Genomic DNA, 198,743 nt, shown 5'->3' with positions numbered 1-198,743 from the left:
TTCTGCTCCGCCCGGGCGCGGGTAATCGTGGCGATGCGTTTCAGCCTGATGCCGGGCATCTCCGTCAGGCGCTGCGGCTGATTCTCGATGACGTCGAACACCACCTCTCTGTCACACCTCTTGGAAGAGATCGAGGACCTGCGCGGCCGCAGCGGCCATATCCGCTGACTGACCAGCCTAGTCGACACCGACAGTCCATACAGCAGGGTGGTGTTGCGGATGCTCGTTTCCGTTGCTGAATATGAGATGGATCTCAAGCCCTGGAGGTTGGGGGCCACCGGCGCGGAGGTTCCCTGAGGAACCATCCCTAGGAACGCGGTCAGGCTCGCTCAGGTTTGAGGGTTTGCAATCCGACAGACCACCCCCGCAGAGAACGGCCCTCTGATCCGGAGCACTCCCGGAAGCACAGGCCTCTGCACCTTGGCAGGATAAAGGAGGGAAGCATGCGAGCCTTGGTTTGGCACGGCAAGGAAGACGTCCGGTGCGATACCGTCACCGACCCCGAAATCGAGCAGCCGCGCGATGCCATCGTCAAGGTGACGAGTTGCGCCATCTGCGGCTCGGACCTGCACCTGTTCCATAACTTCATCCCGGCGATGCTGCCCGGCGACATCATGGGACATGAGATGATGGGGGAGGTCGTCGAGGTCGGTCCGGAGGCCAGGCACAAGCTCAAGGTCGGCGACCGGGTGGTGGTTCCATTCACGATCATCTGCGGCCAGTGCGACCAGTGCAAACGCGGCAATTTCTCGGTGTGCGAGGCCACCAACCGCAAGAAGTACCTTGCCGACAAGGTCTTCGGCCACCCGACCGCGGGCCTGTTCGGCTACACGCATCTGACCGGCGGCTATCCGGGCGGGCAGGCCGAATATCTCCGCGTTCCCTTCGCCGACGCGACGCACATCAAGGTGCCGGAGGGAGTCCCGGACGAGAAGGTTCTCTTCCTCGGTGACATCTTCCCGACCGGCTGGCAGGCCGCCGTGCAGTGCGACATCCAACCGACCGACACCGTTGCGATCTGGGGCTGCGGTCCCGTCGGTCAGATGGCGATCCGCAGCGCCGTCCTCCTCGGCGCCAAGCAGGTGGTCGCCATCGATCATCTGCCGGAACGCCTGGAAATGGCGGAAGCCGGCGGTGCCATCACCATCAACTTCGACGAGGAGAGCGTGGTCGAGCGTTTGAACGAGCTCACCGGCGGCCTGGGCCCGGAGAAGTGCATCGACGCCATCGGGATGGAAGCCCATGTCTCGCCCTCCATGCCGGATACGGTCTACGACCGCGCCAAGCAGATGCTGGGAGCCGAAAGCGACCGGCCGCACGTCCTTCGCGAGATGATCTACGTCTGCCGCCCGGCCGGGGTGATTTCGATCCCGGGTGTCTATGGCGGGTTGGTCGACAAAATCCCGATGGGCCAGCTGATGAACAAGGGCCTGACCATCCGGACGGGCCAGACGCACGTCAACCGCTGGACCGACGACCTGCTGCGCCGCATCGAGGAGGGGCAGATCGATCCGTCGTTCGTCATCACCCACAGCGTGAGCCTCGAGGAGGGACCCGAGATGTACAAGGTGTTCCGCGATAAGCAGGACAGCTGCGTCAAGGTCGTCCTGAAACCCTAAAGACCGGGAAGAGAAGACATGACTTACAGCATCTCGAACATCGCCCGGTCGAAGGGCGACCCGAAGGTCCTCCACTCCGGCCCAAGTTCGCTGGGAGCCGCCGACCGCTTGGCCAGGGCACTCGGCTGGTACAGCATCGGGCTCGGCTTGGCGGAGCTGTTCGCGGCGAAGCACATCACCCGGGCGCTCGGCATGGAGGGCAAGGAAGCTCTGGTGCGGGCCTATGGCGTCCGTGAACTCGGGCACGGCATCGTCTCGCTCTCGCCCGACAAGCATCTCGGATTGTGGAGCCGGGTGGCCGGGGACGGGCTCGACATCGCCACCCTGATGACGGCCATGCGGCATGACAATCCCAAGCGCGACAATGTCGGGATCGCTCTTGCTGCGGTGCTGGGGGTGACGCTGCTCGACATCATCGGCGCGCAGGGGGTAACGGCCCGCCACAGCCGGCCCCGTGGCCGGCCACGCTCCTACCGGGACCGGACGGGCTTCCCGCAGGGTGTCCAGGCGGCGCGCGGCGCAGCCAAGGATTTCAAGGTGCCTCCGGACATGCGGGCCGCACCGGTCCTCGCAGCGGTGTCCGATCGCGCCTCTCAGGAGAAGGCGCAGGAGAAGGCACGACCGCACTGAGCAATCGACGATGCGGCGGCCTCCGAGCGGCGTTCACGCCGTGAGACGGCCGCCGCATCCCACAGGATCATGGCCACGCGATGGAAATGAACATGCAACGGCTCGCAACGGTGACCCTGCTTTTCGGAACGGTCCTGGCCGGTACATCCGCCTGCACGTCCATGGCGCAGCAGAGTGCCGCACCCTCTCGGGGGACGGCGCATCTGCAGCAGGTCGCCAGCTTCGAGCACCAAGTGACCGGAGTGACTGTTTCGAAGGATGGGCGGATCTTCGTCAACTTCCCGCGCTGGACGGAGGATGCGCCGGTCTCGGTCGGCGAGGTGACGCGCGACGGCCACATCAGGCCCTACCCGGACGACGCCTGGAACTCCTGGCGCAATGCCAGGAAGAACCAGATGTCGGCCGGGGATCACTTCGTGTGCGTCCAGAGCGTCGTGGCCGATGCGCACGGCAATCTCTGGGTCGTCGATCCGGCCGCGCCGGCCACCGCAGCCGTCGTGCAGGGCGGACCCAAGCTCGTCAGGATCGACCTGAAGACGAACAGGGTTGCACAGGTGATCCGCTTCGACGAGACGGTCGCCCCTCAGGGCAGCTACCTGAACGATGTGCGGATTTCGCTGGATGGGAGGCACGCCTACCTGACCGATGCCGGGGCCAAGGGTGCTCTCGTCGTCGTGGACCTGCAGAGCGGCAAGGCTCGGCGCGTCCTTCACGGCCACCCGAGCACCCAACCGGAAAAGGATGTGGTGGTGAAGGCCGATGGGCAGGAGTTGCGCCGGCCCGACGGGCGCGGGGTCGAGTTTGCCGCCGACAGCATCGCGCTTTCTCCCGATGGACGCACGCTCTATTGGAAGCCGCTGACCGGCCGGACTCTCTATCGCATCAGAACGGATGCCCTGGAAAACCCGCGCCTGTCCGAGAAGGATCTCGAAGCCTGCGTGGAGCGTGCCGCCGAAACCGAGCCGACAGACGGTCTTTGGATCGACGGGCAGGGGCGGCTGTATCTGAGCGCGATCGAGCAGGATGCGGTGAAGGTCCGTGACGGGGATCGCATCACCACCCTCGTACAGGACAAACGGCTGCGTTGGCCCGACACATTCTCGGAGGGACCCGACGGGACCATCTACGTCACCACCTCCCGCATTCAGGACATGAACTGGTTCAAACCCGAGACCGGCCCGCGACTTGAGACGCAGCTGTGGCGCATCGAGCCAGGGCCGAACGGGGAGGGGCCAAACGGGAAGCCGGCCGGCCCGGCCGGGCAGCTCCAATGACCTCGGCGGACCGGTCAGGATGACGGGAGGCTGCCATGATGGGGCGACTGGAGCAGGGCCTTGGGATACTGCTGATCCTGATCATCCTGCTCGATATCTTTCTGACCGTGCTCTACGCCCGGCTCGGCACCAGCATCATCGCAGGCCGGGTCGGGCGGTTGGTCTGGGCCTTCTTCGTCAAAGCCTCGAAGCTGTATGGGGCCAGGCGGGGAAACGTTCTGTCCTTCTGCGGTCCGGTCATCCTCGTGCCGCTGGTCGGGGTCTGGGCTCTCGGGCTGACGCTCGGGGCGGCGTTGATCATGCACCCGGAACTCGGCACCTCCATCCGCGCCACCAACGGCGAGACCCCCAGCGACTTCGTCACCGCGATGTATGCTGGCGGGACCAGCATGGCCATTGTCGGAGCAAGCGACTTCACCCCGCACACCAGCCCCACGCGGCTGCTTTTTCTGTTCAACTCGCTGATCGGCATGTCGGTGATGTCGTTGACGCTGACCTATCTGATGCAGGTCTATACCGCGCTCCAGCAGCGCAACGTGCTGGCCATGAACATCCATTTCCTCTCTGGACGCACAGGCGATGCCGCAGAATTGCTGGCATGCCTCGGACCTGAGGGGCAGTTCAACGGCGGTTACACGAACCTGTCGGAACTCGGCGTCGGGATGACCCGAGCCAAGGAGGCATACCACTTCTACCCGGTGCTGTTCTATTTCCGCTTCAGTGATCCATACCACTCGGTGTCCCGCTCCACGCTGGTCGCGTTGGACACGGTGAGCCTGATCGAGAGCGGCCTGGACGATCAGAAATACCGCTGGCTGAAGCAGGCAGGAGCCGTCACGCAACTCCGGAAAGCATCGATGATGCTCGTCACCTCCCCGGAGAACAGCTTCCTTCCCCATGGCGCGCCGGACCGGGAGGCCCAACCGGACCAGCAGACCCGGGATCTCTGGCGAGCACGCTACCACGCTGCCCTGCAGCGGCTTCGGCAGGCAGGGATCCAGGTCGCGGACGACAGGCAGGTGCCGAGGCCTACATCTCCTGTCGAATGCAATGGGACCATCGCATTGCGAACTTGGCTCCCTCGATGGCTTACAGCATCGAGGAGATCGACGCGGCAATCAGCGCTCTCGGATCGAAGGGCGGCTCGAACGGTTCCCTGTCCCGTCTGCACTTCGCCGAATAGCAGGTTGGGAAAGCGCCGCTGTGCTATCGCGCCCCGTGCAGTGCCCGCTCCAGAACATCATGCAACTGCTTTGGGGTCAACGGCTTATGCACGAGTTCGAAACCGTAGCGGGCAGCTTCCTCCTGGTGTTCAGGGCCGGTCTCGCCGGTGAGAATGATTCCCGGGGCGGACACTCCGGCAACGTCTCGAAGACGCTGGATGACCTGAGGGCCGACCTCGCCGTTGCGCAGCCGGTAGTCGGCGATGACGATATCCGGCGGCCGGCCGGCATTCCGCACGCGCTCCACCGCCTCGTCGCCGGACGCGGCGGTGATCACGTCGTAGGTCCAGTTCTGCAGTATGGCCTGCAGTCCCGTCAGCACCAGGACATCGTCGTCGACGACCAAGGCGAGCAAACCCGGAGTGTGAGTCGGCCCCAGGGCAGGGGGCGATGCCGAGAGTTCCGTTTTGCCTTCGCCGAGGGGTACGTCGATGGAGAAGTTCGAGCCCCGGCCCAGTTCCGATGTCACGTTGACCGGCAGGGCGAGGATCAGCGACAGGCGCCGCACGATCGCCAGCCCGAGGCCGAGTCCTTGGCTGCGGTCGCGCTCGAGATTGCCGACTTGATGGAACTCGTCGAAGATGCGCTCCAAGTGTTCGGGCGGGATGCCGATCCCAGTGTCGCTCACCTCTATGCGAACCGAGCCGCCGCTGACGGCGCACCCGATGCGGACGCTTCCATGATCTGTGTAGCGCACCGCATTTTCGGTTATGTTGCGAATCATGCGACCGAGCAGCATCGGGTCGGTGTGGACGACCAGGCGGCACGACTGCTCGATCTCGAACGCCACCCCCTTGGCGTGGGCCACCGGCGCGTAGGCCGCCGCGATGTCGTCGAGAATTGGACCGAGCGGGGCATCGCCGACCTGCGGATCGATCACCCCGGAGTCCAGGCGGGATACGTCGAGCAGGCTGTCGAGCAGGGCCTTGAGCGTTTCCAGCCCGCGGTCAAGCAGCGTCAGGGCGTGCCGTCCCCGATCGTCGGTGACGTGCGGCGCCAGTGCCGCCGAGAACAGGAAGAGCGATTGCATGGGTTGGCGCAGGTCGTGGCTGGCTGCGGCCAGGAACCTGGATTTGGAGAGAAGGGCTTGGTCGGCCTCCGCCTTCGCCCGGCGCAGCGCTTGGTCCGCCTGGAAGCGTTCGGTGACATCCTCCATCACCGACACGGCGGCGATGATGGCTCCCCTCGCGTCACGGACCGGCAGAGCGGAATTGAGAATGGTTTTACGGCGACCGTTGAGGGCTTCAATGGCGATCACCTCGTTGAGAACCGTCTCGCCATGCGTGATTGCCCGGGCCGCTGCCCAGTCGTGCGCCCCGATGCGCTCGCCCGTATCGTCTCGCCAACCTCGGTATTGTCCGAAATCGTCGATGCCGACGGCGAGCAGGCCACCCCAGATCTGTTGCGCGGCCGGGTTGGCGCGCCGGATCATCCCATCGGCCTCCAGGATGATCACACCCACCGGCAACGTTTCCAACACGCGGTCAAGCAGCGCCTCGTGGCGCCGCAGTTCCTCGGCCAGTCGCCGGCGTTCGGTGACGTCCTGAAAATACACCGCCAAACCCGCGGAGGACGGGAACGCGCGCACTGCGTACCAACCGCCCAGCGGCGGATAGAACACCTCGAACTCGACCGGAACCTGCTCGGTCATGGCACGCTGGTAGTTGTCCCACAACGGTGTATCGCGGGCGTCCGGAAACTCCTCCCACAGAATGCGTCCGGTTAAATCCCGTCCTTGCGCCAGGAGGTGGCGCGCGCGTCTGTTGATGAAGGTGATGCGCCAGTCATGATCCACCTCATAGACGCTGTCGGTCGTGCTTTCGAGGATCGCGGCAGATCGCTGCTCCGCTGAGGAGACGGCTTGCATGGCGCGTGCATGGCTCGTCGCCTCGTGCCGCCTGTTCGAAAGACGGGCCAGCGTCCACCCGAGCGCCACGGCAGGGAACACCCCCACCATAACGCCAGTCAAGGCGGCCCAGAAGGTCATGGTGTACTCGAATGCAGCAACGAGGGAATTCATATTAGTGGCATTGGTGTGTTTCAACGTGCAAGGTCGTTCTCTCCAATCGTCGAGATCTCGGGCAGATCAACCGCGGTGGCAGAGCCACGGTGCCGCCTGCCATGGGCAGCTATTCCCTGGTTACTGTCCGCTACGTCGGACCGGCCCGTGCGACGTGAACACCCGTCCGCCCGCAGCCAATGCGTCCGGCAGAGGCAAGCGGCGCACGCAACAGCCGCAGCCGGTTGGATGCGCAGCCGAGGCCCGGTACTGGGAGGTCCCGCTCGGGTCGGTTGCGGCATGGGCACCGCGGCCGCCCGGGTTGCCGCCGGCAATGGCCGGTGCGTTGAGTATCGTTCGCGGTGCCGCGGCCCCGCATTCCGGGCAGGCGCATGGGTCCCGGAACTGTGCCATCGGCCGCATCGCCGTGAAGGGTCCGCAAACTTCGCACGCGTAGTCGTAGATCGGCATGACGTCTCCCCACGCTAGAAGCTATCCGGCGAGATGGCGGATAGGCCGGGCGAGCGGCTGCCCGCCCGGCCCGGCTGGTCACGCGGCGGGCTTGAGGACCACCTTGGTCCAGCCATCGTCGCGCGCGTCGAAATGCTGGTAGGCGTTCGGCGCCTCATTTAGCGGCAGCTCATGCGAGATGATGAAGGACGGCTTCGCCCGGCCGGTCGAGATGAGGTCGCGCAGCTGCCGATTATACGCCTTCACATTGCATTGGCCGGTGCCGATCGTCTGCCCCTTGAACCAGAGGAGGCCGTAGTCGAAAACGATCTCGCCCTGCTTGTAGAGCGGGTCCTGGGGGGCCGGGTCCTCCGGCGTGTAGACGCCGACGACGCCGATGCCGCCGGTGAATTTCACCGACTTGACCAGGTCGTTCATGGTCATGTTGGGGTGCTCGTGGCCCTCCGGGTCGTGCGCCTGGTAGCCGACGCACTCGCAGCCGCGGTCGGCGCCGATGCCGTTCGTCAACGCAAGGACCTGATCCACCGGGGAGCCCTTGGAATCGTCGATGGGCAGGGCCCCGATTGATTCTGCGAGGCGCAAACGGTCGGGGTGACGGTCGACGACCATAACCATGCAGGCGCCCTTGATCATCGCCGCGTGGGCAGCCATGAGGCCGACCGGCCCGGCCCCGTAGATGACGACCGACTCGCCTGGACGCAATCCTGCGAGCTCGGTGACGTGCCAGCCGGTCGGGAAGATGTCGGCCAGCATGACATAGTCGTTCTGCCGCTCCTCCGCGTCCGGCGGCAGCTTCAGGCAATTGTAGTCGCCGTAGGGAACGCGCAGAAGGTCGGCCTGTCCGCCCCGATACGGTCCCATGTCGGCGAAGCCGTACGCGGCGCCGGCCATGTTCGGCATGACGCTTCGATCCGCCGTGGTCAGGCAGAACGCGCTCAAGCCGCGCTCGCAGTTCTTGCAGAATCCGCAGCCGATGTTGAAAGGAATGGCGACCCAGTCCCCGACCTTCACCCGATCGACGGCGTCGCCCACTTCGGCCACCTGTCCCAGGTTCTCGTGCCCGAACACGCCGCCCTGCGGGAAGTCTGTCCGGCCCTCATACATGTGCAGGTCGGAGCCGCAGATGTTGGTGCTCGTGATCCGCACCAACACGTCGGTCGGTCTCTCGATCCGCGCATCGGGCACGTCCTGTACCGCGACATCGCGCGGTCCGTTATAGACAACTGCTCTCATCTTGCCCTCCCGACCTGAAGCCACATGGTCGACAGGGAGAGTGTCGTGCAGTCCGCCGTCGATCTACCCGGACGTTCCCTGAGGGAGATTCCGTAGTGCGGCTCCATTCCCGCTCGCCGCCGTCATGTTCTCCGGCCTAAGCGGCGCATGACGAACCTGGCGGAGCATGATGGGGCGTCGTGGTGGCGGGACTGCCCGACCGACCGCTTCACTGCCGCGGCAACTGCGATTTCGATGACGCCATCCAGGTCGGTTCCTTGCTTGACCAAGTCACCGGCCCGCCTCGGTTCACGGGCCTCCGTCACTCTGCATTCAAGATGTTGAGCGCATCTGGCGTTCCAGAACGCATCATGTGGCGGGCCATTCCAAGACGCAGAAAATCGTCCGGACGGTCGACGGCGAACGACAGAAAGTTGATGACCGTCAAGGCGGCAAAGTGATGCAGAGGCATAATCGGCCTCGAATGTGCCCTCCCGACCGTCGGGGAACCTTCGACTGTGTCGGGGCCGCCTGGGCGGCACCCGGCGTCACCAAGCCGGCGTCACCAAGCCGGCATCACCAAGATTCAGAACCGGATCGTCATCAGTCCGTGAGAGGAGGCTGCGATGGGCACGACTTTCGGCGCAGACACCGCCTTTCCCAATTCCGGGCCCGCGAAGTCCGGGGCAATGAGCGCCATGCTGGCCCGGAACTGGTGGGCGATGGCATTGCGCGGCGTATGCGCCGTCCTGTTCGGCTTGATCGCGCTGGTGCTTCCGGGCGCCACGATCGCTTCCCTCATTCTGCTTTTTGCCGCCTACATGCTGGTCGACGGCGTGTTCGCCATCGTCGCCGGCGTGCGCGCGGCCACCCACCGCGAGCGATGGTGGCCCTTTATCCTCGAAGGCGTGATCGACCTCGCGGCGGGGCTGGTCGCCGTCGTCGCGCCGATCGCAACCGTCCTCGCCTTCGTCTGGCTCGGCGGCGCCTGGGCGGTCGTTTCGGGTGTGATGATGATCGCCGCCGCCGTCCGCCTGCGAACGTCGCATGGCAAGTGGTGGCTGGCGTTCGGCGGTCTGGCTTCCATCGTCTGGGGCATCCTGCTCTTCGTGGCCCCGATCGAGGGCGCGGTGGTCATGACGTGGTGGCTCGGTGCCTACGCGCTCGTCTTCGGCGGTGCGCTGATCGTGTTGGCGTTCCGGCTCAGAGGGCACCGGAACGAGCCGCGGGGGGCGGTGCCGTAGGAGGCCTGAGAGGCCAAGCGCCTGAGAGAGGACCGACCCCTACTTCCCATTCCAGATCCCGTCGAGGCGGCGCACCCATGATCCCTGACCCGAGACGCACCGATGCCATGCCAGACGAGCCTCCCGCGGACCGTGTCGACGAGGCGTCCGTCGAGTCCTTCCCCGCGAGCGACCCGCCGGCCTGGACTTCCGTTCGCGGCGAACGGGGGGGTATTCCCGAAGCCGAAGGCACCGGCACAAACAGGGACGGCAACGATAGCGGCGGCGATGATGCCGTCCCGCGGCCCGAAAACGAGGCGTCCCAACTCAAGGACCGGTTTCTGCGCGCACTGGCGGAGCAGGAAAACATGCGGCGCCGGGCCGAGCGGGAGCGTGAGGACGCGGTGCGATTCGCCGCCTCGGGGTTCGCGCGGGACTTGCTGCCGTCGGCCGATAACCTCCGACGCGCCATCGAGAGCATGCCGATGGAGTTCGCCGCGGCCGAATTGTGGGTCCAGAACCTCATGGCCGGCCTCGTGGCGACCGAGAAGGCGCTGCTCGACGCCTTTGCGAAGCACGGCATCCTCCGGATCGATCCGGCCCCCGGCGAGCCGTTCGATCCCCATCGCCATCAAGCGATGTTCGAAGCGGAGAACAGCGGGCTGCCGGCCGGCACCGTGGCGCAGGTCCTGCAGCCCGGCTACGCCCAGCATGAGCGTCTGTTGCGCCCCGCGCTGGTCGGTGTCGCCGGGAGCGGCACCGCGTCATCCAATTAACATACCGGCTTGGGCGGTATGGATTTCTGACAACCGAGACAGAACACGCCGGAGGGCGACATGGCAAAAGTCATCGGAATCGATCTCGGCACCACGAACTCGTGCGTCGCCGTCATGGAGAGCGGCCAAGCCAAGGTCATCGAGAACGCCGAGGGGATGCGGACCACGCCGTCCATCGTGGCGTTCGCCAGGGAAGGCGAAATCCTCGTCGGCACGCCGGCGAAGCGGCAAGCGGTCACCAACCCCGAGAACACGATCTTCGCGATCAAGCGCCTGATCGGCCGCCGCTACGACGACCCGATCACGGAGAAGGACAAGGCCCTCGTCCCCTATAAGATCGTGCGGGGCGACAACGGCGACGCCTGGGTCGAGGCGCAGGGCAAGAGGTACAGCCCGAGCCAGATCAGCGCCTTCATCCTGACGAAGATGAAGGAGACCGCGGAAGCCTACCTCGGCGAGAAGGTGACGCAGGCGGTGATCACCGTGCCCGCCTACTTCAACGACAGTCAACGCCAGGCGACCAAGGACGCCGGCCGGATCGCCGGGCTCGAGGTGCTGCGCATCATCAACGAACCGACCGCCGCCGCGCTGACCTACGGCCTTGAGAAGAAGGGCCAGGGCAAGGTTGCAGTGTACGATCTGGGCGGCGGTACCTTCGACATTTCCATTCTCGACATCGGCGAGGGCGTCTTCGAGGTCAGGGCAACCAACGGCGATACGTTCCTCGGCGGCGAGGATTTCGACAAACGCATCATCGACTATCTGGCCGACGAGTTCAAAAAGGAGCAGGGCATCGACCTGCGCAACGATCGGCTGGCGCTCCAGCGCTTCAAGGAGGCCGCGGAGAAGGCGAAGATCGAACTCAGTTCGACGTTGCAGACCGACGTCAACCTGCCCTTCATCACCGCCGATCAGCATGGGCCCAAGCACCTCAACGTCAAGCTCACCCGCGCCAAGCTGGAAGCTCTGGTCGACGATCTCGTGCAGCGCACCATCGAACCCTGCAAGGCGGCGCTCAAGGACGCCGGCCTCAAGGCCGCGGACATCGCCGAGGTGATCCTGGTCGGCGGCATGACCCGCATGCCCAAGGTGCAGGAGGTCGTCAAGGACTTCTTCGGCAAGGAGCCGCACAAGGGCGTCAACCCGGACGAAGTCGTCGCCATCGGCGCCGCCATCCAGGCGGGCGTGCTCCAGGGCGAGGTGAAGGACGTCCTGCTGCTCGACGTGACGCCGCTGTCGCTCGGCCTGGAAACGCTGGGCGGCGTGATGACGAAGCTCATCGACCGCAACACGACCATCCCGACGAAGAAGAGCCAGGTCTTTTCGACCGCCGAGGACAACCAGACCGCGGTGACCATCCGCGTCTTCCAGGGCGAGCGCGAGATGGCGGCCGACAACAAGATGCTCGGCCAGTTCGACCTGGTCGGCATCCCGCCGGCACCGCGCGGCATGCCGCAGATCGAGGTGACCTTCGACATCGACGCCAACGGCATCGTCTCGGTGACCGCCAAGGACAAGGCGACCGGCAAGGAGCAGCAGATCCGCATCGAGGCCTCGGGCGGTCTGTCGGAAGCCGACATCCAGAAGATGGTTAAGGATGCCGAGGCGCACGCCGAGGAGGACCGGAAACGGCGCGAGCTGGTCGATGTCCGCAACCAGGCGGACGCCGCGATCTACACGGCCGAGAAGCAGTTGCAGGAGCATGGCAGCCGGGTGGGCGAGACGGAGCGCAAGCCGGTGGAAGACGCCCTGAACGCCCTGCGCGAGGCGGTCGGTGGCGATGACATCGACCGCATCCGGCAGCGGATCGACACGCTCTCGCAGGCGCTCACGCGTTTCGGCGAGACGATCCACCGTGCCGCCGCCGACACCGGCACGCGCAGCGCGGCGGAACAGGCCGCCGCCGCCAATGCCGGCTCGTCCGGTCCGTCCGGTGGTGGGGCCGGCGGCGGGAGCGAAGGCGTCGTCGACGCCGAGTTCGAGGAAGTGGATGACCAGAATCGGCAGCGCGGCTGAGTGCCACGGGAAAGGAGCACCGCAGCCATGGACCTCGAAAAATACACGGATCGGGCGAAGGGTTTCCTCCAGTCGGCACAAACGCTGGCGGTGAGCCGCGGCCATCAACGCCTGACGCCGGAGCACCTGCTCAAGGTGTTGCTGGAGGATCCGGAAGGGCTTTGCGCGAACCTCATCCGCGCGACCGGAGGAGACCCGAAGGCGGCGCTTTCAGCCGTCGACGCCGCGCTCGACACGCTGCCGCGCGTCGAAGGGTCCGGCGCCGGGCAGGTCTACATGGCGCCGGAACTGGCGCGCGTCTTCGAGGCTGCCGAGCAGCTGGCGCAGAAGGCGGGCGACAGCTTCGTCACCGTGGAACGGCTGCTGCTGGCGCTGGCCGCCGCCGCGGGCACGCCGGCCGCGAAAGCGCTGGCCTCGGCGGGGGTCAACGCCCAGGGCCTCAACAAGGCCATCGAGGACATCCGCAAGGGCCGCAGCGCCGACACGGCCTCGGCCGAGGACGGCTACGACGCGCTGAAGAAATACACGCGCGACCTCACGGCCGTGGCGCGCGACGGCAAGCTCGACCCCGTCATCGGCCGCGACGAGGAAATCCGCCGGACGATCCAGGTTCTCGCGCGCCGCACCAAGAACAACCCGGTGCTGATCGGCGAGCCGGGCGTCGGCAAGACCGCCATCGTCGAAGGCCTGGCGCAGCGCATCGTCAAGGGCGATGTGCCCGAAAGCCTGAAGGACAAGAAGCTGCTGTCGCTCGACCTCGGTTCCCTGCTGGCCGGGGCCAAGTACCGCGGTGAATTCGAGGAGCGGCTGAAGGCGGTCCTGTCGGAAGTCACCTCGGGCCGGGAAGGGGTCATCCTCTTCATCGACGAACTGCACACGCTGGTCGGCGCCGGAAAGACGGACGGGGCGATGGACGCCTCCAACATGCTGAAGCCGGCGCTCGCCCGCGGCGAACTGCACTGCGTCGGCGCCACCACGCTGGAGGAGTACCGCAAGCACATCGAGAAGGACGCCGCCCTGGCCCGGCGCTTCCAGCCCGTCTTCGTCGGGGAACCCTCGGTGGAGGACAGCATCTCCATCCTGCGCGGCATCAAGGAGAAGTACGAGGTTCACCACGGCGTGCGCATCACCGACAGCGCCATCGTCGCCGCGGCGACGCTGTCGCATCGCTACATCACCGACCGCTTCCTCCCCGACAAGGCCATCGACCTGATGGACGAAGCGGCCTCGCGGCTTCGCATGGCGGTCGATTCCAAGCCCGAGGCGCTCGACGAGCTCGATCGCCGCATCGTGCAGATGAAGATCGAGCGCGAAGCGCTCAAGAAGGAGAGCGATCCGGCCTCGCGGGAGCGCCTGCAGAGGCTGGAGAAGGAGCTCGGCGAGCTCGAGCAGAATTCCGCTGAACTCACGGCGAAGTGGCGGGCGGAGAAGGAGAAGCTCGCCGGCGCGCGGACGCTGAAGGAGCGGCTCGACCAAGCCCGCATCGAACTGGAGCAGGCGCAGCGGCGCGGCGACTGGGCCCGCGCGGGCGAACTCGCCTACGGCATCGTTCCCGATCTCGAAAGCAAGCTGAAGGACGCCGAGGCGCAGGGCGACCAGCAGATGCTCGAGGAGGCGGTCACCGCCGAGCATATCGCCGCCGTCGTGTCCCGCTGGACCGGGATCCCGGTCGACAAGATGCTGGAGGGCGAGCGCGAGAAGCTGCTGCACATGGAGGACGCGCTGAGGCGGCGTGTCATCGGGCAGGACGAAGCCATCGTCGCGGTCTCGAACGCGGTGCGCCGCGCCCGCGCCGGGCTTCAGGATCCGAACCGGCCGATGGGATCCTTCCTGTTCCTGGGCCCCACCGGTGTGGGCAAGACCGAGCTGACCAAGGCCCTGGCCGAATTCCTGTTCGACGACGAGCATGCGATGGTGCGCATCGACATGTCGGAGTTCATGGAGAAGCATTCCGTGGCCCGCCTGATCGGCGCCCCTCCGGGCTATGTCGGCTATGAAGAGGGCGGCAGCCTGACCGAGGCGGTGCGGCGCCGGCCCTATCAGGTCGTGCTGTTCGACGAGGTGGAGAAGGCGCACCCGGATGTCTTCAACGTGCTGCTCCAGGTGCTCGACGACGGGCGCCTGACCGACGGGCAGGGGCGCACGGCCGACTTCCGCAACACGCTGATCGTGATGACCTCCAACCTCGGCAGCGAGTATCTGGCGACCTTGGGGGAGGACCAGGACGTCGACACCGTGCGCGCCGAGGTGATGGAGGCGGTGCGGGCGGCGTTCCGGCCCGAGTTCCTGAACCGGCTCGACGAGGTCCTGATCTTCCGCCGTCTCTCGCGCGAGGATATGGGCGGCATCGTCGACATCCAGCTCCGGCGGCTGCAACGGCTGCTCGAGGACCGCAAGGTCGTGCTGGAGGTGGACGATACGGCGAAGCGCTGGCTGGCCGACGCCGGCTACGATCCGGTGTACGGCGCCCGGCCCTTGAAGCGGGTGATCCAGCGCGAACTGCAGAACCCGTTCGCCGAGATGATCCTGCGCGGCGCAGTCCGCGACGGCGATACGGTCCGGGTCACCGCCACGGAGCTGGGCCTGCTGATCGAGCCGCCGCAGCATGGCGATGGGGCGACGGAGCAGCCGTCTCGAAACGCTGCGGAGTGACAGGATGTAAACCATGCAGCAGGCCGCCTGACGGCCGCCGGCAGTATCGCCCAATGTCCACACAAACTTGGGAGAGCAACAATGAAACCGTTCCGGAGCATTTTGGCGGCAGCGGGGCTCGCCGCCGCCGTCCTGGCCGTCCAGACCCCCTGGCCGGCGCTATCGCAGGGCGTCGCGTTGGTAGTCGTCGATGTGAGGGCCGTCGCGGCGGGCTACCGCGCGAGCAAGCTGACCGGTACGTCGGTCGTGAACGAGAGGAACGAGAAGATCGGCTCCGTCGATGACATCATCATCGGACGGGACAAGGTGCTCTTCGCGGTGATCGAGGTCGGCGGCTTCCTCGGCATCGGCGCCCACTTGGTGGCCGTCCCGTTCAGCGACCTGCAGTTGGACGAAACCGGCAAGAAGATCTCGCTGCCGGGAGCATCGAAGGATGAACTCAAGAAGCTGCCGGAATTCAAGTATGTCAGTTGACGCGCCCGACCGGCGGTGAAAGCCATGTCGGCGATCTCGATCCATGACCCTCGCGATCAATGCTCACGGGGCGGCATTGAGTTGTGGGAGCACGTCCCGGCCGATCTCGTCGATGACCTCGGCCGCGTCACGTGTGCCGTATTTGACGTTGAGAATGACATGGTTTACGCCCGCCCGGCGCAATGCGTCGAGGAATTGGAGCAGGACGTTCCGGCCGCCGCGAAAACCCAGGTGGATCGGCTGGGCAGGGTGGTCAGGATCCGTCGTCAGGTCGATGTAGAGCGATTGCACGAACGGCATGAAGACGCCCGGCCTCACGGTCGTTACGGTGGCGTGCCACTGCGTGGCGCGCTCCGCCTGTTGCGCGAGGGATCGCGGGTAGGTGATCCAGCCGTCGGCATGCCCGGCGATCCATTCCAGACTCTGTCGGCTGGTGCCGGTGATCAGGATCGGCAGCGCGCCGGCCGGCTTCGGCACGAGGTCGGCGGTCCCCTGCATCACGCCATAGGAGGACTGGATGCGGGGGAAGTTCTGGGTGAGCACGGTGCGCAGAACGGCGAGGTTCTCGCGGAAGAGGGCGCCGCGTCTGTCGATGTCGAGGCCGAACGCCGGGAATTCGACCGGTCGGTCGCCGGACGCGACCCCGAGCACGAGGCGGCCGCCGGAAAGCCGGTCCACCGAAGCGGCCGCCTTCGCCGTGTGCAACGGGTGGCGCAGGGGCAAGACGACGGAACCGGTGGCGAGCGCAATGTCGCGCGTCTGCGCCGCGATCCATGCCAGATAGACCCAGGGGTCGTAGATTTGTCCAACGTCGCCGAACGACGGGTCGCGCAACGGCACGTCCCGCACCCAGAGCGCGGCGAAGCCCAATTCCTCGGCCCGCTTGGCCAAGTGTTCCTGGTTGCGCATGCTCGGCTCGTCGCGCTGGAAGGATTCAATCGGAAAGAACACGCCGAGCGTCAACCGGCCCGGCGCGAACATCCTCCGGAAGCCCTTCGACTCGCTCGGCCGGGCCGTCGAGTTTGCCTCCAGCATGGCAGCTCCTTACCAAGGTGGCGTTACTTCAGACCAGTCGTCGGTCCGGGGAACCGCATGGAGGTCATGCGATCCTCAAACCTCCTGGGAAAAGGTCGGCGAACTGCTCCGGCGTCAGGTCGACGAGGGCGACGGCGGCGTGTTCCGGCGCATAGCGCATGTTCGCCGGGCCGACGGTGACGAGGTGAACCACGGGACTTGTCGGCCACCCGCTCGCGACGATGATTTCGACCGGCTGTTTGTTGGCGTCCACCACGACGTCGTAGACGGTTCCCACCGGCCGGCTCCCATCCTCTGACAGGACGCTCAGTCCAACCAGCGTGTGGGCTGGAGACGGGGGCGCTGACGCCACATCCAGCCGGTCTCCACGTTGGGGACCGGCATCGGTACTCAGCGGCACGGTTGCACACAGCAACGGCAAGATTGAGGTCCGCATGGTCTTCTCCTCCACCGCCTTGGCCACATCGGCGGGACCGGTCACCTGCGCCAAACTGATGGGCTTGGTGTTTCTTTCGGGACAGACGGCCTAAAGCTGGCTGTCGATGGCTGCGGCAAGATTGGGGAAGTCGAACGCGCCATCGTGGCGCCGATCGTTTATGAAGAAGGCCGGGGTCCCGTTCACCCCGTGTCGCACGCCGCCGAGGAAATCGTCGCGGACCTTGGGCGTGTATGTGCCCTTGGCCAGTGCGTCGCGGAGCTCGGTTTCGGACAGACCCAACGACCGCACCGCGGCGAACAGAAACTCGATGCCCAAGCGCTCGTGGTTATCGAAGAGGAGATCGTGCATCTCCCAGAAGCGCCCATGCACCCCTGCGAATTCCGCACTCTCCGCCGCGCTTTGGGCATTGGGGTGGATTTCCGTCAGCGGGAAGTGCCGGAACACGAACCGGAGCTGCCGGCCGTACCGTTTCTGCACGAGCTTGACGTGAGGGTGCGCGGCCGCACAGTACGGACACTCGTAATCGCCGTATTCGACCAGGGTGATCGGGGCGTGAGCGTCTCCCTGGATGTGGTCACTCGACGTGACCGGCACTTTCGATACCGCCATGGCTGCTCTCCCGGAGCGACGGTCCGTTCGGCATGAACGACGTGTCGCCCCCAATGTGAATTCGGTCTAGCCGGTCAACCGCTCCAGCGCATCGAGGATGCCGTCGGCACCGGGGTTGACGACAAGCGGCGAGCGATGGCTCCAGAAGATGACGCCGTCCTTGTCGACCACGAACAGCGCGCGTTCGCTGACCCCGTCGCCTTCCCGGTAGGCTCCGTAGGACTTCGAAACGGCGCCCTTGGGTTCGAAATCGGCAAGCAGCGGGAAGTGCAGGTTGCGGGCTTTTGCGAACGCCTGATGGCACCAGGCGCCGTCGACGGAAACGCCCAGCACCTCGGCTCCATGCTTCAGGAACTCGGGACGGACTTGGTTGTACAGCACCATCTGATCGCCACAGACCGGGCTCCAATCGGCAGGGTAGAAGGCAAGGATCACCGGCTTGCCACGCAGTTCAGAAAGCGACAAGCATTGGTCGGGCGTGACATGGAGTGTGAAATCGGGAGCCGAAGTCCCTGGGGATAAAACATGAGACATGGGTCACCTCGCTGAAGTGGACGGCAATGATCTCCGTAGCGTTATCCGTATGGCGTCGATTATAATGCGGTGGCTGACGGCTGCGTTGACGAGCGTCAACATTCCTTTGTTTTTTCAAGCTGGAACGATCCCTGCTTCGACGCACTGACGCCGTTCCCAATCGTCTCCGTCCTCGATCGAGCTTTGCCTGCAGCGCCGGCGACCAGAGAGGCGTCGCGCTGGACGAGAGGATGCATCAATCGGTGCGGGGTGACGTTGACAGATATCAAATTGACGATTGTCATTTTGTTCTGAGCGGGCGGGCATTATGTTCTTGGATATTTGCATGGGTACTGGATCTTGTGCATTGGAGTTCCGTCTTTGCCCGACGCATAGGTTTTTCTTTGAGCGTCATTTGAGCCGAATGCTTGCCAATCCGTTCCCGTTGCTGGAGGCATCGTCGTGGAAGACCCCTATGAGGTGCTCGGGGTGAAGCGGGACGCGAGCGACGACGACATTCGTCGCGCCTACCGCAAGCTCGCCAAGAAATTCCATCCTGACCTGAACCCCGGTGACAGGCAGGCGGAGGACCGCTTCAAGGCGGTGGCATCGGCCCACGAGTTCCTCTCCGATCCGGACAAGCGCGGCCGCTACGACCGCGGCGAAATCGATGCCACGGGCACGGAGCGGCGGCCTGACCACTCCTATTACCGGGACTTCGCCGAGGGGAGGAACGGCGGCAGATACCACGGCGGTGATGAGGAGGAAGCCGATGATTTCGACGATCTGTTCGAGAACCTCTTCGGTGGCCGGTTTCGCGCCCGGCCCACCGGTGGCGGTGCCGGGCCGGAGATCCGGCTGCGCGGTGCCGACCGCCGCTATTCGCTGACGGTGGACTTCCTCGACGCGATCAATGGGACGACGCAACGGCTGCAGTTGCCGGACGGAAAGACGCTCGACGTTGCGGTTCCGCCCGGTATCGAGGATCGCAAGGTGCTGCGGCTCAAGGGGCAGGGTGATCCTGGTCTGGGTGGCGGCCCGCCGGGCGATGCGCTGATCGAGGTCCGGATCACCCCCCATCCATTCTTCAAGCGTGTCGGCAACGACCTTCACGTCGAAGTGCCCGTGACGCTTTCGGAAGCGGTCCTGGGCGGCTCCATCACCGTACCCACACGCACCGGGCCGGTGACGATGACGGTGCCCGACGGCTCGGACACCGGTCGGGTGCTGCGCTTGCGCGGCAAGGGTGTGCCGGCGGGGCGCGGTGGCCGGCCGGCCGGCGATCAGTACGTCATGTTGAAGATCGAGGTCGGGCCCGGTGCCGACGATGCCGAGCTCAAGGCATTCCTGCGGAATTGGGCGCCCGGGCATGCGTTCAATCCGCGGCGCAAACTGGGGATGACACCGTGATGATCACGCTGAACGAGTTGCGACGGTCCTTCACAGACCTCGACGCGGCGGAACTTGATCGATGGATCGACAACCGCTGGATCCGGCCGGAAGGGAGGCCCGGGGCCTATGTCTTTCATGAGATCGATGTCGCACGCGTGAATCTGGTCGCGGAGTTGCGCGATCTGGCGGTCGACGATGAGGCCTTGCCGCTGGTGCTCTCGCTGCTCGATCAACTCTACGGCGTGCGGCGACAGATGAAGCTGCTGTACAAGGCGATCGATGCCCAACCGGAGGAAGTCCGCCGAACGCTCCTGGTCGCCATACGCGCGGGCGCAGCGCCGATGGATGGCGCCGGTGCCGACCCGGAAGGCGATGGTGCTTGAAGATTGCGTTCGATCAGCCCGGGCGTCGGTAACGCAATCGCCCGGCGCCCTGCCGCCGCGGATCTAGTCCGCCGTTATTCCGGCCTGTTGTCGCGTCCACGCGATAAGTTGGGGCAGAGGCATGACACCGGCAGTCCGGGCGATTTCCCGGCCGCGCCGGACCAGCGCGAGCGTTGGTATGCTTCGGACCGCAAATCGCGCAGCGAGATCAGGAGCGGCCTCGGTATCGATTTTCGCCAGACGGACATGCGGTTCGAGCCGCTGCGCCGCCTGCTCGACAATCGGCGCCATCATGCGGCACGGACCGCACCAGGCGGCCCAGAAGTCGATCAGGAGCGGGATGTCGCTTCCTTCGGCGTGCTTTGCGAACCGGCCCGGGTCGTCCAGGGACAGGGGATGCCCCTCGAACAGCGGCCGATGGCAGATGCCGCATTTGCCGCCGGCGCCCAGCCGGGCACGCGGAACCCGGTTGGTCGTGTCGCAGTGGGGACAGACGATGTGCAGCGCTTCGGACATTTCACCCTCCTCATGGAGTGCCCCGTCTACTCGTCGTTATCCTCGAGGGCGTCATAATGGATGATCTTGACGCGGCGGGTGCCCACGAGCCTGATGGCGCCGCATTGCTTGAGGCTGGTCAGGGCGCGGCTCACCGTCTCGACCGACAGGGTGAGATAATCGGCGATGTCGTAGCGCGACATGGGCAGGAGGATGTCTTCTCCGCTTCTGCCGGCCTGGGGCCTGCTGGACAGGCGCTCCGCCATTTCGAGGAGGAAGGCACTGACCTTTCCCAGCGAGCCGATACGCCCGAGGATGAGAATCCTCGTCTGCAGGCGGGCGATTTCCGCAGCCGTCACGGTACGGATGTCCCGTCCGAGATGAGGATCGGCGTCGGCAAGGGCCTCGGCGCGCTCGCGTGGATAGGCGGCCACGATCGTGCCCTCCACGATTGCCTCGACGGCGAAGAAATGCGCATTCCGGGATGCAAAGCCGAAGAAATCCCCGGGCAGCAGGAAATCCACGATTTGCCGCCGTCCGTTGACCTGAACGGTGAATCGCCGTGCCGCGCCGGAGACGATGCGGTACCAGTACTCGGCCGGATGATCTTGGGTATAAACCTCCTGCCCGTGGCCGTACCGCATGGTCAACGCCAGTGAGCTCAGAACATCGCCAGGATTATTGCGATGCATCGCGGGTCGGTCATGGCGAAGCTGGCTGGAAACTTGCATGATGGCAGTTCCTCGTGCCTATCGGGACAGATCGAGCTGTCGAGACGCTACAGTCGGTATGTTGTTGCACCACCGGCTGCAGGACGATGTGCAATATCACGATGGGGTCGCGGCGCCGCAATCCGGCACATCCCTACGGTATGCCCCTATTCCTCCTGCGTTTCGCCCTGTGTCCGGAGCAGAGGACGCAGTCCTGCCGCTGCGGCCATGAGCACGGCCTCGGGCAAGGTCCGTGCGCCGAGCCGCTCCATCACATGGGCCCGGTGGATCTCCACTGTGCGTGGGCTGATCCCGAGATTCCTGGCCATGGTCTTGTTCGTACCGCCGGCGAGCAGCCCTTCCAGCACCGCCCGCTCACGGGGGGACATGTCCGCGATGCGCGCCCGCGCGATCTCCGCAACGCTGTTGCGTTCCGCCGTGTCCCGGATGTCTGCCAAGGCGGACGCCACTGCGGCCAGCAATGCCTCACGCTCGCATGGCATCTCCAGGAAATCCACCGCGCCCGCCTTCATGGCCTGCACCGCCAACCTGATGTCTCCATCGCAACTGCCCATTACGATGACGGGGAGGTGGAGCCGTCGGGCCCGGATTTCCCTCGGGATCGCCAAGCCGCCCGTCTCCGGCGCCCTGATGTCGAGCAGCACGCAGCCGGGAATCAGCGCCGGAGCCATCTCGATGAAGGCGCGCGCGGACGTGAAGGCCTTCACGTCGTACCCTACGCTTCGCAGCAGGAGGGGCAACTCCCGATGAGCTCCTTCCTCGGCATCGACCACATAGATCAGCGGGCCGCTGTGGCTCGTGATGTCCTGGGCGATGCCGGCAACGCGCCGTATCCGGCCGCTCTCGCCGCGGATGGCGAAGAAAGTGTCGCGAATCCAGCGCACCGAGCCGTTGCCCCGAATGATGCGGTACTCCTGGTCGACGGTCTCTCCTTGCAGGACACGGTCCATCGCGTCGCTTGCAAGCCCCCGATCCTCCGGATGCACGGTCCCGAGCCAGTGAGGACGCCAGTCCCGCAGCATTGCGTCCGGCGGCTCTCCCCAGACATGCTCGTAGGCGGGACTGAGATATTCCATGCGCATGGTCCTGACATCGACGATCCAGAGCACGCTGGCGGAGTGCGCGGCGAATTGCCGGAAGCGCTCTTCGCTCTCGCGCAACTCATCTTCCGCCCGCTTGTGCGCGGTGATGTCGAGCGCGGCCCCGATGAAGCCGACGGGGCGCCCCGCATTGAAGACCGTTTGGCCATGCGTGGAGATCCACCGCTCAACCCCGTCCTCTATTCCGATGACGCGATAGGCGATGGCATAGATGCCGTCGCCCTGGGGATCGAGGCAGTGGGCGATGGCAGCCTCGACGCTCGGCCGGTCGTCCGGATGGATCGCCCCGAGAAAGATCTCCACGTCCACGTGGGCCTCGGGAGGCAGGCCCCACATGGCCTTGAGGCGCGCATCCCAATCCAGGACTCCGGTCGTCGGGTCCCAGGAATAAAGCGTCATGCCGACGAGATCGACGGCGGCCCTCAACCGCGCTTCGCTTCGGCGTACGCGCTCAGCCGCGTCGTGGCGCTGCCGTGACAGGGCAAGAGCGGAATTCACCCGGGCCAGCAGTTCGCGGGCGGCGAACGGTTTGATGACGTAGTCGTCGGCTCCTGCGGCGAGCCCTTCCACCTGGGCCGCCTCGCCGGCGCGTGCGGACAGAAGAATGATCGGAACATCCGCAAGCGTCGGCTCCCGCCGCAGAGCGGTCACCAGATCAACCCCGCTCAGGCGGGGCATCATCACGTCCGACAGCACGAGGTCGGGCCTGCGCCGCCGCACCGCCTCCAGTGCCTCCCGGCCATCCGTGACCGCCGTGACGTCCCAATGCGCCGACAGCAGGCGGATCAGGTAGTCCCGCATGTCGGCGTTGTCGTCAGCCAGCAGAATCCTTGCGCGTTCCCTGGAGCGCGCTGCACCCGCCACCTCACCAGAGGGGTGCGGCATCCCGTCTGTGGGGTCATCGCAGGGCAGCCATCGCAGCGCCTCCTCGACGTAAGCGGCCGCTCGCGTGGAGGTGAGCGACTGGGAATGCGAAACCCCGACCCGCTCCACCGGCAGGGAGCCTGTTCCATACGGTAGGGTGACCGTGAAGGTCGTGCCCCGGCCAACCTTGCTCTCGGCCGTGATCGTGCCGCAATGCATATGGACCAGTTCCTGCACGAGCGCCAAGCCGATTCCGCTGCCCTCGAACGAGCGGCCTTTCTGTCCCTCGATGCGGTGGAAGCGCTTGAAGACCTGCGGCAGGTCCGCGGTCGGGATGCCGATTCCGGTGTCGCTGACCCGCAACGTGGCGCCGTCGGCCGTCGCGGTCATGGACACGGTGATACCGCCTTCGAAGGTATATTTGATGGCGTTGGAGAGCAGGTTGAGGACGATCTTCTCCCACATGTCCCGGTCCACACTGACTGGCTGCGGAAGCGGCGGGCAGGCAATGTCGAACCGCAAGCCGGCGCGTTCGCAGAGCGAGCAGAAGTTCGACGCCAGCTCCGCGGTGAAGCGCGAAAGGTCCGTCGGTTCGTAGGCCGCCTGCGCCCGGCCTGCTTCGATGCGGGAGAAGTCGAGCAGCATGTTCACGAGCTTGAGCAGGCGCAGGCTGTTGCGATGGGCCATCGTTGCCAGAACCCGGCCGTCCGCTGGCAACTCGCCCTCGGGCTTGGCCAACAACTCCTCCAGCGGGCTTATCATCAGGGTGAGTGGCGTGCGGAACTCGTGGCTGATATTGGAAAAGAATATCGTTTTGGCCCGGTCGATGTCCGCCAGCGCCTCCGCGCGCCGGCGTTCGCTTTCAAAAGCCCGTGCATCCGCGATACCTCCCGCGATATGCCCCGCCACCAAGTCGAGAAAGCTGCGGTAATCGGCGTCCAGAACGCGCCGCGGGCTGATTCCGACAATGAAGAACCCCGCCAAGGCCGATTGGTTCTGCATCTCCAAGGGAAGGATGAGGGCGGTTTGGACGAGGTCGGGCCATAGGGGTGTGGCGAACATGCCGCCGCAGCCCAGGAGGTTGCGCACCTCCAAGGACATCTGCGTCCGGGCGACCGCGGCCAATGGCCAGAACTGGTGCGCGGCATGTCCGGAGAGCGGAAAAACCGCAGGGAACTTCGATGGATCATCGGGCAGACGCGCCCCCGCGATCCGGCAAGCGGTTGCGCCATCCTCGTCCAGGAGATAGATGGCTGCGAAGGGGATGTCCAAGGGATTGGCGTCCAGAACTTCTACGGCCTTCCGACAGGCTTCGTCGACCGCATGTTGCTCGGACACCCGCAGGCCGAGGTCGCGCAGGGTCGAGAGCCGCCGCTCGCCGAGCACCCTCTCGGTGGTCTCCGTGCAGACGCAGAAGACGCCTTCGACCGTGCGGGCATCCTCCCCCAGGAGCGGGCCGTAGCTGAAGGTGATGTAGACCTCTTCGAGCGGCAGCCGCCGGGCGAAGAAGAACTGAAGGTCTTCGACCCAGGTTGCCCGCCCGGCCCGGATCTCGTCGTGCATCGGGCCGATGGCCGGCCAGATCTCGCTCCACGCCTCGCGCCCGGGGGCACCGAGCATGGCCGGATGCTTCGTCTCGCCGAGGAACGGGATGTAGGCGTCGTTGTAGACGATGCGGAGCTCAGGGCCGAGCCAGAGCAGGATCGGGAAGCGGGAGTTCAGGCAAAGGCTGACGGCGGTCTTGATGCTTTGGGTCCATTTCTCGGGCGGTCCAAGCGGATGTTGCGTCCAGTCCTTTGCACGCATCAGCGCGCCAAGCTCTCCCCCGCCGCGGAGAAACCCTAAGGGATTCTGTAATGATGACGTTGAATTCATGACGGTTTCCCTCGTGTACGGCGGATGACCACGAGGTGTGGGGATGGTCAACTAATCAATTCTTCACCGATTGAATAGTTTCTACCAAAGATGCAAAAGATATAAAGACGTTAGTGGAGCCCTAAAAGTATAGTGGCGGAATGTATGGTCTTGAGTCAGGTATGCCGGACATGCGGAATGTGGTGGCGGTATTGCGTGCCTATTTACTGATCAAGAGGGGAAACCTCCGGGTCTGCATATTACTGCTCATCGATACACTGGCCGCCGGCCGGATGGAGGTCGCGCCGTGTACCGCCCACATCCGCCGATCCGCATCATCGTGTCCTGCCTTCACCAGCACCGGTCTATGCAAGCAATCGAGCAGGGGGGCGGCAAAGCGTCTTGTCGCAAGGCGGCTGCCCGTTACCGGGGGCTGCGTGGTTCGGTCGCTCTCGTGCAGGCGCCCGTCGTGCAGCATCGCTGATGGCTTCTGCATGGGATCCCCCTTAGGCACACCCCGGATGGCCGGCCGGCGACGCGGAACGATCCTTCTTCGTGAATGCGGGAGAGCAGGTGCGCGGCGACCCGCCCGGCGGCGTCAATTCCGGCGCCCCTCGAAACTCCTGCTGCGCCGTGGAGGGTGATGATCGCCCGCGTAGGATGATCCGCACACCGCCGATAGGTCCTCCACCGGCGGAAAGCTCGGCCGCTCACCTCCGGCCCACCGCTCCACGGCAGGCCCGAGACTCTCACACGACAGGCATGTTCGGGAGCATCCGATGGGCATTTGCGTGAAACGGGAATGGTTGCATGAGACACCGGGTGGCTCCGCCGAGGTGAAGCCATCCTCCGAACTCCCGCAACGACCGGCTGTCCACAGCGAGGTTCCGGGTCAGCCGAAGGAACGGGACGCTTCGGTCGGGGACAAACAACGGGAACCAGCATTCGGGACCGGCATTGGAGACCGATAGCATGGCTTTCACCTTGCGCAGCCCGGCCTTCGCAAATGGCCAGACAATTCCGCCACGGCACACGGCGGACGGCGACAACGTCTCGCCGCCGCTGGAATGGTCGGATGCCCCTGCCGGCACCCGCAGCTATGCCCTGATCGTCGAAGATCCCGACGCGCCGGGCGAGGCGGGCGAGATCTTCCAGCACTGGGCGGTCTACAACATCGCCGCCGAGCGCGACCGTCTGCCCGAAGGCACCACCCAGGGTGCCAAGACCGAAAGCCTGGGGCACGGGATCAACGATTATGGCCACGCGCATTACGATGGCCCCAATCCTCCCCGCGGGCACGCCGCGCACCATTACCGTTTTCGCCTGATGGCGTTGGATGTGGGGGCGCTCGGCCTCGGGCCCAAGGCGACGGTCGGTGAGGTGCGCAGGGAGGCCGGCAAGCACCTGCTGGGCGAAGCCGAACTGGTCGGCACCTACGCGTGTCCTGAGGGGAGACAACCATGACCGAAGACGAAGACCATCTCTGTCGCAAAGCCGTCAGCGGCAGCAAGAGCCGGCCGAACGACCGGGACGGCGGCGATCACATCCGGCAGGCGCAGGAATGGAACGGCGGATCGAAGGGCCGCAAGGGGTCGATCACGCCCAAGGACAGGCGGAACCCGAACACCAGCGTCAAGAGCTGATCGTCTGCCGTTCGCCCGGCCCTTCCGATGGATGTGATGTTCCGGAGGCTCTTAACCAAGCCTTCAGAGATGGCAGCGATGTTTGGCGGCTTCCTGCGACGGCCGACAACCTGACACTGTGACCGCGTTCAAGAGACCATCCCCGACATTGCTGCTTATCCTCATCCTCGTGGCAAGCCTCGGGGTCATAGGCACCGGAACCGCCCGCTTCCTCCGCATCGACCGGGAGGAGACGATCAAACATTACGAGCGGATCACCAGCGACACCACACGCCTGCTGGAGGAGCACGCGCGGCGCACCATCCACAGCGCCGACCTGATCCTTCTGCAGGCATTGAGGATGATCCGCGAACGCGGCGGTGTCGATGCGATCGGGTCGGATCTCGATTGGGCTGACTTCGGCGAACTGGCGCAGCATCTGCCCGAACAGGGTGTCCTGTGGATCTACGACGCCGACGGCCGGGCACGGCTTGGAACGTCGGTGTTTCCGACGCCGCCCCTGACAGTGGCGGAGCGCGACTATTTCCAGGCCGTCAGGACACGGGGGGAGCCGTTCCACATCGGCCCGACCATCCGCGGCAAGACGACCGGCAAAGTGTTCTTCACCGTGAACCGCCCCATCCTTGACGAACAAGGACGCTTTCTCGGCATGGTCCAGGCGGCGATCGACACCGCCTATTTCACGAAGCTGTACGACCTGCTCGACGGCAGCCTGGATCCCTTGACCGGAATCTACCGGCTGGAGGGCGGCATCGTCGTGCGCCGTCCGGGGATGGAGACGCATCTCGGCGCGGATGTGTCCAGGGGACCGGTGTTCCAGAGCCTGCTCGCCCACGCGCCGGCGGGGAATTACGAATCGGTGTCACCGCTCGACGGGACGGTGCGGATCGCGGCCTATCGCCGGATCGCCGATTTGCCGCTGGTGGCGATCGCCGGCGTCAGCAAGACGGCCGCCCTCGCCGAATGGCGGGCCCGCACCGCCCGGGCGATCTGGCTCAACCTGGGGGCGCTCGGCGTGCTGATCGTGCTGGGCGTGCTGACCTGGTCGTCCCTGAGACGGCAGGAGCGGAGCCGCGCCTTGGCCGAAGCCGCCCTTCTCACCGCACAGGCCAGCGAGCGGCGCGCCTGCCTGGCCGGCCGGCAGGCGGAGCAGGCCCAACAACGGCTGTACGAGGCAATCGAATGCCTGCCGGACGGCTTCGCCCTGTTCGATGCCGAGGACCGGCTCGTCCTGTGCAACAGCCGATACCGTACCTTCTACGCGCTCTCCGGCCACGCCGTCGACGTCGGCATCCGCTTCGAGGACATCCTGCGGCGGGGCGCGGAGCGTGGCCTGTACGCGGATGCCATCGGGCGGATCGACGCCTGGGTAGCGGAGCACGTGGCGCAGCACCGCGCGGCCGACCGGGTGCATGAGCAGCGGCTGTGGGATGGCCGCTGGCTGCGCATCGACGAGCGGGTGACGGCGGACGGGGGACGTGTCGGCGTGCGCGTCGACATCAGCGAGGCCAAGCGCCGCGAGGCGGAACTTGCCGATCTGGTGCGGCGCAATGCCCTGCTGGCCGCCGCGCTGGAGGCAACGCCGAACGGCATCGCCATCACCGACGCGACGACCGACGCTCCGCTTGTCCTCTATGTGAACCGGGCGTTCGAGGACATGACCGGCTACATGGCGGCGGAAATCGTTGGCCGGACCATTCGTATCCTCTACGGCAGCGAAACGGACGCGGAGGTCGCAGCCTCCCTGCATGACGCCAAGCTCCGCGGCGGGATCGTGACGGCGGAGATGATCAATTACCGCAAGGACGGCACTCCGTTCTGGAACATGGTTCGCCTCGCGCCCGTGCTCGACCCCGGCGGGTCGACGCTGGCGCATGTCGCCGTGCTCTGGGACACCACCGAGGCGCACCGCCACGAGGCCGAGGAGCTTCAGCGCCAGAAGATGGAGGCGCTCGGCCAGCTTGCTGGCGGTATCGCCCACGAGATCAACAACCTCCTGCAACCGGTCATCACCCTGTCTAACCTGAACCTCGGTGCTCCTGACATGCCGGCGCCGGTGCGGGAGGATTTCGCCGACATCCTCAGCGCCGGGCGGCAGTGCCGGGACGTGGTCGGCGCCGTGCTGGCCTTCGCGCGCAAGGAGGGGGCGGCCACGCAGCCCCTCGTGCTCGGCGATGCGGTGTGCCGGGCTCTGAACTTCGCCCGCGGCGTACTGCCTCCGGCGGTGGTCATCGACAGCCGGATCGGCGACCACGAGGCGATTACGATGATCAGCGCCACCGAGTTGACCCAGGTGCTGATGAATCTGTTGACCAACGCCGCCGACGCCATGGACAGGTCTGGAACGGTCACCGTCACGCTCGACCGGCTGCCCGCCGCCGCCGGCCTTCGATTGACGATCGGCGACGAAGGCTGCGGCATGGACGAGCGGGTGCGCCAGCGGCTGTTCGAGCCGTTCTTCACGACCAAGCCCCAGGGGAAGGGGACCGGGCTCGGTCTCGCGGTCGTGCACGGCATCGTGCGCGGGTGGCGGGGAACCATTTCAGTGACCAGCGCGCTGGGTCGGGGAACCTCGTTCGAGATCACGCTTCCCGTGGCCGAATCCCCCACAATCGAACACCCGGCGACTGAATCCCCCTCAGCATGACGGAGGCGCACGCAATGGCCCGCATTCTTCTGGTCGATGACATGCCCCTGATCCGCAAGACGGTCGGCCGGCTGCTCCGGGAGCATGGCCACGAAGTCGTCGTTGCGGCGGATGGCGAGGAGGCGCTGGCCGCATTGGGCGACGCCCGGCCGGACCGGGCCGGGTTCGACGCTGCTCTGTTGGACATCTGGATGCCGCGCGTCGGCGGTCTGGAGTTGATGCGGACGCTCAAGGAGCGGTGTCCGGACCTTCCCGTCATCATCATGTCCGGCGGTGGGCCGCGAGCCCCGCTGGAATATTCCCTGGCGGTGGCCGAGACCGAAGGGGCAGCCGCCGTGCTGGTCAAGCCGTTTGAGGACCAGCAGCTCCTAGACGTCCTCGCCGTCGCCCTCGGTTCCTGAGCCGTCCGCTCCGGCCGACAGCAAGCGGCCGAGCAGATCGCGCAATCCCGTCGCCAGCCCCTCCTGCGCCTCCGACGGCATGGCGGCGATGGCGGTTTCGACCACGAGCAGGGGATCCTGGGTGAGCAGTGTCCGGCCTGCCTCGGTCAGCGACACGATCCGCGCCCGCTTGTCGTCCGGCGAGACCACCACGGCGAGCAGCCCCCGCCGCACCAGCGTTCCGATGGTGCGGGACGCCGTACCGGGGTTGGTCCCCTGGTACCTGGCCAGCCCCACGACGTTGCGTGCGCGCTCGCCGGCCTTGCCGAAATAGCGCAGCGCCGACCATTGGGCCGCCTGCATGTCCGTTGTCCAGCACAGATCATGGACGGCGCGCGCCGTCTGCTCGACGAGGCTGGCGATTCCATGGAGGCGCGTGGCGCGGTGCGGTGCGGCGGCCGTCCCGGATGGGGCGGGCTCCGAAACCGGGGCCGGGCGGTCCGGCGGCGTGGCGGGGAGGAATTTGTTTGTCACTGACAAAGATCTTCCCTTCGCATAGGCGCATCGGTATAATTGTCTCTAACAAGCATATGGCTGGCCCGCGACCTCGGCAGGGCTGCCCGTATCACCCCAGGACCGGAGATTGCCAACCGCATCATGGTTCCCGAACCGTTCGCCCATACTGGCCATGGTGGATTGTGCATTGCCACATACGATGCCATGGACGCAATGGATCCTATTGCCGCGTGGTTTTGTGCGCTGGCCGGAGAACTCGGGTGTTTCCAAAAAATGACCCCGGCAAGAATTCGACAGTTAAAGATCGCAATTAAATAGAAATTTGGCGGGACTGTAAAATTATATCAGTTAAAAAAAAGAACCCTCCAGATTTTTTGAGCAAAGAAATAGTTCATTAAGAATATATCGCAATAATCAAAATATAAATTCCGAATAATCTGAAAGATGAAGATGAGATGACCGCCGTTTCTCTGAATTTATCTATCCGCGGAAAGCTGTGGGGGCTTGTCGTGGCTGCGAGTGTCGCGTGTCTGGCGATCGCGGGGGCCGGCCTGTACCTGAATCACGAGCGCATGCACCAGGACCGGGTGGCCACACTGAAGTCGCTGGTCGACATCGGGTACAGCATCGCCGAACGATACGAGGCCGATGCCGCGGCCGGAAGGATCACGCGGGAAGAAGCGCAGGCGCGCTTCAAGGAGGCGTTGCTGTCGCTCAGGTACCAGGGCAACGGCTATCTCTTCGCCTACACCTATGACAACTACGGCTTTGCGCATCCCAACGCCAAGGTGATGGGCAAGGACGCATCGGGTCTGAAGGACGCCAAGGGCGTGCCGATCCTGCCCGCCATGGTGAGGATCGCCAGGCAGGGGGAGGGTACGTATCTCTATCCCTGGTTCGTCAACAACAGCGGGACCGACGAGACCGAAGAGAAGCTGTCCTATGTCCGGGGCTTCGAGCCCTGGAAGATCTTCATCAGCACCGGAATCACCATCGACGATCTGCAGGCCGCCACGATGGGGCAGCTCTGGAAGCTGCTTGGGATCGCGGCCCTCCTGGGGCTGCCGGCCATCGCGCTGATCGCGCTGGTCGGCCGGAACGTCAGCGCCGACATCGCACGGCTGAGCCGGAGCATGCACGCTCTGGCCGGGGGCGATCTGGCGGTCGCCCTGCCGGAAGCCGACCGGCAGGACGAGATCGGCGCCATGGCCAAAGCGGTCCAGGTGTTCAAGGAGAACGCCGCGGGCAAGGCCCGTCTGGAAGCGGAGCAGGCCGAATACGCGCACCGTGCTGATCTGGAAAAGCGTCAGGCAATGCTGACTCTGGCTGCCGACTTCGAGGGGCGCGTGAAGGGCATCGTCGACACGGTGGCGGCGGCGGCGACCGAGATGCAGGGCTCCGCGCGCTCCCTCTCGCATGTGGCGGAAGACAGCGTCCACCAGATCACGGCGGTGGCGGCGGCGTCCGAGCAGGCCTCCACCAACGTCCAGACCATCGCCGTCGCGGCGGAGGAACTGTCGGCGTCCATCACGGAGATCGGGCGTCAGGTCGACACCTCCACCCGCATCGCCGGACAGGCGGTAACGGAAGCGCAGCGGACCGGCGATGCGATCCGCGGTCTGGTGGAGGCCGCCCACGAGATCGGTCAGGTGGTCGAGCTGATCAACAGCATCGCCGGCCAGACCAATCTGCTGGCGCTGAACGCCACCATCGAGGCGGCGCGGGCGGGGGAAGCCGGAAAAGGCTTCGCCGTCGTCGCCAGCGAGGTAAAGGCTCTGGCGACGCAGACGGCGCGCGCCACCGAAGGCATCCAGAGCAAGGTCGTTGAAATCCAGGCGGCGACCACCGGCGCGCAGGACGCGATAGGGGCGATCGGCAAGACCATCGGCCAGATGAGCGAGATCGCCACCGTCATCGCCTCCTCCATCGAGGAGCAGAACGCGGCGACGCAGAACATCGCCGGCAACATCACGCAGGCGGCGCGGGGAACGGAGGTCGTCTCTACCAACATCGTCGGCGTGAACCGGGTGGCCACCGACACCGGCAGTGCGGCGATCCAGGTGCTGGGCGCATCGCAGGGGCTGGCGCTCGAAGCGGAACGCCTGCGGGAAGAGGTGGCGGGCTTCATCGCCACCATCCGGGTCGCCTGACGACCGCTTGAAGACAGCGGGGGGCGGCAGCGGGCCGGCGGATGCCGACGGGCTCGGGCCGTCCCCCCTTGAGCACACCATACGAACCAATGGGAAGATGACGATGAGACGTATTGTGATGCTCGGGCTCGGCATGGCGCTGTACGCCCTGGCCTGCTCGACCGGTTCGGCGGCCGACGGGATTACCGGGGCCGAGCATTGGGTAGAGAATGCCGGCGTTCGGATTTATGTCTGGGAGAAATACGCCGACAAGCCGGCCGGCAAGAAGGTCGTGGTCCTGGCCCATGGTTCTGCCACGGCCGGCCGGGAAAGCTTCGACCTGCAGGTTCCGGGCAAGCCTTCCTACAGCCTGATGGACCGGCTGGCCCGGGAGGGTTTCGACGTCTTCGCGCTCGACACCCGCGGGTTCGGACGCTCGACGCACCCGGACACGCACATGACCACGGCGCAGGCGAAGGACGATCTGAAAGCGACGATCGATTACGTCCTGAAGCTGCGGGGCGTGTCGAAGGTCGACCTGCTCGCCTGGTCCTGGGGAACGCAATATGGCGGGATGTATGTGATGGACCATCCCGGCACGGTCGAGAAATACATCAGCTACGCCCAGATGCACGCGAACAGCCCGGACGTCGCCCGGCGCCGCGCCCGGATCGACTCCTTCCGGGCAACTCCCTACATCACCATTCCAGAGGCCGGCTGGAAGCCGCGCTTCACCTCGATGGCGCCGGCGGAAGTCAACGAATCCGACGTCGTCGATGCCTTCGCCAAAGCCGCGGCGAAGGTGGAGGTGAAGACCGCGACCGGGCCGCAACTGGACCTCGCCACGATTCTGCCGATGGTCAACGCCCGGCTGGTGTCCGTGCCGACGATGCTCATTCATGGCCAGTACGACGATGTGGCGGACACCGACGGTCTGCTGCCCTTCTTCGCGCAGCTGCCAAACCCGCGGAAGGCCTACGTCGTCGTTCCGGACGCCGGTCACATGATGCACCTGCAAAAGGGACACCGCCTGTTCCAGCAGGAGGTGGTCGGCTTCCTCAAGGACGCTGCGCCCTGATCGGCTCCCGGTCACCGGTCGGACCGTGACCTAGAGCGGATTCCGATCATTCTGGTTCGTAGCCGGCGGCTGTGAAGAAGGCTCGGCTATCGCTTGGCGTCACGTTGTCGATGGCATTGCGGATGGCCTCCCACAGTTCGGGGAGCGTCCTTGCGGCGGCTTTCCTGAGGTGGGTCTTGATCTTGGAGAAGGCCATTTCGATGGGGTTGAAGTCCGGGCTATAGGGTGGCAGGAGCTTCAGAACGGCGCCTGTCTGCTCGATGGCCGTCCGCACGGCCGGAAGCTTGTGGGCGGGCAAGTTGTCCATCACGACGATGTCTCCGTAGCTCAGCGTCGGCCCCAGAACCCTTTCGACATAAGCAAGGAAGGCCGCGCCGCCCATGGCGCCGTCGAGCGTCATCGGAGCGGTGATGCCCGATAGCCGGAGCGCGCCGACGAAGGTCGTCGTCTTCCAGTGCCCATGGGGAACCGCAGCGCGGCAGCGTTCTCCTCGTGACGCGCGACCGTACATCCGCGCCATTTTGGTGGAGGTTCCGCATTCATCGATGAATACCAGCCGCTCCGGGTCCAGGTCCGGCTGGGCGTCGAACCAAGCCTGACGGTCGGCGGCTATGTCCGCTCGATCCTGTTCGGCAGCGTGCGCCGTCTTTTTTTCCGCGTCACACTGTGACGCTGGAAGAACCGGCACACGACGCTGGGCAGTGGCCGAAACCCCACCGCATTGTCCAGACGCTCGGCCACTTCCGCCAAGGTCAGGTCAGGCTTTTCTTCGATCCAGCCCAGGATGAGGTCCCGGTGCTCGTCGATCCGATGCGAGCGGACATTGCTACCGCGCTTGTCCGGCGTCAGGTCACCGCGTGTTCGCGCACGGGCAACCCAGCGGATTGCCGAGGAAACCCCAACCTCGAAGCGTGCTGCCGCCGCCCGGCAGGACGCTCCAGCCGCTACCGCCTCCACCACGCGCCGACGAAGATCAACCGACAGTGCTTTCGCCATCCGGACCGGCCTCCTTCAACCAGTCCGAAGTTTGAAACATAAATGCCAGCTCGCGGGAATCCCTCGATTCAGATGCCGATCAATCGGCTCTAGTCTATCCCCGAGCATGCAACCTTGTTCGCCAGGACGCACCCGGCGCGCGGAAATCGGGCTGTTGCCGGGTGCGCTCTGCCAAGATGCGCGGGCGGCGAGTGTGCGACCGGAAGACCGGTTGCACACTCGCCGCCTTTTTCCCATCGTACTGTTTTCCTGTGCCGTCCTCCTGTCGGGCGCCAGCATTGCGGCGACCGACGACGGAGCCGCACCCGGTAGCTTTGCGATCCGACCGGTCGAAGCAAAGTTGATCCTCCGCAATGACCACACCCGCATCTTTGCACGATATCAGCGCACGGAGATCGAACGTTACCTGAAACAGGCGGACGCCCTGCCCAACCCCGGATCGTAAGGAAAGGCCAAGCAGTTTCTGGCTTTCGCCCGCACCCTGCTGGATCTTCGCGCCACGCCGGATGTCCGTGTCATCGAGTGGCAGGAGGGCTTGAGCACCGAAGGACCAATCAGAAACCGCCATGTGTTTGCACAAAGGCGACCTGATCGAGGCAATCTTACCCCATCATCGTCGCAGCCGGTTGGTTCGGTAAAGGCCGAATCCCGCCCCCGCAACCACCGACACTTGGCGCCCCGGTTCGAATGAGCCGGGGCGTTCGTGCGTTTGGGTTTCGCGCATCTAGGGTCTGTTGACATTCGAGGAGCGAAAGGGGATTCCCCCGGCTTCTGAAATCTGATTCAAGGCTGCCAAAGAGGAGGTGGCCTTGGATCGGACGGTTCTGCGGGATGATCAGTGGGAGCGGATAGCGCCGCTTCGTCCCGGCAAAGTCGGCGATCCCGGCCGCTCGGCGGCGAACAATCGCCTGTTTCTGGAAGCGGTCCTGTGGATTGTCCGCGTTGGATCTCCATGGCGGGACTTGCCCGAAACGTTCGGTCACTGGAGCTCGGTGTTCCAGCGCTTTCGCCGATGGGCCAAGGCTGGTGTCTTCGACGAGGTCTTCGCCGCCTTATCGAGCGACGCGGACTTCGAGTACGCAATCATCGATGGAACGATTGTCCGGGTGCATCAGCACGGCACCGGCGCAAGGGGGGACTCAGGCTCAGGCCATCGGTCGCTCTCGCGGCGGGCTGACGACCAAGATCCTGGCCGTGGTCGATGCGCTGGGCAACCTTGGGCGCTTCATCCTGCTACCGGGCCAGCGGCATGACAGCGTCGGCGTCGCGCCGGTCTTGAAGGGCATCGAGTTCTCCGCCTTGCTGGCTGACAAAGCCTTCGACAGCAACGCTATCCGAGCTTTGGTCGCCGAGCGTGGCGCGGTCGCCGTCATTCCTTCCAAGGCCGACCGCTCCACTCCGATACCCCACGACGCCGAGATGTACAAATGGCGCCATCTGGTCGAAAACTTCTTCTGTAAGATCAAAGCCTTCCGGCGCATCGCCACCCGCTACGACAAAACCGACACCAGTTTCGCGGCGACCATCCACCTCGTAGCGACCGTCTTGGCAACCCGATGAATGTCAACAGACCCTAGTGTCGCAATCCGACCTGTCCGTGCCGAACCTTTGCCAGGCGTTTCCCGGAACTGCCGCCCCCCGGGATGGACGCTGCCACCATGGCGATTTGCGCACCAAAGCGGTTCGGATGCGAAAGGGCCTAAATTTCAGCGGGGTGTGTTCGTCGTCTTTCAAGAATCCGGAAGGAGGCGGCGGTCGGCTGATGTCGGTCGGCATCCGGCTGGAGCCCCGCCACGCCATCGACCGGCACGACCGGCACAGGCAGGAGCAGGACCGGCCCATGCGTCCGGCAGCCGTGGCGGCGTTTTTGGGATTCTCAAAACAGGGGACGACAATTCCATGACTCAGTTCAGCCTCTCCGAAAAGCCCCTGGATCTTGCCGGGATCGGGTTCGGGCCTTCCAACATCGGGCTGGCGATCGCCCTCGAAGAACAGGCGGAGCGTTCCGGGCGGGCGCTGGACACGGCCTATTTCGACCGGCAGGACTCCTACAGCTGGCATGGCGGCACGCTGGTCCAGCAGAGCGACCTGCAGATCTCCTTCCTCAAGGATCTGGTGACCCTGCGCAATCCGCAGAGCCCCTACAGCTTCGTGAACTATCTGCACCGCAAGGAACGGCTGATCGATTTCATCAACATCGGCACTTTCTATCCCTGCCGGATGGAGTTCAACGACTATCTCTGCTGGGTGGCGTCCCACTTCTCCGATGCCTGCCGCTACGGCACGGAGGTGGTGCGCGTCGAACCGGTCGTCGACAGGTCCGGCGTCATCAGCATGCTGGATGTCGTCACCCGCGGCCCCGATGGTATCGAACGCGTGCGCCGGACCCGCTCGCTGGTGGTCGGCACCGGCGGAACGCCACGCATCCCGGCGCTGTTCGCCGGGCTGAAGGACGATCCCCGTGTGTTCCACCATGCCGACTATGTGCAGCGGATCGCCACCCAGCCCTGCGTCGCCGGAACGCCGATGCGGATCGCCCTGGTCGGTGGCGGGCAGAGTGCCGCTGAGGCCTTCATCGACCTCAACGACAGCTTCCCGTCGGTGCGGGCCGACATGATCCTGCGCTCGGCGGTCCTGCGTCCGGCCGACGACACGCCTTTCGTCAACGAGATCTTCGCGCCGGCCTACACCGATGTGATGTTCAACCTGCCGGAGGACGAACGGGCGCAGTTGATCCGCGACTACCACAACACCAACTATTCGGTGGTCGATGCCGAGCTGATCGACCGCATCTATGGCATCCTCTATCGCCAGAAGGTGTCCGGCGTGCAGCGCCACGGCTTCCTGTGCCGGCGGCAGATCGAAGCGGTCGCGTCCGACGAGGCCGGCATCGCGCTCACCCTGCGCGACCTGTCCAACGGTGTCCTGGAGGAAATCCGCTATGACGCGGTGGTCCTGGCGACTGGGTACGAGCGCAACTCCCACCGTCGGCTGCTGGAGCCGCTGGGCGACCTGACGGGCGACCTGCGGGTCGACCGCGACTATCGCGTCAGTACCGACCCCAAGCTGACGGCACCGGTCTTCATCCAGGGCTTCTGCGAGGAGACCCATGGGCTGAGCGACACGTTGCTGTCGGTCCTGCCGGTCCGGGCGGCGGAGATCGCCGCCGCCCTCTATCGCGATCTGGCGCCGGCCGACGGCCGGTCCCGGCGTCAGTCGGGGCCGACCGGGCTGGTTGCCGGCGCGTTGAACCGCTGATGGGCGCGACGATGCGGGGCGGACGCGCCGGGCTGTGGCTGTTGTGCATCCTGTCCGCCGTCTGCGCGGCCGGGTCGGCAGCCGCCGCGGCGGACGATGCCGCGGCGAAGTCCTCCGATCCGGCTGTCCATGCCTCCGCACGGGGCTCGGTGCTTGAGGTGGCGACGCTGGTGACCTACCGGCGGGATGCGATCGAGGCCGGGCTCGGATCGCACGCCGGCTTCATCGGCCGGCCGCGCTGCGACGTCACCCTGTCGCGGGTGACCTATGCCACCATCGGGGTGCATGGCGAACCGGCGACCGCCTCGGCCATGCTGCTGTTGCCCGGCGGTCCGGATTGCGGCGAGCCGCATGAATTGCTGGGCTGGGCACAGGGCACCCAGACGCGGCGGGATGCCAGTCAGGCCGACGATACGCTGGCGGCGGGCGACAGCCCGCTGCTGACCTTCTACGCCGCCCGCGGCGTCGCGGTCGCCGCCACCGACTATCTTGGGCTCGGCCGCTCGGACTATCCGTTCCATCCCTATCTGCATGCGGAGAGCGAGGCATCCGCCATCGTCGATGCACTGCGCGCCGCGCGTAGCGTGGCGGGGGAGGCGCGGATCCCGTTGTCCGGGAAGGTGCTGCTGGCCGGCTATTCCCAGGGCGGGCATGCGTCGATGGCGGCCCAGCGCACCATCGAGCGCGACCATGCCGGCGAGTTCCACCTTGCCGGAACGGCACCGATGTCCGGTCCCTATGCGCTGGAGCAAACCTTCATCGACGGCTGGTCGGCGACTGGGCCGGCGGGGCCGAACGGTCTGGCGACGGCGCTGTTCGCCTATGCCGTGGTGGCGATGCAGCGCGTCTACGGCAACATCTATGCCTCGCCCGCCGACGTGTTCCGGTCGCCCTTCGACGCCACGGTCGAGGGAGTCATGCCGGGCCGCCTCGACATCTTCGATGTGCTCCGGCAGGGAGTGCTGCCGCCGGGACCGGAGATCGCGCGGCTTCGCCAGGACGGCTTCACACGGTCCTTCGACGATCCGCAGGCTCCGTTCCGCCGCGCCCTCGCCGGCAACGACCTGCTGGACTGGACACCGCGCGCGCCGATGGTCCTGTGCGGAGCCGGGCGGGATGCCGTGGTGCCCTTCGCCAACACCCTCACCGCCAAGCGGCTCTTCACCGGCCGCGGGGCGGCTGTCGAGGTTCTGGACATGGATGACCGCATCCCGGCCGAGCTGGATGGAGTGTCGGTCCACACCAGCGCCGCCGTTTATCTGTGCTTCGGGGCGACCCGCGACCGGCTGCTTGCCCTCGCCCGATGACGGGACGGCGGCAGCGGGCGCCAAGAACTGGAATCCGCCACCATGACATCATCCCATACCCTGCCTTTACCCGACGGCCGCCGGCTGACCGCCGAGACCGGATCCGGCGGTCTGCGCCTGTCCATCAACGGCCGTCCGCTGCTGTCGGCCACCTGCGAGCCGATCGAGGGCGGCTTCGTCCTTGCGCCCGACCCCGTCGGCGAAGGTCCCGCTCCGCTTCCAGCGGATGCCGCCTGGGCGGCGGCCTGCTGGCTGTTCACCGGCGACCCGGCCTGCCGCCGTCTTGTCTGGCGTGGCATCGAGCCCGACCCGGCATCGTTGCGATCCGGCCTGCTGCTCGCCGATGGCGGCGGCGGCACCGTCAGCCGGCGCGACGCCTTCTGGCAACTGCCCGGCCCCTGGCTGCGCGGTCCAGGCACGACCGGCTATCCGGCCATCGCGCGGGGGGATGGAGTGCATCTCCACCGGCCGCCGAAGCCGGCAGGGGAGTTGTACCGCCGGTTCGATCCGGCGCTCGGCCTCTGGATTTCGCTGCGCAGCCTCGACATCGACGCCGATCTGGAGCGCTTCAACCGTTGGCAGAACAACCCCCGGGTCCTTGCGTTCTGGCAGGAGGGCGGCGACTTCCTGCGACACCGCGCTTATCTGGAGGGGCTGGCGGAGGACCCGCATGTCCAGACGCTGATCGGCTGCTTCGACGATGAACCCTTCGCCTATTTCGAGGCCTATTGGGCGAAGGAGGACCGCATAGCCCCCTTCTGTGCGCCGGGCGACCATGACCGTGGCATCCACATGCTGGTGGGGGAGGAGCATCACCGCGGGCCGCACAAGGTCCGTTCGTGGCTTTCGGCGCTGGTGCACTGGATGTTCCTGGACGATGCCCGCACCGGCCGCGTGGTGTCGGAGCCGCGGGCCGACAACGCCCGCATGATCGGGCACATGCAGTCCCTGGGGTTCCTGCGCGAACGGGAGTTCGACTTCCCGCACAAGCGCGCGGCGCTGATGGTGCTCGACCGCCGTGACTTCTTCGACCGCTGCCCCGGCCTGTCGGAGCCGTCGACGACGCCCGCCGCGCACGAAAATTCGTACGTATGAAAGATTCTCCTTAATATTCGCCTACCCCCTTCGTCTTAGAGCCGGGAGACGGATTTCGCGAGACAGCGGAACCCGTCGGATAGAGCTTCAGTTGGGGGAACTGTGATGGAGAGTGAGGTTGGCGCGGCCGGATCGGCCTGTCGTCTGGCGACGGGCAGGCACGGGCGTTTGAAATCCTTCCTGCTGGCGACGACGATGGCCGGTCTGGCGCTGCTGGCGAACCAGCCGGCCGGTCTGGCGCAGCAGGCGACGAACGGCGGCCAGCCCGGCCAGGGCAGCGGGCAGGCCACCAGCGGAGAGGCCGCCACCGGCGCCGGCATTGTTCTCGACCCGATTTCCGTTCAGGGAGTTGTCGGTGGCACGGAGGGTTATGTCGCCACCCGCAGCGCCGTCGGCACCAAGGTCGAGACGCCGCTGGTCGAAATCCCCCAGACGATCTCCGTCGTGACCCGCAAGGAGCTGGACCAGCGCGCGGTGCAGGATTTCGCGGGTGCGGTCGCATACTCGCCCGGCATCGCCGTGGTCGATTATCCGGGCGGCCCCGGCGCCCCTGATTTCTCGATGCGCGGCTTCCGCGATTTCAACCTGTTCGGCATCTACCGCGACGGCCTGCGTGCCGGCTTCAACAACTACGACACCAATTTCGAGCCCTACGGGCTGGAGCGCGTGGACGTCGTGAAGGGCCCGTCGTCGGTCCTGTTCGGCCAGACCTCGCCCGGCGGCGTGGTGAATCTCACCACCAAGCGGCCGACCGACAAGCCGCTGCACGAGATCGAACTGCAAACCGGCAGCTATGACCGCCGTCAGGCCGCCTTCGATTTCGGCGGGCCGGTGGATGGCGACGGCAAGGTCCTGTACCGCCTGACCGGTCTCGGCCGCCTGTCCGACACCCAGGTCGACCATGCGCCCGACGACCGCTTCTACATTGCGCCGGCCGTGACCTTCAAGCCGACCGACAAGACCAAGATGACCCTGCTCGCCAGCTATCAGAAGCTGAAGATGAGCGGGGCGGAACAGAGCATTCCCCGCGATGCGATGGGCCAGATCGGCACCGATCTCTTCTTCGGCATTCCCGGCTATTCCGACTGGAAGGTGCAGAACACCACCGTCGGTTACGAGCTGGAGCATGAGATCAGCCCGAACTGGACCTTCCACCAGAATGCACGCTACATGCATTCGAAGGTCAACTTCGTCAGCGCCTTCAGCACCGCCTGGCCGGTGGAGCTGGTGAACGGGCGCGATTATCCGGTCGGGGTGCAGGACCGTCCGAAGACGACCGAGACCTACCTGCTCGACAGCAACGTCCAGGGCAAGGTGCAGACCGGCGCGGTGTCGCACACCATCCTGGCCGGCGTCGACTACGGCTATTACATCGGGCGGGAGACGCGGCGCAACTCGCTGAACGAGCTGGTGATCGACGTTCTCAACCCGAGCTATCCGGGGACCGATTTCCTTTATGGAAACCCCTGGGTGGACGGCAAGAGCAACCTGACCCAGATCGGCGCCTACCTCCAGGACCAGCTGCGCTACGACAACTGGATCCTGACCCTCAGCGGCCGTCAGGATTGGGTGGTCGACAAGGAGACGGACAACCTGTCCAGCAGCTCACAGACCGCGCGCGACCATCATTTCACCGGCCGTGTCGGCCTGGGCTATGTCTTCGACAATGGCATCGCGCCCTATGCCAGCTATGCGACCTCCTTCCAGCCGACCACCGGCACCTACGCGCCGCAGCGCGGCGGCGGCACCTTCAAGCCGACGACCGGCACCCAGTACGAGGTCGGCGTGAAGTACCAGCCGAACGGCTGGAACAGCTTCATCTCGGCCTCGCTCTACCACATCACCCAGCAGAACGTGGTTACCAACGACCCGGTCTACAGCGGCTTCGCGGTGCAGGACGGCGAGATCCGCAGCCGCGGCATCGAGCTGGAAGGCAAGATGGAGCTGACGGAGGAGCTCAGCCTGATCGCCTCCTACGCCTTCGTCGATGCCGAGATCACCAAGGACAATCCGGCCGTCGGTTCCAGCGCCAGCTCGGTCGGTCTGCGTCCGAAGGGGATTCCGCGCCACATGGCCTCGGCCTGGGGCGACTACACCTTCAAGTCCGGTCCGCTCACCGGCCTCGGCTTCGGGGTGGGCGCGCGCTATGTCGGCTCGTCCAAGAATGCCGGCAACACCGAGACCATCCCGGATTACACGCTGGCCGACGCCGCCGTCCGCTACGACCTGGGTGCCCTGCGGTCCGAATTGCAGGGGGCCAGCGTGGCGCTCAACGTCAGCAACCTGACCGACAAGAAGTATTACTCGGCGGGCTTCTACGACAACACGGTGCTGTACGGCAACCGCCGCCAGGTCCTGGCGACGCTGAAGTACAGCTGGTAAGGCGGGACCGTTGCCTCCGATGCCCGAGATGACCGGCGCCGTCGACCGGCGCCGGTTCCTCCATGCCGCCGCCGCGCTGCCGCTCGGTCTTCTGGCCGGCGGTGCACGGTCGGCGGAGTTGAGAGCGGACGGCGGGGTCTGCGCGCTCGATTGGACGAGTGCGCAGGCCCTGTTGTCGTTGGGCATCGTCCCGCATGGCGTGCCGGAGATCGACCGCTACCGCCGCTCCGTGATCGAGCCGGCGGTGCCGGACAGCGTTCCGGACATCGGCGCCCGGGCGGAGCCGAACCTGGAACTGCTCGACCGGCTGGCGCCGGCACGCTTCGTCACCGATGGCATGCTGTCGGCGGTGCGCGGCCGGCTGGAGCGGATCGCGCCGCTGACCCTCTACCAGTCCTTCGACACGGGATCGGGGGAGGGTGGGGAGCGGAACGGTCAGCTCGCCTTCGCCATTGCCTCCCTGCGCCGGTTGGCCGGCGAACTGGGTGTATCGGAGGCGGCGGAGCTTGCGGTCGCGCGGTTCGAGCGGGCGCTGGACGAGGCGCGGGCGCGCCTGTCCGGCGTGCCCTTGCGTCCTCTCTATGTTCTCAGCGTCCTCGACGGACGCCGCGTTCTCATCCACGGGCGCAACAGCCTGTATCAGGATCTCCTCGACCGGCTGGGAATCGAGAACGCCTGGACCGGTCCCAGCGGCCCCTACGGTCACGCCACCGTGACCATGGACCGGCTGACCGGCCGTCCCGATGCCGAACTGGTCAACGTCGGCAGCGAAGGCCAGCGGGCGCTGGAGGCGCTGGCCGACCTGCCGCTGTTCGCCGGGCTGCCCTTCCTGCGCGAAGGCCGGGTCACCATCCTGCCGCCCATCCTGTTCTATGGCGGCGTCCCGACGGCCGAGCGGTTCGTCCGCCTGCTCGGCGAAAGGCTTGCCTAACGCCATGGCTGACACCGCGATCCCGACCCCTCCCTGCCGGTTCGGTCCCGCCTGGCCGGTGACCGGCCTGTTCCTGCTGGCCGGGCTGGCATCCTTTCTGGTGCTCGGCCGGCAACTGCCGCCGGATCTGTGGTGGAGGGCGCTGGTCGATCCCGATCCGGTGCGCCTCGACCAGCTTGCCGCCCACTATGTCCTGTTCCCGCGCTTCGCGGTCGCCCTGATGGTCGGGGCGGCGCTAGGGCTTGCCGGCACCATCCTGCAGCAGGTTCTGCGCAACCCGCTGGCCGAACCCGCCACTCTCGGCATTTCCGCCGGCGCGCACCTGTCACTCGCCGTCGCTACCCTGTGGCTGCCGGAGGCGCTGGCGCTGGGCCGGGAATGGGTCGCGCTGACCGGTGCCGGACTGTCGGCGGCGGCGCTGCTGGCGCTGTCCTGGCGCAAGGGGCTGTCGCCGGTCACCGTCGTGCTGGCCGGCCTCGTCCTCAGCCTCTATGCCGGATCGGTCAGCGGCGTGATGGTGCTGTTCAACCACGACCTGCTGATCGGCCTCTTCCTGTGGGGCGCCGGCTTCCTCGACCAGCAGGATTGGGGCATGGCCGCCTTCCTGGCGCCCCGGCTGGCGGTGCTGGCCGTCGCCGCGGCGCTGGTCCTGCGCCCGTTGGTCCTGCTCGGCCTGGGTGAGGGCGGGGCGCGCAGCCTGGGGCTGTCGGTTGTGGGCGCCCGTCTGGCCGGATTGCTGATCGCGGTGATGCTGGCCGCCCTCACGGTCGCCGCCGTCGGCGTGGTCAGCTTCGTCGGGCTGGCCGCCCCGACCATCGTCGGCATGGCCGGCGCCCGCCGGCTGGGGCAGCGGATGCTGTGGGCGCCGCTCTGCGGTGCCGCCCTGCTGTGGGCGACCGACGCCCTGGTGCTGATGGCGCCGGTCACTTACCGCGAATTGCCGACCGGCGCCGTCACCGCGGTCCTGGGCGTGCCGATGCTGCTGTGGCTTCTGCCGCGGCTGCGGACCTCCGCGCCGCCGGTCATGTCCGCCGCCGCCCAGCCGCCGCGCGCCTCCCGGCCCGCCCTGGTGCTTGCCAGCGCTGCCCTGCTGCTGCCCCTGGCCCTGTGGATGGCGGTCGCCTTGGGTCCCGGTCCGGATGGCTGGGGCTGGAGTTCCGGTGGCGATCTCGCCGCGCTGGCACCTTGGCGGCTGCCGCGGGCGCTGGCGGCGCTATCCGGCGGGGCCATGCTTGCGGTCGCGGGCGCCATGCTGCAGCGGATGACCGGCAATCCGCTGGCGGCACCGGAAATCCTCGGCGTCTCTTCCGGCGCGATCCTCGGCGTGATCGTGCTGATGTTCTCGGCGGATGCGCCGGAGCGTGGCGCGCAGATCGCGGCCGGCGGGGCGGGGGCGGTCGCGGTGCTGGCGGCGATGCTGGCGCTCGGCCGCAAGGACGGCTTCTCGCCCGACCGGTTGCTGCTGGCCGGAATCGCCACCAGTTCCATCTCCGGCGTCGTCGTCGCCGTCCTGATGGCAGGGCAGGATCCGCGCCTGCAAACGCTCGTCACCTGGTTGTCCGGTTCGACCTACATGGTGGGGTGGACCGACGGGCTGGTGGCGGTTCTGCTGGCGCTGCTTGCCATCGGCGCCATTCCCTTCGTCGCCCGCTGGCTCGATCTGCTGCCGCTCGGCGGCGGGGTGGCCGCCGCGCTGGGGGTCAGCCCGTCGCTCAGCCGGATCGCGCTGTTCAGCCTGTCGGCCCTGCTGACCGCGGCGGCCACGCTGATTGTCGGCCCGCTGAGCTTCGTCGGTCTGATGGGACCGCATCTGGCCCGCATGCTCGGCCTGCAGCGGGCGGCGGTCCATCTCGCCGGTTCCGCCATGCTCGGCGGCCTGATCATGCTGATGGCCGACTGGCTCGGCCGCAGCGTGATCTTTCCCTATCAGGTGCCGGCCGGGCTGCTCGCCTCGGTGATCGGCGGACCCTTCCTTCTCTGGCTGCTGGGACGGCGCTGATGCCCCGCTTCTCCTGCGATACCGCGATCCCTCACGACCGCCCCTCTGCTGCCGCGGACCGGCTGGTCGTCGCCGCCGAGCCCTATGGCCTGTCCTTCGTCCGCGAGGGCGAAACCCTGGTGGCGAGCGGCGCGTTCGGGCGGCTGGCTCTGACCGTCGGGGCCGACGCCCTGCATCTGCGGGCGGAGGCGGACGACCGTGGCCTTCTGGAGCGGCTGCGCGCGTCCGTCGGCGAACAGCTGGTCGGTCTGCTGGGGGAGGATGTCGCCATCGTCTGGACCGGCGATGTGGAGACCGGACCGCTCTTCGCCGACTTCCGCGAGATCCGTGTCGCCGCCGTCCGGGACCTGACGCCGCGCCTGCGCCGCGTCACCTTCCGTGGCAGTGACCTTGGCCGCTTCGCCACGGCGGACAACCTGCACGTCCGGCTCTACCTGCCGCCGGCCGGATTGGAGACGCCGTCCTGGCCGCGCCCCGGCCCCGACGGACGGCCGCTCTGGCCCGAGCCGGACCGGCGTCCGGCGGTCCGCTACTACACCCTGCGGCGCATCGATGCCGCTGCCGGCGAACTGGACATCGATTTCGTTCTTCATGCGGACGATACGCAGTCCGATGGCGGGCACCCCGGCGGTGCTCCCAATGGCGCTCCCAATGGCGCTCCGGGTGCCGACTTCGCCCGGCGGGCCCGGCCCGGCGACCTCTGCGGCATGTCCGGTCCCTGCGGGCTCGGTATTCGTCCGGCGTCCTGGTACCTGCTGGCCGGCGACGAGACGGCGCTTCCCGCCATCGCCCGCATCCTGGAGGAGCTGCCGGCCGACGCCCGCGGCATCGCCCTGATCGAGGTGGAGGATGCGGCGGACGAACTGCCGCTACAGGCGCCCGCCGGTGTTTCCGTCCATTGGCTGCACCGCCGGAATGCCGGGATTGCGGGGCCGCTGGTCGAGGCGGTGCGCGCCCTGACATTGCCGTCCGACCCGGCCGCGCCGTTCGCCTGGGTGGCCTGCGAGTTCGACGATCTCGCACTCCTGCGCGACCATCTGCGTGGACGCGGCATCGACCGCGACCGCCTGCTGACCGTCGCCTACTGGCGGCGCACCCCGCCGGCCGCCTCATCAGACCGCAGGACTTCCGCATGACGTCTTCGACAGCGTCCCCGACAGCGCCCCCATCTGCGCCCCCGACAGTGCCGATGTTCCGTCTCGAAGGGGTGAGCTTCGCCTTGCCCGGCCGCCTGCTGCTCGACCTGCCGTCCTGCGACCTGCTTCCCCGCCGGGTGACCGCACTGATCGGCCACAACGGCTCCGGCAAATCGACCCTGCTGAAGATCCTCGCCCGCCAGCAACGACCCAGCGGGGGGCGGGTGCTGTTCGACGGCCAGCCGCTGGATCGCTGGAAACAGCGAGCGCTCGCTCGCCGGATCGGTTACCTGCCGCAGCACATGCCGCCGGCCTCCGGGCTGCTGGTGCGGGAGCTGGTGGCGCTCGGCCGCTATCCCTGGCATGGCGCCCTTGGCGCCTTCCGGGCGGAGGATGCCCGCAAGGTGGAGGAGGCGCTGGTGCTGACCGACACCGCGCGGTTCGCGGACCGTCTGGTGGACAGCCTGTCGGGCGGCGAGCGGCAGCGGGTTTGGCTGGCCATGCTGATCGCGCAGGATGCCGGGTGCCTGCTGCTGGACGAGCCGATCTCGGCGCTCGACGTCGCCCATCAGGTCGAGGTGCTGGCGCTGGTCCGCCGGCTGTCGCGGGAGCGCGGCATCGGGGTGATCGCGGTGCTGCACGACGTGAACATGGCCGCACGGTTCTGCGACGACATCGTCGCTCTGCACGGCGGGCGGCTGATCGACCGCGGCACGCCGGCCGAGATCATGACCTCTGCCCGGCTGGGCGCCATCTATGGGCTGCCGATGGCGGTGATCCCCCATCCGGAGTCCGGGGAGCCCGTCGGGCTGGTCCGTTGACCGCCGCAGCACCCCTTGCATCGGCTGTTGCGAGGGGGTGTTGCGAAAGAATCGCAGAATCCTCCTAACGATTCGCCGCGCTGCTTCGTCCATTAGGGCAGGAGGGCGCCGGGCACGGACCGCATGAGCGGCCGCACCGGAATGCCGCCCCACTCCCGACAGTGAACGAGGACAGCGATGGCGTTCGACCGCGAGGACATCACCTTCAAGGTGCTGGTCAACCACGAGGAGCAATATTCCATCTGGCCGGACTACAAGGCGGTTCCGGCCGGCTGGCGCGAGGCGGGCAAGAGCGGTCCCAAGGCCGATTGCCTCGCCTACGTCGAGCAGGTGTGGACCGACATGCGGCCGCTCAGCCTGCGCCGCCAGATGGACGAAGCCGCCGCGCGATGACATCCGCGACCGCCCCCGTCCCCGGTCGCGTTGCACCACCGGCGATGCGGCTGTTCTGCCTTCCCTATTCCGGGGCCAGCGCGATGATCTATGCGCGCTGGAAACGCCTCGTGCCGTCCTGGCTGGAAGTGGTGCCGGTCGAATTGCCGGGCCGCGGCCGGCGGATGGACGAACCCCCCAGGACCGACCTGACGGCGCTGGCCGCCGAACTGGCGGACGAGCTTGCTCCACAGGCGCAGGGCCCCTTCGCCCTGTTCGGACACAGCCTGGGCGGTCTCCTCGCCTTCGAACTGGCGCATGCCCTGCGCGGGCGGGGGCGGGGGGAACCGCGGGTGCTGTTCGCGTCGGCCGCCGCCGCTCCCAGCCGGCGCGAGGACGGGCGTTGGGCCGAGCCGCTGGACGATGACGGGCTGGTCGCTGAGATGCGCCGCCTCAGCGGCACGGCCGAGGAGGTGCTCGGCAACCGCGACCTGCTGGAGATGGCCCTTCCGGTCCTGCGCGCCGACTTCCTGCTGTGCGGCCGCTACGCCTACCGTCCCCGGCCGCCGCTGTACTGCCCGATCCGGGTGTTCGGCGGCACGCAGGACGACATCGCCGCCGACCGGTTGCAGGCGTGGTCAGTGGAGACGCGCGGGGGCTTCACCCTGGAGATGTTCGACGGCGACCATTTCTTCCTGCGCGCCCACGAGCGTCCGCTCCTCGACCGGCTGGCGGGATGCCTCGGCCGGCCTGCGGACGGCCCCGGCGGCATCGCCGCGACCGCCTGAATTGATGAGGGTCCCATGGCCGAGCCTAGTTTCACGATCGAAGACTTTCCCCATGCGCGTGGCGGCCTGCCGCTGCTGGTGCGGGCGCGCGATCCGCAGGTGGATCTGCTCGACGCCTTCGCCGCCGTGGAGCCGCTGGTGCGCGACTGGCTGCCGCGCTGTGCCGGCATCCTCTTCCGCGGCTTCGCGCTGGGTCCGGCCGCAGAGTCCGCAGCGAATTCCGCAGCGAACCCGGTCGAGCGCTTCCGCGCCTTCGCCGCCGCCTTCGGCCATCCGCTGCTGAGCTACGAGTTCGGCTCGACCCCGCGGACCAACGTGACGTCGGGCGTCTACACCTCCACCGAATATCCGGCCGACCAGCACATTCCCCTGCACAACGAGCAGGCCTACACCCGCGACTGGCCGATGCGCATCTGGTTCTGTTGCGTCCAGGCGGCGCCGGTCGGCGGCGAGACGCCGATCGCCGACAGCCGGGCGATCTACCGCCGGATTCCCGCCGACATCCGCGAGCGGTTCGAACGGCGCGGCCTGATGTATGTCCGCAACTACGGCAACGGGCTGGACGTGCCGTGGCAGAAGGTCTTCAACACGGAGGACCGCGCGGCGGTGGAGGCCTATTGCCGCGACCACCGCATCCTCTGCGACTGGAAGGAGGATGGCGAACTGCGCACACGCCAGATCTGTCAGGCGACCGCCCGCCATCCGGTGACCAGGGAACCGGTGTGGTTCAACCAGGCCCATCTCTTCCACGTCTCCAACCTTCCGGAGGAGGCGCGGTCGGCGCTGCTCGACATCCTCGACGAGGAGGATTTGCCGCGCAATGTCTACCACGCCGACGGCGGTCCCATCGATCCGGCCGACCTTGCCGCCATCCGCGCGGTCCTGGCCGACGAGACGGTGCTGTTCCCGTGGGAGACCGGGGACGTGATGATGCTCGACAACATGCTGGCCGCCCATGCCCGCACGCCCTTCAGCGGGCCGCGCAAGGTCGTGGTCGCCATGGCCGAACCCCATTCCGCCGATTAACGGCATCGCCGGCGGGACCGGGACCGGCGTTCCGGGACCGTTGCTCCGCGACCGACGTTCCGCCCGGCCCGCAATCGCAGCCATCGACCGTTCCGCCCCATGGCTTGGCCGGGGGCGTGCCCTTCTGCCTGCACAGGTGATCCCATGGACAACCGTTCCGATGCCGCCCCCCTTTCGACGGTCTCTGCCGTGCGCAAGCTCGCCGAGATGCCGGTCGAGACGCTGGTCGGCACACTGGTCGGGCGGGCCGCAGAGACGCCCGGCGGCATCGCCCTGCGCTTCATCGCCGAGGGGACGGACGATCCGCTCAGCTATGCGGACCTCGACCGGCGGGCCCGGGCCATCGCCGTCCGCCTGCGCGCGCGGGCCGGGCTGGGCGACCGCGCCGTTCTGCTGCTGCCGAGCGGCCCGGACTATGTCGCGGCCTTCTTCGGCTGCCTCTATGCCGGGGTGATCGCCGTGCCGGCCTATCCGCCTGAATCGGTGAGGCCGCAGCATCTGGCCCGGCTCCAGGGCATCCTTGCCGATGCGCAGCCGCGCTTCATCCTGACGGATTCGATCCTGTACGACACGCTGCTGGAGGCTTGCCGGGCCATGGCGGGCGGTGACCGGATGCCTGAACTGCTGGCCGTGGACAGGGTGGACGGCGGGCTTGCCGGCGACTGGTCGATGCCGCCGCTGTCCGGCGACGATATCGCCTTCCTGCAATACACCTCCGGCTCGACCTCCGCGCCCAAGGGGGTGCGGGTCAGCCACGGCAACCTGATCGCCAACGAGCGGCTGATCCGCGGCGGTTTCGGCATCGGGCCCGACGACTGCATCGTCAGCTGGCTGCCGCTGTTCCATGACATGGGCCTGATCGGCGGCCTGCTGCAACCGATCCACGCCGGCATTCCCTGCGTGCTGATGTCGCCGCGCTATTTTCTGGAACGGCCCCGGCGCTGGCTGGAGGCGATCGGCCGCTATGGCGGGACCATCAGCGGCGGGCCGGATTTCGCCTTCCGCCTGTGCTGCGAGCGCATCGCCGACACGGCGCTGGAAGGGCTGGACCTGGGGTCCTGGCGCCTTGCCTTCTCCGGGTCCGAACCGATCCGTCCCGACACGCTGGCCCGTTTCGCCGAGCGCTTCGCTCCGGTGGGTTTCGACCGCCGGTCCTACTTCGCCTGCTACGGGCTGGCCGAGGCGACGCTGTTCGTCACCGGCGGCCGGCGCGGGCAGGGCATCACCCTGGCGCCGTTCGATGGGCCGGCATTGGCCGCCAACCGGGCCTTGCCCCCGGGTGACGCCGCGTCGGCGACCGTGCTGGCCGGCTGCGGCCACGTGCAGCCCGATCATCCCGTGCGGCTGGTCGATCCGGCCGGCGGCTCGGAGGTCGGCGAGGGGACGGTCGGCGAGATCTGGGCCGGCGGACCCAGCATCGCCGACGGCTATTGGCGCAACGCGGAGGCGACGGCCCGCAGCTTCGTCGAGCGCGACGGCGCGGTTTGGCTGCGCACCGGCGACCTTGGTTTCCTGAAGGATGGCGAGCTGTTCGTCACCGGCCGTCTCAAGGACATGCTGATCGTGCGCGGCCAGAACATCTATCCGCAGGATCTGGAGCGCAGCGTCGAGGAGGAGGTGGAGGTCGTCCGCAAGGGGCGTGTCGCCGCCTTCGCCGTCGAACAGGATGGCCGGGAGGGGATCGGCATCGCCGCCGAGATCGGCCGGACGGTGCTGAAGCTGGTGACGCCGGAGGCGCTGTGCGGCGCCATCGCCGCCGCGGTGGCCGATTCCTGCCAGGAGGCGCCGGTGCTGGTCGCCCTGCTGGAGCCGGGCGCCCTGCCCAAGACCTCCAGCGGCAAGCTGCAGCGCTCCGCCTGCCGGTCCCTGCTCGACGCCGGCGAACTGCCGGCCTTCCACGTCCAGCGCCGGGGAGACGCCGTTGCGGCGACGGACACCCCGGTCAATCTGCGGGCCGCCCGCAGCCTGACCGGACGTGAGAGCGAGGTCGCCACGGTCTGGTCGGAGGTTCTGGGAACCGCCGTCACCGATGCCGGTGCCCATTTCTTCGCGCTGGGCGGCAATTCGGTGTCGGTGGTGCAGGTGGTCGCCCGGCTGCGCGAACGGTGCGGACTGGTGGCCGACGTCGCCGACCTGTTCCGTCATCCCACCCTGTCGGACTTCGCCGCCCGGCTGTCCGCGGCAGGTCCCGCGACGATCCGGGCGATGGCTCCCCAGAGGGGCGGAGAGGAGCGCATCGCCGAACCGTCGGCGGCCCAGGCCCGCATGTGGTTCAACTGGAAGCTCGACCCGCGGGACTGCGGCTACACCATTTCGGGGCGGGTCCAGCTGCGCGGGCCGCTGCGCCGCGATGCCGTCCAGGCGGCGGTGGACCTGCTGGTCGAGCGCCACGAGAGCCTGCGCACCGTCTTCCGCGAGGAGGCCGGTCGCCCGGTGCAGGTGGTCCGCGCCGCCGGGGCGTTGCCTGTCGCCGTCCGTTTCGCCGATCTCTCCGGCGATGCCGGCCGCGACGGCGCGCTGCGCCGCCTGCTGGAGGAGGAGGTCCGCGCCCCCTTCGATCTGGTGGAAGGCCCGCTGATGCGGGTGCAATCGATTGCCTGTGCCGACGACGATCATCATCTGCAGGTCAGCCTGCATCATGCCATCGCCGACGGCTGGTCGATGTCTGTCCTGCTCGACGAGTTCGGCGAGGCCTATGCCGCCTGCTGTGGCGGCAGGGTACCCGAGTTGCCGGCGCTGACCGTCCAGTATGCCGACGTCGCCCGCTGGCAGCGCGACCTGCTGGAATCGGGGGAGGGCGCCCGCCAGCTTGCCTATTGGACCGCCCGGTTGGGCGACCGCCATCCGGTGCTGGACCTGCCCGCCGACCGTCCGCGGTCCGCCGGTGGCAGCCAGCGCGGGGCGGCCGTCCAGTGCGCCATCGACGACGGGCTCGCCACGGCCTTGCGTGGGCTGGCGCGGCGGATGGGGGTGACGCTGCCGACCCTGCTGCTCGCCAGCTATACGGCTCTGCTGCACCGCTATTCCGGCCAGGACGACATCCGTGTCGGCTGCACGCTGGCCAACCGGCGCAGCGTGGACAGCGAAAGGCTGATCGGCTTCTTCGTCAACATGGCGGTGCTGTGCGCCGACCTGTCGGACGATCCGGCCTTCGACGCGCTGCTTCGCCGGGTCGGCGAGGCGGCGCTCGATGCCCAGGCCAACCAGGATCTGCCCTTCGACCGGCTGGTCGAGGAACTGCAGCCCCAGCGTGATCTTGCCCATCATCCGCTGTTCCAGGCCGCCTACGACCATCAGTGGCAGCGGCTGGACGGCCTTGACCGGTTGCCGGGCCTGCGGGTGGAGGCCGTCGAGCATCTCCAGCTTGCGACGCAGTTCGACCTGATCCTGCACACCACCGAGCGGGCCGGTCCGGGCGGAGCGGGTCCTCTCGGCGCCTTCTTCACCTACAGTCTCGACCTGTTCGAGCCGGAGAGCGTCGAGCGGATGGCGCGGCACTGGCTGACCCTGCTTCGCGGCATCGTCGCCGACCCGGCGCTGCCGGTCACCCGTCTGCCGCTGATGAACGAGGCGGAGACGGCGGCGCTGGTCGCCGGCTGGAACGATCCCGCCCGCAACCTCGCTCATCTGCCGGCACCGCTTCCGGCCGACGCCCCCGGCCTTCATGCCCGTATCGCGGCCCTGGCGCACCGGCACCCCGATGCCCCGGCCGTGACCTGCGATGGCCGGACCCTGAGCTATGGCGAGCTCGACCGCCGCAGCGACCGGCTGGCGTGGCAGCTGCGCTCGCTCGGCGTCGGGCCGGACCGGCTGGTCGGGCTGGCGGCCGACCGCTCCTTCGACCTGATCGTCGGCATGCTCGGCATCCTGAAGGCGGGCGGCGGCTATCTGCCGCTCGACCCCTCCTATCCCGCCGACCGGCTGCTTTACATGCAGGCCGACAGCGGCATCGGGCTGGTCGTCACCCAGGCCCATCTGCGCGATGCGCTGCCGCTGGCCGACGGCGTGCGGGCGATCTGCGTCGGCGAGGAGCCCGACGCGCCGGACGGGCCGCCGCCAGACCTGGGCCGGGCCGGATCGCTCGCCTACTGCATCTACACCTCGGGATCGACCGGCCAGCCGAAGGGCGTGGCGATCACCCATGCCAATGTGCTGCGGCTGTTCGAATCCTGCCCGCCGGACCTGCGCTTCGACGGGCGCGACGTCTGGGCGCTGTTCCACTCCTATGCCTTCGACTTCTCGGTCTGGGAAATCTTCGGCGCCCTGCTGCATGGCGGGCGGCTGGTGGTGGTGCCCTACTACACCAGCCGGTCGCCGGCCGACTGCTTCGCCCTGCTGCGGGACGAGGGAGTGACCGTCCTGAACCAGACGCCTTCCGCCTTCCGGCAGTTGGTGCCGGTGGCGCTGGGTTCGCCGCGCGATGCCCTGTCGCTCCGGCTGGTGGTGTTCGGTGGCGAAGCGCTGGAGATGGAAAGCCTGCGCGGCTGGTTCGAGCATTTCGGCGACAGCCGTCCGCGGCTGGTCAACATGTACGGCATCACCGAAACCACCGTCCATGTCACCCACCGCCTGCTCACCATGGCCGACCTGCCGAAGTCCGGGCAGGCAACGGACCAGCCGGAGGCCGGCGCCCCGGTCGGCATGCCGCTCGGCGACCTGCGCTGGTACTTCCTCGACCGGCATCTCCAGCCGGTCCCGCCCGGCGTGGCGGGTGAGATCCATGTCGGCGGAGCCGGGCTGGCGCGGGCCTACCTGAACCGTCCCGCCCTGACCGCCGGGCGCTTCGTCGCCGATCCTTTCGGCCGATCCTATGGCGATCCGGGTGGGCGCCTGTACCGCAGCGGCGACCTCGCGCGTTATTGGCCGGATGGCCGGGTCGAGTATCTCGGCCGCGCCGACCAGCAGATCAAGCTGCGCGGTTTCCGCATCGAGCCGGGCGAGATCGAGGCGGCGGTCCGCCGTCAGCCCGCCGTCGCCGATGCCGCCGTGCTGCTGCGCGGCGATGGCGCCGACCGCCGGCTCGTCGCCTATGCCGTCGCCGACGAGGAGGCGCTGCGCGACCGGCCCGAGGAGCAGCGGGGCGATCTGGTCGGGCAGTGGAACACGGTGTTCGACGGCACCTATTCCCGCGCCGAAGCGGCGACGGGGCCGAGCTTCACCGGCTGGAACGACAGCTACGACGACCGGCCGATCCCCGAGCCGCAGATGCGGGAGTGGCTGGATGCCACCGTCGCGCGCATCCTGGCCTTGAAGCCGGAACGGCTGCTTGAGATTGGTTGCGGCGTCGGTCTGCTGACCCAGGCGGTGGCGCCGCGCTGCGCCGTCTATCACGGGACCGACTTCTCGGCACAGGCCATCGCCGATCTCGGCGCCTGGGCGGCCGGGAAGCCGGAACTGGCCCATATCCGGCTCAGCCGGCGCGAGGCCACCGATTTCGGCGGGCTGGGCGAGGGCGGGACGGGCGAGGGCGGGATGGGCGAAGGTGGAGTGGAGGGGGGCGGCTACGACACCGTCGTCATCAACTCCGTCGCCCAGTATTTCCCCGACGGCGACTATCTGCTGCGCGTTCTGGAGGGTGCGGTGCGGGCCCTGCGGCCGGGCGGGCGCATCTTCCTGGGTGACCTGCGGCCGCTGCATCTCCAACCGCTGTTCCATGCGTCGGTGGCGCTCCGGCGGGCGGAAGCGCAGGCGAGCCCTGCCCAGCTGCGTGCCCGCGTTGCCCGCGCCATGGCCGAGGATGGCGAACTGCTGTTCGCTCCCGGCTTCTTCCAGGCGCTGCGCGGCCGGATTCCGGAGATCGGCCGCATCGACCTCGATCTGCGTTGCGGCCGGGCCGACAACGAGTTGACCCGCTACCGCTTCGACGCGGTCCTGCATGTCGGTGCGGAGGATCTGCGTCCGGCCGGCGGCTGGCGCGAGGCCGGGGAGGATTTGACCCGTCTCGACCGCCTGCTGGCGGAGGAGCGGCCCGCCGGCCTGCGGATCGCCGGGATCGCCAACCGCCGGCTCACCCGCGACCTTGCCGCCTGGATGGCGATGTCCGGCGCCTCCTCGTCCGCAGCGGGTGCATTGCGGGAGCGGATCGACCGGCTGGACCCCGCCGGCGCCGATCCCGACGCCTACCGGGCGCTTGCCGAGGCGCACGGCTACCGCGCCCGCGTCGGCTGGAGTGTCGGTCCGGACGGTGCCGGCGATGCGGAAGGCCGCTTCGACGTGGAGATCTTCGATCCGGCCCGGCTGGAGCGTCACCCCATCGGGCCTTATCCCATCGGGCCGGAACCGGCGGTTCCCGATGGCTGGCGCGCCCAGTGCAGCGACCCGCTGCTCGCCCGGCAGCGGCGTCAGTTCGCGCCGCGTCTGCTGTCCGCCCTGCGCGGCAGCCTGCCGGCGCATATGGTGCCTTCCCAGATTCTGCGCGTCGACCGGCTGCCGCTGACCGTTAACGGAAAGCTGGACCGCGACCGGCTGGCCGATCACGACCAGCCCATGCAGGTGACCGCCGCCGCCCATGTCCCGCCCGAAAGCCCGGTGGAGCAGGCGCTGGCCGCCATCTGGGCCGAGGTGCTGGGTGTCACCCGCATCGGCCTGGACGACGACTTCTTCGAACTGGGGGGCCATTCGCTGCTGGCGACCCAGGTGGCCTCGCGCATCGCGGCCGATCTGGGGGTGACGCTGGATATCCGCACCCTGTTCGAGGCGACGGGCCTGCGCGGCCTCGTCCAGCGGGTGGAGGAGCGCCGTGCCGCCACCGAGCCCGCCGCCGCATCCGCCGTCGAAGACGAACTGGCCGCCGCACTGAAGGCCATCGAAGGCCTGTCGGAGGCCGAACTGAACGCGCTCGCGGATGCCGCCCGGACTGGCGGCGGCCAGACCGGCGGTGCCTGGACCGGCGGCGCCCAAACAGACAGTGCCAACACGGGGATCGCCCGATGACCAGCAGCCCGTCCACTCCCTCCCTGCCGTCCTCGCTCGACGGTCTGTCGCGCAGCCAGCGCCGGGCGCTCGCCGCCGTCCTGGCTGCCAAGGGCATCGACATCCACACCCGGTTCCCGATCCCCCGCGCGGACCGTTCGCAGCCGCTGCCGCTCTCCTACGCGCAGCAGCGGCTGTGGTTCCTCTGGCGGATGGATCCCGGTGGGGCGGCCTACAACATTCCCGGCGCCATCCGGGTGACCGGCCCGCTCGACCCCGCCCTGCTGGAGGCGGCCTTCGCCCATCTGACCGACCGGCACGAGGCGCTGCGCACCAGTTTCGCCGAGCGCGACGGCCAGCCCGTCCAGATCATCCACCCCCGGATGGCCCCGGTGCTCGCCAGCATCGACCTTTCGGCGCTTGCCCCCGCCGAGCGTGAGATCCGCGCGCGGGATCTGGCGCGCGAGGACGCTCTGGCCCCCTTCGATCTCGGCAACGGTCCGCTGATGCGGCTGACGCTGGTACGGCTGGCGGCGGAGGAGCATCTGCTGCTGGTCACCCTGCATCACATCGTCGCCGACGGCTGGTCGGTGGAGCGCTTCCTGGCGGAATTCGCCCGCAGCTACGACGCTCTGCGGGCCGGCCGGCAGCCGGACCTGCCGGCGCTGCCGATCCAGTACGCCGATTACGCCCAGTGGCAGCGCGACTGGCTGGAAGCCGGGGAGCGCGACCGGCAGCTCGCCTACTGGCGCGACCGGCTCGGCGCCGAGCACCCGGTGCTGCGGCTGCCGCTCGACCGGCCCCGGCCGGCGGTGTTGGGCGCCCATGGCGGCACGGTGGCCTTCCGGCTCGGCGGGCAGCGCAGCCGCGACCTGAAGGCGCTGGCCCAGAGCCGCGGCGTCACGCCCTTCGTGCTTCTCCTGGCCGTCTTCAAGCTGCTGTTGATGAAGCACAGCGGCGAGACCGACCTGCGGATCGGCGTGCCCTTCGCCAACCGCAATCGCATCGAGACGGAAGGGGTGGTCGGCTTCTTCGTCAACACCCTGGTCCTGCGCAGCAGGCTGGACAGCCGCGAGAGCTTCGGCACCCTGCTGGCCCGGTTGCGCGACACCGCGCTGGAGGCCCAGGCCCACCAGGATCTTCCCTTCGAACAGCTGGTCGAGGCGCTCCAGCCCGAACGCAGCCTGAGCCACAACCCGCTGTTCCAGGTGAAGTTCAACTACGGCTTCGACACCTCCACCCTGCCGGCTCCGGAGGGGCTGCGGCTGGCGCCCGAGCCGAACGAGTTCCTGGGCGCCCATTTCGACCTGGCACTGGACGTCGCCGACGCTCCGGACGAGTTGCACGGCTCGATGACCTATGCCCGCGACCTGTTCGATGCCGCCAGCGTCGAGGGGCTGGTCGCCGACTATTGCGGTCTGCTGGACGCCGTCCTGCGCCAGCCCGACGCCCCGCTGTGGCGCCTGCGTCCTTCGGGTTCGGCACCGGCCGGCGAAAGCGGCGGCTGGCGCGATCCGGCGCCGGGCGTTCTGGAGCTGTGGAACGCCCGTGTCGAAGCCGATCCGGAGGCCGTCGCGGTGTGCGGCGGCGAACGGACGCTCACCGTCCGTGAGCTGGACCGGTTGGCGAACCGGCTGGCGAATGCCCTTCGCGAAGCCGGGATCGGGCCCGGCGACCGGGTCTTGCTGGGCTTCGAGCGATCCAGCGGCCTGATCGCGGCGCTGCTCGGCGTCATGAAGGCCGGCGCCGCCTATGTGCCGCTCGATCCGTCCCAGCCGGCGGAGCGGTTGCGCCGCCTCGCCCTGTCGAGTGGCGCCCGCTGTGCCGTAGCGGCGGGAGCGACGCTGGCCGCAGCCGGGGCCAGCGGGTTGTCCTGCCTCGACCTCGACGGTCCGCACGTGGCGTCCCAGCCGGCCGGCTTCGATGGCCCGGTCCCGGCCGGGGCGCTTCCGGCCTATGTCATCTACACCTCCGGCTCCACCGGCGAACCCAAGGGCGTCGTCGTCAGCCATGGTGCGCTCGGCAGCTATCTGCGCGGCGTTCTGGAGCGGCTGGCGGTGCCGAAGGGCACCTCGATGGCGATGGTCTCCACCATCGCCGCAGACCTCGGGCATACGGTGCTGTTCGGCGCGCTCTGCCATGGCGGCACCCTGCATCTGGCCGACGATGCCACCGCGCGCGATCCCGACCGCTTCGCCGCCTGGATGGCGGGCTGCGCCGCCGGGGTGCTGAAGATCGTGCCAAGCCATCTGCGCGGCCTGCTTCACGCCGCCAGTACCGCCGATGTGCTGCCGCGGGACCTGCTGGTCCTGGGCGGCGAGGCCTGCGACGGCGGGCTGGTGGAGCAGTTGCGGCGGCTGCGGCCGGGCCTGCGCGTGCTCAACCATTATGGCCCGACCGAGACGACGGTCGGCGTTCTCACCCACGAGGTTCCGCCCGCCCCTGAGGGTTCGCCTGGGGTCCCCGCCGTCATTCCGCTCGGCTCCCCCCTGGCCAACGTGCGGGCCTGCGTGCTCGACCCGGACCTTGAGCCGGTGCTCGCCGGTGCCGCCGGCGAGCTTTATGTCGGTGGCGACAGCCTGGCCGACGGCTATCTCGGCCAGCCGGCGCTGACGGCGGCCCGCTTCGTTCCCGATCCGCAACCGCGCCGGCCGGGCGACCGGCTCTACCGCACCGGCGACCGGGTCCGCCTGCGCCGGGACGGGCTGCTGGAGTTCGTCGGCCGCCTCGACGATCAGGTGAAGATCCGCGGCCATCGCGTCGAGCCGGGAGAGGTCGCCCGCGTCCTCAAATCCCTGCCGGGGCTGGCGGACGTGCTGGTGATCGCCGGCACCACTGCCCATGGTCCGGCGGCCGGGCAGCTGATCGCCTACTGCGTGCCGTCCGCCGCCGAGCCCGATATCGCGGCCCTGCGCGAGGCCGCCGCCGGCCTGCTGCCGGACCATATGGTTCCGGCTCATTGGCTGGTGCTGGACCAGCTGCCGCTGACCGCCAACGGCAAGCCGGACCGCAAGGCGCTGCCGGTGCCGGCCTCCGCCGAACCGGCATCCCAGACGGCGATGACGGAGACGGAGCAACGGCTCGCCCAAATCTGGGCCGAGGTCCTGAAGCGCGAGACGGTGGATGCCAGCGCCAGTTTCTTCGCCATGGGCGGGGATTCGATCCTCAGCCTCCAGCTGATCGCCCGCGCCCGCAAGCAGGGGCTGAAATTCACCCCGAAGCAGCTGTTCGAGGCGCAGAGCATACGCGCGCTCGCCGCTCTGCTGGATGCCCGGCTGCAAGGAAACGCTCCGGTCCTGTCGCCGGTCCCGGTCCCGGTATCGGCGGCGGAGCCACAGGCCGGACCGGAGGAGGCGGCGATTCCCGCAGTCCCGCGCGGCGAGAGCCTGCCCTTGTCCTCCACCCAGCGCCGCCTGTGGTTCCTGTGGCGCCTCGATCCCGCCAGCACGGCTTATACCATCTCCACGGCGCTCCGCCTGCGCGGCCGGCTCGATTCCGAAAGCCTGCGGCGGGCCTTCGCGCTGGTGTCCGGGCGGCACGAAGCCCTGCGCACCCGCTTCGTCGAGCGGGGCGGCGAACCCCGGCAGGTCATCGACGCCGATGCCGTCGTCGATTGGACGGTCGAGACGCTGGAGGATGCCGGTCTGCTGGATGGCCGGTTGCGCGACGAGGCCGCCCGCCCCTTCGACCTGGAACGGGGGCCGCTGCTGCGCCTTCGCCTGTTCCGCCTGCCGGACGGGGGCGGGCACGTGCTTTCCCTGGCGATGCACCACATCGTCTCCGACGGCTGGTCGATGAACGTCCTGGTGGACGAGATCGCCCGTGCCTATGCGCTGTTGTCGGCCGGTCTGCCGGCTGTATTGCCGCCGCTGCCGCTCCAGTATGCGGACTATGCCGCCTGGCAGGAGCGGTGGATGGAGTCGGCCGAGGCGCGTCGGCAGCTCGATTATTGGCAGGGGCGCCTGGGGGGCGAGCAGCCGGCGCTCGACCTTCCGGCCGACCGTCCGCGCCCGCCGATGCAGAGCCATCGCGGTGCGGCGGTGGAGTTCGAGCTGGACGCATCGCTGGTCGCCGGGCTGACTGCCGTCGGGCGGGAGCAGGGGGCGAGCCTGTTCATGGTCCTGCTCGCCGCCTTTGCCGCCCTGCTGCACCGGCACAGCGGTCAGCGGGACCTGCGCATCGGCGTGCCGACCGCCAACCGCGGCCGGGTCGAGCTGGAGGGGCTGATCGGCTTCTTCGCCAACACCCAGGTCCTGCGCATCGAACCCGATGGGCGTCTGCCCTTCGACCGCTTCCTGGCGCGGGTGCGTGACGAGGTTCTGGCCGCCCAGGGCAACCAGGAACTGCCTTTCGACGCCCTGGTGGAGGCCTTGCAGCCCGACCGCAGCCTCGACCGCAACCCGCTGTTCCAGGTGATGGCCAGCCACAGCCGTCCGCGCTCCGACGCGCTGCGCCGCCTGCCCGGCCTGGACATCGCCGAGCATCCGCGGCTGCACCATGCCGCGCAGTTCGACCTGTCGCTGCACAGCGAGGAGCAGGCCGACGGTTCGCTGCGCGCCACTCTGATCTACGCCACCGACCTGTTCGACGAGGACACGGTCCAGCGCTTCCGCAGCCATTTGGACCGTATCCTTCACGGGGTGGCGCAGGCGCCCACGGTCACGCTCGGCTATCTGCCGATCCTCGACGCCGCGGACTGGCCGGAGGTGTTGCCCAGCCCCAGCCATCCCGCCGGTCCACTGGTGCCGGATCTGATCGCGGAGCAGGCCGGTCTGCATGGCGGGCGTCCTGCGGTGAGCTTCGGCGGCCGGACGCTGAGCTATGCCGAGCTGGAGGCGCAGGCGAACCGTCTGGCCCACCGGTTGCGGGCGCTTGGCGTCGGCCCGGAGGTGACGGTCGGCGTCGCTGCCGAACGCTCGCTGGAACTGGTCGTCGGCCTGCTGGCGGTGATGAAGGCGGGCGGCGCCTATCTGCCCCTCGACCCGGAGTTGCCGCCCGCCCGCCTTGCCGCCATGGCCGCGGACGGCGGCATCGCCCTGCTGCTCACCCAGTCCCATCTTGCCGGCAGGCTGGGCGGCGAGGCGTTGCCCGAGGGGGTCCGCCTGCTGCTCGATGCCGAGAACACCGACGCCGAGGACACCGGGGGACTGCCGGACACGCCGCCCGTGGCCGGGTTGCGGCCGGAGAACCTCGCCTACCTGATCTACACCTCCGGCTCCACCGGCACGCCGAAGGGGGCCGGCAACAGCCATGGCGCCCTGTTGAACCGGCTGGCCTGGATGCAGAAGGCCTACCGGCTGTCTCCGGGCGAGCGGGTGTTGCAGAAGACACCCTTCGGCTTCGACGTCTCGGTCTGGGAGTTCTTCTGGCCGCTGATGGTGGGGGCGCATCTGGTGGTGGCGGCGCCCGGCGAGCACCGCGACGCGGCCCGGCTGGTGGCGCTGATCCGCGGGGAGGGCATCGACACGCTGCACTTCGTGCCCTCCATGCTGCAGGCTTTCCTGGAAGAGCCGGGGGTGGAGCAGTGCACCAGCCTGCGCCGGGTGGTGTGCAGCGGCGAGGCCCTGCCGGCGGCGTTGCAGGACCGGCTGTTCGCCCGGCTGCCGCAGGTCGGTCTGTACAACCTCTACGGCCCGACGGAGGCGGCGATCGACGTCAGCCACTGGACCTGCCGGGCCGGGGAGGGCGGTGCGGGTGGCGGTGTGCCGATCGGCGTGGCCATCGACAATCTGCGGCTGCATGTGCTGGACGAGTGCCTGAACCCGCTTCCGGCCGGCGCAGTCGGCGAGCTTTACATCGCCGGTGCGGGTCTGGCGCGCGGCTATCACCGGCGGGCCGGGCTGACGGCGGAGCGGTTCGTCGCCGACCCGTTCTGCGCCGGCGGCGGCCGGATGTACCGGACGGGCGATCTGGCGCGCCGGCGCGGGGACGGGGTGATCGAGTATGTCGGGCGGATCGACCATCAGGTGAAGATCCGCGGCCTGCGGATCGAGCTTGGCGAGATCGAGGCCGTGCTGCGCGGCCATCCGGCGGTGCGGGATGCGGTGGTGGTCGCCCGCGACGGCGCAGGCGGCAAGCGTCTGGTCGGCTATGTCGCCGCCGATGCGGATGCGGAGCTGCCGCGGCGGCTGAGGGATCAGCTTGGCCGGGCTCTGCCGGACTACATGGTGCCTGCCCACCTCGTGGTGCTGGAGCGATTGCCGCTGACGCCCAACGGCAAGCTGGACCGCAAGGCCCTGCCCGAGCCTGCGCCGGATGCCGGCGTGGAACATGTTCCGCCATCCACGGCGACCGAACATGCAGTGGCGGAGATCTGGCGGTCGGTCCTCGGGGTGGAGCGTATCGGCCGCGCCGACAATTTCTTCGCGCTCGGCGGCCACTCGCTGCTGGCGGCACGGGTGGCGGCACAGCTCCGCGAGCGGCTTGCGGTGGATCTGCCCCTGCGCACCCTGTTCGAAGCGCCGACCCTGGCCGAGCTGGCGGCGCGGATCGAGGGTGAGAAGGCGGACGGCGCCGCGGAGGAGGAGATCGGCCGCATGGACGCCCTGCTGGCCGACCTCGAAGCCGATTTTGAAGCCCTGCCGTCGGAGGCCGCGCAATGACCACGCCTGTCCAGCATGACCCCCGGCATGAAGCGGCGGAGCGGCCGGCCGACGCGCTCGCCCAGATCGCCCGGCGCCTCGACGCGTTGCCAGCCGACCGGCAGGAGGAGTTCCTCCGGCGTTTGGCCCGGACAGGAATTTCCTTCGCCCGGCTGCCGATCCTGCCCGGTCGCCGGCCGGACCGGCTGCCGCTGTCCCATGCCCAGCGGCGGCTGTGGGTGCTCTGGCAGCTCGACCGCCATAGCCGCGCCTACCACATTCCGATGGGGCTGAGCCTGACCGGTTCCCTTGACCGGGAGGCGCTTGCCGGTGCCTTCGCCGATATCCTGGCACGGCACGAGGTGCTGCGGACCAGCTACCCGGCGTGCGACGGCGAGGCTGAACAGCGCATCCATCCCGCCGCTCCCCCGGACATCGACTGGACCGATCTCTCGGCCCTGGTCCCTGTGGAACGGGAAACCCGGCTGCGGGCCCTGGCCGAAGCGGAGGCGGCAACCCCCTTCGATCTGGAAGCGGCGCCACCGGTCCGCCTGCGGCTGGTGCGGCTGGCGGAGGACGAGCATGCGCTGTTCCTGACGCTCCACCACATCGCCGCCGATGGCTGGTCGGTGAACCGGCTGGTGGAGGAATTCGCCGCCCTCTATGTCGCCCGGCGGGAGGGGCGGGACGCCGGGCTGCCCCCGCTGCCGATCCAGTATGCCGACCATGCGCTGTGGCAGGACCGGCTCCTGCGCAGCGGCGAAGGGGCGCGCCAGCTCGACCATTGGCGTGCCCTGCTGGGCGATGAGCAGCCGGAGCTGATGCTGCCGCGGGACGGAGAGAGCGCTGCGGACGACCGGCAGGGGCTCGACCGGCGCGAGGCGGGCATCCCGTTCGTCCTCGACGATGCCCTCGTCGCCCGGCTGCGCGCCGTGGCCGGCAAGAACGGGGCAACCGTCGCCAATCTTCTGTTGGCCGCATTCCTGCTTCTGCTTCACCGTCACACCGGGCAGGGGGATGTGCGGGTGGGGGTGCCGGTCGCCGGGCGTCATCGCGCCGAAACCGAGCGCCTGATCGGCCTGTTCGTGAACAGTCAGGTCATCGGCGCGGACCTGCATGGCGGGCTCGGTCTGCATGAGGTGCTGGCGCAGGTTCGCGGCCGGTCGGTCGACGCCCAGGCCAACCAGGATCTGCCCTTCGAGCATCTGGTGGACGCCCTGAGGCCGGAACGCCGGCTCGACCGCAATCCGCTGTTCCAGGCAATGTTCAACCATCAGCACCGTCGGCTGTCGGCGCTGGACCGGGTCGCCGGTCTGACGATCCGGCCGCTGGCCGGCGGCCCCCGCGTCGCCCTGTTCGACCTGTCGCTCGAGGTCGAGGAGGATGACGGTGGGCGTATCCGCTGCGACCTGCGCTATGCCGCCGACCGCTTTGCGGCGGAGCGGGCCGCCGCGATGGCGGAGGATTACCGGCGCATCCTCGTCGCCTTCGCCGCGGAGACGGGCAGCCCGGTCGCGTCCATCCGCCTGACCGCCGACGACCGCATGGATGTCGCCACCATGCCCCTGAGGACGGCCTCCGGTGCCGCCCCGTCGCCCGCGACGCTGTTCGATGCCCGCGCGACGGACTCTCCCGAAGCCATCGCCCTGGTGGCCGATGGGCGGCCGGTGACCTTCGGTGCCTTGAAGGACCGCTCGGACCGGCTGGCCCGGCGGCTCCGTGCGCTGGGTGTCGGGCCGGATGTCCGGGTCGGGCTGGCGGTCGAACCTTCGCCCGCCATGATCGTCGGGCTTCTGGCCGTGCTGAAGGCGGGCGGAGGCTATGTGCCGCTCGATTGCCGCCTCCCCCATGACCGGTTGGCGGGCATGATCGCCGACAGCGGCATGGCTCTGATCCTGACGCAGGACAGCGTGCTCGGTTCGATACCGACCGGGGTGGACTGCCTGACGCTGGACGCCGACGGAATCTGTGGGGACGGGATATGCGGGAATGGGCCGGACGCGGAGGGCGATCTCCGGGCTCCGGTGGACGAAGCCCTGGCCTATCTGATCTACACCTCCGGATCGACCGGGACGCCCAAGGGCGTCATGGTTTCCCACGGGGCGCTCGCCCGCCACTGTCTGGCGGCGGCCGAGGCTTATGGGATGACCGCCGGGGACCGGCTGCTGCATTTCGCCTCCTTCGGCTTCGATGCGGCGAGCGAACAGATCCTGATGCCCCTGCTGGCGGGGGCCGGTGTCGTTCTGGGCGCCATGGCGGATTCCACGCCGGAACGGCTGGCGGCGCTGATCCTGCGCGACGGCGTCACTGTGGTTGACCTGCCGCCGGCCTATCTTGCCCGCCATGCCGAGGCCCTGGCCGATGCCATGCCCGGCCACCGCCTGCGTGCCTGCATCCTGGGCGGCGAGGCCTGGGATCTGTCGCTCACCGGGTGCCTCGCCGGCTGGACCGGCCGGATCTTCAACGCTTACGGGCCGACCGAGGCGGTGATCACCCCTCTCGTCTGGCAGGCCGGCGATGAACGCCAAGCCGGAACCGCTCCCATCGGCCAAGCGATCAGCGAGCGCCGGGCGATGGTGCTCGACGCTTCGTTGAATCCGCTTCCGGCCGGCGCGGTCGGGGAACTTTATCTTGGCGGCGCGGGATTGGCGCGCGGCTACCTGAACCGTCCCGGCCTGACGGCGGAGCGCTTCGTCGCCGATCCCTTCTCGGCCGGCGGCGGTCGGCTCTACCGCACCGGCGACCTCGTGCGCCAGCGCAAGGACGGGGTGATCGAGTATGTCGGGCGGATCGACCATCAGGTGAAGATCCGCGGCTTCCGCATCGAGCTTGGCGAGGTGGAGGCGCGGCTGCGGGCGCAGGAGGGCGTGCGCGAGGCGGCGGTGGTCGCCCGCGACGGCAGCTCCGGCAAGCGTCTGGTCGGCTACGTCGTGCCGGTCGGTGCGGAGGCGGACGATTTCGTCGAGCGGCTGCGCGGCGGGCTGAAGGCGGCTCTGCCGGACTACATGGTTCCGTCCCACCTCGTGGTGCTGGAGCGGCTGCCGCTGACGCCCAACGGCAAGCTGGACCGCAAGGCGCTGCCCGAGCCGGAGCTGGCGTCGTCGTCGGCCCGGGTGCCGCCGCGTAGCGATGCCGAGCGCGCTTTGGCGGCGCTTTGGTGCGAGCTGCTGCGCTTGGAGAGCGTCGGCGTCACCGACAACTTCTTCGAACTGGGCGGAGACTCCATCCTCTCCATCCAGCTGGTCAGCCGCGCCCGCCGCCACGGCCTGTCCTTCACCCCGCGCGACGTCTTCGAGCACCAGACCCTGGAGGCGCTCGCCCGGGCCGCCCGCAGCGATGCCGGCGCTTCGGCCGGCCCGGCCGTCGGGCAGGGTGCTGTCGGCGGAGCGCTGTCGCTGACGCCGATCCAGCGCTGGTTCTTCGAGGAGGCGATCCCCAACCGCAGCCACTGGAACCAGTCGGTGCTGCTGCGGCTGCGCCGGCCGGTCGATCCGGCGCTGCTGGAACGGGCGCTCTCGGCCCTGCTGGCTCATCACGACGCCCTGCGGCTGGTCTTCGCCAGGGATGGCAGCGCCCGGCACCTGCCGCCCGAGGCGGTGCCGCCGGTGCTGTGGCAGCGCGTTGCCGCCGATGCCGAAGCGCAGGAGCGGCTGTGCGAGGAGGCCCAGCGCAGCCTCGACCTCGCGCATGGCCCGCTGCTGCGCGCCCTGCTGGTCGAGCGCGCGGACGAGGACGGAGATCGGGGCGGGGAGCAGCGCCTGCTGCTGGCGATCCACCATCTTGTGGTGGATGGCGTGTCCTGGCGCGTGCTGCTGGAGGATCTGCAGCTGGCCTGCGCTCAGCTGGAGCGGGGCGAGGCGGTGGTGCTGCCGGCCAAGACCGCCTCCTTCCAGTCCTGGGGCGAGGCGCTGCGCCGCCACGCCGCGAGCGGGGCGCTGAAGGATGAGCTGTCCTGGTGGCGCGACAGCCTGACGGGGGCTCCGGCCGGGCTTCCGGGGATTGCGGAGCCGGTGCCAGCTGAGGCGCTGAGGGTGGCGACCTCCGCCGTGGCGCGGACGCGGCTGGATGCCGGCTGGACCAAGCGCCTGCTGTCGTCGGCGCCTGCGGCCTACCGGACGCGGGTGAACGACCTTCTGCTGACGGCGCTGTCGCGGGTGCTGTGCCGGTGGAGCGGTGCAGCCTCGGCGCTGGTGCAGTTGGAGGGGCATGGCCGCGAGGAGCTGGTGGGCGGCCTGGACCTCAGCCGCAGCGTCGGCTGGTTCACCACCGCCTATCCGGTGCATCTGCGCCCCGGCGGAGAGATTGGCGCGTCGATCAAGACGGTGAAGGAGCAGCTGCGGGCGGTTCCGTCGAACGGGCTGGGCTACGGCGTGCTGCGCCATCTGGGCGATGGGGAGGCTCAGGCAGCGCTGCGGGCGCTGCCCGAGGCGCGGGTGACCTTCAACTATCTGGGCCAGTTCGACGGCAGTTTCGACGACACCGCCCGCTTCGTGCCGGCCGACGAGCCGGCGGGTGCCCGTCTCGATGCCGATGCCCCGCTCGGCAACTGGCTGAGCATCGACGGCAGGGTCTATGACGGGGAGCTGGTGTTCGACTGGAGCTACAGCCGCGCGATGCTGGCGCCATCGGTTGTGGAGGGGTTGGCCTCGGCCTATGGGGAGGAGCTTCGGGCGCTGGTCGCGCATTGCGAGACCTCGGCCGGCGGGCTGACGCCGTCGGACGTTCCGCTGGCCGGCCTGACGCAGGGGCAGCTGGACGCGCTGCCGCTGCCGGCGCGCGAACTGGAGGACCTCTACCCGCTGAGCCCGATGCAGCAGGGCATGCTGTTCCATGCGCTGGAAGGGGCCGCGGAGGGCGAAAGCCCCTATGTGACGCAACTCGCCGTCGAGGTGGAGGGGCTGGAGGAGGAGCGCTTCGCCGCCGCCTGGGCCTGGGTGACGGCGCGCCATGCCGTGTTGCGCACCGGTTTCCTGTGGGGCGGCGCGCCTTCCTCCCCGTTGGCCGCCCCGTTGCAGGCGGTGTGGGGGCGGGTGGCCGATGCGGTGTCGGTGCTGGACTGGCGCGACCGCGGCCTTGCCGGCACCGGGCTGGAGGAGGCGTTGGGGGCCTTGGTGCGGGAGGAGCGTGCCCGCGGCTTCGAGCTTGGCCGTCCGCCGTTGCAGCGGGTGGTTCTGGTGCGGCTGCCGGGGCAACAGGGCCGGGGGCGCCATCGCCTGATCTGGACCAGCCATCACCTGCTGCTGGACGGCTGGAGCAGCGCGCGTCTGGTGGCGGAGGTGCTGGGCCGCTACCGGGGAGCGGAGGTGGGCGGCGCGGCTGGTCGCTACCGCGACTACATCGCGTGGCTCGGGCGGCAGGATGGGGCGGCGTCGGAGCGCTTCTGGCGCGGGCGCCTGTCGGGGCTGGAGGCGCCGACGTTGCTGGCGGCCAGCCTGCCCAGCCGGGCTCCGCAGGCGGGGCACGGCGTGGTGCGGCTGCGGCTGGATGGCGGTGCGACGCAGCGGTTGCAGGCGTTTGCGCAGGCGCAGCGGGTGACGCTGAACACGCTGGTGCAGGGGGCGTGGGCGCTTCTTCTGCACCGCTACAGCGGTCAGGAGACGGTGGCGTTCGGCGCGACGGTGTCGGGCCGTCCGGCGGAGCTTGCCGGCGTCGAGGAGACGCTGGGGCTGTTCATCAACACGCTGCCGGTGGTGGAGCGCCCGCCGTCTGGCGAGCGGGTGGGGGAGTGGCTGCGCGGATTGCAGCGGCGGAACCTGGAGATGCGCGAGCACGAGCACACGCCGCTGCACGAGGTGCAGCGCTGGGCCGGCACCAGCCTCGGCACCAGCGGTGGCGCGCGGGCCCTGTTCGACAGCATCCTCGTCTTCGAGAACTATCCCGTCGACGAGGCCATCAAAAACCAAAACGACCAGAATGTCAGATTTGGAGCCGCCGAGACCGTCGACGACACCCATTACGCCATGACCCTGACGGTGCGGGCCGGGGAAGAACTGGATCTGGCCTTCGGCTACCGGCGCGAGCAGTTGGACTCCGGCCGGGTGGAGGAGCTGTCCCGGCTCTTCGGTGGCCTGCTGGAGCGCATGGCGTCGAATGCCGAGGCTTTCGTCGGGGCATTGGATCTGCTGGAGGGCGACGACCGCCGCCGCCAGGTGCTGGCGGACTGGAGCGGACAGGATGAGCCGGTCTCGCCGCCTCCTTCAACCCAGCGCCTCCATCAGCTGATCGAAACCCAGGTCCGCCGCAAGCCGGAGGCGACAGCCCTGGTTCATCCAGGCGGTACCCTGAGCTATCGTGACCTGAACGCCCGCGCCAACCGTCTGGCCCGCCTCCTGCGCGCCGAGGGAATCGGGCCGGACGACCGGGTTGCCATCGCACTTGAGCGCTCTCCCGAGCTGCTGGTCGCCATTCTTGCGGTTCTGAAAGCCGGCGCCACCTATCTGCCGCTCGATCCCAGCTACCCGCCGCAGCGTCTGGCATACATGCTGGACGATGGCGGGGCCGCGCTGCTGCTGACCTCGGAGACGCTTCAGGGCGGCATGCCCGGGCCGGCCGGTCTGCCGACGGTCCGCCTGGACGCCGACCGGGACCGTCTGGCGGCATTCGCCGACGACGATCTGCCGCCGGCCGGCGCCCCCGACAACCTGATCTACCTGATCTACACCTCCGGCTCCACCGGCCAGCCCAAGGGGGCCGGGGTGACGCAGGCCGGGTTCGTGAACCTGATGCGATGGTATTGCGACCATGTCGGCTTCGACGCCGGCACCCGCCTGCTGCTGATGAGTTCGCACGCCTTCGACCTGACGCAGAAGAACCTGTTCGCACCGCTCCTGGTCGGCGGTCAGCTGCACATGGCAGGCGAAGGCTATGATCCGCAATTGCTGCTGGACTGGATCGCCCGGCACGGCATCACCGCGCTGAACGCCACTCCCAGCACCTTCCAGCCGCTGGCGGCGCTGGAACGGAACGGTGAGCTGGAGTCTCTGCGCGACGTGATCCTGGGCGGAGAGCCGATCCGCACCGATGCACTGCGTCTATGGCTGGAGAGGCGGCATGGGCCGAAGCCGCGCATCCACAACAGCTACGGCCCGACCGAATGCGCGGATGTCGTCGCTTTCCATCGCTGGGACGGCATCGCAGACGAAATCCCGACCGGCCGGCCGGTGCCCGGCCTGCACCTCTACATACTGGACCGCTGTGGCAATCCGGTACCGTCGGGGGTGGCGGGCGAGCTGCACATCAGCGGCATCGGGGTCGGGCGCGGCTATCACCGCCAGCCGGGCCTGACCGCCGACCGCTTCATCCCCGATCCCTTCGGTGAGCCGGGCGGGCGCCTCTACCGCAGCGGCGACCTCGCCCGTCACCGCGAGGACGGTGTGATCGAGTATCTCGGCCGCATCGACCAGCAGGTGAAGATCCGCGGCCTGCGCATCGAACTCGGCGAGATCGAGGCGGCATTGCAGGCGGATGCGGCGGTCCGGAATGCGGCGGTCGCCGCCGTCGCAGGACCGGGCGGCGGACAGCTCTGCGCCTACATCGTTCCCGTCGAGCAGGACGGCCGGCAAGGCGACGCCCTCTGGCCGTCGTTGCGCCGGCGGCTGGGCGAACGGCTGCCCGACCATATGGTCCCCACCCTCTGGGTCCGGCTGGACCGGCTGCCTCTGACGCCCAGCGGCAAGCTCGACCGCCGGGCTCTTCCCCAGCCCGAACCGAGGCAGCGCACCCACGTACCGCCCGTCACGGATCTGGAGTGTCGGCTGGCTGCCCTGTGGGAAGACCTGCTGCGGGTGGAGCGCGTCGGCCTCGACGACGACTTCTTCGAGCTGGGCGGCCATTCGCTGCTTGCGGTGCAGCTGATCGCCCGTCTGCGCCGCGATTTCGGAATCGGCCTGTCGCCGGGACAGGTTTTCGGCAACGCCACCCTGCGGGCGCTGGCTGCCCATGTCGCCGAGCGTCCGGCTGCGCCGGATCCGGCCAAGCTGTCGCGGATGAGCGCGTTGATGGACATGCTGGAATCCGGTTGACTGGCCTGTTCCTGCAAGAAAAGGCGGCGCACCCCACCGGGTGCGCCGCCTTTTTTACTCCCGCTTCCCGTCCAGGTTCCGTCACAGCGCCGGCTGGCGATCCTCCACGACCTTGCCGGCGGTCAGCCGGAGCAGATGGTCGGCCACGTCGAAATAGCGGTCGTCATGGGAGATGACGATGATGGTCTTGCCCAGCGCCTTCAGGCTCGGCAGCAGTTCGGTGTAGAAGATCCGCCGGAAGGTCGGATCCTGATCGGCGGCCCATTCGTCGAACACCAGCACCGGCCGCTTCTCGGTCCAGGCCTGGAGAAGGGCCAGGCGCTTGCGCTGACCGGTGGACAGGTCGGTGGTGCTGAACACGCCGTCGACGACGCTGACCTTATGGGCGATCTCCAGCCGTTCCAGATAGGCCTGGGCATCCTCTGGCACGCTGTCGTTCGCCTGGATCAGGTCGTCGAACAGGAAATAGTCGGCGAAGATGGTGGTGAAGAGCTGACGGTAATCGTCGCGCGTCTCCGGTGTCACCGGCCGGCCGTCCAGCAGGATCTGGCCTTCGTGAGGGGGGTAGAGGCCGAGCAGCATCTTGATCAGCGTGGTCTTGCCGCAACCGTTCTCGCCGACGATGAACAGGATCTCGCCGCGGCCAACCCGCAGCGAGACGGGACCGAGCACGAAGGGCTCCACGCCGGGTCCGGCCGGCGGATAGACGTAGCGGGCGTCGCGCAGCTCCAGCCGGTCGATGGTCGCGGGCGGTCCGCCCTCGTCCTTCATCAGCAGATGCGGTTCCGGCGAGGCGAATTCCGCCGACAGGTCGGCGATGCGGCGGAAGGCGACCTGGGCGCGGCTGACGATGGGCAGGGTGCCGATCAGATGTTCCAGCGGCCCCTTCATGTAGAGCAGGACCAGGATGAAGCCGCTCAGCGTCCCGCGGTCGGTGCTGGGCCACAGCGCTTCGACGCCGAGCGCCACCCCGATGACGATGAAGAACAGCGTCGACCCGAATCCCTTGGCGATGACGAAGAGGTTGATCGACCGGATCTGGATGTCGCAGATGCGGTCGATGGTGCCGCGCAGCGCCTCGCTCTGCAGCCGCAGCCGACGCGGACGGTTGATGCGCAGTTCCTTCGCCCCTTCCGCCAGCGAGCGGTAATGCTTCTGCAGCTCGTCCTCGTGGGCGCGCGCCTCGTGGAAGCCTTCGATGCCGCGGACGCGCGCCACATACTGCACGGCGCTGCCGATCAGGATGGCGGCGGCCGTCGCCAGGAACATCGGCCAGGACAGCACCGCCAGGTAGCACAGGCTGCCCAGCGTGACGCTGAGCGACACCGCCAGTGGAGCGAAGGCGAAGGCGAAGTCGCTGATGGTGTCGACGTCGTGGGTCAGCACGGGGATCAGGCGGTGGCTGCGGTAGCGTTCGAGCTGATCGATCGGCGCCGTCAGGATGCGGTCGCCCAGATCCCTGCGCAGCCGCGCGATGACCTTCTGCCCGATCCGGTTGGTGCCGATGTCGGAAAGGACCGAGCCCGCGAGCGCCAGGGCGCACAGGCCGGCGAAGGCGAGCAGGATCCCGGCGCCCGGACTATCGCCTGCATGCAGGATGCGGTTGATGGTGGCCAGCAGCCCGGTCACGCTGAGCCCGCCCAGCACCCCCAGCAGGGTGGCGGCGGTCAGCATCGGCCAGGAGGGGCGAAGCAGCTGGAGCAGAGCGGCGAGGCTGGTGCGGGGTGGCGTCGGCATCGGGGTTCCTGCGGGACGGGAGCGAAGGCGGCCGGCACGAAGGCTCCGCCGTGGAAGCGGATGCGCGCGGCCGTCCTGACTTAGGACGAACGAGCGGGGCGAAACTGAAACCGTTATCCTCCGGAACCGGTTTTCCCGACTGCCGATCTTCTCGACGGCTGGCTTCCCGGAACCGGCCCCCGCGATCCGCGCCTGTTCCCCCACCCCCTTGCCCTTGCCTGCCACGGAAGGTCGCATCCGTCGCCGCGGACATGGGGGTTTCTCTGCTCGATTACCTCGCGTAGAGTTCATCCTGTCCGGCTCGCCTTGCGATCCATCCCCTGCTTGTCCTATAGCTGCCGAACGCCTTCCGGAGCCGAGCGCGCCCGTATGCCTCCGTCTCATCCTTCCGACGACGACCGCGTGACCGAAGAGGCTGCGGACTGGTGCCTGCGCCTGCAATCGGCCGAGGTCAGCGACGCCGATCGCGCCGCTTTCGAACGCTGGTGCCTGATGGACCCGCGCCATCTGGTGGAATTCGACGCGATGCGGGAGATCTGGGGCCTGTCCGCCAGTCTGCGCCCGCGGATGACCGTGGTTCCCGAGACGGCGGCGGCACACCCTGCACCGGGCCGCGGGCGGACAGCGCGGTCCGCCGCCGTCGGGGTTCCGTCGCGGCGGCGGCGCTGGGCGATGGCGGCCTGCATCGCGGCGACCCTGGCCGCCTGCTGGCCGGTGGGCTGGTCGTTCGGCGTGCTGCCCGGGCGTGTCGATGTCTTCCTCGGCGGCGGCCGGCACCGCATGGTCGAGTTGCCCGACGGCTCCACCGTGGACCTGAACGTCCACACCAACCTGTTCTATGCCCAGTTCCGCGACCGGCGCAGCGTCCTGATGGACCATGGCGAGGCCTATTTCGCGGTCGCGCACGATGCCGGATTGCCCTTCACCGTCTTCACCGCCGGTCATCGGGTCCGGGTGACGGGGACGAAGTTCAATGTCTGGGCCAATGACGGCGATCTCGCCGTGACGCTGGCAGAGGGGTCGGTCACCGTGAGCGCCGACGCGGCGGCGGGAGGAGAGCCTTTGCGGCTGACGCCCGGCATGCAGGGCCGCTTCGCCCGCGACAGCCGGTTCGGCAGCGTTGCGCACGTCGATCCGCTGCGGATTCTGTCCTGGCGCGAGGGCAGGCTGGTGTTCGACAACATCACGCTGGCCGAAGCGGTGCCCCTGCTGAACCCCTATCTGTCGCAGCCGCTGAGGCTGGCCGACCGCAAGGTGGGGGCGATGCGCATCGGCGGCGTGTATGACGTCGCCGATCTGGACCGCGTGGCGGCGTCCCTTCCGCGGGTGCTGCCGGTGACGCTCGCGTCCAAGGACGGCGAACTCCTCGTTTCGGCCCGCTGACCCCGACCATCCGCGAGCACAGTCCGTTCGCCGCCGCCGATTCCGAACCGGCGGGGTAAATCCGGCCGTCCCTGCTTCGTCACTACTGGAGACCGCGGTCGTGCCTGATGGCGCGCCGCGCACAGTCTGGCCGCCCCGGTCGACCGTACCGGAAACCCCGGCGGCCGGATCAGCGTCAAGCCAGCCGGCGATGGGAAATTCCAGATGGTTGCTCAAGACTCCGTGGACCTGGTCCGCCGCTTCATCGGTCTGCCGGTGGAAAAGCGCAAGCTGTTCTGGCGCGCCATGCGCGACGAGGCCGTGGACCTTTCGCTGCTGCCGATCCCGGCGGACCTCGCCCCGGCCACGGAGGCGCCGCTGTCCCATGCGCAGCGCCGGATGTGGGCGCTGTGGAAGCTCGACCCCGACAGCGGCGCCAACAATATTTTCAGCGCGACGCGCCTCGCCGGGGATCTCGACCGCGACGCGCTGTCCCGCGCCTTCGAACATCTGCTGGACCGCCATGCAGCTCTGCGGACTGTGTTCCGCCAGGGCGACGGGGAACCGGTGCAGACCGTCCTCGAAGAGACCGAATTCCGGCTGGCGGTCGACGACCTGAGCCATCTGCCGGCCGATGGGCGCGAGGGTGCCGCACGTCGCCTGATCGAGGAGGAGGCGCAGGCACCCTTCGATCTGGAGGCCGGTCCGCTCCTGCGGGCGCGCCTCGTCCGGCTGGGGCAGCAGGACCATCGTCTTCTGGTGACGATGCACCACATCGCGTCGGATGGCTGGTCGATGGCCGTGCTGATCCGGGAGTTCGCGGAGCTGTACCGTGCCATACGGCGCGATGGAAGGATCGACCTGCCGCACCCCCCGATCCGCTATGCCGATTACGCCCTGTGGCAGAGGAACATGCTGGAGGCGGGCGAGGCGGAGCGGCAACTCGCCTATTGGCTCGACCGTCTGGGGGGAGACCGGGCGCCGCTGGAATTGCCCGCCGACCGGCCGAGGCCTGCGCGGCAGAGCCACCGCGGCGCCATCCTGCGCTTCACGCTCGGCGCGGAACTGGCCGGGACGTTGCGCGCCTTCGCCCGCGAGACCGACGTCACGCTGTTCATGCTGTTGCTGACGGCCTTCACGATGCTGCTCCACCGCCACAGCGGGCAGGGAGATATCGCCATCGGCGTGCCGGTCGCCAACCGCAACCGTGCAGAGTGCGAGGGCGTCGTCGGCTTCTTCGTCAACACCCAGGTTCTGCGCCCGCGGATCGACGGGCGCGACCGCGTCGCCGACCTGCTCGATCGGGTCAGGGAAACGGCGCTGGAGGCGCAGGCGCATCAGGATCTCCCCTTCGAACAACTGCTGGAGGCGCTGAAGCTGGAGCGCAGCCTCAGCTACAATCCGCTGTTCCAGGTGATGTTCAACCACCAGCGCCGCGATGGCCGTGCAACCTCCGTGATGGATGGTCTGCGGGTGGAGCCGATGGCGCTCGACAGTGCCGTGGCCAGCTACGACCTGACCCTCGACACCGTGGAAGAAGAGGGCGGCGGGATCGAGGCTGCCTTCACCTACGCAACCGATCTCTACGACCATGTCAGGATCGACCGGTTGCGCTGCCATTTCGAGACGCTTCTGTGTGGCCTTGTGGCGGATGCCGGGCGACGGGTGGGCGAGGTGCCGCTGCTGACCGGGCAGGAGCGGGCCCGCTTCGCCGCGTGGAACGCACCGGTCGCCGCCGAGGCCATCGAGCCGGTGCATGCCCGCATCGCCGCCATGGCCGCCGCTCTCGGTGACCGGCCGGCGGTGGTGGACGGCGGTCCCGGGGGCAGTACTCTCGGCTTCGCCGCGCTCGACCGCCGGGCCAACGCCCTGGCCTGCCGGCTGGCCGCAGCCGGCGTCGGGCCGGAGGTCCGCGTCGGCGTCGCCCTGCCGCGCGGACCCGCCATGATCGTCGCCCTGCTGGCGGTGCTCAAGGCCGGCGGCGCCTATGTCCCGCTGGATGCCGCCTATCCGCGCGAGCGCCTAGCCTATCTGATCGGCGATGCCGGCATCGCCCTGCTGCTGACCGATGGCAGTCTGGCGGACCGGCTGCCGTTGCCGGACGGCCTGCCGAGCCTGCTGCTCGACGGCCTGCCGGCCGAGGAGACCGACGCCGCACCGGCGGTGGCGGTGCTGCCCGGCAGCCTCGCCTACGTCATCTACACCTCCGGTTCCACCGGCCTGCCCAAGGGGGTCGCGGTGGCGCACGGCCCGCTCGCCATGCATTGCCGGGCCATCGGCGCGCTCTATGCCATGACCCCGCAGGACTGCGAGCTGCATTTCATGTCCTTCGCCTTCGACGGCGCGCATGAACGCTGGCTGACCGCGCTGACCCACGGCAGCCGCCTGCTGGTCCGCGACGACAGCCTGTGGACGCCGGAGCAGACCTACACGGCGATGCGGCGCCATGGCGTGACGGTGGCGGCGTTCCCGCCGGTCTACCTGCAGCAGCTGGCCGAGCATGCCGGGCGCGAGCGGACGGAGCGGGGGACCGCCCCGCCGCCGGTGCGGGTCTACTGCTTCGGCGGCGACGCGGTTGGGGAGGCGGCCTTCGAGCTTGCCAGGGAGGCGCTGCAACCGGAGCACATCATCAACGGCTACGGCCCGACCGAGACGGTGGTGACGCCGCTGATCTGGAAGGCGGGCCGGCAGGACCGCTGCGGTGCCGCCTATGCACCGATCGGCCTGCGGGTGGGCGACCGCACCACCCATGTCCTGGACGGCGACCTGAACCCGGTCCCGCTTGGCGTGGTCGGGGAGCTTTATCTTGGCGGCGCGGGGTTGGCGCGGGGCTACCTGAACCGTCCCGGGCTGACGGCAGAGCGCTTCGTCGCCGATCCGTTCTCGGCCGGCGGTGGGCGGCTCTACCGCACCGGCGACCTCGTGCGCCAGCGCGGGGACGGGGTGATCGAGTATGTCGGGCGGATCGACCATCAGGTGAAGATCCGCGGCTTCCGCATCGAACTCGGTGAGGTGGAGGCACGGCTGCTTGCGCAGGAGGGTGTGCGCGAGGCGGCGGTGGTCGCCCGCGACGGCAGCTCCGGCAAGCGGCTGGTCGGCTATGTCGTGCCGGTCGGTGCGGAGGCGGACGATTTCGTCGAGCGGCTGCGCGGCGGGCTGAAGGCGGCGCTGCCGGACTACATGGTTCCGTCCCACCTCGTGGTGCTGGAGCGGTTGCCGCTGACGCCGAACGGCAAGCTGGACCGCAAGGCCCTGCCCGAGCCGGAGCTGGCGTCGTCGTCGGCCCAAGTTCAACCGCGTAGCGATGCCGAGCGCGCTTTGGCGGCGCTGTGGTGCGAGCTGCTGCGGCTGGAGAGCGTCGGCATCACCGACAACTTCTTCGAGCTGGGCGGAGACTCCATCCTCTCCATCCAGCTGGTCAGCCGCGCCCGCCGCCACGGCCTCGCCTTCACCCCGCGCGACGTCTTCGAGCACCAGACCCTGGAGGCGCTCGCCCGCGTCGCCCGCAGCGATGCCGGCGCTCCGGCCACCCCGGTCACCGGGCAGGGTGCTGTCAGCGGAGCGCTGTCGTTGACGCCGATCCAGCGCTGGTTCTTCGAGGAGCCGATCCCCAGCCGCAGCCACTGGAACCAGTCGGTGCTGCTGCGGCTGCGCCGGTCGGTCGATCCGGCGCTGCTGGAGCGGGCGCTCACGGCCCTGCTGGCCCATCACGACGCCCTGCGGCTGGTCTTCGCGATGGATGGCAGCGCCGGGGACGGCCGTGCCGAGCATTTGCCGCCCGAGGCGGTGCCGCCGGTGCTGTGGCAGCGCGTTGCCGCCGATGCCGAAGCGCAGGAGCGGCTGTGCGAGGAGGCCCAGCGCAGCCTCGACCTCGACCATGGCCCGCTGCTGCGCGCCCTGCTGGTCGAGCGTAGCGATGACGGCGGGCAGCGCCTGCTGCTGGCGATCCACCATCTGGTGGTGGATGGTGTGTCCTGGCGCGTGCTGCTGGAGGATCTGCAACTGGCCTGCGCTCAGCTGGAGCGGGGCGAGGCGGTGGTGCTGCCGGCCAAGACCGCCTCCTTCCAGTCCTGGGGCGAGGCGCTGCGCCGCCACGCCGCGAGCGGGGCGCTGAGGGATGAGCTGTCCTGGTGGCGCGACAGCCTGACAGGGGCTCCGGCCGGGCTTCCGGGGGTGGTGGAGCCGGTGCCGGCTGAGGCGCTGAGGGTGGCGACATCCGCCGTGGCGCGGACGCGGCTGGATGCCGGCTGGACGAAGCGCCTGCTGTCGTCGGCGCCCGCGGCCTACCGAACGCGGGTGAACGACCTTCTGCTGACGGCGCTGTCGCGGGTGCTGTGCCGGTGGAGCGGTGCAGACTCGGCACTGGTGCAGCTGGAGGGTCATGGCCGCGAGGAGCTGGTGAGCGGCCTGGACCTCAGCCGCAGCGTCGGCTGGTTCACCACCGCCTATCCGGTGCATCTGCGCCCAGGCGGGGAACTGGAGGCAGCGATCAAGGCAGTAAAGGAGCAGCTGCGGGCGGTTCCATCCAACGGGCTTGGCTACGGCGTGCTGCGCCATCTGGGCGACGCGGAGGCGCAGGCGACGCTGTGGGCGCTGCCCGAGGCGCGGGTGACCTTCAACTATCTGGGCCAGTTCGACGGCAGTTTCGACGACACCGCCCGCTTCGTGCCGGCCGACGAGCCGGCGGGCAGCAGCCAGGATGCCGATGCGCCTCTGGGCAACTGGCTGACGCTGAACGGTCAGGTCTATGACGGGGAGCTGGTGTTCGACTGGAGCTACAGCCGGGCTGTGCTGGCGCCATCGGTTGTGGAGGGGCTGGCCTCGGCCTATGGGGAGGAGCTTCGGGCGCTGGTTGCGCATTGCGAGACCTCGGCCGGCGGGCTGACGCCGTCGGACGTTCCGCTGGCCGGCCTGACGCAGGGGCAGCTGGACGCGCTGCCGCTGCCGGCGCGCGAACTGGAGGATCTCTACCCGCTGACGCCGATGCAGCAGGGCATGCTGTTCCATGCGCTCTACGAGCCGGGTGGCGACGCCTACATCAACCAGATGCGGGTGGATGTGGACGGGCTGGACGTGGCGCGCTTCCACGCGGCCTGGCAGGGGGCGGTCGATGCGCATGACAGCCTGCGGGCGGGCTTCCTGTGGGACGGCCTGGAGCAGCCGTTGCAGGCGATCCGGCGCAAGGTCGCGGTGCCGCTGCGGCTGGAGGACTGGCGCGGCGATGCGGACCCGATGGTGCGGCTGGAGGCGCTTGCGGCGGCGGAGCGGCAGGCCGGCTTCGACCTTGCGGCACCGCCTCTGCTGCGGCTGGCGGTGGTGCGCACGGGCGCGGAGCGCCATCATGTGATCCTGACCAGCCACCACATCCTGCTGGACGGCTGGAGCAGCTCGCAGCTTTTGGGGGAGGTGCTGCAACGCTATGCCGGCGTCGTGCCGGCGGCGGACGGCGGCCGCTTCCGCGACCATGTGGCCTGGCTGCAAGGGCGCGACAGGGCGGCGTCCGAGGCCTTCTGGCGCAACCGCACCGCCGAACTCCAACAGCCGACCAGGGTTGTCTCGCTGCTGCCGTCCGGCCCGCAGGCGGACCCCTTGCCTGAGCGGGATGGGCAGGGCGAGCATCGCTGCGTCTTCACCGTGGAGGAAACCCGTCGCCTCACCGACCTTGCCCGTCGCTGCGACGTCACGCTGAACACGCTGATGCAGGCGGCCTGGGCCGTCCTGCTGCGGCAGCATGGCGGCCAGGACACCGTTGCCTTCGGCACCACCGTGTCCGGCCGCCCGGCGGATTTGCCGGGGGTGGAACACCGGCTCGGCCTGTTCATCAACACGCTGCCGGTGATCCTGACGCCCCATCCCGCGATGCCGGTGGCAGACTGGCTCCGCACGGTCCAAAGCCGCAACCTCGACCTGCGTGAGCATGAGCACACGCCGCTCGGCGATATTCAGCACTGGTCGGGCCAGTCCGCATCGGGCGATGCCGGCGGTGCCCTGTTCGACAGCCTGCTGGTGTTCGAGAGCTATCCGGTCGCCGAGGCGTTGCGTCAGGGAAGCCCCGGCGGGCTGCGCTTCTCGCCGGTGATCGGTTATGAGCGGACCAGCTATCCGCTGACCATCGCGATCATGCCCGGCGACCGGCTGGGGTTGCATCACCGCTACGACCGCGCGCATCTGACGGGGCCGGCGGTGGCGCACCTCGCCGGCCATCTACGCCGTCTTCTGCTGGCGATGGCCGAAGCCCCGAACCGGCCGCTCGGTGCCTTCTCCGTGCTGGACGAGGCCGACCGCGACCGTATTTTCGGCGCCTGGAACCAACCGGAGCCGATGGACGCGACGCCCTTGCCGCGTCTGTTCGAGGTGCAGGCCGCCCGCAGTCCGGATGCCACCGCGGTTATCGCCGGCACGCGCAGCGTGAGCTATGGCGATCTCAACCGGCAGGCCAACCGGCTGGCCCATCGGCTGCGCGCGCTCGGTGTCGCGCCCGGTGTCCCGGTCGCCGTCATGCTGGAGCGGACGGAGGTTCTGCCGACCGGTCTTCTGGCGATCCTGAAGGCTGGCGGTGCCTATGTTCCGCTCGACCCCGACTATCCCGCCGACCGTGTCGCCTACATGCTGGCCGACAGCCAGGCGGCACTGGTCGTGACGCAACGCAGCCTGCTGCCCCGTCTTCCGGCGGGCGGGGGCCTGCGGCTGCTGGCGCTCGACGATCCGGCGCTCGGTCTGGAGAACGGCCCGGCGGACGATCCGCTGCCGGTCAACAGGGCGGAGGGCGCCGCCTATGTCATCTACACCTCCGGCTCGACCGGACGGCCGAAGGGTGTGGTGATCGAGCATCGCAACGCCTCGGCCCTCATCGACTGGGCATTGCGGCTTTACCGGCCGGAGCAGTTGCAGGGGGTCCTGGCCTCGACCTCCGTCTGTTTCGATCTTTCGGTCTGGGAATTCTTCGTCACGCTGAGTGCCGGCGGGCATGTGGTGATGGCCGACAACGCCCTGGCCTTGCCCGACCTGCCGGCCCGCGACCGCGTGTGCCTGATCAACACGGTACCGTCGGCTATTGCCGGCCTCCTGCGCTCCGGCGGTATCCCGGCTGGTGTGCGGACCGTCAATCTGGCGGGCGAGCCGTTGGCTCAATCGCTGGTGGATGACCTCTATACCGCCGGTATCGCCGACGTCTACGACCTCTACGGCCCGTCGGAGGACACGACCTATTCGACCGTGACCCGTCGCGAGGCGGGGGGCCGCGCCAACATCGGCCGTCCCATCGATGGGACCTGCGGCTATGTCCTGGATGGCGACCTGAACCCGGTACCGCTTGGCGTGGTCGGGGAGCTTTATCTTGGCGGCGCGGGGTTGGCGCGCGGCTACCTGAACCGTCCCGGCCTGACGGCGGAGCGCTTCGTCGCCGACCCGTTCTCCAGCGGCGGCGGGCGGCTCTACCGCACCGGCGACCTCGTGCGCCAGCGCGGGGACGGGGTGATCGAGTATGTCGGGCGGATCGACCATCAGGTGAAGATCCGCGGCTTCCGCATCGAGCTTGGCGAGGTGGAGGCGCGGCTGCGGGCGCAGGAGGGCGTGCGCGAGGCGGCGGTGGTCGCCCGTGACGGCAGCTCCGGCAAGCGTCTGGTCGGCTATGTCGTGCCCGCCGACGACGGGGTTGCCGGCGATGGGCTTGTCGAGCGGCTGCGCGGCGGGCTGAAGGCGGCTCTGCCGGACTACATGGTTCCGTCGCATCTCGTGGTGCTGGAGCGGTTGCCGCTGACGCCGAACGGCAAGCTGGACCGCAAGGCGCTGCCCGAGCCGGAGCTGGCGTCGTCGTCGGTCCAAGTTCAACCGCGTAGCGATGCCGAGCGCGCTTTGGCGGCGCTGTGGTGCGAGCTGCTGCGGCTGGAGAGCGTTGGCGTCACCGACAACTTCTTCGAACTGGGTGGAGACTCCATCCTCTCCATCCAGCTGGTCAGCCGCGCCCGCCGCCACGGCCTCTCCTTCACCCCGCGCGACGTCTTCGAGCACCAGACCCTGGAGGCGCTCGCCCGCGCCGCCTGCAGCGACGCCGGCGCTCCGGCCACCCCGGCCGCCGAGCAGGGGGCCGTCGGCGGAGCGCTGTCGCTGACGCCGATCCAGCGCTGGTTCTTCGAGGAGCCGATCACCAATCGCAGCCACTGGAACCAGTCGGTGCTGCTGCGGCTGCGCCGGTCGGTCGATCCGGCGCTGCTGGAGCGGGCGCTCACGGCCCTGCTGGCCCATCACGACGCCCTGCGGCTGGTCTTCGCGATGGATGGCAGCGCCGGGGACGGCCGTGCCGAGCATTTGCCGCCCGAGGCGGTGCCGCCGGTGCTGTGGCAGCGCGTTGCCGCCGATGCCGAAGCGCAGGAGCGGCTGTGCGAGGAGGCCCAGCGCAGCCTCGACCTCGACCATGGCCCGCTGCTGCGCGCCCTGCTGGTGGAGCGGGAGGATGACGGCGGGCAGCGCCTGCTGCTGGCGATCCACCATCTGGTGGTGGATGGTGTGTCCTGGCGCGTGCTGCTGGAGGATCTGCAACTGGCCTGCGCTCAGCTGGAGCGGGGCGAGGCTGTGGTGCTGCCGGCCAAGACCGCGTCCTTCCAGTCCTGGGGCGAGGCGCTGCGCCGCCACGCCGCGAGCGGGGCGCTGAAGGATGAGCTGTCCTGGTGGCGCGACAGCCTGACGGGGGCTCCGGCAGGGCTGCCGGGGGTGGCGGATCCGGTCTCCCCCGAGGCGCTGAGGGTGGCGACATCCGCCGTCGCGCGGACGCGGCTGGATGCCGGCTGGACGAAGCGTCTGCTGTCGTCGGCGCCCGCGGCCTACCGGACGCGGGTGAACGACCTGCTGCTGACGGCGCTGTCGCGGGTGCTGTGCCGGTGGAGCGGCGAAGCGTCGGCGCTGGTGCAGTTGGAGGGGCATGGCCGCGAGGAGCTGGTTGGAAGCCTGGACCTCAGCCGCAGCGTCGGCTGGTTCACCACCGCCTATCCGGTGCATCTGCGCCCAGGCGGGGGAGCCGGTGGAGAGATTGGCGCGTCGATCAAGGCGGTGAAGGAGCAGCTGCGGGCGGTGCCGTCGAACGGGCTTGGCTTTGGCGTGCTGCGCCATCTGGGCGATGCGGAGGCGCAGGCAACGCTGCGGGCGCTGCCCGAGGCGCGGGTGACCTTCAACTATCTGGGCCAGTTCGACGGCAGCTTCGACGACACCGCCCGCTTCGTGCCGGCCGACGAGCCGGCGGGCAGCAGCCAGGACCTGGATGCGCCCTTGGGCAACTGGTTGACGCTGAACGGGCAGGTCTATGACGGGGAGTTGGTGTTCGACTGGAGCTACAGCCGCGCGGTCCTGGCGCCATCGGTTGTGGAGGGGCTGGCCTCGGCCTATGGGGAGGAGCTTCGGGCGCTGGTCGCGCATTGCGAGACCTCGGCCGGCGGGCTGACGCCGTCGGACGTTCCGCTGGCCGGCCTGACGCAGGGCCAGCTGGACGCGCTGCCGCTGCCGGCGCGCGAACTGGAGGACCTCTACCCGCTGACGCCGATGCAGCAGGGCATGCTGTTCCATGCGCTCTACGAGCCGGGTGGCGACGCCTACATCAACCAGATGCGGGTGGATGTGGACGGGCTGGACGTGGCGCGCTTCCACGCGGCCTGGCAGGGGGCGGTCGATGCGCATGACAGCCTGCGGGCGGGCTTCCTGTGGGACGGCCTGGAGCAGCCGTTGCAGGCGATCCGGCGCAAGGTCGCGGTGCCGCTGCGATTGGAGGACTGGCGCGCCGATGCGGACCCGATGGTGCGGCTGGAGGCGCTTGCGGCGGCGGAGCGGCAGGCCGGCTTCGACCTTGCGGCACCGCCTCTGCTGCGGCTGGCGGTGGTGCGCACGGGCGGGGAGCGCCACCATGTGATCCTGACCAGCCACCACATCCTGCTGGACGGCTGGAGCAGCTCGCAGCTTCTGGGGGAGGTGCTGCAACGCTATGCCGGCGTCGTGCCGGCGGCGGACGGCGGCCGCTTCCGCGACCATGTGGCCTGGCTGCAAGGGCGCGACAGGGCGGCGTCCGAGGCCTTCTGGCGCAACCGCACCGCCGAACTCCAACAGCCGACCAGGATCGCGGCGGCCAGCGGGCAACCGGATATCGGCCAAGGGCATGGAGTCTTCGAACTTGCCTTCGACGAACGGGAAACCGCGCTCCTCGTCCGCTTCGCCCGTCAGAGCCAAGTGACGCTCAACACGTTGGTTCAGGCCGCTTGGCTGCTGCTTCTGCACCGGCGGACCGGACAGAAGGCGGTGGCGGCCGGCGTGACGGTCTCCGGCCGGCCGGCCGAACTGCCGGGCATCGAAAAGCAGATCGGCCTGTTCATCAACACGCTGCCGCTGGTCGGCACGCCGCATCCGGCCCAGACCGTGTCGGGGTGGCTGACCGATCTCCAGGCCAGCAATCTCGAAATGCGGGAGCACGAACACACGCCGCTGGCCGACATCCAGCGCTGGTCCGGCCATGGCGGCGAGATGCTATTCGACAGTCTGCTGGTGTTCGAGAACTATCCGCTGTCCGACGCGCTTGGCCGCGGGGAAACCGGCGGCCTGCGCTTCGGCGCTCCACAGAATCATGAGCTTACCTCCGTCCCGTTGACCCTGCTGATGGGCGCCGGAAAGCAACTGACGTTGACCTTCAGCCATTGGCGCGATCGTATCGGCGACGAGGAGGTCCGCCGTTTCGCCGCACAGACCCGACGGCTTCTGCTGGCCCTGGTCGAGGATGCCGGGCGCCGGTTGGGTGAGATCGGCTTGCTCGACGAGGAGGGATGGCGGAGCTTCGCCCGCTGGAACGCGACCCGCGACGGGACGCTGACCGCCGGCCCCCTGGTGCCGGAGCTTATCTCGGAACAGGCCGGCCTGCATGGCGGGTGTCCTGCGGTGAGCTTCGGCGGCCGGACGCTGAGCTATGCCGAGCTGGAGGCACAGGCGAACCGGCTGGCCCACCGGCTTCAGGCGCTGGGCGTCGGCCCGGAGGTGACGGTCGGCGTCGCCGCCGAACGCTCGCTGGAGCTGGTCGTCGGCCTGCTGGCGGTGATGAAGGCGGGCGGCGCCTATCTGCCCCTCGATCCGGAACTGCCACCCGCCCGCCTTGCCGCCATGGCCGCGGACGGCGGCATCGCCCTGCTGCTCACCCAGTCCCATCTTGCCGGCAGGCTGGGCGGCGAGGCGCTGCCCGAGGCTGTCCGCCTGCTGCTGCTCGACGCCGAGGACACCGACGCCGAGAACACCGGGGGACTGCCGGACACGCCGCCAGCGGCCGGGCTGCGGCCGGAGAACCTCGCCTACCTGATCTACACCTCCGGCTCCACCGGCACGCCCAAGGGGGCCGGCAACAGCCATGGCGCCCTGTTGAACCGGCTGGCCTGGATGCAGAAGGCCTACCGGCTGTCTCCGGGCGAGCGGGTGTTGCAGAAGACGCCCTTCGGCTTCGACGTCTCGGTCTGGGAGTTCTTCTGGCCGCTGATGGTGGGAGCGCATCTGGTGGTGGCGGCGCCCGGCGAGCACCGCGACGCGGCCCGGTTGGTGGCGCTGATCCGCGGGGAGGGCATCGACACGCTGCACTTCGTGCCCTCCATGCTGCAGGCCTTCCTGGAAGAGCCGGGGGTGGAGCATTGCACCAGCCTGCGCCGGGTGGTGTGCAGCGGCGAGGCTCTGCCGGCGGCGTTGCAGGACCGGCTGTTCGCCCGGTTGCCGCAGGTCGGCCTGTACAACCTCTATGGCCCGACGGAGGCGGCGATCGACGTCAGCCATTGGACCTGCCGGGCCGGGGAGGGCGGTGCGGGCGGCGGGGTGCCGATCGGCGTGGCCATCGACAATCTGCGGCTGCATGTGCTGGACGAGTGCCTGAGCCCGCTTCCGGCCGGCGCGGTCGGCGAGCTTTACATCGCCGGTGCGGGTCTGGCGCGGGGCTATCACCGGCGGGCCGGGCTGACGGCGGAGCGTTTTGTCGCCGACCCGTTCTGCGCCGACGGCGGTCGGATGTACCGGACGGGCGATCTGGCGCGGCGGCGCGGGGACGGGGTGATCGAGTATGTCGGACGGATCGACCATCAGGTGAAAATCCGCGGCCTGCGGATCGAGCTTGGCGAGATCGAAGCTGTGCTGCGCGGCCATCCGGCGGTGCGGGATGCGGTGGTGGTCGCCCGCGACGGTGTGGGCGGCAAGCGTCTGGTCGGCTATGTCGCCGCCGATGCGGACGCGGAACTGCCGCGGCGGCTGAGGGAGCATCTTAGCCGCGCTCTGCCGGACTACATGGTTCCGTCGCATCTCGTGGTGCTGGAGCGCTTGCCGCTGACGCCCAACGGCAAGCTCGACCGCAAGGCCCTGCCCGAGCCGGAGCTGGCGTCGTCGTCGGCCCAAGTTCAGCCGCGCAGCGATGCCGAGCGCGCTTTGGCGGCGCTGTGGTGCGAGCTGCTGCGGCTGGAGAGCGTCGGCGTCACCGACAACTTCTTCGAACTGGGCGGAGACTCCATCCTCTCCATCCAGCTGGTCAGCCGCGCCCGCCGCCACGGCCTCTCCTTCACCCCGCGCGACGTCTTCGAGCATCAGACCCTGGAGGCGCTCGCCCGCGCCGCCCGCAGCGATGCCGGCGCTCCGTCCGCTTCGGTCGCCAGGCAGGGCAGCGTCGGCGGTGCGCTGTCGCTGACGCCGATCCAGCGCTGGTTCTTCGAGGAGGCGATCCCCAACCGCAGCCACTGGAACCAGTCGGTGCTGCTGCGGCTGCGCCAGCCGGTCGATCCGGCGCTGCTGGAAAGGGCGCTCTCGGCCCTGCTGGCTCATCACGACGCCCTGCGGCTGGTCTTCGCTGGAGGCGGACGTGCCGAGCACCTGCCGCCCGAGGCGGTGCCGTCGGTGCTGTGGCACCGCGCCGCCGCCGATGCCGGAGCGCAGGAGCGGCTGTGCGAGGAGGCCCAGCGCAGTCTCGACCTCGACCATGGCCCGCTGCTGCGCGCCCTGCTGGTGGAGCGGGAGGATGAAGACGGAGATCGGGGCGGGGAGCAGCGCCTGCTGCTGGCGATCCACCATCTTGTGGTGGACGGCGTGTCCTGGCGCGTGCTGCTGGAGGATCTACAGCTGGCCTGCACGCAGCTGGAGCGGGGCGAGGCGGTGCTGCTGCCGGCCAAGACTGCGTCCTTCCAGTCCTGGGGCGAGGCGCTGCGCCGCCACGCCGCGAGCGGGACGCTGAGGGATGAGCTGTCCTGGTGGCGCGACAGCCTGACGGGGGCTCCGGCCGGGCTGCCGGGGGTGGCGGAACCGGTCTCCCCCGAGGCGCTGAGGGTGGCGGCATCCGCCGTGGCGCGGACGCGGCTGGATGCCGGCTGGACCAAGCGCCTGCTGTCGTCGGCGCCCGCGGCCTACCGGACGCGGGTGAACGACCTTCTGCTGACGGCGCTGTCGCGGGTGCTGTGCCGGTGGAGCGGCGCAGCCTCGGCACTGGTGCAGCTGGAGGGTCATGGCCGCGAGGAGCTGGTGGGTGGCCTGGACCTCAGCCGCAGCGTCGGCTGGTTCACCACCGCCTATCCGGTGCATCTGCGCCCAGGCGGGGGAGCCGGCGGAGAGATTGGCGCGTCGATCAGGGCGGTGAAGGAGCAGCTTCGGTCGGTGCCGTCGAACGGGCTTGGCTTTGGCGTGCTGCGCCATCTGGGCGATGGGGAGGCGCAGGCAGCGCTGCGGGCCCTGCCCGAGGCGCGGGTGACCTTCAACTATCTGGGCCAGTTCGACGGCAGCTTCGACGACACCGCCCGCTTCGTGCCGGCCGACGAGCCGGCGGGCAGCAGCCAGGATGCCGATGCGCCTCTGGGCAACTGGCTGACGCTGAACGGTCAGGTCTATGACGGGGAGCTGGTGTTCGACTGGAGCTACAGCCGGGCGGTGCTGGCGCCATCGGTTGTGGAGGGGTTGGCCTCGGCCTATGGGGAGGAGCTTCGGGCGCTGGTTGCGCATTGCGAGGCCTCGGCCGGCGGGCTGACGCCGTCGGACGTTCCGCTGGCCGGCCTGACGCAGGGGCAGCTGGACGCGCTGCCCCTGCCGGCGCGCGAACTGGAGGACCTCTACCCGCTGAGCCCGATGCAGCAGGGCATGCTGTTCCACGCGCTGGAAGGGGCCGCGGAGGGCGAAAGCCCCTATGTGACGCAGCTCGCCGTCGAGGTGGAGGGGCTAGAGGAGACCCGCTTCGCCGCCGCCTGGGCCTGGGTGACGGCGCGCCATGCCGTGCTGCGCACCGGTTTCCTGTGGGGCGGCGCGCCTTCCTCCCCGTTGGCCGCCCCGTTGCAGGCGGTGTGGGAGCGGGTGGCCGATGCGGTGTCGGTGCTGGACTGGCGCGACCGCGGCCTTGCCGGCGCCGAACTGGAGGAGGCCCTGGGGGCCTTGGCGCGGGAGGAGCGTGCCCGCGGCTTCGAGCTTGGCCGTCCGCCGTTGCAGCGGGTGGTTCTGGTGCGGCTGCCGGGGCGACAGGGCCGGGGGCGCCATCGCCTGATCTGGACCAGCCATCACCTGCTGCTGGACGGCTGGAGCAGCGCGCGTCTGGTGGCGGAGGTGCTGGGCCGCTACCGGGGAGCGGAGGTGGGCGGCGCGGCGGGCCGCTACCGCGACTACATCGCGTGGTTGGGGCGGCAGGATGGTGCGGCGTCGGAGCGCTTCTGGCGCGGGCGCCTGTCGGGGCTGGAGGCGCCGACGCTGCTGGCGGCCAGCCTGCCCTGCCGGGCTCCGCAGGCGGGGCACGGCGTGGTGTGGCTGCGACTGGATGGCAATGCGACGCGGCGGTTGCAGGCGTTCGCGCAGGCGCAGCGGGTGACGCTGAACACGCTGGTGCAGGGGGCTTGGGCGCTTCTCCTGCACCGCTACAGCGGTCAGGAGACGGTGGCGTTCGGCGCGACGGTGTCGGGCCGTCCGGCGGAGCTTGCCGGCGTCGAGGAGACGCTGGGGCTGTTCATCAACACGCTGCCGGTGGTGGAGCGTCCGCCGTCTGGCGAGCGGGTGGGGGAGTGGCTGCGCGGATTGCAGCGGCGGAACCTGGAGATGCGCGAGCACGAGCACACGCCGCTGCACGAGGTGCAGCGCTGGGCCGGCACCAGCCTCGGCACCAGCGGCGGCGCGCGGGCCCTGTTCGACAGCATCCTCGTCTTCGAGAACTATCCCGTCGACGAGGCCATCAAAAACCAAAACGACCAGACTGTCAGATTCGGAGCGACGGACCGGGTCGACGTGACCGGATTCGCCATGGATTTGGAGGTGTCGGTCGGTGAAGAGCTGGAGGTCAAGTTCATACACCGCCGCGATCTGATCGACGGCGATCTGTGCAACCGTATCCAAGGCCATTTCGAGACGGTTCTGTGTGGTCTTGCGGCGGATGCCGGGCGACGGGTGGGAGAGGTGCCGCTGCTGACCGGGGAGGAGCGGGCCCGCTTCGCCGCGTGGAACGCACCGGTCGCCGCCGAGGCCTTCGAGCCGGTGCATGTCCGCATCGCCGCCATGGCCGCCGCGCTCGGTGACCGGCCGGCGGTGGTGGACGGCGGTCTTGATGGCGGTCCGGGGGGCGTTCCGGGGGGCAGCACTCTCGGCTTCGCTGCGCTCGACCGCCGGGCCAACGCCCTGGCCTGCCGGCTGGCCGCGGCCGGCGTCGGGCCGGAGGTCCGCGTCGGCGTCGCCCTGCCGCGCGGACCCGCCATGATCGTCGCCCTGCTGGCGGTGCTCAAGGCCGGCGGCGCCTATGTCCCGCTGGATGCCGCCTATCCGCGCGAGCGCCTCGCCTACCTGATCGGCGATGCCGGCATCGCCCTGCTGCTGACCGATGGCAGTCTGGCGGACCGGCTGCCGCTGCCGGACGGCCTCCCGAGCCTGCTGCTCGACGGCCTGCCGGCCGAGGAGGCCGACGCCGCACCGGCGGTGGCGGTGCTGCCCGGCAGCCTCGCCTACGTCATCTACACCTCCGGTTCCACCGGCCTGCCCAAGGGGGTCGCGGTGGCGCACGGCCCGCTCGCCATGCATTGCCGGGCCATCGGCGCGCTCTATGCCATGACCCCGCAGGACTGCGAGCTGCATTTCATGTCCTTCGCCTTCGACGGCGCGCATGAACGCTGGCTGACCGCGCTGACCCACGGCAGCCGCCTGCTGGTCCGCGACGACAGCCTGTGGACGCCGGAGCAGACCTACACGGCGATGCAGCGCCATGGCGTGACGGTGGCGGCGTTCCCGCCGGTCTACCTGCAGCAGCTGGCCGAGCATGCCGGGCGCGAGCGGACGGAGCGGGGGACCGCCCCGCCGCCGGTGCGGGTCTACTGCTTCGGCGGCGACGCGGTGGGGGAGGCGGCCTTCGAGCTGGCCAGGGAGGCACTGCAACCGGAGCACATCATCAACGGCTACGGCCCGACCGAGACGGTGGTGACGCCGCTGATCTGGAAGGCGGGCCGGCAGGACCGCTGCGGTGCCGCCTATGCACCGATCGGCCTGCGGGTGGGCGACCGCACCACCCATGTCCTGGACGGCGACCTGAACCCGGTACCGCTTGGCGTGGTCGGGGAGCTTTATCTTGGCGGCGCGGGGTTGGCGCGGGGCTACCTGAACCGTCCCGGGCTGACGGCAGAGCGCTTCGTCGCCGACCCGTTCTCCAGCGGCGGCGGGCGGCTGTACCGCACCGGCGACCTCGTTCGCCAGCGCGGCGACGGGGTGATCGAGTATGTCGGGCGGATCGACCATCAGGTGAAGATCCGCGGCTTCCGCATCGAACTCGGTGAGGTGGAGGCACGGCTGCTTGCGCAGGAGGGTGTGCGCGAGGCGGCGGTGGTCGCCCGTGACAGCACGTCGGGCAAGCGTCTGGTCGGCTATGTCGTGCCGGTCGGCGACGGAGTTGCCGGCGATGGGCTTGTCGAGCGGCTGCGCGGCGGGCTGAAGGCGGCTCTGCCGGACTACATGGTTCCGTCCCACCTCGTGGTGCTGGAGCGGTTGCCGCTGACGCCCAACGGCAAGCTGGACCGCAAGGCGCTGCCCGAGCCGGAGGCTGCCGCATCGTCGGGGCAAGTTCCGCCGCGCAGCGTGGCCGAACGGGCGCTAGCGGCGCTGTGGTGCGAGCTGTTGCGGCTGGAGAGCGTCGGCGTCACCGACAACTTCTTCGAGCTAGGCGGAGACTCCATCCTCTCCATCCAGCTGGTGACCCGTGCAAGGGCGCTGAAGCCGCTTGGGGTGTCCTTCAAGCTTCGTGACCTGATCCGCAAGCCAACCATCGCCGAACTGCTCGGGACTGCCGCGGAAACAAATGCGGCGAAGGGCGGACCGTTGCCGATCATGGCCCTGAACCGGCAGCTTGCCGGACAGCCGCCGCTGGTCTGCATCCATGCCGGCTTCGGCACGGTCTTCGATTATGAACCGCTGGCCCGTCGCCTCGACGGGCGGCGGAGCGTGCTGGCGATCCAGTCGCGCATGCTGCTCGATCCGGCATGGCGGGACCGTTCGCTGGAGGAGATGGCGCGAGACTATGTCGACTTGCTGCGGGCGCGGCAGCCGCAGGGCCCCTACGAGCTGCTCGGCTGGTCGCTGGGAGGAACGATTGCCGCGCTGATGGCGGCCGAGCTGGAGCGCCGGGGGCAGCGTGTGCGGCGCCTTGCCCTGCTCGACCCCTTCGTGCCATTGCCGGACATCGGCGAGTTTGGCGGCGAGTTTGGGCTGGATGACTGGCGCGACGATCTTGCCGGCTTCCTTGCGGTGATGTTGCCGGGGGTGGTTGTCGGCCCTCCCGCGGCCGGGTCCGAAGACGCCGACGCGATCAGAAGCGTCATCTCCCAGGCGCTCGATACTCCCCGGACCGGCGGCGCTGAAGGGCTGGGGACCGCGATGGGGGCGGAGGAGCTGACCCAGGCCTTCCTGACCGCCCGTCATCTGAAGCGGCTGTCCGTAGCCCTGCCGGCCTGCCTGCCGGTCGACGCCGCTGTGCAGGGCTGGTGGGTCACCGGCCGCGACACCGACCGGCTGCGCCTGGAGACGCAGCTCGGCGGGCGCCCGCAGTCCTGGTGGACACTCGGCTGCGGTCATTTCGAGGCGCCGCGCGACGAAGGCTTCCTGGCGGACATCGCCAAACATCTGGCCGGGCCGGCGGTGGAACGGCCCGACGCCCCTGCCGACGCCCCTGCCGCCGACCTAGCGGATGCCGCGGAGTGAGCGCGCCCATTCCGACCGGGAGTAACGACCGATGCCTGTGAACCCCGATATTGCCGCCTTCCTCGCGCTCGCAGCGGGTGGACGCGAGGACGGCAGGATGAAGCCGATGCACGCCCTGTCGCCGGCGGAGGCCCGGCTCGCCTTCGAGCACACCTCCCGCATGATGGACCCCGGCGGCGAGCCGGTGGAGCGGGTGGAGGAGTTGTCCATCCCGACCCGCGACGGTGCGGTGCTGCCGGCCCGTCTCTATTCCGCCGACCGGACGGCGATGCCGGCTCCGGTGCTGCTCTTCTTCCACGGCGGGGGCTATGTCGTCGGCAGCCTCGAGTCCCATGACGGGCTGTGCCGGGCGATTGCGGCGAAGAGCGGGATTGCGGTCCTGTCGGTGGCTTATCGGCTGGCTCCGGAATATCGCTTTCCCACGGCTTTCGACGATGCGCTGGACGCGCTGGACTGGCTCGGCAGGGCTGGCGCGGCACTGGGGCTCGACGGCGGCCGTCTGGCGGTGGGGGGCGACAGCGTCGGCGGCAGTCTCGCCGCGGCGATCAGCCTGCGGGCCGCCGTGGATGCCGGCCTGCCGCGCCCGCGTCTGCAGGTGCTGATCTATCCGGTGACCGATGCCACCGCCGAAACCGATTCCCTATGCCGGTACGGGGAAGGGCATCTGCTGGAGCGGGCGACGCTGGAGTGGTTCTATCGTCATTATGCCCGTGAGGAGGCCGACCGGTGGGACGGCCGCTTCTCGCCGCTGTTGGCGGAGCTTTCACCCGGTGTCGCGGCCTCGCTGGCGCCGGCTCTGCTCGTGCTGGCCGAATGCGATCCGCTGGTCGATGAAGGGATCGCCTACGGGCACAAGCTGGCGGCGGCCGGTGCTCCCGTCGATGTGCGGATCCATGCCGGGATGACCCACGATTTCCTGCGGATGGGGGCCCTGGTGGACGAGGCGGAGGAGGCGCAGGACCTGATCGCCGATGTGCTGCGCCGGCATTTGGCCGAGGCTGGCTGACGGTCGTCACCAGCTGTAGGACAGGGTGGCCAGAACTGTCCGGCGGTTGCCGTAGAAAACGGAGTTCTCGTAGAATCCCGGCGAGAAATAGCGTCGGTCGAACAGGTTGGTCGCGGTCACGGTGAGACCGGCGCCGTCGAGTGCCGGGCGGAGCCGTCCCAGATCGTAGCCGAGGCTGACATCGGCCAGCATGTAGGAGGGGACTCGCATGCTGTTCGCGGCATTGTAGGTCGCGCCGACGTAGCGCATCCCGACACCGGCGGTCAGACCGCCGGCCGCTCCATCGTCGATATGCCGCCGCAGCCAGACCGCGGCGGCATGACGCGGTACCGAGGCCACCCGCTTTCCCGTCCTGTCGGTTCCGCCAGGGTAAGGCGTGTCGCGGGTGACCCGCGCGTCGGTGTAGCTGTAGGCCGCCGTCAGGTCGGTCGCGGCATCGAGAGCCGCCTTTGCCTCCAGTTCGACGCCACGCGACCGCACCTCTCCGGTTTGGATGGAATAGCCGGGATTGTCCGGATCGGCGGCAGTGAGGTTGCGCTGAACGGCACGGAACAGCGACAGGGTGAAGAGACCGTCGAAGCCCTTCGGCCGGTAGCGCAGCCCGGCTTCCAACTGTGTTCCCCGGCTCGGCGAGAAGGGGCGGCCCTGCACGTCGCTGTCGCTGTTCGGCTGGAAGGAGGTCGAGTGGCCGGCATAGGGCGTCAGGCCACTTTCGAACCGGTAGGCCAGCCCGACACGCTTGGTGAAGGCCCGGTCGACCTGTGTCGTCTCCACCAGAGGACCATCGGACAGGCGGCCGACAGTCCCGGTACGGCTCCAGTCCAGCCGGCCACCGAGCGTCAATCGCCAGTTGCCGGCGGCGATTTCGTCCTGGGCATAGAGGCCGGTCTGGCGGATGCGGTCGGTCAGGTCGCGGGCAAGCGTCGCGTCCCAGCCATAGGAGCCGCCATAGACCGGATCGAAGACGTCGAGCGCATCGGCCACCGTGCCGTTCCGCCGCGTCTCGTGTGCCCGGTAGCGGCCATGGTCGATTCCCGCCAGCAGGCTGTGGCGCAGCGGGCCGGTGGCGGCGCTGCCTTGCAGGCTGGTATCCGTCAGCAGCGTCGAACTGGTCTTGGGCCGGTCCTGCAACCCGAAGCGGTAGTAGCGGTCCGCTTCCAGCAGGCCCGACGACGCCCAGCTCGACAGATAGCCGACGCGGCTGCGGCTGTAGCGCAGGGTCTGATTCAGCATCCAGTCCCCGGTCAGGGCATGCCGGATGTCGTAGCCGGCCGACAGGCTGCGCGAACGGTAGGAACTCAGCCCGGGATAGCCGAGGAACAGGCTCGAGTCCAGGCGGCCGTATGGATTGTCCAGCACCGTCCCCGCTGCCGGGAAGCTCTGCTCCGCCCCCATCTTTCGGAAATCGAGATAGCTTGCGAGCAGCGTGATGTCGGTCTTCTCGCCAGCGGACCAGGACAGGGCGGGCGCGACATAGAGGCGGTCGTCCGGGGTGCGTTCGATCTGTGTGCCGCTTCGTCGTGACAGCATGGTCAGGCGATAGCGAAGCGTCCCCTCGGCGTCGATCCGGTCGCTGAGGTCGGCCGTGACCTGCCTCCGGTCATGGCTTCCGCCTTGCAGCTGGAGCCGATGGAGCGGGGTGTCGGTCGGGCGCTTGCTGGTCAGGGCGATGGCTCCGCCGGGTGGCATGGCTCCATAGAGTGTGGAAGCCGGGCCTTTCAGCACCTCCACCCGCTCCACGCCGAAAGGCTCGTACTCCAGCCCGTAAGGGTTGTAGCCGCTGCGCAGCCCGTCAATCATGACGGATTCCGAACTCTGGCGGAAACCGCGAACGAAGACGTCGATGGCACCCTGGCCGCCGGGGTAGTCGATGGGGCGGACCCCAGCGCTGTAGGAGAGGGCGGCATTGATGTCCTGGACGTCGCGCCGGTCCAGATCTTCCCGCGTGACGATGGAAAGTCCTTGCGGCGATTCCTCGATGGGCGTTGCGGTCTTGCCGGCACTGCCGCCGTGGCTGGGGAGCCGCGCTGCCTGGCCTGCGGGCGGCGGGCGGCCTTCCACCGTCAGGGCCGGAAGGAATCCGGGATTCTCCTGAAGCCGGCCGATCGTCACCATCCGCTCCCGCATCTCGAAGGCGAGGTCGGTTCCGCTCAGCAGGATGGAAAGGGCATCCGCCGGGGCCATCCGCCCCGACAGCGCACGCGAGCGGCGTCCGGCCAAAAGGTCGGGGTTGTAGAGAATCTGCAAGCCGGTCTGGCGGCCCAATCTGGTCAGCGCCTCCCGAAGGGGCAGGGCAGGGATCTCCAGCAGCATCTCCTGTGCTGTCGGCTCCTGTACTGCCGGCCGCCCGATGTCGGACGGAGCGGGAGCCGGGTCGATGGAGGTCGAAAGGGCAGGGGTGGGCAAGCCCAGCGACGCCGTCCAGACCGCCGTCCAGACCGTCGTCCAACCGGCCGCGACCCGGCAGGCCGCCAGCCAGCCGAGCGCAGGAGGCCGGTGGCCGGCACCCCGGCTTCGGGCGGTTGGGCGGAGCCCCGCAAGACGATCGGTCATCCAAAGCCCCTACAACGCACGCTGGAAACCGCACGGAGAAATTCTGCCGTTTCCTTGTTTGCAAATGATTGTCAGTTGCATTAGCCTGCGGCAGCTTGTCAAGCCAGAGGGATTGCAACCCCACCCGTGGCTTCACTCTGCACAAGGAACTCTCCATGCGACAGGTCGGATCCGTCGAAAGCCAGACCCTGTGCGACGTCTTCACCACGCACCGGCGCTCGTTGATCGGGGTAGCCGAGCGGATCACCGGCTGTCGCCACCATGCCGAAGACGTTGTCCAGGATGCCTTTCTGAAGCTTCTGGGTGCGGAATCGACCAGTTCCATCCGGGCCAAGGCGGGCTACATGATGATGGTCGTCCGTAACCTGGCAATCGATCATTACCGCCGGAAGGGCATGGAGTCACGCTTGCTCGTGGCAGAGGAGGAAGGGCAGACGGTAAGCACGCCGGAGGCGGCGTCGCCGGAAAGCGTAAACGTGAACCGTCAACTTCTGCAGACGCTTGAATCCGCCCTGGCCGATCTGCCGGAGCGGACCCGCTATGCCTTCGAGATGCACCGGATCCACGGCCACAGCCAGAAGGACATCGCGGCCACCCTCGGTGTGTCGCCGACGCTGGTCAACTTCATGATTCGCGACGCGCTGATCCATTGCCGCAAGACGATGAAGCGAATCGACCCGTTGTCCTGAACGACGGCCCGCTGCCGCATCCGCTGCCGCTCTTCGTCAGCGCTGTCACTTCATCGATCGCCAGGAATACCAACAGGACTGCAATCGGTCAGATGTCGAGGCTGACGCTTCCGATCGGGCGGGAACAGCAGGCGAGGATGTAGCCTTCGGCGATGTCCTCGTCGGAAATGCCGCCGCTGTGGACCATGTGGACCTCGCCGGACAGCTTCCGCACTGCAGGTGCCGCAGACGCCGAAGGTGCAGCCGGACGGGATGTTCAGGCCGGCATTTTTGGCGACATGCAGGATGGTGTCGCTCTCGTCGCAGCCGGCCGTCACGCCGGAGGCGCTGAACACCACCTCCGCCGCATGCGAGGGGTCGGGAACGAAGTCGCCGGTCGCCGGGGCTTCGTCGGTGTCGAGGACCGGCGCGTTGAAGCTTTCCTGGAAATAGCGGGACATGTCGAAGCCGAGCGCGATCAGCATGTCGCGCACGCCCTTCATGAACGGCTCCGGCCCGCAGCAGTAGACGTGCCGGTCGAGATAGTCCGGGGCGATGGCACCGAGCATGACCTGGTTCAGCCGGCCGCGATAGCCGGTCCAGACATCGAACGGGTCGTCCTGTTCGACGATGAAGTGCAGCTTGATCGACGGCACGCGGGAGGCCATCAGCTCCAGCGTCCGGCGGCAGACCAGTTCGGCCGGGCGTTTGGCGCAGGTGACGAGGACGACGTCGATCCCGGTGCCGCGGTCGAACAGATAGGTGGTCATCGACACCGACGGGGTGACGCCGGAGCCTGCCGAGAGGAACAGGTACTTGTCCCGCGCATCGGGCAGCAGCGCGAAGCTGCCGGCCGGCCCCTTGGCGCGCAGCCGCATGCCGGGCCGCAGGGTGTCGAGCATCCAGCGGGTGCCGACGCTGCCGGCCTGCGCCTTCACCGTCAGCGAAACCCCCATGGGACGCGACGGCGAGGACGAGATGGTGTAGGTCCGCCACACCGGCCCGCCGGGGACCGGCAGTTCCAGCGTCAGGAACTGGCCGGGCCGGTAGCGGAATTGGGCGCTGAGTTTCCCCCGGAACGATAGACACCGGGTTATGCGGCCTGAAGCTCGGCCTGCTCAGGTGTTCTATAGCCGATTGCCGAGTGGAGGCGTTGGCGATTGTAATAGCCTTCGATGTAGGCGAACAGGTCGCGCTTGGCATTCTCGCGTGTCGCGTACCGGTGATGGTGGACGAGTTCCGATTTCAGGCTTCCGAAGAAGCTTTCCATTGGTGCGTTGTCCCAGCAGTTCCCCTTACGGCTCATCGACTGGGTGATGTCATGGTTTTTCAGAGCCTTGCGGTAGTCTGCCGAGGCGTATTGGCAACCGCGGTCGGAATGGTGCAGAAGGCCGGGGGCGGGCTGCTGGCGCTGGAGGGCCATGGTGAGCGCCGCCAGCGGCAATTCGGTGCGCAGGTGATCGCGCATGGCCCAGCCGACCGCCTTGCGGCTGAATAGGTCGAGGACCACCGCCACGTACAGCCAGCCCTCGTCGGTCGGCACGTAAGTGATGTCGGTGAGCCAGACCTTGTTCGGAGCGGTTGGAGCGAAGTTGCGGTCCAGGAGGTTGGGGGTGATCGGCAGGGCGTGGCGGCTGTCGGTGGTGCAGACCCGAAAGGCCCGGGGGCGCTGAGCCCGAAGGCCATGACGGTGCATGAGGCGTTCGACGCGCCCCCGGCTGACGGTCCGGCCCTGTGCCCGCAGGGCGGCATGAATGCGCGGGGCTCCGTAGCGCTCGCGGTGATCGGCGTGAAGTCGCCGGATGTCATCGAGCAACTGCCGGTTCGCCGCCTTGCGCGGGCTCTCCGGTCGCGTGCGCCAAGCATAATAGCCAGAAGACGACACGCCGAGGGCGTCGCAGAGCACTCGAACCGGGTATTCGTCGCGGCAGTCCTCAATGATCCGGAACCTCATTTCAGAGGCTCCGAGAAAATGCTCACAGTTTTTTTTAGTATGTCTCGTTCCATACGGACACGATCCAGTTCGCGCTTCAAGCGCGCGATCTCCGCCGACTGATCGCCGGCGGCCAGCGGGGCCGGCGCCTGCTTGGTGGGGAGCTGCGCTGGCCCCGCTGACCCGGATACGCGCCGCCGCCAGGTGCGCAGCATCGACGGCTGGATGTCCAACTCCTTGGCAACGTGTTCCAGGGGCCGGCCACTGCTTTCCAGCAGGGCCACTGCCTCTCGCTTGAACTCATCCGTGAAAAAGCGCCGTGTCGTTGTCATGTCCACCTCTCCGCTCCCAACGGGAGCTTAACAAAGGTGTCCACCGATCCGGAGGAGGCTCAGAGGGGAGCGAGCCCAAGCCATCGGACGGTCCTGAGGTGGGAGAATGAACCGCACCGGATGGTCATAGTCCGGCTCCTTGACTGGCGGCATTCCTCTTCAACCCGTGACGGCCGCAGAAAGTCCGCTCAACTTGACGGATATATCATTAAAGCCGACTGTTCAGGAAACGGGGGCTACCTTACTGCTTCTTAACCATTCTGCCGCCATCCTCTTGCGAATTGGAAACGACCCCTGGGGGCGGTTACCAAGGGAGAGATGAGGTGAAGATTCTCGTTGCCGACGATCATCCCCTGTTTCGGGAAGCGCTGGAGCTGTCGATCGGCTTCCAATGGCCCGATGCGGATTTCGTGTTCGTCGAAACCTTGGATGACGAGGAGTTGGAAACCGCTGATGTCGCCGGGCGCTCTTTCGACCTGATCGTGCTGGACTGGAACATGCCCGGCATCGGCGACAGCGATCCGATCACGCGGCTGCGGGAGGTCGGGGTGCGCGGTCCCGTCGCCGTGGTGACCGGGGCGGAGCGCCCGGCAATCGCCCTTGAGGCCTTCCGCCGTGGCGCCTCGGCGTTCCTGCCCAAGACGACGCCGCGCCGCATCCTGGGTCCCTCGCTGAAGGTGGTGGTCGAAGGCGGAACGACGGTGCCGGCAAGCATCCTGCTGGCTCTCGCCGGCGACGACCCGCCGAACGCCCCGGAGGACGAGGGCGGAGAGATCGACGGTGTTGGCGAACAGGCGACGCTGACCGACCGCGAACGGGATGTCTTCACCCTGCTGTCCAACGGGGCGACCAACAAGGAAATCGCCCGACAGCTCGATCTGGCCGAAGTGACGGTCAAATTCCATGCACGCCGCATCTTCAAGAAGCTGGGTGCCCGCAACCGTGCCGATGCGGTACGCCGCGCCCAGGAAACCGGCCTGCTCGACGGAAACAGACCCTGACGTGGTTCGCACGGTTCAGGTCGGGGCCGCTTTTCAGACAGATTGCCGGATCTTTGATGCCCTATTCGCATGTCAACACGCAAAGAGCCGGCCATTCGCTGTCGAAGCGGTTGATCCGCAAGGCCGGCCTCACGGCGACGGTTCTCATGCTGGCCGTTTTCGGCGTCGCGCACTGGGTCGGCACCGATATGCTCGACCGTATCTCCGGGGCGCGGGACGAAGCCCTGGCCCATGAGGTGGCGGCGCGGGTGGCGGTTCTCCGTGCGCAATCGATACAGAAGATCGACGTGCTCGGCGCTGCATTGGCGGCTCGCCACGAGACGCCAAGCCTTGGCGATGGCGCCCTGGACGCGCTGCTGAAACACAGCTTCGATAGCATGCCCGAGCTTGGCAGGCTCTGGATCGTCGGCCGCCCGCTCGAGCCTGGCGCCATGCCATCTCTTGCCGAGTTGCGGGGCATGGCCAGGCTCCTGGCGCGCAACGGAGCCGGGAATGGGCAGCCGGCCGGCCTGGGGGAGGCTGACCACGACCTGATGCGCCGGGCTGTGGAAACCGGCCGCATCCAGTCGGGGGCGGCGCAAACCACAGAGTCCGAGCCGTTTTCCGAAAAGCTGGCGACGGTCGTCATGCCGGTGGTGGTCGGCCATGAGGTGGCCGGCGTGATCGGCTATGACGCGCGGATGGGGATCTGGATCCGCATCGGCGAACAGATCGAACCCAGGATTCAGCCATCCGGCACCGACCTGACGATCCTGTCGCGGAACGGGACCTATCTGTTCAATCGCGACAGGTCGCTTCTCGGCAAGCCGCTGTCTGCCGGAAGCGGCGACGAGGGAGCGGTTTCCTCCCAGGAGGCGGAGGCGCTGCGCTCCGGCACCGCCTTTTCCCACCTGCGGATGGGAGCGTCGGGAAAGGCGGTTCGGCGCGTTGGGATTCCGGTGCCCAACATGACCGGCGAATACCGGCATTATGTCATGCTGGATGCGCCGCTGCCGGTGATGGCCCTGCTGGACGTGCGCATCGCACTGTTCGGGCTGTTCTGCATTGCCTCCCTGACGGTGTTCCTGTTCCTGCTTGGCCGGATGGTGCGACGGATGGTCGGCTTTCCGCTGGAGCAGATCCGCATCGGCATCCAGTTGCTCGACCAAGGCCGTGACGAGGTCACGCCGCCGGCGGCGCTGCTGGAGCGCACCGACCAGATCGGCGACATCGTTCGGGTGATGGAGGCGCTGCGTCGCTCGCAGGGGGAGCGGCGAGAGCTGCGCGAGATGGTCATCCGCAACGCCCGTGACGTCGAGCGGATGATATCGGCCATCGACGCCGCCCTGGACATGATCGTCGTGCTGGATATCGACCAGACCGTCATCTATGCCAACCAGGCCGCCTGTTCCCTGATGGGCGCGCCCGATCCGGACGCCTTGCTGGGACACCGGCTGAGCGCGCTGGAGGATCCGAACACCACCTTGCGCCGTGCCGAACTGCGCCTGACCGATGTCCTGGAGAGCAACGGGTTCTGGGAGGGGCAGTTCGAGGACTACCGCACCGTCTTCGGTGCCTGCGTCCCGGCGATGGAGGTTCGCTTCACCCGGCGGCCCAACGGCGATATCGTCGTGATCGGCCGCGACGTGTCGGCACGCCAAGCCGCGGCCAGGGAAAAGGCCGACCTGGAACACCGCCTGTCGCAGCAGGACAAGATGGATGCCGTCGGGCGTCTGGCCGGCGGGATCGCCCATGACTTCAACAATCTGCTGGGCGCCATGACCGGCTATGCCGATTTCCTGCTCAGCGACCTGCCGGCGGGGAGCCCCCAGCGCGACTATGCGGACCGCATCCGGCGGGTGTGCAACCGCGCCAAGGATATGGTGCAGCAGATCCTGGCCTTCTCCCGTTCGGGCGAGGCGGTGCTGGCGAACACCAAGCCGGCCCGGGTCCTGAGCGACGTCTCCATCCTGCTGCGCACCAGCATCCCGTCGACGGTTTCGCTGAGGGTCGACGCCGTCGACGATCTGCCGGACATCCGCGCCAACGCCACCCAACTCGTCCAGGTCCTGGTCAATCTCGCCATCAACGCCCGCGATGCGCTGCCCGAAGAGACCGGCCGCATCAGCGTCAGCGCCGGCGTCTGGACCGGCGAAGGCGATCCCGCCTTCGACTGCGGTCCGGGCTGGGCGACCTACAAGGCGCTGCCGCCGGCTGCCGGACAGCGCCATGTCATGTTCGAGGTCGCCGACAATGGCAGCGGCATGAACGAAGAGGTGATCGTCAAGGCCTTCAATCCCTTCTACACCACCAAGGAGCAGGGAAAGGGCACTGGCCTCGGTCTGGCTGTGGTCATCGGCATCGTCAAGGCCCATGGCGGCGGGCTGGTGGTGTGCAGCCGCCTCCACACCGGCACGGCCCTGCGCGTCTTCATCCCGGTCGGGGACGCCGCCACGCCGGCCGTGGAGGAGGTGGAACTGGTCGATCTCCCGCAGCTGAGGGCGAAGCGGCGCTGCCGCATCCTGGTGGTGGACGACGAAGGAGACATGGGGGACATGGTGTCCGTCGGGCTCGAACGGATCGGCCACGAGGTGGCTGTCTGCGAGGATCCGCAGGATGCGATCGACGCCTTCGACGAAGATCCGGATGCCTTCCACCTCGTGATCATCGACCAGACGATGCCCGGCATCAGCGGGGTGGCCTTAATCCGGCTTCTGAAGGCGAAGCGGCCGGATCTGCCCTGCATCCTCTACACCGGCTACAGCCGTCTGGTCGATCAGGCCGCCGCCACCGCCGCCGGGGCCGATGCCTTCTTTCAAAAACCCGTGCAGATGTCGGTCCTGGCCGAAACGGTCGAGCGGCTGCTGGACGACGCATCCGGCGCTTCGTCCGACTGCGGCGAGGCGATGCCGCCGGTCACCGTTTAGAGTTTGTCTGATGCTTATTGAAGCACCAGACAAACTCTAAGCTTTTGGTTTTCCGTGTGATTCACGCTTCAAGCGATTCCGCTTGAAGCGATCACACTCCAATATCGGGGGGAGAGTCGCGGCTTCCGCCGGGCAGGGCGGGCGCTGTCAGCCTGGATAGCGCAGCGTCAGGCGATTGACGCTGCTCGTGCGCTCGAACAGAACCGACGGGAAGCATTGCGAAAGCAGCCAAAGGCCGCGTCCACTCTCGGCGAACACGTCGGGGGGATTTGCCACCGCTTCCGCGGCCGCCTCGTTGAGATCGCGCTCGGGGGCGGCTCCGTCATCCTCCAGCACAAGCAGGATGCCGTCGCCGTCCAGCCGGCACGACAAGGCGATCCTGCCGTCCCTGCGTCCGCGGCAGGCATGCTGGACAATGTTGTTGGCCGCTTCGGCGAGGCCGATCTGAAGCTTTGCCAGATTGCCGTCGCCGAAACGGGAGACGAGCACCTGGCACAGCCCGTCCGACAGCAGCGGGACGTCTTCCAGGCGGCTGGCAATTGTCATCTGGAAGAGCATAGGGCCCCGCGTTGTGCGCATGTCACTCGGCAAAGCTGGCAACCGCGTCGTCGCGGGTCTGCCGGACCGTCATCACCTGGTCCATCCGGGTGAGGGAGAACATGGTCTGGACGGCCGGCTGCAACCCGCAGATGACCGGCCGGCCATGTTTGTTGAGCCGCTTGACGACGGACACCAGCGCGCCGAGGCCGCTGGAATCGAGGAAGGTGACGTTGCTGAAGTCGATCACCACCCGGTCGGGATTCCCTTCGATATGCTGCAGGAATTCCTCGCGGAAGCGAACCGCCTGCGCCGCATCCAGCCTCGGGCCGGAGGCCTCCAGCACGAGGACGGGGCCGACCGTATGTGTCTTGAGCATTGGCGTTTATCCTGTCTTATCAATTGTCTTTTTTACGAACAGTCGTAATGGGTGGAGCTGGGAAAAGTTTCGAAGGCGACGATGGAGACGTCATCGTCGAAGTTGCCGCCCTTGTGCCAGCTGTGCAGTTCGGTCTGGACCGTCGCGACGGAACGCTCCAGGCAGACCGTGCGCGTCGCTTCGAGCACCCGATACAGACGGTCCGGTCCGTAATGGGTGCCATCGGGGGAGGTGCATTCGGTGACGCCGTCGGAATAGAAGACCATGCGGTCTCCCGGCTCCAGCCGGACCTCGACCGTCTCATAGGCGGCGTCGGGGAAGAGGCCGACCGGGAAGCCGCCGTCGCCGACCGTCCTGGGCCGTCCCCCGGATGGCAGCACCACGGGGCTCGGATGTCCGGCCTGGCAGAAACGCAGGATCCGTCCGCTGCGGTCCAGGATGCCGCAGATCATGGTGAAATAGTCCGAGATGCTGTCGTCGCACTGGAACTGCCGGTTCAGGTCGGCGACGACCGCATGGGGTTGCCGCGGCGTGATGCCGTCATGGCGTTCGACAAAGGCTTCGGCGGTCAGCAGGCGGCACAGCATCACCGACATCAGCGCCGCACGGGCACCGTGACCGGCAACGTCCAGCACGTAGAAGGCCACCGAGCCGTCCGGCAGCATCTGGTAGTTGTAGACGTCGCCGGAAATCTCGGCGGAGGGCGCCAGGGCCGCGGCGAAGCGGGCCGCGCCCAATTCCAGCGACGGCTTGGGCAGGAGGCTGCGTTGGACGCGCGCCGCCGCCTCCATATCCTCCTGCAGGCGGCGATAGGCGGTGCGCAGCTTCTGGTTCGTCTGGGTCAGCAGCGTGTTGTTGCGCTGCATGCGCTGCTGCAGGTTCAGGATCCGTTCGGCCACCCGCAGCCTTGCCGCCAGCGTCGGCATGTCGACCGGCTTGTTCAGGAAGTCGTCGGCGCCGGCCGCCATCGCCTCCAGGAAGTTTTCCTGCCCCTGCCGCGCCGTCAGCAACATCACATGGATGTGGTTCGGGCGGGGCAGGTCGCGGATGCGCCGGCACAACTCCACCCCGGTGAGTCCCGGCATCATCCAATCGCTGATGACGAGAGCGATGCCGGGATCGGCCCGCAGGATCGCCAGCGCCTCCTGACCGTTGGAAGCCGGGACCACATCGTAGCCGAGCCGGACGAGTCCGGCCGCCAGCATGTCCCGCATGCAGGCGCTGTCGTCGACGCAAAGGACGCGCAGTTTGTCAGACATAGACATTGTTTGCGTTGTTGAGGTGCAGGGGGTCGTCCAACGGCGTCGCGGCTCCGTCTCCGGTCGAGAGGCCAGCCAGCAGGTCGGCATCGAAGCTCAGGCCGCCCAACGCCCCCGTCAACCCGTCCAGGCTGTGGTCGAGCAGGCCGGCCGTCCCGCTCAGCAACTTGGAGGTTACCGAACCGTCCAGCCCGACGTCCAGCGTGATCGCCTGATGTGCCAGGTCAATTGTGTGGCCGGCGCCGTCGAACAGATCGACCGTGACCGACCGGCTGCCGCAATCGCCCGACGGATCGAGGCGGATCGCTCTCAGGACAGTCTCGTAGACCGAGGCCGAGGCTTGGCCGCTCAGCGTCAGCGTGTGGGCGGTGGCGTCGTAACCGCCGCCGCCGACCTGGATGCCGGTGCCGGCGATGACGAGATGCCCGGACGCATCGGTTTCGGTCCGCAGGCCGCCCAAGGACAGCAGGTCGCCGTCGTGGAAGCCGGCGTCGAGCGAGATGGTGGCGCCTGCCACGAATTGCGTGCCGAGAACCGACAGGCTGAGGGACGGTGCGATGGAGACGCCGGCCTCGATCCCCAGCCCGAGGCCGCCGCCGAGATCCGGCAGGACGGTGACGTGCAGCGACCCGCTGGCCTGCACCGCCGCCAGACCGGCGGCCGTCGCCGAAGCAGTTACCGTCAGGGTGAAGTCGTCGAGACTGTCGGCCGGCGGGGTCAGCCGCAGCCCGAGCAGCTGGTCGGCATGCAGGGTCCAGCTGCCGTCCTGGTTGTGGATGCCGGCCGACAGGCTCGCCCCGACCGGCAGGCCGGCGACGGTGAGGCTGATGTCGGCGGCGACGCCCAGCCCAGCCAGCCCGACCCCGAGGTCGAGCAGGGCCGATCCATGCTCGACCACCGTCAGGTCGGGGAGCGAGAGGTTCGGCGGGGCGATCTCCGGCTGGATGTGGACGGTCAGGCTGGCGCTGGTTTCCGCCAGCGACTGGTTGCAGGGGCCGATGCTGCCGTCGAGCGCATGGGCGGTGACGGTCAGGTGGAGATCGCCCGAGACGCTGGCCGCGGTGTGGAGCTTCAGCCCGGCGAGCTGTGCGGCGGTCAGTGTCCAGCTGCCGTCGCCATTGTTCAGCCCGGCCGACAGGCTCGCCCCTGCCGGCAGGCCGGCGATGGTCACCGACAGCACCTCCGAACTGTCGGTGTCGACGAGCGCCGCGCCGATGCCCAGCGCGATGTCGTGGCCCTGGTGGCCGTTGCAGTCGGCGACCGTCAGCAGCGGTGCGTCGGCGACCGGCTTCACCGTCACCGACAGCGACCCGCTGGCCGAAGCCGGCGCGGCGGTGCCGTCCTTGGCGGTGGCCGTCACCGTCAGCGCCAGCGTGCCCGAATAGTTGGCCGGCGGCGTCATGGTCAGACCGACAAGGTCGGCCTTGGTGAGGGCGTAGGCGCCGTTGCCGAGCGCGGTGCCGTGGTTGAGGGTGGCCCCGGCCGGCAGGCCGGAGATTTGCAGGCCGGTGATGGTCTCCGACCCGTCGATGTCTCCGGTGGCGGCTCCGATGGTGAGCGCGATCGGGCTGTCCTCCGCCCCGACCGCGGCGGGAAGGGCGAGGATCGGCGTGTCGGTGACCGGGGCGATGGCGATCGTCACCGGCTTCACCGTCACGCCGGCCCCACCCAGCAGCTCGCTGGAGACAGCGCCGACGGTCAGCGAGATCGTGCCGCTGAAATCCGGCGGCGGCAGGATGGACAGCCCGACCAGTTCCGCGGCGGTCAGCGTCCAGGTGCCGGTCAGCGGGTTGACGTGCCCGGCACTGAGCCGGGCGCCGGCCGGCACGCCGGCGACGGTGAAGGAGAGGGATTCCGACCCGTCGAGGTCGATGAGGCTGCCGGAGATGCCGAGCGAGACCGGCTGGTCCTCGGTGCCGGAGATCGTCGCTCCGACGGTAAGGGTGGGCAGGTCGGCCACCGGGGTGACATGGACCGCCAGCGTCTTGGTGAGGGTGATCAGTCCGCCGACCAGCTTGACCGTCGCGCCCAGCTGGAAGTCGCCCGAATAGTTGGCGGGCATGGTCAGGGTCAGGCCGCTCAGCAGGCTGGCGCTGATGCTGCCGGCGCTGACGGCGATCCCGCCCGAGGTGAGGGTGGCCCCGGACGGAATGCCGGTGAGCGATACGGTGGCGATGCTGCCGAGGTTGAGCGACAGCAGGGTCTGGCCGATGTTGATGCCGACGTCTTCCGTCCCGTTTACCGCCACCAGCGACGCCAGGGTGGCGAGAAGGGCGGCGGTCGGCGCGGCAACGCTGACGGTCAGCGCCTTCTGGACCGAGGCGACGGTGCCGTTGGCCTCCTGCGACACGGCGGTGACGGTGACCGGCAGGCTGCCGGAGAAGCCGTAGGGTGGCGTCACCGTCAGGCCGGACAGTTGGGAGGGCAGGACGGTCCAGGTGCCGTCGCCGTTGTCGATGCCCGCCGACAGGTGGGCGCCGGTGGCGATGCCGATGACGTAGTGGAGATGCTCGGTCCCGCTGGTGTCGGTCAGCGCGCCGGCGATGGTGAGCGGGATCGCCGAGGCGTAGGCGCCGGCCGAGCCGGACACCGACAGGGTTGGCGCGTCGGCGATGCCGGCGACCTGGACGCCCAGCGTCGCCGAGACGCTCGCCCCAAGCTGGCTGCCGCCGAGATTGACGGTGGCGCTCAGCGCGTAGCTGCCCGAGAGGTCGTGCGGCGGGATCAGGGCCAGACCGGCCAGTTGGGCCGGCGTCAGCAGGTAGGAGCCGTCCGCCAGCTTCACGCCGGCGCTGAGCGTGGCGTTGCCGACACCGGTGACGACCACGGAGTCGATGGTGGCGGAGCCGAGCAGGGCGGTGAGTCCGCCCAGCAGGTTCAGCGCCACCGGAGTGTCCTCGAGCCCGGCGACGACGCCGAGATTGAGGGCCACGCCGGCGGAGATGCCGCCGCCCGATGCGGTCACCGTCACCGGCACATGGACCGTGGCGCTTGCGGCGCTGTCGCCGTCGGCCTCGGTGGCGACCGCCCGGACCGTCAGGTCCATCACCCCGGTGTAGTGGCAGGGCGGGGTGATGGTCAGGTGGGCCAGCTGGTCGGCGCCGACGGTCCACACGGTGAAGCCGCCGGCCGAGCTGGTCAGCAGGCCGTGCGACAGCCGTGCCCCGGCGGGGATGCCGGAGATTTGCACCGACACTGTTTCCGAATGGTCGATGTCCTGGCTGAGCGCGGAGAGATGGAGCGGGATGGCCGTGTCGGCCGTTCCGCTGGACGCCGAGGCGGTGAGCAGCGGCGTGTCGGCCACCCCGGTCACCGTCACCGGCAGGCTCAGGCTGGTGCTGGCGCTGGCCCCGCCGCCGGTGCCGCTCGTCTCGGTCGCTCGGGCGGTGACGGACAGGGTGAAGCTGCCGCTGAAGTCCCTGGGCGGGGTGAGGGTCAGGCCGGAGAGCTGGGCGGCGGTCAGCGTCCAGGTTCCGTTGCCGTTGGCGGTCCCGGCCGACAGCGTCGCCCCGGCCGGGACGCCGGAGACGATGACGCCGAGGGTCTCGGAGCCGTCGATGTCGGCGAGATGGGCGGCGATGGTCAGGCCGATCGGCTGATCCTCGCGGCCGTAGGCCGGCAGCAGGGCGAGGCTGGGGGTGTCCGCTTCGGGAGTGACGGTGACGGCGAGGGCCTCGGTCCGGCTTGCCTGGGTGCCGTTCACCGATGCGGTGGCGGTGACGGTGAGGGCGAGTGTGCCGGAGAAGTTGGCTGGCGGCGTCAGCGTCAGGCCCGGGATCTGGGCGGGCGTCAGTGTCCAGCTGCCGTCGCCATTGGCGGTTCCGGCGGAGAGCATGGCTCCGGTGGGCAACCCGCCGACGGTGATGCTCAGAACCTCGCCAGCCGCCGGATGGGTCAGGCTGCTGGCGATGGGCAGGGCGATGGCATGGTCCTCGACGCCGGTGGCGTCGGTGACCGAAAGGCTCGGCGCATCGGCTTCCGGCGTGACGGTGACCGTCAGCGCCTCGGTCCGGCTTTCCTGGGTCCCGTTGATCGATGCCGTGGCGGTGACGGTCAGGTTCAGAGTGCCGGAGAAATCGGCGGGCGGCGTCAGGCTGAGGCCGGCGAGTTGGCTGCCGGAAAGGGTCCAGGTTCCGTCACCGTTGTCGGTTCCGGCCGAGAGCGTGGCGCCGGCGGGGACGCCGGCGATGACGACGCTCAGCACCTCGCCGGCTGCCGGGCTGGTCAGGCCGCTGGACAGGGTCAGCGCGATGGCGTGATCCTCGCGGCCGATGGCGTCGGCCACAGTCAGTGTGGGTGCATCGGCTTCCGGAGTGACGGTGACGGTCAGCGCCTCCGTCCGGCTTGCCTGAGTGCCATTTACCGACGCAGTGGCGGTGACGGTCAGGGCGAGCGTGCCTGAGAAGTCGGCCGGCGGGGTGATGGTCAGGCCGGTGAGCTGGGCCGACGTCAGCGTCCAGGTTCCGTCGCCGTTGTCGATGCCGGCTGAGAGCGTCGCACCGGCGGGGACGCCGGCGATGACGATGCCCAGCACCTCGCCGGCCGCCGGATGGATCAGGCTTCCGGCAATGGTCAGGGCGACCGGCTGGTCTTCGGTACCGAAGGCCTCGGCGACTGTCAGGCTCGGTGCGTCCGCTTCCGCCGTCACGGTAACGGCAAGCGTCTCTGTCCGGCTGGCCTGGGTGCCGTTCACGGACGCGGTGGCCGTGATCGTTAGGTTCAGGGTACCGGAGAAATCGGTGGGCGGGGTCAGGGTAAGCCCGGTGAGTTGGCTGCCGGACAGGGTCCAGGTTCCATCGCCATTGTGGGTGCCGGCGGAGAGCGTCGCACCATTCGGGATGCCGCTTATGACGATGCTGAGCGTTTCGCCAACGGCCGGATGGGTCAGGCTGCTGGCGATGGTCAGGGCGATGGCGTGATCTTCGACGCCGGTGGCGTCGGCGATCGAGAGGCTCGGCGCATCGGCTTCCGGCGCCACCGTGACCGTCAGCGTCTCCGTCCGGCTGGCCTGGGTGCCGTCGACCGAGGCGGTGGCGGTGACGGTCAGGTTCAGGGTGCCGGAGAAATCAGTTGGCGGCGTCAGGGTGAGGCCGGTGAGCTGGGCCGCGGACAGGGTCCAAGAGCCGTCGCCATTGTCGGTTCCAGCGGAGAGCGTGGTGCCGGCGGGGACGCCAGCGATGACGATGCTCAGCACTTCCCCGGCCGCCGGATGGGTCAGGCTTCCGGCAATGGTCAGCGCGACGGCATGATCTTCGACGCCGGTGGCGTCGGCGATCGAGAGGCTCGGCGCATCGGCTTCCGCAGCAACGGTGACGGTCAACGTCTCCGTCCGGCTGGCCTGGGTCCCGTTGATCGATGCCGTGGCGGTGACGGTCAGGTTCAGAGTGCCGGAGAAATCGGCGGGCGGCGTCAGGCTGAGGCCGGCGAGTTGGCTGCCGGAAAGGGTCCAGGTTCCGTCACCGTTGTCGGTTCCGGCCGAGAGCGTGGCGCCGGCGGGGACGCCGGCGATGACGACGCTCAGCACCTCGCCGGCTGCCGGGCTGGTCAGGCTGCTGGGCAGGGGCAGCGCGATGGGGTGATCCTCGCGGCCAATGGCGTCGGCGACCGACAGGCTTGGCGCATCGGCCTCCGCGGTGACGGTAACCGTCAACGCCTCGGTCTGGCTTGCCTGGGTGCCGTTGATCGATGCCGTGGCGGTGACGGTCAGGTTCAGCGTGCCGGAGAAATCGCTGGGCGGGGTCAGCGTCAGGCCGGTGAGCTGGGTTGCGGACAGAGTCCAGGTTCCGTCGCCATTGTCGGTTCCGGCGGAGAGCATGGCGCCGGTGGGCACGCCGCTGATGACGATGCTGAGCACCTCGCCGGCTGCCGGGGCAGTCAGGCTGCTTGCGATGGTCAGGGCGATCAACTGGTCTTCCAGGCCTATGGCGTCAGCGACCGAGAGGCTCGGCGCATCGGCTTCCGGCGCGACCGTGACCGTCAGCGCCTCGGTCCGGCTTTCTTGGGTGGCGTTGACCGAGGCGGTAGCGGTGACGGTCAGGTTCAGCGTGCCGAAGAAGTCAGCGGGCGGCGTCAACGTCAAGCCGGCGAGTTGGGCAGCTGACAGGGTCCAAGTGCCGTCGCCGTTGTCGGTTCCGGCGGAGAGCATGGCACCGGCAGGGACGCCCGCGATGATGATGCTGAGCACCTCGCCGACGGCGGGGCTGGTCAGGCCGCTCGATAGAGTCAGGGCGACGGCATGGTCCTCGACGCCCGAAGCATCAGCCACGGTCAGGCTCGGCGCATCGGCTTCCGGTACGACCGTGACAGTCAACGTCTCCGTTTGACTCGCCTGTGTGCCGTTGACCGACGCGGTGGCAGTGACGGTCAGGTTCAGGGTACCGGAGAAATCGGTGGGCGGGGTCAGCGTCAGGCCGGTGAGCTGGGCCGATGTCAGCGTCCAAGTGCCGTCGCCGTTGTCGGTGCCGGCGGAGAGCGTGGCTCTGGCAGGGACGCCGGCTATGACGACGCTGAGCACCTCGTCACTGGTGGGGTTGGTCAGGGTGCTGCCAATGGTCAGGGCGATCGGCTGATCTTCGGTGCTGGTTGCGTTGGTGACAGAGAGGCTTGGCGCATCGGCTTCCGGAGTGACGGTAACGGTCAGCGTCTGCGTTTGGCTGGCCTGCGTTCCGTTCACCGACGCGGTGGCCGTGACCGTCAGGGCGACCGTGCCCGAGACGTTGACCGGCGGCGTCAGGGTCAGGCCGCTGAGTTGGGCCGTGGACAGCGTCCAGGTTCCGTCACCGTTGTCGGCTCCAGCGGAGAGTGTAGCGCCGGTGGGGACGCCTGCGATGACGATGCTGAGCACCTCGCCGGCGGCGGGGTTAGTCAGGTTGCTCGAGAGAGTCAGCGTGATGGCATGATCTTCGGTGCCTGTGGCGTCGGCGACTGACAGGCTCGGTGCGTCGGCTTCCGGCGTGACGGTAACCGTCAGGGGTTCACTCCGGTTTTCCTGGGTCCCGTTGACCGAGGAGGTGGCGGTGACGGTCAGGTTCAGCGTGCCGAAGAGGTCAGCGGGCGGCGTCAACGTCAAGCCGGCGAGCTGGGCAGGCGAGAGGGTCCAACTGCCGTCACTGTTATCGGTTCCGGCGGAGAGCGTCGCACCGGCAGGCACGCCGCTGACGGTAATGCTCAACACCTCGCCGGGCATGGGAGTTGCAAGGGAGGCGGTAATGGTCAGGGCAATGGCATGGTCTTCGCTGCCGCTCGCATCGGCAAGGCTGAGCAGCGGTGTCTCGGCGATCGCCGTTTCGGGAGCGATGGAGACGGTCAGCGTCTCCGTCCGGCTGGCTTGGGTTCCGTTCACTGACGATGTGGCCGTGACGGTCAAGGCGATCGTGCCGGAGAAGTCGGCCGGCGGCGTCAGGGCGAGGCCGGTGAGCTGGGCCGACGTCAGCGTCCAAGTGCCGTCGCCGTTGTCTGTTCCGGCGGAGAGCGTGGCTCCGACGGGGACGCCGGCAATGACGATGCCCAGCACTTCGTCGGCGGCGGGGTTGGTGAGGCTGCTCGAGAGGGACAGGGCGATGGCATGATCTTCGATGCCGTTGGCGTCGGCGACCGACAGGCTCGGCGCATCGGCCTCTGGAGTGACGGTGACCGTCAGCGTTTGCGTTTGGCTGGCTTCGGTGCCGTTCACCGAAGCGGTAGCAGTGACGGTCAGGTTCAGGGTGCCTGAAAAGTCGGCCGGCGGTGTCAGGGTCAGGCCGGAGAGTTGGCTGCCGGAGAGGGTCCAGGCTCCGTCGCCGTTGTCGGTGCCGGCGGAGAGCGTGGCGCCGGCGGGAACGCCGGCGATGACGATGGCCAGCACTTCCCCGGCCGCCGGATGGGTCAGGCTTCCGGCAATGGTCAGCGCGACGGCATGATCTTCGAGGCCGACGGCATCGGTGACCGACAAAGCAGGTGCGTCGGCTTCCGCAGCAACGGTGACGGTCAACGTCTCCGTCCGGCTTGCCTGGGTGCCGTTGACCGAAGACGTGGCGGTGACGGTCAGGTTCAGCGTGCCGGAGAAATCGGCAGGCGGGGTCAGGCTGAGGCCGGCGAGCTGGGCCGCGGACAGCGTCCAGGTTCCGTCACCATTGTCGATGCCGGCCGAAAGCGTCGCACCGGCAGGCACGCCCGCGATAACGATGTCCAGCACCTCGCCGGTCGCCGGATGAGTCAGGCTGCTCGAGAGGGGCAGGGCGACGGCATGATCTTCGATTCCGGGGGCGTCGGCGACTGAGAGGCTCGGTGCATCGGCTTCCGGCGCGACCGTGACGATTAGCGCCTCGGTCCGGCTTTCCTGAGTGCCATTGACCGAAGACGTGGCGGTGACGGTCAGGTTCAGCGTGCCGGAGAAATCGCTGGGCGGGGTCAGCGTCAGGCCGGTGAGCTGGGCTGCGGACAGAGTCCAGGTTCCGTCGCCATTGTCGGTGCCGGCGGAGAGCATGGCGCCGGTGGGTACGCCTGCGATGACGATGCTCAGCACTTCGCCAACGGCGGGGCTGGTCAGGCTGCTGGAAAGGATCAGCGCGACGGCATGATCCTCGATGCCGACGACGTTGGCGACCGAGAGGCTCGGCGCATCGGCTTCCGGCGCGACCGTGACCGTCAGCGCCTCGGTCCAGCTTTCCTGGGTGGCGTTGACCGAGGAGGTGGCGGTGACGGTCAGGTTCAGCGTGCCGAAGAAGTCAGCGGGCGGGGTGAGGGTCAGGCCGTTGAGCTGGGCAGGCGAGAGGGTCCAAGTGCCGTCGCCGTTGTCGGTGCCGGCGGAGAGTGTGGCACCGGCAGGCACGCCGCTGACAGTGATGCTCAGCATCTCGCCGGGCGTGGGAGTGGCGAGGGAGGCGGCGATGGTCAGGGCAATGGCATGGTCTTCGCTGCCGTTCGCATCGGCAAGGCTGAGCAGCGGTGTCTCAGTGATCGCCGTTTCGGGAGCGATGGAGACGGTGAGCGTCTCCGTCTGGCTGGCCCGGGTGCCGTTCACGGACGCGGTGGCCGTGACCGTCAGAGCAATCGTGCCGGAGAAATCGGTTGGCGGCGTCAGGGTGAGACCGATGAACTGCGCCGGAGACAAGGTCCAGGTTCCGTCGCCGTTGTCGGTGCCGGCGGAGAGCGTGGCACCAGCAGGGACGCCCGCAATGACGACGTTCAGCATTTCGCCGGCGGCGGGGTTGGTAAGGCTGCTCGAGAGGGTCAGGGCGATGGCATGATCTTCGATGCCGGTGGCGTTGGCGATCGAGAGGCTCGGCGCATCCGCCTCCGCCGTCACGGTGACGGCAAGCGTCTCTGTCCGGTTGGCCTGCGTTCCATTGACAGACGCGGTGGCCGTGACGGTCAAATTCAGGTTGCCAGAGAAATCGGCCGGCGGCGTCAGGGTGAGGCCGGTGAGCTGGGCCGCAGACAGCGTCCAAGTGCCGTCGCCGTTGTCGACACCGGCCGAGAGCATCGCACCGGTGGGGACGCCTGCGATGACGATGCTGAGCACCTCGCCAGCGGCGGGGCTGGTCAGGCTGCTGGAGAGGGTCAGCGCGATAGCATGATCCTCGATGCCTGAAGCATCAGCCACGGTCAGGCTTGGCGCATCGGCTTCCGGTGCAACCGTGACGGTCAGCGCTTCCGTCCGGCTGGCCTGGGTGCCGTTGACCGAGGAGGTAGCGGTGACCGTCAGGTTCAGCGTGCCGGAGAAGTCGGCGGGTGGGGTCAGCGTCAAGCCGCTGAGCTGGGCTGCGGAGAGGGTCCAGGTTCCGTCGCCGTTGTCGATACCGGCGGAGAGCGTGGCGCCGGCAGGAACGCCTGCGATGACGACGCTCAGCGTTTCGTCAGTGACCGGCGAGGCGAGCGTTGCGCTGATGGTCAGCGCAACAGCTTGACCTTCGGCACCCGTTACATTTGTGATCGACAGGTTCGGCGCGTCGGCTTCCGCAGCGACGGTGACGATCAGGGATTCGGCCCGGCTTGTCTGGGTCCCATTGACCGACGCGGTGGCCGTGACGGTCAGGTTCAGCGTGCCGGAGAAATCGCTGGGCGGGGTCAGAATCAGGCCGGCGAGTTGGGCCGATGTCAGCGTCCAAGTGCCGTCGCCGTTATCGGTGCCGGCGGAGAGCGTGGCACCGCTGGGCAGGCCGCCGATCACCACGCTCAGCGTTTCCCCCGTGGCCGGAGTGACGAGGCTCGCGCTGATGGGCAGGGTGATCGGCTGATCTTCGACGCCCATAGCCTGGGCGACCGACAGGTTCGGCGCGTCGGCCTCCGGCGCAATGGTAACCGCCAGTGTCTCGGTCTTGCTGGCCTGGGTGCCGTTGAGCGATGAGGTGGCGGTGACCGTCAACGCCAGGGTGCCGGCATAATCCGCCGGCGGCGTCAGGGTCAGCCCCGCGAGCTGGGCGGCGGACAGGGTCCAGCTGCCGTCGCCGTTGTCGGTTCCGGCGGAAAGCGTCGCTCCGGACGGCAGGCCGCCGATGACGATCGTCAACACCTCGCCGGCCACCGGGGTGGAGAGCGAGGTGCTGATGGTCAGGGCAACGGCATGGTCTTCGGTGCCGGCGGCATGGCTCACGGCGAGGGCCGGTTCATCGGCCGCCGCCGGCGGAGCGACGGAAACGGTCACGGTTCCGCTGCGGCTCGCCTGGACGCCGTTGAGGGACGAGGTGGCGGTGACGGTCAGGGCGAGCGTGCCGGAAAAGCCGGCAGACGGCGTCAGGGTCAGCCCCGCCAGTTGGGCGGCGGACAGTGTCCAGGTCCCATCGCCGTTTGCCGTCCCGGCGGAGAGCGTCGCTCCGGCCGGAACGCCGGCGATGACCACGCTGAGCGTCTCACCGGCGGCCGGGCTGACCAGACTGCTGGATAGGCTCAGCGCGATCGGCTGGCCGCCGGTGCCGCCGGCATCGGCGACCGACAGGTCGGGTGCGTCGGCCACGGCCGTCACGGTGACGGTCAGCGTCTCCGACCGGCTGGCCTGGGTGCCGTTGACCGCGGAAGTCGCGATGACCGTCAGCGCCAGGGTGCCGGCGAAATTGGCGGGCGGCGTCAGGGTGAGGCCGGTCAGTTGGGCTGGCGACAGGGTCCAGCTGCCGTCACCGTTGTCGGTGCCGGCGGAAAGCACCGCCCCGGCCGGGATGCCGCCGATGACGATGGTCAGCACCTCGCCGGGTGCCGGGTTGGTCAGTCCGGCGGAAAGGGTCAGGGCGACCGGCTGGTCTTCGGCGCCGCTGGCACCGGTGACCGACAGGCTCGGCGCGTCGGCTTCCGGAGCGATGCTGACGGTCAGCGTGCCGGTCCGGCTGGCCTGGGTGCCGTTGACCGAGGAGGTGGCGGTGACGGTGAGGGCGAGCGTGCCGGAGAAGTCGGCGGGCGGCGTCAGAATGAGACCGGCGAGCTGGCCGGCGGACAGCGTCCAGGTTCCATCGCCGTTTGCCGTCCCGGCGGAGAGCGTCGCACCGGCCGGAACGCCACCGATCACCACGTTCAGCACCTCGCCGGCGGCGGGCGTGACCATGGCGGCGGCGATGTCCAGGGAGATCGGCTGACCCTCAGCGCCGGCGGCGCCGGTCAGGGTCAGCGTCGGGGCATCCGCTTGGGGGAGGACGGTGACCGACAGCACGCCCGAGGAGGTTGCCTGGCGGCCCGTGCCGTCGGTGGAGACGGCGGTGACGGTCAGGCCAATCGTGCCGGCGTAGTCGGGCGGCGGCAGCAGCATCAGGCCCGGCAGATCGGCCGGCGACAGGCTCCAGCGGCCGTCGCCCAGATCGACGCCAGCCGACAGCGACGCTCCCGGCGGCAGTCCGGCGACCGTCACCGTGGTTGTGGAACCGGCGGCGGCGGACGAAAGGCCGATCGTCAGGGCCAGCGGCGCATCCTCCGCGCCGTTGCCGGCGGTGATCTCCAGGGTCGGCGCGACCGGCGCCGGATCCGTGCCGGAGGTTCCACCCTCGGAGGAGCCGGTTTCCGTGGAGCCCTCCCCGTCACCGGCCGGAGCGGACCCGGTCGGCGTGGGCGCGGTCGGCGTGGGTGCCGATCCGTCAGTCGTGCCGCCGCCTGTCCCGCCTCCCGTCCCGCCTGCCGTCCCAGTGGAGGGCGGGGCATCGGTGATCGGACTCTCGGTCGGGGAGGGGGAGGACGGGGCGGTGGTGGTCGTGGTTGTGGTGGTTGTCGTTGTCGTAGTGGGCGTGGGCGTTGCAGGTGTCGGGTCCGGGCTGGCCGGGGTGTCGACCGTCGGCGTGATCGTGCTTCCGGTGGTGCCGGTGCTCGTGCCCGACGTGCCCGTTCCGGCGGCGCCCGTATCGGTGGTGATCGTATCGGTGGTGCCCGTACCGGTGGCGACCGTTCCAGTCGTATCCCCGCTGCCCTGGTTCGTCGTGGCGGTGACGGGCGTGATCATCTGGTCCTGGTTCGCCATGACCGTGTTCGTCACGGCCATGGTGGCGGCGGCCGGATTTGTCACGGCCGAATTCGTCATGGCGGTGAGGGCGGAGGCGCCAGCGGACGCCACCTCGTTGCCGGCGGCACCGGTGCCGACGGGGATGTCCGCCGCGGCCTCGCCGGAGGTCGCGGCCCGGAACACGGCCTCCTCCCTGGCGCCGCCGAACTCGGACATGGCGGCGACCGGCACCGCGATGGGGATCGCCGACAGAGACGCGTCGATGCCGTCGGTGGACGGCGTGCCGGTCTCCGGGACGATTGCCGAAGGACCATTGGCACCCTGCTGTGACTCTGCGAGCGGTGCCGTCTGTGCCCCGCCGACAGCCGCAGCCGCGACCGGGGATCGTGCGAAGCCCGGCCCCGTGCCGGACGGGACGGTCTGGCCGGCGGTCGTCCCGGTGCTGCCGGACCGCAGGGTGTCGGCGGCCGGGGCTTGGGGATTGGCGTCCTCTTGGCCTGTGGTGAACGGATCGGTCCGGCTGCCGCTGTGCAGGTTGGTCAAGGCGTCGGGGATGTCGCGGCGGGGTTCCGTCGGCGGGATGTTGGGCCGCTCCAGGGCGCCCAGGCGCTGGGGGGCGAGCGCTTCCGCCGCCGTGCTTTCGGTTGCCGCGCGAGCCGCCTCGCGGGCCGTCTCGCCCTGGGTCGGGGAGGAGGCCGGAGTTGCGGAGGGAGAGGCCTTGTCGGTGGTGGTCTCAGCCATGACGGGTCCTGTGCGGCGAAGGGGCAGGGGGAGGGCGGTGCGCGTGGGCGGGAAACCGGGGCGGGGGGTGCCGGGGTCAGCGTTCGCGCAGCGCGCCATCCAGGGTGGTGTAGATGGGCTTCAGCAGATACTGGAGGACGGTTTTCTCGCCGGTGCTGACGTCGGCTTCGACCGTCATGCCGGGAAGCAGCAGATGCTGGCGCTCACCGTCGCCGACATGGTTGGCGGCGAGCGTCACCCGCCCCTGGTAATAAGGGTTCTTGTCCTTGTCGAAGAAGGTCGTCGGCGACACCGACTTCAGCGTGCCGTCCAGCCGGCCGTAACGCGCATAGTCGAAGGCGGCGATCTTGACCTTGACCGGAAGGCCGGGGGTGACGAAGCCGATGTCGCGGGGGGAGACGCGCACGTCGGCGACCAGCTCGTCGTCGATCGGCACGATCTTGGCGACCATCCCGCCGGGGACGATCACGCCGCCCTCGTTCTTGACCGGCAGCTCCTGGACGATGCCGCGGACGGGGGCGGTGGAGACCAGGCGGTCCACCCGGTCGCTCTGGGCGACCAGCTGCTTGTCCAGCTCGGCCAGCTCGGCGCTGACGGAGCCCAGCTTGTCGAGGGCCTCTTGCCGCAGCCTGCCGGTCAGCTCGCGGATGCGGGCCTCGGTTTCGGCGATGCCGTCATTGGTTCCGGCGATCACGCCGTCCAGCCGGTGCTGCTCGCTGCGGGCGGCGGCCAGTTCGCGTTGCGCCTCGATCACCATCAGCTTGGAATTGAAGCCCTTGCTGGTCAGGTCGTTGCGCATGCCGACCTTCCATTCCAGCAGGGGCACGTTGCCGGCGATCTGGTCGCGCTGGCTCCTGGCGGCGGCGAGCTGCGAGCGCTGCTCGGCGATCTGGCCGTTCAGCACGCGGCGCTGGTTCTCGCGCCCCTCGATCTGCGCCGCCAGCATGCGGGCCTGGTCGGCGGCGAGGGCCGGGCTGCCGGCGAAGGGTGCGAAGTCGGCGGGCCGGTCTCCGGCGAAGGCGGCCAGCCGTTCGGCCTGGATCGACAGGGAGGTGCGGCGGGCCTGCAACTGGTCGTGACCGGACTTGGTGCTGACGCTGTTGAAGCGGATCAGCGGCTGGCCGGCCTCGACGACCTGGCCCTCGCGCACCAGGATCTCCTGCACGATGCCGCCTTCCAGATGCTGCACCGTCTGCACGGCGCTGACCGGGACGATCTCGCCGAAGGTGATGGCCATCTCCTGCACCGGCGTCACCGCGCTCCAGGCGACGGTGCCGACGACCAGACAGCCGACGATCAGGGCGGTCGCCTGCACCAGCGGGCTGACGCCGGGGTCGCCGGCCAGCTCCTCGGTGGCGAAGTCGGTGGCGGAGATGCCGCCGCCGAACAGGGCGCGCAGGCCGCGGCGGCCGATGGCGGACACCGGTGCGGTCGAAGGGCCAATCGAGGGATTGGTCGTCATCTCGGTCATCAGATCATCCCCTTCGGAATGCGGTCGCGGACCTTTTCCGCCGGACCGAAATAGCGGGTGGTGCCGTTCTCGATGATGAGCACCTTGTCGGCCATGGCCAGATGGCCGCGGCGGTGGGTGACGAAGAACACGGTGGAGCGCCCGCGGAAGGCGTGCACCGCCGAGGTGAAGGCGAACTCACCCTCGAAATCGACGCTGGCCGCCGGCTCGTCGAGCAGGACGATGGGCGCATCGCGCAGATAGGTACGGGCCAGGGACAGCCGGGCCAGCAGGCCGGCCGGCAGGGCGGCATCGCGGGTGTCGAACCGCGTCTCCAGCCCGTCCGGCAGCTCGTCCACCGCGTCCAGCACGCCGGCGCGGTCCAGCGCGTCGCGCAGGTCGGCCTCGCTGGTGCCGGGGGCGACCAGCCGCAGGTTCTCGGCCAGCGTGCCGTCGAAGAACTGGGGCACCTGCGGCACGAAGGCGATGGACCGGCGCAGCGCCATCGGGTCGAACTGGCGGATGTCGCGCCCGTCGATGCGGACCGCGCCGCCCTGCGGGCTGTAGAGGCCGGAGATCAGCTTCAGCAATGTGGATTTCCCGCCGCCGTTGCGGCCGACAATGGCCACCACCTCGCCCGGAGTAACGTCGAAGGCGAGGTTGGCCAGCACCGGCTCGGCTTCCCGGCCATAGCGGAAGGTGACGTGGGAGAAGGTGACCTGTCCGCGGATGTCGGCGGCCCGCTCGGCCCGCACCGACTCGCTGCGCTCGGGCGGCGTCGCCATCAGCGTCTCGACCTGCTTCAGCGAGGCGCGGAGCTGGCCCAGCCGGGTGCTGGCGAGGAAGGCGTTCTGCACCGGGGCCAGGGTGCGCCACACCAGCATCATGGTGCCGATCAGACCGCCGGTGGTCAGCGACCCGGCCAGGACCTGACCGATGCCGAGCCCGAGCGTGCCGAGGCCGGTCAGGGTGGTCAGCGTCTGGCTGAAGGTGGAGAGCAGGGTTGCCGTCTGGGCGTTGCGGAAGTTGGCCTCCGCCATCCGGCCGGCGACGGCGTCGTAGCGGCTGCTCCAGGTTCCGGTGGCCCCGAGCGCCCGGATGGCCGGCATCCGCTCGACGATCTCCAGCAGCAGCTCCTGGCGGCGCGCCCCGGCGGCGGCGGCGCTGGCGACGCGGGTGCGGGTCATGGCGTTGCCGAGCCAGGCGGCGGCGGCATAGAGGACGATGGCGGCCAGCGGCACCAGCACCAGCCAGCCGGACAGGACGGCGATGGCGACCAGGAAGATGACGGCGAAGGGAAGGTCCAGGCAGGCCTGCGCCGGCGGACCCGTCAGCAGGTCGCGGACACGGTCCAGATCCTTGACGCGCGCGACCTGGGCGGCGACGGCGACGCGTTCGGTCATCTGGCTCGGCAGGTGCAGCAGGCGGGCCAGGACCGCGTTGCCGACGACATAGCCGAGCCGGGCGCCGCCATGGGCCATGATGCGGCTGCGCAGGCGGCGCATGACCAGTTCCAGCAGCAGGGCGCCGACCGCGCCGATGCACAGCGCGACCAGCAGCCGGAGCGATCCGGCGGCGACGACCTTGTCGTAGATGGTCATCACGAAGAGCGGGCTGGACAGCGACAGCAGGTTGGCGGCCAGCGTCAAGGCCAGGGCCGATCCGACCAGCGGGGCGGCGGCGGCCATCCGGCCCCGCATCCAGGCCCGGCGTTCGCCGGCGGGCGGCGCCCATTCGGCGTCGGCGGCATCGGCCACGATCAGGCTGCCCGCCGGCAGAGCCGCGCCGACCGGTTCCGGCGCCCGGTTCGGGCGTTGCAGCTGCAAGCCGCCGTCCACCGTTTCGAGAAGCCCGGCCTCTCCGGCGTGACGCTCCCCCTTGCCCGGTCCGCCCGGAACATAGAGCACGGCGCCGCCGCGGCCCGCGGCGTCCGCCAGGATGCGGCGCAGCTCGGCGGCGGGAAAGCGGCGGGGGCCGTGGATGCTGCTGCCGAAGCCGAGGCGGGCGGCGACGTCGCGCAGGTCGGCGATGGGATCGCCTCCGGACGCCCAGGGCATTGCCTCGGTGACGTCCTGCGGCCTGCCGATCCAGCCCAGCCGCCGCAGCAGCAGGAGCAGGGCCGCGGTCAGGTCGGGGCCGGTCCGGTCCGGCGCCCGGACCGCGGGAGGAAGGGGGCTGCCGGCCGGAGCACACGGCATGGCCCGCCCATTCATGCCGTGATCGAGCAGGTCGGGATCGAGGATATCGGTCATGCGGCAAGCTCCGGCCTGCGGTCGAGATGGCCGTCGGACAGACGGAAGATCGAAGTGGCGTGCTTCAGCATCAGCGGGCGGTGACTGACGAACAGCATGGCGCAGTGGGTGCGCATCTCCGCCATCAGCGACAGCAGGACGCGGTCGCCCTCGTCGTCGGCGGCGGCGTTGGCGTCGTCGAACAGGATCAGCCTGGGCTTCTGCACCAGGGCGCGGGCAATGGCGATGCGCTGGGCCAGTCCGCGGGGCATCGGTTCGGTGGCGCCGTCGCCGACGATGGTGGCGAAGCCGTGCGGCATCGCGTTGATCGCCCCGACGATGCCGACCCGCTCCGCCGCGGCCATCGCCGCCGGAAGGGCATCGGGCCGGAACATGGTGATGTTGTCGATCACCGTGCCGCGGAACAGGGTCTCGCGATGTGACAGCAGGGCGATGCTGCGGCGCAGGGTGACGGGGTCGTAGACCTCCAGCGGCAGCCCGTCGAGCAGCACCCGGCCGGCGGTGGGCCGGTAGAGGCCGGCGGCGAGTGCCAGCAGAGTGGACTTGCCGCCGCCGGTCGGGCCGACCAGGGCGACGGCCTCGCCCTGGCCGACGGCAAGGTCGATGCCACGCAGCACCGGACGGTCGGTGAAGGCGAAGTCGACATCCTCGAAGCGCAGGTCGGGCCGGGCGGTGGCGGCGTCGAGGATGCCGGTGGAGGGCGGCTCGACGGGGAGGGCGAAGAGTTCCTCCAGCTTCTTCGTCGCTACCTTCATCGGCTGGCGGCGCGACCAGAGGGCCATCAGCCCCTGCGCCGGCGCCAGGGTGCGGCCGACCAGGAGGGTGCAGGCGGACAGCCCGCCGACGGTCAGCGCGCCGTCCAGCACCAGCAGGCTGCCGAAGGCCACCGTGGCGAAGCTGCTCAGCTGCGCGACGAACTGCCCGGCCTCGGTCAGGTGCTGCGCATCCAGTTCCGCGGTGGCATGGGCGGCGAGGCGGCGTGCCTGCAGAGCCTCGTAGCGGCGCAGCAGCGGCAGTTCCAGCGCCATCGCCTTGACCGACTGGATGCCGGAGAAGACACCGATGATGAAGCCGGACCGTTCGTCCTCGGCGCGGGCGACCTCGGCCTGCGCCTTGTGGGCCGACCGGCCGACCGCCACCGCCAGCAGGGCCATCGCCAGCAGGCCGCAGCAGGCGACCGCGACGAGAAGGCCGCCGAAATAGGCGATCAGAACCAGCGAGGCGACGGCGAAGGGAATGTCGTAGAGCGCCAGCAGGGTCTGGCCGGAGGCATGGTCGCGCAGGGTGGCGACGGCGCCCAGCCGTTCCAGATGGGTGCCCGTCGACTGCGACTGGAAGGTCTTCAGGTCGGTGGCGAACAGGTGGGCGACCGCCCTGCGGTTCATCACCCGCTCGAACCGGGTGGCGATCCGTCCCAGGATGTGCGAGCGCGTGATGCGGAGCACCGCCTCGGCGAGAACGGCGAGCGTCACCCCCGCCACCATCACCGCCGCCGTCTGCTCCGAATGGTTCGGAATGATGCGGTCGTAGACCTGCAGAACGGCCAGCGGCATTCCCAGAGCCGCCAGATTCACCACGGCCGACATGGCAACCACTTGCAGATGGAGCGTTGCCTCGCTGCCTTTGGCGGCCGGTTCGATGTCCGTTGCTGTCATCGGTGTGGCGATCCTGTTCAGCCGGAGGGAAACCCGTGACCATGGCCTCCGGTCCGGCAGACCGGGGGCGTTCACGCCCGGATCCCTCCTGGCGCGGCATGGCTGTGTTAGACGGCGTGGTGCCCGGGTTGACGTTGCCGATGCCGTACCGGCGATGCTATGGACGGCGCGGTTGGTGGAGAGGATAATTTCCTCCCCCAGTGATACCCCTTCCGGGCGGGCTGCGTCGCGGACAGCAGGGGATAGCTGGCTCGGGAAAACGGATAGGTGTTGGATAGTCCCGGCTCTATCCGGTTGCCCGCAGCCCGGGATCGCCCGCAGCCTGCGAGCAACCGGTCAGGAGCGCTGCAATTCGCGGCGGATCACTTTGCGCAGCTCATGCAGCGAGACCGGTTTGCCGAGCAGGGTGGCCCTCGCCTCGTCGGCGGCGGCACGGGAAAGCGCCGAGAGGTCGGCGCTGATGATCACCGCCGGCAGATCGGTGCCGTACCGCTCCCGGACGGCGGCGATGGTGGCATTGCCGCTCTCGCCGTCGCCGAGCCTGTGTTCGGCGATGACCATGCCCGGCCGACGGCCGCCGAGCGACCGGACGGCCTCCTGATGCGACGCGGCCTCGACCACGTCGAACCCCCATTCGGTCAGCACGGTGCACATCGCCGTACGGACATAGAGTTCATCGACGATCACCAGCAGCGGATTGCGCACGCCTTCCGCGTCGGGGAAGGGAAGCGGGAGCCGGTCGGCGCCGGGGCCATGGCTGGCGATGGTGCGGCTACCGGAGGGCCGCTGTCGGACCTCCATCGCCGCGACGGAGAAGCGGGAGCCTCGGCCGGGGCGGGAGGACAGTTCGATCGGGTGTTCGAGCGCGGCGGCCAGCCTCCGCACGATGGCGAGCCCGAGCCCGGTGCCGCGCTTGCGGTCGCGGCTGGGGTTTCCGATCTGGAAGAACTCTTCGAAGACGGCGTCCAGATGGTCTTCGGCAATTCCGTGGCCGGTGTCGACGACGTCGATCCGGATCGTCGCGCCACGGCGGCGGCAGCCGACGAGAACGCCGCCCTTGTCGGTGTACTTCAGCGCATTCTCGACCAGATGCCGCAGGATGCGCGTCATCAGCAGGATATCGGTGCGGATGGTGACGTCGCAGGCCAGGACGCGCAGCGAAAGGCCGCGGGCGGCGGCCTGATCCTCGAATTCCGCCTTGATGTCCCGCAGGATCGCGGCAAGCTCGACCGACACCAGATCGGTACGGACGAAGTTTGCGTCGATCTTCGAGATGTCGAGGATGCCGTTCAGAAGGACGTGCAGCGAATCCGCCGTCTGCTGCAGGGAGTCGACGAGCGGGGCGGCCGGATGTCCGCGCAGTTTCATTTTCAGCAGCTCGACGAACAGCAGCATCGACTGGGCTGGCTGCCGCAGGTCGTGGCTGGCCGCGGCGAGGAAGGCGGTCTTGGTCCGGCCGGCCCGTTCGGCTTCGCGCCGGGCGGCTTCCGCCTCGCTCCAGGCCTTGCGGAGCTGTTGCTCGGTGCTGCGTTGCTGCTCTTCGCGGTCCCGTAGGTGCCGTTCCGACGCGAGCAGCGCGTCGCGGGCGGTCGCCAGTTCTTCGACGGTGAAACGCTCCTGGCGGACCGGCTGTCGGGCATGGCCGGAGGCCAGGGTGCCGAGCGCTCGGATTTCGGTGTCCAGCCTGCGGATCGGCGGCAGCGCCAATGCCATCGCCGCGGCGAGTCCGCCAAGCACCATGATGAGGGAGATCGCGTAGGAATGGCGCAGGAACGGGGTCGGATCGCCGGATGGCGCAAAGCAGTAGACCCGCCAGTCCGGCGTCGCCAGGCTTTCACCCCCTGCATGGTCCCGGCCCAGGGCCGGGAGTACGGCGAAACCGATGCCCACTTCATTGCCTGCGATGTCGATCCGCTGTCCGGCGGGATCGGCCCCGTCGGATCGCGCGATGACGGCGCCCCGGCGGTCGGCGATGGCGACGACCCAGCCATTGGGAAGCTCCTGCGCTCCCATCAGGGTCGATAAAGCCCGCAGCGGAATCGTGGCGGCCAGCACGCCGGCCAGTTGTCCGTTCGAGCGCAGCGGGACCGCCGCCGCCAGGATTCTCTCGCTTTGGACCAGTCCGACGAAAGGGTCGGAGATCATCGGCCGCGGATCGTTGCGGATCGCTTCGTAAAGGGGCAGGGACCGGTTGAAAGGCAATTCCTGTTGCGGGGTTGCCGCTGTGTGCATCAGCATCTTCCCGAACGGATCGGCCAGCACCACGGCGTTCGACAGGCGCTGTTCCTTTATCAGCAGGTCGGCGACACGGCGCAGCTCGTCGTGATCCTCGATCCGCGATGCTTGAGTGACCCGCAAATAATTCAGCAGCGATAAAGTGTTGTCCAGCTCCTGTGCGACGGTGGCCGCTGCCGATCCGGCAATGTTGTACAATTTTTCGTCGAAATTCTTTTGTTTTTCTGTGATCAGGGAAATGCAGAGATATGTGGCAAGAGCGAGCAGTGGTAAAATGGAACTGACGAATACCAGAGTTAGTCTGGGTCGTATTTTCATTTTATCCAGAGCCCTTATCAAATGCCGTGAATATTTTTCGGTTTATGTACCCAGTACCAACAGCGACGTCATAGGAACGGAGCTTTAAAAATGAAATTTTCCTTCACACAGAATTTCCTGATACTCTCGGCTAGCCAAGCAGCGGCTTTGCGCTTCCTGTCATCCTTAATCTTTTGATGTGCTTTTATCCACCACGGCAAGGTCATATCACCGCAGGGGGAAGATCTGCGCTATCCAAGTGTGATATAGTCGGTAGGAAAGATCGCTGCCAATCGCTTCACAGCGCAGCGCATGCTCTGGCATTGTTGCCGTCGATCCGTCCCCCTCGCAGGGAATGCATATTATAGTATGCAAAAGAGTGCTGCTTGCATCTCACTGTTCTTTCAATCAATCTATCTGCCTGGAACATTTCGCCCATCCAATTGCATGAAGGTTGGATAATCCTCCGCATGATGATCAAGTGGCAACCGACGCAAGAGAGGCGCGGATGACTGAACAGGATCCGTATATTTCTTATAATATCCATATTTATGGGTCCGGTCCGGAGACGATTGTATTTGCCCATGGTCTTGGACTTGATCAAAATTGCTGGAATTCGATATCTCCGCATTTTTCGAAGAAATTTCGCATCGTCGTGTATGATTTGATAGGATTTACAAAGGACTCCGGCACTCATTTCGACCATCATAAGTATCGTTCGTTGAACCAGTATGCGGAGGATCTGGTAAGGATCGTCAGGCACACGAATTCAAAAAATTGCTATTATGTCGGTCATTCGATCAGCGGAATGATCGGCCTCCTGGCGGCAATCGAGCACCCATCCCTGTTCCGGAAGATCGTGACCATCGGCCTGTCGCCCTGCTACATGAACCAGGACGATTACACGGGCGGCTTCGACAGGAAGGATATCGATGATCTGATCGACAGCATGTCGTCCAACTATGTGCAGTGGGCCGCAGAATTCTCCAAGACGGTTGTGGCGAAGCCCGCCGGTCATCCGGCCGTGCAGAAATTTGCCGATGGGCTCCTCCGGATGAGACCGGATATCGCTCTGTCCCTGGCTTTGATGATCTTTTCCTCCGACTTCCGCGATGTGCTCGGACAGGTCTCCGTGCCCTGCCACCTGATTCAAACGGTTGGCGATCCTGCTGTGCCCGTCAGCGTCGGTGAATATGTGCAATCGCGGATACCTGAAAGCTCATTGGAGATCATCGATGCGGAAGGGCACATTCCGCAGCTCACTCACGCGGACGTGCTTTCAAACGCGATTGCCCGGGCTTTGACGGTCTGAAATCGACCCGGGGTCGAAGCGGAATGCCGAAGCACGCAAAAAGCGTGCAGCGTCGGTTCCTCCGCGTGGATGGTCACCCGACCAGACTGTGGGAGATCACTTTCACCTTGTGGGTGGCGTCGTTCGCCACGCCGGTCGCGATGGCGATCTCGTTCATGCTGTCGCGGATGCCGCCGACGCCCGTCGCGGCCTCCTGCATGTTGACGGACATCGCGCGGGTGACGATGGTCTGCTCCTCCACCGCCGAGGCGATGGCCGCGGAAATTTCGTTCATGTGGGCGATGACGCCGGACACGTCGCCAATCGACGTCGCCGCGTCGCCGGTCGCCCTCTGGATGCCGGCGATCTGGGCGGTGATCTCCTCGGTCGCCCGGGCGGTCTGGCCGGCCAGCGTCTTCACCTCGCCGGCGACAACCGCGAAGCCGCGGCCGGCTTCGCCGGCCCGGGCCGCCTCGATCGTCGCGTTCAGCGCCAGCAGGTTGGTCTGCTTGGCGATCTGCTGGATCAGGCCGACCACGTCGCCGATGCGGGACGCCGCCTCAGTCAGGCTGGCCATGATGGCGGCGGTGCGGTTCGCCTGCTCCACCGCCCGCACGGTGACCTCCGCCGCATCGTTCATGCGCCGGCCGATCTCGTCGATTGCCGCCGACAGTTGCTCCGCCCCCGCCGCCGCTGCCTGGACGTTGGAGGAGACCTGGGTCGAGACGGTGGCGGCGTTGGCCGCCTGCCCGTTGGCGGTGGAGATGGCGCTGGTGATCGCCCCGAGGTCGGTGTCGATCTCCGTATGGAGTTCGTTGCGATGCAGACGATCCCTGACTTTGGCAGTGATGTCGGTCGCGAACTTCACGATCTTCACCGGCCGGCCGTTGGGATCGAAGATCGGGTTGTAGGTCGCCTGGATCCAGACCTCGACCCCGTCCTTGCCGATCCGCCTGTATTCGGCGGTCTGATATTCGCCGCGTTCCAGCGCCTCCCAGAAGCGGCGGTAGGCCGGAGAGTCCCGTTCCGCCACATCGACGAACAGACTATGGTGGCGCCCGCGGATTTCCCCCAGGCTGTAGCCAAGGGTTTGCAGGAAATTGCCGTTCGCATCGAGGATGGTGCCGTCCATCGCGAAATGGATGACCGCCTGGGACTTGTTGATGGCGTCGATCTGGCCCTGGAAGTCGGCGGCCCTGACCTTCTGCTCCGTGATGTTGGTGGCGAACTTCACCACCTTGGTCGGCTTGCCGTTGCGCCCGACGATCGGGTTGTAGCTCGCCTGAATCCAGAAGTCCCGGCCGTGCTTGTCGATCCGCCGGTATTCGGCGGTCTGGAAGCGGCCCTGGCGCAGGTCTTCCCAAAATCGGTGATAGGTGGGGCAGTCCCGTTCCGCCGGATCGACGAACAGGCTGTGGTGGCGTCCCCTGATTTCCGGCAGGCTGTAGCCGACGGTTTCAAGGAAGTTCTGGTTGGCCGTGATGATGGTGCCGTCGAGGTTGAACTCGATGACCGCTTGGGATTTGTCCAGCGCATCGAGCTTGGCTGTCCGTTCCAGGCCGCTTTGGAAGCGCATCATGACCCAACCCTTTCCACTATGAATGCCGTCGAATGGGGAAAGGCCGTCGATCGGCCCATATGTGCCGCAGCCGGAGCCTTCTTCGCGCAAGAGGGCTCACCGTCGCACGGTTTTCCGTCTTGACCCGTGCCGTACGCTGCTTGTGCGGAAAGTTAAACGTTCGCACTACAACCATGGCAATAAGGGTTGCCCCTCACATCCGGGGCGGTACCTATCCCATGGGATCATGCTCCGCACCGGCTCCCCGGACCTTTTCAGCGAATGCGGAAACGGAAATTTTTCTTTTACGGTCAAAGGCTTGTGGTGGATGACGATGGCTATTCCTGCACCAGTCCGGCGCCATCCCTTTCCGTCGGTTCGATCAGAGCGGCGACATCCACCTATCCTATTTTCCGCACCCTAACTGATCAGATAGTTCCCTTCGTCAAAGTGCTGTGGCAAGGCTCCGTTACCTATCCATTTTCCCGGCATTGCCATACCGAGGAGCAGGAAGGTGGGCCGGTCGTCTCCGGGGTGTTGCCCGTCACCTCGATGGCCGAGCGGAAGATCCTCCCAGTGGCAGTCTGGTCACGGAACAGGCACTCAGTCGGTGCCTTGGACCGTATCCTCCTTCGAAACTGATGTACGGGGAGGTAATCTTCTGGGCACGAAATCCTATTGTTAAGTTACTCTTGAGAACAGAATCAATGCCATCTCAGTGAGTGCGTCAAATCTCCACTGCCGGTAGCCGCAATCCTCGGTGGTTGCCTGCTCCTGCAACCAAGTCATCAAGAAGCCCGTCGTGCTCACGCATGGCGGGCTTCTTGATGTTTCCGGTCTTTTGCCGTTCGCGATTCTTTACCGTTGCCTCGGCGATTGGGTCGACACAGGTCGATCATCCAAGACGATCATGCAACCCGGACATGCCAAGCCACTTCGACCCCGGCTCGCCCGTTTCGACCAGCCGGCAGATACGATCACTGTGGAGATGATGCGCGAGGACTATGGCGCGGAGATGGATGTGCCGCCGGCCGGCAATGCCGGTATGCGTGTGTGCGTGCACCATGGTCTGCACCGGAGGGCGTGACAGGGGACGCCCGGGCGGAATGCCGAGCGGTCAAAAGGTCATCGAGAAGGCCAGCTCCGCCGAGCGCGGACGGCCGAGCACCCAGCTGCCGCTGCTTCCGGCCACGGCATAAACCTCGTCGAACAGGTTGAAGGCGCGCAGGCTGAGCTTGGTGTTGTCGGTCGGCCGGTAATCCAGCCCGGCATTGACCACGGTGTAGGAAGGCCGGACGCTGGTGTTGGCGGCGTCGGCATAGGTCTTGCCGACATACTGCACGCCGGCCCGCACCTTCCAGCCCGGCAGGAATGCCCAGTTCGCCCAGACGTTGGCGGTGCGCTCCGGCACGCCGGTCGGTACGTTGCCGGCATAGGACACGGCGCGGCCCGACACCGTCTGGGTGAAGTCGTCATATTTGGCCCGCAGCAGCGCGCCGTTCACGTCCACCCGCACACCGTACCACAGGCCGAGCGACAGGGACGCCTCCAACCCGCGCGAGGACTGCTGCCCGACCTGCACAGTCACCGCCGGCTGGTTGGGGTCGGTGGTCAGCAGCTTGTCCTTGACGATGCGGTAGGCGGCCAGCGTCCACTCGCCACGCCCTTCGAGGAAGGCGTGCTTCACGCCGATCTCGATCTGCCGGCCGGTGGACAGGTCGAAGTCCTTCTGCGTCGGCGACAGAGAGATCAGATTGCCGATCGGGTCGACGGCGGTGGCGTACTGGCCATAGAGGGCCAGACCGGGAACGACCTCGTACACCGCGCCGGTCCGCCAGCTGGTGGCGCGGAAGTCCCTGGTGTAGGCGGTTCCCGCCACCAGATCCCAACGCTCCACGGTCGGGGCGTCGTAGCGGATGCCGCCGACCAGCGACAGCTGCGGGGTCACCGCCAGCCGATCCTCGGCGAACAGGGAATATTGGCGGGTGCGCGACCGGCTGCGCGGAGAGGTGCCGGCGCTGTTGAGGAACAGGCCGGGCGCCGGGTCGAACGGGTCGACGGTGCTGGACCCGCCATAGGGCGAGTTGTTGGTGTGCTTGAACTCGATCCGGTTCAGGTCGAAGCCGCCGACCATCTCGTTCTTCATGCCGAAGACGCTGTTGCGCCAGGTCGCGTCGAAGCGGTCGCCGACCTGCCGCTGGTCGTGGTAGATCTCGATGTAGCTGCTGCGCTGGATGCTGCGGGTGGCGGCATTCCAGGCGTAGCTCTCCACATCCTTCCAGTGGCGGTGGCTGGTCAGGTGGTAGGCGGTGTTGCGCAGGGTCAGCGCGTCGGACACCGCCCATTCGGCCTTGAGCTGGGTCCAGTTGTCGCGATAGCGGATGTCGCTGTCGGCCACGTTGAAGTTGCGGTGCCGCAGCGCGCGGTCGAGGCTGCCCGCGATCAGCGGCGTTCCGAAATACTCCTGCGGCTGCTGGTCGCCATAATCGTTGGACAGGGTGACGGCGAGATCCGGCGTCGCCTGGAGCTTGACCGCGCCGGACAGCGCGAGAGTCTTCGTGTCGCCGCGATCCACCCAGCCGTTGGAGCGGTTGCCGCTGGCGTCCAGCCGGTAGGACAGCTTTTCCCCCAGCGGACCGCCGCTGCCGAAGGCGGCGCGCCGGGTGCCGTCGGTGCCGATGGCGACTGTCGCCTCGTTGCGGACATCGGGGGTCGGGCGCTTGGGCACCACATTGACCACGCCACCGATGGCGCCCTCGCCATAGAGGACGGAGGCCGGGCCGCGCAGCACCTCGATGCGTTCGGCCGACCAGGCGTCGAACGGGAAGGTGACGGTGCCCGACCCGACATAGAGCCGCGTCCCGTCATAAAGCTGCATCACCGAGCCATGGCCGGCGAAGCCGCGCGTCGCCAGCGACGATCCGCCGTTGCCGGGAGTCGCCAGCGAGGTGAAGCCGGTGGCGTTCTGGGTGACGGCCTCCGTCACGCTGGTCTGGCCGCGGTCGCGGATGGTCCGGCCGTCGATCACCTCGACGCTGGCCGGGGTTTCCAGCGGGGTCAGGCCGAGGCGGCTGCCGCCGGTGTTCGGCCGGTCGAGCGCCAACCCGGCGGCAGCGGCGTCCGTTGCCCGGCCGGTGACGGTGACCGGGTCCAGGGTGACCGGCGGCTCGGATTCGGCCGCTCCGGCCGCCGCGGGGCCGAAGGATGCGGCGACCAGAAGCAGCGTCGCCAGCGAACCGGAGCGCCAGCGATTGTGCCGGTCGGAAATGATGTGGGCTGAATGGGCAGGAAACATGGACAATCCCCCAGGATGGAAAAGGACGAGAGAGGGCATTCTGCGAAGTCGGTGCTTCGCGGCTGACGGGAGTGCGGAGTGCTGGGTGGAGGCGCCGGTCGGCTGAGGTGCAAAAACCGGGCGGCCGGAGATCAGGGAGGCCGGATCACCCCATGGGGTCGTCCTCCGCCCGCTCCGCCGGACGGTTGCGATGCAGGATGTCGGCGGTTTCAGGTGTGTCAGACAGCAGGTGGCCGGTGACGATGCGGTCGATCTTCGCGGGCGTCAGGTCGCCGTACCAGACGGCGTCGGGCTGGACGACCAGCAGCGGTCCGCGGTTGCAGGGGTAAAGGCAGCTCGTCCGCGCGCACATCGCCCGGCGCGGACCGGCGTTCAGGGCGCGGTGCCCTTTCATCGCCGCGCGCAGATGCTGGTACAGCGGCTCGGCACCGCGATGCAGGCAGCGGGCGCCGACACAGACAAAGACCTGCCGGCCATGTTCGGGGATCGCCGACCAGCCGGGCTTGCCGAGGCTGGGCTGGGTTCCGCGGACATCCTTCGCAAGGGCATCCGCCGGCCCGCCGGCATTGGAGTTGAGGGCGATGCGGTCGAGGGCGGCGGGCAGGTCGAGCGCGCTTTCAACCGGCGGCGCCAGCCGGACGGCCATCGCGGTGCCGGCCATCGCCGTGCCGGTCGTCGTGGCCCAATGGCTGGGCGCGCCCGGCAGCCACGCCGACAGGCTGGGGTCGGACGGAACCATGGCGGGAATGACCACAGCCTCGGCCACGCCGTCCCGCTCCAGATCCGCAAGCACGCCGAGCAATGCGGGGCCGGACAGGTCGGCATAGGCGGTTGCGACCGTAACGGTTTCGCCGCGCGCCGCCTGCCGGGCGGCCAGAGCCGATGCGAGCGCCTTCAGGTTCTGCCCATGGTCGAAGGAGGCGCGCCCGTACAAGACGATGGCGCGCCTGGATGGCGGGTTCGCCGGGGTCTCCGTCATAGCGTGCCTCTCCGCCGCATCAGCCACAGGAAGAAGGTGCCGCCGACCAGTGCCGTGACGATGCCGACCGGAATCTCGCGCGGGGCGAACAGGGACCGGGCAGCGACGTCCACCCACAGCAGAAGCAGCGCCCCGCCCAGCGCGGCCACCGGCAGCAATGCCCGCAAATGTCCGCCGACCAGCATCCGCGCGATGTGGGGCACCACAAGCCCGACGAAGCCAATGCCGCCGCAGGCCGACACCAGAGCCCCGGTCATCAGGGCGGTGACGAGGAAAAGCTCCAGCCGCAGGCGGCCCGGATCGGTGCCGAGCGAGCGGGCCGCGTCGTCGCCCAGCGCCAGCGTGTTGACGGTTTCCGCCCGCAGCCACAGCCACAGCAGACCGCCGACGACCAGACCCGCCGGAATGGGCAGCACGCTCCAGCGCGCGGTGCCGAAGCCGCCCATCATCCAGAACAGCGCGGCGTCGGCGCCGCGATCCGTCGCCAGGACGATCAGGACATTGGTGACGGCGTGCAGGATGAAGGCGACCGCGACACCGGTCAGCACCAGCCTTTCACCGGTCACCACGCCGTCGCGCCCGCGCGCCGCGGCGAAGACGACCAGCATCGCCGCGAGCGCACCGAGGAAGGCGGCGACCGGCAAACCCAGCATTCCGGCGACCGCACCGGCGTAGAGCAGAACGGTCACCGCCCCCACCGAGGCTCCGGCCGACACGCCGAACAGATAGGGGTCGGCCAGCGGGTTACGCGTCAGCACCTGAAGCACGGCTCCCACCGCCGCCAGTCCGGCCCCGGCCAGCGCGCTCAGCAGAACGCGCGGCACCCGCAATTCCCAGACGATGTTGCGCTCGGCCCGGCTGGCGTCGGCGGGCGGGGCCAGCGCCGGCCACAACTCGTGCAGGACGACCGCCCAGACCTTCGGGATGGGGACGCGGGCGGCGCCGAAGCCGACGGCAGCCACCACGGACAGGGCCAGCACGGCGGCCAGGAGCAGGGACAGGCCCAGCAGGCGGGAGCGGTTCATGGTGTGAATCGCTCCGGGTGCAGGGTCCGCGCCATCCGCTCCAGCGCCTCGACATTGCGGGTGGAGGGTGTCTGCTCGGCATAGGTCAGCACGATGAACTGCCGTTTGCGCACGGCCTCGACGTCGGCCAGTTGCGGTGCCGAGGTCAGATGGCGGATGGCGTCCTCGGCCGGGATCCGGTGGGCGCTGACGATGATCCATTGTGGATCGCGCCGCACCATCTCCTCCCAGCTCACCCGGACATAGCTGTCGGGGATGTCATCGAAGATGTTGCGCCCGCCGGCCAGCTCCATCAGCAGGCTGGTCATTCCTTCGCGCCCCACCGACAAGGGGGCCGCGTCGGTGTGGCACTGGTCGCAATACATCACGCGCGGCCGGTCGGCGACGGCACCGACACGCTCGGTGACGGCAGCGACCCGGCGGCGGAAATCGGTGACCATGGCCTCGGCACGCTCCGTCACGCCGAAGACGGCGCCCAGCGCCAGCAGATCGGCATAGAGCGTATCCATGCCGATCGGCTCGCGCGGGCCGATGCGGATGCAGCTTTCCCGCAGCGTGTAGGTCGCCACGCCCATCTCGGCCAGCCGGGCCGGGGTGAAGCCGCGCGCCTCGTTGAAGCCATAGCTCCAGCCGGCGAACAGGAAGTCTGGATTGACCGACAGCACCGCCTCCAGCGTCGGCGCGCGGTCGGGCAGCCGGGGCAGCGCCGCGACCACGCCCGGCGCGGCGACCAGCCGGTGCTCCACCCCCTCGATGCCGGAAACGGCGACCAGCCGGTCGGCGAGGCCGAGGTCCAGCATGGTCTGGGTCATGTTGGTGTCGTGGACTATCGGCCGCTTCGGCGCCGCGGCGAAGCGGGCGGTCTGGAAGCAGTTGGCGACCTCGACCGGATAGGATTGGGCAAGGGCGGCGCCGGCTTGCAGGGCGAGGGCCAGGGCAAAAGGCGGAACGCCCCGGAGAATGCGTCTCATCGTGGTGACTCCGTCAGGGGCGACAGGTCGATGCGCAGCCGGCCGTCCTGGGGGCGGCGGTCCACCGTCGCGGCGACGCGGTAGACGGCGGTCAGCCGGTCGGGGGTCAGCGCCTCCTCCGGCGCGGCATCGGCCTGGAGCCGTCCGTCGGCCAGCAGCAGGATGCGGTCGCACCAGCGGGCCGCCAACTCGATGTCGTGCAGCGTCGCCACCACGGTGATGCCGAGCGCGCGCACGAGGTCGAGCACGGCGAAACGGTGGTGGATGTCCAAATGGTTGGTCGGTTCGTCGAGCAGCAGGATACGTGGACGCTGGGCCAGGGCGCGGGCGATCATCACCCGCTGGCGCTCGCCGCCCGACAGCTGTTCGACCGCACGCCCGGCCAGCCCGGACAGTTCCAGCCGGTCCAGCGCGTCCTCGACGATGGCGCTGTCCTCCGCCCCGGCCCCGGCGAAAGGGGAGCGGCGGTGGACGAGCCGCCCCATGCCGACCACGTCGCGCACGGTGAAGCCGAGTGCGGCGGTGGAATCCTGGGCCTGGAGCGCCAGCCGGCGGGCCAGTTCGACCGGCCGCAGGGCGCGCGGATCGTCGCCGTCGATGACGGCCCGGCCGGCGGACGGGGTTTGCAGGCCGGCGAGGCAGCGCAGCAGCGTGGTCTTGCCCGAGCCGTTGGGCCCGAGAATGCCGAGGATTTCTCCGCCGGGAACCGAAAAGCCGATGTCCGACAGGACCATGCGGTCGGCCAGCCGGCAGCTCAACCGTTCCACCGTGATGGCGGGGGGAGGGACCGGTTCCTCTGTGGGGAAGGGTGCTGACGCCATCCGTGCTTCCTGTCTTTGCGGACGGGGAGGCATGGCGGACGTCTTGCGGAGCATGCGACGCGACCGGAGCGGAGTCCGGGCACACGCATGGCAAGCGTTCCACCGGGACACCCCGCCCGAGGACGTTTCGTTGTGGTGCTGGCAGGTCTCCTGGCTTGCGGGTCGTCGCCGTTCCGTCGGGCCTTCCCAGCGCCGATGGGCGCCAGTGGCTTGAAATGACGGTACGGCTCACCGCTCACAGTTGCGGGGGCAGCCCCGGCCTCACCGCATTCCCCTTTGCAGGGTCGGCGGCTCACCGGGTTCCCTCTTAGCTTCCGGCGGCGAACCACCGGAAGAACCAGAACCGGGACCATTCATGAGCGACGCGGCGCCCCCGGTCAAGCTTTGCGAACGAACGAAAGCATCGGAGAGTCCATATTCAAAATGTTATGTTATAACGTTACATATCGTGCCATCCTGCGGTCTGCAAGGAGAAGTTCGCCGTCAGAACCGGGCATCGAAGCCGGGCGTCGGATCTGGGCCCTGCGGGAAAATGCCGCTGATCCCGAGTGCGGCACTTCGGTTAATGTCCCGCACCCAATGCGTGCGATTGCACGCAAAATGGATCGATGCACGGATCGGCATGACCGCGACCCAGGACAGACTGCGACCCACGCGACGGGCCGGCCTTGCGGCCGGTGCGATTGCGCTGCTGTTGCAGGTCGTCGCCTGGGCCTGGATGCCCGCCGTCATCGCATCCGCCACTGCGGCCGAGAGCAGCCGGATCGTCATCTGCACGCCGGACGGGTTCAAGACCGTGGTAATGGACGACCACGGAATGGCAGGCGATCCGGCAGGCGACGAGAGCGATTTGGGCCAAGGCGATCTGCTGATGTCCGGCGGTTCCTGTCCGCTCTGTCCGCTGATCGGCGGACTGGCGCTGCCGCCGCCGGATTTGCGGATGACGCGCGCGTCGGTCGGGCGCCACAGCCCGGAAGTCTTGCCCGGCGACGTGATCGCCGCCGGCTGGTTCCTTTCCACCCTCCAGGCCCGCGCGCCACCGGTCTGAGGCCGGAGTTGCGGGATCGCCGTGCGGGATGTCCCTCGCGGCGATCCACCCTTGCCGACCTTCCCTGTTTGCAGCCTTGCACATTCTTCGCGCCGATGGCGTGGGGCCGTGTTCGGCTGGCCTCAGATCGAGATATCTCATGATGTTGCGTTTCGCCGCGGCCGGCGCCCTGCGCGCTGCCCTGCTGTCCGGTGCTGCCCTCACCGCACTGTTCCCCGTCGCTGTCTCCGCCCAGACCGTTACGCCGCTTGCCCAATCGCTTCCGGCGATTTCCGTGATCGCAGGCCCGGACGATGCCCTGGCCGCCGGCACCACCCTGGGCGGGGATGGGCTGGCCGCCCGTCGGCCCGCCACTGGCGATGTCGCGGCCCTGCTGCGCGGCCTGCCAGGCGTCAGCCTCTACGGCAATGGCGGCGTGTCGAGCCTGCCGGCGCTGAACGGGCTGGGTGCCGACCGCGTCAATGTGCTGGTCGACGGTGCGCCCATTGCCCCCGCCTGCCCCAACCAGATGAACCCGGCGCTGTCCACCATCACGCCGACGCGCCTGTCCAAGATCGAGGTCCTGGCCGGGATCACGCCGGTCAGCGCCGGCGGCGACAGCATCGCCGGCACCATCGCCGCCGAAAGCGCGCCTCCGGTCTTCGCTCCGGCGGGCGAGGCGGTGCACAGCGAGGGCAAGCTGTCGGCCTCCTACCGGTCCAACGGCCGCGGCGTGACGGGGGCCGCCGAGGCGTCCGTCGCCACCGACAGCCTCAGCCTGGGCTACAGCGGATCCTGGAGCCGGGCCGGGAACTACAAGGCCGGCAACGGCCAGACCGTCCGCTCGACCCTCTACAACATGCAGGACAATGCGGTGACGTTCGGGGCGCGCCGCGACGGGCATCAGGTTACGCTGCAGGGCGGCATCCAGACCATGCCCTACCAGGGCTTTCCCACCCAGCGCATGGATCTGACCGACAACCGCACCGTCTTCCTGAACGGCCGGTACGAAGGGGCCTTCGACTGGGGAACGCTCGACGCCCGCGCCAACTGGCGGCGGACGCGGCACACCATGAATTTCCTGGAGGACAAGGGTGGCAGCGCCGGCGGCGGCATGCCGATGGACACGCTGACCACCGACGCCGGCTATTCGCTCAAGGCGACGCTGCCGCTGTCGGCACGCGACACCCTGCGCGTCGGCACCGAGTTGCGTCATACCCATCTCGACGATTGGTGGGACCCGGTGGCCGGCAGCAGCATGATGAGTCCGCTGACCTACTGGAACGTCAAGGACGGCACCCGCAACCGCCTCGGCACCTTCGCCGAGTGGGAGGCCGCCTGGTCGCCGGCCTGGACGACGCTGCTCGGCGTGCGCAACGACGTGGTGTGGATGGACACCGGCGCGGTGCAGCCCTATTCCTGGCAGAACAGCCTCGGCATGGGCATGGGGGGCATGATGCCGATGGCCAACCCCGATGCGGCCGACGCGCGCGCCTTCAACGCCCGCGGCCGTGGCCGCACCGACGTCAATTTCGACGCGACGGCCCTGGTCCGCTACACCCCCTCCGACACCAGCGCAATCGAAGCCGGCTATGCCCGCAAGACCCGCTCGCCGAACCTTTACGAGCGCTACGCCTGGGGCACCGGCGGGATGTCGAGCAGCATGAACGGCTGGTTCGGCGACGCCAACGGCTATGTCGGCAACCCCGACCTCAAGCCGGAGGTCGCCAACACCGTCAGCACCACCCTGTCACTGCACGATGCCGCCCGCAAATCCTGGGAGGTCAAGCTGACCCCCTATTACACCTATGTGCAGGATTTCATCGACGTCGAGCGGATCGGCACGCTGAGCAACGGCTTCGTCAAGCTGCGCTTCGCCAACCATGACGCCATCCTGGTCGGCGCCAACCTGTCGGCGGCGGCCGGGCTGTACGAGGATGACAGGATCGGCTCCTTCCGCCTGTCCGGCGTGGTCGGCTGGGTGCATGGCCGCAACCTCGACACCGGCGACGCGCTCTATCACATCATGCCGCTGAACGCCCTGCTGACGATGGAGCACCGGCTGGGCGGCTGGAACAGCGCTGTCGAGTTGCAGGCGACCGCCCGCAAGGACCGGGTGGAAGCGGCGCGCAACGAGCCGAAGACGCCCAGCTATGCGCTGGTCAATCTGCGGACAGGATACGAGTGGGGCAATGTCCGGGTCGATGCCGGCGTCGAGAATTTGTTCAACCGGCAGTATTATCTGCCGGCGGGCGGCATCGACTATGCCGATTTCCGGGCGGGGGGAAGCCGGGGCACGGTCGGCGCGCTGCCGGGGGCGGGGCGCTCCTTCATCGCCGGCATGACGGTGAAATTCTAAGCCGGACCGTCCGTCGCACCGCGCCTCACCTCACCCTGCCGAAGGTCCGCTCCATGACCGAGCACCGGACGATTGCCGCCTTGCCCCGTCTCGCTGCGGAAACGGCCCCTGTTCCATCGGCCGCCCGGAGCGGGGCAGCGCGGTGGAGCCTGCCATTGTCGCTCGCCTTGCACGCGGGAGTGATCGCCCTTGCGGTCGGTGTGCAATCACCGCCGGCTCCCCTGCCGGCGGTGATCGCGGTGGAGCTTTCCTTCGTCGCGGCCGCGGCAGAACCGCCGTCGGAGCCGGTTGGGGAAAGCGTCATGGACGCGGAGGACGACGCCCGGCCGGAGCCTATTCCGGACCCTGCGTCCGAGCCGCCGCAGCAACGGGAATCGGAGCCGGAACAGGAGCCGCCTTCCGATGCCCCGATGCCGCCGGTCGCCGACACACCGGTCGCGGAGCCATCCGCGCCGGTCCCGGCAGAGCCGCTCAAGGAGGAGACGCCGCTGCCCGTCCGGCCGCCGATTCCGGCACGCCGGCCATCGCCCGCCCCCCCGCAGCGTACCCCGTCTCCTGTCAAGGCCCTGCCGGCGGCACTCCCCCCGACGGACAGGTCCGGGCGCGCCGCGCAGCCGGTGGCGCAGGCGTCATCCGCACCGGCGACCCAGCCAGCCGCGACGGCGGCGGTTTCGGCGCCACCCTCGGACCCGCCTGCCAACGCCGACAGGCAGGCGGCCGATTACTTCGGCACGATCCAGGCAAGGCTGGTCCGTCACAAGATCTATCCGCAGGCCGCGCGCCTGAGGCGGGAGGAAGGCACCGTGCTGGTCCGCTTCACCATCGTCGCCGACGGCACCATTACGGGCTGGGCGGTCGTCCAGGGGTCGGGGCACGGCAGTCTCGATCGGGCCGCGGAAGAGATGATCCAGCGTGCGTCTCCGCTTCCGCCGATCCCTTCCGGGATGGGCCGCGCCCAGATCGACATCACGCTTCCCGTTCGCTACGCGCTGCAATGACGGCTTGCCGCTCACCGTGACAGGGCGGCGCGCCCGGCGCCGGTCAGGATCATGTCGTTCTGCGGGGCGTGGACGCGGGCGCACAGGACATCGCGGTGATGGCGCTCCAGCGGGTTGTCGCGCGACAGGCCGGGATTGCCGGTGATCTCCAGCGCGCGCGCCACCGCGTCGATGGCGTTGTCGGTCACCGTGTATTTCACAAGCAGGGCATCGCTCTGCGACGGTGGCGCGCCGCCGTCCACCGCCGCCGACAGGGAGCGCAGAAGGATGCGGTTGGTCAGCAGAAGCGCCTCGATTCCGCCCAGGGCCTCTTGCAGGCGGGGGACGGTGGCGAGCGACGCACCGTTGAGCCCCGTCGGCTTGCGGGTGTGCAGGAAGCCGACCAGCCAATCGCGGGCGGAGCGGGCGATGCCGTCATAGACGCCGCTGAACAGGGCGGCCATCCAGGCGGTGGCGACCGCATCGGGGGCGGCCCAGCCGGCGGGCGGGCGCAATTCGCCGGCATGGTCGTCGGGAACGAAGACGTCGTGGAACACCACCTCGTGGCTGCCGCTGGCCCGCATGCCGATGTGGTTCCAGGTCTCCCGCACCTCGATCCCCTGTTCGGTCAGGCCGGCGCCGCGCGGGACCACCCAGGTGCCGACCAGCGGTTCCGCATCGTCGGTGCGGGCCCAGACGCCGAGCCAGGACAGCGCCGGAATGCCGGTGGAGTAGATCTTGGTGCCGGAGATGCGCCAGCCGCCAGGCACCTTGCGCGCCACCGTCGCCGGCAGCCCGCCGCGGTGCGGCGTGCCCAACTCCGGCTCCACCCGCAGGATGTTGATCAGCGCGCCATCGGTCGCGGCGGAGCGGGCGATACGCTCACGCAGCGCCTCCGGCCAGGCGGACCCGCGCCAGAGCTGGTTGTGGATGACATATTGCAGCACCAGGACCAGTGCGGTGGACGGCTCCCCGGTGGCGATCCCGTTCACCACCGCCAGCGCGTCGCCCAGCCCGCCGCCCTTGCCGCCGGCCGCTTCCGGGGTGACCAGAGCCGAAAGCCCCGCCGCCGCCAGCCGCTCGAAATTCTCGAAGGGGAAGCTGGCGGCGGCGTCATGCTCGGCGGCGCGCAGCGCGAACTCCGCCGACAGCGCGGCGATGAGCGACGGATCGACCACCGGGGCGGGGCCGGCCTCGCCGAAGGAGGCAGCGGGGAAGGGCAGGTCATCAAAGGGCATGGCAGGGCGGCTCCGCTGCAAAGGAAAGGATCAGGCGAGGTCGACCGTGATGCGCCCGGCGAAGCGCTGGCTGTCGGTCGAACGCTTGATGACCGACACGCTCTTCAGCTCGTCGGTGTAGAGCGCCAGCTGCTGGCGCAGCTCGTCGCCGATGGGGGTGACGTTGTGGGCGTGGCTGCGCAGCATCGCCTCCAGTTCCTCCACCGGGAATTTCGGGGCGAAGGGTGCATAGGCCGCGGCGGCGGCGCGCAGGTCGGCGTATGCCGCGTGCTGCGCCTCGATCAGGGCGGCGGTCAGCGCCTTGGCCGCCGGGCGGTTGTCGCGCAGCAGGCTGCCGCGCACGCCGACGAGGCAGCAGGTGCGGGTGGCGAACTCGCCGCAGACGTTGTTGGTGATCTCCACCATCTGCGGGTTCTTGGTCTGGCTCCACACCAGCGGGTCACCGTCGGCGATGGCGTGGATTTCCCCCTTCTCCACCGCCAGCCCGAGCAGGTCGGCGGGGAACTGGCGCCACTCGACGTCCTTGTTGGGGTCGAGGCCGAACTTGGTCAGCACGACCGAGAAGAAGTTCTTCGACGGGCTGGCCATGTCGCTGACGCCGATCACCTTGCCCGGCAGGTCGAGCACCGTCTTCACCCCGGCCGCCTTGGCTCCGAACAGCCGCATGCAGCCGCCATGCAGGCCGGCGGAGATCTTCACGTCAAAGCCCTGCTCCAGCGGCTTCAGCCAGCGCAGCGCCATGCCGACGCCGGCATCGGCCTTGCCGGTGGCGATGGCCTCCAGCAGCTGGTCAGTGGAGCCGGTGAAGTTGACCAGCTCGACCTCCAGCCCGTGCTTCTTGAACAGGTCGAGCTGGAAGGCCAGCGGCACGGCCGAAAAGCAGACGGCCCCCGCGTTCCACGACAGGCGGAGCGGTTCCGCCGCCACCGCCCGGCGGCGCAGAACGAAGGGGGCGGCGAGGGTGACGGCGCCGGCGGCGATCAGGGTGCGGCGGGCCAAGGGGCGGTGGGCCAGGGAAAGGGTCGAGTTCGCGGTCATCGTTCTTGTGCTTTCGCGAAAGGGGGGACTGGACAGGGTCAGTCGAGCAGGTCGGGTTCGGCCGCCACGATCCACTCCCACAGCGGGTGGAAGTTGTAGGCGCCGCCCTGGTGGGTGCCGACCTGGGAGCGGGTCAGCAGGGCCGTGTCATGGTCGATGGGCTGGGGCCGGCCGGCGGCCTCGGCCAGCAGCTGGGTATGGGCGGAGTTATCGGCGCTGATGAACCACCACGCGGCGGCTTCCACCGTCGGGCCGACGGTCAGCAGGCCGTGGTTCTTCAGGATCGCCAGCTTCCGGTCGCCCAGTGCCTCCACCAGCCGCTTGCCCTCGCCCTCGGTCAGGACGACGCCGGAATAGGGGTCGAAGATCACCTGATCCTCATAGAAGGCCGCCGCATCCTGGCTCAGCGGTGCCAGCGGCTGGCCGAGCGCCGACCATGCCTTGCCGTAGGTCGAATGGGTGTGGGCGGCGGCCACCACGTCGGGACGCGCCCGGTGAATGGCGGAATGGATGGTGAAGCCGGCCTGATTGATGGCGCGGTCGCCGTGCAGGATGGTGCCATCGCCGTCGACCAGATGCAGGTCCGACACCCGGATGGTGCGGAAATGCTGGCCCAGCGGGTTGATCCAGAAGCGGTCGGGATGCTCCGGATCGCGGGCGGTGACATGGCCGGCCAGTCCCTGGTCGAAGCCATAGCGGCCGAACAGGCGGAAGGTGGCGGCAAGCCGCTGCTTGCGGTGCTGCCGCTCCTCCTCGACGCTGGTGTAACTGACGGGATCGACCGGCGGCCAGAACTTGCGCCTTTCGGATCCAAGGGGGCTGGGCTGGATGTGGGTCATCGGGCGGGGGCTCCGTCGGGAAAGGGATCAGTAGCCGGTGGCGGCGTCCACCACGTCGCGCAGCGGTTCGCCGTGCGCGTAGGCGTCGAGGTTGGCGAGGATGCGGTCGGCCAGCCGCCGGTCGAAGTCCGGGGCGGACCAAGAGACATGCGGCGTTAGCCGGATCGCGGGATGGCGGTAGAAGGGATGGCCGGCAGGCAGCGGTTCGGGATCGGTCACGTCCAGTGTGGCGTTGGCGATCCGGCCGCTGTCGATGGCGGCGAGCAGGGCGTCCTGATCGACCAGCGCGCCGCGGGCGACGTTGACCAGATGCAGCCCCTTCTTGGCCTGTGCCAGCAGGCCGGCGCTCATCAGCCCGCGGGTGGCGGCGGTCAGCGGCAGGGCGAGTACCAGATGGTCGCTGACCGCCGCCAGATCCTCCAGCCGGTCGAACGGTTCGACGCCCGGTTCCGGTTCGGCCCAGCCGGAGCGGCGCACCGCTCCGATGGTCATCCCGAAAGCGAGCGCTCGCTCGGTCACCGCCCGGCCGATGGCGCCGAAGCCGGCCAGCCCCAGCCGCTTGCCGGACAGGCTGCCCAGCGTCTCGCGCCGCCAGTCCTCCGGTCCGGTGAGGCGGATGGTGTCCCACCGCTTCTCGACGCTCAGGATCGCCGTCATCACGTAGTCGGCGATGGCGACCGCCGACACGCCGCGGGCGCAGGTGACCACCGGGGCGCCGTCGAGCAGCCAGGGCGGGTAGAAGTCCATGCCCGTAGAGGCCGACTGGATCCAGCGCAAGCCGTTGCCCCAGCCGGGGGGAGGGGCGGCGGGGGCCGCCTCCCAGCCGATCAACGGACGGGTCAGCAGGACCTCGACCCCGGCCGGAACCTGCCACGGCGAGCGGCCGGCCTCATGCACCAGCACCGTGGGCCGGGAGGGGTGGGCGGCGATGCGCTCCCCCACAACGGGGCCAAGCTGGTTGAGGATGACCGGAGACCGCGCTGGCACGATGCCTCACTCCGCCGCGACGGTCTGGGCGCGCTGGCGTTCGGCCACCAGCTGGCGGACGCGCGGCAGCAGGTCGCGGCCATAGGCGATGGCATCGGGCAGCGGGTCGAAGCCGCGGATCAGGAAGGTGGTGACGCCGAGGTCGTAATAGTCGAGCAGGGCGTCGGCGACCTGATCCGGCGTACCGACCAGCGAGGTGGAGTTGCCCTTCGCCCCGGTCAGGGCGGCGATGGCGGTCCACAGGCGCTTGTCGTGGCGGTGGCCCTTGTCGGCGATGGCGAGCAGGCGGCGGGCGCCCTCGTTGTTCGGCAGGTCGCCGCGGGTGAAGCCGGTCTTCTCCAGCAGCGCCTTGGCCTTCTCATAGATGGCCTCGGCCTTGGCCCAGGCAGCGTCCTCGGTCTCCGCCAGGATCGGGCGCAACGACAGGCTGAAGGCCGGCTGCGGACGGCCCGCCTTGGCGACGGCGGCACGCACGCGGGCCAGCAACTCGCGCACCTGATCGTGGGTCTCCCCCCACACCGCATAGGTGTCGGCATGGCGTCCCGCCACCTCGACGGCTGCGGCGGAGGCGCCGGCGATCCACACCGGGATGCCCGAGGCGTTGTAGGGCTTCACCTGCGAAAAGGCCTTCTCGACCTGATAAAAGCGGCCCTGATAGTCGAAGGGCTTGTCGCTGGTCCATTCGGCGCGGACGATGTCGAGGAACTCGGACGTGCGGGCGTAGCGGTCGTCCTTGTCCTCCACAATGTTGCCGTCGCGGGCAAGCTCGCTGCGCTCTGCGCCGGTGATGACGTTGATGGCGACGCGGCCGCGGCTCAGCTGGTCGAGCGTAGCAAGCTGGCGGGCGAGGATGGTCGGCGCCTGGAAGCCGGGGCGGTGGGCGATCAGCACGCCCAGCCGGTCGGTGACGCCGGTGATGTGCTGGCTGACCTGAAGGCTGTCCGGCGCATCGGCATGGAAGGCCTGGAGCACCGAATCGAAGCCGCCAAGCTCATGGGCCTTGGCGACCGTCTCGATGTAGTCGCGGTCCACCACCGGACCCTGGCGCGGGATGATCTCCGACGCATTGTGGTTGCCGACGAAGCCGACGAAGCGGAGCGGATGGGCCGACGTGCTGTGGGTGGCGGTCATGACGATGGTCCCCTTGTTTATGGCTGGCGAGGGTTCAGGGTGGCGGCAACCCGCTGATAGGGCTCAGCTGAGCGGACGCGACAGGATGTCGGTGAAGCGGCGGTCGAAGGCCGGGGCAATGTCGATGCGCTTCGGCAGGACGCCTAACTGGTGGAAGGTGTCGGCGACGTTCTGGGCCGAAGCGATGTCGGCATCGGCGATCGGCGCCAGATCGCGCTGGCGGGAATTCTTGCGCAGGATTTCCAGGTCGGTTTCGACCGGCACGCCGATGGCGGTGGAATGGACCTGAGCCCAGCGCTCCAGATTGGCGGCGCGCCAGGCGAAGGCGCGGCGCAACCGCAGGAAATAGTCGCCGATGGCGGCGGACTTGCCCGGATCGGCCAGCGCGTCGGGCGAGGCGAGATACAGGTAGTTGCCCGACAGGTAGCCGTTGGAGGTGACGAGGACCCGCGCGCCCTTCTTGATGGCGAAGGGCACCGAGTAGCCGTAGATCGCCCAGGCATCGAGCGCGCCCTGCTCGAAGGCGGCCTGTCCCTCCGACGGGGTCAGGCTGATCGCCTGGATGTCGGTGAAGCGCAGCCCGGCCTCGCCCAGCATCCTGGCGAGATAATACTGGGTGGTGGTGGCGCGGACATAGCCGACACGCCTGCCCTTCAGATCGGCGACCGACTGGATCGGGCTGCCGGGCGGCACCAGCACGACCTGCCAGTTCACGTCGTCCTTGACCACGGCGACGATGGACAGGCGGGCACCGGCGGCGATGCCGAAGGCGGGCGGGATCTCGCTGCTGGAGCCGACGTCGATGGAACCGGCATTGATCGCCTCGACGATCAGGTTGCCCGACGCGAACTCGGCGAACTGCGACCGGAAGCTGGACCCGGCATTGCCGGACGCGTCCAGCGCCAGCCCGTCCAGCGCCTTGTAGTCGGCGATGCGCAGGACGGTTTCAGAGGCCGGGCCGGAGGCGGCCTGCGCAAGGCCGGGCAGGGTGCCCAGCGCCAGGGCGCCGCAGGCTCCGCGCAACAGGCTGCGGCGGCCGAACGGGGTGGAGGGGAGGCGGAGAATATCGGTCGTCATGGCGGCGGGTCCGTCGGCGTCGAGGGTCAGAGGCTGGGCGCTGCGGCGGCACCGGCGGGCAGACCGTAGCCGCCAGGCCTTGCACCGGCTGTCCTGGTGTCGGCTGCCGTGGCGTCGGTGCGCTGCGGTTCCCGTGCGGCCAGATGCTCCTCGTCGACGCCAAGCTCGGCCAGCAGGCGGGAGCGCAGCGCGATGAAACCGGGGTCGCCGTGGCGGCGGGGGCGGGTAAGCGGGATCGGGATGTCGGCGGCGATCTTGCCGTCCGCCATCACCACGGCGCGGTCGGCCAGCAGCAGCGCCTCGTCCACGTCATGGGTCACCAGCAGGACGGCGGGGGCATGGGCGCGCCACAGCGTCTCCACCAGACCTTGCATGCGCATCCGGGTCAGGGCGTCCAGCGCCGCGAAAGGCTCGTCGAGCAGCAGCAGGCGCGGTTCGCGGACCAGGGCGCGGGCCAGCGCCGCCCGCTGCGCCTCGCCGCCCGACAGCGTCAGCGGCCAGGCACGGGCGCGGTGGGACAGCCCGACCTCCGCCAGGGCCGCGAGGCCGCGGGCTTCGGCGTCGGGACGGCGCAGGCCCAGCGTTACGTTGCGGAGCACCCGCATCCAGGGCACCAGCCGCGGCTCCTGGAACACCACGGCGCGCTCCTCCGGTAGCTGCACGCTGCCCTCCGGCGCCGGGTCCAGCTTCGCCAGGGTGCGCAGCAGCGTGGACTTGCCGCAGCCGGAGCGGCCGAGCAGCGCGGTGAAGGAGCCCGGCTGAAGGTCGAGCGACAGGCCGTCCAGCACATTGCCGTTGCCGAAGTTGCGGACGAGGCCTTGGACGCTGACGACGGGCTTGCCGATTGTGGGTTGGGAGGCGGCGAACCGGGAAAGGGCGTGGCTCATGGAGGGTCACTCCTTGATGAAGGCCGGACGCCAGACCAGTGCCCTGCGTTCGATGACGCGGACGATCAGGTCGGCGAGCAGGCCGAGGATGGCGTAGACGATCAGGGCGACGATGATCACGTCGGTGCGCAGGAACTCCCGCGCCGTCATCGCCAGATAACCGATGCCGCTGGAGGCGTTGATTTGTTCGCCCACCACGAGGCTGAGCCACGCCACGCCGAGCGCATAGCGCAGGCCGGTCAGGAAGGCGGGCAGGGCGCCGGGCAGAATGACCTGGGCGATCATCTCCCATCGGGTCAGCCCGAGGGTGGAGACCGCCTCCACCACCTTGGCGTCGACGGTGCGGATGCCGGCGAACAGGTTCAGGTAGATCGGGAAGGCGGTGCCGAGCGCGACGAGCGCGATCTTCGGCGTCTCGCCGATGCCGAACCACAGGATGAACAGCGGCACCAGCGCCAGATGGGGCAGGGTGCGCAGCATTTGCAGGAGCGCGTCCAGCGCGTCCTCCCCCCGCCGCGACAGGCCGGCGATCAGCGCGCAGACGGTGCCGGCCGACACGCCGATGGCGAGCCCGGCGCTGACCCGGCCGAGCGAGACCAGCAGATGTACCGCCAGTTCGCCGCTGACCGTCAGGTCCCAGAAGGCGGCCAGGATCTGGCTGGGCGAGGGGATGGTGCGGGTGGAAATCCAGCCTAGCCCGACGCTGGCCTGCCAAAGGACCAGCAGAGCCAGCGGCACCGCACAGCGGCGCAGGCCTGCCGGAAGCGTCCATCTCGGGGATCGGCTTCCTATCCCTCGGGTCGCGGTGGCTGCCGTCATGGTTCCTCCCGTTGCCGGTCTGTTGCGGTGGCTACGGGAGAAAGACTATTCCTATTGCGTGAATAGGAAAAACAAAAAACACAAACTACAATGTTGAGAAAAACTTAAGTAACGTAAAATTTGTGTTGTTAATGGGCGCCCGCGTTGCGCAGGACCACGGCCAGCGAGTCCGCCAGAATCCCGTGCAGGCGGTCGACCGCCGGATTGGCGGCGGACGGCGCGCGATGCAACTCCAGCGGGACCGACCCCAATTCCGGCAGGTCATGATGCGGCTCAAGGGGCGCCAGCGTGTCGGGCAGGCCGAGGGGCGTGCGGATGGTGACGCCCAGCCCGGCTTCCACCGCCGCCCACAGGCCGGACAGGCTGGGACTGGTGAAGGTGATGCGCCACGGGCGCCCGCCGCCGTCCAGCCGCTCGATGCCATGCTGGCGGAACATGCAGGGCGCGTCGAGCAGGGCCAGCGGCAAGGGGCTTTTCCAGTCGGCGCGAAAGCCGTCCGGTGCCACCCAGGCGACCGGCAAATGGGCCAGGGTGGCCGCCCCGGTCGTCGTCTTTGCGGACTCGCCGCCGATCTCGCCGAAAGCCAGGGCGAGGTCGAGCGCCCCCTGCGCCACCCGCTCGCGCAGCTCGCGCCCGCGGCCGACCTGGGCCTCGACATGGATGCGGGGATGGGCGCGGTGGAAGGAGCCGAGCACGGATGGCAGCCAGCGTTCCGCCAGATCCTGGGGAAAGCCGACCCGGACGGTGCCGTCCATCGCCCGGCCGCGGGCCGCCGACAGCGCCTCGTCGTTGAGCGCGACGATGCGGCGGGCATAGCCGAGCAGCAGGTCGCCGGCATCGGTCAGCGCCACCGTGCGGCCGGCCTTGCGGAACAGCGGCTGGCCGACCTGCTCCTCCAGTTTCTTCATCTGCAGGCTGATCGCCGATTGGGTCCGGCCCAGCCGTTCGGCGGCGCGGGCGAAACCGCCATGCTCCATGGCGATCACCAGCGCCCGCAGCACATCCATGTCGAGGTTGGTCGGAAACATCGCCATCCCGCATCGCCTTCCTGCGGATCGCCGCCGTCAGGCCGGCAGCGCGCTGTTGAAGCCGGGATCGAAGATCGCCGCCGCGTCCAGCCGCTTGGGAATGATGCCGAACTCGCGCCAGACGTCGGACGTCGCCTGCTGGTCGGCGATGACCGAGGCGTCGATGGCGACCGGCCGCGCCCGCTCGACGCCGAAGGTGTGGCGGGCGATGGCGGGATCGACGCCGACCGTCCTGGCCCAGATGCCGGCATAGGCGTCGCTGTTCTCCAGCGCCCACAGCCGGGCGGCGGCAAAGCGGCGGATCAGGTCGGTCAGCGCCTCGCGCTTGGTGGATATCGCCTCCAGCGTGGCGGATTGATAGGAAAGGCCGCTCATCAGGCCGGTGCCGGTGACGACCGCGCGGGCGCCATCCACCAGCAGCGCCTGCGACACATAGATGCCCCAGGTCGACCAGGCGTCGATGGAGCCGGCGGCCAGCGCCGATTTGGCGTCCGACGGCAGCAGGAAGGCGATCTTCACGTCGTCGGGTTTCAGCCCGTTCGCCTTCAGCGCCGCCAGCACGAGGTAGTGGCCGATGGAGCCGCGTCCGGTGCCGATGGTCTTGCCCTTCAGGTCGGCGACCCTGCGGATGGGGGAGGAACCCGGCACCAGGATGGTGGTGCTCTGCGGGTTGGAGCGGACGGCGCCGATGATCTTGGCCGTGGTGCCGGCGGCCAGTGCGAAGGTGGTCGGCGCGTCGCCGGCATATCCGACCTCGATGGCGCCGGCATTCAGCGCCTCCAGCAAGGGGGCGGCGGCCGGGAACTGGCTCCATTCGATGCGGTAGGGCAGGTCGGCCAGAAGCCCGGCCGCCTCGATCACCGACTGGACGCCGCCCTTCTGGTCGCCGACCTTCAGCACGGTGCCGGCGGGAATGGCAGCATTCGCCGGCCGCAGGGGCGCGAGCCCGGCAGCGAGCGCGCCGACACCGAGGCCGAGAACATGGCGGCGGCTGAGCTGGCGGAGCGGATGGGAAAGCATGGTCATGGCGGGCTCCGTCAGATGACGCGGAAATTGTGGGCGCCGTCGCGCTTCAGCTGATCGACCAGTTCAAGCTCCCAGTCGATGTAGCGCTGCATGGCGGCGGCACTGTTGTCGGTGCCCTCGTAGGGGCGCTTGTAGACGTCGTCGGGTTCGCCCCCCAGCCGGTCGAGGTCCGTGCTGAGCGGCAGCCCGGCGGCGACCCAGCCCTTGGTGCCGCCCGCCAGCAGAAGCGGACGCCGGTCGTTAGACAAATGGGAAAGGATGAAATCGGCGGCGGCATAGCGGGTCAGTGTGCCATCGCCGCAGGTCAGCACCGGCCGGACCGCCTTGGGCAGAAACGCGATGGTGCCGGCCAGCCGGGCGCGGGTGGAGAAATACGCCCCCGGAATGTGGCCGGCGCGGTAGCGCGGGCTGCGGGTGATGTCGATCACCGCCGCTTCGCCATTTTCCAGCAGGGCCAGAAGGTCGCGCGGTGCGATGGTTTCGGCCCCCACCTCCGGTTCCGGCGGCAGGCGGCGGCGGTCGGGGCCGCCCTCGCTGCCCAGAGCGGACACGTCGCCCTCCAGCACATGCACCTCCCAGCCGAGCTGCGACAGCCAGGAGGCGGTCATGTCGGCGCGCGGACCGCCGCCGCCGGCGGGATCGTCGGCCAGGACGATGCGGGCGCCGCGCACCCCGACATACTCGTCGGTCGCCTGGACCAGCTGGCCGCCGGCGGCATGGCGGAAGCCCGGCAGGTGGCCGGCCTCATACTCCTCCGGCGTGCGCACGTCGAAGAGATGGAGCGTCCGGCGCTCGTCGCCGCGGAAACGGTCGAGCGTCTTCGCATCGATCCGGCCGACGCCGGCCCGGTCGGCGACCGCCCGCGCCGCCCGGCGGCCGGCGGCGTCGCCCTTGGCCGAGACCTCCGGGAAGCGGCCCTCGCGTCCGCTGTCCAGCGTCAGCCCGGCCAGCGTCCAGCCGATGGTGCCGTTGCGCAGGGCGGCGACCCGGTTGGGGATGCCGGCATTGACCAGCGACTGGGTGCCGATGATCGACCGCGTGCGGCCGGCGCAGTTGACCACCACCAGCGTCTCGGGGTTGGGGGCGATGTCGTGGACGCGCTTGACCAGCTCGGCCCCCGGCACGCTGATGCCGCCGGGGATCGACATGGTGCGGTATTCCTCGAATCGGCGGGCGTCGAGAATGACCAGATCGGCCTTGGCGTCGATCAGCGCCTTGACCTCCGCGGCCGGCAGCGAGGGGGTGTGGCGATGGTGCTCGACCCACTCGCCGAAGGCTTTGCTCGGCACATTCACGTCCCGGTAGACCTCGAAGCCGGCGGCGATCCAGCCGGCCAAGCCACCCTCCAGCAGGGTCACGTCGCCGTAGCCCAGCGACTGGAGCCGGCGGGCGGCCGGCTCGGCATAGCCCTCGCCATCGTCATAGACGGTGATCGGCACGTCGCGCCGCGGCAGCAGGTCGTAGGCCAGCAGCTCGACGCGGCTCAGCGGGACGGAAACGGCGAAGAGCGGGTGGGACAGCGAATAGGGCCCTTCCTCCCGCGCGTCGAGCAGGGCGACCTCGTCGCGCTCGATCCAGGCGCGGCGGATGTCGGCGGGGCGGCGGGTGGCGAGCGGGGCGGTTGCGGTGACTGCTGCGGTCATGGCGGTGACGGATCCTCAGGCGGCGTGGGGGACGGGTTGCGAGCGGTCCCACAGGTTGGGCAGGGCGCTGTTGGCGTAGCCGGAGATGAAGGGCTTGCGCTGGCCGGTCAGCGGGTCGAACACCGAGCGCCGGACGGCGCCGATGTTGCCGCCATAGACGTGGATGCTGATGGACGGCCGGTCAGCCAGCGCGTTGGCGATCGCATGGACATCGCCGATGCGGGGCGACACCGCCTCGACCGACCCGGCCTTCAGGATTTCGGGCGGCGAGGCGACGGGCGGGCCGCCCTGCGGCTGGAGGTCGTAGCGTTGCGACCGCTCCGCCCCGCGCAGGATGCCGACGAGGCCCCAGACGGTATGGTCGTGGATCGGTGTGCGCTGCCCCGGTCCCCAAACGAAGCTGACGACGGAGAAGCGCTCGTACGGGTCGCAATGCAGCAGATACTGGCGATACTGCACCGGGTCGGGCTGGGCATAGGCGTCGGGCAGCCAGTCGTCGACGGCGATCAGCCCGGCCAGCAGGGCGCGGCCGGCATCGAGCACGGCGGGCTCGTCGTCGCCATGCCGCTCCACCAGCCGGGTGAAGTCGGCGATGAAGCCGCGCAGGCGTTCCAAATTGGGGGTGGCGGTATCGGGTGGGAGGCTTTCGGGCATGGTCGGGTGTCCTCACCAGGTCTCGGCAAGGCCGAGCAGTTCGAGAATGCGGTGCCGAAGCTCGGTCAGGACCGGATCGCCGCGGTGGCGGGGATAGGGACGGTCGATGGGCAGGTCGGCCTTGATGCGGGCCGGGCGGCCGCTGAACACGATCACGCGGGTCGCCATGAACAGCGCCTCCTCTATGTCGTGGGTGACCAGCAGGCCGGTGAAGCCGCTGCTGCGCCACAGCTCGACCAGTTCGCTCTGCATGGCGAGGCGGGTCAAGCTGTCCAGCTTGCCCAGCGGTTCGTCGAGGATCAGCAGGCGGGGGTCGTTGACCAGGGCGCGGGCCAGCGCCGCGCGCTGGGCCATGCCGCCCGACAGCTGGTGCGGATAGGCCTTCTCGAAGCCGGTCAGCCCGACCAGGGCCAGCGCCTTGTCGATCCGATGCCCTTGCGAGCGCAGCAGGCCGCGTGCCTCCAGACCCAGGGCGACATTGTCGCGCACGGTGCGCCAGGGATAGAGCGTCGGGTCCTGGAAGACGACGACGCGCGACGGGTCGGGACCGTCGATGGGGCGGCCGTTGGCCAGGATGCTGCCGCGGCTGGGCGGTTCCAGCCCGGCGACCAGCCGCAGCAGGGTGGACTTGCCGCAGCCGCTCGGACCCAGCAGGGCGACCAGCTCGCCCGGCTCCACCCGCAGTTCCACCCCGTCCAGCACCGGCAGCGGAGATCCATGCAGTTCGAAGCTGTGGCTGACCGCCTGCACGTCAATGGTCATGCCAGCGGTCATGCCGGCAGTGTCGGCGTTTTCGAGCGCTACCATTTGAGCATTCCCTTCTGCCAAGCGAGCAGGCGGTCGCGGACGCGGAACAGCAGCGTCACCAGACCGGAGCAGAGCAGCGCCATCACCAGCAGGGCCGCGTACATGTTGCCGTAGGCGGCCCAACCCTGAGCCCATTGCAGGTACCAGCCGACCCCGGACTTCACGCCCAGCATCTCCGCCACCACCAGGACGGCGAAGGAGGCGCCTAGCCCCATGAACAGCCCGACGAAGACATGCGGCATCGCCGCCGGGACGGCGACCTTCAGCACCAGGAAGCGCGGCGAGGCGCCCAGCGTGCGGGCGATGTCGTAATAGGCGCTGTTGACCCCGGCCACGCCGGACCAGGTGAGGACGGTCACCGGCACGCCGCTGGCCAGCGCGATCAGGAAGACGCTGGCGCTCCAGCTGGTCGGAAAGGCGAAGAAGGCGATGGGCAGCCACGCGGTGGCTGGCAGCGGGCCGATCAGCCGCAGAACCGGATGCACCCAATAGCCGACCGCGCGCGACCAGCCGACGGCGACGCCGGTCACCACGCCAAGGATCGAACCCACGGCATAGCCGGTGACCAGCAACCTCAGCGACGCGGCGAAGCAGTCGAGCAGCCGCGGCCAGTCGTCGAGATAGACCTCCAGCAGCGCCTGCGGCGGGACGAAGAAGGGCCGCGGCAGCAGATTGAGCTTGGCGGTCAGGATTTCCCAGCCGGTGACGCCCAGAGCCAGGGCGATCAGCCAGGGAACGGACGCCGACAGGCTGCCGATGGCGGCTTCCAGTCGGCTGCGCGGCGCCGGGCGGATCGCCGCGGCCAGCAGGGCGGCCAGCACCAGCAGCCCGGCGGCGACCACTAGCAGGCTGGCGAACTCGCCGGTCCGCTCCCATTCCTGGGCATCGGCGGCATCTGGCCACAGGGCCGTCACCCCGGAGGCGGCGAACCACAGCAGGGCGGCGGTGGAAAACCGCAGGAGGAGGTTGGACGGCAGGCCGCCGCCGATTGGCAAGGCTCCGCCGTTGGCCGCCGGCAGGGCGGCGGCCGTGTCGTTCACGCTCATGATCGATCTCCCGTTCGGCCGGGATTTGCCGGCCGCTACGGCGTTGGGCTCAAAGGATCACCACCGCCTTCGACGCGTCCAGCCGCGGGGCGCGCGGGCGCGACGGCGGGCCGTCGGCATGGCCCAGCGCCACCAGCAGGTTGGTGCGCAGCCGGCCGTCGGCGAAGAATTCCGCATCCACCGCTTCGGCATCGAAGCCGGACATCGGCCCGGCATCCAGACCCAGCAGCCGGGCGGCCAGGATCAGGTAGCCGGCCTGGAGCGACCCATTGCGGAAGGCCGTGGTCTCGGCCAGCGACGGCTCGTCGACGAACATCGGCGAGGGGTCGTAATGCGGGCTGAGCGCCGGCAGATGTTCGAAGAAGCGGCGGTCGTAGGCGACGATGGCGATGGCGCCGGCCGCCAGCTTGGACTGGTTGCCGCGGCTCAAGGCTGGCCGCAGCCGCTCCTTCGCTTCCGGCATGGTCAGGAAGACGAAGCGCGCCGGGCTGCCGTTGAAGGCGGTCGGTGCCAGCCGGACCAGTTCGTAGAGGCGATGCAGCGTCTCCACCGGGACCGGCCGGTCGGACCAGCTTTGCGGCGTGCGGGCGCTGAGGAACAGGCGGTCGGCCGCGGCCTGGGCAATGTCATCGGGCAGCTGTTCGGCGACTGGATTACGGGTATCCGGCATGGGTGCGGGCTCCGTCAGGGGATTGGGTCACGACCACACATGCTGGCGGTGCGTTGTACTTTTCGGTCTTGCGGATCGCGCTGTGCATCAGGCCAGCGCCGCCAGCGATGCCAGGAGAATGGCCGAGACGATGCCGAGGCCGAGGGGAAGCAGGCCGCGGTTCGGACGCTCATCGCCTCGGATTCCTTCCGCCGGGTCTGCCATCTGCCCGTTGGGCGGCAGGAGCGGCAGAACCAGTGTGCCCGAAGGGCAGAGGGACGCCATCACCATCCGGTCGAAATCACTCAAACCCTGCATGGCGGAACTCCTTGTGAGGTTGTTTCGAGCGTGGCGCGTCCCATCGGCTGCCAGATACAACAGATGGAACCTGTTCAAATATCTTATTGTCTATAGGAAAGTGGGAAAAAATGCCGAGGTCAAGCGTCAGCTTCGTATCGACCGATATTTTCAGCGACATCGGTACCGCTCTTGGCCAGCCGATGGTGGGAAAATCCAGTGTCCCGTCCGATCCGGAGTGCACCGCCGACAAAATTAAACATCTAATTTTTGTGTTTATAAACTATTTCCCTGTAGAGATGTAGATTTTATGGTGACAACGGCGCGAGCGTCGCCTTAAGGTTCACGGACATTCGGATTTCCGGCGCTCGCAGGCCGGCATTCACACCGTGACGGGGGAAACGACGATGAAGCCCACTCTGCACATTCTCCTCTCTGCCGCGCTGGCGGCGGTCGTCCCCTTTGCCGCTTCCACCATCGCCGAAGCCGCGTCCGGCAAGGTCGTGGTCGGCTATCAGACCGACGCGCTGCCCTCCTCGGTCGCCATCGCCAACGGCGATTTCGCCAAGGCGACCGGCATCGAGATCGACTTCCGCAAGTTCAACTCGGGTGCCGAGATCTTCGCCGCCATCGCCTCAGGCGACGTGCAGGTCGGCTATGTCGGATCCAGCCCCTTCGCCGCCGCGGTCAGCCGCGGGCTGGACGTGAAGGCCTTCCACCTCGCGACCATCTCCGGCACCGACGAGGCGCTGGTGGTGCGCAACGGCTCCGGCATCGAAAAGCCGTCGGACCTGAAGGGCAAGAAGCTGGCCGCCGCCCCGGTCTCGACCGACCACTACCAGCTGCTCGCCGTGCTGAAGCAGGAGAAGCTGACGGAACGCGACGCCCAGGTCTTCGCCATCCCGCAGCCGGACATCGTCGCCGCCTGGAACCGCGGCGACCTAGACGGCGCCTTCGTCTGGGATCCCGCCCTGACCGAGTTGAAGAAGACCGGCAAGGTGCTGCTGACCTCGCGCGAGGTGGCCGACCGCGGCGCCCCGACCTTCAGCGCCTGGGTGGCGACCGCCGCCTTCGCCAAGGACAATCCCGCCTTCCTCAAGAACTTCGCCGGCACCATCGAGCGCTACAGCGCCTCCTTCCGCAACGACAAGGCGGCCTGGGGACCGGATTCGGAGAACGCGAAGACGCTGGCGAAGCTGCTGGGCGGCACGCCCTCCGATCAGGCGTCGGCGCTGACCAACCTGTCGCTGGTCCCGGCGGAGGTGCAGGCCTCCACCGCCTGGCTGGCCGGCGGCGAGGGAAGCGGTGCCGCTAAGATCCTGAAGGACACGGCGGAGTTCCTGAAGGAGCAGAAGAAGATCACCACCGTGCTGCCCAGCTACGGCGGCTTCGTCACCGCCGATTACGTCAAGGACGTCCGCTAAACCAGCCGCCCGCCAAGTTAACCGCCGACGGGAGAGCGCCCATGCTCCAGGTCCGCAACGCCAGCGTCTTCTTCTCCGCCCGCGACGGCCGGGTGGTGCATGCGCTGGACCGCGCGTCGCTCGACATCGACGCCAACAGCATCGTCGTGGCACTGGGGGCTTCGGGCTGCGGGAAATCGACGCTGCTGAACGCCATCGCCGGCTTCCTGCCCCTGTCGGAGGGATCGATCACGCTGGACGGCCAACCGGTCGCCAGCCCCGGCGCCGACCGCGGCGTGGTGTTCCAGAAGGACACCTTGCTACCTTGGAGCAGCGTAGCCGACAATGTGGCGCTCGGCCTGCGTTTCGCCGGAGTTCCCGCCAGGGAGCGGCGCGAGCGGGCGGAGGAGCTGCTGGGGCTGGTCGGGCTGGAAGGCTTCGCCGACGCTTTCCCGCACGAGCTGTCGGGCGGCATGCGCCAGCGCGTCGGCATCGCCCGCGCGCTGGCGAGCGACCCGAAGATCCTGCTGATGGACGAGCCGTTCGGCGCGCTCGACAGCCTGACCCGTGAGCAGATGCAGGAACTGCTGATCGATGTCTGGGCGCGCACCGGCAAGCGCATCTTCTTCATCACCCATTCCATCGAGGAAGCGCTGTTCCTTGGCACCACTGTGGTGGTGATGTCGCCGCGCCCCGGCCGGATCGTCGCCCGTTTCGATCTGGATTTCGTCCGCCGCTTCGCCGCCGGGCGCGACGTGCGCGCCATCCTGTCGGCCCCGGAGTTCGCCGATCTCTATGACGAGATCCGGTCCCTGGTGCATCGCCCGCATGCCGAGGCGGACTCCCGCCGGACGGTGCTGCAATGACCGACCTTGCCCGACCCGGCGACCAAGTCATCGGCCCCGCTGACCGGCCGAAAATCGTCCGGCTCCACCCCTTCGGGCTGGACGGTGCGCGCACCGGCCCGATCAGCCTCGCCACCGCCCTGCTGCTGCTGGCGGCATGGTTCCTGGTGACCCATTACCGGCTGGTGCCGCCGCTGTTCCTGCCGACCCCGCAGGAGGTGGCGACCCAGTTCCTGGCGATCTTCGAGGACGGCTATGCCGGCGCCACCCTGTGGGAGCATGTGTCGGCCAGCCTGTTCCGCATCTTCTCCGCCGCCGTCATCGCCGCCTCGCTCGGCATCCCGCTGGGGCTGGCGATGGGGTTGAACCGCTGGGCCAAGGGGGTGTTCGACACGCCCATCGAGTTCTACTGGCCGTTGCCGCCGCTGGCCTATCTGCCGCTGATGATCATCTGGCTCGGCATCGGCGAGGTGTCGAAGATCGTCCTGCTGACGCTGGCGATGTTCGCGCCGGTCTGCCTGTCGGCGCAGGCCGGGGTGCGGGCGCTGCCGATCGAACGGGTGAACGCCGCCCTGTCGTTGGGGGCCAGCCGCTGGCAGCTGTTCCGCGCCATCGTGCTGCCCAGCGCCCTGCCGGAAATCCTGACCGGCCTGCGCATCGGCATCGGCGTCGGCTGGAGCACGCTGGTCGCGGCGGAACTGATCGCTGCCACCCGCGGCATCGGCTTCATGATCATGTCCGCCTCGCATTTCCTCGCCACCGACGTGGTCTTCGTCGGCATCGGCATCATCGCGGTCTTCGCCTTCGCCTTTTCCTACGGAATGCGCCTGCTGGAAGCGTGGCTGGTGCCGTGGAAGGGCAAGTCCTGAGGACAGCCGGCCGCCGGAATTCCAAAAACCGCCATACAAGAAGATTGGGGAACCGCCATGCCAGACATCGCCTTGTCCGCCCTGACCGTCACGCCCGTCAGCCCCGCCATCGGGGCGCGGGTGGAGGGAATCGATCTCTCCCGTCCGCTGTCCGACAGCGAGGCGGCGGCGCTGGAGCGGGCGCTGGTCGCCCATCAGGTTCTGTTCTTCGAAAACCAGCCGCTGACGCCGCGGGCGCAGCGCGACTTCGCCGCCCGCTTCGGCCAGTTGCACGTCCATCCGATCTATCCGAAGGTGCCGGAGCAGCCGGAGATCATGGTGCTGGACACCGGGCCGCACAACCCGACCGACAACGACGTCTGGCACACCGACGTCACCTGCATCGAAACGCCGCCGGCCATCGTCGCCCTGTCCGGCAAGCTGATCCCGCCCATTGGCGGCGACACGGTGTGGGCCAGCAACATCGCCGCCTACAACGGCCTGTCCGAACCGATCCGCCGCCTGCTGGAGCCGTTGAAGGCGCTGCACGACTTCACCCGCTCCTTCCCGGAATGGCGGCACAACGGCGATCCCGAGACCCATGCCCGCTGGAAGACGGCGCGCGACAAGCATCCGGCGGTGGTGCATCCGGTCATCCGCACCCATCCGGTCAGCGGGGCCAAGGCGCTGTTCGTGAACGAGAACTTCACCTCCCGCATCGTCGGGCTGAGCGACCGGGAAAGCGCCGCGATCCTTGAGTTCCTGTACGACCACATCAGCCGCCCGGAATTCACCGTGCGCTGGCGCTGGAAGGAGGACGATCTGGTGCTGTGGGACAACCGCTCGACCCAGCACTATGCGGTGAACGATTATTCACCGCACCGGCGCATCATGCACCGCGCCACCGTGCTGGGCGACCGGCCCTATTGAGAAGAGGGAGGCGGGTCCAACCGCCTCCGCCAATTCCCGGCGCGGGTTCAGTCCGCGCCGGGTTCGCGCACGACATAGGTGTAGAAGCGGATCGAGCCGTCGGGTTCCGTCTCGCGGTACAGGCCCTGGATCTCGTTGTCGAAGCCGGGGAAGCGGTTGGCGCCTTCCTGGAAGACTTGGAGATATTCGATCATCGGCCGGGCATGGTCGTCCAGCCGCTCGCCCGGCACGATGGTGGCGATGCCGGGCGGATAGACCACCCATAGGGTGGTGGCGATCCGTCCGGCGATGCGGTCGATGGGCAGGTAATCCACGTCGTTGCGCACCAGATGCCGCACCGCCTCGCGCGGCGGCATCACCATGGCCGGCAGATGGTCGGGGCGGAACATGCGGCGCTGCAGGTCGTTGGTGCCGCGCTCGCGGTAATAGGCGTGCATCTCCGCGCACAGGTCGCGCAGCCGGCGGCCGGTGTAGCGGGCCGGGCGGCGGGCAACGAATTCCGGGATCACGTCCTCCAGCAGCGCGTTGTCGTCGTGCAGCCGCTTGAACGCCACCAGCGCGCTCAGCAGCGTGCCGGCCTTGCTCGATTCCACGCCGGGCGTCAGCAGGAAGAGGATCGAGTTGAGGTCGTTCTTCTCTGGAACGATGCGGTTCTCGCGCAGATACTGCGCCACCACCGGGGCTGGGATGCCGTGATCCTCATAGGCCCCGGTGCGGCGGTCGAAGCCGGGGGTGAGCAGCGTCAGCTTGTTGGGGTCGGTCATCGCATAGCCGGCCGCCACATGGCGGAAGCCGTGCCAGTCGGCCCCCGGCACGAATTCCCAGTGGCGCACATCGGAGGCCAGCGCGTCGGTCGGCACATCCTCCCACGCTGTCGTGGTGCCGCCGGCCTCGACCCGGTCGGGCACGAAGGGGTCGAAGAACCAGCGGCGCGCCGGGTCGCTCTCGCGCTCGTCGAACTCGCGGCGGATGGCGCGCAGCTTCTTGCGCAGCTCGATGCCCAGCCGGATCGTGTCGTCCCACAGCACCTCGCCGGACCGGCCCTTCATCATCTGCGCGCCGACGTCGAGCGAGGCGAACAGCGGGTAGAAGGGAGAGGTCGAAGCGTGCAGCAGGAAGGTCTCGTTGAAGCGGCGATGCTCCACCCGGCGGCGCTGGCCCTTGATGTGGCTGTCCTTCACATGGATCTGCGAGGCCTGCGAGAAGCTCGCCAGCTGCTTGTGGGTGGACTGGGTGGCGATGATGCCGGGGTGGCCGTCATGCAGGCCGTCCAGCCCCATGGCGAAGCGGCCCTTGAACAGCGGGTGGAACTTCAGGAAGCCGGCCCACGCCTCGTCGAAGAGGATATAGTCGCAGAGATGGCCGATCTTCGCCAGGATGGTCTCGGCGCTGTAGATGGTGCCGTCGTAGCTGCATTGCTGGATCACCGCGGCGCGGAAGGGCCGCTCGCGCTTCCAGGCATCCGGATCCTTGACCAGGGGATTCCTGCGGATCTTCTCGCGGATGCGCTCCTCGTCCAGCGCCTCATGGTCGATGGGGCCGATCAGGCCGTAGGGGTTGCGGTCGGTCTCAAGGAAGATCGGGATGCCGCCGCCGAGGAACAGCCCGCCATGGTGGGCGGCCTTGTGGTTGTTGCGGTCGAACAGGACGAGGTCGTCCTCCGCCACCAGCGCCGACAGCACGATCTTGTTGGAGGCCGAGGTGCCGTTGAGCACGAAGTAAGTGCGCTCGGCACCGAAGATCTTGGCGGCTTCCTTCTGGGCCTTCAGCGCCGGCCCCTCATGGACCAGCAGGTCGCCCATCTCCAGCACCGAATTGTCGATGTCGTCGCGGAACACCGCCTCGCCCAGATGCTCGACGAAGATGCGGCCGATGGGGCTGCGGCTGTAGAAGATGCCGCCATTGTGGCCGGGGCAGGTCCACAGCTGGTTGCCTTCCTCGGCATAATCGACCAGCTCGCCGAAGAAGGGCGTCTTCAACGTCTCGGCATACTGCTTGAGGCGGGAGACGAGGTTTTTGGCGATGAATTCCGGCGTTTCCTCGGCCAGGAAGACATAGCCGTCGACCTGATTGAGCACGTCGACCGGTATGTTCTCCAGCCGCTGGCGGCGGACCAGCAGGATGATCGGCATTTCTAGCCCGCGCTTGCGCGCCAGCGCGATCAGCGAGGCCGGCTTGCCCTCCAGCCCGCGCTTGCCCCAATCGACGATCATGCAGCCGATGGCGGCGTCGGTGCGGATCGCCAGCTCGGCATCCTCGACGCGGCGCGTCCGCACCACCTCGAAGCCGATGCGCTCGACCTCGGCGACGATCTGCTGCACGCGCACGCCTTCCAGCTCGTCGGCGTCGAAGGCCGGGGCGCAGACGAGGAAGGAGAAGCGTCGAAAGAAATCCATGGGGGAACTCCGGGGGATGGAAGGCTGTCAGTCGCCGGCCTGGACGGTGCCGCCGCGATGGTCGTCGGGCAACGCGCCGTCGGCCGGGCCGAGCGCGCGCTGGAGGAAGACGCTGTCGGTCCAGCGGCCGAACTTGAAGCCGACCGAGCGCAGAACGCCGGCCTGCTCGAAGCCGCAGGATTCATGCAGGCGCAGCGACGGGGCGTTGGCGCTGTCGACCACGGCGACCATCTGCCGGCAGCCGGCGGCGGTGCAGGCATCGACCAGCGCCGACAGCAGCCGGCGGCCGATGCCGAGGCCCTGGAAATCCTTGTGGACGTAGATCGAGTGTTCGACCGTGTAGCGGTAGGCCGGGCGCTTGCGGAAGGGCGCGGCATAGGCGTAGCCGGCGATGACGCCGCCGAGATCGGCCACCAGATGCGGCAGGCGGCGCTTCAGCATCGCCTTGCGCCGGCGTTTCAGCTCTTCCGGATGCAGCGGCTCGATGTCGAAGGGGCCGAGACCGTGCTGGATGTGATAGCCGTAGATCTCCAGCATCGCCGGCACGTCCGCCTCGGTGGATTGGCGGATCACGGGAGGCTGCGAGTCGGGCCGGAGTCGGCCGACAGGGTCTTGGGTGTGGCGGGTAAAATCGCAGGCGTCCATGTCGTGGGTGCCGGCGGCGGTATCGGTCCTCACGGTCATGCCCCTGTCGAATGATGACGCCCGCGCGTTGATGCCGCAAAACGCGCGACAGGGTGATGACGGTTTCAAGACGGTCTTGTTGCAGTTGCTCCAATCGCCCAAGGACGAGGTTGCGCCGCACGTCCGCCGGCGTATCCTGCCCGCCGGCCGGCACCCAGCCGGCGAAGAGGCAATGGAAGGTTCGCCGGGTATGGCAGTTCCAATCAAGCTCGATACCGGGACCGACCTGATCTGCGGGTATTTCCTCACCCCCGATGCGCCGCCGGTGCCGGTGTCCTTCGAGGAGATCGACGCAGCGCAGCAGCGCAGCGGCGGCGTGCTGTGGCTGCACTTCAACCTCGCCTCGGCGCGGGCGCGCGACTGGCTGGATCGGAAAAGCGGTCTCGACGAGTTCGCCCGCGAGATCCTGCTGGACGCCAAGGACGACCGGACGCGGCTGGAGCCGTTCGACGACGGCTTCCTCGCCGTGCTGAGCGACATGCATTACGACTTCAAGTTCGAGCCGTCGGACATCGGCACCCTGCGCCTGTTCATGGACGAACGCCGCATCGTCAGTTGCCGGCGGCATCCGCTGAAGGCGATCGACCGCCTGCGCAAGTCTCTGCACGACCAGGGCTGCTACGGCAGCACCGCCGCGCTGATGGCCGAGCTGATCGACATGCTGGCCGACACGCTGGGCGAGGTGGTGACGCGGGCCGAAGCCGATCTGGACAAGGTGGAGGACACGGTGCTGGCCGAACGCTACCAGCTCGCCCGGCAGCGGCTGGGCCAGTTGCGTCAGCTGATCGTCCGGCTGCGCCGCCATGTCTCGCCGCAGCGCGCGGCGCTGGGCCGGCTCGCCACCAGCGGGGTGCCCTGGATCGACGACGACGACCGCGCCCGCCTGGGTCATTCGGTCGAGAAATTCGCCGGGGTGCTCTACGACATCGAGGCGTTGCAGGACCGGGCCAAGGTTTTGCAGGACGAGCTTCTGGCCCGTGTCGCCGACCAGCAGAACCACAGCCTGCATGTGCTGGCGGTGGTGACCGTGATCTTCGCGCCGATGACCCTGATCTCCGGCATCTTCGGCATGAATGTGGCGGGGGTGCCGGGGGTCGGCGCCATCGAGGATCACGTCTCGCCGCATGCCTTCTGGTGGGTGATGCTGTCGATCCTGCTGTCCGGTCTCGCCATGCTGTTCTTCCTGCGCCCGCGCAAGTGAAACCGGAGCCTTGCCCTGTCCGTGGCGTTCATTTCCTATTGCGTGAAGCGGCAATCGACTTTGAAAATCCAGCATGGCATGGGAAAATAACGGCCACGCGATGAGGACAGTGACGGGAGCGAGAGGGATGGGTCAGCAGAGTGCCGGGCGGTTGGTCGTTGGGATCACCGATCACATGATTCCGCCTCCCGATCTGGAGGCTGCCGTGCTGGATGGGTTTGCGGAGGTCGATTTTCTCGACTGCCGGCGGGAGGAGGATCTCGACCCGGACCGCCTCGCCCGCCTGGATGCCCTGCTGGTGTGGAGCACGCGCATCGGGCCGGCCACCGTCGAGCGGTTGAAGCGCTGCCGGATCGTCGTGCGGTTCGGCGTCGGCTATGACCGGGTCGATGTCGCGGCGCTGGAGGCCGCCGGGATTCCCTTCTGCAACAACCCCGATTACGGGACGGAGGAGGTCGCCGACCACGCCGTCGCCATGATCCTGTCGCTGCAACGCCGGCTGTGGGAGCATGATGCCCGCGCCCGCGGGTACACGAAGACGTGGCAGGCGAATACCTTGACCCCGCTGCACCGGTCCAACGCTGCGACGGTCGGGGTGGTCGGGGTCGGGCGGATCGGCACCGCGGTGGTGAACCGGCTGAAGGGCTTCGGCCACCGCATCCTGGGCTACGATCCGTTCCAGCCGGCCGGTCACGAGAAGGCGGTCGGCTATCGCCGCGTCCGCCGGCTGGAGGAACTGCTGGCAGAGTCCGACGTCGTCACCTTCCACTGCCCGCTGAACGGCGAGACGCGCGGCCTGCTGAACGACGCCACCCTGGCGGCGGTGAAGCCGGGCGCCATCCTGGTCAACACCGCGCGCGGTGAGCTGTTCGCCGGGCTGGACCCGCTGGAGGCGGCCCTCCGCAGCGGCCGGCTCGCCGCCGTCGGGACCGACGTTCTGCCGGTCGAGCCGCCGGCGCCGCATCCGCTGCTGGATGCGTGGCGGGTGCGGGAGGATTGGCTCGCCGGGCGGCTGGTGGTGACGCCGCACAACGCCTTCCACTCCGATCAGGCGGCGGTGGAAATGCGGCGCAACGCGGCGGAGACGGTGCGGCTGTTCCTGGAGGACGGGATCTTGCGGAACCGGATCACCGCCTGACCGGATGGGACGGAGCGTGGGGCAAGGGGCGGGGCAGGGCGATACAGAGCCCGCCCCCGTTCAGCCCTCCAGCAACACCGTCACATCCAGCCCGAGCCCGCCGCCGATGCGGTGCAGTGCCGCGACGCTGTCGGGGTCGAGCGCGATGCCGCGGTCCATCGCGGCCATGCGGTGCAACGCCTCCGGCTCGCCGGGGATGCTGACACCGTCGCTGCCGGGGGCGACGGGCGTGTCGGCGACATGGTCGAGCACGGCGTCGGTCAGGGTCTGCCATTCCGGCCCGGCCACCCGGTTGGGGTCGATGACGAAGGCCAGCGCGTTGTTGACCACCCGTCCCGGCCGCAGGTTTTCCGGCAGGGCGGGCAGGCCGCCGGCCAAGGCACCCGCCAGGATTTCGCAGGCCAGCGCCAAGCCGTAGCCCTTATGGCCGCCGAAGGGCAGGATGGCGCCGGTCGGCTCGGTGAACATCACGGCCGGATCGCGCGTCGGCCGGCCTTCCGGATCCAGCAGCAGGCCGTCATCCACCTCCTTGCCCAGCGAGGCGGCGACCCGGCATTTGTTGGCGGCGATGGCGCTGGTGGCGAAATCGAGCAGGAAGGGCGCATAGCCCGGCGTGCCGGGAACGGCGATGCAGACCGGATTGGTGCCCAGCCGCGGCCGCCCGCCGCCATGGGGCGCCGCCAGCGGACGGCTGACCACATTGACGAAGTAGAGGCCGATCAGCCCGGCGGCGATGCACTGCTCGCCATAGGAGCCGACGCGGCCGATATGGTGGGCGTTGCGCAGTGCCAGGATGCAGGCGCCGCCGTCCCTGGCCCGCTCGATGGCGAGGTCGGTGGCCTCCTTCGCGATCACCTGCCCATAGCCGACATCGCCGTCCAACACCAGAAAGGGCGCCTCATCGCGGACGATGCGGGCATGGCGGTTGGGTTGGAGATGGCCAAGCTCCAGGCTGCGGGCATAGACGGCGATCTGGCAGACGCCGTGGCTGGCATGGCCGCGGGCGTCGGCCTCCACCAGATTGGCGGCGACGATGGCCGCCTCCTCCGCCGAGCTGCCGCTGCGGCGGAGAATGGCGTCGAGCGTCGCGACCAGCCGGTCCGGGCGGTAACGCACCTCGCTCATCGGCCGCTGTCCTCAAAAAGCGAATAGTCGATGGGCCGGGTGCGGTCGAGCGTGCGGTGCACCGGCGGCAGCGGGTATTTCAGGCCGGTGGCGCAGTTGAACAGGACGGCGCGTTCCTCCTTGCCGACCCGGCCGTCGGCCAGAGCCTGTTTATAGGCGACGTAGGTCGCGGCGCCTTCGGGGCAGAGCAGGAAACCCTCCTCCCGCGCCACCTCGTTCAACGCGGCCTGGATGGCGTCGTCGGGCACGGCGATGGCGAAGCCGCCGCTCTCGCGCACGGCGCGCAGGATCAGGAAATCGCCGACCGCCTGCGGCACCCGGATGCCCGACGCGATGGTGTGGGCGTCCTCCCAGCGCGGGGCATGCTCCTCCCCCTGTTCCCAGGCGCGCACCATCGGCGCGCAGCCGGCGGCCTGGACCGCCACCATGCGCGGGCGCTTCGATCCGATGAAGCCGATGGCTTCCAGTTCGGCGAAGGCCTTCCACATGCCGATCAGGCCGGTGCCGCCGCCGGTGGGATAGAAGATGACGTCCGGCACCTCCCAGCCCAACTGTTCGGCCAGTTCCAGCCCCATCGTCTTCTTGCCCTCGATCCGGTACGGCTCCTTCAGGGTGGAGACGTCGAACCAGCCGACCTTGGCCTTGCCCTCGCCGACGATCTTCCCGCAATCGTCGATCAGGCCGTTGACGCGGTAGACGGTGGCGCCTTGCAGTTCGATCTCCGACACGTTCACTTCCGGCGTGTCAGCCGGGCAGAAGATGGTGGTGCGGATGCCGGCGCGGGTGGCGTAGGCGGCCAGCGCCGCCCCGGCATTGCCGTTGGTCGGCATCGCCATGTGCGTGATGTTGAAGGCCTTCGCCATCGACACCGCCATCACCAGCCCACGCGCCTTGAAGGAGCCGGTCGGCAGCCGCCCCTCGTCCTTCACCAGCAGTTCCGCCGCACCCAACCGCTTCGCCAGCCGGGGCAGCGGCACCAGCGGGGTCACCGCCTCGCCCAGGCTGACGATGTCCTCGACCTTGCGGACGGGCAGAAGCTCGCGGTAGCGCCACAGATCCTGCGGGCGTTCGGACAGCGAGCTTTTGGTCAGCGCCTGCTTCACGCCGTTCAGGTCGTAGCGGACCAGCAGCGGCTTGCCGGCGCGCGACAGGTTGTGGATGGTGTCGGCCTCGTACCGCTCGCCGGTGTAGGCGCATTCAAGATGGGTGACGAAGGTCGGGCGCTCGACCGTCAGGTTGGAATCGAAGCGCACCGGGTTGATGTCTTGGAAAGCCATTTAGCGGACCATGCCCCATTTGCGGACCGTGTGGATCTCGATCCACCGGAAGACGACGTTCTCGACCAGCAGGCCGATCAGGATGACGGTGACGAGGCCGGCGAAGACCTTGTCGATGTACAGCTCGTTGCGGTTCTGGAAGATGAACCAGCCGAGCCCGCCCTTGCCGGAGGACACGCCGAACACCAGTTCCGCCGCGATCAGCGTCCGCCAGGCGAAGGCCCAGCCGACCTTGAGCCCGGTGAGGATCGCCGGGAAAGCCGCTGGGATCAGCAGCGTGACGACGTAGCGGAAGCTCCCCAACCCGTAGTTCCGCCCGGCCATCCGCAGCGTTTCCGACACCGAGGTGAAGCCGGCATGGGTGTTCAGCGCCAGTGGCCACAGCACGGCATGGACCAGCACGAAGATCAGGCTGACCTCGCCCAGCCCGAACCACAGCATGGCGATGGGCAGCAATGCTATGGCCGGCAGCGGGTTGAACATCGAAGTCAGCGTCGACAGCAGGTCGTTGCCGATGCGGGTGGAGACGGCGACCGTGGTCAGCAGCACGGCCAGAACCACCGCCACCGCATAGCCCTTCAGAAGCACCGCCAGCGAGGTCCAGGCCATCGACAGCAGATTGTCACGGCGGATGGCGTCCCACAGCGCCGCCGCGGTGTCGGTGAAGGTCGGGAACATCAGCGGGTTGTTCTGCCAGACCGCCGCCGCCTGCCACAGCGCCGCGACCGCCGCCAGGACCAGCAGCCGGCGCAGCGCGGTGACGTTGCCGAGCCGTTCCCACAGGGACAGCGGGCGGGCGACATCGCCGATGGGGCCGGTGGCGGTGACGATGCGCTCATACTCCGGGCGCAGCGGCGGTTCGCGCCGGCCGCCCGGCGGGAGGGGCCGCGGGGAAAAGGACAGGTCGGTCATGTGCGAGACCCCTTCGCGGCGGATTGGCCGGGGCCTTCGACATCCTCGGCGAACAGCATGGTGTGGATGCGGTTGGCAAGCGCCTGGAACTCGGCGCCGCCGACGGCGCCATGGTCGTAGCCGTCGCAGTTCACCTCCGCCTTCACCTGTCCCGGATGGGGCGACAGCACCAGGATGCGCGACCCGACGACCAGCGCCTCCTCGATGGAATGGGTGACGAACAGCACGGTGAAGCGCAAATCGTCCCACAGCTGCAGCAGTTCCTCCTGCATCTTGCGCCGGGTCAGCGCATCGAGCGCCGCGAAGGGCTCGTCCATCAGCAGGATGTCGGGTTCCATCGCCATGGCGCGGGCGATAGCGACACGCTGCTTCATGCCGCCTGACAGCATGTGCGGGTGGATTTCGGCGAACTTGGTCAGGTTCACCCGGGCGATGCAGTCGAGCGCCTTTTCCTCCGCCTCCCGCCGTTTCGCCTTGCCGCTGGCGAGCAGGGGGAACATGACGTTCTCCTTGACGGTCTTCCAGGGCGGAAGCTGGTCGAATTCCTGGAAGACCATCATGCGGTCGGGGCCGGGCTTCGTCACCGTGCGGCCGTTCAGGCGGATCGCCCCCTCGACCGGCTGGAGGAAGCCGCCGACCGCCTTCAGCAGGGAGGATTTGCCGCAGCCCGACGGTCCCAGCAGGACATAGCGTTCGGACTGGAACACCTGGAAATCGACCCGGTAGGTCGCGGTGACGAGGTGTCGGCGCGTCTTGTATTGCAGGGTGACGCCGGACACGTCGAGCAGCGGCCGTTCGGACAGGCCGTCGCTGTCGATGCTGTGCGGGTAGGTCAGCGCGTTCATCGCGTCAGCTCCCGGTGCCGTCATGCAGGTCGTCGAAGAAGTAATCTTTCCACGAGGCCGGCTTGTTCTTGATCGCGCCGACCTTGTGCATGAAGTCGGCGAAGGCCTCCGTCCGGTTGGGCGTGACGGTGAAGCGGATGTCTGGGTCGTTCAGCAGGCGCAGGATGTAGGCCTTGTCCAGGCTGCCCTTGTTCTGGGCCAGATAGGCGTCCGCCGCCGCGTCATGGTTGGCGTTGATCAGATCCATCGCTTCCCGGAGCGCATCGAGGAAAGCCCGGTAGGTCTTCGGGTTCTCGTCGCGGAAGGACTGCTTGCTCCAGATCAGGTTGAAGCTGTGCGGGCCGCCCAGCACGTCGTAGGAGCTGACGACCTTGTGGATCTTCGGGTCGTCCAACTGCTGGTACTGGAAGGGCGGGCTGGAGAGATGGGCGGTGATGCCGCCGCTGCCCGACAGCAGCGCCGCCGTGGCGTCGGGATGTGGCATCGACACGGTCAGCTTGTCGAGCGCATCGAACTTGCCGGCGCCAAACTCCTTCTCCACCGCCATTTGCAGGACGCGGGCCTGCACCCCGACCTTCACCGCCGGCAGCGCGATCTTGTCGGCATCGGTGAAGTCCTTCAGCGTTCTGACCTTCGGGTTGTTGGTGGTCAGGAACAGCGGCATGTCGTTCAGCGACGCGATGGCCTTGACGTTGGCGCTGCCCTTGGTGCGGTCCCAGATGGTCAGGAGCGGCCCGACCCCGGCGGACCCCAGATCGATGCTGCCGGACAACAGCGCATCGTTCATCGCCGCGCCGCCGGACAGTTGCACCCAGTCCACCGTCACGTCGAGGCCAAGAGCCTTGCCGTGCTTCTCGATCAGCTGGTTGTGGCGCAGCACATGCAGCGGCAGATAGCCCAGGCCATACTGCTCGGCGATCCGGATACGCCCTTCGGCAGCCGCGGACGTCGCGATGGCCGACGTCACCAGCAGCCCCATCACCGATGCGGCGACCGCCGCTAAGGCACGGCGGCTGAGGCGTCCTGACTGTCGCATGGCGATGCTCCCTTATATCCATAAATCTACTAGAAAATATGGGAACATGATTCTGTTGCGTGGTCAACAGTGTAGAAAGCGGCCGCGCTCTAGCGGAGATAAACACTGCATAAATGGATTTTCAAACGGAGTGTGGTGGGAGCCCTCAATCAGGGCTTCGCCAATAAGGTGCTCGGCACTCATTTCCGGAAGCAGGGCGGGATATCGCTGCAAGCAATTTTAGTAAAATTCCCTTAATAGCATTAAGGGAATATCATCTTAGGTAGAGAAGGTCGCAGCGATAGCAATTTATCTTGATTGCAACGCAACCGCTTTGCTATTTGGTGGTATTAAAGTTTCATACGCTCGTAATAAGACGTTCCGTGCCGAATGAGCGCGCGCAGATCGGGTGAAGAAGCAGGTCAACCCTCCGGGGTTGTTCGCCCCCCATGACGCGCCCGCGGATTTGGTCCGGCGCCGGTATCCAGATCAGGAAACGAGGCATGCCGCGTCTGGTTGAGGACAGCGTGACTCCGGACACCGGATTGTCATGCCTTATCGTCATGTTGCGCCTGATGGGCCATCCCGCCGATCCGGAGCAGATCCGTCACGATCATGCCGTTCGTGGCCGGGCGATGGAGACGCTGGACATCCTGCGCGCCGCCAAGCGCTTCGGCCTGAAGGCGCGATCCGTCACCACAAGCTGGGATCGGCTGGCCGCCACGCCGTTGCCGGCCATCGCCAAGCGCCGTGACGGGCGCTACTTCATCATCGCCAGGATCGACGGCGACCGGGTGCTGATCCAGGACCCGCTCGAATCGAAGCCGCTGGCCCTGCCGCGCGCGGTGGTCGAACCGGCCTGGGCGGGCGAACTGGTGCTGATGGCGCGGCGGGCCGGGCTGGATCTGGCGCAGGTCCGCTTCGGCATCGGCTGGTTCGTGCCGGCACTGCTGAAATACCGGCGGCTGTTTTCGGAAATCCTGCTCGCCTCTTTCATGTTGCAGGTGTTCGGGCTGATCAGCCCGCTGTTCTTCCAGGTCGTCGTCGACAAGGTGCTGGCGCACCGCAGCCTGACCACGCTGGACATCCTGGTCGTCGGCCTCGTCGTGGTCTCGCTGTTCGAAACGGTGCTGGGCGGCCTGCGCAGCTATCTGTTCTCGCACACCACCAGCCGGGTCGACGTCACGCTGGGCGCCCGGCTGTTCGACCATCTGCTGGCGCTGCCGCTGCCCTATTTCCAGGCGCGCCGGGTCGGCGACAACGTGGCGCGGGTGCGCGAGCTGGACCGGATCCGCGATTTCCTGACCGGATCGGCGCTGACCCTGGTCATCGATCTGGTCTTCACGGTCGTCTTCCTGGCGGTGATGTGGTGGTACAGCCCGGCCCTGACCGGGATCGTGCTGGCCTCCCTGCCGGTCTATGCCGCGATCAGCCTTGCCGTCACGCCGGTCCTGCGGCGCCGGCTGGAGGCCAAATTCGCCCTGGGGGCGGAGAACCAGGCCTTTCTGGTCGAAAGCATCTCCGGCATCGAGACGCTGAAGGCGATGGCGGTGGAGCCGGAGATGCGCCGCCATTGGGAGGAGAGGCTGGCCGCCTATGTCGGTGCCGCCTTCCGCGCGTCCAGCCTGGGGGTGGTCGCCGGCCAGGGCGTCCAACTCGTGTCGAAGCTGACCATGGCGGCCCTGCTCTATGTCGGTGCGCAGGAGGTGATCGACGGCGCGCTGACCATCGGCGCGCTGGTGGCGGTGAACATGCTGGCCGGCCGCGTGTCGTCGCCGGTCCTGCGGCTGGCCCAGCTGTGGAACGATTTCCAGCAGGCCCGCGTCTCCGTCGAACGGCTGGCCGACATCCTCAACACCACGCCGGAGCCGGCGGCGAAGCCCGGCCGGCTGCCGTTGCCCGCCATCCGCGGCCGCATCCGCTTCGACCGGGCCGGTTTCCGCTATCGCCCCGATGCCTCGCCCACCTTGCAGGGCATCGACCTGACGGTGGAGGCGGGGGAGACGATCGGCATCGTCGGCTCGTCGGGGTCGGGGAAAAGCACGCTGACCAAGCTGGTGCAGCGGCTCTATGTCCCGGAATCCGGCCGGGTGCTGATCGACGACGTGGATCTGTCGCTGGTGGACGTGGCGTGGCTGCGGCGGCAGATCGGCGTCGTCCTCCAGGAGAATGTGCTGTTCAACCGCTCGATCCGCGACAACATCGCGCTGGCCGATCCCGGCATGCCGATGGAGCGGATCGTCGAGGCGGCGCGGCTGGCCGGGGCGGACCGCTTCATCCTGGGCCTGCCGGAAGGCTACGACACGGTGATCGGCGAGCGCGGCTCCAGCCTGTCGGGCGGACAGCGCCAGCGCGTCGCCATCGCCCGCGCGCTCGCTACCGATCCGCGCATCCTGATCTTCGACGAGGCGACCAGCGCGCTGGACGTCGAGAGCGAGGCGGCGATCCAGGCCAACATGCGCCGCATCTGCGACAACCGCACGGTGCTGATCGTCGCCCACCGGCTGTCCACCGTGCGCGGCTGCGACCGCATCGTCACGGTGGAGGAGGGGCGGATCGCCGAGCAGGGCACCCACGACGAGCTGATCCGGCTCGGCGGACGCTATGCGGCGCTGTGGCGGATGCAGGCGGGCGGACAAGCGGAGGTCGATCATGGCGTCGCCTGAGAGCGTAGCCGAAGCGGCGCCGGTTTCCGGCGCTCCGGCCGCATCGCCACCACAGCCACCCTCCGTGCCTCCTCCAACGCCACCCCGCCCTCGTCCGCGCCGCGGGCACGAGCTGGAATTCCTGCCGGCGGCGCTGGAGGCGATGGACACGCCGCCGTCGCCCTTCGCCAGGGCGGTGTCGCTGCTGATCGTCGCCTTCGCCATCATCGCGGTGGCCTGGGCCTGGATCGGCCACATCGACATCACCGCCGTCACCCGTGGGCGCCTCATTCCCAGCGACCGCAACAAGCTGGTGCAGACGCTGGAGCCCGGCATCGTCCGCGCCATCCGCGTCGCCGAAGGACAGCAGGTGGAGCAGGGCGCGGTCCTGCTGGAACTCGACCCCACCGACAGCGCCGCCGACGCCGGCCGCGCCGAATGGGAACTGGCGGTGGCAGAGACCGAGGCGTCCCGCCTGCGGGCCGCGCTGGCCGACCGGCGCAGCTTCGATCCGCCGCCGGCTGCCGACGCCGCGCTGGTGGCGCTCCAACGTTCGATCCTCGTCAACCAGCTGACCGCCCGCGACGCGGCGCTCGACGCCATCGGCAGCCAGGAACGCCAGCGCCGGGCGGAAATCGCCGCCTTGGCTGCCGAGAAGGCGCGGCTGGGCGCCACCCTGCCGCTGATCCGGGAGCAGGTGCAGGCCAAGCGGAACCTGTCCCAGCGCGGCTACAGCCCGCGCTTCGACCTGCTGGAGCTGGAGAAGGAGCTTGCCGAGGTCGAATATGGTGCCGTGGCCGCGAAGAACCGCGAGGCCGAGGCCGAGGCGGCGCTGAAGGGGCTGGCGGACGAGAGGCGGCGGGTGACCGCGGAGTTCGACGGCAAGGCGATGGCCGATCTCGCCGATGCCGAAAAGCGCGCCGCCGCCTTGCGACAGGAGCTGACCAAGGCGGCGCGGCGGCGGGAGCGGCAGCTTCTGACCGCGCCGGTCGGCGGCATGATCCAGCAGCTTGCCGTCCACACGGTCGGCGGCGTGGTCACGGCGGCGGAGCCGCTGATGGTGATCGTGCCGGCGAACCGCACTCTGATCGTCGAAGTGCAGGTGGAAAACAAGGACATCGGCTTCCTCCATCCCGGCATGCCGGCGGAAATCAAGGTCGATGCCTTCCCGTTCACCCGTTACGGGCTGCTTCCCGGCACCGTCCTGGCGGTTTCGCACGATGTGATCCTGCCGCCGGACGGGGCGGCGGCGCGCACCGGGGCGGCCGAGCCGGTGGCCACGGCCGAGCGGGACGGCCCCAAATTTTCCGCCCGCATCGCGCTGGAGCGCACCGCCATCCGCGGTGAGACCGGCGAGGACATCGCGCTGGCGCCCGGCATGGCGGTGACGGCGGAGGTGAAGACCGGCCGCCGCCGCGTCCTCGACTACCTGCTCTCCCCGGTGCTCGCCCACGTCCACGAAGCGATGCGCGAGCGATGAGATCAAAGTCCTAAGCCTTAAATCCTAAGCTCACTCCCTTTCTCCCGATCCGACCCACCAGCCGCGAGGCCCGGAGCAACCGGGCCGACATTTCCGGAGGACAAGCCGATGACCAGCACCGTGACCACCGACGGCGACGATCTGCTGACCGGTGACTGGCGCGCCGACACGCTGAGCGGCGGTGCCGGCAACGACACCCTGATCGGTGGCGACGGCAACGATTGGCTGGATGGCGGCGACGGCAATGACCGTCTGGATGGCGGAACCGGCAACAACAGCCTGTTCGGCGGTGCCGGCAACGACACGCTGCTGGGCGGCAGCAACAACGACACGCTGGACGGCGGCGCCGGCAACGACGTGATCTCCGGCGGGACCGGCAACGACCTGATCCGGGGCGGCGACGGTGCCGACAGCATCGACGGCGGGGAGAACGACGACAGCATCGACGGCGGCAGCGGCAACGACACCATCGTCGGCGGCGGTGGCCGTGACGTGGTGACTGCCGGCGACGGCGACGATCTGGTGACGGACGGCAACGGCGTTTGGAGCGATGACCGTTTCGACGGCGGCGCCGGCAACGACACGCTGGAGGGTGGATACGGCAGCGACACGCTGATCGGCGGGGCGGGCAACGACCGGCTGACCGTGGGCGACGATTACAGCGGCGACTGGCTGGACGGCGGCGACGGCGACGACACGCTGACCGGCGGGATGGGCGCTGACCGGCTGGCCGACGGCGCCGGGACCGATCTCGTCCGGGCCGGCGGCGGCGACGATCTGCTGGACCATGTCCTGTCGGATCAGGCGGGCAACGACACGCTGGACGGCGGTGCCGGCTATGACCGGCTGCGCGTGGCGCTGACAGCCGGTCAGGTGACCGCCGCCGTCGCGGCCGACCTCGTCCAGCTGGCGGACTTCATCCGCCGCCATGGCGACGACGGCCAGAGCTTCACCGGTCAGGCGATCCGTCTCGTCGCCAACAACTGGAACGCGCTCGAGGTGACGGTGAACGGCCAGCCGGTGGCGGTCACCGATCTGGCCGGCATGGTCGTCGCCGCCCCCAATCGGGCCCCGGTCGCCGCCGATCAGGCCTTGAGCGGGACGGAGGATACGCCGGTCACCGGTTCGGTCGGCGCGGTCGATCCCGACGGCGATGCGCTGACCTATGGCGTCGGCGCCGGACCGGGCCATGGCCGGCTGGTGCTGGAGGCCGACGGCCGCTTCACCTACCGGCCCGATGCCGATTATGCCGGCACCGACAGCTTCCGCATCGATGTGGCCGACGGCCGGGGCGAGGTAACCAGCCAGACGGTCACCGTCACGCTGGCCGGCGTCAACGACGCCCCGTCCGGTGTGACGCTCGACGGGGCCGCCATCGCCGAACACGCATCGGCCGGGACTGTCGTCGGCACCGCCCACGGCAGCGACCCGGACGGCGACGCGCTGTCCTACAGCCTGACGGACGATGCCGGCGGGCGCTTCGCGATCGACGCGGCGACGGGGGTGTTGTCCGTCGCCGCCGGGGCGGAGTTCGACTATGCGCAGGCTCCCGCCCATGCGGTGACCGTCCGCGTCACCGATGCCGGGGGGCTCAGCACCGAGCGGGTCTTCCACATCGGCGTCACCGCGACCCGGAACGACGGTGCCGCCGACATCGACGGGCTGTCCCCGGCCGACGAGCAGGCGCTGGAGGCCGGCGAGGCGCAGGTCGGCGGCAACGACGCGCTGACGGGCGACTGGCGGGCGGAAACGCTGGATGGCGGGGCCGGGAATGACACGCTGGGCAGCGGCGGCGGGGGCGGCACGCTGCTGGGCGGGGCCGGCGATGACCTGCTGACCGGCGATTGGGGCGAGGACAGCCTGCGCGGCGGGTCGGGAGCCGACACGCTGCGCGGCGGATCGCAGAGCGACCGGCTGTTCGGCGGCTCCGGGAACGACCTGCTGGACGGCGGCAGCGAGGACGACACGCTGGACGGCGGGACCGGCAACGACAGCCTGTACGGCGGCAGCGGCGCCGACCTGCTCTATGGCGGCATGGGCGACGATCTGCTGGACGGCGGCACCGACGCCAACCGGCTCTATGGCGGCAGCGGCAACGACACGCTGCTGGGCGGCGACGTGAGCGACACGCTCGACGGCGGTAGCGGCGACGACGTCATCAAAGGCGGCACCGGAGCCGACGTCATCAGCGGCGGCGCCGGCAACGACAGCATCGACGGCGGCGAAAACGATGACAGCATAGAAGGCGGCAGCGGCAACGACACGATCATCGGCGGCGGTGGCCGCGACATCGTGCTGGCCGGCGACGGCGACGATCTCGTCAGCGACGGCGACGGCGTGTGGAGCGACGACCGCTTCGACGGCGGCGCCGGCAACGACACGCTGGACGGCGGCCTCGGCAGCGACACGCTGATCGGCGGTGCCGGCAACGACCGGCTGACGGTGGGTGCCGATTACAACGGCGATTGGCTGGATGGCGGCGACGGCGACGATACGCTGGTCGGCGGGCTGGGCGCCGACACCCTGCTGGGCGGCGCCGGCAACGACGTGCTGAAGGGTGGCGGCGGCAACGACGTCCTCGACGGCGGCGACGGCATCGACATCGCCGATTATTCCGCCGAGACCGGCGCGATCTCCATCGACCTCGCGACCGGCGAGGTGCGCCATGGCGGCTGGATGGCCGACCGCGTGTCGGGCATCGAGACCATCCTGGCCGGTGGCGGCGCCGACACGCTGGCCGGCGACGGCGGCGACAACAGCCTGTCCGGTGGGGCCGGGGATGACAGCCTGTCGGGCGGGGCGGGGGACGATCTGCTGGACGGTGGCAGCGGCGCCGACCGGCTCGACGGCGGGGACGGCATCGACACCGCCACCTATGCGGCATCCGGGGCGGGCGTGACCGTCGATCTGGCGGCCGGCACCGGTGCCGGCGGCGATGCCGAAGGCGACCGGTTGACTGGCATCGAGACTGTCATCGGTTCCGCCCATGACGACCGGTTGACCGGCGACGCTGCCGCCAACCGCCTGGAGGGCGGCGCCGGTGACGATCTGCTGGCCGGGGCCGGTGGCGCCGACACGCTGATCGGCGGCGAGGGGACCGACACCGCCACCTATGCGGCATCCGAAGCCGGCGTGACGGTCGATCTCGCGGCCGGCACCGGCCTGGGTGGCGATGCCGAAGGCGATGTCCTGTCGGGCATCGAGAATTTGACCGGCTCGGCCCATGACGACCGGCTGACTGGCGACGGCGGGGCGAATGTGCTGGATGGCGGGGCAGGCGACGACACGCTGGCGGGGGCCGGCGGCGGCGACAGCCTGATCGGCGGCGACGGCATCGACACCGCCGATTACTCGGCTTCGGCCGCCGGGGTATCCGTCGATCTGGCGGCGAGCACGGCGGCCGGCGGCGATGCCGAGGGTGACGTTCTGTCGGACATCGAGAACCTGACCGGCTCGGATCACGACGATCTGCTGGTGGGCGATGCGAACGGCAACCTGCTCGACGGCCGCGGCGGCAACGACACTCTGATCGGGCTTGGCGGCGCCGACACGCTGATCGGCGGCGATGGCGTCGACCTTGCCGACTATTCGGCATCGGCCGACGGTGTGACCGTCGATCTGTCCAGCGGCACCGGCATTGGTGGCGACGCGGACGGCGACCGGCTGTCCGGCATCGAGAATCTGACCGGCAGCGACTTCGGCGACCGGCTGACCGGCGATGCCGGGGCCAACCGTCTCGACGGTGCCGGCGGTGACGACACGCTTGCCGGATTGGGCGGCGCCGACACGCTGATCGGTGGCGACGGCATCGACCTTGCCGACTATTCCGCCTCCGGTGAGGGCGTGGCGGTGGATCTGTCGAGCGGTGCCGGGCTTGGTGGCGATGCCGAGGGCGACCTGCTGTCCGGGATCGAGAACCTGACCGGCTCCGGCCATGACGACACGCTGACCGGCGACGGCGGCGCGAACCTGCTCGATGGCGGAGCGGGCGACGATCTGCTGGCCGGCGGCGCCGGTGCCGACACCCTGCTCGGCGGCGAGGGGACCGACACCGCCGACTATGCCGCATCGGCCGGCGGTGTCGCCATCGATCTGGCGGCGGGGACCGGAATCGGCGGCGATGCCGAAGGCGACCTGCTGTCCGGCATCGAGAATGTCATCGGCTCGGCCGGCGCCGACCGGCTGACCGGTGATGCCGGTGCCAACCGGTTGGATGGCGGTGCCGGGGACGACTGGCTGTCCGGCGGTGCTGGAGCCGACACGCTGATCGGCGGCGATGGTATCGACAGCGCCGACTATGCGGCCTCCGCGGATGGCGTCGCGGTGACCCTGACCGGCGGCAGCGGTTCGGGTGGCGATGCCGAGGGCGACGTGTTGTCGGGGATCGAGAACCTGTCCGGCTCCGACTATGACGACCGGCTGACCGGCGATGCGAGCGCCAACCGGCTCGATGGGCGCGGCGGCAACGACACGCTCGCCGGATTGGGCGGTGCCGATACGCTGATCGGCGGTGACGGCATCGACACCGCGGAGTATCGGGCATCCGCCGCCGCGGTGAGCGTCAGTCTGGCGAGCGGCACCGGCAGTGGCGGCGACGCCCAGGGCGACCGGCTGAGCGGGGTCGAAAACCTGACCGGCTCGGCCTTCGGCGACCGGCTGACCGGCGACGGCGGGGCCAACGTCCTGGATGGTGCCGGCGGCAACGACACGCTGGTGGGCGGGGCGGGCGCCGACACGCTGATCGGCGGGGCCGGCAGCGACACCGCCGACTATTCGGCGTCAGGCGCGGCGGTGACGGTCGACCTGTCGGCGGGCACCGGGCTCGGCGGCACGGCGGAAGGGGATGTGTTGATCGGGGTCGAGAACCTGTTCGGCTCGACCCGTGCCGACCTGCTGACCGGCGATGCGCAGGACAACACCCTGCGCGGCGGCGCCGGTGCCGATACGCTGATCGGCGGTGCCGGATCAGACACCGCCGACTACACCGGCTCGGCTGCCGGGGTGACGGTCAGCCTTGCCGATGGAACGGCAACCGGCGGCGACGCCACGGGCGACGTGCTGTTGGGGATCGAGAATCTGACCGGCTCCGCCGCCGATGACCGGCTGACCGGCGATGCCGGCGCCAACCGCCTGCGTGGCGGCAGCGGCAACGACACGCTGATCGGCGGGACCGGCGCCGACAGCCTGAGCGGCGGGGCGGGGATCGACACCGCCGACTATTCGGCGTCGGACGCCGCGGTGTCGGTCAATCTCGCCACCGGCATCGGCCGCGGCGGCCATGCCGAGGGCGACCGGCTCGACGGGGTGGAGAACCTGATCGGCACCGGCGGTGCCGACAGCCTGACCGGCGACGGCGCCGCCAACTATCTGGACGGTCGCGGCGGTGCCGACAGCCTGTCCGGCGGGGCCGGCGACGACACGCTGCGGGTGCTGGACGACGGCTTCGCCGGCATCGACGGCGGCAGCGGCTTCGACACCCTGCGTTTCGAGGGCGAGCGGCTGGTGGTGACCGGCGCCGATGCCGGCGGGGTCCATGGCGTCGAGATGATCGACCTCGGCCATCCGGGCCGCCAGACCCTGATCCTGAACGAGCAGGGCATCGTCGCCGACACCGGCGGGGCGCCACTCTACGTCACCGGCGACCGCAACGATCTGGTGACCTTCAAGGAGTCCGGCTGGCATCGCGGCGGCAGCCAGACCGTCGGTTCGGTGCTGTACAACCTGTACAGCCGCGGTGCGTCCACAGTTTATGTGCAGGACGGCGTGCGGATGTTCGGCGACCTCGTGGTCACCGGCACGGCGGGGGACGATGTCCTGACCGCGCCGTCGGGCGCCGGCCATGTGGTGGTGTTCGGCGAGGGCGGCAACGACACGGTGCGGCTCGGTTCCGGCTTCCGGCATGAGATCGCGCATCTGGTGCGGATCGACGACGACCTGCACATCCTGTTCGACGCGCAGGGCGGTCCGGCCGGGGAGGACGGCTATGCCCGCGACCGCATCACCATCATGGGCCATTTCGCCGCGAACGGTGCCGCCGGGGCAGGGGACGGCAGCGTCCGCCAAATCCAGTTCGCCGACGGCGTGGTCTGGCCGGTGTGGGGCGACGACCTGCTGCTGGGCAGCACCGGCGACGACACCATCGCCATCGAGCCTGGCTTCGCCAGCCACAGCCTGCATGCCGATGCCGGGGTGAACGTCATCCGCTTCGGCGCCGACGTGAGCGCCGACGATCTGCGCCTGTCGCGCAAGGGCGACGACCTGGAGATCCGCATCGCCGGCTCCGACCGCTCGATCCTGCTCTTCAACCATTTCTCCGCCGAGGCGCTGGCCGGCGCCGGCAATGGCGGGGTGGAGGCCATCGAACTGGCCGACGGCAGCCGCTGGCGCGTGCGCGGCAACGACATCCGCATCGGCAGCAGCGGCGACGACCGCATGGTCTTCGGGCTGGATGGCGGGCAGACGATTCTCTACGGCAGCGCCGGTGCCGACACCATCGCCTTCGCGTCGAACATCGACCCCGACCGCATGCGGCTGACCCGCGAGGGCGACGACCTGCGCATCTCCTATGACGGCAGCAGCGCGTCCTGGCTGATCAAGCAGCAGTTCGACGGCAATGCCGACGGCTATCGGACCATCCGCTTCGGCGATGGAACCGAATGGTCTATCGACAACACCCGCCTGATCGCCGGCACCGCCGCCGACGAGCGCGTGGAGGTGGATGCGGGCCTGGGCGAGCGTGTGCTCGCGACCGGCGGCGGCCACGACGGGCTGGTGCTGGGCGCCGGCATTGTTCCGTCGCAGGTGGCGCTGCGCCGGGACGGCGACAAGCTGGTCATCCATATCGGCAATGCCGACGACCGGGTGGTGGTGCTCAACCACTTTAACGACGCGGGCGCCGGCAACGGCGTGCTGCGCAGCCTGACCTTCGCCGACGGGACGGTATGGCCGCTGGACGGCGGGGCCGGATTCCGCATGGGCGGCGACACCGCCGACGTCTTCGCCTTCAAGCCGGGCGACGGGGCCGTCACGCTGTTCGCCGGCAAGGGCATCGACACGCTGAACGTCGCGTCCGCCATCGGCGCCGACAGGCTGGGCTTCACCCGCCAGGGCGACGATCTGGTCATTTCGGTGAAGGGTTCGACGGACAAGGTCACCGTGCTGAACCATTTCGCCAGCGGCTGGGGGGCGTCGCTGCTTGAGAACGTCTATGCCGGCGGGCGCTTCTGGAACTTGTCCGATCCCGCCCTGCTGATCGGCGGGGCCGGCGACGACAGCTACACCCTGACGGTCGGCGGCGGTTCCAAATCGATCCTGCCCGGTGGCGGCAACGACCAGATCGTCATCGGTCCCGGCATCGACAAGGCGAGCGTGACCATGCAGCGGGTGGGCGACGATCTGGTGATCGGCCTGCGCACGCTGCCCGACAAGCTGACCGTGCTGAACCACTTCTCCGGCGGGGCGAGCGGCGGCGTGCACACGCTGCGCTTCATCGACGGCGACACCTGGAACATCTGGGGCGCCAGCATCATGGTCGGGACCAGCGCCACCGACACCTTCACCGCCGCGCCGGGCATCGGCCATGTGTCGCTCTACCCCGGCGGCGGCAGCGACCGCCTGCGGCTGGGGACCGGCTTCGACAGCCTGGACACGCTGGTGCGCCGGGTCGGCGACGACCTTGAGATCGTCATGCGCGACGGCAGCGACACGGTCAAGGTGCTGAACCACTTCCTGGGCAACGAGGCGCGCGACATCGCCTTCGCCGACGGCAAGATCTGGACGGTCGGCGGTCCCGGCGCCCGCATCGGCACCGACGGCGCCGACCGATTCCTGCTGTCGCCCGGCTCCGGCGCCGTCGTCGTCTATGGCGGCGGCGGCCAGGGCGGTGGCGACCGCATCGAGGTGGCGCCCGGCATCGACCCGTCCACCGTCCGCCTGACCCGTGTCGGCAACGATCTGCGCGTCACCGCCGGTGCCGACAGCATGACCATCGTCAACCAGTTCGCCACCGGCGGCGTGGTGGCGATTCCCGAGATCGTCTTCCCCGGCGGCGTCGTCTGGCCGATCATCGGCACCAACATCTTCATCAGCGGCGGCGGGGTGGAAACGATCCCCGCCGGCCCAATGTACATCTATCCCGGCGCGCCCGGCCAGCATCTGGCCATCGACGCCGATCCGGGAAAGACCCGCATCGTGCGCGTCGGCAACGACCTGCATCTGACCATCGTCGGCCAGCCGAACGAGATGGTCATCGTCAACCATTTCGCCATGAACGGCATCGGCGATCTGGTCTTCAACAACGGTACCACCTGGAACATCCAGGGCGGCAAGGTGCTGATCGGCGGCACCGGCCACGACCAGTTCGTGATCCAGCGCGGCATGGGCGACGTGATCGTCTATCCCGACAGCGCCGGCGACGACACCCTGCGCTTCGTCGATACGGTGGACGGATCCAAGATCCGGGTGGCGCGCGTCGGCGACAATCTGCGCATCACCATCGACGGCACCGCGGATGCGCTGACCATCGTCAACCATTTCGCCGGCACGCCGATGGACTCGCTGACGCGCCCCGACGGTTCGGTGCTGCCGCTGACCGGCGACAATCTGCTGATCGGCGGCCAGGGCGGAACGGTCTTCCTGGTCGGTCCGGACAGCGGGTCGAAGACCATCTATGCCGAAGGCGGCGACCGCGTGGTGTTCGAGGACATCGACAGCACGGAGGTGCGGCTGATCCGCACCGGGTCCGACCTGCAGGTCTTCATCGACCGCACGCAGCAGGTGGTGACCGTCCTCAATTACTTCGGCGGCGTCGGCCAGCTGGACTTCTCCGACGGGCGGGTGTTCGACCTCAACTCGCCCTACACGCTGATCGGCGGCGGGGGCGGCGACCGCTTCACCATCGGCAAGACCGGGCCGGCCACCCAGATCGTCCATGCCGGCGGCGGCGGCAGCCAGATCGTCTTCGGGCCGGACGTTTCCCCCGGCGACGTGACTCTGCGGCAGGACGGTGTCGATCTGGTGGTCGCCTTCATCGGCAGCGGGCGCGTCGTCCGCGTCGTCAACCACTTCACGGCACCCACCGATGGGCTGGCGCGCGGGTTGGATGCGATCACCTTCTCCGGCGGGGTGACGCTCAACCTGCAGGGCGACAGCGTGATGTTCGGCCAGCAGGGAACCGACGATTTCACCATCCTGCCCGGCCAGGGCCAGCGCTATCTTTTCCCCGGCGGCGGCAGCGACCGGCTGTATTTCGGCCCCGGCATCGACCCGGCACTGGTGCGGATGGAGCGCGACGGCGTCAACCTGCACATTTTTACCGACGATGGCAGCGTCGACCTGACGGTGGTCAACCATTTCGGCCCCACCGGGCTGGCCGGCAGCGGATCCGGCCTGTCCACCGTCCGTTACGACGACGGCCAGAGCTGGGCGGTTGCCGGCAACGGCATCCTGATCGGCAGCCGCGGCAACAACAGCTTCAGCGTCGGGTCCGGCAGCGGCCCGGTGACGATCCATCCGGCGGGCGGCGACAACCGGCTGGTCTTCGGCGCCGGCATCCCGCCGGCCAACCTGCGCCTGGTGCGCGAGCATGACGATCTGCGCATCGTCTCGGCCGACGGCACGATCAACGTGCTGGTGGTCAACCATTTCCTCAACCAGCTCGATGAGATCAACTTCGCGGCCGGGATTCCGTGGGTGCTGGGGGCCGGCAACGTCTTCATCGGCGGCGACGGCCCGTCGGTCTTCCGCTTCGGCAGCATCGACACCGACCTGATCGTCTTCCCCGGCAGCGGCGACACGGTGGGCCTGCCCGACGGGCTAGACTGGAAGGACGTCGTGCTGACGCGGTCCGGCGGCGACCTGATCGTGCAGGTCCGTGCCACCGGCCGGCAGGTCCGCATCGTCAACCATTTCTCGGCCAGCGACGGCACCAGCGGGCTGGCCGGGCTGACCTTCTCCGACGGCACCACCATGCCGCTGGGCGAACTGGCGATGCTGGGCGGCACCGGCGGCGACCTGCTGACCGGGGCGGCGACCGACGACCTGCTGCTGGGCCAGGACGGCGATGACCGGCTGAGCGGGGGCGGCGGCAATGACACGCTGATCGGCGGCATCGGCAACGACACGCTGGACGGCGGGACCGGCAACGACGTCTATGTCTACCGGATCGGCGACGGGCGCGATTACATTCTGGACAGTGCCGGACTCGACCGCATCGAGTTCGGTCCCGGCATCGGCCGCGGCGATCTCTATTTCGCGCGGTTCGGCAACGACCTCTACATCCGCTTCCGCGGGCGGTCGACCGACGAGATTGTGGTGACCGGCCGCTTCAACGGGGCTGGCGACGGCACCTCCTTCGTCGAGCGGCTGGCCTTCGCCGACGGCACCAGCTTCGACCTGACCCGCACCGACATCGCGCTGGAGACGGTGGCGACCGCAGCATCGGAGTATCTGCAGGGCTACAATGTCGGCGACCGGATCGAGGGGAAGGCCGGCAACGACACGATCCTCGGCTATGCCGGCAACGACACGCTGATCGGCGGCACCGGATCGGATTCCATCGATGGCGGTACGGGCGACGATCTGATCGACGGCCGCGACGATCCTGGCACCGACGGCGCGAGCGACGTGATCTATGGCCGCGACGGCAACGACACCGTCCTGGGCGGCGGCGGCTCCGATGTTATCTTCGGCGGCACCGGCGACGACAGCCTGTCGGGCGGCGGCGGCAACGACAGCATCGACGGCGAGGACGGTGCCGACAGCATCGACGGCGGTGCCGGTGCCGATACCATCTACGGCCGCGCCGGCAACGACACGCTGGCGGGCGGCTCCGGCAACGACACGATCTTCAGCGGGGCCGGCGACGACCTGATCCGCTATGGCGGCGGCAGCGACACCATCACCAACGAAAGCGGCAACGACGTTCTGGAGATGGGGCCGGGCATCGCCCGCGCCGATCTCTACTTCGCGCGCTTCGGCAATGACATCTACATCCGCTTCCGCAATTCGGCGGAGCAGATCGTTCTCACCGGCCGCTTCGCCGGGGCCGGCGACGGTACCAGCTTCGTGCAGAAACTGCTCTTCGCCGACGGGACTGACTATGCCGTCACGGCGCAAGATCTGGCGCTTGAGACGGTCGCGACGGACCTCAGCGAAAAGCTGGAGGGCTACAATGTCGGCGACATCATCCGCGGGCAGGGCGGCAACGACACCATTTACGGCTACAGCGGCGACGACAGCCTGGATGGCGGGTCCGGCGACGATTTCATCTATGCCGGCAGCGGTGACGACAGCGTCGTCGGCGGCGACGGCTTCGACGTCCTGAAGGGCGATGTCGGCGACGACACGTTGTCGGGCGGAGCCGGCAACGACAGCCTTCACGGTGAGGCCGGGGACGATTCCCTGTCCGGCGGCGATGGCGCCGACTTCCTTTCCGGTGATGAGGGCAATGACAGCCTGTCCGGCGGGGCAGGGGCCGACACACTGGAGGGCGGGGCCGGCAACGACCTGCTGGAGGGTGGCGACGGCGACGACAGCCTGCGGGCCGGCGATGGCGACGACACGCTGGTGGGCGGCGGCGGCACCGACACGTTGTCCACCGGTGCCGGCAACGACACGATCCGTTTCGACGGCGGGCGCGAGACGATCACCAATGAAGCCGGCATCGACACGCTGGAGATCGGCGGCGGGCTGACGCTGGCGGACATGTATTACGCCCGTTTCGGCAACGACCTGTATCTGCGTTTCCGCAACCGCAGCGACGAGGTGGTGCTGACCGGACGCTTCGACAAGGCAGGCGATGGGAGCAGCTACGTCCAGAACGTTCTGTTCGCCAATGGCGACCGGGCCGACCTGTCCGATCCCGCGCTGGTGCTGGAAACGGTGGCGAACGAGTTCAATGAAACGCTGGAAGGATATAGCGCCAACGACACCATCAGCGGCCTTGGCGGCTCAGACACCATTCTTGGCTATGGCGGCGACGATCTGCTGGATGGCGGGGCCGGCAGCGATGTTCTGCTCGGCGGCATCGGCAACGACCGGCTTCTCGGCGGTGCCGGAGCTGACCGGCTCGAAGGTGGCGACGGTGATGACACGCTGGAAGGCGGTGACGACGCCGATCAGCTCTATGGCGGTGCAGGCAACGACCTGATCGTCGGCGGGGCCGGGACCGACTACATGGAAGGCGGTGAGGACGATGACCGCCTGTCCGGCGACGCCGGCAACGACACGCTGTACGGCGATGCCGGCAACGACAGTCTCCAGGGTGGTGATGGCGACGACTTCCTGTCGGGCGGCGACGGCGCCGACACGTTGGAAGGCGGGGCAGGCGCCAACACCATCCTGACCGGTCTGGGCGACGATGTGATCCGTTATGCCGGCGGCCGGGACACCATCACCAACGAAGGCGGCAACGACATCCTGGAGATCCGCACCGGCCTGCGCCGGGAGGACCTCTATTTTGCCCGTTTCGGCAACGATCTCTATCTGCGCTTCCGCGGTGCGGCTGACGAGATCGTGCTGAAGAACCGCTTCAACGGTGCCGCCGACGGGGCGAGCTATGTCCAGACCCTGCTGTTCGCCGACGGGCAGCGGGTCGACCTGACCGACCCGACGCTGACGCTGGAAACGCTGGCGACCGCCGGTTCCGAAAAGCTGGAGGGCTACAATGTCGGCGACCTGATCCAGGGCGTCGGCGGCAACGACACGATCTATGGCTATGGCGGGAACGACACGCTGGATGGCGGTACCGGCAACGACCAGCTTTATGGCGGGTCGGGTGACGACACGCTGATCGGCGGTGCCGGCGACGACCGGCTGAACGGCGACGATGGCGACGACCTGCTGCAAGGCGGCGACGGCAACGACAGCCTGACCGGTGGGGCCGGCGATGACACCCTGATCGGCGGCGTGGGAGCCGACCAGCTCTATGGCGGTGACGGCAACGACCTGATCGACAATCGGGACGATACCGGCACCGGGGCGTCGCTGAACGTCGCCTATGGCGAAGCTGGCAGCGACACCATCCTCGGCGGCGACGCGGCCGAGACCTTCTCCGGCGGCGACGGCGACGACCGGTTGGAGGGCAACGCCGGCAACGACTGGCTCGAGGGCAATGCCGGCAACGACAGCCTGCTGGGTGGCGACGGCAACGACAGCCTTCAGGGCGGTGACGGCGCCGACACGCTGGAAGGCGGGGCAGGCGCCAACAGCATCCTGACCGGTCTGGGCGACGATGTGATCCGCCATGCCGGCGGCCGGGACACCATCACCAACGAGGGCGGCAACGACATCCTGGAGATCCGCACCGGCCTGCGGCGGGAGGATCTCTATTTTGCCCGTTTCGGCAACGATCTCTATCTGCGCTTCCGCGGTGCGGCCGACGAGATCGTGCTGAGGAACCGCTTCGACGGTGCTGGCGACGGGGCGAGCTATGTCCAGACCCTGCTGTTCTCCGATGGACAGCGGGTAGACCTGACCGACCCGACGTTGACGCTGGCGACGCTGGCGACCGCGGCTTCCGAAAAACTGGAAGGCTACAATGTCGGCGACCTGATCCAGGGCGTCGATGGCAACGACAGCATCTATGGCTATGGCGGGAACGACACGCTGGACGGTGGGTCCGGCGACGATCAGCTCTATGGCGGGGATGGCAATGACGTGCTCTACGGCAATGAGGGTAGGGACACGCTGATCGGTGGAGCGGGCAGCGATCTACTGCTGGGCGACAACGGAACCGACCGGTTGGAAGGTGGCGACGGCAGCGACACGCTGGATGGTGGTGAGGGAGACGACACACTCTATGGCGACGCCGGTGACGACACGCTGACCGGTGGAGCGGGCAACAACACCATTTACGGCGGCACCGGAAACAACGTCATCCGCTTCGATGGTGGTCAGGACATCGTTTATAACACCGGTGGCAACGACCTCATCGAACTGGACGCGTCTTTCGACAAGTCCACTCTCTATTTCTCCCGCTTCGGCAATGATCTCTATGTGCGCTTCACCGGCCGCACCGACCAAGTCATCGTCAAGGACCGCTTCAACGGTGCCGTCGACGGCACCGCCTACGCCCAGACCCTGCGGTTTGCCGATGGATCGTTGGAGGATTTGACCCGGAAGGATCTCGTGATCCAGACGATCGGTTCCGCTGGTGGCGAAAAGCTGGAGGGCTACAATGTCGGCGATACCATCGCTGGGCAGTCCGGCAACGACACCCTTTACGGCTATGGCGGCGCCGACACGCTGACCGGAGGAGCCGATGATGACGATCTGCGTGGCGGTGTTGGCGATGACTCGCTGAACGGCGGCAGCGGCAACGATCTGGCTTTGGGCGGCGCCGGCGACGACACTGTCCTGGGCGACGCCGGCGAGGACCGGTTGTGGGGCGACGAACTGTCGACCACAGGCAACGAGCTGGTGCTGGTCCGCATCCGACTTGGCGGCTACTACAATTATGGCTGGCCGCAGGTGACGGTTTCCCTTGACGGCACCGTGCTTATGAACGAGCGGGTGACCGTGCATTACGCTCATTGGGACAACACCCAGGTCGACTATGCTGGGCATGTCGTCGGCTTCGTGACTGTCGGGTATGCAACGGACTACGAATTCGTCGTCCGGGATCGCAGTGAGGCCGACCGGCTTTTGATCCAGGTCGCCGATACCAGGCCCGCAGGCTACAACGGCCGTTGTGGTGTCATGGTGCTCGGTATGGAGATCAACGGCGTACCCATGGGTGCTCCAGGACTGATTCTCGAGGGCTATTCGTACAACTGGAATCTCGAGGCTGCGCTTCCGTCCCCGTCGGTCGATGAACCGACAGGCGACGACATCGTCGCGGGCGGCGACGGGAACGACGCCGTCAGCGGCGGGGGTGGGAATGACAGTCTTCTTGGCGGGACTGGCCACGACACGATCTTGGGCGGTGCCGGGAATGACACCATCATCGGCGGTACTGGTTCCGACCAGATGCATGGCGGTGCCGGCAATGACCTGATCGACAACCGGGACGACCCGGACGCTGGCGGACTCAATGACGCAAGCTATGGCGGAACTGGCAACGACACCATTTACGGCGGCGGCGGCGTGGATGTCATCTATGGCGGCGCCGATGGCGATCTGATCGACGGCGGCGGTGGGAGCGACATTCTCTATGGCGAAGCCGGCAACGATACGCTGGGTGGCGGGGCCGGCAACGACACCATCGACGGCGGGACCGGCGACGACGTGATCCGCTTCACCTCCGGTGATGGTGTGGACAGCATCACCGGCGGCGGCGGCAACGATGTGCTTGTGTTGGGTGCGGGGCTGAGCCGGGACCGGATGTACCTCTCGCGCATCGGCACCGCCCTGCATCTGAACTTCCGTGACACCGGCGACCGCATTGTCCTGGCCGGCCGGTTCAGCGGCGAGGGTGACGGTGCGAATTTCGTGCAGACCGTGACGTTCGCCGATGGAAGCACCGTCGACCTGTCCGCCCAGACCATCGTCATGGAAACCCATGGGCAGTCGACCGCGGAAACCATTTACGGCTACAAGGCCAACGACACCATCGACGGTGCCGGCGGCAACGACACCCTGTACGGCTATGCTGGCGACGACCTGCTGATCGGCGGGGAAGGCAACGATGCGTTGTATGGCGGAACAGGGGCTGACCGGCTGGACGGCGGTGGCGGTGCCGACTCCCTGGAAGGTGGGGAGGGCGACGACAGCCTGTTCGGTGGTGCTGACAACGATACCCTGAATGGCGGTGCCGGCAACGACACGCTGTATGGCGGGACAGGCGCCAACATTATCGACGGCGGTGCCGGCGATGACAGCATCGTTTACGAAGGCGGCGCCGACACCGTGATCGGCGGCGGCAATGATGAGCTGGTCTTCGGCGCAGGCTACGAGCAGTCTGGCCTGCGGCTGGAACGGTTCGGCAAGGATCTCCATCTGGTCTTCGACGATCTTGGCAAGCGGATCGTCGTCGCCAACCGCTTCAACGGCAATGGCGAGGGGGCGAATTACGTGCAGACCCTGCGTTTCGCCGATGGCGGAACGGTTGATCTGTCCAGAACCGATCTGTTCATCGCCACGCGCGACAGCGATGTCGGCCATGTGCTGGAAGGTTACAATGCCGGCGACGTGATCCGTGGCAACGGTGGCGCTGACACGATCTACGGTTATGGCGGTGACGACACGCTGTATGGCGGCACGGGCGCCGATTCCCTTTACGGCGGCGATGGCAACGACCTGATCGACAGCCGGGACGACACGGCCAGCGGCGACAGTGCTTATGGCGAGGCGGGCAATGACACGCTGTATGGCGGTGCCGCCAACGATTCGCTCTATGGCGGCGACGGCGACGACCTGATCGAAGGGAATGCCGGGAACGATTCCATCAAGGGCGATGCCGGCAGGGACAGCTTGCATGGCGGGGCGGGAAGCGATCAGCTGTTCGGCGGTGCCGACAATGACACCCTGTATGGCGACGACGGCAACGATTCCCTGTATGGCGACGCCGGAGACGACAGCCTTCTGGGCGGTGCGGGGGCCGACACGCTGTATGGCGGTGCCGGTGCCGACATCCTGTCGGGCGGGGACGATGCCGATTCACTCTTCGGCGAGGATGGCAACGACACGCTGGCCGGCGGAGCCGGCGCTAACTGGATCGTCACCGGGGCTGGCGACGACCTCGTGCTTTACCAGGGCGGCGCCGACACGGTGACCGGCGGCGGCAACGACACGCTGTCCTTCGGCGAAGGCTACAGCCGTGACGATCTGCGGTTCGAGCGTTACGGCAACGACCTGCATGTCCGCTTCAACGGCAAGACCGACCGGATCGTCGTCGCCAACCGGTTCAGCGGGGCCGGCAACGGCGCCAACTACCTACAAACCCTGCTGTTCGCCGATGGAAGCACCGTGGATCTGAGCAATCCGGGCCTCACCATCGACACCTGGGACGATGCCGCGGCCCACACGCTGGAAGGCTATGTCGCCTCGGACACCATCCATGGCGGTGGCGGTAACGATGCCATCTATGGCTATGGCGGCGACGACAGCCTGTATGGCGGGGCGGGAAGCGATCAGGTGTTCGGCGGCGCCGGCAACGACCTGCTCGACAACAGCGATGACATCAACGGCAACGACACGCTTTCCGGCGACGATGGCGACGACACCCTGCGCGGTGGCGGCGGCAGCGAAACCCTTTACGGCGGCACCGGCAACGATCTGCTCGACGGAGGTGCCGGCAATGACGCCCTGTCGGGCGGCGACGGCGCCGACACGATGACCGGCGGCACCGGCAACGACGCCCTGGCGGGCAACAACGGCAACGACGAACTGCACGGCGGTGACGGCGTCGACACGCTCAACGGCGGGGCCGGCAACGATTTCCTCTATGGCGAGGCGGGCGATGACAGCATCCAGGGCGGCGACGGGGACGACGTCATCCAGGGCGGTGCCGGCAATGACCTTCTCTATGGCGAGGCGGGCAACGACACCATCCTGGGCGGTGCCGGCGACGACAACATCGACGGCGGCGCCGGTGACGATCTGGTGATCTACGATGGCGGCCGGGACACCATCATCGGCGGGGCCGGCAACGACACACTGCTGTTCGGCGAAGGATTTGCGGCCGACCAGCTTCAGATCACGCGCCTCGACAACAATCTGGTGCTGAGCTTCCGCGACCGGCCGGAGCAGGTGGTCATCTCCAACCGCTTCAGCGGCGGGGGCGATGGCAGCAACTATCTGGAGACCGTCCGCTTCCAGGACGGGACAGAGGTGCGGCTGTCGGATCCCGCCCTGCGGCTGGAATTCAGCGGCGGCACCGGCAACGACGCGCTGTTCGGCTATGCGAACGGCGACCTGCTCGACGGGCGGGGTGGCAACGACGTGCTGACCGGCTATGCCGGCAACGACACGCTGATCGGCGGCACCGGCCGCGACGAACTGCATGGCGGCGACGGCGACGATCTGCTGGACAGCCGGGCCGACGTTGCCGGTTCCGGCGACTTCGACGTCGCCTATGGCGACGGCGGCAACGACACCCTGCTGGGCGGCGGCGGCAATGACAGTCTGTCGGGCGGTGACGGCAACGACGCCATCGACGGTGGCGATGGCGACGACATGCTGTCCGGCGGCACGGATGACGACACCCTGACCGGTGGGGCCGGCGCAGACACGCTGATTGGCGGTTCAGGGCAGGATTCGCTGGAGGGCGGCGACGGCAACGACCTGCTGATCGGCGATGCCACTTCGGATAGCGACATCAAGCTTTTTGAGGCAAGGGAGACCGTACTCGACGGAACTTATGCCACTGGTTGGGGCAGTGCCGACCTGTACCCCCGTTTGCTGGGGGATGTGAATGGGGATGGCCGGGCCGATATCGTCGGCTTCTCCGACAGCACCGTTCTTGTTTCGCTGGCGCAGGCCGACGGAAGCTTCGGCGCTGCCCAGGTTGGCTATGATGGCGCCTTCACGACCGAATATGGCTGGAGCAGCCAGAACACCTATCCCCGGCAATTGGCCGACGTGAATGGTGACGGTCGCGCCGATATCGTCGGCTTCGCAAACAACCAGGTTCTGGTCGCTCTCGGCAATGCCGACGGTAGTTTTGCGCCGGCGCAGACTGCGATGGGCAGCAGTTTCACTTACAGCGCGGGCTGGTCGAGCTTGGCTCAATATCCCCGACTGCTTGGGGACGTGAACGGTGATGGCCGGGCGGACATCGTCGCTTTCTCCAGTACGTCCATATTCTCCGCCCTGGGACAGGCGGATGGAACATTCGGCGCCGTCAAGGTTGCCTTCAACAGCAATCTGACATCCAGTTACGGCGGTTGGACCAGCCAGAACGACTTCCCACGCGTTCTCGGCGACGTCGATGGCGACGGCTTGGCGGATATCGTCGGCTTTGGCATTGGTCAAGTTTTCATCACCCGCGGGCGGGCCGACGGCACCTTCGGCCCGCTCAGCGTGGCCTATTCCGATAATTTCACGAAGAACACGGGTGGCTGGACAAGCCAGGACCAGTATACCCGTACCGTGGCCGACGTGAATGGCGATGGTCGCGTGGACATCGTCGGTTTTGCCGGCGATGGAACCTACGTATCCTATGGGCAGGCCAACGGCACCTTCGGTCAGATGCGTCTCGCCACCAGCGACTATGGCTACAATGCCTGGAGCAACTTCAACAACCATCCACGTCTCGTGGCCGATGTCGATGGCGATGGCCGTGCCGACATCGTCGGATTTGGCTCCGACTCCGTCATGGTGTCCCGAGCCACCTCGGAAAACGATACCTTGAGCGGCGGCGCCGGGGACGACACGCTGGTTGGCGGTGTGGGCAGCGATCTGTACCGGTTCGGGCGTGCCGGCGGGCACGACCGTATCGTTGAGAATTACAGCAAGCTAAGCAATGACCGGCTGGTGTTCGACGCCGGCATTGATGCCCATCAGCTCTGGTTCACAAAATCGGGCATCGATCTGGAGGTGCAGGTGGTCGGTACGGCCGACAAGGTGACCATCGCCGGCTGGTACAGCGGCGTGGAGCATCAGATGGACAGCATCGAGACGGCCGATGGAACCGTGCTGCTGGACTCCATGGTGGACCGGCTGGTGCAGGCTATGGCAGGGTTCGCTCCGCCGGCGGCCGGCACGATGAGCATCGATCCCGATGCCTTCCCGCAGGTCGAGGCCGCCATCACTGCCGCTTGGCGGTGAGAGGCCGTGGAGGCGACGGGGCGGCGGGCAGGGAACAGGGGCCATGTGCGCCAAATGGACCGGAGTTCTTCCGGTCCATTTGGCGAGTTCAGGCCCAGTGCCCTATGCCGGAGTGCGGCTCCTCAGCGCACAGCGGGCGGCGGCGAGGTCCCAGGCGGCGCAGCCGACGCTCTTGAACAGGCGGGGCCGGTCGGTCAGGCCGGTGCCGTCCTGCGCGTTGGCCAGCGCATCGGCCAGCGACCGTCCGGTCGTCCAGTCGAAGCCGGCCTGGATCAGGTCGCCGGCCTCATGCCGCGCGCCGGCCGGGTCGTCGATGAAGACGTCGCTGCCATGGATGGAGGTTGGACCGTATTCTGCCATCTCGGGCTTGAAGGCGCCGACGCCGACCAGCAGCCGGTCCGGCCGCGGTGCTTCGTCATAGACCGGCACGAGGCTGGTCGTCAGGGTGATGACGATATCGACGGCGGGGTCCACCGCCCCGGAGGCCGGACGCAGATCGATCCCCGCCACGCCGGAGGCCCGGCAGAAGGACCGGCAGGCTTCTTCCCGCCGGCCATGCACGTCGACCCGGATGCCGGGATGGAGCGATGCCAGCGCCTCGACATGATACGCGGCCTGCTTGCCGGTCCCGAACAGGGCGACATGCTGCGGAGGGCGCCGGGCGAGCGTCCGGATCGCCAGCATCGACACGGCGGCGGTGCGGCGGCCGGTAACCGTCGGCCCGTCGAGGATCGCCAGCGGGGCCCCGGTGGCGCCGTCATAGGCGGCGACCACGCCATGGATGGTCGGCAGCCCGAGCGCTCCGTTCCCCGGACAGACGTTGACCAGCTTGTGGATGCCGATATCCCCGGCCGTCGCCGGCATGGACAGGAGGACGCCATTCTGCGGCAGCGGCAGGACCTGCCGTTCCGGGCTGTGGATCCGGCCGGCGGCATAATCGCGGGCGGCATCGGCGATGGCGTCGCACAGGGGAGCGAAAGGCAGGAGTTCGGCGGTTTCCGCGGGCGACAGCATGGACAGGGCGGCTGTGGTCAAGGCGGTGCTCTCCTCGCGACGGATGGGCGTCAGGGACCGTCACGCTATATCCAGCCCGGATCATGCGCCACAAAATTTTCGTATAAGAAAAATCCACGCCGGCTATACTCTGTGGGCCGGTCAAGCCGGGAGGCTCAAGTTAGGACAGCAGCGTGGGCGCACCATCACAGCGAACCGGACGGGACGGGCAAGGGCCGAACGGTGCCGCGGGCATGCTTGCGCCGACGCTGAAGCGCCTGCGGGCAGCCTCACGGCTCACGCTTCAGCAGCTGAGCGAGCGGTCAGGCGTCTCGATATCGACCCTGTCGAAGATCGAGAACGGGCAGCTGTCGCCGACCTACGAGAAGATTGCCGCACTGGCCTCCGGCCTGGGGGTGGAGGTGGGAGAGCTGTTCGGTCAGAACCCGAAGCCGACCCCGCTGGGCCGCCGCAGCGTCACCAGGGCCGGTGACGGTGCAGTGCACGAAACCGACCAGTACCGGTACGAGGCGGTGAATGCCGACCTGCCCGGCAAGCGGTTCGTCCCGCTGGTGACCACGATCAAGGCGCGCAGCATCCAGCAATTCGGCGAGCTTTCCCGCCATGATGGCGAGGAGTTCATCTATGTGCTGGATGGCGAGGTGACGGTTCACAGCGATTACTACACGCCCTTGACCCTGTCCAAGGGCGATTCCTGCTATTTCGACAGCGCCATGGGGCATGCCTGCATCTCCGGGGGCGAGGAGGAGGCGCGGGTTCTCTGGGTCTGCTCGCACAGCTCGCTCGCCTGATCCATCGAGGCCCGGCTCATAAAAGTACCGAGGACAGCGGAAAAGTTGCAGACCCGCGCAGGAGTCCGATGTTGGTGCCGTAACAAGGAACAGACGCGGCCCCGGATGCCCCAGGATGCCGCTGACCAGTTCATTTGACGGAACGGCGACGACATGGACGGGAACGCGACACGGCGTACCGACGGATTGCTGCGCCTTGCGGTCCAGCACCACAATGCCGGACAGACCGAGCGGGCGGAGCGTTTCTATCGCGAGATCCTGCGGATCGACCCGATGCATGGCGACGCCGCCCATCTGCTGGGCCATATCGCTTTTCAGGATGGGCGGCGGACCGACGCCACCCGTCTGTTCGACACCGCGGCGCGCTCCAACGCGCTGGTCGGCTCCTACCATCTGGCCTTGGGGCAGGCGCTGATGGAGGAGGGGCGGGTGACCGCGGCGCTCGCCAGCGCCCGCCGGGCTCTCGCCGTCAACCCGGACGATGCCGATGCGCTGTGCCTGCTGGGCGCCATTGCCGGGCGGCAGACGCGGCCGGTGCCGGCGCTGCGCTGCTACCGCGCGGCGTCCCGTCTGGTGCCGGGTGCGGCCGAACCGCGGCTCGGCATGGGCCGTGCGCTGGAGGATCTGCGGCAGGCCGGTGCCGCCATCGGCTGCTACCAGTTGGCGGCGAGGCTGCGGCCGCAGGATGCCGCGACCCGCGTCACGCTGGCCAACGCATTGCGCCGCTGGGGTGCGGTGGGCGAAGCCGCCGCCGCGTATCGGGAAGCCATCGGGCTAGGTGCCGATACCGGATCGGTCTGGGCCAATCTGGGTGCCGCACTCCAGGGAGCGGGCCGGCTGGCCGAGGCGGAAAGCGCCTACGGTGAGGCGTTGCGGCGCCAGCCCGACCATGCCGAGACACGCAACAATCTGGGCCTGCTGCTGCATGCGCTGGGCCGTCACGCCGAGGCGCGCGAACGATTCCGGACGGCGCTGGCGCTCGATCCCTGTCATGTGCCGGCGCTCGTCAATCTCGGGCTGGCGGAATCGGCGCTCGGGGATTATGGCCATGCCGAGTGCTGGCAGCGCCGCGCCATCGCGCGTGATCAAGGTCAGGCGGAGGCCTGGAACAATCTCGGCAACGCCTGCAAGGCGCAAGCGCGTCCGCTGGAGGCGGAAGCCTGCTGGAAGCGGGCGCTGGCGCTCAACCCCGCTTTCGCCGATGCGCTGGGCAACCTCGGCGCCGACCTGTCCGACCGCGAAGCCTTTGCCCTGGCGACCGTGCAGGTGCGCCGCGCCATCCGGCTGATGCCCGGTCATGCGCCGTTGCATGCCGTGCTGGCCTATGCGCTGAATGGCGCCCAACGGCCGGGGGAGGCCGGTGCCGCCTGCCGCCGGGCGTTGGCGCTGGCGCCGTCGCTGGCCGATCCGCTCTGCACCCTGGGTTTGGCGGAACAGCGGCAGGGGCGCGCCGACGCTGGCCGCTGGTTCGAGCGTGCGGTCGCCGCCACCCCCGGCCATGCGCTGGCCCGTTTCAACCGCGGCCTGCTGTCGCTGGAACGCGGCGCGCTGAGTGCCGGCTGGGCCGATTACGCCTTCCGCTTCAAGGCCGGCCGCGTCCGTCCGGAACGGCGCTTCACCATTCCTGAATGGACGGGCGAGCCGCTGGCCGGCAAGCGTCTGTTCATCTGGCGCGAGCAGGGGGTGGGCGACGAGTTCCTGTTCGCGTCCTGCTATCCCGACCTGATCACGATGGCGGGGCATGTGGTGATCGAGTGCGAGCGCCGGCTGGTGCCGCTGTTCGCCCGCTCCTTCCCGAAGGCGACCCTGCGGGCCGAACAGCCGCCCTGTGGGCTGATGGAAGCCGAGACGGTCGATTGCGACTATCACATCCCGGCCGGCTCGGTCCCCCGTCTGCTGCGGGACCGGCTGTCGGCCTTCCCGACACGGTCCTGCTGGCTGTTCGCCCAGGGTGGCCGCGTCGCCGACTGGCGTGAGCGGCTGGACGGCGCCGGTGACGATCTCCGTGTCGGTATCAGCTGGCGCAGCCAGTTGATGACCGCCGACCGCCGCAGCGCCTATCTGCCGCTGGACGCCTGGGGCTCGGTCTTCGCCGTGCCCGGCGTGACCTTCGTGAATTTGCAATATGACGAGTGCCAGCGCGAGATCCTGGCGGCGGAACGCCGCTTCGGACAGCCGATCTATGGCTGGAGCGGGCTCGACCTGCGCGACGATTTCGAAGAAACGGCGGCGCTGGTCTCGACACTCGACCTCGTCATCGCGCCGGCGAATTCGGTGGCGGAGCTTGCCGGTGCGCTGGGCGTGCCGGTCTGGCGCTTCGGCCATCGCGACTGGACGCAGCTCGGCACCGCTGGTCGGCCCTGGTACCCGTCGATGCGCCTGTTCCAGCCGCTGGGCGGCCAGGGGCTGGAACAGGCGCTCGAGCGCATTGCGGTGGAACTGCGCCGGGTGGCGGTAAAGTGACGGCTACATCAGCCGGTTACATCAACCGGGGCGGCTGATCGCCATCCTCGTCGAAGCCGCGGTCGGACGGCGGCAAGCGGAAAGCCGCGGCAAAGATGCGGTCGGCGAGACCGGGCGGCGGGCGGTCTTCGGAATGGTCCAGCGCCAGCTCCATCGTCACCATCTCGTCCAGCATCGCCTGCGCCTTGACCGAACGCAGAAGAAGGCGCCGCGCGTCCCTGGCCGCGTCGGCCGGCCAAAGGGCGAGGTCGCCTCCGTGACGATCGAGCCGATCGCGAAACTCCTCATCCGTCATCGAAGGAATCCCTGGCCGCCTGCGCACTGGCGCGCAGAAGCAGCCGGAGCTGCTGGCGCGCGCGTTTCAACAGCGACTCTACAGCACCTATGCTGATTTGCATAACGCTGGCGATGTCGGCGTTGCTTAAATTCTCGTAATAAAACAGGGTCACGGCGGCGCGCTGCTGCGGAGTCAGCCTGTCCTGGGCCTCCAGCAGCCGGGCGGCGACCTGCCGGCGATGGATGGTGCTGACCGCATCGGGCGCGCTGTCCGACGGCTCCGCCACGGTTTCCAGATCCTGGCCGACCGGCCGCCGCTTGTGGTCGATGCAGCGGTTCACCACCACCCGGTAGAGCCAGGTGGTGAAGCGGGCGCCGCCGTCGTCGCTCCATTGGCTGC

111 protein-coding genes, 2 pseudogenes and 1 riboswitch (2 of these 114 only partly in view) are annotated in these 198,743 nt (G+C 68.5%); of the genes and pseudogenes, 55 read left to right on the top strand and 58 right to left on the bottom strand.

Annotated features, from left to right (window positions below; all coding sequences use genetic code 11):
- Positions 1-104: the 5' portion of a hypothetical protein gene (locus tag ABNQ39_RS17440; RefSeq protein ID WP_376962112.1), read on the bottom strand. The gene continues 61 nt to the left of window position 1, outside the view; only the first 104 of its 165 coding nucleotides appear in the window; the start codon lies at positions 102-104; the stop codon falls past the left edge of the window.
- 339 nt (positions 105-443) lie between these two features.
- On the opposite strand from ABNQ39_RS17440, the gene ABNQ39_RS17435 reads away from it, so the two are divergent.
- The 4 genes and pseudogenes from ABNQ39_RS17435 to ABNQ39_RS17420 all read left to right on the top strand — a co-directional run.
- Positions 444-1,619: a zinc-dependent alcohol dehydrogenase gene (locus tag ABNQ39_RS17435; RefSeq protein WP_376962110.1), complete on the top strand. Its 1,176-nt coding sequence runs from the start codon at positions 444-446 to the stop codon at positions 1,617-1,619.
- 18 nt (positions 1,620-1,637) lie between these two features.
- Positions 1,638-2,249: a hypothetical protein gene (locus ABNQ39_RS17430; protein ID WP_376962108.1), complete on the top strand. Its 612-nt coding sequence runs from the start codon at positions 1,638-1,640 to the stop codon at positions 2,247-2,249.
- A gap of 80 nt (positions 2,250-2,329) precedes the next feature.
- Positions 2,330-3,523, top strand: a complete 1,194-nt coding sequence (locus ABNQ39_RS17425) for an L-dopachrome tautomerase-related protein (RefSeq protein ID WP_376962106.1) — start codon at positions 2,330-2,332, stop codon at positions 3,521-3,523.
- A 35-nt stretch (positions 3,524-3,558) separates the two neighbouring features.
- A pseudogene (locus ABNQ39_RS17420) lies at positions 3,559-3,981 on the top strand (two pore domain potassium channel family protein); the annotation flags it as partial.
- A gap of 748 nt (positions 3,982-4,729) precedes the next feature.
- On the opposite strand, the gene ABNQ39_RS17415 reads toward ABNQ39_RS17420, so the two are convergent.
- The 4 genes from ABNQ39_RS17415 to ABNQ39_RS17400 form a co-directional block, all read right to left on the bottom strand.
- Positions 4,730-6,733, bottom strand: a complete 2,004-nt coding sequence (locus ABNQ39_RS17415; RefSeq protein WP_376962104.1) for a PAS domain-containing hybrid sensor histidine kinase/response regulator — start codon at positions 6,731-6,733, stop codon at positions 4,730-4,732.
- Positions 6,734-6,886: 153 nt separating this feature from the next.
- Positions 6,887-7,168, bottom strand: coding sequence for a hypothetical protein (locus ABNQ39_RS17410; protein WP_376962608.1), 282 nt, complete (start codon positions 7,166-7,168; stop codon positions 6,887-6,889).
- Positions 7,169-7,294: 126 nt separating this feature from the next.
- Complete coding sequence (locus ABNQ39_RS17405; protein WP_376962102.1) at positions 7,295-8,449, bottom strand: glutathione-independent formaldehyde dehydrogenase; 1,155 nt, start codon at positions 8,447-8,449, stop codon at positions 7,295-7,297.
- Positions 8,450-8,750: 301 nt separating this feature from the next.
- The gene (locus tag ABNQ39_RS17400; RefSeq protein WP_376962100.1) at positions 8,751-8,900 is read right to left on the bottom strand and encodes a hypothetical protein; all 150 of its coding nucleotides are present in this window, start codon (positions 8,898-8,900) and stop codon (positions 8,751-8,753) included.
- Between the two features lie 154 nt (positions 8,901-9,054).
- On the opposite strand from ABNQ39_RS17400, the gene ABNQ39_RS17395 reads away from it, so the two are divergent.
- The 5 genes from ABNQ39_RS17395 to ABNQ39_RS17375 all read left to right on the top strand — a co-directional run bounded on the left by ABNQ39_RS17395 (position 9,055) and on the right by ABNQ39_RS17375 (position 15,569).
- On the top strand, positions 9,055-9,672 hold the full coding sequence (locus tag ABNQ39_RS17395; RefSeq protein ID WP_376962098.1) for an HdeD family acid-resistance protein: 618 nt from the start codon (positions 9,055-9,057) through the stop codon (positions 9,670-9,672).
- A gap of 77 nt (positions 9,673-9,749) precedes the next feature.
- Positions 9,750-10,427, top strand: coding sequence for a nucleotide exchange factor GrpE (locus ABNQ39_RS17390; protein ID WP_376962096.1), 678 nt, complete (start codon positions 9,750-9,752; stop codon positions 10,425-10,427).
- A 60-nt stretch (positions 10,428-10,487) separates the two neighbouring features.
- Positions 10,488-12,443, top strand: a complete 1,956-nt coding sequence (gene dnaK / locus ABNQ39_RS17385; RefSeq protein WP_376962094.1) for a molecular chaperone DnaK — start codon at positions 10,488-10,490, stop codon at positions 12,441-12,443.
- Between the two features lie 27 nt (positions 12,444-12,470).
- Entirely contained in the window at positions 12,471-15,095 is a 2,625-nt protein-coding gene (gene clpB, locus ABNQ39_RS17380) for an ATP-dependent chaperone ClpB (RefSeq protein WP_376962092.1), read from the top strand.
- A gap of 81 nt (positions 15,096-15,176) precedes the next feature.
- Positions 15,177-15,569 carry a PRC-barrel domain-containing protein gene (locus ABNQ39_RS17375; RefSeq protein ID WP_376962090.1) on the top strand — a complete coding sequence of 131 codons (393 nt, stop codon included), beginning with the start codon at positions 15,177-15,179 and terminating at the stop codon, positions 15,567-15,569.
- A gap of 63 nt (positions 15,570-15,632) precedes the next feature.
- Here the strand turns inward: ABNQ39_RS17375 and ABNQ39_RS17370 are convergent, their stop codons facing one another.
- From ABNQ39_RS17370 to ABNQ39_RS17355, 4 genes are all read right to left on the bottom strand, one after another.
- Positions 15,633-16,604, bottom strand: a complete 972-nt coding sequence (locus ABNQ39_RS17370; RefSeq protein WP_376962088.1) for an LLM class oxidoreductase — start codon at positions 16,602-16,604, stop codon at positions 15,633-15,635.
- A 64-nt stretch (positions 16,605-16,668) separates the two neighbouring features.
- Positions 16,669-16,881: a hypothetical protein gene (locus tag ABNQ39_RS17365; protein ID WP_376962086.1), complete on the bottom strand. Its 213-nt coding sequence runs from the start codon at positions 16,879-16,881 to the stop codon at positions 16,669-16,671.
- A gap of 249 nt (positions 16,882-17,130) precedes the next feature.
- Positions 17,131-17,652: a DsbA family protein gene (locus ABNQ39_RS17360; protein ID WP_376962084.1), complete on the bottom strand. Its 522-nt coding sequence runs from the start codon at positions 17,650-17,652 to the stop codon at positions 17,131-17,133.
- Positions 17,653-17,718: 66 nt separating this feature from the next.
- Entirely contained in the window at positions 17,719-18,117 is a 399-nt protein-coding gene (locus tag ABNQ39_RS17355) for a redoxin domain-containing protein (RefSeq protein ID WP_376962082.1), read from the bottom strand.
- 510 nt (positions 18,118-18,627) lie between these two features.
- On the opposite strand from ABNQ39_RS17355, the gene ABNQ39_RS17350 reads away from it, so the two are divergent.
- Both ABNQ39_RS17350 and ABNQ39_RS17345 read left to right on the top strand, forming a co-directional pair.
- Positions 18,628-19,575 carry a DnaJ C-terminal domain-containing protein gene (locus ABNQ39_RS17350; protein ID WP_428846412.1) on the top strand — a complete coding sequence of 316 codons (948 nt, stop codon included), beginning with the start codon at positions 18,628-18,630 and terminating at the stop codon, positions 19,573-19,575.
- Positions 19,575-19,940: a hypothetical protein gene (locus ABNQ39_RS17345; RefSeq protein ID WP_376962080.1), complete on the top strand. Its 366-nt coding sequence runs from the start codon at positions 19,575-19,577 to the stop codon at positions 19,938-19,940. The genes ABNQ39_RS17350 and ABNQ39_RS17345 overlap by 1 nt, the downstream gene beginning before the upstream one ends.
- 63 nt (positions 19,941-20,003) lie before the next feature.
- Here ABNQ39_RS17345 and trxC read toward each other — a convergent pair whose 3' ends face one another.
- The 3 genes from trxC to ABNQ39_RS17330 all read right to left on the bottom strand — a co-directional run bounded on the left by trxC (position 20,004) and on the right by ABNQ39_RS17330 (position 24,936).
- Positions 20,004-20,456, bottom strand: a complete 453-nt coding sequence (gene trxC / locus ABNQ39_RS17340) for a thioredoxin TrxC (RefSeq protein WP_376962078.1) — start codon at positions 20,454-20,456, stop codon at positions 20,004-20,006.
- Positions 20,457-20,482: 26 nt separating this feature from the next.
- Positions 20,483-21,166: a helix-turn-helix domain-containing protein gene (locus ABNQ39_RS17335; protein ID WP_376962076.1), complete on the bottom strand. Its 684-nt coding sequence runs from the start codon at positions 21,164-21,166 to the stop codon at positions 20,483-20,485.
- Positions 21,167-21,312: 146 nt separating this feature from the next.
- Positions 21,313-24,936, bottom strand: coding sequence for a response regulator (locus ABNQ39_RS17330; RefSeq protein ID WP_376962074.1), 3,624 nt, complete (start codon positions 24,934-24,936; stop codon positions 21,313-21,315).
- 1,020 nt (positions 24,937-25,956) lie between these two features.
- Between ABNQ39_RS17330 and ABNQ39_RS17325 the strand changes: the two genes are divergently transcribed.
- From ABNQ39_RS17325 to ABNQ39_RS17310, 4 genes are all read left to right on the top strand, one after another.
- Positions 25,957-26,448, top strand: a complete 492-nt coding sequence (locus tag ABNQ39_RS17325) for a YbhB/YbcL family Raf kinase inhibitor-like protein (protein WP_376962072.1) — start codon at positions 25,957-25,959, stop codon at positions 26,446-26,448.
- The gene (locus tag ABNQ39_RS17320) at positions 26,445-26,627 is read left to right on the top strand and encodes a hypothetical protein (RefSeq protein WP_376962070.1); all 183 of its coding nucleotides are present in this window, start codon (positions 26,445-26,447) and stop codon (positions 26,625-26,627) included. The genes ABNQ39_RS17325 and ABNQ39_RS17320 overlap by 4 nt, the downstream gene beginning before the upstream one ends.
- A 118-nt stretch (positions 26,628-26,745) precedes the next feature.
- Positions 26,746-29,274 carry an ATP-binding protein gene (locus tag ABNQ39_RS17315; protein WP_376962068.1) on the top strand — a complete coding sequence of 843 codons (2,529 nt, stop codon included), beginning with the start codon at positions 26,746-26,748 and terminating at the stop codon, positions 29,272-29,274.
- 14 nt (positions 29,275-29,288) lie between these two features.
- Positions 29,289-29,675, top strand: a complete 387-nt coding sequence (locus ABNQ39_RS17310) for a response regulator (RefSeq protein ID WP_376962066.1) — start codon at positions 29,289-29,291, stop codon at positions 29,673-29,675.
- Here ABNQ39_RS17310 and ABNQ39_RS17305 read toward each other — a convergent pair.
- Positions 29,643-30,188, bottom strand: coding sequence for a MarR family winged helix-turn-helix transcriptional regulator (locus ABNQ39_RS17305; RefSeq protein ID WP_376962064.1), 546 nt, complete (start codon positions 30,186-30,188; stop codon positions 29,643-29,645). The genes ABNQ39_RS17310 and ABNQ39_RS17305 overlap by 33 nt on opposite strands.
- A 491-nt stretch (positions 30,189-30,679) precedes the next feature.
- Here ABNQ39_RS17305 and ABNQ39_RS17300 point away from each other — a divergent pair, with 491 nt between their 5' ends.
- Both ABNQ39_RS17300 and ABNQ39_RS17295 read left to right on the top strand, forming a co-directional pair.
- Positions 30,680-32,320: a methyl-accepting chemotaxis protein gene (locus tag ABNQ39_RS17300; protein ID WP_376962062.1), complete on the top strand. Its 1,641-nt coding sequence runs from the start codon at positions 30,680-30,682 to the stop codon at positions 32,318-32,320.
- A 103-nt stretch (positions 32,321-32,423) separates the two neighbouring features.
- Positions 32,424-33,377: an alpha/beta fold hydrolase gene (locus ABNQ39_RS17295; protein ID WP_376962060.1), complete on the top strand. Its 954-nt coding sequence runs from the start codon at positions 32,424-32,426 to the stop codon at positions 33,375-33,377.
- A 46-nt stretch (positions 33,378-33,423) separates the two neighbouring features.
- Here the strand turns inward: ABNQ39_RS17295 and ABNQ39_RS17290 are convergent.
- Positions 33,424-34,373, bottom strand: a protein-coding gene (locus tag ABNQ39_RS17290; protein WP_376962058.1) for an IS630 family transposase whose coding sequence is annotated in 2 segments (ribosomal slippage) — positions 33,424-34,034 and positions 34,034-34,373 — 951 coding nt in all. Because the reading frame shifts where the segments join, the coding sequence is not laid out codon by codon here.
- A 154-nt stretch (positions 34,374-34,527) separates the two neighbouring features.
- On the opposite strand from ABNQ39_RS17290, the gene ABNQ39_RS17285 reads away from it, so the two are divergent.
- The 16 genes and pseudogenes from ABNQ39_RS17285 (at position 34,528) to ABNQ39_RS17210 (ending at position 71,002) form a co-directional block, all read left to right on the top strand.
- On the top strand, positions 34,528-34,818 hold the full coding sequence (locus tag ABNQ39_RS17285; protein ID WP_376962056.1) for a hypothetical protein: 291 nt from the start codon (positions 34,528-34,530) through the stop codon (positions 34,816-34,818).
- Positions 34,819-35,176: 358 nt separating this feature from the next.
- Positions 35,177-35,864, top strand: a pseudogene (locus ABNQ39_RS17280) (IS5 family transposase); the annotation flags it as partial.
- 408 nt (positions 35,865-36,272) lie between these two features.
- Positions 36,273-37,631 (top strand): lysine N(6)-hydroxylase/L-ornithine N(5)-oxygenase family protein, encoded by a 1,359-nt coding sequence (locus ABNQ39_RS17275; protein WP_376962054.1) that lies wholly within the window; start codon positions 36,273-36,275, stop codon positions 37,629-37,631.
- Positions 37,631-38,938, top strand: a complete 1,308-nt coding sequence (locus ABNQ39_RS17270; protein WP_376962052.1) for a lipase family protein — start codon at positions 37,631-37,633, stop codon at positions 38,936-38,938. Before ABNQ39_RS17275 ends, ABNQ39_RS17270 begins: the two co-directional genes overlap by 1 nt.
- A 42-nt stretch (positions 38,939-38,980) precedes the next feature.
- Positions 38,981-40,033 (top strand): GNAT family N-acetyltransferase, encoded by a 1,053-nt coding sequence (locus ABNQ39_RS17265; RefSeq protein ID WP_376962050.1) that lies wholly within the window; start codon positions 38,981-38,983, stop codon positions 40,031-40,033.
- A 105-nt stretch (positions 40,034-40,138) separates the two neighbouring features.
- Positions 40,139-42,415, top strand: coding sequence for a TonB-dependent siderophore receptor (locus tag ABNQ39_RS17260; RefSeq protein WP_376962048.1), 2,277 nt, complete (start codon positions 40,139-40,141; stop codon positions 42,413-42,415).
- Positions 42,416-42,434: 19 nt separating this feature from the next.
- Complete coding sequence (locus ABNQ39_RS17255; RefSeq protein WP_376962046.1) at positions 42,435-43,346, top strand: ABC transporter substrate-binding protein; 912 nt, start codon at positions 42,435-42,437, stop codon at positions 43,344-43,346.
- A gap of 4 nt (positions 43,347-43,350) precedes the next feature.
- Complete coding sequence (fhuB, locus tag ABNQ39_RS17250; protein ID WP_376962044.1) at positions 43,351-45,345, top strand: Fe(3+)-hydroxamate ABC transporter permease FhuB; 1,995 nt, start codon at positions 43,351-43,353, stop codon at positions 45,343-45,345.
- The gene (locus ABNQ39_RS17245) at positions 45,345-46,481 is read left to right on the top strand and encodes an SIP domain-containing protein (protein ID WP_376962042.1); all 1,137 of its coding nucleotides are present in this window, start codon (positions 45,345-45,347) and stop codon (positions 46,479-46,481) included. The genes fhuB and ABNQ39_RS17245 overlap by 1 nt, the downstream gene beginning before the upstream one ends.
- A 53-nt stretch (positions 46,482-46,534) precedes the next feature.
- The gene (locus ABNQ39_RS17240; RefSeq protein WP_376962040.1) at positions 46,535-47,302 is read left to right on the top strand and encodes an ATP-binding cassette domain-containing protein; all 768 of its coding nucleotides are present in this window, start codon (positions 46,535-46,537) and stop codon (positions 47,300-47,302) included.
- A gap of 177 nt (positions 47,303-47,479) precedes the next feature.
- Entirely contained in the window at positions 47,480-47,695 is a 216-nt protein-coding gene (locus ABNQ39_RS17235) for an MbtH family protein (protein WP_098735105.1), read from the top strand.
- Entirely contained in the window at positions 47,692-48,462 is a 771-nt protein-coding gene (locus ABNQ39_RS17230) for a thioesterase II family protein (protein WP_376962038.1), read from the top strand. The genes ABNQ39_RS17235 and ABNQ39_RS17230 overlap by 4 nt, the downstream gene beginning before the upstream one ends.
- A 15-nt stretch (positions 48,463-48,477) precedes the next feature.
- A complete protein-coding gene (locus tag ABNQ39_RS17225) occupies positions 48,478-49,488 on the top strand; it encodes a TauD/TfdA family dioxygenase (protein WP_376962036.1) in 1,011 nt (336 codons plus the stop codon).
- A 144-nt stretch (positions 49,489-49,632) separates the two neighbouring features.
- Complete coding sequence (locus ABNQ39_RS17220; protein ID WP_376962034.1) at positions 49,633-56,421, top strand: amino acid adenylation domain-containing protein; 6,789 nt, start codon at positions 49,633-49,635, stop codon at positions 56,419-56,421.
- Positions 56,418-63,002, top strand: a complete 6,585-nt coding sequence (locus ABNQ39_RS17215) for an amino acid adenylation domain-containing protein (RefSeq protein WP_376962032.1) — start codon at positions 56,418-56,420, stop codon at positions 63,000-63,002. Before ABNQ39_RS17220 ends, ABNQ39_RS17215 begins: the two co-directional genes overlap by 4 nt.
- Positions 62,999-71,002, top strand: a complete 8,004-nt coding sequence (locus ABNQ39_RS17210; protein ID WP_376962030.1) for an amino acid adenylation domain-containing protein — start codon at positions 62,999-63,001, stop codon at positions 71,000-71,002. Before ABNQ39_RS17215 ends, ABNQ39_RS17210 begins: the two co-directional genes overlap by 4 nt.
- 81 nt (positions 71,003-71,083) lie before the next feature.
- Here ABNQ39_RS17210 and ABNQ39_RS17205 read toward each other — a convergent pair whose 3' ends face one another.
- The gene (locus ABNQ39_RS17205) at positions 71,084-72,739 is read right to left on the bottom strand and encodes a cyclic peptide export ABC transporter (protein ID WP_376962028.1); all 1,656 of its coding nucleotides are present in this window, start codon (positions 72,737-72,739) and stop codon (positions 71,084-71,086) included.
- Between the two features lie 369 nt (positions 72,740-73,108).
- On the opposite strand from ABNQ39_RS17205, the gene ABNQ39_RS17200 reads away from it, so the two are divergent.
- The 3 genes from ABNQ39_RS17200 (at position 73,109) to ABNQ39_RS17190 (ending at position 93,287) form a co-directional block, all read left to right on the top strand.
- Positions 73,109-74,122, top strand: coding sequence for a FecR family protein (locus ABNQ39_RS17200; RefSeq protein WP_376962026.1), 1,014 nt, complete (start codon positions 73,109-73,111; stop codon positions 74,120-74,122).
- A 204-nt stretch (positions 74,123-74,326) separates the two neighbouring features.
- The gene (locus ABNQ39_RS17195; protein ID WP_376962024.1) at positions 74,327-92,281 is read left to right on the top strand and encodes a non-ribosomal peptide synthase/polyketide synthase; all 17,955 of its coding nucleotides are present in this window, start codon (positions 74,327-74,329) and stop codon (positions 92,279-92,281) included.
- 31 nt (positions 92,282-92,312) lie between these two features.
- Complete coding sequence (locus ABNQ39_RS17190; protein WP_376962022.1) at positions 92,313-93,287, top strand: alpha/beta hydrolase; 975 nt, start codon at positions 92,313-92,315, stop codon at positions 93,285-93,287.
- A gap of 6 nt (positions 93,288-93,293) precedes the next feature.
- On the opposite strand, the gene ABNQ39_RS17185 is transcribed toward ABNQ39_RS17190, so the two are convergent.
- A complete protein-coding gene (locus ABNQ39_RS17185) occupies positions 93,294-95,840 on the bottom strand; it encodes a TonB-dependent siderophore receptor (protein WP_376962020.1) in 2,547 nt (848 codons plus the stop codon).
- Between the two features lie 155 nt (positions 95,841-95,995).
- Here ABNQ39_RS17185 and ABNQ39_RS17180 point away from each other — a divergent pair, with 155 nt between their 5' ends.
- Entirely contained in the window at positions 95,996-96,529 is a 534-nt protein-coding gene (locus ABNQ39_RS17180) for an RNA polymerase factor sigma-70 (RefSeq protein WP_376962018.1), read from the top strand.
- Positions 96,530-96,579: 50 nt separating this feature from the next.
- Here the strand turns inward: ABNQ39_RS17180 and ABNQ39_RS17175 are convergent, their stop codons facing one another.
- Positions 96,580-97,605: an FAD-binding oxidoreductase gene (locus ABNQ39_RS17175; protein ID WP_376962604.1), complete on the bottom strand. Its 1,026-nt coding sequence runs from the start codon at positions 97,603-97,605 to the stop codon at positions 96,580-96,582.
- A protein-coding gene (locus ABNQ39_RS17170) for an IS3 family transposase (protein WP_376962016.1) occupies positions 97,602-98,773 on the bottom strand; the annotation gives its coding sequence in 2 pieces (ribosomal slippage) (positions 97,602-98,488 and positions 98,488-98,773; 1,173 coding nt in all). Before ABNQ39_RS17170 ends, ABNQ39_RS17175 begins: the two co-directional genes overlap by 4 nt.
- A 323-nt stretch (positions 98,774-99,096) precedes the next feature.
- Between ABNQ39_RS17170 and ABNQ39_RS17165 the strand changes: the two genes are divergently transcribed.
- Positions 99,097-99,774 (top strand): LuxR C-terminal-related transcriptional regulator, encoded by a 678-nt coding sequence (locus tag ABNQ39_RS17165; protein ID WP_376962014.1) that lies wholly within the window; start codon positions 99,097-99,099, stop codon positions 99,772-99,774.
- 56 nt (positions 99,775-99,830) lie between these two features.
- Positions 99,831-102,680 carry a hybrid sensor histidine kinase/response regulator gene (locus ABNQ39_RS17160; protein WP_376962012.1) on the top strand — a complete coding sequence of 950 codons (2,850 nt, stop codon included), beginning with the start codon at positions 99,831-99,833 and terminating at the stop codon, positions 102,678-102,680.
- A 147-nt stretch (positions 102,681-102,827) separates the two neighbouring features.
- On the opposite strand, the gene ABNQ39_RS17155 is transcribed toward ABNQ39_RS17160, so the two are convergent.
- The 8 genes from ABNQ39_RS17155 to ABNQ39_RS17120 form a co-directional block, all read right to left on the bottom strand.
- A complete protein-coding gene (locus ABNQ39_RS17155) occupies positions 102,828-103,238 on the bottom strand; it encodes an ATP-binding protein (protein WP_376962010.1) in 411 nt (136 codons plus the stop codon).
- 22 nt (positions 103,239-103,260) lie between these two features.
- Entirely contained in the window at positions 103,261-103,596 is a 336-nt protein-coding gene (locus ABNQ39_RS17150) for an STAS domain-containing protein (protein ID WP_376962008.1), read from the bottom strand.
- 32 nt (positions 103,597-103,628) lie between these two features.
- A complete protein-coding gene (locus ABNQ39_RS17145; protein ID WP_376962006.1) occupies positions 103,629-104,855 on the bottom strand; it encodes a PP2C family protein-serine/threonine phosphatase in 1,227 nt (408 codons plus the stop codon).
- Positions 104,848-117,990, bottom strand: coding sequence for a hypothetical protein (locus tag ABNQ39_RS17140; protein WP_376962004.1), 13,143 nt, complete (start codon positions 117,988-117,990; stop codon positions 104,848-104,850). Before ABNQ39_RS17140 ends, ABNQ39_RS17145 begins: the two co-directional genes overlap by 8 nt.
- Positions 117,991-118,066: 76 nt before the next feature.
- Positions 118,067-119,461: an HlyD family type I secretion periplasmic adaptor subunit gene (locus tag ABNQ39_RS17135; RefSeq protein WP_376962002.1), complete on the bottom strand. Its 1,395-nt coding sequence runs from the start codon at positions 119,459-119,461 to the stop codon at positions 118,067-118,069.
- On the bottom strand, positions 119,461-121,692 hold the full coding sequence (locus ABNQ39_RS17130; RefSeq protein WP_376962000.1) for a peptidase domain-containing ABC transporter: 2,232 nt from the start codon (positions 121,690-121,692) through the stop codon (positions 119,461-119,463). The genes ABNQ39_RS17135 and ABNQ39_RS17130 overlap by 1 nt, the downstream gene beginning before the upstream one ends.
- The gene (locus tag ABNQ39_RS17125) at positions 121,689-123,347 is read right to left on the bottom strand and encodes a peptidase domain-containing ABC transporter (protein WP_376961998.1); all 1,659 of its coding nucleotides are present in this window, start codon (positions 123,345-123,347) and stop codon (positions 121,689-121,691) included. The genes ABNQ39_RS17130 and ABNQ39_RS17125 overlap by 4 nt, the downstream gene beginning before the upstream one ends.
- Before the next feature lie 336 nt (positions 123,348-123,683).
- Positions 123,684-125,900, bottom strand: a complete 2,217-nt coding sequence (locus ABNQ39_RS17120) for a hybrid sensor histidine kinase/response regulator (RefSeq protein ID WP_376961996.1) — start codon at positions 125,898-125,900, stop codon at positions 123,684-123,686.
- A 487-nt stretch (positions 125,901-126,387) separates the two neighbouring features.
- Between ABNQ39_RS17120 and ABNQ39_RS17115 the strand changes: the two genes are divergently transcribed.
- The gene (locus tag ABNQ39_RS17115; RefSeq protein WP_376961994.1) at positions 126,388-127,191 is read left to right on the top strand and encodes an alpha/beta fold hydrolase; all 804 of its coding nucleotides are present in this window, start codon (positions 126,388-126,390) and stop codon (positions 127,189-127,191) included.
- 73 nt (positions 127,192-127,264) lie between these two features.
- On the opposite strand, the gene ABNQ39_RS17110 is transcribed toward ABNQ39_RS17115, so the two are convergent.
- Positions 127,265-128,749 carry a methyl-accepting chemotaxis protein gene (locus ABNQ39_RS17110; protein ID WP_376961992.1) on the bottom strand — a complete coding sequence of 495 codons (1,485 nt, stop codon included), beginning with the start codon at positions 128,747-128,749 and terminating at the stop codon, positions 127,265-127,267.
- A 781-nt stretch (positions 128,750-129,530) separates the two neighbouring features.
- Here ABNQ39_RS17110 and ABNQ39_RS17105 point away from each other — a divergent pair.
- On the top strand, positions 129,531-129,815 hold the full coding sequence (locus ABNQ39_RS17105; RefSeq protein WP_376961990.1) for a hypothetical protein: 285 nt from the start codon (positions 129,531-129,533) through the stop codon (positions 129,813-129,815).
- A gap of 30 nt (positions 129,816-129,845) precedes the next feature.
- On the opposite strand, the gene ABNQ39_RS17100 is transcribed toward ABNQ39_RS17105, so the two are convergent.
- From ABNQ39_RS17100 to ABNQ39_RS17080, 5 genes are all read right to left on the bottom strand, one after another.
- The gene (locus tag ABNQ39_RS17100; RefSeq protein ID WP_376961988.1) at positions 129,846-132,023 is read right to left on the bottom strand and encodes a TonB-dependent receptor; all 2,178 of its coding nucleotides are present in this window, start codon (positions 132,021-132,023) and stop codon (positions 129,846-129,848) included.
- A gap of 145 nt (positions 132,024-132,168) precedes the next feature.
- On the bottom strand, positions 132,169-133,002 hold the full coding sequence (locus ABNQ39_RS17095; RefSeq protein ID WP_376961986.1) for a (2Fe-2S) ferredoxin domain-containing protein: 834 nt from the start codon (positions 133,000-133,002) through the stop codon (positions 132,169-132,171).
- Positions 132,999-134,027: a FecCD family ABC transporter permease gene (locus ABNQ39_RS17090; RefSeq protein WP_376961984.1), complete on the bottom strand. Its 1,029-nt coding sequence runs from the start codon at positions 134,025-134,027 to the stop codon at positions 132,999-133,001. Before ABNQ39_RS17090 ends, ABNQ39_RS17095 begins: the two co-directional genes overlap by 4 nt.
- Positions 134,024-134,998 carry an ABC transporter substrate-binding protein gene (locus ABNQ39_RS17085; RefSeq protein WP_376961982.1) on the bottom strand — a complete coding sequence of 325 codons (975 nt, stop codon included), beginning with the start codon at positions 134,996-134,998 and terminating at the stop codon, positions 134,024-134,026. The genes ABNQ39_RS17090 and ABNQ39_RS17085 overlap by 4 nt, the downstream gene beginning before the upstream one ends.
- Entirely contained in the window at positions 134,995-135,819 is an 825-nt protein-coding gene (locus tag ABNQ39_RS17080; protein WP_376961980.1) for an ABC transporter ATP-binding protein, read from the bottom strand. The genes ABNQ39_RS17085 and ABNQ39_RS17080 overlap by 4 nt, the downstream gene beginning before the upstream one ends.
- Positions 135,820-135,942: 123 nt before the next feature.
- A riboswitch (cobalamin riboswitch) is annotated at positions 135,943-136,176 on the bottom strand.
- A 265-nt stretch (positions 136,177-136,441) separates the two neighbouring features.
- On the opposite strand from ABNQ39_RS17080, the gene ABNQ39_RS17075 reads away from it, so the two are divergent.
- The 3 genes from ABNQ39_RS17075 (at position 136,442) to ABNQ39_RS17065 (ending at position 140,203) form a co-directional block, all read left to right on the top strand.
- Positions 136,442-136,867 (top strand): DUF2946 family protein, encoded by a 426-nt coding sequence (locus ABNQ39_RS17075; protein WP_376961978.1) that lies wholly within the window; start codon positions 136,442-136,444, stop codon positions 136,865-136,867.
- A 139-nt stretch (positions 136,868-137,006) separates the two neighbouring features.
- Positions 137,007-139,205, top strand: coding sequence for a TonB-dependent receptor (locus ABNQ39_RS17070; protein WP_376961976.1), 2,199 nt, complete (start codon positions 137,007-137,009; stop codon positions 139,203-139,205).
- A gap of 155 nt (positions 139,206-139,360) precedes the next feature.
- Entirely contained in the window at positions 139,361-140,203 is an 843-nt protein-coding gene (locus ABNQ39_RS17065; RefSeq protein WP_376961974.1) for an energy transducer TonB, read from the top strand.
- An 11-nt stretch (positions 140,204-140,214) separates the two neighbouring features.
- On the opposite strand, the gene ABNQ39_RS17060 is transcribed toward ABNQ39_RS17065, so the two are convergent.
- The 16 genes from ABNQ39_RS17060 to ABNQ39_RS16985 all read right to left on the bottom strand — a co-directional run bounded on the left by ABNQ39_RS17060 (position 140,215) and on the right by ABNQ39_RS16985 (position 155,369).
- A complete protein-coding gene (locus ABNQ39_RS17060; protein WP_376961972.1) occupies positions 140,215-141,420 on the bottom strand; it encodes an acyl-CoA dehydrogenase family protein in 1,206 nt (401 codons plus the stop codon).
- 30 nt (positions 141,421-141,450) lie between these two features.
- Entirely contained in the window at positions 141,451-142,458 is a 1,008-nt protein-coding gene (locus ABNQ39_RS17055; RefSeq protein WP_376961970.1) for an ABC transporter substrate-binding protein, read from the bottom strand.
- A gap of 38 nt (positions 142,459-142,496) precedes the next feature.
- Positions 142,497-143,297, bottom strand: coding sequence for a class II aldolase/adducin family protein (locus tag ABNQ39_RS17050; RefSeq protein ID WP_376961968.1), 801 nt, complete (start codon positions 143,295-143,297; stop codon positions 142,497-142,499).
- A gap of 27 nt (positions 143,298-143,324) precedes the next feature.
- Positions 143,325-144,284 (bottom strand): D-isomer specific 2-hydroxyacid dehydrogenase family protein, encoded by a 960-nt coding sequence (locus ABNQ39_RS17045; RefSeq protein ID WP_376961966.1) that lies wholly within the window; start codon positions 144,282-144,284, stop codon positions 143,325-143,327.
- A gap of 6 nt (positions 144,285-144,290) precedes the next feature.
- A complete protein-coding gene (locus ABNQ39_RS17040) occupies positions 144,291-145,415 on the bottom strand; it encodes an LLM class flavin-dependent oxidoreductase (RefSeq protein WP_376961964.1) in 1,125 nt (374 codons plus the stop codon).
- Positions 145,416-145,478: 63 nt separating this feature from the next.
- Entirely contained in the window at positions 145,479-146,492 is a 1,014-nt protein-coding gene (locus tag ABNQ39_RS17035; protein WP_376961962.1) for an ABC transporter substrate-binding protein, read from the bottom strand.
- Between the two features lie 26 nt (positions 146,493-146,518).
- The gene (locus tag ABNQ39_RS17030; protein WP_376961960.1) at positions 146,519-147,379 is read right to left on the bottom strand and encodes an ABC transporter ATP-binding protein; all 861 of its coding nucleotides are present in this window, start codon (positions 147,377-147,379) and stop codon (positions 146,519-146,521) included.
- A gap of 6 nt (positions 147,380-147,385) precedes the next feature.
- A complete protein-coding gene (locus ABNQ39_RS17025) occupies positions 147,386-148,198 on the bottom strand; it encodes an ABC transporter permease subunit (protein ID WP_376961958.1) in 813 nt (270 codons plus the stop codon).
- Positions 148,199-148,326: 128 nt separating this feature from the next.
- Entirely contained in the window at positions 148,327-149,232 is a 906-nt protein-coding gene (locus ABNQ39_RS17020) for a LysR substrate-binding domain-containing protein (protein ID WP_376961956.1), read from the bottom strand.
- 30 nt (positions 149,233-149,262) lie between these two features.
- Complete coding sequence (locus ABNQ39_RS17015) at positions 149,263-150,252, bottom strand: ABC transporter substrate-binding protein (protein WP_376961954.1); 990 nt, start codon at positions 150,250-150,252, stop codon at positions 149,263-149,265.
- 11 nt (positions 150,253-150,263) lie between these two features.
- Complete coding sequence (locus ABNQ39_RS17010) at positions 150,264-151,895, bottom strand: rhodanese-like domain-containing protein (RefSeq protein ID WP_376961952.1); 1,632 nt, start codon at positions 151,893-151,895, stop codon at positions 150,264-150,266.
- A 15-nt stretch (positions 151,896-151,910) separates the two neighbouring features.
- Complete coding sequence (locus ABNQ39_RS17005) at positions 151,911-152,549, bottom strand: cysteine dioxygenase (protein WP_376961950.1); 639 nt, start codon at positions 152,547-152,549, stop codon at positions 151,911-151,913.
- Positions 152,550-152,561: 12 nt separating this feature from the next.
- Positions 152,562-153,356 carry an ABC transporter ATP-binding protein gene (locus tag ABNQ39_RS17000; RefSeq protein WP_376961948.1) on the bottom strand — a complete coding sequence of 265 codons (795 nt, stop codon included), beginning with the start codon at positions 153,354-153,356 and terminating at the stop codon, positions 152,562-152,564.
- Positions 153,350-154,402 (bottom strand): ABC transporter permease, encoded by a 1,053-nt coding sequence (locus tag ABNQ39_RS16995; protein WP_376961946.1) that lies wholly within the window; start codon positions 154,400-154,402, stop codon positions 153,350-153,352. Before ABNQ39_RS16995 ends, ABNQ39_RS17000 begins: the two co-directional genes overlap by 7 nt.
- Positions 154,403-154,451: 49 nt before the next feature.
- A complete protein-coding gene (locus ABNQ39_RS16990) occupies positions 154,452-155,072 on the bottom strand; it encodes a malonic semialdehyde reductase (protein ID WP_376961944.1) in 621 nt (206 codons plus the stop codon).
- An 87-nt stretch (positions 155,073-155,159) separates the two neighbouring features.
- A complete protein-coding gene (locus ABNQ39_RS16985) occupies positions 155,160-155,369 on the bottom strand; it encodes a hypothetical protein (protein ID WP_376961942.1) in 210 nt (69 codons plus the stop codon).
- Between the two features lie 386 nt (positions 155,370-155,755).
- On the opposite strand from ABNQ39_RS16985, the gene tauA reads away from it, so the two are divergent.
- The 4 genes from tauA to tauD are packed head-to-tail and all read left to right on the top strand — an operon-like array spanning position 155,756 to position 159,374.
- Positions 155,756-156,772 (top strand): taurine ABC transporter substrate-binding protein, encoded by a 1,017-nt coding sequence (gene tauA / locus ABNQ39_RS16980; protein WP_376961940.1) that lies wholly within the window; start codon positions 155,756-155,758, stop codon positions 156,770-156,772.
- Between the two features lie 41 nt (positions 156,773-156,813).
- A complete protein-coding gene (locus ABNQ39_RS16975; protein WP_376961938.1) occupies positions 156,814-157,617 on the top strand; it encodes a taurine ABC transporter ATP-binding protein in 804 nt (267 codons plus the stop codon).
- A complete protein-coding gene (locus ABNQ39_RS16970; RefSeq protein WP_376961936.1) occupies positions 157,614-158,465 on the top strand; it encodes an ABC transporter permease subunit in 852 nt (283 codons plus the stop codon). The genes ABNQ39_RS16975 and ABNQ39_RS16970 overlap by 4 nt, the downstream gene beginning before the upstream one ends.
- A gap of 57 nt (positions 158,466-158,522) precedes the next feature.
- A complete protein-coding gene (gene tauD, locus ABNQ39_RS16965) occupies positions 158,523-159,374 on the top strand; it encodes a taurine dioxygenase (protein WP_376961934.1) in 852 nt (283 codons plus the stop codon).
- 47 nt (positions 159,375-159,421) lie between these two features.
- Here tauD and ABNQ39_RS16960 read toward each other — a convergent pair whose 3' ends face one another.
- Positions 159,422-161,770 carry an Orn/Lys/Arg decarboxylase N-terminal domain-containing protein gene (locus ABNQ39_RS16960; RefSeq protein ID WP_376961932.1) on the bottom strand — a complete coding sequence of 783 codons (2,349 nt, stop codon included), beginning with the start codon at positions 161,768-161,770 and terminating at the stop codon, positions 159,422-159,424.
- Between the two features lie 27 nt (positions 161,771-161,797).
- Complete coding sequence (locus tag ABNQ39_RS16955) at positions 161,798-162,307, bottom strand: N-acetyltransferase family protein (protein ID WP_428846415.1); 510 nt, start codon at positions 162,305-162,307, stop codon at positions 161,798-161,800.
- A gap of 337 nt (positions 162,308-162,644) precedes the next feature.
- On the opposite strand from ABNQ39_RS16955, the gene ABNQ39_RS16950 reads away from it, so the two are divergent.
- Positions 162,645-163,655: a CorA family divalent cation transporter gene (locus ABNQ39_RS16950; RefSeq protein ID WP_376961928.1), complete on the top strand. Its 1,011-nt coding sequence runs from the start codon at positions 162,645-162,647 to the stop codon at positions 163,653-163,655.
- A gap of 175 nt (positions 163,656-163,830) precedes the next feature.
- Positions 163,831-164,793 (top strand): C-terminal binding protein, encoded by a 963-nt coding sequence (locus ABNQ39_RS16945; RefSeq protein WP_376961926.1) that lies wholly within the window; start codon positions 163,831-163,833, stop codon positions 164,791-164,793.
- A gap of 60 nt (positions 164,794-164,853) precedes the next feature.
- Here the strand turns inward: ABNQ39_RS16945 and ABNQ39_RS16940 are convergent, their stop codons facing one another.
- Genes ABNQ39_RS16940 through ABNQ39_RS16920 form a run of 5 tightly spaced genes read right to left on the bottom strand, consistent with a single transcriptional unit; the run spans position 164,854 to position 169,988 of the window.
- On the bottom strand, positions 164,854-165,918 hold the full coding sequence (locus tag ABNQ39_RS16940) for a malate/lactate/ureidoglycolate dehydrogenase (RefSeq protein WP_376961924.1): 1,065 nt from the start codon (positions 165,916-165,918) through the stop codon (positions 164,854-164,856).
- On the bottom strand, positions 165,915-167,195 hold the full coding sequence (locus ABNQ39_RS16935; protein ID WP_376961922.1) for a threonine synthase: 1,281 nt from the start codon (positions 167,193-167,195) through the stop codon (positions 165,915-165,917). Before ABNQ39_RS16935 ends, ABNQ39_RS16940 begins: the two co-directional genes overlap by 4 nt.
- Positions 167,196-168,107 (bottom strand): ABC transporter permease, encoded by a 912-nt coding sequence (locus tag ABNQ39_RS16930; RefSeq protein ID WP_376961920.1) that lies wholly within the window; start codon positions 168,105-168,107, stop codon positions 167,196-167,198. It abuts the gene before it with no gap.
- Positions 168,104-168,952, bottom strand: a complete 849-nt coding sequence (locus ABNQ39_RS16925; protein ID WP_376961918.1) for an ABC transporter ATP-binding protein — start codon at positions 168,950-168,952, stop codon at positions 168,104-168,106. The genes ABNQ39_RS16930 and ABNQ39_RS16925 overlap by 4 nt, the downstream gene beginning before the upstream one ends.
- Positions 168,953-168,956: 4 nt before the next feature.
- Positions 168,957-169,988, bottom strand: coding sequence for an ABC transporter substrate-binding protein (locus ABNQ39_RS16920; protein ID WP_376961916.1), 1,032 nt, complete (start codon positions 169,986-169,988; stop codon positions 168,957-168,959).
- Positions 169,989-170,470: 482 nt separating this feature from the next.
- On the opposite strand from ABNQ39_RS16920, the gene ABNQ39_RS16915 reads away from it, so the two are divergent.
- The 3 genes from ABNQ39_RS16915 (at position 170,471) to ABNQ39_RS16905 (ending at position 193,799) form a co-directional block, all read left to right on the top strand.
- Positions 170,471-172,633, top strand: coding sequence for a type I secretion system permease/ATPase (locus ABNQ39_RS16915; protein ID WP_376961914.1), 2,163 nt, complete (start codon positions 170,471-170,473; stop codon positions 172,631-172,633).
- A complete protein-coding gene (locus ABNQ39_RS16910) occupies positions 172,620-174,092 on the top strand; it encodes an HlyD family type I secretion periplasmic adaptor subunit (RefSeq protein ID WP_376961912.1) in 1,473 nt (490 codons plus the stop codon). The genes ABNQ39_RS16915 and ABNQ39_RS16910 overlap by 14 nt, the downstream gene beginning before the upstream one ends.
- 108 nt (positions 174,093-174,200) lie before the next feature.
- Positions 174,201-193,799 carry a calcium-binding protein gene (locus ABNQ39_RS16905; RefSeq protein ID WP_376961910.1) on the top strand — a complete coding sequence of 6,533 codons (19,599 nt, stop codon included), beginning with the start codon at positions 174,201-174,203 and terminating at the stop codon, positions 193,797-193,799.
- A gap of 102 nt (positions 193,800-193,901) precedes the next feature.
- On the opposite strand, the gene lhpI is transcribed toward ABNQ39_RS16905, so the two are convergent.
- Positions 193,902-194,834, bottom strand: coding sequence for a bifunctional Delta(1)-pyrroline-2-carboxylate/Delta(1)-piperideine-2-carboxylate reductase (gene lhpI, locus ABNQ39_RS16900; protein ID WP_376961908.1), 933 nt, complete (start codon positions 194,832-194,834; stop codon positions 193,902-193,904).
- A gap of 212 nt (positions 194,835-195,046) precedes the next feature.
- On the opposite strand from lhpI, the gene ABNQ39_RS16895 reads away from it, so the two are divergent.
- Both ABNQ39_RS16895 and ABNQ39_RS16890 read left to right on the top strand, forming a co-directional pair.
- Entirely contained in the window at positions 195,047-195,604 is a 558-nt protein-coding gene (locus ABNQ39_RS16895) for a helix-turn-helix domain-containing protein (protein WP_376961906.1), read from the top strand.
- A 153-nt stretch (positions 195,605-195,757) separates the two neighbouring features.
- Positions 195,758-198,067: a tetratricopeptide repeat protein gene (locus ABNQ39_RS16890; protein WP_376961905.1), complete on the top strand. Its 2,310-nt coding sequence runs from the start codon at positions 195,758-195,760 to the stop codon at positions 198,065-198,067.
- A 16-nt stretch (positions 198,068-198,083) separates the two neighbouring features.
- Here the strand turns inward: ABNQ39_RS16890 and ABNQ39_RS16885 are convergent, their stop codons facing one another.
- Together ABNQ39_RS16885 and ABNQ39_RS16880 are read right to left on the bottom strand one after the other, a co-directional pair.
- The gene (locus tag ABNQ39_RS16885) at positions 198,084-198,362 is read right to left on the bottom strand and encodes a hypothetical protein (protein WP_376961903.1); all 279 of its coding nucleotides are present in this window, start codon (positions 198,360-198,362) and stop codon (positions 198,084-198,086) included.
- A protein-coding gene (locus ABNQ39_RS16880; protein ID WP_376961901.1) for an RNA polymerase sigma factor crosses the window boundary here: on the bottom strand, positions 198,352-198,743 show its 3' portion. 229 nt of this gene lie beyond the right edge of the window; the window shows 392 of its 621 coding nt (coding positions 230-621); its start codon lies beyond the right edge, outside the window — the gene reads right to left on this strand; its stop codon occupies positions 198,352-198,354. Before ABNQ39_RS16880 ends, ABNQ39_RS16885 begins: the two co-directional genes overlap by 11 nt.

It is taken from the genome of Azospirillum sp. A26 (assembly GCF_042604635.1).
GTDB classification, from domain to species: domain Bacteria; phylum Pseudomonadota; class Alphaproteobacteria; order Azospirillales; family Azospirillaceae; genus Azospirillum; species Azospirillum palustre.
The sequence above is the reverse complement of the archived record's forward strand: the minus strand, read 5'-3'. Positions and strand labels throughout refer to the sequence as shown.

What these genes read in the sequence shown, in the direction of transcription:
- ABNQ39_RS17435 (WP_376962110.1), top strand. Translation starts at nt 444, where the DNA reads ATGCGAGCCTTGGTTTGGCACGGCAAGGAAGACGTCCGGTGCGATACC.
- ABNQ39_RS17430 (WP_376962108.1), top strand. Translation starts at nt 1,638, where the DNA reads ATGACTTACAGCATCTCGAACATCGCCCGGTCGAAGGGCGACCCGAAG.
- ABNQ39_RS17425 (WP_376962106.1), top strand. Translation starts at nt 2,330, where the DNA reads ATGGAAATGAACATGCAACGGCTCGCAACGGTGACCCTGCTTTTCGGA.
- ABNQ39_RS17415 (WP_376962104.1), bottom strand. Translation starts at nt 6,733, where the DNA reads ATGACCTTCTGGGCCGCCTTGACTGGCGTTATGGTGGGGGTGTTCCCT.
- ABNQ39_RS17410 (WP_376962608.1), bottom strand. Translation starts at nt 7,168, where the DNA reads ATGCGGCCGATGGCACAGTTCCGGGACCCATGCGCCTGCCCGGAATGC.
- ABNQ39_RS17405 (WP_376962102.1), bottom strand. Translation starts at nt 8,449, where the DNA reads ATGAGAGCAGTTGTCTATAACGGACCGCGCGATGTCGCGGTACAGGAC.
- ABNQ39_RS17400 (WP_376962100.1), bottom strand. Translation starts at nt 8,900, where the DNA reads ATGCCTCTGCATCACTTTGCCGCCTTGACGGTCATCAACTTTCTGTCG.
- ABNQ39_RS17395 (WP_376962098.1), top strand. Translation starts at nt 9,055, where the DNA reads ATGGGCACGACTTTCGGCGCAGACACCGCCTTTCCCAATTCCGGGCCC.
- ABNQ39_RS17390 (WP_376962096.1), top strand. Translation starts at nt 9,750, where the DNA reads ATGATCCCTGACCCGAGACGCACCGATGCCATGCCAGACGAGCCTCCC.
- dnaK (WP_376962094.1), top strand. Translation starts at nt 10,488, where the DNA reads ATGGCAAAAGTCATCGGAATCGATCTCGGCACCACGAACTCGTGCGTC.
- clpB (WP_376962092.1), top strand. Translation starts at nt 12,471, where the DNA reads ATGGACCTCGAAAAATACACGGATCGGGCGAAGGGTTTCCTCCAGTCG.
- ABNQ39_RS17375 (WP_376962090.1), top strand. Translation starts at nt 15,177, where the DNA reads ATGAAACCGTTCCGGAGCATTTTGGCGGCAGCGGGGCTCGCCGCCGCC.
- ABNQ39_RS17370 (WP_376962088.1), bottom strand. Translation starts at nt 16,604, where the DNA reads ATGCTGGAGGCAAACTCGACGGCCCGGCCGAGCGAGTCGAAGGGCTTC.
- ABNQ39_RS17360 (WP_376962084.1), bottom strand. Translation starts at nt 17,652, where the DNA reads ATGGCGGTATCGAAAGTGCCGGTCACGTCGAGTGACCACATCCAGGGA.
- ABNQ39_RS17345 (WP_376962080.1), top strand. Translation starts at nt 19,575, where the DNA reads ATGATCACGCTGAACGAGTTGCGACGGTCCTTCACAGACCTCGACGCG.
- trxC (WP_376962078.1), bottom strand. Translation starts at nt 20,456, where the DNA reads ATGTCCGAAGCGCTGCACATCGTCTGTCCCCACTGCGACACGACCAAC.
- ABNQ39_RS17335 (WP_376962076.1), bottom strand. Translation starts at nt 21,166, where the DNA reads ATGCAAGTTTCCAGCCAGCTTCGCCATGACCGACCCGCGATGCATCGC.
- ABNQ39_RS17330 (WP_376962074.1), bottom strand. Translation starts at nt 24,936, where the DNA reads ATGCGTGCAAAGGACTGGACGCAACATCCGCTTGGACCGCCCGAGAAA.
- ABNQ39_RS17325 (WP_376962072.1), top strand. Translation starts at nt 25,957, where the DNA reads ATGGCTTTCACCTTGCGCAGCCCGGCCTTCGCAAATGGCCAGACAATT.
- ABNQ39_RS17320 (WP_376962070.1), top strand. Translation starts at nt 26,445, where the DNA reads ATGACCGAAGACGAAGACCATCTCTGTCGCAAAGCCGTCAGCGGCAGC.
- ABNQ39_RS17310 (WP_376962066.1), top strand. Translation starts at nt 29,289, where the DNA reads ATGGCCCGCATTCTTCTGGTCGATGACATGCCCCTGATCCGCAAGACG.
- ABNQ39_RS17295 (WP_376962060.1), top strand. Translation starts at nt 32,424, where the DNA reads ATGAGACGTATTGTGATGCTCGGGCTCGGCATGGCGCTGTACGCCCTG.
- ABNQ39_RS17275 (WP_376962054.1), top strand. Translation starts at nt 36,273, where the DNA reads ATGACTCAGTTCAGCCTCTCCGAAAAGCCCCTGGATCTTGCCGGGATC.
- ABNQ39_RS17270 (WP_376962052.1), top strand. Translation starts at nt 37,631, where the DNA reads ATGGGCGCGACGATGCGGGGCGGACGCGCCGGGCTGTGGCTGTTGTGC.
- ABNQ39_RS17265 (WP_376962050.1), top strand. Translation starts at nt 38,981, where the DNA reads ATGACATCATCCCATACCCTGCCTTTACCCGACGGCCGCCGGCTGACC.
- ABNQ39_RS17260 (WP_376962048.1), top strand. Translation starts at nt 40,139, where the DNA reads ATGGAGAGTGAGGTTGGCGCGGCCGGATCGGCCTGTCGTCTGGCGACG.
- ABNQ39_RS17255 (WP_376962046.1), top strand. Translation starts at nt 42,435, where the DNA reads ATGCCCGAGATGACCGGCGCCGTCGACCGGCGCCGGTTCCTCCATGCC.
- fhuB (WP_376962044.1), top strand. Translation starts at nt 43,351, where the DNA reads ATGGCTGACACCGCGATCCCGACCCCTCCCTGCCGGTTCGGTCCCGCC.
- ABNQ39_RS17245 (WP_376962042.1), top strand. Translation starts at nt 45,345, where the DNA reads ATGCCCCGCTTCTCCTGCGATACCGCGATCCCTCACGACCGCCCCTCT.
- ABNQ39_RS17240 (WP_376962040.1), top strand. Translation starts at nt 46,535, where the DNA reads ATGTTCCGTCTCGAAGGGGTGAGCTTCGCCTTGCCCGGCCGCCTGCTG.
- ABNQ39_RS17235 (WP_098735105.1), top strand. Translation starts at nt 47,480, where the DNA reads ATGGCGTTCGACCGCGAGGACATCACCTTCAAGGTGCTGGTCAACCAC.
- ABNQ39_RS17230 (WP_376962038.1), top strand. Translation starts at nt 47,692, where the DNA reads ATGACATCCGCGACCGCCCCCGTCCCCGGTCGCGTTGCACCACCGGCG.
- ABNQ39_RS17225 (WP_376962036.1), top strand. Translation starts at nt 48,478, where the DNA reads ATGGCCGAGCCTAGTTTCACGATCGAAGACTTTCCCCATGCGCGTGGC.
- ABNQ39_RS17220 (WP_376962034.1), top strand. Translation starts at nt 49,633, where the DNA reads ATGGACAACCGTTCCGATGCCGCCCCCCTTTCGACGGTCTCTGCCGTG.
- ABNQ39_RS17215 (WP_376962032.1), top strand. Translation starts at nt 56,418, where the DNA reads ATGACCAGCAGCCCGTCCACTCCCTCCCTGCCGTCCTCGCTCGACGGT.
- ABNQ39_RS17210 (WP_376962030.1), top strand. Translation starts at nt 62,999, where the DNA reads ATGACCACGCCTGTCCAGCATGACCCCCGGCATGAAGCGGCGGAGCGG.
- ABNQ39_RS17205 (WP_376962028.1), bottom strand. Translation starts at nt 72,739, where the DNA reads ATGCCGACGCCACCCCGCACCAGCCTCGCCGCTCTGCTCCAGCTGCTT.
- ABNQ39_RS17200 (WP_376962026.1), top strand. Translation starts at nt 73,109, where the DNA reads ATGCCTCCGTCTCATCCTTCCGACGACGACCGCGTGACCGAAGAGGCT.
- ABNQ39_RS17195 (WP_376962024.1), top strand. Translation starts at nt 74,327, where the DNA reads ATGGTTGCTCAAGACTCCGTGGACCTGGTCCGCCGCTTCATCGGTCTG.
- ABNQ39_RS17190 (WP_376962022.1), top strand. Translation starts at nt 92,313, where the DNA reads ATGCCTGTGAACCCCGATATTGCCGCCTTCCTCGCGCTCGCAGCGGGT.
- ABNQ39_RS17185 (WP_376962020.1), bottom strand. Translation starts at nt 95,840, where the DNA reads ATGACCGATCGTCTTGCGGGGCTCCGCCCAACCGCCCGAAGCCGGGGT.
- ABNQ39_RS17180 (WP_376962018.1), top strand. Translation starts at nt 95,996, where the DNA reads ATGCGACAGGTCGGATCCGTCGAAAGCCAGACCCTGTGCGACGTCTTC.
- ABNQ39_RS17160 (WP_376962012.1), top strand. Translation starts at nt 99,831, where the DNA reads ATGCCCTATTCGCATGTCAACACGCAAAGAGCCGGCCATTCGCTGTCG.
- ABNQ39_RS17155 (WP_376962010.1), bottom strand. Translation starts at nt 103,238, where the DNA reads ATGCTCTTCCAGATGACAATTGCCAGCCGCCTGGAAGACGTCCCGCTG.
- ABNQ39_RS17150 (WP_376962008.1), bottom strand. Translation starts at nt 103,596, where the DNA reads ATGCTCAAGACACATACGGTCGGCCCCGTCCTCGTGCTGGAGGCCTCC.
- ABNQ39_RS17145 (WP_376962006.1), bottom strand. Translation starts at nt 104,855, where the DNA reads ATGTCTGACAAACTGCGCGTCCTTTGCGTCGACGACAGCGCCTGCATG.
- ABNQ39_RS17140 (WP_376962004.1), bottom strand. Translation starts at nt 117,990, where the DNA reads ATGGCTGAGACCACCACCGACAAGGCCTCTCCCTCCGCAACTCCGGCC.
- ABNQ39_RS17135 (WP_376962002.1), bottom strand. Translation starts at nt 119,461, where the DNA reads ATGACCGAGATGACGACCAATCCCTCGATTGGCCCTTCGACCGCACCG.
- ABNQ39_RS17130 (WP_376962000.1), bottom strand. Translation starts at nt 121,692, where the DNA reads ATGACCGATATCCTCGATCCCGACCTGCTCGATCACGGCATGAATGGG.
- ABNQ39_RS17125 (WP_376961998.1), bottom strand. Translation starts at nt 123,347, where the DNA reads ATGACAGCAACGGACATCGAACCGGCCGCCAAAGGCAGCGAGGCAACG.
- ABNQ39_RS17120 (WP_376961996.1), bottom strand. Translation starts at nt 125,900, where the DNA reads ATGAAAATACGACCCAGACTAACTCTGGTATTCGTCAGTTCCATTTTA.
- ABNQ39_RS17115 (WP_376961994.1), top strand. Translation starts at nt 126,388, where the DNA reads ATGACTGAACAGGATCCGTATATTTCTTATAATATCCATATTTATGGG.
- ABNQ39_RS17110 (WP_376961992.1), bottom strand. Translation starts at nt 128,749, where the DNA reads ATGATGCGCTTCCAAAGCGGCCTGGAACGGACAGCCAAGCTCGATGCG.
- ABNQ39_RS17100 (WP_376961988.1), bottom strand. Translation starts at nt 132,023, where the DNA reads ATGTTTCCTGCCCATTCAGCCCACATCATTTCCGACCGGCACAATCGC.
- ABNQ39_RS17095 (WP_376961986.1), bottom strand. Translation starts at nt 133,002, where the DNA reads ATGACGGAGACCCCGGCGAACCCGCCATCCAGGCGCGCCATCGTCTTG.
- ABNQ39_RS17090 (WP_376961984.1), bottom strand. Translation starts at nt 134,027, where the DNA reads ATGAACCGCTCCCGCCTGCTGGGCCTGTCCCTGCTCCTGGCCGCCGTG.
- ABNQ39_RS17085 (WP_376961982.1), bottom strand. Translation starts at nt 134,998, where the DNA reads ATGAGACGCATTCTCCGGGGCGTTCCGCCTTTTGCCCTGGCCCTCGCC.
- ABNQ39_RS17080 (WP_376961980.1), bottom strand. Translation starts at nt 135,819, where the DNA reads ATGGCGTCAGCACCCTTCCCCACAGAGGAACCGGTCCCTCCCCCCGCC.
- ABNQ39_RS17075 (WP_376961978.1), top strand. Translation starts at nt 136,442, where the DNA reads ATGACCGCGACCCAGGACAGACTGCGACCCACGCGACGGGCCGGCCTT.
- ABNQ39_RS17070 (WP_376961976.1), top strand. Translation starts at nt 137,007, where the DNA reads ATGATGTTGCGTTTCGCCGCGGCCGGCGCCCTGCGCGCTGCCCTGCTG.
- ABNQ39_RS17060 (WP_376961972.1), bottom strand. Translation starts at nt 141,420, where the DNA reads ATGCCCTTTGATGACCTGCCCTTCCCCGCTGCCTCCTTCGGCGAGGCC.
- ABNQ39_RS17055 (WP_376961970.1), bottom strand. Translation starts at nt 142,458, where the DNA reads ATGACCGCGAACTCGACCCTTTCCCTGGCCCACCGCCCCTTGGCCCGC.
- ABNQ39_RS17050 (WP_376961968.1), bottom strand. Translation starts at nt 143,297, where the DNA reads ATGACCCACATCCAGCCCAGCCCCCTTGGATCCGAAAGGCGCAAGTTC.
- ABNQ39_RS17040 (WP_376961964.1), bottom strand. Translation starts at nt 145,415, where the DNA reads ATGACCGCCACCCACAGCACGTCGGCCCATCCGCTCCGCTTCGTCGGC.
- ABNQ39_RS17035 (WP_376961962.1), bottom strand. Translation starts at nt 146,492, where the DNA reads ATGACGACCGATATTCTCCGCCTCCCCTCCACCCCGTTCGGCCGCCGC.
- ABNQ39_RS17030 (WP_376961960.1), bottom strand. Translation starts at nt 147,379, where the DNA reads ATGAGCCACGCCCTTTCCCGGTTCGCCGCCTCCCAACCCACAATCGGC.
- ABNQ39_RS17025 (WP_376961958.1), bottom strand. Translation starts at nt 148,198, where the DNA reads ATGACGGCAGCCACCGCGACCCGAGGGATAGGAAGCCGATCCCCGAGA.
- ABNQ39_RS17020 (WP_376961956.1), bottom strand. Translation starts at nt 149,232, where the DNA reads ATGGCGATGTTTCCGACCAACCTCGACATGGATGTGCTGCGGGCGCTG.
- ABNQ39_RS17015 (WP_376961954.1), bottom strand. Translation starts at nt 150,252, where the DNA reads ATGACCATGCTTTCCCATCCGCTCCGCCAGCTCAGCCGCCGCCATGTT.
- ABNQ39_RS17010 (WP_376961952.1), bottom strand. Translation starts at nt 151,895, where the DNA reads ATGACCGCAGCAGTCACCGCAACCGCCCCGCTCGCCACCCGCCGCCCC.
- ABNQ39_RS17005 (WP_376961950.1), bottom strand. Translation starts at nt 152,549, where the DNA reads ATGCCCGAAAGCCTCCCACCCGATACCGCCACCCCCAATTTGGAACGC.
- ABNQ39_RS17000 (WP_376961948.1), bottom strand. Translation starts at nt 153,356, where the DNA reads ATGGTAGCGCTCGAAAACGCCGACACTGCCGGCATGACCGCTGGCATG.
- ABNQ39_RS16995 (WP_376961946.1), bottom strand. Translation starts at nt 154,402, where the DNA reads ATGAGCGTGAACGACACGGCCGCCGCCCTGCCGGCGGCCAACGGCGGA.
- ABNQ39_RS16990 (WP_376961944.1), bottom strand. Translation starts at nt 155,072, where the DNA reads ATGCCGGATACCCGTAATCCAGTCGCCGAACAGCTGCCCGATGACATT.
- ABNQ39_RS16985 (WP_376961942.1), bottom strand. Translation starts at nt 155,369, where the DNA reads ATGCAGGGTTTGAGTGATTTCGACCGGATGGTGATGGCGTCCCTCTGC.
- tauA (WP_376961940.1), top strand. Translation starts at nt 155,756, where the DNA reads ATGAAGCCCACTCTGCACATTCTCCTCTCTGCCGCGCTGGCGGCGGTC.
- ABNQ39_RS16975 (WP_376961938.1), top strand. Translation starts at nt 156,814, where the DNA reads ATGCTCCAGGTCCGCAACGCCAGCGTCTTCTTCTCCGCCCGCGACGGC.
- ABNQ39_RS16970 (WP_376961936.1), top strand. Translation starts at nt 157,614, where the DNA reads ATGACCGACCTTGCCCGACCCGGCGACCAAGTCATCGGCCCCGCTGAC.
- tauD (WP_376961934.1), top strand. Translation starts at nt 158,523, where the DNA reads ATGCCAGACATCGCCTTGTCCGCCCTGACCGTCACGCCCGTCAGCCCC.
- ABNQ39_RS16960 (WP_376961932.1), bottom strand. Translation starts at nt 161,770, where the DNA reads ATGGATTTCTTTCGACGCTTCTCCTTCCTCGTCTGCGCCCCGGCCTTC.
- ABNQ39_RS16955 (WP_428846415.1), bottom strand. Translation starts at nt 162,307, where the DNA reads ATGCTGGAGATCTACGGCTATCACATCCAGCACGGTCTCGGCCCCTTC.
- ABNQ39_RS16950 (WP_376961928.1), top strand. Translation starts at nt 162,645, where the DNA reads ATGGCAGTTCCAATCAAGCTCGATACCGGGACCGACCTGATCTGCGGG.
- ABNQ39_RS16945 (WP_376961926.1), top strand. Translation starts at nt 163,831, where the DNA reads ATGATTCCGCCTCCCGATCTGGAGGCTGCCGTGCTGGATGGGTTTGCG.
- ABNQ39_RS16940 (WP_376961924.1), bottom strand. Translation starts at nt 165,918, where the DNA reads ATGAGCGAGGTGCGTTACCGCCCGGACCGGCTGGTCGCGACGCTCGAC.
- ABNQ39_RS16935 (WP_376961922.1), bottom strand. Translation starts at nt 167,195, where the DNA reads ATGGCTTTCCAAGACATCAACCCGGTGCGCTTCGATTCCAACCTGACG.
- ABNQ39_RS16930 (WP_376961920.1), bottom strand. Translation starts at nt 168,107, where the DNA reads ATGACCGACCTGTCCTTTTCCCCGCGGCCCCTCCCGCCGGGCGGCCGG.
- ABNQ39_RS16925 (WP_376961918.1), bottom strand. Translation starts at nt 168,952, where the DNA reads ATGAACGCGCTGACCTACCCGCACAGCATCGACAGCGACGGCCTGTCC.
- ABNQ39_RS16920 (WP_376961916.1), bottom strand. Translation starts at nt 169,988, where the DNA reads ATGCGACAGTCAGGACGCCTCAGCCGCCGTGCCTTAGCGGCGGTCGCC.
- ABNQ39_RS16915 (WP_376961914.1), top strand. Translation starts at nt 170,471, where the DNA reads ATGCCGCGTCTGGTTGAGGACAGCGTGACTCCGGACACCGGATTGTCA.
- ABNQ39_RS16910 (WP_376961912.1), top strand. Translation starts at nt 172,620, where the DNA reads ATGGCGTCGCCTGAGAGCGTAGCCGAAGCGGCGCCGGTTTCCGGCGCT.
- ABNQ39_RS16905 (WP_376961910.1), top strand. Translation starts at nt 174,201, where the DNA reads ATGACCAGCACCGTGACCACCGACGGCGACGATCTGCTGACCGGTGAC.
- ABNQ39_RS16895 (WP_376961906.1), top strand. Translation starts at nt 195,047, where the DNA reads ATGCTTGCGCCGACGCTGAAGCGCCTGCGGGCAGCCTCACGGCTCACG.
- ABNQ39_RS16890 (WP_376961905.1), top strand. Translation starts at nt 195,758, where the DNA reads ATGGACGGGAACGCGACACGGCGTACCGACGGATTGCTGCGCCTTGCG.
- ABNQ39_RS16885 (WP_376961903.1), bottom strand. Translation starts at nt 198,362, where the DNA reads ATGACGGATGAGGAGTTTCGCGATCGGCTCGATCGTCACGGAGGCGAC.